Source organism: Mammaliicoccus sciuri, from assembly GCF_025561425.1.
Taxonomy (GTDB): domain Bacteria; phylum Bacillota; class Bacilli; order Staphylococcales; family Staphylococcaceae; genus Mammaliicoccus; species Mammaliicoccus sciuri_A.
In genome coordinates, this window is sequence record NZ_CP094824.1 from 1,614,800 (window position 1) to 1,845,485 (window position 230,686).

A 230,686-nucleotide genomic window follows, 5' to 3' on the forward strand; every position below is an offset into this window, starting at 1 on the left:
CATAATAAAGACATCTTCATCTTTATTAACATAAAATGATTTATCTCCTGTAAATGCTAAGTGACTCACATATGAACCTTGATTTTGGTCGATAATAGTCTGTATCGTTTCATATGTTGCATTTGTATATAAACTTTTTTGGAATCTTTTAGAGAGAATATATGTTATGCACATACCGATTAAACATAATATCGCAAGAGCAATTAAGAACATTGTAAACACAGCATATTTATCAAATTTCGTAACTTCATGTGGATATAAATTCAAATAATTTTTAGTGACAATTCTATTGAAAATAAACATTGTCAGAATTAATACACCACTTAAAACTATTTTCATAGGTGTCACAATCTTTTTGACAACAAGTGCATTTTTGTAGCCGATAAATAATAATACTAAAAGCGTCGTTAACCATAAAAATGCAATGATCGTGCTATTCGTTAATATGGATACAACTAACATTACAATGACGGAAATAATGCTCATGAGTATAGAACGCATCGTACCAGACATAACGCCTTTCGCACAAATCAGTAACATAAGTGTAGAAGCTGTATGTAATGCTAATAAGATTGAATAAAAAGTATAATGATGAGAGTAAATAGCATCATATAAGATTAAAATGTGATTAAAATAAAGGACAAATCCTGTTATACCAGATAATAGCCCTAGCGCTAATGTTGGTACTTTGTTCATAAAGTCACTTTGCACAGACTTGATAAACGATGTTGTATCAACTGCTGGTGTATAGAATTTACTTTCTTCGATGTATTTTTTAGCGATACTACCAAATTCAAATGTAGATAAACCAAGTGCGATTATAAATGGGAAGAAGTAACAAGCAACTCTATAAAGTAATAACGCTAGTAATACTTTTTCTTCAGGTACGCCAAGTGACTTAATTCCTAATAAGATCACTAAATCAAACGCGCCAAATCCCCCAGGTATCATACTAATTAATCCTGATAAGGCAGCAACGACAAATATACCGACTAAGTGCGCAAAGTCTACATGTATATGTAAAGCTTTTAAAATAACAAATAATAAGTAGCTCGCGGCAATCCATTCGAGTGCAGATACTATTGTAAACTTAAATCCAAGCAATCTATCTCGACTTATAGAAGGTTTCAAATACGACACAACTATAAATAATGGAAGAAACAAGCTGCCAATATATATGACAATTTTAGCCCATGAAATATCAGCTAGTAATACATCTGCATTAAAAACACGAAATACAATAAGTGCACATAATAAACTTAAACCACTTAACATGGATAACAATAACAATGAAACACTTTTAACTAAATTTTTCTTATCTTCTACATCATTTCTATAAGAATAAATTCTTAAACCCGCACCTATTAAACCACCAAATCCTAAAATACTGTTAAACGTATTAATAATATAGCTAATGGATAAAACTTTGTGTATCGGTAAACTGATTTTTAAAGACTGCTTTAGCATCATGTCATATAGTGATAAAACAGAAACGGACAGTACACCTAATATAATGATGCCTACAAAATAAAATGTATTCATTTCTCTAAAAAGAACGATAGTCTTTTTAAAGTCGATTTTCCCTAATTCATTATGCAATACAAATACAACGATGCATAATACGATACATATAAATAGAACCTTTAATATTGGCAAAATTTTCTTTCGATTTAATAGTTTCATATTCCAACCTTCTTTTATTCTGTAATACTCCCAAATAATACCATATAAATATATAAATTAAAATGTTTAAAAAAGACTGCCATTAAGCTTCAAAAGTTAAAGGCAGTCTATCTTTATAGTTTATTCTTTTTCGTATACAACTTCTTCATCTTTAAACTCGTATGGACCTGAGTCATCTTGATAATACTTATTATAACGACGTTTAAATAATGTGAAGAGATGTGTCACAGCTACTTTAATAATAGCATAAGCTGGAATACCTAAAATAACACCAAGTACACCTGCTAAATTACCTGCACATAACAATACAAAGATGATCGTTAAAGGATGAATTTGCATAGTTTTCCCCATAATATTTGGAGAAATAAAATGTCCTTCTAAAAATTGAACTGCAGCCCAAACGATTGCAAGTTTCAATAACATAAATGGTGAATCAATGGCTGCTAAAATAATTGCTGGTGAAATAGCAATAATCGGACCTAAATACGGTACAACACTTGTTACAGCAGCAATACTTGCTAATGTTAAAGCATAGTCTAATCCAATGATTGAATAACCGATAAATAGTAATACACCAATACAGAAAGCAACAATCATTTGACCTTGAATATAAGAACCAACTTGAACGTTCATTTTATCAATTAAATCGTGTGTATCTTTTCTGAATTTTGGTGGCATTAATCTAATAAAGTAATTTCTAAACTTTGCACCATCTTTAAGTAAAAAGAATAATACAAATGGGAATGTAATAATGATCACAACAACATGTGTAATTGTAGATACAAATGATTGAAACTTATTACTGAAATCCCCTACTGAATTAGATATTTTCTTTGGAATATCACTAAAGTTTTGTTGGAACCAATTTTGAGCTTGTGTATAGTAATCCGCTACAAATGAATTTTGAGAAAGCTCTTTTAATTTATCACTAAATTCATCGAAATATGTAGGTAAATTTTTAGATAAACTCTCAACTTGATGTTGCACAACAGGTATTAATAACGTCACAATTAGTGTAAATGCTGCGATAATTACACATAATAATATGATGATCCCCCATAATCTAGAGATGTTAAACCTTTCCATAAAATTAATTAAAGGATTAAACAAATAGAATGCAACGAACGCAACAATAATTGGGCCAATTAAAGTTGTCGTAATCGTAACGATAGGTTCAAAAATAAATGAAACATGTTGGAATATAAATATTGTTAACCCTATCAAAATCAATAATCCTAAAATGAAATAAATATCACGTCCACCGAAAAACTGCATAAAACGTGTTGTTTTATTCAAAGAATTATTGGAATGCTTTTCTTTTTGCAAAATAAGCCCTCCTCTTAAAGATTTATAATCTATTATACCCTAATCGTTTCACTTTAAAAACAAAAATTTACAATTATAGTTTACATAATAATATTATAATGGTTTAATTTTTAGGTATAAAAAAAAGATACACCAAAAAGATGTATCTTCTAGAACATAAAAGTCTTATTTAACGACTAATATTTTATCGCCTTGTTCAACAGAACCAGTTGTTAATACTTCTAATGAAGCGTCACCAAGGTTTGTAACAACAATTGGTGTAACAGTACTATCAGCATTTTCTTTAATAAAGTCTAAATCTACTTTCATTAACGGTTGACCTTTAACGATATCTGTATCAGCTTCCGCTAAAATTTCAAATCCTTTACCTTCTAATTTAACTGTTTCTAAACCGAAGTGGATTAATAATTCAACACCGTCATTAGATTCTAAACCGATTGCATGTTTTGTTGGGAATGTCATTTTCAATTTACCATCAAATGGTGCAACTACTTCACCAGTTTCAGGAATAATTGCAACGCCGTCACCCATCATTTTTTCAGAGAATACTTTATCTGGTACTTCAGAGATATTAACAACTTCACCTTTAATAGGTGCATAAATTGTTGCGCCACCTTCAGCTAAAATAGCAGCACTTTCTTGATCGCCTTCTTCAGTAACAGTTGTTTCATCAGGTTTCGTAATTTCTCCTGAAATGATACGTGCCATATCATGTTTAATTTGATCTGATTTAGGACCGAAAATAGCTTGAATATTGTTACCAACTTCAAGTACACCAGAAGCACCTAAATTTTTCAGTTCATCTTTGTTTACTTCAGATTTATTTAATACTTCAACACGTAAACGCGTAATACATGCATCTAAATGTTTGATGTTTTCTTTACCACCCATTGCATCTAATACATCGAATGGAAGTTCAGCTACTGAACTGTTGCGTGTTTCAGATTCTTTATCTTCACGACCAGGTGTTTTTAAGTTGAATTTCTTAATCGCAAATGTGAATAAGAAGTAATAAACTAACGCATAAATAATACCTACTGGAATTACAAGTAATGCATTAGTACGATCCCAGTTTAATAATCCGTATAAGACGTAATCGATAAATCCACCAGAGAAAGTCATACCGATTTGGATATGTAGAAGATGCATCACTAAGAATGATGTACCTGCTAAAATAACATGAATACTGTATAATACTGGCGCTACGAATAAGAATGAGAATTCTAATGGTTCAGTAATACCTGTTAAGAATGATGTTAAACCTGCAGATAACATTAAACCACCGACAACTTTTTTACGCTCTGGGCGAGCTTGACGATAGATTGCAAATGCTGCAGCTGGTAAACCAAACATCATAAATGGATATTTACCAGTTGTGAATGCACCAGCTGTAAATGGTACACCGTCTTTAACTTGTGCCATGAATATTCTTTGGTCACCACGAACTAATTCACCAGCAGAATTTACATAGTTACCAAATTCGAACCAGAATGGTGAGTAGAAAATGTGATGCAATCCAAATGGAATTAAAGCACGTTCAATAATACCAAATATAAATGTCGTTAAAGCTAAGTTCTTATCTAATAAGAATGTAGATAAGTTATTTAAGCCATCTTGAATTGGTGGCCATGCAAATGAAAGAATAATACCTGCAATAATTGCAACTACAGATGTGATAATTGGTACGAATCTTTTACCAGCAAAGAATCCTAAGAATGGTGGTAAGTTGATATTATAATATTTGTTGTAACACCATGCTGCAAGAGCACCCATTATAATACCACCAAACACCCCTGTTTGAAGTGTTGGAATACCAAGAACTAATGCGTTTGCTGGATCTTTAGCAGTTTGTCCTAAAGTTTTAGCGCCTTCAGCGTAGCTATAAATATCATCAATTGAAATACCTTTAACAACACCCATTGTTGTATTCATAATAAGGTAACCTACTAATGCTGCTAATGCTGCAACACCATCTCCTCCAGCTAAACCTAATGCAGTCCCGAGTGCGAATAGCAATGGTAAATTATCAAAGATAATTTGACCTGATGATTCCATTACTGAAGCTATCATAACAATAACATCAGATTTTAACCAAGGTGCAATTTGAACGAATTGATCGTTTTGCATTGCATTACCAAACGCAAGTAAAATACCTGCTGCTGGTAAAATCGCAACTGGTAACATTAATGCTTTACCAATACGTTGCAATTGTCCAAAGAACTTTTTAAACATAATTAATACCCTCCTAATTGTTTAACTTTATAAATTACGGCATGAAAAAAGGCATGAGCAAAGAAACTTACCATTACGGTAAAGTCTATTTGCTCATGCCTGATCGTATCAGTAACACGCAATTTATAAGTTATTATTAAAGTGTTGGATGTGCATCGTTAAATATGCCAATTCAGATTGATATACTGGCTTCTTCAACTGTGTTTGCATCATCTTCACTATCTTTACAGAAATATTATAGCACAATGGATATTGCGCTTTCAATAGTGTTTCGATATTAGTTGCATCTGGAATTCGTTCATCTGCCAATACTCTTTGAATCGCAAAGTGAAGGTGCCGAACAAAACGACTATAATTAATACTATTTTTGTTAATATCAACTTCTAGGCCTTCTTCTATTATAATGATTGCTTTTTGAATAATCGCTTTTATATTGTGTATATCATGAATTGAATGGTTTACTTCAGCAGAGTGGATATGTAATGCAATAAATCCAGCTTCTGATTCAATAAACTGTAAGTTTAATTTTTCATTTAATATTTTAACAGCTTTTTCTGCTATTTGATATTCTCTCGGATAAAGCAATTCAGTCTCTTTTAAAAAAGGATTATGAACATGTATACCTTCTTTAATACGCTTGATCGCAAATAACATATGGTCTGTTAAAGATATTAATGTCTTTTCACTAACACTTCCACCCAATTGCTTATCAATACCATTTACAACTTCAAGTACGATACTAAACACTTCATCATTTGTACCATCTAATAATTGCTTATATTTATTTTTATCATTTTCAGATTCTAATAAATATACCTTTTCGATTAAATCTGTATTAATTTCTTCACCTTGTTTTTTTCCGAAACCAATCCCCTTACCAACTAATATAACTTCTTTATCATAATAATTAGCAACTAACACATTATTGTTTAATGCTTTTTCGATAATGTATTTTCCCATATATTAAACCTCATTCTAAAGACCTATTACATATTATACATTTGATGATAATATAATGATAGATATATTTTATATCAATAAATACGAGGATGTGCAAACATATGAAAAAGACGAAACTATATATAATAAGTGTTCTTGCTGTTTTATTATTATCTACAATTTTATATCCGAAACATCAAGCCCATGCGGTAACTGAAGAGGCTTGGGATAATGCCGTTACTGTTTATGGTGCAGCATTACAAAACAATTCAAGTGCTAAAGATACAACTTCTAACTTATTAGGCACTAAAAACAGTGACAAGACAACTTACGTTACAGCTGATGACTTAAATAAATACTTAAATATGCAATCATCAAATGATGTCTTAAAATCAAGTATCCGTATTACAAAGACTTCTAAAGGTAGTGGTCTTAACTTAACGATCAATCAAGACCAAGGTCAAATTACAAAAGTAACTAAAGACACATATAAAAATGCTTTAATGACAGCTGGTATTCAAGATGCAGATGTTACAATTGCATCTAGTGAAGATGTAACTGGCGAAAGTGCCTTAGCTGGTGTATATAAAGCATTTGAAGAACAAGGTGAAGAAGTAGAATCAAGCAGAACACAAGTCGCTCAAGAAGAATTATCTACAATTAACCAAATTACTGAAGAAAATAAAGGTCAAGAAGGATTTTCTCAATCACAATTAAACAAAACGATTGCAGAATCTAAACAAGCTGTAGCTGAAAAATCAGGTAATGTAACAATCAATGAAATTACAAATATCGTCAATCAGAAGATTGAAGACAATGGCTTAACAAACGTTATTAATGATAATCAAATTAATATGATTGTTAATGTTATTGATAAAGCACAAAAAGACGGTGTCTTTAGCGGTGAAAATGCAAAAGACTTTATTAATAACTCAAAAGATTATGTTAATGATTTAGTTAAATCAGATGAATTTAAAGATGCAAAGAAAAAAGCAGAAGATTTAGGTAACGATATTAAAGACAAACTTCAAGACGAAGGTTTCTGGGATAAAATCGTAAATGCCATTAAAGATATCTTCAATTCAATTGCAAACTTATTTAAATAAATTGAAAACGCCATGGGCTAGTGCCCACGGCGTTTTTCTTATATTATTTATCTTCGTCTTTATCATCATCTTTAATAATGTCAAAAGTATCTTCTTTAGGTTCTTCATACTTTGTATTTACTTCAGGTGATTGTTCTGTTGTTTCTTTTTTGTTTAATGTTGCATAAGGGTTATCGCCCCATGCTTCGATATTATTATAGTTAACTTTTAAGTTTTCAATTTTAAATACTGGATTTAACTTACGCTTTCTTTGTGCACGATAATCTTTAGCAACTTCAAATACAACTGTTGCAAGTCCGAATAGCGCTACGATATTGATGATTGCCATTAATCCCATAAATAAGTCTGCTGTATCCCATACTGTTTGTACTTGTACAACTGATCCTACAAAGACCATGGCTACTACTAAAGCTCTAAAGATAAACATTATGATTTTATTTTTAGTTAAGTATTCAATATTTGATTGACCGTAGTAATAGTTACCAATAATTGAAGAGAATGCAAACATAAATACGGCTATTGTTAAGAATATACCACCGAATTCACCAACATGTGTTGTAAGTGCTTGTTGCGTAACAGCCACACCTTGAGGCGCATCTACTCCAAATTGTAAATCAGTATAAAGTAATAACATGATTGCTGTTGATGAACAGATAATCATAGTATCAAAGAATACACCTAACGCTTGGATTAAACCTTGTTTAACTGGGTGACTTACGGCTGCTGTTGCTGCTGCGTTTGCTGCAGAACCCATACCAGCTTCGTTTGAGAACAAGCCACGTTTAATACCTTGCATAACTGCAAATCCCATTGCCCCACCAAATGCAGGATGTAAACCAAATGCACTTTTTACGATATTTTGAATCATTGGCCAAATTTGATCAGCATTCACAAATAAGATATAACCAACTAAACCGATATATCCAACTGCCATAATTGGCACGATAAATGAAGATACTGTTGCGATACTTCTTACACCACCAAAAATAACTAATGCTGTAATAATAGCCAAGATAATTCCAGTTATCACATTTGAAAATTCATACTGTTCATTTAAAGAAGCTGCAATCGTATTAGATTGAACTGTGTTAAATACAAATGCAAACGTTACTGTTATAAGTATTGCAAACACAACACCAAGCCATTTCTGACCTAAACCACGTTCTATGTAATAAGCTGGTCCACCACGGAACCCACCTTCTTTATCTTTAACTTTATATACTTGTGCTAATGTTGCTTCAAAGAATGCACTTGCTGCACCAATAAATGCAATAACCCACATCCAAAATACTGCACCTGGGCCACCTAATACAATCGCTGTTGCAACACCTGCGATATTACCAGTACCAACACGAGAAGCAGCACTTATAGCAAATGCTTGGAAAGAAGATATACCTTTTCTTCCATCTTCTAATGTTTCAGGTTTTTCGAAAATGACTCTAAACATTTCTGGTAGCCATCTAAGTTGTACTACTCTAGAACTTATTGTAAAGAATACACCAGCTAGTAGTAATAGGAAAATTAAGTTTTGAGTCCAAATTAAATCATTACCCCATTGGACAAAATTATGAAACCAATCTGGGATATAACTATCAAAATCTTTCAAATAAATCCCTCAATTCTAATAATATAGTCATAATAAATTGCTATCATGATTTTACCATGTGCCATTCATTATGACTATATTTTTTTAATCTATAGATTTTTCTTCAAAATATGCATCAATAACTTGACCAAAGTCATTCTCGTCAACAACAAATCGACCATTTGTGTATCGTTCACTAAAGTTAAAGTCTTTAGTATTCACTTTGATTTGATCTTTTTCTGAAATCATCACACATGTTTCATCTTCTGCTAATGTTCTAGCAAATACGATTCTATGCGCTTTAGATTTTAGTTCTTTCAAGATCATTAAACCACGTTGAGATCTTTTAGCAGGTACAAATTGTTCTGCTTTCATTCTTTTAACTGAACCACGATCTGTCACAATAAACACGGATTGATCATTTGGTAATTTATCTGTCATCACAACTTTATCATTATCTTTCAAGTTAATAGATTTAACACCGGCTGCTTTCAAACCAATATCGGATAACTCATCCGTATCATAAGTTAAGCTCATACCTTTTTCGGTAATGACTGTTATAAGTTCATCATTTTCTATTTTCAATACAGAAACAACTTCATCGTCACCTTTAAGTTTAATGGCAACGAGTGGTTTTGTAATTCTGCTCGCTTTAAATTTATCATTTGTAGACTTTTTGATCATGCCGTTTTTCGTCGCGATAATATAATTAGACGATAACTTGAAATCTGTTTCTTTATTTACAGAAATGACAAGTTCATCATCATCAATTGGAATCATTTGTGAAATATGTTTACCAAGATCTTTCCACTTTAAGTCCACAATTTCATGTACAGGTATAAATAAGTAATTACCTTTATTTGTGAATACAATTAAAGTATCTTGCGTATTCATTTTTTCGTGCATTAATAAGTAGTCACCGTCTTTAAGCCCAACTTCTTCAACACCACTTGCGATATAACTTCTATTAGACGTACGTTTAATGTATCCATCATGCGTAACAGAAACAATAGTTTCTTCACTTGGAACTAAAATTTCTTTTTCAATTTTAATTTCTTCAATTTTTTCTTCGATTTCGGTTAAACGTTCATCAGCAAATTCTTTTCGAACTGCTCTAAGTTCATTTTTAATCACTTTAAATAATGATTTTTCATTTTGTAAAATATCTTTTAAGCGTTCGATAGTTTGTTTAAGTTCATCAAATTCATTTTCTAAAGAAACAATATCTGTGTTTGTTAATCTATAAAGTTGTAACATTACGATTGCTTCAGCTTGTTCTTCAGTAAATTCATATTTCGCAATTAAATTTTCCTTCGCATCACGTTTGTTTTTAGAAGCTCTAATTGTTTCAATAACTTCGTCTAAAATAGACAATGCTTTAATTAAACCTTCAACGATGTGCATACGTTTTTGTGCTTGAGATAATTCATATTGAGAACGTCTTGTTACGACTTCTTTTTGATGTTCAATATAACTTTCAAGAATTTGTTTGAGGCCCAATAATTCAGGTCTTCTATTATTAATTGCAACCATATTGAAATGATAAAGCACTTGTAAGTCTGTGTTCTTATAAAGATAATTCAGAACACCTTCACTATTAATATCTTTCTTAAGTTCAATGGCAATTCGTAAACCTTCTCTATCTGTTTCATCACGAACTTCTACAATACCTTCAATTTTCTTATCTGCTCTGAGTTCATCAATTTTCTTAACTAACGTACCTTTGTTAACTTCAAATGGTACTTCAGTTACGACTATTTGTTCTCTTCCGCCTCTAATTTTTTCTATTTCTACTTTACTTCTAACAACGATTTTACCTTTACCTGTTTTATAGGCTTTCTTAATACCATCTAACCCTTGAATAATACCGCCTGTTGGGAAATCCGGTCCTTTTATATGTTCAATTAATTCATCTACAGATGTGCTTGGCTTATCGATAAGCTTTAATGTCGCATCAATGACTTCTCCTAGATTATGCGGTGGAATATCAGTTGCATATCCAGCAGAAATACCTGTGGATCCATTGACTAATAAGTTAGGATACCTAGCTGGCAATACCATCGGCTCCATCGCAGTATCATCAAAGTTTTGTACATGTTCAACTGTTTCTTTATCGATATCTTGTAATAATACTTCAGCTAACTTACTTAATTTAGCCTCAGTATAACGCATTGCTGCTGGAGGGTCATTATCAATACTACCGTTATTACCATGCATTTCTATTAGTACGTGTCTCAATTTCCAATCTTGACTCATACGAACCATTGCATCGTATACAGAAGAATCACCATGTGGATGATAATTACCGATTACGTTACCAACCGTTTTAGCACTTTTTCTAAAGTTTCTATCATACGTATTACCGTCTTTATACATCGCAAACAATATTCTACGTTGTACAGGTTTTAATCCATCTCGTACATCAGGCAGTGCACGATCTTGAATGATATATTTACTATATCTACCGAATCTATCTCCAATTACATCTTCTAAAGGAAGGTTTTGAATTTGTTCAACCATTATTTAACTTCCTCCTCTAATGATTCTACTTCATCATCAAGTACTTGAATGTCATCACTTTCAAGTATACTTTGATCTTCTTGCATACCAAATTGAACGTGTCTTTCAATCCATTCTCTACGTGGTTCAACTTTGTCACCCATCAATGTAGTCACTCTTCGTTGTGAACGTACTTCATCATCAATGCTTACTCGAATTAACGTTCTTGTTTCAGGATCCATTGTTGTTTCCCAAAGTTGATCGGCATTCATTTCACCTAAACCTTTGTATCGTTGTAGTGTGAAACCTTTACCAATTTTCTTCATTAATACTTCTAAATCTTCATCGGTCCATGCATATTCAACTTGTTTTGACTTACCTTTACCTTTTTCTAATTTATATAAAGGTGGTAATGCAATATATACTCTACCTGCTTCTAATAGCGGTCTCATATACTTGAAGAAGAAAGTTAATAGTAATACTTGAATATGTGCACCATCTGTATCGGCATCTGTCATAATAATCACTTTGTTGTAGTTACTATCTTCAATATTAAAGTCTGCACCTACACCAGCACCTATTGTATGAATAATCGTATTGATTTCTTCATTTTTAAAGATATCTTCAAGTTTAGCTTTTTCTGTATTAATAACTTTACCTCTTAACGGTAAAATTGCTTGGAATTTACGATCACGCCCTAATTTAGCTGATCCTCCGGCAGAATCCCCTTCGACTAAATAAAGTTCGTTTTTCTCTGTATTTTTACTTTGTGCTGGCGTTAATTTACCAGATAACAAAGTTTCTTTACGTTTGTTTTTCTTACCATTTCTAGCTTCTTCTCGTGCTTTTCTTGCTGCTTCACGTGCTTGAGATGCTTTAATCGCTTTTTTAAGTAATGCTTTTGATAATTGGCCTTTTTCTTCTAAGTAGAAAGGCAGTTGATCTGACATAACGGAATCAACAGCTGCACGTGCTTCAGTTGTACCTAATTTAGACTTAGTTTGACCTTCGAACTGTAATAAATCTTCTGGAATTCTTACAGAAATAATAGCTGTCAAACCTTCACGAATGTCACTACCATCAAGATTTTTATCTTTTTGTTTAAGTTCACCAATTTTACGTGCATATTCATTGAATACACGTGTAAATGCTGTCTTTAAGGCTGTTTCATGTGTACCTCCGTCTTTAGTACGAACATTATTAACGAAACTTAGAATTGTTTCAGAATATTGGTCATTAAATTGAAAACTAATATCAACTTCGATTCCATTTGATTCGCCACTAAAAATTGCAACGTCATGTAACACGTCTTTGCCTTCGTTTAAATAATTTACAAATTCTTTAATACCATCTTCATAATGATAAAATACTTCCCTTCTTTCTTCTCCCCTTAAATCCGTTACTTTTATCTTAAGTGCTTTCAGTAAAAATGCTGATTCTTGAAGTCTTTCACATAACGTTTCAAAGTTAAAATGAGTTGAAGCTTTAAATATTTTAGGATCTGGTTTGAAATGAACAGTTGTACCCGTTTTACGTGTTTTCCCCTTTTTCTCTAATGTTGTAACAGGTACGCCACCGTTTTTGAATTTTTGTTTATAAATATGACCTTCTCTATAAATCGTTACTTCTAACCATTCACTCAAAGCATTAACAACTGAAGCACCCACACCGTGTAGTCCTCCAGATGTTTTATAGCCGCCTTGACCGAATTTACCGCCGGCATGAAGGACAGTAAATATAACTTCAGGTGTCGGTTTACCAGTCTTATGTAATCCTGTAGGCATCCCCCTGCCGTTATCATGAACAGAAATACTATTATCTTTATGAATGGTCACTTCGATTTCCGTACCGAAGCCATTTAAAATTTCATCAACAGAGTTATCTACTATTTCATATACTAAATGGTGAAGTCCGCGGACATCTGTTGAACCAATGTACATACCAGGTCTTTTTCTTACTGCTTCTAAACCTACGAGTACTTGTATTGAATCTTCACCATATTGAACTTTTGCTTGTTTATTCAATATTTCTCCTCCTACAAACGTACGTTCGTTTCTTTTACTTTACAATAGTTATTTTGTTATAAATCCCTAGAAAATGCAAGCCCTATCCCTAATTGTGGTACAATTTCCCTTTACATTGTTCAGACATTATCATATTTTTAAATAGTAACCGATATACAGTTATGGTAAACTATTAGTACCTGCTATCAAAGGAGTGTTTCAATAATGACATTTGTTGTTATTATACTTAGCTACTTAGTTGGATGTTTCCCAAGTGGCCTTGTGTTAGGTAAGTTATTTTATAAAAAAGATATTCGACAATTTGGAAGTGGCAACCTAGGTGCTACAAATACATTTAGAGTATTAGGAAAAAAAGCTGGATTTATCGTGATGTTTTTAGACATCTTCAAAGGTTTTATTGTAGTTTTCTTCCCAATATGGTTTAATGTAGATATTCCTAGCATATTTGTAGGTATTTGTGCAGTAATCGGACATGTATTTCCAATATTTTTGAAATTCAAAGGTGGAAAAGCCGTTGCAACAAGTGCAGGTGCAGTTCTAGGTGTACATCCGATACTACTAATTATACTAGCTATTATATTCTTTGTAATTCTATATTTAACTAAATATGTATCATTATCTAGTATTGTAGCGGGTATAAGTTGTTTTATAGGTGCAATTATCATTGGTGATATACCTTTCTTAATCGTATCTATTGCAATATTGGTTATACTGCTCGTCAGACACCAATCAAATATCGTAAGAATATTCAAAGGACAAGAACCAAAAATCAAATGGATGTAAAGGAGAATGCACTATGAATTTAGAAATTACTGAAAAAGCTATCGAATGGTTTAAAGACGAATTAGAATTCAATGATGATCAAGCCTTACGATTTTTCGTTCGTTATGGCGGTGAATTTCAGTTAAAACAAGGCTTCTCACCCGCATTTACTGTAGAAGAATTAAGTTCTTCTGAAGTTGGTTTTAAAGACGAGAAAAACGATATTCCATTTTTTATTGATGAAAAAGATTTATGGTACTTTGATGATAATGACTTAGTAATTGATTTAAATGATAATGGAGAAATTAAATATGAAGTCAAAGCTTCAAGATAAACTATAAAAGCAGATGTATTTCGTGTATTAAGCGAAACACATCTGCTTATTTATTATAGTTTACGATCTACACCTTGTTCAGTTTCTTCATGAATTTTCAAATATGCATTATGCCATTCAGGGAAACTCTTATCTAATCTAATGGGTCTGTTTGAACCTTTTTTCAAGCAAACATGTGTTGTTGATCCTGTTGACACAACTTCTCGTTGTTCATTTAATATCTCATAAGAATAAATTGATCTTATAGGTGAATAATGAGAAATCCACGTTTTAATGATGACTTTTTCAGGGTATGTTATAGACTTCTTATAAGAAATGTTCAAATCAACTACAGGAGATATAATTCCTGCATTCTCCATATCTGCATAACTAAATCCCGCTTTATAAATGTAATCTGTTCTCGCCACTTCGAACCAAATAGCATAATTCGCGTGATAAACAACGCCCATTTTATCGGTCTCTGCATATCTAACATCTATTGGTGTTTCACTATAAATCATGATTCAATCCCTCTTTCTAAATTCCTTAACCTAATCATAACATAAATATATTTACGCCTGTGATTATATTCTTTTAAATACATATATTTAATTTTTATATAAAAAGCAGTAGACATTCAATTTAAAAAGAATATCTACTGCTCATCTATGAATTAGCTTTATATTATTGTGCTAATTTGTTTCTTAATACCATTTGAAGAATACCACCGTGTCTGTAGTAATCAATTTCAACTTCTGAGTCGAATCTTGCTAAAGCTTCAAATTCAGTAACTTTACCGTCTTCGCTTGTAGCTGTTACTTTAAGAATATCACGAGGTTTAACACCTTCATGAATATCTACTGAAATAGCTTCTCTACCAGTTAAACCTAAGCTATCTGCTGAATCACCTTTTTTGAATTGTAAAGGTAATACACCCATCATAACAAGGTTAGAACGGTGAATACGTTCGTAACTTTGAGCAATAACCGTTTTAACACCTAAAAGATTTGTACCTTTAGCTGCCCAGTCACGAGAAGAACCCATACCGTAGTCATTACCAGCAAGTACACATAAACCAATACCATTTTCTTGATATTTCATTGAAGCATCAAAGATAGGCATTACTTCTTCTGTTGGCCAATAAGTTGTGAATCCACCTTCAGTTCCAGGTGCTAATTGGTTCTTAATACGAATGTTTGCAAAAGTACCTCTCATCATAACTTCATGGTTACCACGACGAGAACCGTATGAGTTAAAGTCTCTAATTGCTACATCGTGATCTTGCAAGTATTTACCAGCTGGTGTATCTTTACCGATTGCACCTGCAGGAGAAATATGGTCAGTTGTAACTGAGTCACCAAATTTACCCATTACTCTTAACTCACTTAAAGGTTGAATATCTTTTGGTTCTTTAGATAAACCTTGGAAGAATGTAGGGTTTTGGATATATGTTGAATTAGGATCAAAGTCATATAATGGTTGATCTGTTGTTTCAATTTGATTCCAAACTTCATTAGATTCAAATACTGTTTTGTATTCTTCTCTAAATAGTTCAGGTGTAACAACTGATAATACAGTGTCTCTAACTTCTTCAATTGATGGCCAGATGTCTTTTAAGTATACATCTTCACCATTAGATCCTTTACCAATTGGATCATTTTGTAAGTCGATATCAACAGTACCAGCTAATGCATAAGCAACAACTAATTGTGGTGATGCTAAGTAGTTAGCTTTAACTAATGGATGAATACGACCTTCGAAGTTACGGTTACCAGATAATACTGAAGTAACAAGTAAATCTTCCTCAGCAATCGCTTTTTCAATTTCAGGTAATAATGGACCTGAGTTACCGATACAAGTTGTACAACCATAACCAACTAAGTTGAATCCAAGATCATCTAAATATTCTTGTAATCCAGCGTCACGTAAATAGCCTGTAACAACTTTTGAACCAGGTGCTAATGAAGTCTTAACGTAATCTGGTACTTTTAAGCCTTTTTCGATTGCTTTTTTCGCTACTAATCCTGCACCTAACATTACATATGGGTTAGAAGTGTTTGTACATGAAGTAATGGCTGCAATTGCAATGTCACCAGTCTTCATTGAAGTCTTCGTACCATCTTGTAATTCAATATCTACAGATTTATCAAATTCTGATTTATCCAAACCATGACCTTGGTTACCTGCTGGTGCAGTCACTGATTCAACAAATGATTTTTTCATGTCGCTTAATTTGATTAAATCTTGTGGACGTTTAGGACCAGATAAGGATGCTTCAACTGTTGATAAATCTAGATTTACAACATCTGTATATGTTGGTTCTACATTTTCAGCATTGAAGAACATGTTGTTTTCTTTTAAGTATTTCTCTACAACATTAACTTGTTCTTCAGAACGTCCAGTTAAACGTAAGTAACTTAATGATTCATCATCTACTGGGAAGAAACCACAAGTAGCACCATATTCAGGCGCCATGTTAGCAATTGTTGCTCTGTCTGCTAATGGTAATTTTTCTACACCAGGACCAAAGAATTCAACAAATTTACCGACAACACCTTTTTTACGTAACTCTCCAGTTACACGTAAAGCTAAGTCAGTAGCTGTTGTACCTTGTGGTAATTCGTTTGTTAATTTAACACCGATAACTTCAGGAACTGGGAAGTATGAAGGTTGACCAAGCATACCTGCTTCGGCTTCAATACCACCTACACCCCAACCTAATACACCAATACCGTTGATCATTGTTGTATGTGAGTCAGTACCTACTAAAGTATCTGGGTAAGTTACAAGTTCATTTTCTTCTTCTCTAATGTGTACAACACTTGCTAAGTATTCCAAGTTAACTTGGTGAACAATACCAGTAGCTGGTGGTACAGCGCGATAGTTATCAAATGATTTTGTTGCCCAGTTTAAGAATTGGTAACGCTCGATATTACGTTCGAATTCTAATTTCATATTCATTTCTAATGAATTTGGTAATGCATAGCTATCTACTTGTACAGAGTGGTCAATAACTAAATCAACAGGTACTTCAGGGTTGATTTTAGAAACATCTCCACCAACATCATCCATCGCTTTACGTAAAGAAGCTAAGTCTACAACTGCAGGTACACCTGTGAAGTCTTGTAGAATAACACGTGATGGCTTAAATGGTACTTCTGCATTAGCATCGTTAGATTTACCCCATTTTGCTAAATTCATAATATGTTCTTCTTTAATGACACGTCCGTCAAACTGTCTTAAAACTGATTCTAATAATACACGAATAGAATAAGGTAGTTTATCAACATTAGATAAACCTAATTCGTCTAATGTTTTTAAGCTATAAAACGTGTATGTTTTGCCGTTCAATTCAAAAGATTTTTTAGATTGTTCTTTTAAACTTGAGCTCATTATTTGTTCCCCCTTTAAAATTGTGCAAGTTAATGCTTCATATACAATTGTATAATCAATACTTTAGTAAAACAATACATTACGCTTAAAAATGAATATATTTATCATTCAAGTTTATAATAGGATACTATAAGTTTTACTTATGTATTTTCAAATATACATAATTTCTAGTTATTAGTTGATAATGATTATCAACTATAAATAAAAATAGGCTGAGACATTAATTTGTCTCAGCCTATCACTTATTAATCTTCCATTTCTCTTGCTAAACGACGTTGTTCTTTTAATTCTTGTTCATATTCTCGTTTAGATTTTTCTACATATTCTTTCATACGATGCTTATTCGGTGTAATCGATAATCCAAGATATTTTCTTTCTTGGTTTGCATCTTTATAGAACGCGACAATCATCATAATGATAATGAAACTAAACGGGAATGCTGAAATAATTGCTGCTGATTGTAATGCATTTAATCCAGTATCTCCACCAGATAATAATAATACGAATGCAATAAGTGATTGTGCAACACCCCATACAATCTTCACTCTAACTGCTGGTTCTAATGATCCATATGTTGTCTGCATACCTAGAACGAATGTTGCAGAGTCTGCAGAAGTTACAAAGAATGTACAGATTAATGCTAATGCAATAATAGATAGAATCGCACCCATTGGTAATTCATTAAATACACCAAACAATTGAGTTTCTGTAGTCATTTTGAAGACTTCTGGGTTTGACTTACCAACTTCAATACCTGTTACACCAAATACACTGAACCAAATAAAGCTAATGATTGTTGGTACAAGCATAACACCTAAAATAAATTCACGAATTGAACGTCCTCTAGAAACGCGGGCAATGAATATACCTACGAATGGACTCCAACTCATCCACCAACCCCAATAGTAAAGTGTCCATGAATTTAACCATTCACTCTTTTGAGGATTTAACGGTGCTACATCAAAACTATTGAACAAGAATGAATCGAATAGTGCACCAGTTGATGATGTAAACATATTTGCAATTAAAATTGTTGGACCGATAATTAAAGTAACGATAAGTAAAAGTGAAGCTAAAATAATATTTAAGTTACTTAAATATTGGATGCCTTTACTAAGTCCACTCCATGCACTCATTAAGAATAAAATCGTTACAATAACGATGATGATTCCTTGTATAACAATATTATTTGGAATTCCAAATAAATATTCTAATCCACCATTGATCTGTAAAGCACCCATACCTAATGATACGGCAACCCCTACAACAGTTGCGAATACTGATAACACATCAATAATGATACCTATAAGACCATCTACTCTGTTCCCTAAAATTGGTCTTAATGTTTTAGATAGTAAACCAGGTTCACCTTTTCTAAATTGAGAGTAAGCTAACGCTAAAGCAACTACACCGTATATTGCCCACGCATGGAAGCCCCAGTGTAAGAATGTAGAACGCATGGACTCCGTCATCGCTGCTTTAGTTTCTGGATCAGCATTCGGTGGTGAAACAAAGTGAGACATTGGTTCAGCTGCACCGTAGAACACAAGTCCGATACCCATACCAGCACTGAATAACATTGCAAACCAAGAAATTGTATTAAATTCTGGTTTATCATGTGGTCTACCTAATTTTAACTTTCCAATTGGGCTAAATATAATGAATACACAGAAAAATACCATACCAATTGTGATAATCATGTAATACCAACCAAAGTATTTTGAAATCCATGCACTGATATTACCAGTTATTTCACCAAACTGAGTTGGAAAAATAACACCTAGTGCAACAATGATTGCAACAACTATGGCACTAATTGTAAAAACATTTGAAACTTTTTTCCCATTTGGATGTGTTGGAATATTGGCCATTATAATTCTCCTTTCAAAATAACAAACTTTAAATTATGTATTCCCGTTTTAACTTATTTTATTCGTGATATTTTCAAATAAGTGATATATGAAAACAGCAACATTCAACATTTTAACAAATATTACACCTAAAATCAAATTGACTATTTCTTTTTATGCCATATTCATGTATGATAAAATTCGATAAGGAGGTGTTTAATATGTCATTATTAAAAGAATTTAAAGACTTTGCTTTGCAAGGTAACGTTTTAGATTTAGCAATCGCCGTTGTTATTGGTGCTGCCTTTAACAAAATTGTTACATCTTTAGTTGAGAACGTCATAATGCCACTTATTGGATTAATTTTTGGAGAAGTAGACTTCGCTGAAAAATGGTCATTAATGGGTATCAAGTACGGTCTATTCATCCAATCTATCATTGACTTCTTAATCGTCGCATTCGCACTATTTGTATTCATCAAAATTGCAAATACTGTTATGAAAAAAGAAGAAGAAGTTGACGAACAAACTGTATTACTTACAGAAATCCGCGACGCTTTACGCGAAAAGTAAGTTTTACATATTTAAAAAAACCATCGATTATTGTTTTTTCAATAATCGATGTTTTTTTAATATCTTTATTAATCTTCTACTGGACCTTCTTCTACTAATGTTTTAACATCAGCTACAATTTCTGATTTCGGAAATTTTTTATCCCCAGCATCCTGTCCGCTATATGATTTAATGATCTTTCCATTCTGATCTATTAAATAGAAACTTGTACCATGTGTGACTTGAGTACTACCTTTTGGTGGTGGTGCCACGATTGATTTAAAGTTATCTTGTGCGTATTGTTTAATAAATTTGAAATCATAATTCGTTAATAATGTCCATTTATTGTCTGGTACATTATATTGTTTAACGTAATCTTTAAGTTTTTTCGGTGTATCATTTTCTGGATCCACACTAAAACTTAATACCCCATAATTTTTAACGCCATCTTTTTCAAGTTGATCAATGACCGTACTCATGTTGTATGTCATTGGTGGGCATACTGTTTCACAATTCGTAAAGATAAAGTCAGCAATATACACTTTCCCTTTCATATCTTTTTGTGAAAATTTATGACCATCTTGATCAGTTACATTAAATGACTGCATTTTATTGCCAAATCGACTGTCCGGTTCAATCGCATTATTACTACATGCACTTATTATCAACATCATACTTGCAACCAATATTAGAAATATTCCCTTTTTCATCCTAACACTCCCATAACTCTGTTAGTTAAAATATATCAAATTAAAATCACAACTTAAATACATAATTTAATCTATTTATGTCTTTGATGTGTCATTCAATTATTCGAGAATGATGTTGTACTTAAAAATCCATTCTTGTTTACATTTAATATGGTAGGAATTCTTGTCTTTAATTCGGATACGTGAGAAATAATGCCAACTAAACGACCAGACATTTGTATATTAACGAGTGTATCGAGTGCAGTTTCTAAAGTTTCAGCATCCAACGTACCAAATCCTTCATCGATAAACATGGATTCTAAATGAATGGCACCCGCTTCTTGCTGTACAACATTCGACAATCCTATCGCCAATGACAACGACGCTTGGAATGTTTCACCACCTGATAATGACGTAATATGTCTCGTTCTATTTGAAAATCTATCAAACACTTCAATTTCCAAACCACTTAACCCTTGTGATTTTTCCTTTCTACGCACGAGTTGATAGCGATTATTCGTCATTTTAAGGAAATGTCTATTTGCATTATCTAATATGTGATTTAAATAATAAATCAGCACATAATTCTCCAATGATAGCTTCTGGCTATTCTTCCCATTCATCGTTCTCGATAAATCAATCATTCCTTCTTGTTCTTTAAGGTCTTGATTAATCTTATCTATCACATTAAGAATTGCTTTAGATTTTTGGTCATTTTGTTCAACTTTCAATTGAAGTTGATTCAATTGTTTAACTAAATTGTTCAGCGTTTCTTTAGCACTTACTAATTGTTCTTCTGTATTAGCGATATCAGGCATTTCTTGATCTTTTATCTTTTTACTAAGCTCTTTAACGACCGCTTCAACTTCTATATACTTTTTATCATATTGCTGAGCATTTTCTTCTAATCGATCAATATCCTCTACTTGTAACAACAATTCATCTAACTGAGCATATGATGAAATGTCATGTTTGTTCATTTCAGTGTTTAAATAATCTTTTGTAGATTTAATTTGTTCTTCAATCATAGATAAACGTTCTTTAACCGTAGTATGTTGCATTTGTAATGTTTGCTTATCTTTTTGATAGTGCTCTTGTTGTTCGTTTAATTGTTTCATATTATGATCAAACTTAGATAATGTGTTTTCTAACGTATTCACTCGTTCAACAAATGATGATACTTCATTGTATCCCGTCTCTTTTTTAAAGTACGCTAAATCATTTTCATATGTCGATACTTTATGATTTAAATCATTTAATTGTAATGTGTGTTCTGTCATTTGCTTTTCTGCATCGCTTATTTCTTTTTGTAGATGTTGAATATGCTGACGATTTTCTTGATATGTTTTTAAAGTACTCACTATTTGTTCAAGACTTTCATTCAATGATGCAATATCCTTTTGTACATCCTTAACATCACTTAGCTTGTTCAATTGTTCATTCGTTAAATTAATTCTTTCTTTATAAGTCGTAATGTGTTGATTTACTACTTGTAACTGCTGTTCAACTTCTAATTGCTTCGCTTTTTCTTGTTTTAAGCTTTCAAAATCAACATCTCCATTGATTGTTTCTATGATCGAGCCACATATAGGACAATCTTCACCTTTATGAACATGCTTTTGAATTTTTAATATTTCATCTTCAACATTCAATATATCAAATGTCTTTTCGACATCGTTTTGTTGTTCGAGTGATGTTTTTTCATTTTCATATTCTACTAATTGACGATTATATGCTTGTACTTTCTCTTCCAACGCTTGTTTATCTACATATAGTTTTTGTGTTGTTTCTAGACCTTGTAATGTTAACTTCATTGTTTCTTGTTCTTTTAATTGATTTTGCTCATCTTGTTCATCATACGTTATTTGCCCAAGTTTAGTATGAAGTTCATCTGTTTCTTGCTCATTTTGTTCAATTGCCTTTTTTAAAGTTTCTTGTTTTTCTCGTTGTTTTACTATGTCTTGTTCTGCTTCTATATATTTTTCAATATTTACTTTTATATGCTTCGTATTTTGAACAAATGCTCTATATTCTTCAATTTGTTCATGTTCTTTATGTAGATTATTTATTTGTTGTACAATTGCTTCTAATTTTTGCGTATTATCCCTTATTTGTTTTTGAAGTACTTCTTCATTTTTTATTTCGTTTGTATGATTAGTTTCTTTATCTTTAAGTTGATGATATTGATAAGTTAAAGACTGTACACTTTTTAAGTATTTGACTTGTTTCTTCAAATCATTGATTTCTTTTTCTTCACTTTTCAACTGATTTAATTCTGCTTCTTTAACTTTTAAAGTTTCAAAGTTATCTTTTAATGCCTTCTCTCGTTCAAAGACACTTTCAATTTCACTAACTTGTTGCTGTTGTTTAGATTTCAAATCTGTTATTTCTTTTAACTTATCTTGTCCTACCGCTTCATATGACGATAATGCCTCTTGAATCACTTCATAACGATAGCCTTCAACTTGTTTATGTTCTTGTAACGTTTCATCATCAAAATCATGCATATCATTTATATACTGTGTGATTTTTTGATAGTGACTTTCGATTAATGCGATTTCTTTCTTCATTTCTAACTCTAATTGTTCTTGCAACGTCTCAAAACGATTACTATCGAATAGAGTTCTTAATATACTTCTTTTATCTGTACTGTTCGATACGAGAAACTGTTTGAATTCACCTTGAGGAAGAATCAATATTTGTCTAAACTGCTTAACATTCATATGTAATAATGCTTTTAAATAATCATTACTTGTATTAATGCTTTTCGTTTCTAATGACCACTTATCATTAATTTTTTTATATACTTCAACAGTGGCATTGGTTGGGTTTTTATTACCTTCTTTAATGTATTTCACTGTTCTTACGACGCTATATTGCTCATTTTTAATTTCGAATTCAAATTCTACTTTTGTTGGTAACTTAGGATCTGCAAAATGACTTCGTAAATCGACTTCTTCTCGAGACTCTGTCGATGTCTTACCAAACAAAGCGTAAACCAACGCATCAAAGATCATCGTTTTACCTGATCCTGTCTTACCACATATTAAAAATAATTGTGATTTAGATAAATGTGTAAAATCCACTTCTTCATTTATAAATGGTCCAAAATATTGCATCTTTAATAATAAAGGTCTCATTTTATTCTTGTGCCCCCTTATTTAAATCATTTTCTAACAATGCGATAATTTTCTCTCTTTTTATACCTTCTAACGGTTCACCCGTTACATGATCGTAAAACGATTCAATAATTTCTAAATCCGTCAAAGTATGAACATCCACATCTATTTCATCATTTGCAACTTCATAGTCTTGTCTAGATATTTGAAGTGTATTAGGATATATACTTCTTATCTTCATAAGTGGATCTGTCACATGGTCCATATCAGATAATTTAAAGTGAAAATAATCATCTTTATGCTTGATGTCTAACTTTTCATGTATGACATCTTCATAGCTTGCTTGTATCACTTGAAATGCTCTTTTAGGTTCTATTGGTATAAATGACTGTTTAAATGTTTTATGACCAAAATCAAATAATCTATATCCTTTAGCTTGGTTTGCCTCTGAAAATGAATATTGCATTGGCGTTCCAGAATAAAATATGTAATCAGACTGTATCGCAAATGGGTGATGTAAATGACCTAGTAATACAGCATCGAATATATCAAAGGTTTGTGCACTAACTGTTTCTATAGTCCCAATAGATAATGGTCTTTCAGAGTCTGTCGATTCACCACCAGCAACGAATAAATGACCTATTAAAATATTCGTTTCATCTTCATTTATTACTTCTTTCATTTTATTAACAATAAATCCAGTCGCTTCTTGATGTGTATGAATATCTTTCACTTCATATACATGTCTAATATCAGCAGGTGTAAAGTAAGGCATCACGTATATATTGACATCATTGACTTTAATTGGTTCAAGCAACTGATTGTATCCTGTTATAATTTTTAAGCCTGTTTTTTCGAACCATCTTTCTCCGTAGTTTAAACGTTCTTTACCATCATGATTTCCACTTATAGCTATAATTGGTGTGTTAAGTTCTAAATTGATTGTTGAAAGTGCATCTTCAAGTACAACCATTGCCTCCTTATTAGGATAATGTAAGTCATATAAATCACCGCTAATCACGACAATATCTGGTTGATGTTCTTTAATTGCATCGATTAATTTTGAAAGTATAAACTTTTGATCTTCTATTAATGATTGACCATTGATGGTTTTACCAATGTGCCAATCAGCAGTATGTAAAATTTTCATTTAATAGCTCCTTTTATAATATTTATTAGACAGGTTGAAACGCTTCATTTATACTAAATCTAAGGAGTGATTTCATTGAGTAACGCATTTATATTTTTTATTATTTTATGGTGCATCGTATTTATTTCGTTACTTGCAATCGGTGGATTCTTTATGTTTCGTAAATTCTTAAAACGTATGCCTAAAGATAATGGTATGAGTGAACTTGATTGGCAAGACTACTACATTAATAAAGCTTTACCATTATGGAATGATGAAGCACGTAGTTTATTAAACGAACTCGTTTCACCTGTTCCGGAATTATTTAGGGATGTTGCGAAAGAAAAGATAGGTGGACGTGTCTCTAAAATTGCATTAGAAGAACATGCCACAACAATCGAACTTGACCATATCATGAGAGGATATATCGTAGCAACACCAAAAAGAGATCACAAATTCATGAAGAAAAAGCTAACCGAACTTAATATAGATTATACACCATATTTAAAATTGTTCGAATTAGCTGATGATGAGAAGAATAAATTTTCTATCTTTGATCATAGAGAAGAAATTTCAAATGCAAAAACAACGCACACTCAATAATTGAGATGTGCGTTGTTTTTTAATTTACAATTGGCATACGGTCTTTTAATTTTTTATATTTAACATACATAGCAATTCTCCAAGGTACAATCATACTAAATGCGAGTAAGAAAAACATACCAGCTAATTGACCTGGATCGATTGAATCACTTAAGAAAAATTTACCGACTGATCTAATGATTAATAACGATATTAAAATAACCGGAAATAATTTAGAACGTTTCATATAAATTTCTGATCCTTTAACTTCAAAGTTAGAAGTAAAGATAAGAAATAGTGAAAAGAACAAACCAACTAAAATTGCTTCTATAATCTCACTGCCATTTAATCTAAAGTACGGTACAACATACATTAATGCACCTGTAGCCATAAAAAATGGCGGTAATACGATTTTTTTAGCATTAGTTGGATAATTTTGTGCTTTCATTCTAACAACAATAACTGCCAATCCCATTAAAGCTGCTATTACAAATGAAAAAAGGAAATACATATCTAAAACCCCTTATAAGTACGAAATAACAATAATATTTAATTTAAACCTAATGATTGGAAGAATATCGTGATCTCCGTTAATAAATCAAAGAACAGTAATATTCCCATAATTATCATAATTATACCACCAAACTTCATGATAGCAACATTGTACTTTTTAATAATTTGTAATTTAGTTATAAAGAATGTTAGTACGAAAAATGGAATGCTGAATCCTAATACATATAACAACATATAAAGTAATGCTTGTGATGAATTAGTAGCAGCTAACGTACCAATCGCTGCAATAATCGGACCATTACATGGTGTCCATCCTGCAGCAAATGCCATACCTATAAGAAAAGTACCTATATAACCTGTGGGTTTCGTCTTGAAATTTATTTTACGGTCTTTCATTAAAAATTGTGGCTGAAATACCCCTAATATAATGAGACCAAATACAATAATAATAATGGCACCTAATTGCCTGATTAACGTTTGGTAATTAATCAACATACCAGAAATATATCCTATACCCATTCCAAGTATCATATATATAACACTAAAACCAAGTAAAAAGATAATCGTATGTAAGATTGCATTACGACTAAGTCCTTTAGTTTTGATGTCGTCATAACTCATACCTGTTATATAAGAAATAAACGCTGGATAGATGGGTAATACGCAAGGAGATACGAAACTTAATATGCCTGCACCAAAAGCTACAAATACTGTGATTTCCACAATGATCCCCCTCTCATTCATATTCTATTTTATCAAATAACAATTAAGTTAAAACACCTTTATTTGAACAATAAGTGAAAACTTAAACAAAATAAGAAACGAGCCTTAGACTATTGTATACGTCTGAGACTCGTTTAAAAATATCACGGTTATACGTTTTATTTTTACTTATGATTAATATAAGATTATTTAATTTTTTGATCCATATTCTTATTCATCATTGTCATCATTTGATTAATTTTCTTTTGAGATGGTTTTTGACCCATTTGCATCATCATCATACGTAACATTTCTTCGTTAATTGGTGGATTCTTTTTCAAGTAATCCATCATATATTTACGTGCAAGGAAGAATCCAAGTGCAAGCCCACCGATTAATGCCACGACGATTAATAATATTGCTAACCACGTTGCCATTATTTCACCCACTTTCTGTATCCTATAAAAGTTTACTAAATTCATTACATTTTATCAAGATGAAACTTAATGTTTAAAATGAAAAAGCCTCAGCCAAGTTTCTTGGATGAGGCTTTTTTAACATTCTTTAGAAGCTTAATACTTGGTTTAATACATTTTCTTTTGTAAATCCGTATTTTTCAACTACTAAGTCGCCAGGCGCACTTGCACCGAATGTATCAATTGTAATGACTTTACCTTCAATGCCAACATATTTATGCCAACCTAGAGAAGATGCCATTTCGATTGCTACACGTTTAGTGATAGATGCTGGTAATACTGATGCTTTATATTCAGCATCTTGTTGATCAAATGCATGCCAGTTAGGTAATGATACAACTTGTACACCTTTACCTTGTGCTTCGATATCTTTAGCTGCATCAATAGCTAATGAAACTTCAGAACCAGATGCTATTAATAAGTATTCAGGTTCGATTTCAGAACGATATACGACATATCCGCCTTTACGAACGCCTTCTTCTAATACTGACTCTTCAACATCTAAAGCTGTTAAGTTTTGTCTTGTTAACACTAACGCTGTTGGTGTTGTTTCAGATTCTAAAGCTACTTTCCATGCTACTCTTGTTTCGTTACCGTCTGCTGGGCGAATCACATTTAAGTTAGGAATCGCTCTTAGTCCAGCTAATTGTTCAACTGGTTCATGTGTTGGACCATCTTCACCGACAGCAATTGAATCATGTGTGAATACAAATGTTGAAGGTACATCCATGATTGCTGAAAGTCTTACAGCTGGTTTCAAGTAGTCACTGAATACGAAGAATGTTGCACCATATGGTTTAACACCACCGTGAACTGCCATACCGTTAACTGCAGCAGCCATACCGAATTCACGAACACCAAACCAAACGTTGCGTCCTTCAGGAGTTTCGCTACTAAAGTCAGCTTCACCTTTAACATTTGATTTGTTTGAAGATGCTAAGTCAGCTGAACCACCAAAGAATGCAGGTACTGATTTACTTAATGCTTGAATCACTTCACCTGAATCCGCACGTGTTGCACTGCTATTTCCAGCTTCATAAACTGGTAATTCTTTATCATAATCAACTGGTAATTCATTAGAAATAGCTTGTTTAAATGCTTGTCCTAATTCAGGATATTCATTTGTATATGCTCCAACTAATTTTTCCCAAGCTGCTTCGTCTTCATTTGCACGTTTAAGCATTGTTTCACTGAAGATATCATATACTTCTTGAGGTACATTAAAGCGTTTAGAAGGATCTAAACCGTATGCTTTCAATGCTAATTCACGTTCTTCTTCACCTAATGGAGCACCATGCACGCCATTAGTACCCGCTTTATTAGGCGCACCATAACCGATAACCGTTTTAACTTCGATTAATGTTGGGCCTTCTAATGTTTTTGCTTCAGTAATCGCTTTATCAATAGCTTCTAAGTCATTACCGTCTTCAACTAAGATATAGCTCCAACCATAAGATGTGAATCTTTCTTTAACATTTTCAGAGAATGCTTTATTTAATTCACCATCTAATGAAATATCATTAGAATCATATAAAGTGATTAATTTATCAAGGTTTAAGTGACCTGCTAATGAAGCTGCTTCATGAGAAATACCTTCCATTAAGTCACCATCACTTGCTAAAACATATGTGTAATGATCTACTACATCGTATTTATCTTTATTAAATTTACCTGCTAAATGTTTTTCAGCCATTGCCATACCAACACTCATTGCAAAACCTTGTCCTAATGGTCCTGTTGTTACTTCTACACCATCAGTATGTCTAAATTCAGGATGTCCAGGTGTTTTAGAATCCCATTGTCTGAAGTTCTTCACTTCTTCAAGTTCTAAACTACCTGAAACGTGTAATAAACTATATAGTAATGCAGAACCATGACCAGCAGATAATACAAAACGGTCTCTATTAAAATAGTTCTTAGATTGTGGATTGAAATTTAAATGCTTAGTCCATAATGCATATGCCATAGGCGCAGCACCCATTGGTAAACCAGGATGTCCTGAGTTAGCTGCTTCAATAGCATCTATACTTAAAGCACGGATTGAATCTACTGCAAGTTGATCTTTTTCGTTAAACATAAATGTAGTCTCCTTTATTCTTGTAATACCTTTTCATTATACATGAAATTTTTTCAAAAATTAATTATTATTACTTAATTTATACTTACTTTCTTATATTATTATTTTTTTGAATTTCTTTTACCTTATCAGGTGTTACATCATTACCTTCTGGATCTATGATTTTAGTATTCTCGATTGTATTTTTAAAATTACCGCGGAATGCTTGTAAATACTCAGCACGTAATTTTGATTGTTCTTTAGCTTCACTATCTGTTAAACCTTCAGATTTCTTTTTGTTCGCTAATTCGTTAATTCTTTCTATTTTTGCTTTATCTAGCATAATATCCCCACTTTCTTTATACATAAAAGATACCAAAAAACACGAGTAAATCCAAATGGATTTACTCGTGTTTAAATTCAATCTATTGACCCTACTAATGTATTGGAATCAGATATATGGTTATGTTGTTTAATTTGATGATCGGTCATTTCGTACGTTTGTTCTGTATTATAAAGATCATTAGACTGAGCTAAATATAAATATCCAATTAATAGAGTCATTAAGAATACTGCGATATACACTAATACTGTCTTCTTAATTGTAATTGTCATACTCAATTCCTCCTAGAACGTTTGTTTGTATTATCATAATAACAGAACAAATGTTCGTAGTCAATAAAAATACGAACAAATGTTTGTTCAAAGGAAACGTATGTGCTATAATAAATTTAAATAATTAATTGGGAGCGTGCGACTATGAAAGAATTAACTAAACGTCAATCTGAAATATATCAATTCATCAAACATATAGTACAAACGAAAGGCTATCCGCCTAGCGTACGTGAAATTGGTTTAGCAGTCGGCTTAGCGTCAAGCTCTACAGTACATGGTCATTTATCAAGACTAGAAGAAAAGGGCTACATTAAACGTGATCCAACTAAACCACGAGCAATAGAAATCACCGAAACAGTTGGAGAGAACATTAACCAAGAGAACACCATTCACGTTCCAGTTATCGGTAAAGTTACAGCAGGTATACCTATTACAGCTGTAGAGAATGTAGAGGAATACTTCCCATTACCAGCACATTTTACATCAACACATAATAGCAATATCTTTATATTAGATGTTGTCGGTGATAGCATGATTGAAGCTGGTATACTAGACGGCGATAAAGTAATCGTACGTAGTCAATCAATCGCTGAGAATGGTGATATCATAGTTGCAATGACAGAAGATGATGAAGCTACAGTTAAACGTTTTTACAAAGAAGAAACGCGATATAGACTTCAACCAGAGAACAGTACAATGGAACCTATTTATTTAGATAACGTTACAGTATTAGGTAAAGTTGTTGGATTGTTTAGAGAAATGTAACATAACAAAAAGGAGATGCGAACGCATCTCCTTTTTTCATATTCCCTTTATCGAGTTCTTTCTTTACTTGTCATATATTTATGATACATCTTTTTTGTTTAATAATTCTTTAATACGTTCTAAGACATCTAAATCTTTTCGTTTTATTTCTTTATTTTCCATGTAAAACTACCCCTTTATATGTTATTTCACCAATCAAAATTACTAGAAACAACATGTGTTAAACATTTAAGGAAATATGAAATATTGACTTTTCTCGATTTAATTATATCAACGTTGATAAGATAATATCATTTATCTCTTTTCTATTGTTGCGTGATGTAGTTCTCCGTCCAATATGGCTGTAATTCTTCGCCAATATCGACACCTACACCTAATTCTTTATAATCTTTATTTAAAATGTTTTTTCTATGTCCAAGTGAATTCATGAGACCATGATGTGCATATATACTACTGATTTGACCATAAGCCAAGTTTTCCCCAGCGGTAAGATAATTAAAACCATCTCGATCTAATCTATCAAATGGAGACATACCTTGTTTGTTATTATGATCAAAATAATCATTTTTCACCATGTCTTGACTATGCTTTCTTGCAGTTTCACTAACACGCTCATTATAAGATAATGTAGGTAGTCCAAACTGTACGCGTTCAGCATTTACAAGATCAAAGTTTTGTAATTCTAAAGCTTTTTTGTATTCATCAGAAGCTGCATGATACTGATTCGTTCGTTTATCTTCAGTTGATGATGCAATCTGCATGATACCTTTAATTTGATTATTTTCATGTTTATCATAAAACACGGTTGTATAGATGTTATCAAATTTGAAAACATCATAATCTTCATCATTTTGTATGAGTTTCACTTTGTCTTTTTCTATTGCTTTTTCAGGTTCTCCAAGTATAGAACGAACTTTATCTTTGTTCATTTTACTTGTGATACCTTTTTTAGAAGTTATAAGGTCTTGGTTTGTATATAAACCAGTTACTTTGTCATGATCATAACTTACCATCACAAATTCATGATAGTCGTTATGATACACATGCCATTTCTCGTTATATTCATTAGCAGTTATACGCTTAGGTTTACCAAGTTTCTTTTCTACTTCGTTCTTTGTTTGATTGATTTGAATATTATTAATCGCAAATTCTTGGTCATCTGGTGTCTTTAGTTCAACTTTCTTTGCTGATTCTTCGTGTAGTATTCCTTGTTGAACGTTCAATACTTTTTGCCCAATTTGTCTAGACAAATCTGATTCTGGGACTGGCTTGATAAGTGTTAAGCATAATAGCAACATAAATAAAAAGAATACTTTTCTCAAGTCGTCACCTCACTTGTTTTAGCCGCGATCACTGTCACCATTAAATATTGAATTACGAACAATTACATAGTCTACTTTTGTAATAGAATGTAAATCTTTTCCACCTGCATAAGAGATAGAACTTTGTAAATCTTGTTCGATTTCAATTAACGTATCTTTTAGAGAGCCTTTATGTTCAACAAACATCTTTTTACCCTCTACATTTTTACGTTCACCTTTTTGAAATTCAGATGCACTACCGAAATATTCTTTATATAGTTTACCTTCTAATTCAACTGTTTCTCCTGGAGATTCTTCATGTGCAGCAAATAATGAACCAACCATTACCATACTTGCACCGAATCTAATAGATTTAGCAATGTCACCGTTCGTTCTAATACCACCGTCAGCGATCATTGGCTTTCTAGCAGCTTTGCTACAAGCGTTAATTGCAGCTAATTGCCATCCACCAGTACCAAAACCAGTTTTAATTTTTGTAATACAAACTCTACCTGGTCCGATACCAACTTTTGTTGCGTCAGCACCCGCATTTTCAAGTTCACGAACACCCTCAGGCGTACCAACATTACCTGCAATTACAAATGATTCAGGAATATGTTGTTTAATATGTTTAATCATTCTTATAACTTGCTCAGAATGACCGTGTGCAATATCTATTGTTATATATTCAGGAACAAGTCCTTCGTTAGAAAGTTGTTCTATAAAAGTATATTCATTGTCTTTAACACCTACAGAAATTGAGGCGAATAAGTTTTGGCTTTGCATTTTTTTGATAAATGGAATACGTCCTTCTTCATCAAAACGATGCATGATATAAAAATAATCATTACTAGCAAACCATTCAGCTAGTTCTTCATTCATGACTGTTTGCATATTTGCAGGTACTACTGGTAATTTAAATGTCTTTGGACCAAATTTTACAGTAGTATCACATTCAGAACGGCTTTCTACTATACATTTATTTGGTATTAACTGTACATCTTCATAATCAAAAATTTTCATATCAATAACCTCTTTCACAACTATTAATAATAATCCATTAGTTACTATACATGGTTAAGTAGTAAAAGTAAACGAAATAATACTATAAATATTATTTATTTAGAGCTTTATCAAGAGTTTTGATATTTTCTTCCATTAAAGACTGATATGAAATATTTTTTTGTTTGGCTTCATCTTTAGTTAATACTTCTAAATTATGAAATTTTAGCGGTTTACTGTTCGCATCTTTCTTTATAATATCTGTCATTTTTGAACTAACATTTTGCTCATATAAAATATATGGTGATTTCGAGTTGTTAATATCTTTAATGATTTCTAGAATTTCTTTTTGTGTGGGTTCTTCATTATTCATGCCTGTGACACCTTTTTGTTTAAAGAGATATCTGTTAGCTAAATACCCTAGAGAATCATGAGAAATAAATACAGTATCTCTTTTTGTATCTTTCGTTACGTTTTGTAAACTTTCATCAATCTCGTTTATATCTTTAATGAGCTTTTGATAATTTTTTTGATAATATTCTTTATGCTCAGGATCCTGTCGTACGAGTTTATCTTTAATAGATTTAGCCGCTTCTTTATTGACAATTGGATCCAACCAAATATGAGGATCGTTAGCACTTTCTTCATCTTCGTGCTCATGTTCATGCTCTTCTTCACCGTGTTCATGATGATGTTCTAAAATATGACTTTCTTTCAAATTAGCTACTGCTTCTAATTTGTGATCATCACTTTTAATAGTAGAACTAATTTTTTAGCTACTGGATCTAATTCATTTGAAGAATATATAAACAAATCACTTTTAGCAATATTAAGCATTTCTTTTTGTGTTGGCTCATAATTATGTAAATCCGTACCACTTCGGTAAATAGAATTTGCATCTACATATTTTCCACCAATTTGTTTAGCAAAGCTTTCATACGGAAAGTTAGTTGCATATATTTTGATTTTGTCATTTGATGATGTTTGGTTGTTACAACCTGAAAGTATGAGTGCCATCGTTAGTAACGTACCAACTATAATATATATTTTTTTCATATTTTAACTCCTACGTTATTATTTATTTTAATTATAACAATATACGCTTTTACACATTATATCGCAATTATATAATACACATATTTTTGCATTGAAAACTCATTTGTATTGTGCTAAAATTATAAAACGTAACGATTACTGAATAGAAAGGCTGATGAACATGCGTGTCAATATCACGTTAGCATGTACTGAATGTGGCGACAGAAATTATATTACAACTAAAAACAAACGTACAAATCCTGAACGTATTGAAATGAAAAAATACTGTCCAAGATTAGGTCGTCACACTTTACACCGCGAAACTAAATAATTTCTTATTATAAGAAAATATACGACAAAGAAGTCAATTCATACATTTGAAATGGCTTCTATTTTTTATATTGGCACTTTATAACTTTAAAGCATTTATGCGTTAAAAGTTTTTGTTGCTTATTTACTGAAATACTAATAAAATAATATGTATATTTTATTTACAGATAAATTGTACAATTAGAAAGCAAGGTGAATTATATGGAAGAAATGAAACGAGGATTAAAGACTAGGCACATATCAATGATTGCCATTGGTGGCTCGATTGGAACTGGATTATTTATGGCCAGTGGTGCAGTCATCACTCAAGCAGGACCTGGCGGTGCACTTATAGCTTATTCAATCATTGGCGTTATGCTCTACTTTTTAATGACAGCTATAGGTGAACTTGCAACATTTTATCCAGTTTCTGGTTCATTTAGTGCTTACTCAAGTAGATTTATTGATCCATCAGCAGGTTTTACAGTTGGTTGGCTCTATTGGGTAATTTGGGCACTGGTAACAAGCGTGGATATATTAACTGCAGCAAAAATTATTACATACTGGGATATATTCCAAAATATTAACCCGTTTGTATGGAGCATTATTTTCTTAGTTATTCTATTCTTACTCAATGCATTTACTGTTAAAGCATTTGGTGAAGCTGAATATTGGTTAAGTTTTATTAAAGTCGCGACTATTATAATCTTCTTAATAGTTGGTGTACTTGTGATATTTGGAATTTTAGGTGGTAATGAACCATTAGGATTATCAAACTTCACTTATAAGGAAGCACCATTCGTAAATGGTATTTCTGGTTTCTTAGGTGTACTACTTGTTGCTGGATTTAGCTTCGGTGGTACAGAAGTAGTAGCTGTAACAGCTGGTGAATCTGAAAATCCTAAAGAATCCATGCCAAAAGCAATTAGACAAGTATTCTGGAGAATTTTATTATTTTATATTTTAGCAATCGCTGTGATTGCAGCAATTATTCCATATACTGATCCATTGTTATTAAATAAATCAAACACTGTAACACAAAGTCCGTTTACAATCGTATTTGATAGAGTTGGTATAGCATTCGCTGCTTCAATTATTAATGCAGTTATTTTAACAGCACTTATTTCAGCTGGTAACTCAGGTTTATATGCTACAAGTAGATTACTTTACTCACTTGCTCAACATAAGCAAGCACCTAAATTTATCAATAACTTAAATAGAAACAATATGCCATTTGTTTCATTATGTGTCACAATCATATTAATATTTACTTCAATCGTATATGCAACGATTAACACTGATGGTTATTATAAATTGTTGAATATGTTAGGCGCACTTGTTACTTTAGTTTGGTTAATGAGTATAATCAGTCATATTCGATTAAGAATGGCTATTAAGAAACAAGGCCAATCAACGACAGATACACTAGAATATAAAGCACCTTTATATCCATTAGGTCCAATCATCGTAATCGCTGTAATAGCATTCTTATTAATCGGTCAATCATTTGATAGCATTATGACATTGAACTACCCAATGTTAATCGAATCATTCTTACCGATTATATTAGGTTTCGTAGTATACTTTATTCATAAATTCACAACGAAATCAAAAATTATCAAACTAGAAGACATCGATTTAACAAAACACCAATATAAGAAATAATTTTTAAAAGCGCCACTCAAGTTGATTGAGTGGCGTTATTTTTATCTATAATTTTGTTCGTGCTCGCCTGTCTTAGTTACACTTTGACCTAGTTTTGTTACTAACGGCTTCCTTAGTTACACTTCCGCCGACTTTTGTAACGATAAACCCTTCATAAAATATTATTACCATAATCTCTTATTACCTCGTTCAAAGCGTTTATTAAAATATGCTAGCTATAATCTACTTTTTCTTATTGCAATATATATAGTATAATAAATATTAATGATAATTTTAGAATAAAGAAGGTGTAAATATGATAGGTCAAACTAATTTATTTGATGATGTTATGGAACAAGATGAACGTTTTGTCATTGTTGTTCAAAGTATTTATGACACACATGCTCAACTCGTTAAGAAAACACTTAGAGAATATACAAGTTTAACTCGGGAACAGATGCAATCATTATTTGATCATCTTAAAGATTTATATTTAAATGAACCTTTTGAAGAGAATCAAGCATTTTTTGATATTACTGTTTATACGAACCAAGACTATGCAGCGGACCAAATTTATGCGCATATTAAGAGAAAGAAATTCAGCCATGAATGGACGCACACAAGTAAATAAAGGAGTAATCACATGTCCCAAGTAAGTAAAGTTTTTCCTTTAGATAACGAACAACAAGTTGAAGTGAAAGTTAAAGAAAATAGATTTGATTTTGAAATAGATGAAATGCTTGCAATTACACAAGAAGAACATTCAAAATTTCCATTTATACCTGTATCGCCTTGTTTAGGATATTCTAGAGGATTATATCCAGAACATCCTTTACTCGTTGGTTTATTGTTAGGATTTTTATACCATGAGTCTTTAACAGGTGAAACGGATGAACGCATTCAAACAATTGCTAAAGCTATTAATAGTAAAAATCGCAGTAAAATGATTCAAGCTATAAATATGGTTGAATCTAATAAACTTGGTCACTATCCACCAACGAGATTTCTAGGTTTAAGTGAACGTGCTGTCAATTTAGGACAATCAATTTTTAGTTTATTTGATGATGATGTGATGTTCTTAGCTTCTACACGAGATAAGATTATTTCTCATCCACCATTATTAGACCATAGCGATATTGTTGACCCTCAAGAACGTTTATTTTTCTATACGAAAGATAAAGACTTCTTTGATAATGATGAACGTGTCGCAATCATTGATAATCATTTATTAAATGGTAATTCTGTACTAAATCTCATAAAAAAGATTTATGATAAATGTCCTGAAAGAGAAACATTTACTGTATTAACACCTATTGATTTAAGATCTCAAAGTGTGAAAGAAGCATTTTCAAGCTTGGAAAAATCTTTAAATATTAAAATCAATATCATTTCACTCATGTCATTTGACGTAGAAATCACAGCTATAGAGCATGAGACGAAAGATTTAATCCAAAACGAATTACTAGACAATCAGAAGCATGATACGAAAGTTCAATATTACTCTTTAAGAAATGTCATCAATGATCATTTCATTGTAAAAGCTCAAAACATGCTGCGTGATGGTACGATTCACGATAATCCATACTTTATTTCAACAGGTAGATTCACTTTAAATGGTAAAGAACAACAAGTATCTGAAGACCTATTTCAACGTATGGGCGAATTATTAAATGACTTTTTAGATGATTCACCTAAATTCGTCATTGGTATAGGAGAATTCATGTACGTACCACTTCAAATTGCTCGTTATTTACCTGGTAAAGAAATTCGTGTACAAGGTACAACACGCTTTAATTTCGATTCGAGTACATTAAGACATTCTAATAAAAAGATTAGCTTTATGTCGCCATTAGAAAGAACAATTACGCATTATTTATATAATTTAGAGATTGATCAATACGAACAAATCATCGTATTTGTTGAAAGACTGAGACATAAAACTGAAATAGATGATATTGTACAACAATTAAAAATACTTGGGGCAAAATCAATTCTCGTAATTGAAATGACTTCAATTGCATTTAATGAAGATCGTCACGAATAATAAAAAGCAGTTCAAATCTTGAATTTCTTAAGGTTTGAGCTGCTTTATTTTTATGCTTTTAATATTTTCTCTAACGCTGTTACGATACCATCATGGTCATGGTCGTCTGTAACGACATCCGCAATACCTTTAATCGTATCGTTCGCATTTCCCATAGCAACACCAACTGCTGCTCTTTCTAACATATCAGAATCATTTAAACTATCACCAAAAGCTATCACTTCTGAGAAATCCGCTTCAATTTGATCAAACAACCTTTGCAACGATTTCCCTTTAGATACTTCTCTATTCATAAATTCTAAAAAGTACGGTTTACTTATTGTTGATGATACTTGGTCATTAAATTTGCCATTCAACGCTTGATTTGCACTTGCAATGTTTTCCTCGAAATCGACACCCATAATTTTTGGAACGTCACCTGTTATAGCTTCTTTAATATCATTAACTTTATTCATTGGAAGACCTGTTAGTTCACTTTCAATGTTCATATAATCATGTGTTGTATCATGAATTATTTGGTCATTTAAATACGTTAAATAAAAGAAACGATGACTTCTACAATAATCAATAATATCGTGTGCATCCTTTTGACTGATTGTTTGATTAAATACGATACTTTGATCTTCTGCCTTTATAACAAAAGCGCCATTATAACTTACGATATAGCCTCCATAGCTTTTTAAATCTAGTGCTTCTGCATGCTTAACCATACCTGCAGTTGGACGCCCTGAAGCGAGTATTAACGTCATGCCTTCTTTTTGTTTCTCCATTAAGTATTGATATGTTACTTCACTTATTTCATTCTTTGAAGTTAAAAGTGTATCATCCATATCCATTACGATGTATTTATATGTCATGTTTATCTCCTTAAATATAATAATGCTTATATTCTATCATACATAGAATATAAGCATCTCATTTTTAATTATAAGTTTATAATTTTTTGTCTAATACCATATCGATTAATGGTTACCAATTCTGATTCGCAATCTTCGAATTCGTCTTGTAAGGCTCTCACAAGCTTACCACTCAATTCTTTTTTGACGAGCGTTAATACAGTTGGACCAGCACCACTAATAACTGTCGCATACGCACCATGTTCTAAAGCTAATGCTTTAATATGTTCAAAACCAGGGATCAAATGTTGACGATAAGGTTCATGAAAACCATCTTTCATCATCATCTTTCCAGCTAATTCATAATTATGTTGAATTAACGCACTGATCATCGTATTGCTTATCGCACTATATTTAACAGCATCTTTTAAAGATAATGATTCTGGTAATACTTTACGCGCTTTCTCCGTTGATAACTCATACGCTGGTATTGTAGCAATTACATCGACTTTTGGTATATCAATATATGAGACATCCGTATGTTTAGCTTCTGGATCATATACCCCTAAGACTAATCCACCATAAATTGTTGGGGCAACATTATCTGGATGTCCTTCAATTTCAGTTGCAAGTTGTAGTAACTCATATTTAGATAACTTTAAATTTGCAAAATAATTAGCAAGAAATAAACCTGTTACGAGCGCAGATGCTGAACTACCTAATCCTCTCGCAAGTGGAATATCGCTATACATTTTTAAATTTAATGCAGGCATTTCTTTAGAAAATTTCTCTGTAGCAGTTTGTGCAATTTTAGTAATATAATGGTCCTCGTTGTCAGGTAAACCTTGAAGATGAGGTCCAATATGCTCAAAATGCCATTTGCCATCTTCGGAAAGATGTGCTTCTACTTCTAAATATTTATCTAGAGCCATTCCGATTGAGTCGAAACCAACCCCAAGGTTAGCAGTTGAGGCTGGTACTTTAAGCTTTAATTTCTTCATTGTAAAGCACGCTCAATATAATCAATAATTGCTTGTTCGTCATTTTCTAAAGGTGTAATTGGTGAATCAAGTAAATCGATCGCAGTATCAGGATCTTTCAATCCATTACCTGTTAAAATTGCAACAACAGTTTGATTTGGCTCTAATTTACCTTGTTCATGCAATTTCAACAAACCTGCAATTGAAGCGTTACTCGCTGGCTCACTGAAGACGCCCTCTTTACTTGTCATAAGTTTGTACGCTTTAAGAATTTCTTCATCTGTCACACTATCAATTAGTCCGTTTGACTCATCACGCGCTGCTTCAGCTAATTTCCAACTTGCAGGATTTCCAATTCTAATAGCAGTCGCTACTGTCTCTGGGTTTGTGACAACTTTACCTTGTACGATTGGAGACGCACCTTCCGCCTGGAAACCACACATAACAGGTAAACCTGATTGATTTAATTGATGATATTCTTTGAAACCTTTCCAATATGCTGTGATATTTCCAGCATTTCCTACTGGTATCGCAAATAAGTCTGGCGCTTTACCATCTAATTGTTCAACAATTTCAAACGCACCAGTCTTCTGACCTTCAATTCTATAAGGGTTTACAGAGTTTACAATTGCTATTTCGCCTTTTTCTGCTACTTTTTTAACGATATTTAATGCTTCATCAAAATTCCCTTTAATTGATACAATTTCAGCACCGTACATAACTGCTTGTGCTAATTTACCAAGTGCTATTTTACCTTCAGGAATTACAACAATAGCTTTTAAACCTGCTCTTGCAGCATAAGCGGCAGCTGAAGCTGATGTATTACCAGTAGAAGCACATATTACAATCTTTTTACCTTCTTCTTTCGCTTTTGCGACTGCCATTACCATACCTCTATCTTTAAAAGAACCTGTAGGGTTAAGCCCTTCAAATTTAGCAAATAAATTAATGTTCAATTTATCTGATAAATAAGGTAAGTGAATTAATGGTGTATTACCTTCATTTAAAGTCAGTTGAGGTGTTCCTTCGTTTACTGGTAAATATTCTTTATAATTATGAATTAATCCTTGCCATCTGCCCATATTACTTATCTCCTTCAATTGGATAATATTTCAAAATATTAATGCCATTTTCTTTTAATTGATCAACTGGTAATTCATCAATACCTCTGATAACAATACCATACGTATTTTCAGTACGTTGTTCTACTTTTACACTTCTATGAAATTCAATTGTCGCTTTAATGTCATCTCTTAAGACATCTTCTTCTTTGTCACTTTCAACAATGATAAAATGACTATTTTTCAGTGGGAATTTAACCACTTCATCTTCAACGATTTCTTTCGTACGTTCTGTTTTAAGTTCAAAGTGTGGCGGTAACGTATGTAAATCTGATTCAAATTGTAATGAAACGTTTAATAAATCAGATACAACTGCACTACCAGTAGCTAAACTACCTGCTCCTTTACCATAAAACATAGTGTCTCCAACAGCATCACCAATAACATATATAGCATTATATTCATCTTCTACATGTGCCATTTGATGACTATTTGGTAATAATGTCGGTTTAACACTCGAAATAACTCGGCCATTCTCATATTTACCTTGACCAATTAATTTAATTTTATAGCCTAATTTTTCTGCTACTTTAATATCTTCTATTTCAACATCAGAAATACCAACTCTTTCAACATCATTTAACGAAATCACCCTATTAAATGATAAATAGCTCGTAATTACGACTTTACGAGCTGCGTCAATCCCTTCAACATCGTCAGTTGGATCCGCTTCTGCATATCCTAAATCTGTTGCAAGCTGTAATGCTTCTTCATATGATTTTCCTTCACGTGTCATTTGACTAAGAATAAAGTTAGATGTGCCATTAAAGATACCCATAAATTGATTAATATTATTGGCATTTAATCCATTATTAATCGCATTTACAATCGGAATACCACCTGCTACACTCGCTTCATATTTAAGCGCAACTTTATTTTTCTCAGCTAAATCTTCTAAATCTCTTAAATGTACGGCTAATAAATCTTTATTTGCAGTAATAACGTGTATACCTTTAGAAAGAAATGCTTTCAACCATTCTACTGTTGGTTCGATACCACCCATTACTTCAATAACGATATCCAATTCATCGTCTTCTAAAATTTCGTTAATATTTTCAGTTAAATGATAGCTAGAAGTATTAATTGCACGTTTCTTGTTAACAGAACTCACAAGAATATGTTTAATATGTATAGATTTCCCAATCGTGTCTTCTATTTGCTTTTTATTTTCTTCAACAATCTTTACGACACCTGTTCCAACAGTGCCAAGACCTAATACTGCTACATTTAATACTTTCATTTCCTCACTCACCTTAAATATATTGTTCTTGTTAAAAATACAAATGTCTACTTGAAATAGACTTAAGTTTATTATAGTATAAATTCATTAAAGTTTTTTGTAAAGTTTGAATAATTAGAATTAATAGTAATATTATCATTATTTCTCGCTTTGTAAAGAGCTACAATTATATTACCCCCCAGTAAAAGGACTGATAAAATGAAAGTTTCAAAATTTGGCGGAAGTTCCGTCGCTAACAGTGAGCAAATAAAAAAAGTCGTTAACATCATTAACTCTGATGATGAAAGAAAAATTGTAGTCGTATCTGCACCTGGAAAAAGATTTAAAGAAGACATCAAAACAACAGATTTGCTTATACGCTTATATGAAAAAGTCATTAATCAATTAGATTACTCAAACAAACTCAGCCAAATTGTTGGTCGTTATGAAGAAATTGTGACTGAACTAAATATGGATCGTTCTATTTTAGATGAAATTAAAAACCACTTATTAAATTTGATAAACGTGTATCATGATAAACCCGAACGCTTACTAGACGGTTTAAAAAGTTGTGGAGAAGATTTCAATGCGCAACTTATCGCACAATATAATAGTCAGTTAGGTTTCCCTACACGTTACTTATCGCCTAAAGATGCAGGCATCATCGTTACAGATCAACCGGGTAACGCAATGATATTAGAATCGTCATATGAGAAGATTTATAAATTACGTGAATATGATGAGAAATTAATCATTCCTGGATTCTTTGGTTATTCTGAAAATGGTGATATCGTGACTTTCCCAAGGGGTGGATCTGACATTACAGGTGCTATCTTAGCAAGAGGTATTAAAGCAAGCTTGTATGAGAACTTTACAGATGTGTCAGGTATCTTTAGAGCAAACCCAACAGTCGTATCTCAGCCTGAAGTCATTCCAGAAATAACATATAGAGAAATGCGTGAATTATCATATGGCGGATTTGGCGTATTTCATGACGAGGCACTAGAACCACTTTATAAAGATCGCATTCCAGTTGTCATCAAGAATACAAACAGACCAACTGATAAAGGAACATATATTGTAAGTGAACGTAACATTTCTAACTTATCTCATATCGTTTCTGGCGTAAGCTGCGATAAAGGATTTACAATTATCAACGTCAAAAAGTACTTAATGAATAGAGAAGTTGGATTTACACGTAAAGTACTTAGTATCTTAGAAGAAGAAAACATTTCAATCGAACATATTCCATCTGGTATCGATAGCATTAGTATTATAATGAGATCGACTCAAATTAAAGGAAAAGAAGAAAGAGTTTTAAATAAAATTCGTGAAAATATTCCTGTAGACGAGTTAACAATTGATTATGATTTAGCTATTTTAATGATTGTAGGAGAAGGCATGAATAAAGCAGTTGGAACAGCTGCTGGAGCAACTGCAGCACTTAGTAAGAGAAATGTTAACTTAAATATGATTAACCAAGGTTCATCTGAAATTTCTATGATGTTTGGTATTGATGAGCAATATTCTGATATAGCCGTTCAAGCGATTTATGACGAATACTTCGCAAATAAAACAACTCAACTCGCATAATAACTAAAAGAAGCCAACGATTAAATCGTCGGCTTCTTTTATGTATCTGATAAAATAATCTGATTGAGTTTATCTTTTCCTATTACTTTTCTAAGCATAAAGAATTGATAATAACTTAAATGTTGAATTAACTTTTGATATTTATAAATATCATCTTGTCTCAGCTCATGATATAACTTATACATCATTTGAATTTCCGGTCGCAAATACTTCACATCATGTTCTAAACTATGGAAATATATTTTGTAATGTTCCACTTCTATATTGTGATCATGACTAAATTGCCATTTCTCATCTTTCGTTTCATATATATAAACTTTAAGAATTTTACATTCGTTCTTCTTATTATAAATATAATATTTCTTATAATCTCTAAGTTCTTCAACAGTAATTTCTTTTAGTTCATTCAATGGTGTCTCTACTACTATTTGATAATGGCGTTCTAAAAAGTAGTTTGCTAAATCAAGCTCTTCTTCTCTGCTTACTGTTATGCTCATGATTTCCTTAGTGTGTGTATATTCGTTCAAAAATAAATCAATCGCACTTTGTCCACAAACAATATATTGAAATGGATAGTCAGACATTAACTGTTTTAGTTCATCTATAGATAAATATTGTTCGTTTCCTTCCAATATAGCTACCTCCTACGAAAGCGTTTTCACTCCTTTTCATTCTAACAGTTTTGTCATTATTATCCAATAGATAATTGTTGATTATTCTTTACGATTTAGTGAATCTTCTTTTGAAAATCCATTAGGATATCTATTTTTAAGTTTTTCAATATTTAACTGACCAAATTCATCTAGATCTACATCAAGAGCAGAAGCGCAACATGCAATATACCAAAGTACATCTCCTAGTTCTTTCTTTAATGCTTCTTTATCTAGGTCATGACCATGAAATACATATTTCTTAACAACATCTGCAACTTCCCCAGATTCTCCTGTTAAACCTAATGCGCCATTAATTAAGCTTTTATCTGGATCTCTCTTAACATCAGACATTGTTCTTAATGCAAGATTTTGATATTCATTTAAATCCATTGTATTACCCCTTTTTAATATGATCTTTTAATAATTGAATAACAGATTGAGTACCATTATCTTCGAAACCTGATTCACTTAATGCATCATATACTTCTTTAGCTTTTAATAATCCAGGCATATATAAGCCTCTTTTTTCACTTTCTTCTATCGCAATTCTCATATCTTTAATGAAATGTTTAACATAAAATCCTGGTGCATAGTCTCCTTTGACCATTCTTGGTCCTAAATTGGATAATGACCAACTACCCGCAGCACCATGTTCAATAGAACTGAATACTTTATCGATATCTAATCTCGCTTCTTCAGCATATATAATGGATTCTGCTACTCCTAACATACCTGCAGCTATTGCAATTTGATTAGCAAGTTTCGTATGTTGACCATTGCCACTTTTACCTTGATAGACAACATTTTGTCCAATAACATTGAAAATATCTTCAACTTGATTAAATACTTCTTCGTCTCCACCAACCATAATGGTTAAAGTCGCATTTTTTGCACCTACGTCACCACCAGATACGGGTGCATCTAAACTGTTAATATTTTTTGTTTTTGCTTCATTATAAATTATCTCGGCAAGAGCAGGACTTGAAGTCGTCATATCTATAATAGTTGTGCCTTCTTTAGCATGGCTTATAATCCCACTTTCATCTAAATAAATAGATTCGACATCTTTAGGATAACCAACAATAGATATAATCACATCACTAGATTCAGCTAAATCTGCTATCGTGTCACACCACTTCGCACCAATTTTTACTAAATCATCCGTTTTAGATTTTGTTCTATTATAAACATTTACTTCATAGCCTTCATTAATTAAGTGTGTTGCCATAGATTTACCCATAACACCTGTACCTACAAAACCGATTGTTTTTATAGTCATTTGAATTCCTCCTGCATATTCTAATCATATAAACATTATACAGATTTATCAGAAAAATCTAAACAAACTCACATAGTCTTTTAGATTAAATTAATGATTAAAAAAATGGTATTTGTACTTTTTTATATAGTGTTATTAAAACGGAATAAAAAGTTTAAAAAATTATAATAAATTTTGTTTGAGATTAATATTTAGTGGTATTGAATTATTGTTGATACATAAGTGTCAAACAAAAAAAGAAATGGGGTTTATATATGAAGAAATTTTTAATCTTGTTACTATCTTCATTTTTATTCTTAGCAGCATGCGGTAACGATGATAGTGATGGCAGCAAAGATGATTCATCTGCAAATAAAGATTCTTCGAAATCTGATGATGCATCTAAATCAAAAGATAGTAAGTCTGATAAAGATTCAGATAAAAAATCTGATGATAAATCTGACAGTAAATCAGACAGCAGTAAGGACTCTGATAGTAGTTCTGATGATGTTGCTTCAGGCGATTCTGCTAGTTCAAATTCAGATAGTAATAACTCCGATGATAACGGGTCTAGTGACTCTAATTCAAATGGCACTAATGGCTCAGATGATAGTAATGGCTCAGATGGTAATAGTGCTTCAAACTCTGACTCAAGCAATTCAAATGCTAATAGTGATGATAACGCAAATAACAATAACTCAGCTAATTCTAATGGATCAGACAATGGTGCTAATAGCAACGCTGACCAAAACAGCAATGTCGCTTCAAATGCTGATAATTCAGCAGCTAATGACGCTAATAACGCGGCTAGCAATGATGCTAACAATGCTGCAAGTAATAGTCAGTCGAATTCAGCTCTTGGTGCAGAAAAAGCTCAACAAATTTACAATGAAACAGGACAAAATCCTTACTTAAATTCTATTAATGCAGATTGGAGACAAAAATATGAAGGCGGATTAACAAATCCTGAAAAAGCTTCATTAACTGCATTAGAAAAAGGAACATACAATGGTCCTGAACAACCTGAACTATTCTATAATGCATTAGTTCAAATACAACAACAATATGCACAATAATTTAAAAAGGGTGGGTTTGAAATCAAATGATTTCTGTCCCACCTTTTTTTAATTCAACATATATTGTTTAATTTGTTCTATAAAATAATCTTTCATTTCATTAATAATCCACTCATCCGGCATGCCATCTATTGTCGTCTTCCAATTCGTATGAATTTCTAACGAACGATGTGGACATTCTGTATCACTAAACTCCAAATGTAATCGAACCGTATCTCGATTAGGTGTTAAATTATAATCAATCATATCTGAAGCGATTGCTCTTAACGTTTCTTGCTCATTTAATAAAAATTCTTCACCTGTACTCGAGAGAGATTCTAATACTTCATACCCTAAATATTGTTCATTACCTATTGGGTTAGCAGTATGCCAGGCAATTCACTCAGTGTCAATCGCTTGCCATTGTTGATTTCTATCAATGTAATAATGTGCGATCCCTTGTACATATCTTTCTTCAGGTGCGTTTATTAATACTTCACGCCATTCATTAGCATTTAATTCACTTGCATCGTTATGGATCACAACACCTAGTAGAGGTTGCTTTCTTTTTTCCATTTCATAATGGATATAATCATTTTGTGAAGCGATAATAATCCTCCCCTTTTCAATGCTTTTTTTATTTTAACACATTAAAATATTTTATTTAAAATTGTTTATCAATCGTCATACATGGTATTGTAATAAAAGGTACAATACAGGAGGTATCACGATTATGACACAACATTTTCATAGAGGGATTTTATTTTACCACCAAGCTGCTGGCCAAGGTGATATATATAAAGAACTCGGTCAAGTAACAGAAAATTTAACACAGCTTTGTGATGAATTAACAATAAAATTAAGTAAAGAAGAAGGACAAATTCGTTCTTATTGTAAAACATTAGCTGCCAATTCAAACGAACATGCTTATGATGTTATTTTTATACTGGGCGGAGATGGAACATTAAACGAATTAATAAATGGTGTCGTAGAAAACAATCTCCAAATACCAATAGGCGTCTTACCTGGTGGAACATTCAATGATTTCACGAAGACTTTAAATATATCTCAAAAACCAATGCAAGCTTCTCAAGATTTATTAGCGAGTCAAATTAAGTCATTTGATGTATTGGATGTCAATGGTACATATGCCCTTAACTTTGCGGGTATTGGATTGATGGTACAAAATGCTGAAAATGTTGAATCTAATCAAAAAGAATTATTAGGTAAATTCAGTTATATTTTTTCTACAATCAAAACGGTAGCTAACCCAGAAATTTATCAATATGAATTAACAGCTGATAACGAAATATATTCAGGTGAAACTTCAATGATTTTGATTGCGAATGGCCAACATGTAGGTGGTAGTAGAATACCTTTAGAAGATTTATCACCTAATGACGGGAAAATGAATATATTTATTTTCGACAAACAAAATTTCGGTATCATCAATGACTTCTTTAAAGTAAAAGATAGCATGAATTGGAATGAGATTAGTGATAGCATACAACATATATCATGTGAATCAGCAACGTTATCTACTGATCCATCAGCCAAATTAGATATAGACGGTGAAATTCTGTTCGAAACACCTGTTGAAATAAAATTATTACGTGACCAAGTTAAATTACTATATGTAGATTTGAATAATGGATAAATTAAAGAGACTGAGACATCACATAATGTGCCAGTCTCTTTTATTTGGAAAAATCAATGTAAACGTGATGTTCAATGTTGCTTGTTTGGGTAGTCTTGATAAATACAAGGTCCTGAACATTGCTAGTTGCACTCCACTTGCAATATTCAGCCCTTTCTATTTCTAAAAATATGAAAAGAGTCTAGAACATTTCTGTCCCAGACTTTTTTCGAAAAATTATTTATAAATATATCTAGGGTTTAACAAAACTTAATAAAAGCATGTCACAACATACTATGCTTGAATATTACCATGTTCATCAGATGGTCTAAACAATGCGAATATAGCACTGAAGAATGCGATAACATGTGGAATCCCTGTCCAACAGAATGCTAAGTGTAATAGTCCAACAACTGGTTTTTGTGCATAAAATTTATGAACACCAAAGTTTCCTAATAACACAGCTAATGCGATATAAATCCATTTATTTACGAGCATAATATCCCTCCTTCAACTATAAATATCATTATAGTCTCTATATAGATATATTACCCAAATATAAACGAACAAAATCAGAGATAGTATGACAATTTTGTCACTTATCAATAAAAAAAGCTGTCTCAAGTTGTAAACTTGATGACAGCTAAATGCATTAGTTCCCTAAATAGTCATTAAAATCAGCAATAAATTGTTCTTTGTTCTGTGCTGAAGGATATTGTAATCCACCTAAAATAATAGATTGGCTACTTATTGTAATAAAGTCATAATCAATGGAATGTCTCAAAAATATATTTTTTGCTTCTTCTTGATTGTATTTATTCTCTAAATTCTCAAATACGATAATCTTTTTATCAAAAAACATAACTGCCTCCAAAAAACTTAATATATAAATACTACAAAACTATATTAAGCGAATCTAGAGGGAATTGATGTAAATGATTATTAATATTGTATAATTGCATATATTTTATAGATTTACAGAACAAATTTAAATGATTATGATTGATTATGAATTTTTGATAAACTCTTTTTCTAGATGATTCATCATTTTTTGGGCTTTTTTTAATCCTGGAGATTCGCTTTCATCTTCCATTTGTTCGAGTTCCACTATATTGAATTGCACTTCTTTCTTTAAAGTGTCCCACATTTTTTGATATACACGTTCTTCCATTATAGTCAGCCTCCTTGAAAATCTACTTTCTATATAATATTTACCCTATTCATGGTTACACAATCATCATTAAACTTAGATAGGTAAATCAATGTAAAATAGTAGATTCTAATAAATACTTTTGATTATATTTCACAGCAAGCTTGTATATAAATGTAATTAAACTTTGGTATTGAATTTCATTTTTTTGATATTGTGATTTATACTTCAAGTATTGGTTACGTTCTTCTTCAGTAGCAATTTTCTTAAAATACCCCCACATATGATCATAAGTGTTGATAATTGAACCTTTAGTCGGAACTATGTCTTTAGCATCATCAATCATACTTTGTAAATCGTCATATGTTATATTTCCCTTTAAATCTTCTCTTATATTTAAATATGACTTTTGACTATGCATCATAACATTATATTTTTCATGTCTCCATAACTTTTCCATATCTGCTCTCTTACTCATGATATCACCTACTTACATTACACCGAGGTGCAATTTTATCTGCTGTCCATTTCATAAATAGTAATTTTTCATATTCTAAATAAGCTTCGTCATTCATTAATTTCGTTTCACCATAAACAAATATAGGTGGTAACTTTTCAGTAGAAAATACACCATCTTTAATGCCAGTATCAATCATATAACCCATATTTGAAATTTGATGTTCAAAGTCTTTTGACCTTTTCCCGCCTCTTCTTCTATGTTCTTTATCCATGGCTAATAATAATTCATAAGTGTCAGTTAAATAAGGATAGCCATCATTAAAAACATGCTTCACGATAGGATGACTTAAATAACGTGTATTGCCATCAATATATTCGAGCTTAGCTAGACATACATTAATAATTTGATAAAGTTCTAATACTTGTTTAGAAAGTCGACGGTTATCTAGAAATTTTGCGCTTATTTCATGATTCTCATGAACTCTAAAAATTTGCATTGCGTAATTCCTCTCTCATTATTTAACAATCATGATGATTCCGAAACAAATCAACAACATATAAATATATTTAATTAAGGCACGTTGATCAATTTTAGTATTAATGATATGACCCAGCCATAGTGTTAGGATGAGAAGGGGTAAAATGGCTAATAACAAATACCAAAGTGAGATTGACTAAAACCCTGAAACACCGTGACTAAAGACAATAAAACAACCTGTAATAAAAAATGTACTTGCGAAATATTTTTTAAATCTGTTACATGCCATTTTTTCAAAGTTCCATATATAATAATCGGTACACCGTGACTATTATAGGCACTACCTAAAACACCTGAAACAATACCTGCAATATAGTCATAAAACTTTGGAATATTTAATTTAACTTGGTATATATTCTTATAATAATTAATAAGATTAATAGCACCGTACAATAATATTAATACCCCTAAAAATTTAATAATCACATCTTCATTCGCCCATTTAACAATTACAATCCCAATAGGCGTCCCAATAATAGAACCCATTAATAAACGTTTAATAATAGACCAATCAAGATTTCCACGGCTTCTAATAAACACAGGTAAAGCCACTAATAATCCAACTATTGCCACAACAGAAATAGACAATTTAAAATCTAAATTTAATAAAGCAAGTAATGGCATCGTGACCAAAGCCTCACCAAAACCAAACACAATTCTTACCATAGCCCCTATCAGAATTGAAAAAATAACGAGTGTCCAAATTGTAATATCCATAGAATCCCCTTTTATATGATTATAAAATAAAAACACCTTCTAAACATTAGAAAGTGTCAAAATCTCATTAATATTCAACTATTATTATACCTTTTTTAAGTACTAAAAAATATGAAAATGGTCTGAAAAACAAGGGATACATACTACCTAACTTGTATATACAAGTTTAACAAGATATAATATGATCAAATACATACAAAGGGGTATTATGATATGCAGAATGATTTTGATTATATGCAAATGCTTAAAGGTGAACTATACTTAGCGCACGATATACATGAATCTAATGGTTCAAAAAAAGGAAAAATGCTAGCAGATAAAATTAATCATACACCTATTGAAAATAGTGATGAGATTATTAAATTAGAAAAAGAACTTTTTGATAAAACAGGAGAAAATATATACTTACATCCACCACTCTATGTTGATTACGGTAGACATATTAATATCGGTGAGAACTTTTATGCAAATATGGATTGTATATTTTTAGATGTTAATCATATCAATATTGGTGATAATGTTATGTTCGGTCCAAGAGTGAGTTTGTATACAGCAGGTCATCCAATTGATCCAACAATTCGTAATGAACAATTAGAATTTGGTCATGAAATTAATATTGGGAATAATGTATGGATTGGTGGAAATGCAGTCGTATTACCAGGCGTGTCGGTAGGAGAAAACTCTGTAATCGCATCAGGAGCAGTCGTAACAAAAGACGTGCCGCCCAATACAGTCGTAGGTGGAAATCCAGCTAAAGTCATTAAGCAAATCACAAGCTCTGATTATGACAAATGGCATCGAATGAAATTAGAATATTACGAGAAAAAACGACAATCAGTAGAAAAATGATAGACTTTAAAAGATCATCTCTCTGTAGGTGGTCTTTTTTGATTTAATAAAATCCTAATATTCTCCCTACAATACCTATTATAATTAGAGTTGTGGCAATATACCATTTTATTTGAGTATGTTTCATCTCTTCCGTTTTTGCCTTTCCTTTTTCATCAAATAAAGATACGAGATCATCTTTTAAATCTTTTATATCTGTTTTAAGATCTATTCTTATGCTATTCAAATCTGTTTTGAGCTTTGTTCTCATGCTATTCATATCTTCTTTCAGCTCTGTTCTCATGCTATTCATATCTTCTTTGAGCTCTGTTCTTAAATTACTCATATCTTGTTTGAGCTCTGTTCTTAAATTACCCATATCTTGTTTAAACTCTGACCTTAAATTATTTATATCTGTTTTTAATTCTAATCTTGTTGTAGTTAATTCTTGCTTTAATTCCTTGATATTATCTTCAAGTTTATTAAAGCGAGAGTCCATATGGTTTTTATGTTCTTCAAATTCTGGTCTTGTTACAAAATCCATTTTTATCACCTCTTAGTTGTTAATATTATTTTAGCGTGGTGTGAGATAACGAACGATATCTCAGTCTATTTTATTCTCTATATTTTATATTATTATAAAATATATTTATTTTTAAATCAAGTTTTACTACGCCTATTTACCTCTTCTACTTTAGTTACAATTCTTCGACTTTTGTTACTATAGACGCCCTTAGTTACAATTCACCAGACTTTTGTTACTATGTCCGCCCTTATCCACATACCCCCAAAAATCCAGACACAAAAAACCCTCAAAGCTTATCCTTTGAGGGTTAATAGCAATTAGTATTGCTTCATATATTGATCTCTTTCCCATTCTGATACTTGTGTTCTGTAATAATCCCACTCTAATGATTTAGATTGTATGAATTGGCGATAGATATGATTACCTAATGCTTGTTTAACAACTTTATTTTCTTTCATGGCTTTAATAGCTGTATAAAGTGTTGATGGTAAGTCTTGTACGCCTACCGCTTCACGTTCTTCTCTATCCATTTCATAGATGTTTTGATCTACTGATTCTGGTGGTGTTAATTTATTTTTAATACCATCTAATCCAGCTTCTAGGATGGTAGCTAATGCTAAGTAAGGGTTAGCTGCTGGGTCTACTGAACGAATTTCAACACGAGTTGATAATCCGCGAGATACAGGTATTCTTACTAATGGTGAACGGTTTTGACCACTCCATGCGATATAACATGGTGCTTCATAACCAGGCACTAAACGTTTGTATGAATTTACTAATGGGTTACATACTGCTGTAAATCCACGTGCATTTTTCAAGATACCAGCAATAAAGTGATATGCATCATCAGTTAATTGCATTTCTCCATTTGGATCGAAGAACGCATTTTCTTTACCTTTGAATAATGAAACGTTAAAGTGCATTCCGCTTCCGTTTACACCAAATAATGGTTTAGGCATGAATGTCGCATGCAAGTTATGTTTACGCGCAATTGTTTTTACAACTAGTTTGAATATTTGAATGTTATCACATGCTGTTATAGCATCAGCATATTTAAAGTCGATTTCATGTTGACCAGGTGCTACTTCATGGTGACTTGCTTCAATGTCAAAGCCCATATCTTCTAATTCTAGAACGATATCACGACGACAGTTTTCACCTAAATCTGTAGGTGCTAAGTCGAAGTATCCACCATTATCGTTTAATTCTAATGTTGGTTCTCCTTTTTCATCTAATTTGAATAAGAAGAATTCTGGTTCAGGTCCTAAATTGAAATCTGTAAATCCTAACTCTTCCATTTCTTTTAATACACGTTTTAAGTTTGTACGTGAATCACCAGGGAATGGTTTGCCATCCGGATTGTAAATATCACAAATTAATCGTGCTACTTTTCCTTTTCCTGCAGTCCAAGGGAAAATTACCCAAGTGTCTAAGTCAGGACATAAATACATATCCGATTCTTCAATTCGCACGAATCCTTCAATTGAAGAACCGTCAAACATCATTTCATTGTTTAATACTTTTTCTAATTGTGCAATTGGTACTTCAACGTTTTTAATTGTACCTAAAATGTCAGTAAATTGTAATCTTAAATAACGTACGTTTTCTTCGTCAGCAAAACGAAAAATATCTTCTTTTGTAAAAGTTTGTTTAGCCATGTGATTATCCTCCAGTTTTTAATTAAAAAATCTTGATAAATCTCCACGGTTAAGTGGTCCCTCTGTTTTAGAAGTTCCTCTAATTACCCGCTCTCTCATCTTCAGTTCTTCTTCAGAAAGGTCATTTTCTTCTTCTAAAAGAATTTGTTTGATCCCTTTCATATTAAATCCCTTTTCGATAAGATTTTTAATTTCCAGTAATCGTTCAAGGTCATTTAAAGAAAATAACCGTTGATTACCTTCAGTCCTTTTGGGCGAAACGAGCTCATTGCTTTCATAGTATCTGATTTGTCTGGCTGTTAGCTCTGTTAACTTGATTACGACACCAATCGGGAACACGGCCATGTTTCTTCTGATTATGTCTCTTGACAGCACGACCGCCTCCTTTAGTAAGAACTTGTTATAAATTTAGCACATAAATTTTCAGAAAACAAATGAATGTCAGGAAACCTTACATCTTTTATAATTCAACAAGATCTTGCTTGATTAAATGCTGTACAGCACGCGTTATCGCAATTTTAACATGCTCATAAGTTAAGCCACCTTGAATGTAAGCTTCATATGGTGGTCTAATTGGACCATCTGCCGTTAATTCTATTGATGATCCTTGAATAAATGTACCTGCAGCCATGATAACATCATCTTCATAACCTGGCATATAGCTAGGCATCGGACTAAAATGCGCATTAATTGGAGATGCGTGTTGTATCGACTGACAAAATGCAATCATTTGTTCTTTTGTTTCAAAAGTAACAGATTGAATAATATCTGTACGTTTATCTTGGTAATGTGGTGTCGTTGTCATATTTAATTTTTCTAACAAGCGAGAAGTGAATAATGCACCTTTTAAACTTTGACTAACAACATGTGGCGCTAAGAAGAACCCTTGATACATTTCTGGTAAACTTCCTAAAGATGCGCCCGCTTCCTTACCAATTCCTGGTGCAGTTAATTTGTATGCACAACGTTCAATCAGGTCAGCTTTTCCTGAAATATAACCGCCAATTTTAGCTAAACCACCTCCTGGATTTTTAATTAAAGAACCTGCTATTAAATCTGCACCTATTTCAATCGGTTCTTTATCTTCAACAAATTCTCCGTAACAATTATCTACAAAGACAATTTTATCTGGATATGTTTCTTTAATCGCTTTGATTGCTTGTTCAATTTGTGTAATTGTTAATGAAGGTCGTGAATTATAACCTTTAGATCTTTGTATCGCAATGACTTTAGTTTTAGCATTAATATTTTCTAACACTGAATGAATATCTATTTCATTTTGTTTCAATGGTAATTCTCGATAAGTGATACCTTGTTCGATAAAACTACCTATACCATTACCATTTATACCGATTACTTCTAATAACGTATCATAAGGTGTTCCTGTAATATATAATAATTCGTCTCCATATTTCAGTTGGCTGTTAAGCGCTAATGTAATAGCGTGCGTACCTGAAATAATTTGAGGTCTTACTAAACTGTCTTCAGCTTTAAATACTTTACTATAAACATCTTCTAAATGATCTCGACCTACATCATCGTATCCATATCCAGTTGTACCGATTAAGTCTGATTCAGTGATTTTCACTTCATGAAATGCATCAAGTACATGTTCTTGTGCGATTAATGCATTATGTTCGATTTGATCAAAGTATGGTCTTAATTCTTTTTCTACATCAATAATTAATTCTTTTAATTTTTGTTCCATTTGTTTACCTCTTATTTCTGTTTATAACCTTTTATGTGATATATTTCTGTTTCTTCATCAAAATCCATTTTTTCAACTAAAGTATGGGTTTTTTGCCAATATAATTTGTCAGCATCACTTGATGAAATATCCATTTCATAGTAATCCATTGTCTCTTTAATCATATCGACTAATTTTTCTTTAAATATAGCTTTATCATTAGAATCTTTTGCTGAAACAAATATAGATTGTCCTGATATTGCTGAATGAGTGGATGTTGCTAAATCTTTTTTATTAAATACGACTAACATTGGTATATGTCCCATATCTAATTGATTGACTAAAGTCATAACCGTTTCATACTGTTCCATATAGTGTGGATGACTTGCATCTACAACATGAACAAGTAATTGCGCATATTTCGCTTCTTCTAAAGTCGATTTAAATGCTGCAATCAATGTTGTAGGCAACTTTTGAATAAACCCAACTGTATCAGAAAGTATCACGTTAAACCCGTCATTTATTGTAATGGCACGAGATTTAGGATCTAAAGTCGCAAACAACAAATCTTGTTCGAATGTTTCATCATTTGATAACTGATTAAACCACGAAGATTTACCGGCATTTGTATAGCCAATTAATGCAACTTGGTAGGCTTGATTATGTTGACGTCGTTCTCTATATCGTGATCGATGAGAAACGATTGTTTCTAGTTGATGCTTTATTTCATTCATTCTAGTACGAATATGTCTTCTATCTGTTTCTAATTTCGTTTCACCTGGACCTCTCGTACCAATTCCGCCACCTAAACGAGATAAGCTTTTGCCGTGTCCAGATAATCTCGGCAATAAATAATCTAACTGTGCTAATTCAACTTGCAATTGACCTTCTCTACTTGAAGCTCTTTGCGCAAAAATTTCTAAAATCAATTGAGTGCGGTCTATAATTTTTGTATTAAATAACTCATCTAAATGCTTAGATTGTGCAGTTGTCAATTCATCATTTGCAATGACTGCATTCACTTTAATATCATTCAATTCGATATATTCAATGACTTCTTCTATTTTACCTTTACCAAAATAATACTGTTGATCAGGTCGCTCTCTTTTTTGAGTGAAGACTTCCATGACTTCTAGTTGGCTTGTGACAGCAAGAGATTCCAATTCTTGAACTGTTGATTTAAATGTTGCTTCATCATCTTTTTTATCATGAATTGCTAACAGGATTACTTTTTCTATTTCATGTTTTGTCAACTTCATATCATTTTTCATTTTTATCACGCTCACTTTAAATATATTTTAACGGTGGATTTTATAATCAACTTAGCCACCTTTAGACAAAAAAACGCCACGTGAATTTCATGTTATTATTGAGGCTACCAGACCAAATCAATAAAGGAATGAATTCACATGACGCATACTTATTCTAACATGACAAACCATAAAGGAACACACTTAAGTTATGAAGAACGTGTTCAAATAGAAACACTTAAAAATTTAGGTTTTTCAAATCGTGCAATCGCGCGTGAATTAGGACGTGCACCTCAAACAATCAATAACGAAATTCATCGAAGAACAACACGTCAAATTAAACGACAAAAACAACAACATAAAGTCTATGAATATGAGACGCAAATTTATTTTTCTTCACTAGGTCAACAACGTTATCGACAAAACAGACAACAATGTGGTGCTCAGCCCTTATGGAAGAAGAACCCATTATTTATTCCATGGGCAGATCACCTCATGAAAAAGAAACGCTGGTCACCTGAAGCAGTCGTGGCATATGCTCACAAGGAACAATGTTTTGAAAGAGAAAAAATCCCTTCAACAACGACAGTATATGCTTGGATAGATCAACAAATCATGGAAACTAAGAATATTGATCTACTAGAAAAATTAAAAAGACGTCACTCTACTCAGAATAGCTACCATAATCATCCACACAGTCGAGTGCTCGGTCCAAGTATTGAGACACGTCCTAGTGAAATTGAATCACGTCAGTCTTTTGGTCACTGGGAAATAGATACCGTAATAGGAACTAAAGACAAGTCAAAGCCAGTTATCTTAACACTTGTTGAGAGACAAACGCGTTTTGAAATACTAGAAATAATAGAGAGTAAAAGTGCTGATGCAGTGTCTCACGCATTGAAAAACTTATTTGACTCCTTAGGCGAAAAAGCACCAAAAATCTTCAAATCTATCACATCTGACAATGGTTCAGAATTTGCATCGCTGTATGAAGAATTTGGCCATATGATAGAAATATACTTCACACATCCATTCTCATCATATGAACGTGGGACAAGTGAAAACCAACATAAAATGATTCGTCGTTTTATTCCAAAAGCACATGATTTATCCAATGTTCAAAAACGCTTCATAAAAGCCATACAACAATATATGAATGACTATCCTAGAAAGACTTTAAATTACAACACAGCTCATCATAATATGGCAGAAAGTTTAAAGCACCTCAATCTGTATGAATCTTTCCAAAGCTAAAGTCTTAGCTTTGGTTACCTGTTGAGTATTAATTGATTAAAACCAATCAATCCTCAACAGGTTCGAATACGGTTAACCCTTGTGTACACCTCAGTCATTATAGGTGGCTAACTTAAACTTGAAATCCTCGAATATATTTTAACATATAAACATGCATGCAAATTGATATGACTTTGATAAATTTTTGATTATAATAGAATTAAGAAAAGGAGTGATGGCAATGTCAATTTATGACTTCGTTGTTGCAAAAACGAACGGTGAAGAATATTCATTATCTGAGTATAAAGGAAAAGCTATTTTAATTGTTAATACAGCAAGTGAATGTGGATTCACACCTCAATTTGAAGGTTTAGAAGCTTTATACCAAGATTATAAAGATCAAGATTTCGTGGTGTTAGGATTTCCATGTAATCAATTTGGTAATCAAGAACCAGGTGCCGCTTATGAAGCATACCAAAATTGTAAATTAAATTATGGTGTAACTTTCCCAATGCATGAAAAAATAAAAATTAAAGGTTCAGAACAACATCCTCTATATGAGTATTTGACTTCTGCTAAAAAAGGTATTTTAAATGGGTCAATTAAATGGAACTTTACTAAGTTCTTAGTGAATAAAGACGGAGAAGTTGTGAATCGATTTGCACCACAAAAAAGCCCTGAACAATTGAGAAGTTCAATAGAAGCAGTATTATAATTGATTACACATAAATAAGCGGCTAAGACAATAAAATGTCCTAGCCGCTTATTATTTGAAAAACAATTATTGTTCGCTATCTTGATTTTCATCATCTTGTGCATCTACGAAAGTTGAGATAGCATGTTTGTAAATTAGATGTTCTTTCCCTTGAATATCTAATAATACAACTTTGTCGTCAAAGTCGACAATTTTCCCTTTCATTTGAAATCCATTCAACAAGAATACCGTAAGTTCAGTTCCTTCTGATTTGAATTTCTTAAGTAAAACTTCTTGAATATTTTCTTTCTCTGCCATATGACTTTCCCCTTCACTTGGATAATTGGATTACGTTGTCTGCGATTTCTGTTAAAGACTGTTTATCCCGTTGAAACCAAGTCACATTCATTTTGTTTTTAAACCAGGTCATTTGACGTTTGGCATATCTTCTTGAATTTTGCTTGATTTGTTCTGTAGAGGTTTCTATGTCTATTTCTCCTTTTACTACTGGTACCAATTCTTTATATCCAATTGCTTGCATACTTTGAGAATCTTGATATCCTTTCTCAACAAGATTAGACACTTCTCTTAATAATCCTCGCTGCAACATCATGTCAACGCGCATATTAATTCTTTGATATAATATTTCGCGCGACATTTCTATCCCAATTAATATTGTACTATATTTTCCAGAAAATGTCTGGCTTTTCTTTCTTTCACTTAAAGTTTTTTTTGTATTTAAGTAATATTCAATTGCTCGCTCTACTCTTTTGCGATTGTTTGGATGCAATGATGACGCGGTTTCTGGGTCGATTTCATATAAATAGTTGTGCAATTCAATATTTGAGCATTTAGATAATTTATTTAATTTATTTTTTGTAATTCCCATTTTTTCAGAACTGATTTTCTCTTCTTCAAGGTTATAATCATATAAAACTGACTGTACATATAAACCTGTTCCACCGACAAGTATCGGCAATTTACCTCTATCATGAATATCCTTTACAGTTCTTTCAAAGTCTTGTTTAAATCGATAAACTGAATATGGTTCATCCGGTTCATATACATCTATTAAATGATGAACAACGCCTTCCTTTTCTTCTTCTGTCACTTTAGCTGTACCAATATCTAGACCTTTATAAATTTGAAAGGCATCACCATTAATAACTTCACCGTTTAAAGCTTTGGCTAATTTAATACTTAATTCTGTTTTACCTACTGCAGTAGGGCCTACTATTGCAATTAATGGTTTTTCATTCATTTGTTATTTCCTCTTTTTCTAATTGTTTAATTTGTACCATCAACCAATTATATAAATGTTCATACACTGCATAACGGTTCGTCTCAAATAACACTTCATGACGCTTATTTTTATATAATTGTACTGTGACATGTTTAACGCCTGAATGTTTATAAATAGAAGCTAACTGTTTAATACCATTACCAAATCCACCAAAGTGATCTTCTTTACCTGATACTAGTAAAATGGGCATATTTAAATTTTGTTGTCTAATATAACTGATTTTCTTAGTTTGGACAGCAGCCTTTACCGTTTCTAGAAGTACTTTATGTGAAATCGGAAATCCTGAATACATATCTTTTTCATATTGCTCACGATTTTCATCACTTTGACTTAACCATTTATTATCTTTATTTAAATCTTTATGTTGTCGATTCATTGTCTTAAAAGCAATATTATTAATAAACTTTGATTTTGTGCGACTTCCTAAAAATAAATTCACAAACTTTAATGCATATAAGTTTAACTTGCCTTGAATTTTAGGATAAACAACCGTTCCTGACAGTATTAAAGCATCTACATCATTTGGATAATCATGAACATATTGTCTCGCAACTAATGAACCCATAGAATGTCCTAATAATATAAATGGCAATTCAGGATTAAGTTCATTTTTAAACGTATCCCTTACTTCTTTAACATCGTCGACTAAATCTTGTAATGCATTAAAATGACCTCTTGAAGAAGCTTCTATGTTCATACCATGACCTCGGTGGTTATGACGTATAACATGAAAGCCTCTTTTACATAAATATTCTGCTACTGCATCATATCTATCTTTATGTTCAGCCACACCATGCAATATATGTATAATTCCATAAGTTTTTTCATCCGTTTTATCAATTGTAACTTCTAAAGTTTGTTCTGTAGATAATGTAATTCTATGATTAAATCGTCTCAAAAACATGCGCCTCCCTTATAAGACATTATAGCAAAATCTATAGCGCTTAAAAATATATTCACAAATCCATCATATAATATATAAAAAACCTGCCGACAAAAAGTTGTCAGCAGGTTTAAATAGTTGGTTTATAAATTATTTAACTATAGCTGGTTGATCATTTGGATTAACCGCTTCTTTAATAGCTTGTTCTAATTCATCTTTATAAACGCGTTTAGTATCATTATCATAATTTAATACTTGAGCCATTACTTCAACTATCGCATCTTTATGATCTAATACATATTGAATATCAAAGTATAAACGACCTGAACGACGCACTAAGAAGTCAGTTGGTTTATGAACCATTTCTTTTTGAATGCTGTAAATAACTTCAGCATATACTTCGATTGGTAAGTTAACATCTGCAACTTGTGTAGCATGAGCAATAGCAAATACTTCATCTACGCTAGATCCGTATTTTCTAGCTAAATAACGTGCTGCATCTTCTGATAAGTTGTAGTTTTTAGCTTCTTTAACTTTACTTTCAACGAATGATTCATAATTTTTACTACCACCAACGTTACCGCCAGAAATGTAGGTTTCTTTTGTACGACAAGGTTTGAATAATAATTTATATTCTTCTTTAAGACGTTTACTTAATAAATCAACAATATCTTGAGCCATATGACGGTAACCTGTTAATTTACCACCAGCGATTGTAAGTAAGCCTGAATCGCCTTCCCAAATTTCGTCTTTACGAGAAATTTCTGATGGATCTTTACCTTTTTCAAAGATTAATGGTCTAACACCAGCCCAAGTTGATTCGATATCTTTATCTTCAACTTTTACAGTTGGGAACATATAGTGAATAGCATCTAATAAATATTGACGATCTTCTTCTGTAACTTTTGGAGAAGATTTATCATTATCATAAATTGTATCAGTAGTACCAACATATGCTTTTCCATCTCTAGGAATTGCGAAAATCATTCTGCCATCATTTTCTGTATCAAAGTATACAGCTTGACCTAATGGGAATACGCTTTGGTCAATAACAATATGAACACCTTTAGTTAATCTAAGTTGTTTATTGTTTGTTGAATAGTCTTTACCGCGTACTTCATCAACCCATGGACCTGCAGCGTTGATAACTCTTTTACCTTTAATTTCGAAAATTTCATTTTGTAATAAATCAGTTACTTCGATACCTGATACTTTTTTCTTTTTGTTGTATAAGAATTTATTTGATTTAGCATAGTTAATGATATCTGCACCAAATTCACGTGCGCGTTTCATAACTTCAATTGTTAAACGAGCATCATCTGTACGGTACTCAACATAGTAACCACCAGCTTTTAAACCGTCTTGTTTTACAAGTGGCTCTTTCTTAATTGTTTCTTCTCTGTTTAACATTGTACGACGTTCAGCTTTTTTAACACCTGCTAAGAAATCATAAACTTTCAAACCGATTGATGTTGTAAATGGACCCATGCTACCGCCTTTGTGTAAAGGTAATAACATCCATTCTGGTGTTGTTACGTGAGGACCATTTTCATAAACGATCGCTCTTTCTTTACCAGTTTCAGCAACTACGCCAACTTGGAATTGTTTTAAGTAACGTAATCCACCATGAACTAATTTCGTACTTCTAGAACTTGTACCTTGTGCAAAGTCTTGCATTTCAACTAATGCTACTTTCATACCACGTTGCGCTGCATCTAAAGCGATACCTGCACCAGTGATTCCTCCACCGATAACAACTACGTCATATTCAGTTTTTTTAAGTTGATCTTTAACTTGATTACGATTTAATGCTGATAATTGTTGCATAACCATTTCCTCCTATAAAATGTAAAAAAAATGAGAGACTTATCCCTACAAAAATGTACGAACAAAGCCTCTCATGTCTCTACGAAATATTAACTTACCTTAATGATAACACAACTTAATCTAATTTAAAAGCTTGAGTGGCTTTTACTGCAGTTTTCCAACCTTTATAAAGTTTTTCACGCTCTTCTTCTTCAAGTTCAGGTTTGAATTCTGTTTCTAATTTCCAACGTTGTTTTATCTCATCTTTAGATTTCCAGAAACCTACTGCTAATCCAGCTAAGTATGCTGCACCTAATGCAGTTGTTTCATTTACTTCTGGTCTTTCTACTGGCGTATTTACAATATCAGCTTGGAATTGCATTAAGAAATTATTCTTAACAGCACCGCCATCAACTCTTAATGTTTCAACATTAATGCCAGAATCTTTTTCCATTGCTTCTAACACATCTCTAGTTTGGTAACATAATGATTCTAAAGTTGCTCTAATGAAATGTTCTTTTTCAATACCACGTGTTAAGCCGAAGATTGCACCTCTAGCATCTGCATCCCAATAAGGTGTACCTAAACCAACAAACGCTGGTACGACATATACGCCTTCTGTAGATTTAACACGATTAGCATAATCTTCTGAAGCTGGTGCTGATTTAATCATTCTTAAACCATCTCTTAACCATTGAATAGCAGATCCTGATACGAAAATACTACCTTCTAATGCGTAGTTTACTTTTCCATCTAGACCATAAGCTAACGTTGTTAATAAACCACTTTCAGATTTTACAGCTTTTTCACCAGTGTTCATTAACATAAATCCACCAGTACCGTATGTGTTCTTAACTTCTCCACTTTCGAAGCAAGCTTGTCCGAATAATGCAGCTTGTTGGTCACCTGCTACACCAGCGATTGCAATTTTCTCACCGAAGAAGTGATGTTCTTGAGTATAACCATATACTTCACTTGAAGGTTTAACTTCTGGCAACATAGAAGCTGGTACATCAAGATATTCTAATAATTCTTCGTCCCATTTCAAGTCATAAATGTTATACATTAATGTTCTACTTGCATTTGAGTAATCTGTTACATGAACGTCACCTGTGAATTTCCAGATTAACCAAGTATCAATTGTTCCGAATAATAAATCGCCGTTTTCAGCTTTTTCTCTAGCACCTTCAACATTATCAAGAATCCATTTTACTTTTGTACCTGAGAAATATGGATCTAATAATAGACCAGTTTTTTCTTTGAAAATTGGTTCTAAATCTTTAGATTTTAATTCTGTACAAATGTCTTGAGTTTGTCGAGATTGCCAAACAATTGCATGATAAACTGGGCGTCCAGTATTTTTATCCCATACGACAGCAGTTTCCCTTTGGTTTGTGATACCAATACCTTCGATTTGCTTTGAACTAATATTATTTTCATTAAGTACACTTGAAATAACCGCTAATACTGAAGTCCAAATTTCATTAGCATCATGCTCAACCCAACCACCTTTAGGGAAGTATTGCTTAAATTCTCTTTGACTCACAAATTTGATAGTACCTTCTTTATCAAAAAGTATTGCTCTAGAACTTGTTGTACCTTGGTCAATTGATAAAATGTATTTTTCCATATTAAACACTCCTATAAATTTGTATATTACAGAATTTCTGAAACTTCGTCTTTAAGTATTGATTTATTTAAGAAAATACCAGACAATACGACAATCACTGTAAAGATGATTGAGAAAATAACGAAACCGTTTACAACCCCGTTAAATAATATGTTATATAATGCTGCACCTAACATACCACCTGAAATCGGTCCTAAAATCGGCACAATTGCATATTTCCAATTTGAACTTCCTTTACCCGGAATTGGTAATATCATGTGCATGATACGTGGTCCAATATCACGAGCTGGGTTAATCGCATAACCTGTCGCACCACCTAAACTTAAACCAATTGCTACGATTAATAAACCAACGATTAAAGGATTTAAGCCATCAGTAAATTTATTTGTTCCTATAAATAATAATCCCATAACTAAGATCATAGTTCCAATAATCTCACTTAAGAAATTTGCTACATAGTTTGGATAAGATGGACCAGTTGAGAATACACCTAACTTAGCACCTTGATCTTCAGTTTTTTTCCAATGTGGTAAATAAGTAGCCCATACTAAAAATGCACCAATCATAGCACCAATCATTTGAGCCACAATAAATGGAACAACTTTAGACCATGGGAATGATCCGTCAATTGCAAAGCCAAGCGTAACAGCTGGGTTTAAATGTGCCCCGGAAACATTACCAACTGCATAAACACCAAGCATAACAGCTAGCCCCCAACCTAATGAAATAACAATCCAGTCTGCACCTTTACCAAGTGCCCCTTTTAGATTGACGTTAGCACATACACCGCCACCAAATAAAATTAAGATGGCTGTACCAATTAATTCGCCTAAAAATTCACTCATATTAAACACCCTCCTAAATATAATATGCTAATACATAAAAAGCCCCCTACGTTGAACTACACATCATATTCATATAGTAATTTATACAAATTTAACGCATAGTTTCTTTTCGTAGAGGGTCTCATTTACTCATCTCATATATTAACTTAATTAGAAGTATAATACTTTATGAAAACGTTGTCAAATCAATTTACCAAATTGTAATATCGCTAGACGTAACATATTGTGCACCGCTTTCAATTGCTAAATCAATTTCTTCCTTCGTATTAATTAATCCACCTGCAATAATTCGCTTACCTGTTTTATCACTGATTTCCTTGATTACTTTAGTAGCAACACCTGGTAGTACTTCCACTAAATCAGGGTCTGATTGTTTAATTAGTTCAATACTTCTACTTAACGCTGTGCTATCAAGAATAAATACACGCAATATCGTTAACGTATTTAGTTTTTTGGCACGTTTAATAATTTTTGATTTCGTTGATATAATGCCATGTGGTTTATATTGTTGTATAACATATTCAACAGCCGCTTCATCATTTGATAAACCTTTAATTAAATCAATGTGTAGCATCACCTCTTTTTGATGCTTTTTCATTTGCTCTAAAATGCCTTGCAAATGACCGATATGTGTATCTAATAATACGCATCGTTCATAATCCATCTTAAAGAATTTTTCCATATCTTTCATAGAGCGAATAGCTGGTAATATATGCTTATTCATTTTATCCTCCTACATAACGCGTTTAAATAATTTTTCTAGTTCATACGTCGTTAATTCAATAATAATTGGTCTTCCGTGCGGACAAGTAAATGGGTCAGTTGTTTCTCTTAATTCATCTATTAAATGACTCATTTCATGATTTCTTAAATAATGATTAGCTTTAATAGATTTCTTACAACTCATCATAATTGCTGCATCTTCTCTTAATTTTTTAATATCAACTTTTCCATGATTTAACACGTAATCGATCATATCTTTTATGATTTCTTCTGCATCAACATTTGGCAACCAAACTGGGTATTCGCTCACCATATAATCATGATGACCAATTGGTTCTAAAAATACGCCCGCTTCAGCAAGTGATTGTAAATACTTTTCAATAATCATGTGCTCGTCTTTAGAGAAATTAAATGTTAGTGGCAACAATAAACTTTGTGTTTCGTTTGTGACTTCACCGATTTTTTCTTTGAAAAATTCATATTTAATTCGTTCTTGCGCTGCATGTTGATCAATCATAAACATGCCTGTATCATTTTGTGCCACAATATATGTTCCGTGAACTTGACCTACAACTTCCATATATGGTACACGTGGCCCTTCAGATACTTCCTCTTCTTCAATTGGCGCTTGATATGGTTTATCAACATATTCTTCTGTATCTTGAACTTCATATGTTTCTTCATTATTTTCAATATGCTCGGGTTCATCATGTTGAATATCTATATCTCTATTAGCTTCTTGATTGATAGTATCTTCTTGTATAACCGAATGATGTTCTGTCTTATCTTTAAATTGCCAAGAAGGTGAAGGTTCTCTGTTTATAGAGTTGCTTGTTTGTTCAATTTCTTCATCACTTTCACTTTTATGAGAAACTTGCTGCTGTTGAGTTATATTTTGATTTCTTTTAGCTTCAAAATCTATTTTTTGTTGTTCAAAAATTTCTTTTTGTGATTTTTTTGGCTTTTGTTTTTCTAAAGATGTGTCTGGAATTAATGACATACCTCTAAATGCTTCTTTAATTTTTTGATTAATCAATTCATAAAGTAGTTGTTCTTTAGAAATCCTTACTTCTAGTTTAGTCGGATGTACGTTAACATCTACTAAAATCGGATCCATTTCAATATTTAAATAAACGATTGGATATCTACCGATTGGTAATAGTGTATGATAACCTTCTATAATCGCTTTGTTAAGCACAAAATTCTTAATATATCGCCTGTTAATAAATATAGAAATATAATGTCGATTGCTTCTCGTGTGCTCAGGTTTACAAATAAATCCGTTTACGACGTAATCATCTGTTTCGCCATTTATTGGTACAAGATCTTTTGCAATTTTCATACCATAAATTTCAGCCATTACTTCATTTGTTCTACCTGAGCCATTCGTTGAAATAACTGTTTTATCATCTGATACGAGATTAAATGCGATATTCGGATGACTCATTGCCATTCTATTGACTATATCCGTAATTTTGCCAAGTTCAGTATACAAACTTTTAACATATTTTAATCTTGCTGGCGTATTATAGAATAAATCTTCAACAAGAATATCTGTACCTTTTTTAGCTTTAGCAGGTTGTTTTTTCGTAATTTTACCATTTTCAACGCGTACTTCATGTCCAAGCATACCGTCCGTACAAGTCTTCATCGTTACTCTACTCACTGATGAAATACTCGCTAAAGCTTCACCTCTAAAACCAAGTGTACGAATATGAAACAAATCATAATCGTTATTGATTTTACTTGTCGCATGTCTACCAAATGCTTTGGCTATATCTTCTTCTTCAATGCCTGTTCCATTATCTACGACTCTAATAGATTGAATACCTGATTCTTTAATCGTAATATCAATTTGAGTAGCTTGAGCATCAATTGCATTTTCCAACAATTCTTTCACAACAGAAGCTGGTCTTTCTACCACTTCACCTGCAGCTATTTTGTTGGCTAAAGATAATTCGAGCTCTTTAATTTTTCCCAATGCACTCACACTTTCTATTTAAGTTGTTTTTGTAATTCATGCAGTTTTGATAAAGCTTCAATAGGTGTTATGTTCATTAAATCAATTGATTTCAGTTTCTTTTCAATTTCAGATTGCCCTTGTTCTTCGAATAATTGGAATGACGGTTGCTCATACTTATCTGCTTCTTTCTCTACTTTTGTATGAGATTCAAGTTCTTGCAAAATAGTATGTGCTCTTTCAATAATTTCATCAGGTAAATCCGTTAATTTCGCTACATGAATACCGTAACTTTGGTCAACTGCGCCTTCTTTTACTTTATGCAAGAAAATCAATTCTCCTTGATATTCTTGTGCAGCTACGTGAATATTTTTAAGTCCAGATAACGTTTCATCTAAATGTGTTAACTCATGATAGTGTGTAGAGAATAACGTTTTTGCTTTTGTATGATGATGAACATATTCAATCATAGACTGTGCAAGCGCTAGACCATCAAATGTAGATGTTCCTCGTCCAATTTCATCAAATATAATTAAGCTATCTTCAGTTGCTCCAACCATGGCTTTTTCAGCTTCTAACATTTCGACCATAAATGTACTTTTACCTGATACTAAATCATCTGCTGCACCAATTCTCGTAAAGATTTGATCAAATATTGGCAATTGCGCATAATCTGCAGGCACGTATGCACCCATTTGAGCCATAATACTAATAATAGCTATTTGACGCATATACGTACTCTTACCAGACATATTTGGTCCTGTTATTAAATAGATAAAGCCTTCTTTATCTAAATAACAGTCATTTGGAACATAGTCATTATGATCCATGACGCGTTCAACAACCGGGTGTCTCGATGATTTAAGTGATAATGTTTTATCTTCACTAAAAATTGGACGAGTATAATGATATTTTTGCGCAATTTCAGCAAAGCTTTGTAAACAGTCTATTTCTGATAGTAATTTAGCTTGTGCTTGTAACTTTTCAGTATAAGCTTTCACTTCTTGTCTTAATTCAAGGAATAGTTGATATTCTAGTTCGATTGCTTTATCTTCTGCACCTAAAATGATAGATTCTTTTTCTTTCAATTCTTCAGTAATAAATCGTTCAGCATTTGATAATGTTTGCTTACGTTGATATCCTAAAGCATCTGTATCAATATGATTTAAATTTGCTTTTGTAATTTCAATATAGTACCCAAAAACTTTGTTAAAGCTTACTTTTAATGATTTTACACCCGTTCGTTCACGTTCTTTTAATTGTAATTCTGCTATCCATTGCTTACCGTTTGTTGAAGCTTCTTTATATTGATCTAGTGTTTCATTAAAGCCTTTTTTAAATATCCCACCCTCTTTAACAGAAATCGGTGGATCTTCTACTAAACTTTCATCTAATAATCGTTCTAAATCATTTAATGGTTCAAGATCTTTAAATCGGTCTATAGACTTTGAGTCTAATCTTTCAATAATTTCTTTAACATATGGAATTTGCTTTATTGAATAATTCAACTGTACTAAATCTTTAGCATTCACATTGCCGTAGCTAACTCTTCCGACTAATCTTTCAATATCATACACCATATTCAAATAACTTCTAAGTTCATCACGTTCAATAAAACCATTCACTAATTGTTCAACAGCATCTAATCTTTGTTCGATATCTCTTTGGTTGATAAGCGGTCGATCTATCCATTGCTTTAATCTTCTTGCGCCCATAGGTGTCTTCGTATCATCCATCAACCATAATAATGTACCTTTTTTAGATTTAAGTCTGATACTTTCTGTTAATTCAAGATTTCGTTTCGCGTAAAAGTCCATTTTCATATAATCTAAAGCTCTATATACGACAACTTCTTCTAAATGTGGCATATCGCGTTTACCGTTATCATGAATATAATTTAATAAATAATTTAATGATCTTTTTTGAGCGTGAGATGTGCCCGTGACAACTTCATAATCTCGTTCTTCATAGCTATCAATAACTGTGATTGTTTCAGTTATAAGCTGAATTTGTTTATATAAATTATCTGGTAACACTTTATTAACAATAATTTCATTAGGGTGAATCGTTGTAATTTCATTAATTAAAGTTGTTTCATCAACAAATGATGTTACTTTTAATTCCCCTGTTGTGACATCACAGTAACTTAAATGAAACTCTCCATCTTCTTTTATAAATCCTAATATATAATTATTCGATTTTTCGTCCATACCTTTTTGATCCATAACCGTACCTGGCGTTATGACTTGCACAACTTCTCTACGAACCATTCCTTTAGTTTGTGTCGGATCTTCCATTTGTTCACAAATCGCGACTTTATAACCTTTTGAAATAAGTTTTTCAATATATCCAGAAGCTGAATGATATGGTACCCCGCACATTGGTATTGGATCTTTCTTAGCATCTCTTCTTGTTAGTGTTATTTCTAATACTCTCGATGCTTCAATTGCATCATCGTAGAACATTTCATAAAAATCACCTAATCTGAAAAATAATAATGTATCTTGATATTGAGATTTTATCTTTAAATATTGAGCCATCATCGGCGTTGGTTTAGACATCTTTATTCACGTTCCTTTTTTTAACTTTCGATTTATCTATTTTATCAAAATTTCTACTATTAAACGAGTATGTTTATTTATTAAAAAAAGAGCGTAATAAAGCAATTTATGCTTCACGCCCTTTAATTCATGATATAACTTTAGGTATCATTTTTTAATTTCTTTAATATACCTCTTTTTTCAAAAGCTTTTAATAATATATAACTTACAATAGCGCCTATTAGACTACTAAAGAAAAATGATAAAAATAACGGCCAAAATGCTATTTTTCCTAGTCCTAGTAACCAACCAATCGGAATACAAACGAAGCTACCTATTACACCAGTACCTATTACTTCTCCTAAAGATGCAATCGATAATTGTTTGCGATATTTATAAAGTAAACTTGCTAATAATACGCCTATCATACTGCCTGGAAAAGCAAAAATCGTTCCTAAACCTAGTAAGTTTCTAATAAACGAAGATAACAAAGCTTGCGCTAAGCCATACCATGGTCCAAGAAATACGGCTGATATAACATTAATGAAATGTTGCATTGGCAATGCTTTTATTGGACCTATTGGTATCGTGATAAATGTACTAAAGACAACATTTATCGTTGTTAATATTGCGGTTAAAGTCATTAATTTAGTCTTCTTCATTATATTTCCTCCAAATAAAAAATCATTAGTCCACGTACTGGCAGACTAATGATTTTTAGCATATATAATCTTTAGTTGCACAATCTCTACGCCAGTATTACCTGGATCAAATCTACACGTATATTCTCAGCCTTGTTAGGCACCGTGTGTGCAATATATTAAATCTTAATTTGAACAGCTACTTGTGTTTGGTGCATTTCTAACGGCTGCACCTGTTTCACCAGTAAGTTGATTACCACCTGTTGATTCAATAATTTCATTTGTAACTGTGTGGCTAATTGAATGAGATACCATTTGTAAAAGTTCATTTACTTCAACTTGTGCTTCTTTAAATTCACTTACAATTGGCATTTCATCTAATTCTTTTTCAATATTTTTAATTTTTTCTTCAACCATAGCTAAAGCTTTATCTTTACCATAGTTTTGGAAATTAACCGCTTGCTTTTGTAAAGATTTCAAACTCGCCATTTTTTCTCTGACTGTTTGATTCTCATGGATTTGCGCTTCTGCACGTTTAAAGAAATCTACTTCTTCTGTTTCTGACATCATTTTCCCTAGTTTACGTGCTTGTTCTAAAATATCATCTTTTGTATACATTTAATGTACCACCTTTTCTTTAGATACAACATCTATAAATTCACCATTTAATGAATATTGTTTTGCTTCAGTAATTTTTACTTTTACGATTTTGCCAATTACATCTTTTGGTGCTTTAAAATTAACTAATTTATTCTTTTCAGTATAGCCTGCTAATACCGCTTCATCTCTCTTACTTGAACCTTCACATAAAACAAATACTTCTTGTCCTTCATATGGTTTCAATGATTCTGCAGCATATTCACCAACTACTTTATTTAATCTTTGAAGTCTTTCTTTTTTCTCTTTATCAGGTACATTATCTTTCATCTTAGCTGCTGGCGTACCTTCTCTCGGAGAATATACATATGTGTATGCATGTTCGAAACCAACTTCATGATACAACTTTATTGTTTCTAAAAATTGTTCTTCTGTTTCATTAGGATAGCCAACAATGATATCCGTTGTCAATGCTACATCAGGAATTGCTGCTTTTATTTTATGAACTAATTCTAAATAGCTTTCACGTGTATATTTTCTACCCATAATTTTTAACACTTGGTTATTACCAGACTGTACTGGTAAATGTATATGAGGTACAATATTACCACCATTAGCAATCACTTCAATTAAACGATCATCAAAGTCCCAAGGGTGACTTGTCGTAAAACGTACACGTGGTATATCGATTTTAGTGATGTCATTTAACAAGTCACCTAATCCATAATTTAAACCTTCAATATCTTTACCGTATGCATTTACATTTTGACCTAATAAACATATTTCTTGGTAGCCTTGTCTTGCTAAGTCTCTTACTTCAGCAATAATTTCTTCAGGCATACGACTTCTCTCTTTACCACGAGTGAACGGTACAATACAATACGTACAGAATTTGTCACAACCGTACATAATATTTACCCACGCTTTAATTCTACCATTTCTTACTTTAGGTAAATTTTCGATGACGTCGCCTTCTTTAGACCATACTTCAACAACCATCGCTTTAGACATATATGCTTCTTCTAAAATTTCAGGCAATCTATGGATGTTGTGTGTACCGAAAATCATATCAACATTCTGGTATGATTTAAGAATTTTATTAACGACAGATTCTTCTTGTGACATACATCCACATACACCAATTAAACAATCTGGTCGCTCTTGTTTAAGATGCTTTAAATTCCCAATTTCACTGAACACTTTATTTTCAGCATTTTCTCTTATCGCACACGTATTAAGTAATATCACATCAGCATCTTCTACTGAGTTCGTCGGTCCAAAACCTAACGCTTGTAAGATACCAGCCATTACTTCTGTATCATGTTCATTCATTTGGCAACCATATGTTCTAATATAGAATTTACGACCTTTCCCCATACCTCTATGTCGTTCGTCTATTTTAAAATCATCATGATATTCAACTTGTGATTTCCCTCTTTGTTTAGCGTCCTTTAAATTTGGAGGTTGATAAACATGTTCGAAGTACTTGCTATAATCCTTCTCTAAATTAGGTTCTGTCTTCGCTTTGGCCTCCTGTTTTCTTTGCTCTTCATTCAATTTCAAAACCCTTTCTGCCCATATATTTATACCTATATATTATATTAGAGTTCAACATAAAGTGCAAAAATGTTCCGACATTTTTGCTCGTTCATTTCATGTATCAAATATTTAATTTTAAAGATGCTTAATCCAAAATCTTCTCGTATTTTCTTCTTCATCTGATTGATACGGTCCATCTTCTACACCATTATTATTTATAATGACTTTCGCACTTGCATCATTTGATTCATCACAAGTTACAAGAACAGAATGAACACCTTCATTATTTAAATTCTTAACTGCATAATTTAACAACTTTGTCGCATAGCCTTTACCACGTTCACTTTTTCTAACACCGTATCCGACATGTCCACCTTTTTTATATAAATAGTCGTTTAATGCATACCTAATATTTACAGCGCCAACAATTTTGTCATCATCAATAAGTACATACGTTTTTGCTTTTACAAAGTCTTTATCAACAGGGTTAATTGCTTCTTCTAACATGATTAACATCTTGTCAAACCCACCATGTTGACGGACATCTGTCGCCCATGGAACAACGTGTTCTTCGTTTTCATACCATTCATTCATATATTCTGTGAATAACGATTCAATATCTTTATCTATTTCTCTGAATTCCATAAACGCCTCCCCTTTTAGTTTAATTCTTTTATTTGCTCATCATCATTTGTATTTAACATATGATAATAAATACCTTTTTGTTCGATCAACGCATCTTGTGAGCCAGATTCAATCAATTCACCGTGAGATAATACAAAGACTAAGTCTGCTTTTTTAACTGTATTTAAACGGTGCGCAATAATAACACTCGTTCTACCTTGCATTAATGTATCTAACGCTTCTTGAATTTTAATTTCAGTTACAGTATCGATACTACTTGTTGCTTCATCCAATAAAAGTATTTTAGGATCTTGAAGTAAACATCTTGCGATAGAAATAAGTTGTTTTTCGCCTTGAGATAACGAACCAGATTCACCTTTTAATACTGTATCATAACCATTTTCTAAAGCTTCTATAAAGTCATGTGCATTTGCTTTTTTGGCAGCTTCTACAACTTCTTCATATGTAGCATTTGGCGTTCCATACATAATATTGTCTTTAATCGTTCCATCAAATAAATAGGAATCTTGTAACACGACACCTATAGAACTTCTCAAAGATTCACGCGTTATTTTATTAATTGGAATGCCATCAATTAGAATTCTTCCTTTATTCACTTCATAATAATGTAGAATAAGTTGCACGATTGTCGTCTTACCTGCACCAGTTGCGCCGACTAATGCAACAGATTCACCGTTATTAATTTTAAAGGATAAATCTTTTATAGTCGGTACTTTTTGGTTAGGATCATATTTGAACTCAACATGTTCGAATTCAATTTCTCCATTAATATTTTGATAATCTTGCGCCTCTTTATCATCTTTCTCACTTGGCTCATCCATAATATCAAAGACACGTTCAGCACCTGCTATTGCAGATAATACTGTATTAAATTGGTTTGCTAAATCAGATAACGGTCTTGTAAACTGTCTCGCATATTCAGCGAAAATCACGATTACCCCAACTGTAACACCAGCAGTTTGATTAAGTGCTAATATACCACCAATACCAGCTACAATGGCAAAGCTTAAATTATTTAAATAGTTCATCACTTTTGGTATTAAACCACCAAATGTAATTGACCAAAAACTATATTCTCTTACGTCTTTTGCTTTTTCATTAAATGTATCTATAACATACTTTTCTTGAGAAAAAGCTTTAACTACTGTTTGTCCATTTACTATTTCTTCGATATAACCATTCATAATACCAAACTGTTTTTGGCGTAAAGCATATAACACACTTGTACGTGCAGTAATCCATCTTAAACTTATAAACATGATTGGAATAATAATGACCGTCAATAGTGTGAGTAAAGGACTTAAATAAAGCATAATTGAAAGTGTACCAATGAGTGTCACGACACTTGAAGTAAACTGTATAAATGATGAATTTAATACTTGTGATACATTTTCAATATCATTTTGCATTCGACTCATCAGTTCACCATGTTGCTTTTGATCATAATAAGCAACAGGTAAAGTTTGAAAATGTTTAAACAGTTGATTTCTTAATAAATATACCGTGCGCTGGGCAATACTGACCATCATAAACGATCCTATATATGATGTAACTGACAATATGACATATACAATAGCAAGCAATATGATATATTGCGGCAGCCCATTTAATTCTTTCGGTATAATTTTCGCATCAATGATATGTCCGATTAAAAACGGTCCAACTAAACTTAATATGGATGAACATATAATCATTAGAATTACAACAATCAATTGAATTCGTTTTTCGTCTATTAATTTCCATATATTTAATAATGTACCTTTCGTATCTCTAGCTCTTTTTTTCTTTTTAGTTGGCTTTTGAGTACGATTTTCATCTTCAAATACTGATTTATGACCATAAGGATTTCTTAGACTCATGATGAACTCACCGCACTTTCTTGACTACTTGCAATTTCTTTATACAATGGTGATGTTTCTAATAGTGATTCATGTGTCCCAATCGCTTCAATACGTCCATCGACTAGTAACATGATTCGATCAGCTGTTTGAGCAGTTGAAATTTTTTGCGTCACAATTAATTTCGTCGTTTCTTCTTCTTCCAACGCATCCCATAAAGCAGATTCTGTCTTAATATCTAATGCAGATGTTGAATCATCTAAAATTAATAAACCTGGTTTCCTTACAAGTGCTCTAGCAATAGATAGTCTTTGCTTCTGACCACCTGATAACGTCACACCTTGTTGGCCAATCATCGTATCATATTGATTATCAAAACGTTCGATTGATTGGTGTATTTGTGCTTTTTCTGAAGATAATTCTAACATTTCACTTTCAGCTGATGGGTCTCCAAATTGCAGATTCTCATAAATTGTCCCCGAGAATAACAATGCTTTTTGAGGTACATATCCAATTGCATCTCTTAAAGATTCAATTTCCCAGTCATTTACGTTTTTATTGTTAAGCAATATTTCTCCTGTTGTCGCTTTATACATTTTAGGTATCAAACTGAGTAACGTTGATTTACCAGAACCTGTAGATCCCATAATGGCAAAAGTTTCTCTCGGTTTCACTTCAAATGATATATGCTCTAAAACAGGTTTATGACTATTTGGATACGTGAAAGAAACATCTTTAAATTGAATTGGATATGCATAATTTGAACTATGTTCAATTTCATTATTAAACACTTTTTCATCTGATGGTGTAATTAATACTTCTTCAATTCGTTCACTTGATGCTTTCATTCTGCTGAGTGTCATGATTAAGAAAGCAAGCATTCCAAATCCACCTTGCATTCTCATACCGTAATTTAATATCGCAACTAATTTACCGACTTCTAAAGTAGAATGATCGACCATATCTGAACAAAACCATACAACAGCTAATATACTGCCATTTATAATCAATAATAATGAAGGATTGATAAATTCCATGAGGCGTAATGCGTATGTATAATTGTTTCTAATATCTTTGATTTTTTCATTAAATTGATTGATTTCTTGTTTGCTCGTTTGGCTCGCTTTAATTAATCTAACCGCTTCTAAATTCTGTTGGAAAAATCTATTCATTTCATCAAATTTTCTTTGAATTTTTGTAAATAATTTAGATCCTTTTCGAGCAATTACAAATATAATAATAAAAATAATCGGAGAACCTATTACTAAATAAATCGCTAATTTCGGTTCCACTGCAAAGCTTAAAATAATACTCCCAATAATCATTAAAGGCGCTCGTAACATAATTCTAATTGACATATATACTGCTTGGTCACAATTGGTTACATCACTCGTTAACCTCGTAATTAAACTTGAAGTCTTAAACCTTTCTAATGTTGCTAAAGAAAAAGACTGGATTTTCTTAAATTGTTCAGTTCTTAAATCATAAGCAAATGCTTGAGATACATGCCCCGCAACAAAACTATTCCATATCCCTGATAATAGGGCTACTAATCCTGTTACAAGCATAATCACTAAATACAAATATACGTGGTTCAAATCATTCTTTAAAATGCCGTTATCAATAATTTCTGATATAAAAATGGGCTGAATGAGTTCAACCGCTAATTCTACTAACATTAATATTAAACCAAGTATAAACAACCATTTATACGGTCTAATAAATTTAAGTACCGTTTTCAATTTACATATCCCCTTTAATATATTTTCCTATAACATTCTCCTTTTCTTCTAACTCATTATTTTGAAATTATGATTTATACTTATCCGTTAATGTATCCATTGTTATACCTTCAGGCACATGATAGAACTTAATCTGAGAAATTATGCTGTCACATTCAAGTTCAACCATTCGTTCATTTATTTGTTCAATAAGAATAAGACATGCATTCAAATCTCCTTCTATCGTTGTTTCTAAAGGATGTACTTCATATTTAAGACCCGATTGATCGATGATACTGATTGCCTCATCAACTAGTGGAATAACACCTGTTTGTTGATGTTCTGGAATAATTTGAATACTCATTAATGTATTTGTCATTTCGAATCCCCCTTTTCTATGTATAAAAGCTCATAGATAAATCTATGAGCTTAAAGTGGTATTATTATATAATTATTTAAACTGAGAAACAAGTTCATCAAATTGATTTTGTTCTAGTTTAAGTGACTTTTTAACAAGTGGTTGTTCATCAAACTGTTCAATTTGTGATTCATATGATGGTGTATCTTTATCTTGATAAATAATACCTGTAATCATAGATTCAGTATCTAATACAGTTTGCATTGCTTGAGATTTATTCGTATTATCATAACCTTCAATATCTGCAAGCTTTGTTAAATTTTCTTTAAACCAGTCATACGTATTAATTTTATTATACGTTACACATGGTGAAAATACATTTACAAATGAAAATCCTTTATGATTAATCGCTTCTTCAATAATACTTGTTAATTCTTTAATATCACTAGAGAAACTTTGAGCAACAAATGTTGCACCAGATGATATCGCTAATTCTAAAGGTGCAATATTTTGTTCGATGTTACCTTTTGGAGTTGATTTCGTTACAAATCCTTTAGCTGAACTTGGTGATGTTTGTCCTTTTGTTAAACCATAAATTTGGTTATCCATAACGATATAAGTCATATCCATGTTTCTTCTTAATGCATGAACAGTATGACCCATACCAATCGCAAATCCATCACCGTCACCACCTGAAGCGATAACAGTTAAATCTTTATTTGCCATTTTAACGCCTTGAGCTAATGGTAAAGAACGGCCATGTATAGAATGAACGCCATATGAATTTACATAACCACTTAAACGACCTGAACATCCAATCCCTGTTATAATGGCAACTTCTTCTGGCTCTAGCCCAACATTAGCTGCTGCTTTTTGAATCGCAGCTTGTACTGAGAAATCTCCACAACCTGGGCACCAGTTTGGTTTAACATTATTTCTAAAATCTTTAAATGTTGCCAATTAAATCAACTCCTTCATATTACTTACGATTTCTAAAGCTTTATCTTCTATTTCATGTGGTAAGAACGGTGTACCGTCATATTTAGTTTGGTTAATAATTTTATTTTGATGATTAATATTCATCTTAATAATATTAGATAATTGTCCTTGATAGTTATGCTCAGCTACAACAACTTTTTTAGCTTTGTTAAATGCTTCTTGCACAACATCTGAAGGGAACGGATGAAGTTGTCTAATTTGAATATGATTGACTTTCACATTTTGTTGATCCAATCTTGAAATAGCTTCTTCGATTGCACCAGCTGTTGAGATAAAGCCAACATATAATATATCCGCTTCTTCATATTTTTCATTAGATTCTACTGGCTCATCTATCAATAATTGAGCTGTCTTGCGCATACGTTTATCCATTTGTTTTTGTCTGTTTTCAGCACTTTCAGAAGGTTTTCCTTCTTCATCATGTTCAACACCTGTAACGTGATGGATACCGCCTTTTGTACCTGGTAAGATACGTGGTGAAATACCTGAATCTGTTAAAGCATAACGTTTAAAGTACGCTTTATCTTCTTGTTTTTCTAAATCACCTTCAACCAATGCACCTCTGCGAATTTCAACTTTGCTGTAATCTAATGATTCGACAGTTTGTTTACCTAATGATAATTGTAAATCTGATAATAAAATAACTGGACATTGATATTCTTCAGCTAAGTTAAACGCTTCTACAGTTAAGTAGAACGCATCACTTGCACTAGTTGGTGCCAATACGATTTTAGGAATGTCACCGTGTGTACCATAAATCATCTGCATTAAATCTGATTGTTCTTGTTTCGTTGGCAAACCAGTAGAAGGACCCCCACGTTGTGTATTGACAATCACAAGTGGTGTTTCAGTCATACCTGATAAACCTATTGATTCCATCATTAATGATAAACCTGGACCTGCTGAAGATGTGAATGAACGTACACCAGCATAGTTTGAACCTATAGCCATTGTACATGCTGCAATTTCATCTTCTGTTTGAATAACCGTTCCACCTAGAGCTGGTAATCGATCAATAATATATTCCATAATTTCTGATGCTGGTGTGATTGGATATGCCGCCATAAATCTAACGCCTGCTGCAACAGCACCTAAACCAATTGCATCATTTCCTATCATAAATAAATGACCTTCTGAATCAGTTGGGTCTAATGTATGTTCACTTTGTAAATCGTCCATTTGTTCAGACATTAAGCGATATCCTTCATTTAAAGCTTGAATGTTTAAATCTACAACACTCTCGCCTTTTTTACCGAATAAATCTTTTATTAATGATTCAAATACTTTCGTATCTAAATCCATTACGGCACAAGTTGCACCAACTGCGACCATATTTTTCATAAGTGCAGTGCCCAATTCTTTTGCTACACCTGTGAATGGTAAACTAACCAATTGTGCTTTACTATCTTCTGGATTTTGTGGTTTCGCTTTCTCATCTGCAATAATAATACTGCCTTCAAGCATTTCATGATAGTTAACTTCTATCGTCTCTTGATCAAATGCAATTAATATATCTAAATCGTCACTAATAGCTCTTACTGGTTTTGACGATACTCTAATTTTATTATTTGTATGACCGCCTTTAATTCTACTTGAAAAATGGCGATATCCGTATAAATAATATCCTTGACGGTTCATAGCAGTTGCAAAAATTTCACCTGTTGATTCAATTCCTTCGCCTTGCTGTCCGCCCACTTTCCATGAAATTTGTGATTTCATTTTATGGCCTCCCCATGTAATATCTCATATTATATCATAACAAAAAAACCCTTTTAATCCTATGAAATTAAAGGGTTTTAATAAAAATCAGTCTAATGGACGATACTATTCAAATGGATGATCGTCATTAATTAATATACGTTGTATTTTTTTAGCTTTACCTGCACTATCAAGGTCAATAATAACACCTGACAATACTTTTCTACCTTCATCTGGTAAATTATGACGTTGCGGTAAACTTGTTATAAATCTTTCAATAACTTCATCTTTATTAATACCTAATATGCCGTCATAATAACCTGTCATACCTACGTCAGTAATATAAGCAGTCCCTTCATTTAACACGCGCTCATCAGATGTTTGTATATGCGTATGTGTACCAACCATGGCACTTACTCTACCATTCAAATACCATCCCATTGCGTTTTTCTCTGAAGTTGTTTCAGCATGAAAATCGACAAATATATACGGTGTTATTTTTGAAGCTTGTTCTATAAGTTCATCTGCTTTTTTAAATGGGCAGTCTATTGCTGGCATAAATGAACGTCCTTGTAAATTAATGATTGCGATATCTTTATCATTAACTCTAATAATTCTCATGCCAAGACCTGGCGCTTCTTCAGGGAAATTCGCTGGACGAACCATTCTATTTGCTTGTCCAATAAAGTCATATATTTCTCTTTGACCATAAGTATGATTACCCATTGTTAAAAAGTCGGCACCCATTCTCAAAATATCTTTATAAATTTTCTCTGTTAAACCTTTACCATGTGCAGCGTTCTCTGCATTCACAATCGTAAACGTTGGTTTATAACTCGCTTTAATTTTTGGTAAATATGTTTCTAACTGTTCTCTTCCTAGTTTGCCTACAATATCACCTATAAATAAAATTCTCAATATTGACATCCTCTCTATTCACTCTATATTCTAATTCAAAATAAAAAATTTTAAAAGAGATGATTATTAATTTTTTATTAGGGTATACATAATACGAGCGTTATTCAAACACATTTGTTTAGTAACGTTACAAAATCTAATAGGAGTGTTTATTTAAACATGGGAATTGAAATCCAACCAGAAAAATTTGCAGAATTAGTGGTTAGAGCAAATCCATCCGTAGAAGAAAATGCAGAAGATATCGCGAAAGACAGTTTAGAACTATACGTTACAGCATTCAAACTCGCTGAAAAATATGGTAGTTGTGGCGTAAATTCACAAGAAACGTCCAACGTTTTAAAAGAAGCATTAGATTTAGAACTGAACTTAACACGTTAAATTTATTATAAAATACTAATATCAAAAACCATCGCTATAGACTGTAGCGATGGTTTTTGGTTTGTATAATACTTACTTAAATATAAAATTCACGATATTTTCAGTGGTACCTATTTTTTTCATGTCATCTTGTAAATGATGACTCTAGTAACATTGTGTTTACTGCTGAAGAAGTTAATAAGTAATCCCAGTTCTTCATTAAATCTCGCCCCTTTGTAATTGTTTTTATCTTATAATTAAATTTTCATTCATACTAACACTCCCTATATACTTATTACACAATTCCTAATTATTTTACACAGAATTATTTGTTAGAAATAATTATTTTTATTGAATATAAAAATAGAAGACAATCTAATATAAGATTATCTTCTATATTACAATATTAAATTCAATCACTTTTTCTCATCAATCACTTACTAATATATCTTTTTTGAATTGTATAGCTTGTATAACACCTTTTGAAATTTCTTCATGATTCAGCCAACGTTTAGTTCCATCTTCATTTATTCGATGCCCCAATTTTACCGTGAATACATTGAAACCTTTATTCTTAAGCCCATTAATAAACTCAGCATCATCAAATTTATTTGTACCGACGACGTGAACATAAATTGGTTCAGCATGCTTATCCACACATATATATTTCTCAATGAACTTCAGATGATTGAAATAACCATTACTATGTACCCAACTCACCATCATATTAACATCTCGTATATGCTCATCACTCAGCACACAATCATTTTCATAATCATATTGTTTAAAATGTATATTTTTTGAATGAAGTAAGTCCTCTGAATATTTATTTTGATTTCTAGAAAGTAGCCAAATATCATCATCAAAATGTTCTTTAATCCATTTCGTTGCATCCATCAACATACCAGATCCACCAGCAATCACAATTGTCACTTAATTCACCTACTTTAATTTTAAAATTTTTTCTTAAGTATGCTTAATATAACACAAGCTTTCAATAGATTTTCATTTATTTAATCAAATTTATCTCTCACATTTCACTTTACAAATACGAACACTTGTTCGTATAATAAAAGAAAAGATTTTACGGGAGGTGTTTGTGATGAATAAGTATATTAACTTAATGATCCATAAATTTGAAACTTACATTTACATGTTAGATAGCGTTGAACCAACTAATGATACAGCGATATTTTTAAATGGTGAAGTTATTTATAAAGAAATAGACAAAGTTGAACGTTACCTTCAATCATTTGATTATCGATCTGAGAAGTTCATTTTATTTACGGGATATTTAAAGATTTTACGTGTCATTTATCGTGATGTTTATACATCTTCAACACAACGAAATACGATGATCGTTTCTTTGAATAACGCGATTCATTGCTTAAATAAAATGAATAAGGAGCTTGTATATGAAAATTATTAATCCTGACTTACCAGAACCTTATAAATATGAGACAGATTATCGCAAAATTCCTAATCATTATCTACAACGTAATATTCCTAAAGGGAGAGGCATGATTAAATGGGCACCATTTGCAACAATGCCTCAGCAATATGAAATGATTAAACAATTTATAGCAGATCAAACAAAAGTAGAAAAAACTATATTAGAAGAAACTGCATTAAATGTTTTGAATAACGTATTAGCAGAGAAAATATTTTATAATCCACAAGCACTTATTAAATATTGGGAAGATGGTTATTTTAAAGAAATAGCATGTGAAATTCATAAATTTGATAGTGAACATAAAAAATTAGAAGTTATTGCAGAGGATAAGAAAGTACGATTGAGCATGGATTGTATTGTGGAAATAATATAAGATACCTCTACCGAAATGTAGAGATGTCTAATAAGTACTTCTTAAAATAAGTCATATATTAATTTTATATGACGAAAAATAGCAGAAAAATAATAAACGGAATTAAGGCAAATATGTTTACTAAGTTTATAACAAACCAAATCAATCCAGTATTTCTTATTTTTGCATTTTTTGAAAATGCAAAAGCGAGGGATATTGAACCAGCAAATATTGATGTCCATCCAAAACAATATAGTAAATCACCAAAATCCTTTTTCAGTATGTAAATAATAAATGTACCTATAGGTAAGACTAGATAATTAAGGATATTAACTATATAAATTATTTTAATCAATTGATATTCACTCCCTATCCAATATTCAACATATTAGCATTAATTATAAATGTTATTTACAAATTTTGTAAAACTAATTTTTCCGCTTATGCTATGATATGTAAATGGGGGTGGCATCATTTATGATAACGATTGAACGTATTACTAAAAATAATGAGCATGCACTTAAATTACCTAATGAACCATTTGAATTGTTCGGTAAACTTGTCGTTACGAGAACTGCTGATACATGGCAATACCATGAAGTGTTAACGGATTCTGATACGATGATTTTCCCTGATGAAGATTATCAACTTGATTCAATTGATCAGAAAGGTTTTGCAATAGGTGCATTTGATGATAACGAATGTATTGGTTTAGGTATTTTTGAAAAGGATTGGAATAAATATTTGTATTTAAGTGATTTAAAAGTCTCTTCTTCTTACCGCGGTCAAAATGTTGCATCAACATTGTTAAATACAGCGATAGAATTCGCAAAAGATGAAGGAATGAAAGGACTTTATACGATAGCTCAAGACAATAATTTAAATGCTAATCGCTTTTATTTAAAATATGGCTTTGAAATTGGTGGATTAAATACCAAATCATATCAATTCACACAACAAAAAGGTAAATTTGATATTTATTATTATTTGGATTTTAATGCATAACTAAAAAGTGGGACGGAAATCTTTTTAAATAAATTAGATTTCTATCCCACTCTCATTTGCACTATATTACATTTAGTTTATCTTCTTCGCTTTAAAACATGATATCAGAATGAAAGCAATAAATTTAATGTTTTAATAACCCCACTTTCGTTATGATTGATAGCGATGAGGTTTGCCTCTTTTTTCAATTCTGGATATGCGTTATCCATTGCTACTTTATATTTAGCTGATTTGAATAAATCTATATCATTAAGTCCGTCTCCAAAAGCAATTGTTTCAGATGGATCAATGTTTAATATGCTTTGTATTTTATGAATAGTTGTTCCTTTATTCACACCTAACTTCGTAATATCAATCCAGTAATCTTCAGATGCAATAATATAAACTTCGTTGTTAAAGTAATCAATTTGTTGTGCTGTTTGTTTACATTTACCTGAAGCGTCATGAACTGTAATTTTCAAGAAATCACTTTTAATTTCTGTGAAGTCTTTAATGTATGTAACGTTTTGATATGACCCATGTACAGCTTTTCTCTCTTCTTCAGAAACAGTATCTAGAACATATGCTACATCTTCCGTACATGCGATAATTGTTTGTTCTTCATCAATTTTTGTTAAAGCATCTATAATATTTAATCCTAATTCATTTTGTATCGTTGCTGTGTAAAGAAATTCACCGTTATATTTTATACGTGTTGCACTATCTCCAATAATGAATGTATCTTTCGTCAAATCTCCGACAATATTTTCAACTCTTTCACATTGTTTCCCAGTACAGAACACAAATCTAATATTGTGTGAATCTAGATTTTCTTTTAATATGCCAAAGGCTTCTCTATCAAACTCGCTATTCCCATCTAAAAAAGTACCATCCATATCTGTAACAACTAATTTTAAATCCATTTTATTATCCCCTTTACTTTGTAACTATTTAATCACATTGTATCGGTATAATTATAAATTTTCAATAGAAAGCGTTTACTTTTTTATTTGTTTAAGAAATTTTTTCGGCGTTTGTCAATATCTTTCTTTAAACTTTTGTATAAAATAACTCGTTGTTGAAAAGCCACACGCGTATGAAATATCTGTAATCGACTTATCTGTATGTTTATTTAACATATTGACACTTTTTTCTAATCTATAATTTAAGATATATTGAAATGGCGTTTGATGAACATATTTACTAAACAGTCGAACAGTCTCAGATTTACTCATATGGATATTGTTAATCTTAGTATTAATAATCACAATATCATTAAAAAAAGGAAATACTTCCGAAGTTTAAAAATTAAAAACAACCATACTCAAACAAAAATTATTGTCTCAGTATGGTTGTATATCATTTATAAAAATATTTGATAAAAGTCTAAATCTAACCACTTATCAAATTTATATCCTACTTTTTCAATTTTACCACTATATTTAAACCCTAATTTTTTATGTAAATCAATACTGCCATGGTTATCACCATCAATTCCTGCAACAATCGTTTTATAGCCATTTTTCTTTGCTAAATTAATAATTTCTGATAATAACTTTGAAGCAATACCTTGTCTTCTAAAATCAGAATTAACATATATTGAATGTTCAACTGTATATTGATATGCTGGCCAATCTCTGAAAGATCCGTATGTTGCAAAACCAGCAACTTGACCATCCACTTCATACACAATTACAGGTTGGTTATTTTCTACTTTAGTATTAAACCATTTCTGACGTTCTTCTAATGTTGTTTCATCATATGTGTATACAGCTGTCGTATTCTTAATTGCATCATTATAAATATAAAGGATATCTTTTAAATCTTCTTCTTTTGCTAATCTAATCATCTTTCCATCCTCCTTATTTATAATTAGTATACATAATGAATACAATGACACAAATTTATGTGAATGTAACTGACACGATTGTGCAATAATTTAACAATACTAATTTGTTAGCATAATATTATTATTTGAAATATTTTTCTATCCATTTATTTAAACGTAATCTATTTGGATTGATGTGATCCATTTGTTCAAAGTCAACAACATATCCTTTTTCTTCTAGCCAACTTTTTTCAGCAGTTTGACTAGAAAATTGACCTTTTATTTCAGTTTTTTTTTATTTGTCACCGATGTAAATGTATCAACAACTTCGTTTAATGTTAATTCATCAGAAGCAATTTCAATAGATTGATGATTATATTCATCTACGTTTTTGAATATTTGAGCAGTTATTTTAGCGATATCTTCAGAAGGAATCATCGCAAATTTTATATCAGGTGAAATAAATTCTGGAATATATATGTTATCCGCTTCTACTTTGACAATGCGCAGAAAATTATCCATGAAAAATGATGGTTTAATAATTGTATAATTTAACGGGGATTCACTGAGCATGTCTTCAATTTTAGCCAACGCTTCAAAGTGTGGACCTGTACGGTTTCTATTAACGCCTCCTGCAGTACTATATACAACATAAGAAATATTTTGTTTTACTATTGTATCGATAATAGCTTTTCCTTGTTGTAATTCTTGTTCTACATCATTCGGTATAATTGGCCGAACACAATATACACCAAATTGTTCGTTCATCGCTTGTTCTAAATCACTTTGATTACTTAAGTCACCTTCAAATATTTCTAAATTGTCATCTTTAATATTTTCTAATTTATCATGATGTTTATTACGCGTAAATGCTCTAACTTTCCATCCTTCACTTAGTAGTTCTCGGACGACCGCATTACCTTGCTTACCTGTAGATCCTATTACTAATATACATTGAGTCATCTATTTCCTCTCCCTTGTAAGAAACTATAATCCTCTCTATTGCCTTTTAAATACGTATACTCAATCGGTTCATTTCCTTGTGCTTTAATTTCTTTATTTATAAAATCTCTAACGTCCCATACTAAATGAATAAAATCCATTAATCTATTTCTCATTAATCCATTTGGTGCTTCCATATGCAATGCTTTATGAATATCTTTCGGTGTTACATTCAATTCCTCAGCAATTGTTTCCTCTGTTAAATGGGATGCTTTAAAATGCTCAATTAATTCTTCACTCGTAACTTTTCTTTGTTCTTTATTTAAAGACATGATATTCCTTCTTTCAATTCAAATTCTTTGAACTTTAACTTTATATTTCATATAATAAACGGACATGTATCCGATTGTCAATTTATAAGCAAGGAGGCGTCAACATGAGGAGAGATGCCGAAGAAAATAAACATCGTATAGAAACGAAAGCTAAAGCACTTTTTACTGAATTTGGTGTTGAAAATATTAGCATGAAAAGAATTTCTAATGAGCTCAATATAGGTATGGGAACACTTTATAGACATTTTGAAGATAAAAGTGCTCTTTGCTACAAATTAATCTCGAATGATTTTGAAATGTTTATGTCAGATTTAAACACAATTTCAAAAAAAGAGCATTCAAACAAAATAATTTTTATACAGTCAATCGATCGGTTTTTACAGTTCAAAATGGAACATCAAGCATTATTGAAGTGTGTTGAAAACAGTACAAGTAAAAAAGATTTCAAACAAACTGAATTCTATGAACTTTTACATGACTATTATTCAAATCTATTTAATTATGAAGAAAATGAACATTTCATTACATTTAAAGTAGATATCCTATTAAATGCACTTACGACTAAAAATTATGAATTTTTAACAGAAATTAGGGAAATGTCTAATGAAGAACTTCGCAATGCACTTGTCCAATTATTTTATAACAATTATCAAGGAGACGATGAACAATGAGAAATGTACTTATTACAGGTGGAAACAAAGGTTTAGGATTTGAAACAGCGCGTGTATTGAAAGATCAAGGTTATAAAGTATATATCGGTTCTCGCGATGAATCACGAGGTAAAAAAGCAGCTGAGGATATTGTTGTTGATTACGTTCAATTAGATGTAACAGACGATCAATCAGTTACATCCGCTGCAGAAACTATTCTTAATCAAGAAGGACATTTAGATATTCTCATTAATAATGCAGGTATCTCAGGTGGATTTACAAAAGTTAGAGATATTAAACCTGAAGATATGGAAAACGTTTATCAAACAAATGTATTCGGAATCGTACGTGTGACAAATCAATTCATTCCATTATTAGAGAAATCTGAGCAACCTGTCATTGTAAATGTTAGCAGTGGATTAGGATCATTTGGAATGGTTACAAATGAAGAAACAATGGAATCTAAAGTTAACTCACTCGCTTACTGCTCTTCAAAATCTGCTGTCACAATGTTAACAGTACAATATGCAAAAGGACTACCACATATTCAAATAAATGCAGCAGACCCAGGTTCAACCAATACAGACTTAGTTGGAGATGCAAGTAACCAATCGAAACCAGTATCTGAAGGCGCTAAAGCAATCATTGAACTAGCGACAATTGATCAAAACGGTCCTACAGGTACGTTTATAGATGCCAATGGAACAATGCCTTGGTAATATAAACAAATTAAATTTCAATTAATGATTTTTAAAAGGAGTTCTAACAATGACACTTTTAAAAAATATATGGACAAATATCCAAACTTAAAGTCGATCATATATTAAATTCTGCAGATTATCCTTATATTCAACCTGAAGAATTAGGCACATTCTTAGATGAATTAGACTAAACAACTGAAGAAAAAGAAAAGATTAGTTTTAAAAATGCACAAAAATTATTAAAACTTTAAAAATGGAGGCAAGATAATGAATACATTAAAATTGCAAGGCGCAAACTTAAATTACTATAAAGTTGGAGAAGGACCTGTTTTAATACTTGTGCCAGGTGCTAACGGTACTGGAGATATATTCTTACCTTTAGCTGAACAATTGAAAGATCGTTTTACAGTTGTTGCTATAGATAGAAGAGATTACGGACATAGTGAATTAACAGAGCCGCTTCCAGAACGTGCACAAAATCCAGACGATGACTATCGTGTTAAACGTGACGCACAAGACATTGCAGAACTTGCGAAACATTTAAGTGATGAGCCAGTATATATTTTAGGTTCAAGTTCAGGTTCAATCGTTACGATGCACGTATTAAAAGATTATCCAGAAGTCGTTAAACAAATTGCATTCCACGAACCACCAATCAATACTTTCCTTCCAAATAGTCAATATTGGAAAGAAAAAAATGATCAAATCGTAGAACAAATTGCATCTGAAGGATTACAAAAAGGCATGCAAACATTTGGAGAAACATTAAACATCTCAGCAATTGATGCTAAAGACATGTCTAAATCAGTTTCAGAAGACGACGAAGCACAAAAAGCACAATACGAACGTATGATTTTCTGGGCTAATTATGAAATTAGACAATATACACATTCAGATATTACATTAGAAGATTTATCAAAACATAAAGAAATTGTCACATTATTAAACGGTACAGATTCAGTAGGTTCATTCCCACAAGACGTTAACTTCTATATAGAAGAACAAACAGGTATTAAAATCGTCGACATACCAGGTGGACACTTAGGTTATGTTCAAAAACCAGAAGGATTTGCGGACACTTTAACAAAAATGTGGTTATAAAATTTAATATATAAAACAAAACATCGCATGTCACTTATAAATGAGCGGCATGCGATGTTTTTAATAACCAATGTTTAATTTTATAAAACTTTATCTTCAATCAACTTTTCAATAACTCTTTTAGTATTTTGATTATCTTTAAATTCGTTAATTTCTTCATACTTATGATTATATTCTTCATTTAGAATATAATTTCCATCAATTGCTTTGTTTATCACATCAATTAATTCCGCTTCATCGTATGCAATTGGTCCTGGTGCATTTGATTCATTTAGGGGTGGCGTTGCTTTATAATTTTTGATTAAGTAATCTTTTTCTTTCCAATAAAATATTGGATATGCACCTCTATAAATAGCATCATATATAATCGACGAATAATCTGTAATAAAAACAATAGAATTTTTTAATGCTTCTGTTGGATTAGTATCAATAATGTGAGCATACTTTTTAAAGTTTTCTTTAAAGTACTGGGCAAATTTATTATGAGGTACGATCAATAATCTATCGAGTAAACCTGCTTTTTCAAATGCATCGATTACTTCAATAATTGATTGATAGTATGAAGTTTTTTCTATCTCATTATTTACAACATACATTTCTTCCCAATATCTCCATGTTGGCATAAATGCTATTTTATTTGCATTTTTTTAAGATATGCATGATCTAATTTAGGCAATCCTGTTTTCATAAGATCCTGCTTATCATATCCCATTTTATAAAATTCTAAAGCTTCTAAATCAGAACTAATAACACTCTTTACTAAATTATTATTTTGATTTTCTTTATAAAAACTCCTACCTTGTGGATTTTCTACAGGTTTGGCAAACATAATACCATGTTGTAAAAAGTACAATGGTGTCTTTTTTATTTTATTAGAAAGAAGTTTATCAAAAGTTTTGGTTGCTATAACATGATTGCTAAGTTCACTTGAAATAAAATGATCTGCCATAAAAACATAATAGTAATGTTTGAATGAAAAACGTTTTAAAATATCTTGTTTATATTGCTTTCGTAAAATTTCATAACTACTAGATTTCTTATCGATAACAAATTTATTCACTGAGTTTAAATGTTCTAATTTTTTAATTGCTTCAAACATTACAAATCCTGATTCAGAAGCACTTGAAGCATCTTTTTCAAAATACAAATTTACATTTTTCTTTTTAAATTTCAAAACAGAATCAGCAATCATTTTTGATAAGCGAATTTTAAATTGATTGAATTGATTATAAATAGGTAATTTAGGTATTGATGTAATAACCGCTTTATCAACTGCACTTATTCTCGAAATATATGATGTTTTTTTATGATTTTTTGTACATAATACTGTATTCTTTAAATCATCTGGATTATCTACTATAAGCGGATGTATGATGATTTCGTTATATGCAAAGTATAAATTATTATGAACTTCTTTTAATTCCTTTAGTTTATATTTGGAAACTTTAAACTCAAAATCCCCACTATCTTTCCACTGAATTTTGGATAATATGAGTCCATCACGTGTCACAACGTTATTAAAAAGATTATGAAAATGATATTTATAATCTATGTGCCCACTAAATTTAATTCCATGCCTTGTATTACTCGAATTAATATGTGAAACATTAAAAGACGATTTTCCAACAAGATCTTGTTCTATATTTATTAAATCTGGACTATTGTACGAAATAGTAAATAGTCTATTATTTAATTTAACAATAATAGGATTAAAATTTTGCAAAGGAGTTTTTGATTTTATTTTTAAATGTTTTTCTTTAATAAGTTCGCTTATCTTTATGACTTCATTTGATAAATTAGAAAGTTCAAAGGTGTTGTTAGATATCAAATTAAAACCTGAGCGGCCTTCCAAATCTATCATCTGAACATATGACGTTTTTATCGCAAATTCCTTTTTAGCAATCGTATATTCTAATAAACTCACTATGTGATGATATCTAATCTTTAAATAAATATAAGGTTCATTAGAACGAATTCTTTCTAATGAATCGATTTTTGAATACCCCTTTAAAAAAATTGATTCATTTAATTCATATTTATTATTGTTCTCATCTAATACTTCATAAGCATATTTAGTCTTTTGAATTTTGAATTTATCATAATATGATTCAATGCTAATATCTAAACTTTTTTCCGTGTTACCATTTAAATAAGGTGAAATATAAATCATGCCATTCTTAATATGAATATATAAAACATTTTGATCGATTTCTAATATCATTAAAATGTTATCTTCAAAATTAGTCTTTTTAATGGCATGTTCTCTTAAATCTAAATATTTTGTAGTGATATAGAAAAATTCATCGCTATCAAACATTTTAATTTTTAAAAATTCATTAGTATTTTTTTCTATTAAACAAACTTCATTAAAAATCTTTTTTATATGCATTACATACCTTCCTCATTGTTTTGACTTGTAGTAATTTTAAATCCAACTTAATCATTATATTAACATACATACAATTTTAACTTTATTACTTATGAATTAATACCTTCTTCTAAAAAGTTAGCTTTTTCAAAAATGTCACATTTTAGACACAACGAATATAAATTCATTTTTCAAGCTCCCTCTCATGTATTTACAATAAATACATGTTTATTTATTCATTATTAAGTGACTTTATAATATTTATGAAATTTTAATTTGAGCATATATTCAATAAACCACAATTTATCAAATTATTTATCTTGCCCAATACATACCTCCAAATGTATACTACTAAAGTTATTATTTTAAGGAGACAAATTATGAAAAAATTAAATTATCTATTTTGGTTGTGTTTTTTAGCTTTAATAACGATTATACCAGTGCTTTGGGGAGGGCAAGGTTTATTAGTTATTATATTTATGGGATTAATGCTTCTATCATTCTATTTCACAATTGTATATTCATATAATATGATTGTTTCATTTTTTGATTTAAAAACATAAAAAGAGATTATCTCATTAAACAAGATAGAACAAAGTTTTTAATTTTAGTTGCAGCTCATAATGAAGAAAGTGTGATTCGGGAAACGATTAGAAATCTTAAACAAATTAATTATGATAAAAATTTATATGATATATGCATCGTTAGTGATAACTCTACTGATCTTACAACACAAATTGCTTTGAATGAAAATGTACTTGTTGTAGATACTATCAAAAATGAATTTGAACGTGAAGGTGTCGGTAAACCAGCAGGTATTCAATATGCACTTAGAAAATTAGGTTTTGAAAATGTTAAACGTCAATATGACATGATTATGATTTTAGATGCTGATAATTTTGTTAGCAAAAATATTTTAAAAGAAATTAATTCACAATTTATTACTAAAGGTAGACCAACAGCTATTCAAACTTATCTAGATAGTAAAAACTACTCTAAATTTATGAGTTTAGCCTACTCAGTTGTATTTTGGACAAATAATCGATTTATGCAATTAGCAAAATATAAATTAAACTTACCTAATTCAATTGGAGGTACAGGATTTTTTGTGAAAACAGATTGGCTAATTGATAAAGGTGGTTTCAAGTTTGATTCACTTACTGAAGATTTAGAAATGGAAATTGAGATCATCAATGATGGTGGACGTATATTATGGAATGACCATGCGTCCATTTATGATGAAAATCCAGAAAAAACAAAAGTGAGTATGGTACAAAGACATAGATGGATAAAAGGACATTGGTATGTTGCTTTTAAACAAATTTTACCTTTGACTAAGAAATTTATTTTGACTTTAAATATTAAATACTTAGACAAAATATTCTTCTTAATGAGTATGGGTAAAGCATTTCATATACTCTTAATATTTTTAGTGCTCATCATTAATATTATATTATTAACCCATCATCACATGTTGGTATCAACATTAGCAGCTTTGAATATTTTAGGTGCATTGCATTTATTAAATGATTATATGTTCTATATTACAGGAATAAACGCATTACTTATTATTTATAGTTTCGTCATTTTACCTATGTATAGTGTTTATGCAAAACTTAGAAATATTAATCCAATTAAAATTGTTTTATCTTTACAATGGTTTATGATAACTGATTTTATCGTACAATTATTCGGTTTATTTACATGGCCAAATCAACAAACGTGGATTAGAACACCCCACTCTAAAGTTAGTATAGAATCAAGTGAAGAAGCTTACCAAACACCAGGTACTTATGAACACGATAACCAACCTGCAATACAAGTCCCTGAAGTAGGTTTAAATACAAGTAATCATATTGTTGAGCAACATAAATAAACATACAAAATTCACTTTGATGATGTAACCTTGTATGTTTTATTTTTCATTCTTTACTACTTCATATTTTGTTTTAACTGAATATACTACTCTTCTCATAGAAAAAACACCTTCGTATAAAATCATTTTAGTATGAATTCAACGAAAGTGTTTTTTTATTTTCTTTTGACTATATACTATATTTTATCATTTATTGATTTAAAAGTTGTATCCCTAATCAATTTTATAGTTTGAGTATTTTTTTGATTTACGTAGCGCTAAATACGCACCAAAACATGCTAGAATAACACCTACAACTAAATTAACACTTAGTCTAGACTCCCCCATAATAACGCTAGCCATACCACCTATCGCTGGAAACATTGCTACCATATATCCACTTTCAGCTGCACCAATGTTACTTATTAGTTTCAAGTAAAACAACCAGGCAAAGAAAGAAGCAAAAACCGATAAATAAATTAAACCAATCCAAAAGTTCAACTCATTTGGTATTTCATATACACTACCTTTTATTAATGTATAAATTATCATAAAAGCCACTGCACTAAACATACCAATTACATTAGAAATCACTGGATTAATATTTTTTTGACTATTATAAAAAGATAATACATCGCCAATAGATGTTACAACTGTACCTAATACTGCAAATGAAATACCTATAATAAACTTTGGTGTTAAATTATTTATATCTGGATAAATTATTACAACCACACTGATAAGACCTAGTAATCCACCCAAATAAATTCTCTTAGCTATTTTTGTTTTAAATACTATGCTTATAAATATTGGTGTTAATATAGCTTTCATAGAAAACAATAAAGTAACTATTGCTGCTGAACTGTAAAATGTTCCATAATATAAAAGCAAGTAACTTAAAGTGAAATTACACAATCCAAAACCTATAACAGAAAATAAATTAACCTGCATAAAATTTATTTTTTTATATAACAAAAAGAATAAAATTAAAAATAACAAAAAAGCAATAGCTGATCTATATAATAATGAAATTTCTAAAGCGACACTATTCCCTTGTATTTTTACTGCAATAAAGTTCAAACCCCACACAAACATACAAAACAAATACATCAAATAATTCATAATATCTCTTGTCCACGCTTAATATCAAGTTTATCAAAAACGTAAACAAGCGATTCAACTAATAAATCAATTTGTTCATCTGTATGATTAGGCGTTACATTAATTCTGAATCGTTCTGTACCTTTTTCAACAGTTGGAGCATTAATTGCTTGGACATATATACCAAAATCTTCTAAAAGCATTTTAGCAGCATCTTTACACTTTTGAGAATCCCCTTTTATTACAGGAAGAATATGCGTACTACTTTCTTCTAAAACTTCTATACCATTTAATTTTAATTTTTCTCTGAGTTTTCTTGTTTTACTATGTAGTTTATTTCTCTCTCCATCATTTTTCCTCACAATTTTTATACTCTTAAGGCATCCTGCTACAATTGCTGGAGGAAGGGCAGTAGTAAAAATAAAACCTGATGAGTATGACCTAATAACATCAATCAGCCATTTTTCTCCTGCTATATAGCCCCCTATTATTCCAATACCTTTTGCCATTGTTGATTGAATAACATCAATATCTGCTTGAACACGCAATAGATCTGAGTATCCTTTCACTTCACTACCATACATACCAATAGCATGTACTTCATCTAAAAAAGTAAGTGAATTATATTCTTTTGCCAGTTTTACTATTTCTCTAATAGGAGCTACATCTCCATCCATTGAATAAACAGACTCAAAAACTATTAATTTTGGTATGTTTATATCATATTCACTTAGTAATTCGCCTAAATGGTTAATATCATTATGATTAAAAATTTTAACTTCATTTTTAACGCTTCTCAATGCATTGATTATTGAAGCGTGATTTTTAGCATCTGAAAATACAATCATTTCTGGGAATGTTCTTAATAATCCTTGTAAAGCAGCATCATTAGAAGAATATCCAGTTGGAAATATTAAAGAACTTTCTTTTTGGTGCCAGTCACACAATTCTTCTTCAATTAATTTAAAATACTTATGACTTCCACCAATATTTCTGGAGCCGCCTGTACCAGCTCCAAAAGAATCAAGAGCTACTTTCATCGCAGTTATTACTTCTGAATTTTGAGACATTCCTAAATAATCATTACTACAAAAAACTATAACCTCATTACCATTCTCATTTTTAGCTAAGGGATATTTTGAAGATACTCTATTAATTTCTATAAATTCTCTATAATTCCCACTATCTTTCAACTCTGAAATTTTATTATAAAATAGTTCTTTATACATAACCAATTCCCCTTTATCATTAATCCTTAAATAATATATCAATTTATAACATAATATCCATTTATTAACAATTAATAGTATGCTAATATTTTAATCCAATCTAAAATTCAATTCAATAGTTCTTTTCAAAATAAGATAAGAATTCTCATCAAATTTAAACTAGGAGATTATGGAAATAGCAAATCTACTTTGTTCGTATAATTTAATTGCAGTTTTTGATTTTAGTTAGGAATACATAATAGATGGGAATTACATCTCAAACTTTCTTTTGAAAACAGATAAATAAACTTTAGTAGGATGAAAGGTTTGATCAGTTAATAGCGATTTAAAATGTTTAGGTCATAAAATAAGAAAGTTTTTTTATATTGTCATTACTTACATGTGTATTTACTTTTATAATCACGTTGTTAATTACTGAATTAACAATGCCTTTACTATAGAATGACAAGGATACCATTATAAAATATAATTACTTTTAATTTCATCAGTTTTCTGGACATTATTAACAATCGTAAATACTATACGCGTTCTAAAAAAGAAATAAATTAAATTCTTTCATGGATTTTGACATTTTTTTCATAAATAACAAAATATTTCTATATACCTATCATTGATATCAAAATAGATACTTATATAGAAATAGTCCTAATTATAAAAGAAATATCTCAATTTACAATTAATATTATAGCTATAAGGAGGAGTAATATGAACAAAAAAGTTGTTTATTCATATTTTTTCTATTTTAAGGTTCTATACTTTATTCCAAGGTATTACCATTTTAATTTCAAATAATTTGTTTTTGGCTACTCAAGATACTTCAAAAGACATATTTCCATACATAATATTTATACTAATTATTCTTTGTATATCTTATAAATATAGAGGTAAAAATATTTAGATTTTTTAATCATCTTAAATATGACCAAAACTAATTTTTCATTAATACTATTTTTGCATAATGAAACGTAATAAGATTAGTAGTCAACTAAACTTATTACGTTAGTTGATTTTTCTTTTTATACTACTTAATATACATACTAATATAAAAATTTTTGTAAAGTGCTAATACCTGAAGAAATAGTATGAATGAGAGAATACAGGCTCTAGCCATACTCTAGGCAAGCATGAACGAATAAAACTCATAGATTATAAAAATAACACCTCATTTGCTGAATAAATCAGTAAATGAGGTGTTAATTAATTAGAGTTAGGATTTATGTCTAATATTCTTTTTACTTCCTAATATTCTCAGATAGTAAACTATACATAAATTGATCACTAATTTCATATATAACAGGTTTACTTTTAATTTTGATTAATTTTTCTTCATGGCTAGAAATAACATTATTAATCTTTCCTCTTGAATAACCTGAAGCTGTTTGTAGTTCTTTCAAAGTAATTCTTGAATATTTACTGCCAAATACTTTATCTTGCAGCAAAATATATAATATTTTATATTCATACTTATCATAATGTTTGTTGTGTAATGCTAATTGTATTTTATTAATAATGTTTATATTCTCTTCAAAATTGTCAATTATATTTTCTTGTCCTTCTATTAAAATACTCAACATATCATCAATAAAATTAGTTAATTCACCTTTATTGAAATAATTCGAAGTATCAACAAAAGCTTTGTAATATTTAGACTTGTTATTATTTACAGAATATGAAAATGAAAGTGCTGTATATGGGTCTAATAAATCGTTTAATTTTCTAGCTATTATATATCTACCAATACGCCCATTCCCATCATAAAATGGATGTATATATTCAAAAATATAATGACTCGCTAAAATTTTAATGAGTTCAGGTGATTCATTACTTTTTATATAATCTATAAGCTTTGTTAATAATTCTATCACTTTAGATTCACTATATTCATTTCTATGAACCCATTGATTTTTAGAATGATCAAATACACCTATACTACTAGCTCTATACATCTTACCGTCAGGATGTTCATCTTTTTTGATTTCATCAGAAACAATTTCATCATATATTTTTCTGAAATCTTCAACAGAATTTAGTTCAAGTCTTCCAAATTTCATCATTAAATACTGAGTGACTAATCCAGTAAACCTTTTATCTTTTTTACTTGTATTATTTAATGCTTCAGCTATTTCTTTTTTAGTACTTTTAATATTTTATATTTCGTTCGTACTTTGTAATTCGTTAATTAATAACTTATTAATATATGCATGCGTTGCTATTCTAGGGAGATTAGCAGATAATTGTTTGATTTTAGGTGAATTTAAAAGAATTCTTTCATACTGCTTAAACAAACTTTTATTTATTGAATAAAATAATGGATATTGTATATCGAGTAATTGTTTCTCATCTTGCATGGGACTAATGTTTATATCTATTAAATAACTTGAATAATGTTTGATTCTCATATCATATTCTGCTTACATAACATCTGTTCCAAATAATAGAAAAATCGACTTAAGTGATTTATACTTCATGTTTTAACTCCTAAATAATCAATAAACACCAAATATTCTTCCTGCTAATCCGAGTACGACGAGTATGGTTGCTATAAACCATTTATTTTGAGCGTCTTTCATATTACTAATGTTAGCGCTAATTTTTTGATCTACTAAATTGATAATATATTCTTTTAATGATTCAGATTCTCTCATTCTTTGATGACTTTCACTTTTAATATCATTCTTCAATTCATTTTTTACTTCTCTTAAAGAGCTTTCTATTAGATCAAATCTTGTGTTCATATGTTTTTCTAGCATTTGAAATTCTGCTCTAGTTACGTAGTCATTATTCATATATCACACCTCACTTTATATAAATCTACTATGAATGGTATTATCGTTTTCAGTATAAATTACATTAAATATTTTTCCACTTCCATATTATACATATATATTATACTACAATTTTGTATTGTGCAAAAGTCATTTTGATAACAACATAAAAAAACCCTAACCGCATTCGGTTAGGGTTTTTAAAATTTGAGAACTCTTCTACTTAGCGTATTCAGTAGCTCTCATTTCCCGGACAACTGTCACCTTAATATGCCCTGGATATTGTAATTCGCCTTCTATTTGATCTTTAATATCTCTAGCTATTCTATGTGCTTTCAAGTCGTCAATATCTTCAGGAGAAACGATTACTCTAATTTCTCTACCTGCTTGTATTGCGAATGCTTTTTCAACACCTTGATAACCTTCTGATATTTCTTCTAATCTTTCTAAACGTTTCACATAATTTTCTAAAGTTTCTCGTCTAGCTCCAGGTCTTGCAGCACTTAACGCATCTGCTGCTGCTACCAGTATAGAAATAACTGATGTTGGTTCTACATCCCCATGATGTGAGTGTATTGCATTTATGACTGTATCATGTTCATGATATTTCTTTGCAAGTTCAACCCCTATTTCAACATGGCTACCTTCAACTTCGTGATCAATAGCTTTACCAATATCATGTAATAAACCTGCACGTTTTGCTAAAGTAACATCTTCACCTAGTTCAGCTGCTAACATTCCTGAAAGTTGTGCAACTTCTACTGAGTGTTTCAGTACACTTTGGCCATAACTTGTACGATATTTCATACGTCCTAAAATTTTAACCAATTCTGGGTGTAAGTTATGAATACCTAATTCAAATGTCGCTTGTTCACCTGATTCTCTCATTAGGTCATCCACTTCTCTTCTCGCTTTTTCAACCATATCTTCAATTCTACCTGGATGGATACGTCCATCAGATACTAAATTAGTTAAGGCTGTCTTAGCGATTTCTCTTCGAATTGGATCAAATCCAGATAATATAACCGCTTCTGGTGTATCGTCTATAATTAAATCTACACCTGTTAATGTTTCTAAAGTACGAATATTACGACCTTCACGACCGATAATACGTCCTTTCATCTCATCATTTGGTAAATTAACTACCGATACAGTCGATTCTGAAGTATGATCTGCTGCTAATCTTTGTACAGTAATAGACAACAGTTCTTTAGCTTTTTTATCGACATTTGCTTTTAGTTCTCTTTCTTTTTCTTTTACAAGTACAGCAATATCATGTGACAGTTCTTCTTCTACTTGTGAGAATTGCTCTTTACGAGCTTCTTCACGTGTGAGTCCGGAGATGCGTTCTAGTTCTTGTTCATGTTTCATTATTATTTCTTGAACATTACTCTCTTTTGCATCTACCTGTTGTTGTCGCTTTTCAATTTTAGCTTCTTTGTTTTCTAGAATTTCATCTTTTTTGTCTAAAAGATCAGATTTGCGCTCTAAATTTTCTTCTTTTTGAAGTAATCTTGCTTCTTGCTTTTGTAGGTCACTTCTTCTCTCTCTAATTTCACTATCAAGATGATCTCTAATTTGTTGATTTTCTTCTTTTGCTTCAATCAACTTTTCTTTCTTAAGACTCTCAGCTTCTTTATTCGCTTCACTTATAATATAGTGAGCAGACTGACGAGCTTGATCTTGCTTTTTCGTTAAGCTATTATGTGCGAAAAAGTATCCTACAACAACACCTAGAATAACTCCTAGCAAAATGAGTAAGAGGGTTAATAAGTCCACATAAACACCTCCTTCTATCTAGGTTCTACGTCTTATATATACAAAAATATGATTAAATGAAACTATGGAATCATACAACTCAATTGTACGTTTAAATTTGTACAAGTGTCAAGGACATGGACTTTAATTTTTAATTCTATTTTTATAAAAAAACATTCTATAGATTACACAATGAAACGTAATCAATAGAATGTTTAATTTAATGACAAAATACTATTTAGTCTAATAAAGTTTCTTGTTCAGGCTCATTAGGTTTTTCTTCTTTTTTAGCTTCTTCTTTCTTCTTACCGTTAAAGCCTAATTGATTTCTTAAGATTCCATCAATTTCTTCAATAATAGCTGGGTTTTCTTTTAAGTAAGTCTTAACGTTTTCTTTACCTTGACCCATACGTTCTCCGTTATATGAATACCAAGCACCTGATTTATCTACAATATCAAATTCAACTGCTAAGTCGATTAATTCACCTTCACGTGAAATACCTTCACCGTACATAATATCAACTTCTGCTACTCTGAATGGAGGCGCAACTTTGTTTTTAACAACTTTAATTTTAGTACGGTTACCCACTACTTCTTGACCTTGTTTCAATTGTTCAGCACGACGTACTTCTAAACGAACAGAACTATAGAATTTCAACGCACGTCCACCTGGTGTAACTTCAGGATTACCGAACATAACGCCAACTTTTTCACGAATTTGGTTGATAAAGATAGCTGTTGTATTTGATTTAGAAATAGCACCTGATAATTTACGTAAAGCTTGACTCATTAATCTTGCTTGTAAACCAACGTGTGTATCTCCCATTTCACCTTCAATTTCAGCTTTAGGTGTTAATGCAGCTACAGAGTCGACAATAACAATATCAACTGCACCACTACGAACAAATGCTTCTGCAATCTCTAAACCTTGTTCACCGTGATCAGGTTGTGATAAATATAGGTTATCAATATCTACGCCTAAGTTTTTAGCATAAACAGGATCTAGTGCGTGCTCAGCATCAATAAAAGCAGCTACGCCACCTTGTCTTTGTGCTTCAGCGATAGCGTGTAAAGCTACTGTTGTTTTACCAGAACTTTCTGGTCCATATATTTCAATGATACGTCCTTTAGGGTAACCACCCACACCTAATGCTTTATCAAGTGTGATTGAGCCACTAGAAACTGCTGATACTTCTCTACTTGTATTATCCCCTAGCTTCATTACTGCCCCTTTACCAAAGGATTTTTCCATATTCTTAATTACTGTATCGAGTGCTTTTTGACGTTCGTTCACGCGATAACCTCCTATATATATAATGAATTTACTTGTTTAATTAGCTATTATTACTATAAATGCTTTTGTTCTAAATTGCAAGCATAAAGCGAATATTTGTTCGTGTTTTTGTACGCATTTTTTAAAATTAAGCGAACATAAGTACCGATTTTATAAATTATTGCAAGTTACCTTAATTGGTTCAAAAACTTTATAAGTGCTATATTGCTTATTCTATCACGTCTTCCAGCATATGATTGACTTAATGACGAAATAAATTTTTCCGTTTTTTGCATATGTGAAATATATACTGTTGATTCTTTATGATCTTGTTTTAACACGATAACACTTTCCACATTAAATGTTGATTTTAACGTATTAGCAATTTGTTCAATTGAATCATCTTGACTAATATTCAACATTTTATCAGTCCATGAATTTTGTAAGAGATATGATTTTAAATATTGTTTGCTATCTTTAGAAATCTTAAGTCGCGCATTTAATACCCCATCTGTAATGCCATCATAGATAACAAGTGGTTGGTCTAATTCATTAAATACAGCATCTTCAACTGTTAAATCATCAATACCGTAATAAAATTCGCCTATTCTATTTAATATTTCTGTTTTAACAGGCTGGATTAAATCTATCGCTTGTTGTTTAGTATTCGCATTAGCTGTAATACGAAGTGATACTTCATGTTGACCAGCAAGTGGTGCAATTGTAGGATTGGATTGATTATCTATTAAGTCAATCAACTCTGTTTCCAAACTAGATTCACCAATACCCATGAATTTCAACGACTCTGAAAAGATCACACGTTCTTCATTTAAGAAGAAAGGTACAAGATATTGATTGACCATTGGTTGAAGTTCTTTCGGCGGACCAGGTAATAATACGACTTTTTTGTCATCCAGTTCTAAATACATGCCTGGTGCCATACCAAAGTCATTTTTAAGTACTTCACTACCTTCAATAACAAGTGCTTGTTGTCTATTGTTAGGTGTCATCGTACGGTTTTCATTTTTAAAATATTGTTCAATCTGATCCATAGCTTGTTTATTTGTTTCTAGCGATTTACCTAATACTTTACCAACAGTTTGTTTTGTTAAATCATCTTTCGTAGGTCCTAAACCACCTGTTAAAATCACAACGTCATGATGCGCTAATTCTTCTTTAAAAGTACGTTCTAATCTTCCAGGATTATCGCCTACAGCAACGTGTCTCATAACACTTGCACCGAGTTCATTAAGTACTTTTGATATAAACTGTGCATTTGTGTTAGCAATTTGTCCTAATAAAATTTCAGTACCTACGCTTAAAATACTAACTTTCATACTTTTGCCTCCTACAGAAAAACCTACAAACGAAATGTTGTAGGTTAAAAGTTGTTATTATTTTGATCCTTTAAATATATCTCTACCATGATAAAAATACTCTATACCAGATAGAATTGTAAAGAAAGTAGCAATATACATGAGCCATTGCCCAAGATTAATTTGCCATAAAGTAGAGAATGGTTCTTGTAATAGGATAAATACGATTGCAACCATAGTGACAGCCGTTTTAATTTTACCTAATTGACCAGCTGCACTTACAAAGCCTTGTTCAATTTGAAGTAATCTTAGACCTGTTACAGCAAATTCTCTAGCAATGATGATAATAGCAATAACTGATGATACTTTATCAAGTTCTACTAATGCAATTAATGCACTCGCTACTAATAATTTATCAGCTAGAGGGTCTAAAAATTTCCCCATGTTTGTAACAAGTTCCCATTTTCTCGCTAAATAGCCATCAAACCAATCTGTAACAGAAGCTAAAATAAATATAATACCAGCTATAAATTGTTCTATTCTCATTTCTTGTCCAAATAAGAAATGCATGTCACCCATATTAAAATCTACAAGTAAAAATAAAACAAATACAGGTATTAAAATAACACGTAATACTGTTAATTGATTAGGAATATTCATATTCGTTCTCCTTCTTTTCTTACAACTGCATAATAATACTATTATAAATCAATACTATATATAATTAAATGATAATTATTAATAATATCCATCCAATTAAACATATACCAAAGAACGTAACCATTTGTGTTATGAGTTTAGCTACCATATTATTCTCTGATATTTCAGTTTGGCTTCTTTTTTCTTGCGTAAGCTGTCTAAAAGCTTCTTTAGCAGAAGGTGCTGTTTTTGGCAATTCACTTTGATGTTTATCAATTAATTCAGGTGCACTCATATTGATTGCCGAAGCATATTTCGTTATAAAACCTCTTGTATAATCGGGATTTGGTAGATTTTCAAATTCATTCTTTTCAATCATCATTAAAAATGGTCGTTGTATCTTTGTTTTTTCTTCAAGTTCAACTAAAGTCATCCCTAATTGTTCTCTTTTACTTCCTAACGTTTCTCCAATATATTTCAAATATATTCACCTCAAACAATTTATTCAAAAAATCCAAATCCATCTCCAAATGCCATATTGTCATTTGTAAATAAATCATTTTTATTTAATTGCTCATATGTAATTTCTTGGTCTTCTGTTTCTCTTAGTTCAATAATATAATCAAAATCTTCAAGGCTATATTCAGAGCGCTGTACAAATAAATCAGGATGTTCTACTACTTTAATTGTTGGTAAACTCATAACTTCTCTAACGAGTTGTTTATGCTTTTCGTCGGTTTGTTTAGACGTTACAGCCCCATCAATAATATAAACATTTTCATCACTATATTCACCTTTTAATAAAGAGCTTCTTACAGTTTGCTTAATAAGTGTTGAACTAATAAACAACCATTTTTTATGGGCACACACACTTGCGGCAACAACCGATTCAGTTTTACCTACTCTTGGCATACCTCTCACACCAATCAGTTTATGACGGTTCTCTTTAAACAGTTCTGCCATAAAATCAACTAGCAAACCTAAATCTTTTCTTTCGAATCTAAATGTCTTTTTGTCATCAACATCTCGTTTAATATATCTACCATGTCTTACCGCTAATCGATCTCTTAAGCCAGGTGTACGTAATTTTTTAATTGTGATATCATCAATTTCTTTAACAATATTTTCAAAACGTTTAACTTTATTCATATCATCTGTCTTAATGAGTAGCCCTCTTCGGCCTTGATCGACACCGTTTATCGTAATAATATTAATACCTAAAATACCAAGCAAACTAGAAATATCCCCTAATAAACCTGCTCTATTTACTTGTATATCGTATTCTAAGTACCATTCTTTTTTAATGACTTCTTCCATAATATCCACCCCAATATTAAATATACCATCCTCCGTTTACACGAAGTACTTGACCGGTCACACTTTGAGATAACGGATTTAATAAATATCCCACCGTTGCCGCAACTTCTTTAGTTTGAACAAACCGACCTTGTGGTATTTCATCTTTTAATTGTGTTTGTGTAATTTCATCAAGTTCATCTGTCATTTTACCATGAACGACACCTGGACATATAGCATTTACTGTAATAGATGTTAAAGCAAGTTCTTTTGCTAAAGATTTAACAAAACCAAGTTGAGCTGCTTTCATTGTTGAATAGATTGTTTCGTAACTTGCACCAGTCTCTCCCCAAATAGATGATATAACAATTATTCTGCCATTTTCACTTTTTCTAATATCATCAACAAATAATTGAACAATTTTTATGAGCGCATATACATTCAAGTTATATTGAACATCAATATCATCATCTGTAAAATCTTGAATCGCACCAAATGACGATTGCCCAGCTGCATATATTAATTGATCAATATGTCCGATTGATGTTAAAGATTGTAAATTATCTTTGTTTGTTAAATCGAATTGTAGAAAAGTAACGGGTTTACCGGCATACCTTTGTTTAAGTTCATTAATATTAGATCGATTATAATGCAGTATCACTTCATGACCCAGTGATAAACATTCATAAACAATCGATAAGCCAATGTCACCACTACCACCAACAATAAATGTTCTAGCCATTTTGTTTCACCAAACGACTTTCTACAACATGATCGAAGTCTATTAACGAAGCCAATGTTTCTTGTACACTTTCTACTGTTATAGATTCTAAAATGTTTACAAGTTCAAATAGTTCTACACCTTCAAAATAGAATTTAGTATATTGATTTGCAATATACTCTGGAGAATTTAAGCTTGATACAATTTCCCCTAAAGTTTGTTTTCTTACTCTTTCTAACTCTTCTGACACAAATCCATTTTCAATATATTTCTTAAGTTCCGCTTTAACCGCTTCTTTAAATTCATGATGATAATCAGTTGTCACAGCTAGAATTAAATAACTATATGTCATTTCGTTAGCAAATTGATAACCAAACGTATCGTCAATTACTTCTTTTTCTAAATTTGATTGATAAAATTCAGTTTGTTCACCAAACATTAAATCTAAAGCAATCATCATTTCCATATCATTTTTGACGCGAACTTTATCAGAAATTGTATTAGGCTTGAATTTATATGCCAACATTGATTTTTCTTGTACAATATCCATTTTCGTTTCGACATAAGGTGTATGAACAGATGTCGGTTCGTCTATGGCTTTTCTCGTAATAGGTGGCATTTCATGCATATTTCTTTTGGATTCATGTTCACGCACTAATTGTATAGTCTCATCAGGATTAACATCTCCAACAATGATTAACACCATATTTGCTGGATGGTAAAACGTTTCATATGATAAATATAAATCTTCTGCCGTAATGTCATAAATACTTTCAACAGAACCTGCTATATCCACTTGAACAGGATGATTATGATAGAGTGCACCTAAAGTTTGGAACATTAATTTATAATTCGGCTGTTCTTGGTACATTTTAATTTCTTCAGCGATAATACCTTTTTCTTTTTCTACTGTCTTCTCAGTAAAATATGGACTTTCAATCATCTTTAATAAACGAATAATATTATCGTGCACATTACCTGTCGCACTAAATAAATAGCTTGTTCTATCAAATGTTGTAAATGCATTAACTTGTGCATCATTTTCAGCGAAACTTGTAAAGACATCTCCATCTTCTTTTTCGAACAATTTATGTTCTAAGAAGTGTGCAACCCCGTCCGGAACAGTTACAAAATCATCTTTGCCATGTGGTTTAAATGTGTGATCAAGTGAACCGAAATGTGTTGTATATGTCACAAAAGTCTTTGAAAAACCTGCTTTTGGAATAACTACTACTTTTAAACCATTCTCTAAAGTCTCTTCAAATACAGTTTCATCAATCTGTTTATAATATTGATTACGCATTGTTATCACCTTCAGTCAGTATATATATTGTATCTAATTGTCCAAGTTGTGCGATCTTTTTAATGTCTTCAATAGTGATAGATTCAATTTCTTTAATCCACTCATCATAGTTATAAACGGATTGATATCTCGCATGAGTATGTAATAAGTCAATCATTTGTCGTTGCTTATCAAACATTTCTCGTGCATGTGAGATTAAGACTTTCTTCGCTAACGTCAATCTCTCTGTTTCAATTTCACCTTGTTGAATATCTTTAAATATATTTAAAATTGTTTCTTTAGCGACATGTACTTTATCTTTAGAGATACCACCAACTATATATAAGAATCCATTTCTTGCATCAATTTGAGAATGTATTGAATATGCTAAACTTTGTTTTTCACGTACTTCACTAAATAAAATTGAAGAAGCATCTCCACCAAGTAACATATTTAACACTAAGAATGCATAATATTCTTTAGAATGGAATGTTATTGGGAACCTATATCCCATATTTAATTTTGCTTGATCAATCTTTGTATAATCTACTATTTCTTTTACTTCTTTAATATCTTTTAATAATGTCGTTTCGATTTCTAATTGACTATTATGATCGAAATTAAAATATTCATGACATAATGATTTAACTTCATCTAATTCAATATTTCCAATAATATATGTAGATATCGCATTCTCATGTAACAAATCATGATACGTATTTACTAAAGATTCAGGCGTTACATTATCAATGTCTTCTAGTCGACCTGAAGCTAAATATTTATATGGCTCATCTTCAAACATATGGTTCATAAATTGAATAAATGCGCGTTGTGATTTGTTGTCTTCAATTGCAGTTAATTTTTTATGTAATAAGGATTTTTCTTGCTTCGTATATTTTTCATTAAATTTCCCGTTTTCAATAAGTGGGTTAAAAATCACTTCGTGCAATAACTTAACGGCTTGCTCAAACAGTGGAATTTCACTATTTAAATACTTTTCATTTACGATTTCAATACCAATTGTCATAATATGATTATTAGCTTGTTTATTGACATAGCTAAATAAATGCGCACCATATAAGTCCGCAAGCAAATTATTCATTTCTTTATCAGTTTGGTATTGTTTTGTAACACGTGTAATTAATTTACTTAAAATTGACCTAGATGTAATCGTCTCACTGTTTAATGGTGCTACAAATTTAAAAACGATAGTCGTTGTTTTAAATTTTTCAGTTGGTATCACATAAACGTCATTTGAAGATAATTGTATATGTTCTGTTGTTATCATAATAGATACCTCTCTTATATGTATGTATATAGAGAAACAAAGCAACAATTGTTACTTTGTTTCTCTCAATATATTTATTATATCCTATTTCTTGTAATTCGAAACTTTACAAGACTGCTTTTAAAATAATTTAGTGAATAAAGAACAGGTGTACCATGTTCATTATAATGAATTTGTGTTAATAACATCATTGCATCATCTGGCTCAGAATTCAATATTTCACTAATATACGGCTCATAACTAATAGATTCAATAGATGTATTAGCATGTGTTATTTTAAATTCTACTTTACTTTCAATTGCGGATAAAATAGATGAGTTGGATCGGTAGTCACTGCACGCGAATAAATCAGTAGCAATTTTATCTAAACAATACACGACCGGTTCACCGTTAGCTGTACGTACTCTTTCAATAACTGAAATATATGCATCTTTTTCTAAGTTTAATACTTCTATATCTTTTAAAGTTGCAACTTCTTCATCTAAACTAATAAATTCAGTGCCAGCAACTTCACCATTCTTTTCAATCATTTTTGTAATACTAACTAATTCGTCTAATGGATAATAATATGGTTGTGTAGGTTTCACCACTGTTACGTCGCCTGTTTTTTGAGATAAAATTTGTTCCGTGACAAGTTCATGTATGGCTTTTTCGATTTCATCATAATTTATATTTAACAGCTTTTTAATTTCAAACTCATTCGGAATAGCATCTCCCGGTTTAAGTTCAGCTGTTTGAATTTTTTCTAATATCCAATTTTTAACGAAATTTGTACTTGCATTTGTAGACATAATATCCCCCTATTCGTCTTGATAAACATCAACCAATACTTGTCTAGGTTTACTACCTGATTGAGGACCAATAACACCATTATTTTCCAAATCATCCATTAACCTAGATGCCCTATTATAACCTATTCTAAATCTTCTTTGTAATAAACTCGCACTTGCTTTTTGTTCTTCTACAACAAATAAATATGCTTCTTTATATAAAGCATCTTCACTTTCCATTTCATTTGCTTCTGTTGGTTCGTCAGGTTCCATCTCTTTAACATAGTTCGCTGTTTGTTCTCCAACAACATGTTGGACAACTGATTCAACTTCACCATCAGAAAGAAATGCACCTTGTATTCTAGTTGGTTTTGAAGAATCTCTAGATAAGAATAGCATATCACCTCTACCTAGTAATTTTTCAGCACCACCACTATCTAAAATTGTTCTAGAATCTGTTGCAGAACTTACTGCAAATGCAATTCTAGAAGGTATATTAGCTTTAATACTACCCGTGATGACATCAACAGATGGTCTTTGTGTTGCAATAATTAAGTGAATACCTGCTGCACGAGCAAGTTGTGCGATTCTCATAATGGATGATTCAACATCTTTACCAGCAACCATCATTAAGTCAGCAAGTTCATCAACAATGACGACTATATAAGGTAATTGTGCTTGTTTTTCTTCCATTTCTTGATTCGTACGTTCAATGAATTGATTATATCCTTCAATATTTCTTGCACCAACGTGTTGGAACAAGTCGTATCTTTTTTCCATTTCGGACACAATTTTTTGTAATGCTTGATTTGCCTTTTGAGGATTTGTAACAACAGGTGTTAATAAATGTGGCATACCGTTATACACATTTAATTCGACCATCTTAGGGTCAATAAGCATTAATTTTACTTCATGTGGTTTAGCATTCATTAATATACTTGTGATAATACCATTAATACAAACTGATTTACCACTCCCTGTAGCACCTGCTACGAGTAAGTGAGGTAATTTGTTTAATTCTGCTGTAATCGGTTCACCTGAAATATCTCTTCCTAAAGCAACTTCAAGTTTATTTGATGTTGGTTTTGCCTCATTCAGTACTTCTTTCAGCGTTACCATTGAAATATGTTCATTAGGTACTTCAATCCCAACTGCCGACTTACCTGGAATAGGCGCTTCAATTCTAATATCTTTTGCTGCTAAATTCAGTGCAATATCATTACTTAAATTGACGATTTTATTTACTTTCACACCTTGTGCTGGCTGTACTTCGTATTGCGTAACAGCTGGTCCAATTCTTATTTGAGTTACTTTCGCATCGACATTAAAGTTTCTTAACGTAGCTTCGAGTAGTTTCCCTTTTTCTTGAACGGTCTTTTTAGACACAGATTGTGATTTAGGTGGATCATTTAAAATCGTAATCGGTGGTAATTTATAATTTAAATTCTCTGTCTCATCTATTGTTGATTCATTCATTTCAGGTTCATGATTATCATGCTCTTTTTGAACCGTTTGTTTAGGTTGTTGTGCCCTTTTAGCAGCTAACTTTTCTTGTGATTCAAAGATTGGAATTTCTTCATTAGTTTGTTGTTGGTCATTTTTAGAAATTTCTTGAACTGGTTCGACTTCTTCTAAATGTGAAACGTCTTTAGGCTGCTCTTTTTGACGCTTTTCTTTTTCTAGTTGTTTAGCTTTCGCTTTTTCTTCTCTTTTTTGTTTAAGGTTTGTCATTTTTGATTTAGTTTTACTTTGCGCCATATCAAATGCTGATTTCGTAATATCACGATGTCTTTTCTTCATGATTAAAATGACACTAGAAAGTAAAACGAGTATCGTTAATAAACTATATCCAAAGACAGAAATAAGCTTGCTTATGACATTAAATGCATAATAACCAATATAACCACCACCGTTAAAGTAAAATGCATTTCGTTCTAAACTTGAATATGTTTCACTCAATGTTGCCTTAAACGTTTTAAACGATGGATCTTTGAAATATAATACTAACTGCATAATAAATAGCAATGCTACTTGAAAGACGAGCAATCCGTTTACTCTTCTTGTGAATTTTAATTTACCATTCACTGTTATTAATAGTGAAATAATCGCTATCAGTATATAGGTGAAATATTTTGAGAATCCAAATAAGAAATGAAAGAAGCTATCAATCATTAAACCTATAAATCCTAATTGAAAAATACCTAACACGAGTAAAAACAACACAATCATCTGTATGACGTATTTTAATGTATTATCTTTTTGCTTTTTCTTGCCACGTGTTGTTTTTCTTTTACGTGTTGCTGGCTTCTTCTTTTGTACCATTTTTGAAATAGCCTCCTTATCTATAATGCAAAAAGAGGCTGGGACATAAATAGATGTCTCAGCCTCATATAGTATGTAGGCAGTTAATGAACAAATAACATGTACGACACATTATTTGTTCATCTTTGCCGAGATGGAAAAACCCATTATATTGATATAGAATTTAGTCTCATCTCTTGACTGTTAAAAATCATCCATAAAACAATTCATTAGATTTCTGAAATAATTGGAATAATCATCGGGCGACGTTTCGTTTGTTCATATAGATACTTACCGAGTTTATCACGCATATTTTGTTTCATTTCAGACCATTCAATTTTCTTTTGAAGTAAACCTTCTTCAACAATTTCACGGACTTTTTCTGAAGCATCGTTTAATAATTCTTCGCTTTCTCTAACATAAACGAATCCACGTGATTGAATTTCAGGTCCACCAACGATTTTTCTATTTTTAGGATCTAAAGTTACAACAGCAATAAATATACCATCTTCAGCTAATAAGTGTCTGTCTCTCAAAACAATATTACCGACGTCTCCAACACCGATACCGTCAATTAATACGTTACCAGCTGTAACTTTTTCATTAGCAATCATTTTTTCGCCATCAAAATTAACAACGTCACCTTTTTCAAGTAAGAAAATTTTCTCAGGATCTACGCCTGTTTCAGCTGCTAATTTCGCATGTGCGATTTGCATTTTAAATTCACCTTGTACTGGAATAAAGTATTCAGGTTTCATTAAATTAAGCATCATTTTAAGTTCTTCCATACAACCATGACTAGATGCATGTGTTTTTTTGTTATTAGGCATAATGTGTGCGCCAGCTTTAACTAATTCATTTAAAGTTTGACCAATAATCACTTCCATATTAGCAGAAGCTGTTGTAGAAATATAAACATTGTCGCCTTCTAAAATATTTAAAATAGGATGTCTTTGTTGAGCCATTTGACCTAATGCTTCAATCGGTTCACCTTGCATACCTGTAGCAATAATAATTAATTCATTTTTAGGATATTTACTAATGTCATGCACAGGTACTAAAAGATTTTCTGGAATATTGAAGTAACCTAATTTACGTGCAACATTGAAAGAACTTTCTAAAGAACGTCCTAAGAATGAAACTTTACGGTTTAATTTACTAGCCGCATTCAGTACTTGTTGAATACGAATAAAGTTAGATGCATAACAAGACACGATAATGCGTCCGCTTGCTTTTGCAAATTCATCAACCATATGACTCTCGATTACATTTTCAGGAACGTTATAGCCAGGCTTTTCCGCTTCTGTTGAATCACTAATCAACGCAAATACGCCATTTTGACCAATTTCAGTCATCTTAGCGATATCTGGTGCATAAGCACCTTGTAAACTTTGGTCGAATTTAAATTCTCCAGTATAAACGATTGCACCATATGATGTATGGATACATACACCTAAACTATCTGGGATAGAATGTGTTGTATTAAAGAATGTCACGTTAACGTTTTTAAATCTCATGACAGAATCTTTATTTACTGTATAATAACGTACTTTTTTATTGATTTTTCTTGCTTTCATATGATCTTTAACTAATGCGATCGTCAATCTTGATCCGTATACTGGTGCATCAAGCTTTTCAAGTATATAACTTACAGCACCGATAGAATCTTCATGTCCGTGTGATAAAAAGATACCTTTAAGTTTATCTTTATTCTCAATAACATATTGTATGTCTGGTATAACAACGTCTACACCTAACATTTCGTCTTCTGGAAACATTAAACCAGCGTCTAACATGAACATTTCTTCGTCCACTTCAACGATATACATGTTTTTTGCAATTTCTCCTACACCACCGAGTGGTGTGATACGAATTTTATCATTTTTCTTTTTTATTAAACTCAAAATTGTTCCTCCTAAATGTAGTCCCGTCCATAATATATTTATTTAATCATACCATTTATATAATCGATTATACAAGCACATACAACAGTCTTATACATATTTTAAATTAAGGAAGACAATAATTTTTATATCAGGTCATAACTTTACGATTTCTCTGTCAAAATAAACTCAGAATAAGGTGCATCTAGTAATCTTTTCGTAGCTGATTTAATATCTGCTAATTGTATTTGATTAATTTCTTGCTCGAACTGCTCATTCGTAATTAATTCATTATGAAACATGATTGAACGTGCATTTCTCGTCATTTTATTTTGGTTAGATTCAGATGCCATTAAAAAGCTTGTGATAATATGACTTTTAGCATCGTCTAATTCATTCTGTGTAATACCGTCATTTAATAATGACTCAAGCACTTCAGTAATAAGTTCACTAGATGCATCGACATTTTCTTTATCAGTTGCTACATAAATTGTCAGTAAACCATCATTGTGAAAACTTTGAAAATCTGAGTAAACATTATAACATAATCCATGTTCTTCTCTTAGAACTTGGAACAATTTAGAGCTCATTGTTTCGCCTAAAATCGTGTTCAATATATTCGTTGCATAATAATGTTCATCATTATAACTTGGTGCATCATAACTTCTCATAAAATGCGTTTGTTCTAGCTCGTTTTTATAACAAGTTTCTTTCTTCTCAATAAAAGTCATGCTTTGTTCTTGTTGATTAACTGGTATTTCAATGCCATCAGATAATTGCTTAAGCAATGTTTCTTTCATAGACTCGCTATAGGCACCTGCAACTGATACAATTAATCGATTACTTTGATAATATTTTTTATGGAAATCTATTAATGTATCTCTATCAATTTGATTGACACTATCAGGCGTACCAAGGATCATTCGTCCTAATGGTTGGTCTTTATAAATTTCATGTTCTAATTTATCCATTAACCATTCTTCTGGTGTATCTTCAATCATTTTAATTTCTTCTAAAATGACTTTTTTCTCACGAACAATTTCTTCTTCAAGAAATAGCGGGTTTTTAACCATATCTATAAGTAAATCAATTGCTTTATGTTCAAATCTTTTTAATGTTTTACAGAAATAACAAGTATACATTTTTGTCGTATATGCATTGTTATAGCCGCCAATTTTATCAAATTCATTTGATAATTGCTGTCTTGTATAATGTTCACTACCTTTAAACAACATGTGTTCCATAAAATGCGCAATACCTTCAGGATAGTCACCTTCGTCACCCGTTCCAGTATTGACATAAACACCTACACTAATTGTTTCACTGTTCGGAACTTCTTCAAAAATAACAGTCGTTCCATTATTCAGTCGTTGTAAATCAGCCATATTTATTCACCTCAAAATAAATAGGGACACGTCAATGTCCCTCTATTAGTAGACATACATACTTTCATAACCTCTCTTGGCTAGGGTACAGTCTCATCCTGTATTCTTCGACTTGTACAATTCCCTCAGGCGTATCGGTTATAAATGTATTTTATATGAAGCAATCATCAATTTAAAACCTTTCTTGTTATAAGTATTGAGAAGTATTATGTACATGTATGATCGCAGTATTTGCACCTTTTGCCAGAACTGCTAATAACGACACCAGTATTTGCACCTTTTACCAAAACTGCTAATAACGACACCCATTTTCATACCACTACTAACATATGTCGTGTAACTTTTTATTCTACTTACTCATAAAAAAATGCCAACAAAATCTATGACTTTGTTGACACTTTAAATTTCAGATTTTAATGATTGTCAATGTCCCTATCTGAATCATTTTATTTATTATTTTTGTTCTTTATCTTCGTTTAACAACACTTTGCGTGATGCGTTTACGCGTCCTTGACGGTCAATTTCAGTTACTTTTACTAAGAATTGGTCGCCGATTTTAGCTACATCTTCAACTTTGTTAACTCTTTCGTTAGAGAATTGAGAAATATGAACAAGTGCATCTTTACCTGGGAAGATTTCAACAAATGCACCGAATTTTTCGATACGTTTAACTGTAGCCATATAAATTGCACCGACTTCAGCTTCTCTTGTAATATCTTCAATAATTTGTCTAGCACGGTCGATCATTTCTTTATCTTTAGATCCGATAAATACTGTACCGTCTTGTTCGATATCTAATTTAACACCTGTTTCATCAATGATTTCATTGATTTTCTTACCGCCAGGTCCGATAACATCTCTAATTTTATCTGGTTTAATATGCATAATTTCAATTTTAGGTGCATATTGGCTAAGTTCTTCTCTAGGTTCTCTTAATGTTTCAAGCATATGATTTAAGATATATAATCTACCAATTCTTGCTTGCTCAAGTGCTTCTTTTAAGATTTGTTCACTTAAACCATCGATTTTGATGTCCATTTGAATAGCAGTGATACCTTTTTCTGTACCTGCAACTTTAAAGTCCATATCACCTAGTGCATCTTCCATACCTTGAATATCAGATAAAATTGTGTAGTTATCATCTTTAGTAATCAAGCCCATTGCAATACCTGCAACTGGTGCTTTAATTGGCACACCTGCATCCATTAATGCTAAAGTTGAACCACAAATTGAAGCTTGTGATGATGAACCATTTGATTCAAGTACTTCAGAAACAACTCTTATTGTATAAGGGAATTCTTTTTCATCTGGAATAACTTGTAACAATGCACGTTCACCTAATGCACCGTGACCAATTTCACGACGTCCTGGTGCTCTTACTGGTCCTGTTTCACCAACTGAGAAGTTAGGGAAATTATAGTGATGCATGTAACGTTTTTGTTCTTCTGTACCTAGACCATCAATGATTTGGTGTTCACCTAATGCACCTAAAGTCGCAACTGAAAATGCTTGAGTTTGTCCACGTGTAAATAAACCTGAACCATGAGCTCTTGGTAATAATCCAACTTCAGAAGATAATGGTCTGATTTCTTCAGGATTACGTCCATCTGGTCTCACTTTATCTTCAGTAATTAAGCGACGTACTTCTTCTTTTACAAGTGCATCTAATACTTTACTTACATCTTTAAGAACTTCTTCGTTCTCTGGATCTTCTTCGTTAGTAAAGTCATTTAGAACTTCTTCTTTAACTGCAGAAATATTAATATCTCTTTGTTGTTTTTCTTCAGTTCTGATTGCTGAAATAATATCTAAAGCTTCTGCTTTAGCACGAACTGTTTCTTCAAATGAAGCTTCAATTTCAACAGGTATAAATTCAGCTTTTTCAGGTTGAATATCTTCAATAATAGCTTCTTGGAATTCAACTAATCTTTGAATTTCTTTATGACCAAATAAAATAGCATTTAACATTGTTTCTTCAGTTACTTCTTTAGCACCTGCTTCAACCATGTTAATCGCATCTTTATGACCCGCTACTTGTAAATCCAATAAAGAAACTTCTCTTTGTTCAACATCTGGATTGATAACAAATTCACCATCTACTAAACCTACGTTTACACCTGCAATTGGTCTTTCAAACGGAATATCTGAAACTGATAATGCCATTGAAGAACCGATCATAGCTGCCATTTCTGGAGAACAGTTTGGATCAACACTCATTACGATAGAAATAACTTGAACATCATGTCTGTACCCTTTAGGGAATAATGGACGAATTGGTCTATCAATTAATCTACTTGTTAAAGTAGCATCTTCACCAGGTCTACCTTCACGTTTATTAAAGCCACCAGGAATTTTTCCTGCAGCATACATTTTTTCTTCATAGTTAACCATTAATGGGAAAAAGTCTACATTTCTAGGTTCTTTTGATGCAGTTGCTGTTGATAATACAACTGTATCCCCATATCTTACTAATACTGCACCATTAGCTTGTTTTGCTAATTGGCCTGTTTCAATTATTAATGGACTTCCTGCCCATTCTGTCTTAAAGACTTTCTTCTCTTGAGACATTTATGAATCTCCTCTCATACACTTAATCTCTTATATCATACCATTATACACATATTTTTTATATTTATTTATAAAAAAAATCGAAAGAAATCTGATTGATTTCCTTCGATTGAAATTACGATTAGCGACGTAATCCTAATGATTTAATTAAATCACGGTAACGTTGAACATCATTTTCACGTAAATATGTTAATAAATGTTTACGACGACCAACCATTTTTAATAATCCACGACGTGAATGATGGTCTTTCTTGTGAGTACGTAAATGTTCGTTTAAAGCAGTGATTTCTGCTGTTAAAACTGCGATTTGTACTTCTGGAGAACCAGTATCAGTTTCATGTACGCGGTATTGTTCAATTAGTTCGTTTTTTCTTTCTTGTGAAATTGCCATTGTCAATTTCCCTCCTATAATTGTATTCACCGTAAACCTGAGCTGATCGTCGGAGTGTCGATAAGCCAAGGATTAGGCACTCAAATCATTATACATAACTCTTTATGTTCTTTCAAGTGATAATAACGCTTTTGTTTCTTCTTTATCTTGCTTAATTTGATTAACAAGTGCATCTATGCCATCAAATTTTTGTTCTGGTCTAATAAAATGGTGCCAATATACTTCTACACGCTCACCATATATACTTTCTTCAAAATCAAAGATGTTAACTTCAATACTTATTTGAGAAACAGATGGATCATGGAATGTTGGTTTCACACCAACGTTACACACACCTTTATATGATTTATCTCTTGATTTAATTAATAATGTTACGGCGTAAACACCTTTTCTGGGTAATACATAGTCATCGCTTGGTTCAACATTAGCTGTAGGAAAACCAATCGTACGCCCTCTTTTTTCGCCTTGAACAACCATACCTTTAATAACATATGGGCGTCCTAAAGCTAAATTACAAGCTTCTATTTCACCTAATTCAAGTGATGTTCTAATATTCGTTGTTGAAATTTTTTCATCCTCATGTAATGTTTGCTTAGATACAACAAATACATCAAATGGATAATCATTCTCTTGTAATGATGCCATATTTCCTTTTCCATATTTACCAAAACTGAAATCATAGCCAGCAATAACAGCTTTTACATGATTTTGTATAAAATATTGGTCAATAAAATCATCTGCAGACACATCTGCAAATGTCGAAGAAAAGTTAACGACGAAACAGTAATCTACGCCTAACTTTTCAATTGCTTCAATTTTATCAGCAATAGGTGTTAAATACGTTGTTCTTTTCTTTTCAGGATTTAAGACAACTGAAGGATGAGGATCAAATGTCATAACAGCTTTTTTTAAATGTTTATCTTTAGCTACTTTAATCATTTTTTTAAGAACTTGTTGATGACCTAAATGTATGCCATCAAAAAAACCGATAGCTAAAGCAATATTTTCATTTACAAATTGTTTAGATTTAATTGGGTGTGTAATTTCTATAACTTCCATCAATATACTCCTTTAAAGAAAAACTTTTTTCGGTTTATAAAGTGTTTCATTTTTATCGTAAGTATCCATAATAGCAATTGCTTTGTCTTCATACCAAACAACAAATTCGCCATCATGTTTACTTTCATCTATTAAAGATTTTTCTATTTTTTGTCCGTTTTGAATACGCGTTACGATATTTTTATCATGTACGGTAATTTTCGTTAAACCATTCAATCCATATTCTAATGGAAGAATCACATCTTGTAACTTATCTTGCTCAACAATTTCTCTTAAGTCATCTAATTTAATAGCCTGATTTAAAGTAAAACCGCCACTTTTCAATCTAATTAAATGAGACATATGAGCAGGATAATTAAGTAACGCACCAATTTGAGTAGCTAACGTTCTAATATATGTACCTTTGCCACATTCAACTTCAATTTCAAATTTACAAGTATCATTCTCATAAATAATATCAGAAATTAAATCAATACTGTTAATATGTACTCTTCTTACAGGACGTTCAACTTCTATATTTTGTCTAGCATATTCATATAATTTCTTACCATTAACTTTAACAGCAGAATACATAGGTGGAATTTGTTCAATGTCACCTTCTAATTGTTTTAAAGTCGCAATAATGTCATCCTTGTCCCATAAATTTTGATCAACACGCTTCTGATCTACAATCTCACCAGTTTGGTCTTCAGTCGTTGTACTCATACCAATCGTTACTTCCGCTCTGTATGATTTGCCACTTTCCATCACATAATCACTCACACGCGTCGCTTTCCCAACACAAATCGGTAGTACACCACTTACCTCAGGATCCAAAGTTCCAGTATGGCCAACTTTTTTTGTTTTTAAAATTTTACGAAGTTTAAATACGACGTCATGACTTGTCATACCAACTTCCTTATGAATTGCTAGAATGCCATCCAAATTTACGACCTCCATAATGTTTCTATTCTTTTTAATTTTACATGAAAATATTCATAAAAAGAAGAAATAACTCAATTTCATAAAAAATGCGCGAGTGCTTGGGGACAGAATTCTGAGAAATGTCCCTAACGAAGGTGCTTACGGACAGAATTCTGAGAAATGTCCCTAACGCGGGCTCTTACGGACACAATTCCGAGTAATGCCCCTAACATAGGCGCTTGGGGACAGAATTCCGAGTAATGTCCCTAACGAAGGCGCTTAGAGACAGAATTCCGAGTAATGTCCCTAACATAGGCGTCGCTCTAATTACCACAATTCGGAATAATGGTCGTTACAGCCTCTCTAATCAAAAAAAGACTAAGACATCTTATAGTGTCTTAGTCTAAATTTGGATTAATCATTACGATTTAAATCTTGAATCATGCGTTCAATTTTATTACCGTAATCGATTGATTCATCATATTCAAAATGTAATTCTGGTAAAATACGTAATTTCATACGATTACCTAATTCTGATTTAATAAAGCCTTTTGCTTTTTCTAAACCTTTAAATGTATCTTCTTTTTCTTTATCAGTACCTAATACAGTTAAATAAACTGTAGCATGTGATAAGTCTCCTGGAAGTGCTACATCTGTAATTGTTAAAAATCCAACTCTCGGATCTTTAAGTTTATTGTTGATGATATCCATTAATTCTTTTTTCATTTGTTCGCCTACTCGTTCAGAACGAATACTCATATCTTTCACCTCTTAACATTCTCATCTCTCTATATACATTAGTACATTATAGCACATGCTTGAATGCTTAAAAAGATAATCATTCCATTAATTATTTGTTTAAATTGCATTAGAAAAATAAATGAAAGATTATCGTAAAATAAGTTAAAAAGAATTCCACAACCATCCATCAATACTTCACTATATACCATCTCATGCATGCTTAAAGATGATAATAAATGAAACAATAAATAATATTTGCAACAGTGCTCTTAAATATATATTCATTGGTACTTTTCCACCTATAGTAATATTTTTAGCGTGTGCTTTTATATAACTAGGGAACAATACAAAGCATAAAATAATACTAATCACACTGAATACAAAATTAACTTTAGGAATAAACACACTTATCGCAATGACAAATTCTAACCATCCCGTTACATACACAATCATTTTCGGATCTGGAATATTACTCGGAACCATTTTAATAAGTGAATTTCGAATAGAAGGCATAAATCTACCAATAAATGTATACATAAACGCAAAAAATATTGAAAATTGGGCGACATTCATCCACATACTTTCAGTTTGAAATATACGATGTACAATAAATCCGATAAAGCAGCCGACAAAATAAACAATCATTGTTTGCATAAGAACCACTCCAATACGTCATATTTGTAGTTCATGATTAACTTTACTGCATCCAATCTATTTACTTACCTATTCCCTTATTACAGTGTAAATATACATCAAAAAATAATGATTCGTACTTTAATGAATGTCATCAACTGTCACATAACAAGTCATCATCCATAACACAAATTTCACTTTTCTCAATAAACAGTTATGCTATATATATATCAAGTATATTTATATACTTGAAGAGAATCCGTATTCTCGACTCAACAATAAAAGTGCTTATCTTCCAAAAATGGGAAGTATATCTCCAGCTAAGGTATACTTCCCATTTACATGTCAGTAAATCCAGTTATTTGATTATGATTATACTTAATAACCTTATTTGCTTCCGCAGTTTCTAGTTCCATATTTAAATCTTTGACTATTTCAACTGATAAAATATAAAATTGCTCTGTAATACTTAATAATGAATTTGTTATATCTACAACTTCACCATGTGGATATGATGCCAACAATTTATTCCATTCAGACTTAGAAATGTATTTTTTTAATAATTTATGATTTTTTCCCGTTGAGATTTGCCAATTAAATTTGTTACCGACTTTCCAGTCATACATAGTCAAAAGTAAATCACGCATCATATTTAAATGATCGATAGCATAAAAAATTTCTTCTCTTTTAATGCCTTTAACAACATATGTTGATAACCACCAAAATTCATTACAAACAAAATCAAATCGCTTCTGGTTAGGTTTCTTAATATGATATTTTTTATCACTTAGTTCAATTTGTTCACTAAAATAGTTATCCTTATCAAATAATACCTTCAGTAAATAATCTTCATGTCTATATGCTTCTATACATTCAATTGGTATAAATCTGAAATCTACTCGCATGTGATTTTCAAACAACACCATATAAAATAATTGATCCTTTATACCACTATCAGAACGCTCTCTATTACACTGAGAAATAATAGGCTCTCCAAAATTTTTAATAAATGATAAATGTTGAATAAACGACTCATAATTCTTTACGATAAATGCAATATCAAAATCTTGATATTCATCCGGTTCAATAAATTTATTAACCCTAGATCCATTCATGCAAACTGCTCTAATATCATCTTCAATCGAAGCATTATTAAAAATTTCTTCCAATACCTCACGTTCTGTTTTCATGATTTCACCTACTATTCAGTATACTCACTACCTAATTTTATAGATTTATATATTGCCATTCCAGTTTTTAATTTTTTAAATCCGAGCTTTCTATATAACTCTTCATTACCGGTCGTAGATATTAAATGAATACATGATATTTCTTTTAAATCTTCTAATAAAATTTCAATCATTTTTCTTGAAATACCTTTTTGTTGATATGTTTTCTTTACAACTACATCATATATAGCAGCATTAAACACTCCATCTGTTAATGCCCTCGCTAATGCAATAACTTCATCGTAATTTTTAACTATTACAACATGTGAACTATTGAGAAATATTTTTTCTATTTTTTCGTTATCATGACCTAACCAACAAACTGATTCATATACTTCTTTTATACTATCAATATTTTCGCTTTTAAATTCACGTTCAAAAGTGTACATAAACATCACCTACTACTCATTATGATAAATTAATTGTATAACACCTGATTTAAATTTTCTTGAATGTACTAGTTTAAGTTGTTGTCTATCTTCTATATCTATAAATAGTGGTTTTCCTTTTCCTAAAACTATAGGATGTATGGATAGTCTATATTCATCTACTAATCTATAATTTACAAATGTCGTGATTAAGCTAGATCCACCATATAACCATATATCTTTACCTGGCTTACTTTTTATTTCATTTACATGTTCTACGATATTATCTTTAATAACATTGACATGTTTATCTTCAAACTTAAATTTCTTTGAAAAGACATATTTTTCTTTGGCATGTATGTTTTTCCACATTAATTTGTCTTCTTCTGAATCTTCTAAACTCGGTTGAAAATCTCCCCATGCTTCGTAACTTTTTCTTCCATAAAAAATTGTATCGACTTGATTTAAGAAATCATCAAAATTCATTTCAGGCTCCATAATACACCAGTCAATCTCGCCATTTTCACCTTCTATAAGACCATCTAATGTAACAGCTAAATCTAAAATGACTTTCCTACTATTATCATCACTACTCATATATTGAACCCCCAATCATCTCTTTCTATTATCATACATGAAATGATAATAGAAGATAAATCTTAATCTTTCTTGTAAATTTAATACTAAGTGTCTAATTGATTAAAAGTATTACTTTAACTAATATTAAATGAAAAAACTAACAAAAAAGGTACTGCACCCCTAAAATTAGAGTAAAAAAACTAACTTTAGGGGTGCAGTACCATTATTGTTAGTTTTTAAATATTGAGTATGAACGTTAATGATATATGTATATATTTACTTTTGAATAATTTCTTTGCTAAATCTACCTTTCAAAACAATAATTAATAAATTAATTATTGTATAAACTAAAATTATGATGAGATATTTTGAATAATTGAATATATGTTCTATATCAGTAACTGCAGTTAAAACATTTATAGAAACTCTAAATGGAGATATAGTAGATACTTTGTTTAAAATAATATTTGACTCATCAAAAGGAATAACTAAACCTGAAAAAAATAAACATATAAAAAACACTAATATTCCAATAGCTTGAGCTGTACGTGGTGATATATTTAACGTTGCAGTGATATATCCAATAGCAAAAAAATTGAATAAAATAATTACAAATGCAAGTATATGTAATATATTGAATTTTAACGTTAAAGGATACAAGAAATAATTTAGTGCAATAATAAGTATCGTAATTATAATAGTCAGTAAAACTGAAGAAAATATATTTGGTGGATTTTATAATCAACTTAGCCACCTTTAGACAAAAAAACGCCACGTGAATTTCATGTTATTATTGAGGCTACCAGACCAAATCAATAAAGGAATGAATTCACATGACGCATACTTATTCTAACATGACAAACCATAAAGGAACACACTTAAGTTATGAAGAACGTGTTCAAATAGAAACACTTAAAAATTTAGGTTTTTCAAATCGTGCAATCGCGCGTGAATTAGGACGTGCACCTCAAACAATCAATAACGAAATTCATCGAGGAACAACACGTCAAATTAAACGACAAAAACAGCAACATAAAGTCTATGAATATGAGACGCAAATTTATTTTTCTTCACTAGGTCAACAACGTTATCGACAAAACAGACAACAATGTGGTGCTCAGCCCTTATGGAAGAAGAACCCATTATTTATTCCATGGGCAGATCACCTCATGAAAAAGAAACGCTGGTCACCTGAAGCAGTCGTGGCATATGCTCACAAGGAACAATGTTTTGAAAGAGAAAAAATCCCTTCAACAACGACAGTATATGCTTGGATAGATCAACAAATCATGGAAACTAAGAATATTGATCTACTAGAAAAATTAAAAAGACGTCATTCTACTCAGAATAGCTACCATAATCATCCACACAGTCGAGTGCTCGGTCCAAGTATTGAGACACGTTCTAGTGAAATTGAATCACGTCAGTCTTTTGGTCACTGGGAAATAGATACCGTAATAGGAACTAAAGACAAGTCAAAGCCAGTTATCTTAACACTTGTTGAGAGACAAACGCGTTTTGAAATACTAGAAATAATAGAGAGTAAAAGTGCTGATGCAGTGTCTCACGCATTGAAAAACTTATTTGACTCCTTAGGCGAAAAAGCACCAAAAATCTTCAAATCTATCACATCTGACAATGGTTCAGAATTTGCATCGCTGTATGAAGAATTTGGCCATATGATAGAAATATACTTCACACATCCATTCTCATCATATGAACGTGGGACAAGTGAAAACCAACATAAAATGATTCGTCGTTTTATTCCAAAAGCACATGATTTATCCAATGTTCAAAAACGCTTCATAAAAGCCATACAACAATATATGAATGACTATCCTAGAAAGACTTTAAATTACAACACAGCTCATCATAATATGGCAGAAAGTTTAAAGCACCTCAATCTGTATGAATCTTTCCAAAGCTAAAGTCTTAGCTTTGGTTACCTGTTGAGTATTAATTGATTAAAACCAATCAATCCTCAACAGGTTCGAATACGGTTAACCCTTGTGTACACCTCAGTCATTATAGGTGGCTAACTTAAACTTGAAATCCTCGATTTGTATTTTTGAAGTATTTATTACATACTCTTCTAACTGTATGTTTTGGTATAGGATCGCACCATGCTTGAGCTTCATTAAAATCAAATGGTTTTCTCTTTATGATAAAAAGTTCTTTTAGATTGAAATATATTAACTCTTCAAACCCTAGCTGTTTTTTACAGTAACAGCATGTATAGTTATGTTGTTTTTTCTTATAAGTAATAGTAAATAATTTTCTACAATTTGGGCATCTTAAACCAGATGCAACTTTATCTTCTAGAAAATTGATATCCTTTTGATAAAAGGTTGAATGAATAGATTCATATTGCTTAAAAATATTTAAGATTTCTTGATTAGCTTCTTGATGATTTGTATCAATGAGATGTGGAACTATAGAAAGTTCTTGAGGGAGTAGTATTGCTTGATTTTGCGGTCTTTTGCCATGAAGATTGAAATGACTGTTTGTAAAAATAATAAAAGTTTCAATTTCTCTTGGAATGTTGTGAGTATTAACGATTGATTGTATATTATTTTCTATTTTATTTGTTTGTATATGTGGTGAGGGGTATCTTATGCTATTCGTACATTTAATATAATCTTCTTCAAAATACCAATCGCCAGTATAGTGTTTAACTTCGAAAATATAGATTTTTGTTGATGAAACTACTAAAAAATCAATTTGTATATGATTTGAGGTTCCTATTTCTAAATTATATAAATAATGAACATCAACGATAGTGTCTAATATTGCTTTAAAATACATTTCTCCTTCCATACCAGATTGGTTAATATACAATTCTTTTCTTTGTTCAATATTCAGATTCGTTCTGCCTTCGATTGCTTTTAGATAAGAAATATATTCGTTTTTATTCATGTAATCACCTGCTGTTAATAATAATATGTAATCAAATTATAGGTATTCCACTCATTTTCAGCAAGTTGCATAAATTAAAAAAACGCCCAACTCATCAATATGAGTTAGGCAATTTTTAAAAATTTTATCTCAAAACTTCTTGATAAGGTGTGTATTCTTTATCAAAAGCTTTTGCAACTTCTTTATAAGTTAATTTACCGTGTATTGTGTTTAAGCCTTTAGCAAGTGCTTCGTTATCTTGACATGCTTTAACGTAGCCTTTGTTTGCTAATTGAATTGCATAAGGAGTTGTTGCATTATTTAATGCAATTGTAGATGTTCTTGGAACTGCTCCTGGCATATTAGCAACTGCATAGTGTACGACACCATGTTTAACATATGTTGGATCATCGTGTGTCGTAATTCTATCTGATGTTTCGAATGAACCACCTTGGTCAATCGCGATGTCTACTAATACTGAACCTGGTTTCATTTTCTTAACCATTTCTTCAGTTACAAGTTTCGGTGCTTTAGCGCCTGGGATAAGTACTGATCCAATTACTAAATCACTTTCAACTACTGCTTCTTCAATATTTAATGGTGAAGACATCATCGTTTGCACGCTTGCACCAAATAAATCATCTAATTGTTGTAAACGTGTAGGATTTAAGTCAATAATCGTAACGTCTGCTCCAAGACCAACTGCCATTTTAGCAGCATTTGTTCCTGCTTGACCTCCACCGATTATTGTTACTTTCCCTCTTTTAACACCTGGTACACCAGATAATAATATTCCAATGCCTCCGTGTGTTTTTTGTAGGAATTGCGCACCAATTTGAGTTGACATTCTTCCTGCTACTTCACTCATTGGCGCTAGTAATGGTAATGATCGATCGCTTAACTGAACAGTTTCATAAGCAATTGCAGTTACTTCATTTTCTAGTAATGCATTTGTTAAAGATTCTTCAGCAGCTAAATGTAAGTATGTAAATAGAATTAAGTCTTTCTTGAAGAATTGATATTCTTCTTGTAATGGTTCTTTAACTTTCATAACCATTTCTACATTCCATGCTTCTTCTTGACTTACAATTTCTGCTCCAGCTTGTTGATAATCTTCGTTAGTAAATTGTGAACCTAATCCTGCCTCAGTTTCTACTTTAACAACATGATTTTGTGCAACTAAACTTGCCACGCCACTAGGTGTTAATGCCACCCTATTTTCGTTATTTTTAATCTCTCTTGGTACTCCAATAATCATTTTTCATTCCTCCTTGTTTTTATCATAACGCCACTAATTTGAAAGCGCAATCATTATTATTCAATTTTTATATTATCCTTATTTTCTAAATTTTTAAAATTTTCTTACTACGCCCAATTTTAACATACATTATATAAAAATCGTGTAAATTCCCTATTATTTAAAAGTTTATAATGTTATTTTTCAGAAAATTATGATATAATTAAACAAAAGAACTAGGAGGCGGTTTCTATGTTAAGTTACAAAAATATTTTAATTGCAGTAGATGGATCAACTGAATCAGAATGGGCTTATAATAAAGCAGTAGCCGTTGCTAAACGTAATGACGCTAAATTAACAATTGTTAACGTTGTAGATTCTAGATCATATGCAAGTATTGAAGCCTATGATACTCAAATAGTAAATAAAGCAACAAGTTTTGCTGAAAGTTTATTATCTGGATATAAAGAATTCGCTGAGAATAATGGTGTTCATAATGTAGCGACTAAACTTGAATTCGGATCTCCAAAAACAGTTATTCCTAAAAAATTAGCAGTAGAATTTGACGTAGATTTAATCATGTGTGGTACTTCTGGATTAAATGCAGTAGAACGATTTATCGTTGGTTCAGTATCAGAATCAATTGTAAGAAACTCACCATGTGACGTTCTAGTAGTAAGAACAGAAACAATGCCTGAAGATTTCGAACCAGTTGTAGCAACAAAAGAATTATTCGAAGAACACCATGAAGGTAAATAAATATAAGAAAAGCGTTCAGTCTTAGTGGCTGAACGCTTTTTTCATTTTTAAATGTTTTTTATAAATTTTTTAAACATGTGAGTTTATTCCTTCTTTAACTCACATGTGTACTGAACCCAAAAATCTAAACCTTAATTAGTATATTATTTCAAAGGTTTGTCTCCTGTAATTTTTGGGAGATAAGCCTTTTAATTTTGATTTGATTCTTTCGTTATTATAAAAATCGATATATCGATGAATAGCTTGTTCAAGGTCCTGAAAATCTTTAAATTCTTGGCCATAATACATTTCTTGTTTAAGTAACCCAAAAAAGTTTTCCATAACTGAATTATCTAGACAATTACCTTTTCTAGACATACTTTGAAATATTTTATGGTCTTTTAATAATCTAGTGTATTGTGAATGTTGATAATGCAAGCCTTGATCTGAATGAATCGTTAAACGATGATCTAGGTTTGGACGACGCTTTATCATTTCTTTTAATGGATTGATGACTATATCTAATGTAGGACGACTTGAGATTTTAAAGCTGATAATCTCTGAACTATATAAGTCCATAAAAGGTGATAAATATAATTTCTGACCATTCATTAATTTGAACTCTGTAATATCTGTTACGACTTTTTGAAATGGGAGACTTGTTTTAAATCTACGATTTAATATATTTTGAGCTACTTTACCAACTTTACCTTTAAAGGAACGATACTTACGACCTCTATGTGTGAACTTTGTACAAGTTAGATTATGTTCTTTCATAATTCTTAGTACTTTTTTATGATTTACGATAAGACCTCTATTTCTTAGTGCTTGTGTAACACGACGATAACCATAGGTATGGTTTGATTCTTCACATATTTCTTTTATTACTTGAATCAATGTTTCATCTTTATCAGCTTTACTAAATTTATTTATCCAATAATAGTATACAGATTTAGCTATTTGAGCGACTTTAAATAAGATACTTAATCGTATATTATATGTTTCATTTAGTTCCTTAATGACCTTTACTATTTCTGATTTTTGCTTCCGTAAATGTCGGTCAAGGCTTGTAACTTTTTTTGATAAGCTATACCTGCCTTTAACGTCTCATTTTCATTTCTAAGTCTTTCAAGTTCTTCACGTTCATTTTCATTTAAAGGTAAATTTTTATTATCTGATTTAGATCGTTTTTTAGTCATAGTGTGAGATTGTCCCTTTTGTTTATTATCTATATCAAGACGACACTTTTCATCAAATTGATGTTGCCAATTGGCAATGATAATAGGATTAATAATTCTAAAGTGATTCGCAGTATCTTGATAAGACAACATATTTTCTTGTCTAAATTTTAAAACAGATAATTTAAATTCGCTAGTATAAACAGTATTTCTACTTTTTATTTCTAAACCTTCTTCTCCAAACTCTTTATATTGATTGACCCAAATCCGAAGGATAGACCAACTTGAAATACCATATTTTAAAGCAATTGTTCTATAACTTTGATGTCCTTCTAAATATTCTTTTACAAGTTTTAGTTTGAATTTAAATTCATATTTTTTCCTCATTAGAATGCACCCCAATATTTTGATTTGTTTAGTTCAAATATTTGGGTTCACATCAATGTTTTACAATCTCGTGAGTTTATTAGCTCTTTAACTCACATCTTTAAATGATTTTTATTAATTTATCCCATTCTCTTATACTAAACAAACATGTTTATATACTAAATCAATTAATATAAATCTTAAAACTATCCTACATACTCTCTCACTTTAGATATAGTTTTTATATATTTAGTATAGTCATGATATCTATAGTACACATAATTAGTTTTTACAGATCTTCTGTGCTTACCTCTTGGTTTTGAGTATACTTTTTCTATCCAATATGCTTGCTTAGCTTTGGTTGATACATAATAAGATGCTACTCCAGTCATCACTCCAATAGCAACACCTGCAAAAGAAGCCAAAATTGAAGCTACTAAGGATACTTTGTTTGCTCTTATACTTGTGGAATTTTTAATTTGATAATTAAATTTATACCCAGATCCAGTTTGTAAGGTTTTTATACCTTCCGATTTATGTATACTAGTTGATTGTGTCGTTATATTTTCTTGATTTAACTGAGGTGAAGCAATTTTCTGCGATTCTTTTGTTATAATTTCACTTTCACCAGTCTTTTTATTAAGTACTTTAACATTGTTTTCATCAATTTTTATTACCTCAAACTCAACTTCATTATCTTCATTTTTAGTAATTATTTTATTATTAAGTTGTACTGCTTTTTCTCCATTGTTAAACTCAACTGTATTTCCACTAATCTTTTTGACATCTAACTCATTTCTTACTGCTATATTTTCATTTGCTTCTACTTCAAACGGAGTTATAGCAGTAGTTAACAAAGCAGCAGTTATAGAGCTAATAATCAATTTATCATATTTCATAAATTATACCTCCATTATTTATCTTTTTTCTTATCGAAAAAATCTTTTTTAATTAAAAAATCAAAAATTACAATAATTATTACTACTCCAAAGGGCATAATTATGTATCGAATACTTTTATTTATATCATCGATAGATTCCCCATAAATATTTAAAATAAAATACATTATAAAACAATAAATAATCGCTACTAGTATACCTGTTTTATTTCTCTGTCTTTTTTTTCGCATGATACGCTCCTTTCTTTGTATTTTAGTAAAATTTGGAAATGCATAAATTAATTATAATACTACTTCCAATTTTTGTATATAATAATTTGTCAGAATTTTGAATAAATTGATATTTTTGTCTAAGTATAATACGTAGAATACCTTTCTAATAGCTTAACTTCCTCCTCTTAACAACATTCCAAATAAAAAAACATTCAACCTATGGCTGAACGCTTTTATATTAGTTTTGATTATTATTTTGTTTTTTTTAAGTTTTGATTATTTTCTTGTTTCTGTTTTTTAGATTGTTCTTTAACGACTCTACGTGTAACGATTCTAACTAATTTCATTAATGCTCTTTCTGGTCTCATTTATATATCCTCCTTAGAACATGCATTACTTACATATAACCGTAGAGTCACTTTTTAAACATAAAAAAACGAGACTGGCTTCTTATTCACACATAAGATACGCCTGCCTCGCTTTTAAATATACTTTATTATCCTAAGTTACCAAATTTCACAACGTCACGTGCGATCATAACTTCTTCGTCAGTTGGAATTACAATAACTTTTACTGGTGAATGTGGGTAGTTGATGAACGCTTCTTCTCCACGTAAACCTGTGTTTAAGCGTTGATCCCAATAAACACCCATGAATTCTAATCCTTCTAATACTTTAGCACGAACTGTGTCAGAGTTTTCCCCTACACCAGCTGTAAATACAATTGCATCTAAGCCGTGCATTCTTGTAGCATATGATCCCATGTATTTATGGATTCTAGATGCGAATACATCTAATGCTAATTTAGCACGTTCGTTACCTTCGTTAGCGTCTTGCTCGATATCTCTTAAGTCACTTGATGAACCTGAAATACCAAGTAAACCTGATTCTTTATTAAGGATATTTAATACTTCTTCAGCATTTTTACCAGTTTTCTCCATGATGTATGGAATTAAAGCTGGGTCAAGGTTTCCTGAACGTGTACCCATTGTAACACCTGCTAATGGTGTGAAGCCCATTGAAGTATCAACTGATTTACCACCATCAATTGCAGCAATAGAAGCACCATTACCGATATGACAAGAGATAATTCTTAATTGATCTAATGGACGATCTAATAATTCTGCTGCTCTTTCAGATACATATTTATGACTTGTACCATGGAAACCATATTTACGAATACCGAAATCTTTATAGAAGTTGTAAGGTAAGCTGTATAAATATGATTCTTCTGGCATTGTTTGGTGGAATGATGTATCGAAAACTGCGACGTGTGGGATACTTGGTAATAATTTTCTAAATGCTTTAATACCCATGATGTTTGCAGGATTGTGTAAAGGTGCTAAATCAGTTAATGATTCGATTTTAGCTAATACATCATCAGTAACAAGTGCTGATTCTGGGAATAATTCTCCGCCGTGAACAACACGATGACCAGTACCTTGAATATCATTAATGTCTTCGATAATATTGTGCTCTTTTAAAGCTTCAATCATGATATTTACTGCAACTTCATGATTTTCAATATCTAATGTTTTTGTAATTTTTTCTCCGTTAACCGTAATTGAGAAAATTGAATTTTTCAATCCGATACGCTCGATTAATCCTTTTGTGATAACTTTTTCTTCAGGCATCTCAAATAATTGGAATTTTAAAGATGAGCTACCAGCATTAATTGCTATAATTTTTGTCATTTAGACTTCCTCCTGATAATACTATTCTATACTATTTAAACACTAATACAGTTATGAATCAAGCATTAATACAGTTTATAAAGAATAATTTTCTTTCATCCATTCATCTACTTCTGATAAAAACGTTTGCAATTGAGATTGTGCCTTGAAATCTGGTATATTTGCTAGCAATACTTCAACACTCTTAGTATTTCCAGGGTCTTTCTTCTGTAAAATCAATAGTGATTTACGTGATTGTTCTGTCTTGAACAATGAATTAGGAAAGTTTAAAAATGCTTGCATTTCTGTTTCTGTTGCAATATATTTTTGAAGCTGTTTCACTTCTTCACCTTCAAAGATATTTGTTGATACGATTAAGAATACATAACCACCTGGTCTTGTTGCTGTAACAGCTTGTTCTAATAATAAATAATGACTATAACTATGTCCTTCATCAAAGCCTAATTTCATCTCTTTACTGCGTTCATCAACTGGATAATATCCGACAGGTAAATCGCCGACAATGACATCCGCTTCTTCTAAAGGTAGTGGCATAATAGCATCTTGTGGGTATACATCAAATGGTATTTCTAAGAAGTTAGCTAAATGTATACTTACACGTTGTAATACAGGATCTACTTCAATCAAGTGGTGCATCAATGTCTTATCTTGATTTTGTTCATTGATTGTTGCACTCAAATGTCCTGTACCACTTGCAATATCCACAATATTTAATTCTTTTTTGTTTTTATTAAATAAGTTTACAAGGTAGCTTAAAATAAACCCAATTGAATCTGGCGTCATTTGATGATTGGGTTGAATCACTTCTTCTTTTAATAAACTTAAATAAGCAAATTGGAACGCTTTTCTTCTTTCTTGTAATGTTGATTGTTCTAAAAGATCTCTTTGGTTTGTATAAATGTCTTCCATCGCCAAACCAAGATTCTCTATATAGCTTTGTCCATTCTCGTCGTGGAGGTCTTTACTTTTTACATCAAGTTTTTCAAATAATACTTCCATCATATTCTTTTCTTCAGTCATAATTGCCCTCTTTCGTATAAAAAGCTGTCCACTAAATGGACAGCAGTTTATGGTTGTTAATTAGTCTAAATTTTTAAATGCTTCTAAAGCTTTGTCATAGTCAGGATGGTTTGTACCTTCACTCACTATTTCTGCATAAACAACTTTATTATCTTTGTCCAAAACAAATACTGAACGTGCTAATAAACGAAGTTCTTTCATGATAACACCATAGTTTTCACCAAATGATAAATCACGGTGGTCACTTAATGTAATCACATTATCTAAACCTTCAGCTGCACACCATCTTTTTTGAGCAAATGGTAAGTCGTTAGAAATTGTTAAGACAACGCCATCTTGTTCATTTGCAGCTTCTTCATTAAATTTACGTGTTTGTTGACTACACACGCCTGTATCTAAAGAAGGTACGGCACTAATAAGTTTCTTTTTACCTTCATAGTCTTTTAATGTCTTTTCAGATAGGTCGTTTGCTAATACAGTAAAATCAGGTGCTACTGAACCTACTTTAACTTCCTCACCTAATATTGTAATTGGTTCATTCTTGAATGTAACTTGCGCCATAAAAAAAGCCTCCTTATTCTTGATAAATATATTTTATCATGATTAAAGAGACTTTAAAATTCTTTTGATTATAACTTAATTATCCAATCACATTTTGGAAGTCTTTTCTCATTTGAACATATTTGTTTTTGAGAACGACTGTTTCCCCAAAATAGTCATGAATACCTTTATGTTTTTTCGTAAATGCTACTACAATATATGGAATGCCTAATAATGCACCAGAGATAATTCGCCCGATCCATTCTCTAAATAGAACATCCTTCAATTTGAGCGGTTGTGCATCTTCTCGATAGACACTTAAACCTAAGATCATCTTGCCTAGTGTTGCTTTAAAATAATACGTCATCAACACGAAATATAAATAAAATATTAAGGCACTTGCCATATTTTCAACACTGAAGTATGGCACCCACAGATATGAAGTATTAATACTCGTAAGTGCAAATATCGGACTTAGTACAATACCTTTAAATCCTGCTAAAGCTAAAATATCGATGATATAAGCTAAAAATCGGACCCAGAATCCAGCAAATACGATAGATTTAATATCAGACATATATTTATTGACAGTACGCTCAATTTCACTTTGTTCACGTGTAGTAGCGACTTGTTCATAACTTGTTTCTGTCATTACAATCCCTCCTTATTCACCGTATAAATACATAGGTTGTGGTGATTTATTCGCTTTAATTAAGGCTTCATATTTAGTTATATCATCTAAACCTATCATTGAAGATAATTTACTTTTAACAGCCATTGGGAAGTTTAAGAATCCGCCAGTTGTATCATATGTTACAACTTGTGCATGTTTGGATTTAATGTCACTTCTTAATGCTTTAATAGCATCATCTTCATAACCAATTTCATCAATTAAACCGTTTGATTTAGCTTGTTGTGCAGAATAAATTCTACCATCAGCTAATTTCTTAACTTCTGATTCTGACATATGTCTACCATCTTTAATGACATTTACAAATTGTTTGTAACTATCATCAATGATGGATTGCATGATATCACGTTCTTCTTTCGACATTTCTTTCATTGGGTTCAAGATTTGTTTATGTTTACCTGAAGTTACAGATTCATCTTTCACACCTAAATCATTCGCAAGTTCTGAATAATTAATGCTTGAGATAATAACCCCAAGTGAACCTGTTAATGTTTGTGATCCTGCATAAATTTTGTCAGCTGGTGTTGAGATATAATAGCCACCTGATGCTGCCATATTTTTCATTTGAACATAAACTTTTTTATCTTTAGCTTTAATTTCTTCTAATTTTTTATGTATTTCATCACTTTCATATGTTCCACCACCTGGTGAATTGACAACTAGAAGTACACCTTTAACTTGATCGTCTTTTTTAATTTTATCAAGTTGTTTTAAGAAGGATTGATGATTATATCCTCCACCACTAAATAATGACTCTTGAACACCTGTATCTTGAATGGTACCATCTACTGATAATTTAACAATTTTGCTACTACTATCACTACCAGATACGACAGACTCACTTATGCCATCTGAATCTGTTACTGCTTTTTTCCACGAATCGTCTAAAAATATGCCAACTGTGCTGACAACTATACCACCTACAACTAAAATAGCTGCGATGATTATCGCTATAATTCGTTTAGACATAGTATCATCCTTTCTATTTTAAATATTTACATTTATAATAATAACAGACTTTAATAATAACTGTAACTTTTGGGAGGAACAAATTATGACTTCGTATAAACGTATTTATTTATTTAGTTCAAAAGACCGTGACGTATTAGAAACACGTGAAAAAATCCAGAAAGAAATGGAACCACACGGATTTGAATTTGTTTCAAATTACGATGACGCAGATATTATTGCTTCAGTCGGGGGAGATGGGAGTTTCTTACAAGCTTGTAGAAAAACGAACTTTAATAAAGATAAAGTTTATATTGGTATCAAAACACGACTAGATCAGAATTACTTATATGTTGATTTTAGTATAGATGACATTCCACATTTAATTGAATCTATTGATTCTCATGAAGTAAGTGTCAGAAAATATCCTGTCCTAGAAGTAAACTTGAATAACCAAATGTCTTATATGTGTTTAAATGATTTTTACATTAAATCAAGCGTCATCAAGCCGATGAAGTTGGAAATATACATTGATGACGAATATTTCGAAGCATTCAACGGAGATGGTTTATTAATTTCAACACCAACAGGATCAACTGGATATAACAAATCATTAGACGGCGCAATTATTGACCCTAAAATTAGAAGCATGCAATTAACTGAAATCGCATCACTAAATAACAATAATTTCAGAACAGTGAGTAGTTCGGTAGTATTGGGCGATACAAGAACCCTTAAAATCATTCTTGATAAAGAAGGTAACTATTATCCAATTATGGGACTAGATAATGAAGCATTAAGTATTCAAGAAACAGACTTTATTTCACTTAGAATTCAAGATAAATATATTCGAACATTGAAATTACCTCAGAATTCATTCTGGAGTAAAGTACAAAGAAAATTCTTATAAAATTAAGTAACAACCCATAAATCAAAACCACCCGTTAGGTACTGCACCCCTAAAGTTAGAGTAAAAAAACTAACTTTAGGGGGTGTTTTAATATGACAAAATATAGTGATGAATTTAAGTTGAAAGTTGTAAGAGATTATCTAGATGGCCATTATGGTTATCGAAAATTAGCTAAAAAATATAATATACCTGATAAAATTATTATACGAACATGGGTAAAAGCCTTTCAATCATTCGGTGTAGATGGCATTAAAAAGAAACAGAAAAAGACAGTTTATTCTGTTACATTCAAAATAAATGTATTAAACTATATGAAAAGAACAGGCGATTCCTTCCAAGATACAGCGATTAAATTTGGCCTAAATACCCCATCTATTATTGTGCGATGGAAAAAGATATATGACAAAGAAGGTGTGGAAGGACTCGAAAAGCCGAAAGGACGACCTCCCATGAAAAAGAAGAAACAGAAGAAATCTAATCAAAACCTATCACGAGAAAAAGAGTTAGAGCTAGAAAATGAAAATCTTCGATTAGAGAATGCTTATTTAAAAAAGTTGAACGCTTTTCGAGAGAATCCGAGTGCCTTTCTAGAAAAGCACAAGCAGCAGTGGCATTCGAACTCAAAGAAGAAGGATTCAAATTAAAAGATATCTTAGTAAAGGTTGGTATACCAGAAGCAACCTATCATTACCATGCCAAACAATTACAAAAGGAAGATTTAGATAAAGGTTGGAAGAAAAAGATCATTGAACTTTTTCAAAAACACAACGGTAAATACGGCTATCGTCGTATATATTTAGCTTTGAGAAATCAAGGTTATCTCATTAACCATAAGAAAGTACAACGAATTATGCGAGAACTAGGATTAAAATGTCAAAAATTCACACGTAAATCACGCTATCAATCATACAAAGGTACAGTTGGTAAAGTGGCTGAAAATCGCTTGAATCGTAGATTCCATACATCTATTCGACTTCAAAAATTAGTGACAGATATCACTGAATTTAAATGTGCTGAAGAACAAAAATTATATCTCAGCCCTATTATGGATTTATACAATGGGGAAATCATTTCTTATGGTATATCCAGAAGACCAACATTAGACTTAGTACTTCAATCATTGGATAAAGCAGTTACAATCATTAAGCATGAAGCACCATATCGTACGACGATACATTCTGATCAAGGTTGGCATTATCAGCATAATGCATGGATTAGAAGATTATCGGAACAAAGGATTTATCAAAGTATGTCACGTAAAGCGACGTGTGCGGATAATGCTTCTATGGAGAATTTCTTTGGCATCATGAAGCAGGAAATGTATCATGGAGAAGAACTTGTTAACTATGAAACATTAAAAAGAAGAATTGAGGATTACATCTATTGGTATAACAATGAACGTTTGAAATTAAAATTGGCTGGACGAAGTCCAGTACAATACCGAACTCAATCCAGCCAATTAATAGCATAATGGAAACTCTAACTTTGGGGGGTCACTACCTTAACGGGTGGTTTGTTCTGCGGCTATAAGCCTCTATTACTGACCAGCCCTAAAAGGGCACTGAGAAGATCAGCCAAATGTACTACTTTCCCAGCAACCCTTAAAAGGGTTGTTTTATTTTTTCTTCTTTCGAGTTTCTTCCCCAGTAAAAGGATCTATGTACTCTATCATTGTTAACTATTCTGCTACTATATCCTCTTGTAATTGATTTCTTATATAATTTTCTATCACTTTTTTATTTCTACCAACTGTATCTACATAAAATCCTTTACACCAAAATTTTCTGTTACCATATCTATACTTTAAATGGGCATGTCTATCAAATATCATTAAGCTGCTCTTACCTTTTAAATAACCTACAAATTGAGAAACACTTAACTTTGGTGGAATGCTAACTAACATATGAATATGATCTTTACATGCTTCAGCTTCTATTATTTCTACACCTTTTCTTTCACACAATTGTCTTAAAATAATACCAATATCTCTTTTAATTTTCCCATAAATAATTTGTCTACGATATTTTGGTGCAAACACAATGTGGTACTTACAATTCCATTTTGTATGTGCTAAACTGTTTGTGTCTGATGACATTTAATGCATCTCCTCGTGTTGTTAATTTTGGTTGGCTGACCAAATATTATTCTAGCATGTAGAGATGCATTTTTTAATACAACGGTGAAACCATACTGTACCATACGCATAGCGTATGGTTTTAATTTCACAAATTAAAACACCTTAGCGCATAAACGCTAAGGTGTTTTTTACATAAAGTGACTACTAATATAGTCATATAGATTTTTGAGAATTAACGTTATCGTTACAATAATAAATAATACTTTAACGTAAGATACGCCTTTTTTGATAGCAAATGTAACTCCTAAATATGAACCGATTACCATAGATACTGCCATACTTAATCCATAGATATAATTGACATGTCCTAAAACCATAAATAGCAGTAATGCACCTATGTTAGAAGCAAAGTTTAAAAATTTAGCATTTCCGGCTGCGTGTAAATAATCAAGACCAATCATTAATAAAGCAAATAGGAAGAATGATCCTGTTCCGCCTCCAAGAAATCCATCATAATAACCAATTACCGTTACTCCAATAATAAACAAGATTGCTTTTTTAAGTGACAATTTCTTATATCGATTAATGTCTCCCCAATCTTTCTTTACAATTGAGTATATAGTTACTAGTGCCAGTATAATAATTGCCAATGGCTTTAAATATTCTGGTGGTAAATATGTGGCAGTAATCGCACCAAATATCGAACCTACAAAGGATAATGGAAATAATTTACCTACAATATCGAAATCTACTTTCTTCGCTCTTATAAATTTCATCGCACTCGTAAATGAACCGAATGAACTCGCTAATTTATTTGTACCTAGAGCTGTAGCTGGATCCATTCCCACTGCTAGTAATGCAGGTAAAGAAATTAATCCTCCTCCACCTACAACTGAATCGATAAATGATGCAATTAAACCAAATAAAATAATGATTAATAATATATTTAAATCAAACTCCATATGGATATCTCCTCTACTTTAATGATAACGACATCCCAACGTTCGTATTAAAGTAGTTCATCCATCCATTCGTCTTTTTGTTGATTCAAATCATCATGCTTAGAAATTGTAAGTGTTTCTACATTTTTAACCGCTTCATCAATTAGTGGACCAAAATCAAATTTAGATTCAAAATATTCCACTTTTTCTAGTTTAGGATTTGTCTTCGGATTTTTTGGTGTGAAAATCGTACAACAATCCTCAAATGGTTGAATTGATAAATCAAATGTATTAATTGCTTTCGCCTTTTTAACAATATCTTCTTTATCAAATGTAAGTAACGGACGTAAAATAGGCATTGATGTTACACTGTTAATGGCATACATACTACCTAATGTTTGACTTGCTACTTGTCCTAAGTTCTCACCATTTACAATTGCATGTGCACCGATTTCATGTGCTACTTTCTCAGTAACTCTTAACATCATTCTTCTTGTACTTGTCATTGTAAAGCTTTCTTCAACGACTTTATGAATTTGCTTTTGAAGTTCTGTAAAAGGTACAATATGCAATTTGATATCGCCTGTTAAGTGTGCAAGTTGTTTTGTTAAATCGATTACTTTTTGTTTAGCTTGTTCACTTGTATATGGCGGACTATGAAAATGAATAGCTTCAATTGTCACGCCTCGTTTCATCACTTCCATACCTGCTACTGGTGAATCTATTCCACCTGAAAGCATAAGTAATGTTTTACCACCAGTTCCTACAGGTAATCCACCAGCGCCTTCAAGTACACGATTGTACATATAAATAGCGTCTTTACGAACTTCTACTTTAATTTTATGATCTGGATGTTTAACATTTACTATAATGTGATCAGTATTTTGAAGTACATACCCACCTAACTCTTGTTGCAATTGAAAAGTATCAAGTTCAAACGTTTTATCTGCACGTTTGACGTCAATTTTAAATGTGTCTCCCTCTTTAAAATCATGCGCAAACTTTAAAGCGACTTCTTTCATTAAATCTAAATCTTTTTCAATTCGAACTACTGGACTTACAGAGTGTACGCCAAACACAGTTTGAATTCTGCTTATCATTTCTTCAATGTCAGAACCTTCGTGTACATAGATATACATACGGTCACGATTTGCACGTACTTTATAACCTTGAAGTGGCATTAATCGACTTTTGATATTTGCTTTTAATTTATTCACAAACATATTTCTATTACCTGTTTTTAAAGTCAGCTCTCCGTATCTCACTAATATGTGATCATAATTCATATTTTATTAACTCCTTTACCTCTTTATATACTTTATCAAAGGCATCTTTAAAACGTTCTATTTGTTCATTCGTTAAATCTGGTGCAATACTTATTCTTATACTTCCTTCAATAACAAGGTTACTTAATCCCATTGCTTTTAACGTTTCATTATGAGAACTTTTCTTTGAAGAACATGCACTCGTTGTAGACAAATAAATTTCAAATTTAGAAAATGCATTGACTAATACTTCACCTTTAACACCTGGAAAAGAAATATTTAATATATATGGTGCTGCATCGATTGGTGAATTAACCAAGACACCTTTATATTGTTCTACAAAAGCTCTAATTTCTTTACCTCTTTGACTTAATACTTGAGCATTATCTTCCATACGATCGTTCATTATTCTCATCGCTTTTGCTAATGCAATATTGACAGGTGCATTAACTGTACCGCTTCTTAAGCCTTGCTCTTGTCCGCCACCAAATATAATCTGTTTAATCGATTTAATTTGTTTAATCGCCAAAATACCTGAACCTTTTAATCCGTGGAATTTATGTGCGCTTAAACTATAACTATCTGCTAAATTAATATCTAAAGGTATTTTCCCAAAACCTTGTACGCCATCTAGATGAAAATGTACTTTAGGATATTCTTCTAAAATTCGACTAATTTCTTCAATCGGTTGAATTTGCCCCATTACATTATTGACATGCATGCATGTAACAAGTACAACATCATCGTTAAGCAATTCTTGTAAAGATGATATATCTAATTTCCCATCATTCGTCGTTTTAATATATTTTAAATTAAAACCTTCGTCCTCTAATCCTCTCATCGTTTCAAGAACTGACGGATGTTCCATTTTAGTTGTAAGGATTGTATTACCAAATCTCTTTTTCGCTTTGGCCATCCCTTGAAGTGCGATATTATTCGATTCGGTAGCACCACTTGTAAATATAATATTGAATGGATCTTTTAAATTTAAATATTGTTTAATATTTTCTCTTGCTTTATCAAGTAAATGAGCAATCTTTATGCCGGCTGAATGAGGACTATTTGGATTAAAAAAGTATTGTTGATTCATTTGTGTATATGTTTGGATAACGTCCTCATTAGGCTTTGTCGTTGCAGCATTATCAAGATATATCATACTGTCACCTCTTTTTTTCATTATATAATGATACCACAAGTCATTTCGTATAGATATACTAATTGACTTAGAAAAAACATCTATGAACTCAGAAAATCAAAACCACTCGTTTAACGGGTGGTTTGTTCTGCGGCTATAAGCCTCTATTACTGACCAGCCCTAAAAGGGCACTGAGAAGATCAGCCAAATGTACTACTTTCCCAGCAACCCTTAAAAGGGTTGTTTTATTTTTTCTTCTTTCGAGTTTCTTCCCCAGTAAAAGGATCTATGTACTCTATCATTGTTAACTGTTCTGCTACTATATCCTCTTGTAATTGATTTCTTATATAATTTTCTATCACTTTTTTATTTCTACCAACTGTATCTACATAAAATCCTTTACACCAAAATTTTCTGTTACCATATCTATACTTTAAATGGGCATGTCTATCAAATATCATTAAGCTGCTCTTACCTTTTAAATAACCTACAAATTGAGAAACACTTAACTTTGGTGGAATGCTAACTAACATATGAATATGATCTTTACATGCTTCAGCTTCTATTATTTCTACACCTTTTCTTTCACACAATTGTCTTAAAATAATACCAATATCTCTTTTAATTTTCCCATAAATAATTTGTCTACGATATTTTGGTGCAAACACAATGTGGTACTTACAATTCCATTTTGTATGTGCTAAACTGTTTGTGTCTGATGACATTTAATGCATCTCCTCGTGTTGTTAATTTTGGTTGGCTGACCAAATATTATTCTAGCATGTAAAGATGCATTTTTTAATACAACGGTGAAACCATACTGTACCATACGCATAGCGTATGGTTTTAATTTCACAAATAAATAAAGGCAAAGACATTTACCATGTCTTTGCCTTTAAAACGTTCTTATCGTTTATTTACATCTTCTTCTATTTTTTCACTGATACCCGGCTCTACTTTTTCAAGCGCTGCTTCAGCTATTTCAATAGCACGTTTATATCTATTGTTAGCAAACAGTCTTTCTGCTTCATTAAGACTCTTATTCAGTTCATTATTTTCTTTTCTGTATCTATTACCATATTGAATTAATGTTTCAGCATGAACAGCATTAATAAGTACATCTGTTGTTTCATCTTCAAATTTATTCATTTGAAGTACAATGTTACTTACTTTATCTTTCACATATTGTACATTAATAGGTCTTTGACTAAAGATTTTATTTACTTCACGGATTTCGTGATCAATTTCATTTTTCATAATGATAAATCTTTCAGGTACACTTGGTAAATTAGATGCTAATAAATTTCTATATATTTCTTCTTTCTTAGATTGAACACGTAATGTATTTTGTTGAGCTGTAGCTTCGTCTTCTCTAAGAGAAACTAAATGATTTTGTATTTTTTGTTGGTTATCATTAATTACTTTAACATGTTCTTCTATATATAGTAGATTATCTTCAACTTCACTATAGCGTACATTTGTTTTAGCCATTTCACCTAAAATTTCATCGTATACACTGATTAAGTTTTGAATTTCATTCTCATACTGTCTTACTTTATGTACATCTTCTTCAGAAATATAATAGTTCTCTTTAACATATTCAATTTCAGTTTGAAGTGTGTAGTTCATATCTTTAGCATGGAATAATTCATCTGTAATAATTTCTTTAGATTGTTCGACAGTATTTTTAGATTTTACTTCATGTTCGATTAAATCATACATATCATCTAAAGCATCATTAATTTCATTAATAATACTTTCAGCTTTCGTTAATTCTAATCTTCCAATCAATGGTTCAACTAAATTTAATTTGCCACGTAAAGTTTGAAGCGTCCCTTCTACTTTAACGTGTTCAAGGTTATAACCTTCAACTTTCAAATCTCTACATCCGAATTTCAAGTCTTGGAATTGACCTGGTAATTCTTTTTGTACATCTTTGATCAATAATGGAATTTCCTCCATATCTTCTTGCATACGTTTCATATCCGTATTCAGTTGATCGATATGACCACTTGCTTTAATGTAGTGTCCATCTTCAACAAGTTCTTCATATTGTTCAATTCTAGGTAGAAAAGCTTCGATGTTTTTTTCGATTAGTTCAGCAGCATCCCCAAACTGGTGTCTATTCGCTAATACTTCTCTCTTCGTTTCTCTATAAATCTGTTTAGATTCATCGTATAGTTTGTCGCTTGTTTCCACTGTTGTCATTAATTCTGTAACACTCTGAGTTAAGCGCATATATTTCTTTTCTATACCATCCATTATTTTGTTAGCATCAGCAATACTTTCTTCTGATTGTGAGAACTTAAATTTATCAAGTTCTGCATCAGCATCATGAATTTTTGCATCTACAACTTTTAAATCTTCTTGTAAAACAGTTTGCCATTCTCTTTTAAATTGGTCATACTTGTCTTTAGCTTCACCATGGATATTTAATTTTTTAAGCTTCGCTAATTCATCTTGAAAAGGTAATTGCTTAATTTTTTGCTTACGCTGCTCAGTCTCAGTAATCAAATTTCGCTTTGATGTACGCAACCATAACATTATACCAATACCAATTAATATAATGATTATAACTGCAAGTGTTATATAAATTGCCATTATGTATTCTCCTCCTAAATCGTTCTCTTTATTATAACGTAAAATATATTTCCAACAAACCTTTTTCTATGCAAAACATATTCAAAATCATAAAATAGTAATATAATTCAAATAAATATTGAAATGAGGAATAAAAATGTCAGAACAACAACTAGATTATTCATTACTCAACCGCCAATTAGATGGTTTATTATCAGGAGAACAAGATTTAATTGCTAATTTAAGTAATGCATCTGCGTTCATCAACCAATTCTTACCAAACATTAATTGGGTTGGGTTTTATCTTATTAAAAATAATGCCTTAAAACTTGGTCCATTTCAAGGATTACCAGCTTGTGTAGACATTGAAATTGGTAAAGGGGTTTGTGGAACAGCTGTTGCCGAAAAGCAATCACAACTTGTTGAAGATGTTAATCAATTCCCTGGGCATATTGCATGTGATGCGAATAGCCAATCAGAAATCGTTATACCTATATACTATAACAAAGAAATCATCGGTGTGTTAGATATAGATGCACCTGTTAAATCAAGATTTGATCGAACTGATCTTGAAGGGTTAGAATTATTTGTCAAAACGCTAGAAAAGCATATCCATCTTTAAAATATAAATTGACATGAACAAAACAAAAATGTATAATAGCTTTTGTGTGAATTAACGAAAGTAGCAGTTAAATATTATAAGGCTCTATGTTATTCCCAAAGAAGGCGTGTTGTGTAACCGCGGCTGCAAGGTGAAGGCACACAAATATAACATATCCCTATGAGCATTTAACATTCTTTCTTGTTTCTTCATAACAATCAAACAAGAAAAAGGAGGAACTTCAAAATGGCAAGATTTAGAGGTTCAAACTGGAAAAAATCACGTCGTTTAGGTATTTCATTAAGCGGCACAGGTAAAGAATTAGAAAAACGTCCTTACGTACCAGGACAACACGGTCCAACTCAACGTAAAAAATTATCTGAGTATGGTCTTCAATTGCAAGAGAAACAAAAATTACGTTACATGTACGGAATCAACGAACGTCAATTCCGCACTATTTTCGATAAAGCTGGTAACATGAAAGGTATCCACGGTGATAACTTCATGGCACTATTAGCTTCACGTTTAGACGCAGTAGTTTACCAATTAGGTTTAGCTCGTACTCGTCGTCAAGCACGTCAATTAGTTAACCATGGTCACGTAACTGTAGATGGCGCTCGTGTTGATATCCCATCTTACACTTTAAAACCTGGTCAAACTATCGGTGTTCGTGAAAAATCACAAAAATTAAACATCGTATTAGAATCAGTTGAATTAAGTCATCACGTTCCTGATTACTTATCATTCGATGCTGACAAATTAGAAGGTACTTTCGTACGCGTTCCAGAACGTAGCGAATTATCTGCTGAAATCAATGAACAATTAATCGTTGAGTACTACTCTCGTTAATCTTTGTTCAACAAAACCACTTTCATTTCGAAAGTGGTTTTTTTATTTTGTGAAATTAAAACCATACGCTATGCGTATGGTACAGTATGGTTTCACCGTTGTATTAAAAAATGCATCTCTACATGCTAGAATAATATTTGGTCAGCCAACCAAAATTAACAACACGAGGAGATGCATTAAATGTCATCAGACACAAACAGTTTAGCACATACAAAATGGAATTGTAAGTACCACATTGTGTTTGCACCAAAATATCGTAGACAAATTATTTATGGGAAAATTAAAAGAGATATTGGTATTATTTTAAGACAATTGTGTGAAAGAAAAGGTGTAGAAATAATAGAAGCTGAAGCATGTAAAGATCATATTCATATGTTAGTTAGCATTCCACCAAAGTTAAGTGTTTCTCAATTTGTAGGTTATTTAAAAGGTAAGAGCAGCTTAATGATATTTGATAGACATGCCCATTTAAAGTATAGATATGGTAACAGAAAATTTTGGTGTAAAGGATTTTATGTAGATACAGTTGGTAGAAATAAAAAAGTGATAGAAAATTATATAAGAAATCAATTACAAGAGGATATAGTAGCAGAATAGTTAACAATGATAGAGTACATAGATCCTTTTACTGGGGAAGAAACTCGAAAGAAGAAAAAATAAAACAACCCTTTTAAGGGTTGCTGGGAAAGTAGTACATTTGGCTGATCTTCTCAGTGCCCTTTTAGGGCTGGTCAGTAATAGAGGCTTATAGCCGCAGAACAAACCACCCGTTAAGGTAGTGACCCCCCAAAGTTAGAGTTTCCATTATGCTATTAATTGGCTGGATTGAGTTCGGTATTGTACTGGACTTCGTCCAGCCAATTTTAATTTCAAACGTTCATTGTTATACCAATAGATGTAATCCTCAATTCTTCTTTTTAATGTTTCATAGTTAACAAGTTCTTCTCCATGATACATTTCCTGCTTCATGATGCCAAAGAAATTCTCCATAGAAGCATTATCCGCACACGTCGCTTTACGTGACATACTTTGATAAATCCTTTGTTCCGATAATCTTCTAATCCATGCATTATGCTGATAATGCCAACCTTGATCAGAATGTATCGTCGTACGATATGGTGCTTCATGCTTAATGATTGTAACTGCTTTATCCAATGATTGAAGTACTAAGTCTAATGTTGGTCTTCTGGATATACCATAAGAAATGATTTCCCCATTGTATAAATCCATAATAGGGCTGAGATATAATTTTTGTTCTTCAGCACATTTAAATTCAGTGATATCTGTCACTAATTTTTGAAGTCGAATAGATGTATGGAATCTACGATTCAAGCGATTTTCAGCCACTTTACCAACTGTACCTTTGTATGATTGATAGCGTGATTTACGTGTGAATTTTTGACATTTTAATCCTAGTTCTCGCATAATTCGTTGTACTTTCTTATGGTTAATGAGATAACCTTGATTTCTCAAAGCTAAATATATACGACGATAGCCGTATTTACCGTTGTGTTTTTGAAAAAGTTCAATGATCTTTTTCTTCCAACCTTTATCTAAATCTTCCTTTTGTAATTGTTTGGCATGGTAATGATAGGTTGCTTCTGGTATACCAACCTTTACTAAGATATCTTTTAATTTGAATCCTTCTTCTTTGAGTTCGAATGCCACTGCTGCTTGTGCTTTTCTAGAAAGGCACTCGGATTCTCTCGAAAAGCGTTCAACTTTTTTAAATAAGCATTCTCTAATCGAAGATTTTCATTTTCTAGCTCTAACTCTTTTTCTCGTGATAGGTTTTGATTAGATTTCTTCTGTTTCTTCTTTTTCATGGGAGGTCGTCCTTTCGGCTTTTCGAGTCCTTCCACACCTTCTTTGTCATATATCTTTTTCCATCGCACAATAATAGATGGGGTATTTAGGCCAAATTTAATCGCTGTATCTTGGAAGGAATCGCCTGTTCTTTTCATATAGTTTAATACATTTATTTTGAATGTAACAGAATAAACTGTCTTTTTCTGTTTCTTTTTAATGCCATCTACACCGAATGATTGAAAGGCTTTTACCCATGTTCGTATAATAATTTTATCAGGTATATTATATTTTTTAGCTAATTTTCGATAACCATAATGGCCATCTAGATAATCTCTTACAACTTTCAACTTAAATTCATCACTATATTTTGTCATATTAAAACACCCCCTAAAGTTAGTTTTTTTACTCTAACTTTAGGGGTGCAGTACCTAAACGGGTGGTTTTGATTTATAATTTATGACTTCATCCATTCATCTAATAAATGTGCATAATCCGATATTAAACCATCAACACCCAAATCTAACATTTTTTGAGCCGTATGTTTATCATTAATTGTATATGGTAATACCTTAAGTTGCGATGCATGTGCTGACTTTACAAATTTTCTCGTGACAATTTTATAATTCGGATTAATATAGTTTGCATACTCCCCTATTTTGTTAATTTCCCTTTTACTTATAAATCGGTCTTTCTTCTTAATCAATACACCTAATTCTATTTCAGGCCATAAAGTATTTATTTTTTGAATTGAATTTCTATTAAATGACTGAATCATAATTTGATTATACGAAATATCATGTTGTTTGATCATAGAGATGATATCCTCTTCAATATTTGGATAGTTTTCGGGTTGCTTGATTTCTATAAGTAGCTTTAAATGTGTGTCTTTTATTAATTTAAGTACATCTTGAAATAACGGAATTTGCTCACCAATATATGCTTGCCCTTTCCATTTACCAACATCATACTTTTTCAATGTTTCGTATGTTAATTTTCTGATGACCCCTTTTTCTTGTGAAGTACGTTTCGTCGTTGGATCATGAATAACAACGAGTTCACCATCAATCGTTCTATGTATATCTATTTCAAGAACATCTATATTGAATTCTATTGCATGTTTAAAAGAAATCATTGTATTTTCTGGTGCTAACGATGGAACACCTCTATGTGCAACTTTTAATTTGCAATTTTGATTATTCACATTCATTGTCTACTCCTTTAAAATCAGTCATACTATAGATTATACCCAAATATTTTTAATTATAGAAAGGAACATGAATATGACAACACATATTTTTAATTTAAAAGGAACGTGGACTAAAGGCAGAAATGCTTCTGGCCATATTACAACTGATAATTTATCTACTCGCGTATCAATCCCTGAAGTAATGGATGGACCAGAAATCGGTACAAATCCAGACGAGATGCTACTAGGTGCAGCTTCAACTTGCTATATGATTACATTGGCAGCAATGATTGAACGCTCTGAAATTGATATCGAAAGAATCGAAGTGGATTCTAAAGGTCATGTTGATTTCGAAGATGGTGTGATCACTTATAAAAAAATAGAACATTTCCCTATTATTTATTTATCTGAAGAACCAGATGAAAATTTACAAAAAAGATTAAACAGACTTGTTCAAAAAGCAGAAGAATCTTGTATGATAACACGTGCTTTAGCTGGTAATGTTCAAGTTGTAGCAACAGGTGAAATAAGATTTTAGTAATGAAAGCGTTTTAATCAGAATTTTCAATAAATTCACTATTATTTTACTATTTTCTTTGCTACAATATAGAACATAAATTCAGTAAGGAGTGTATATATATGTATCAGCATGATTCTTTATTACTCGCACCAGGTCCTACAACTGTTCCTAGGGAGATTTTAGAAAGTATGAATCAACCTATGACAGGACATAGAACAAAGGAATTTAGTCAAATTATTCATCAAGCATCGAGAGATTTACAAACAATTTTTGGGGCTAAACACCCTGTTGCTATTCTAACTTCATCAGGAACAAGTGCTCTTGAAGCAGCTATGGTTAATGTAGCAAATCCTGAAGATGATATTGTCATTATTGTTTCAGGCGCTTTTGGGGATAGGTTTAGAAAAATCGCATCCTCTTATCCATTTAAGGCACATATTTTTGAAGTTGAATGGGGAAAAGGTGTCGATTTAAAAGAATTTGAAACATATTTAAACTCACTTAATGTTGATGTTAAAGCCGTATTCACACAATTTTGTGAAACGTCTACTTCTGTTAAACACCCTATTAATGCTTTAGGAAAATTAGTTAAACAATTTAATCCTGACATCTATTTTGTAGTAGATGGCGTTAGTATTATTGGCGCAGTTGAAGTAGATATGGAACAAGACAACATCGATGTTCTCGTTTCAGGTAGTCAAAAAGCAATCATGTTACCACCTGGCGCAGCATTTGTAGCATATAATGATAGAGCTATCGAAAGGTTTAAAGAAGTGACAACTTCAAGATTTTACTTAGATTTAAATAAATACATAACTTCTTTAAACGATGATTCAACACCTTTCACACCAGCTGTATCACTTATTAGAGGTGTACAAACTTATTGTGATTTAATTCAAGAAGAAAAATTTGAAAATACAATCAAAAGACACGAAGTATGTAAAACAGCCGTTCGAGAAAGTTTAAAAGCTTTAGATATGGAACTATTAGTTGAAGATGAATTTGCTTCACCTACTGTAACAGCTTTTGTACCAAATAAAGATGAAGTTAAGACGATTAAAGATGAATTACTTGATAGATTCAACATAACAATTGCAGGTGGTCAACAGCATCTTAAAGGAACAATATTAAGAGTTGGTCACATGGGTAAAGTCTCTCCAAATGACATGTTGCAATTTATTAGCGCATTAGAAATTATACTTTCAGAAATACGTGAACAATCAGTACTTGGTAAAGGTGTTTCAAAATTCCAGGAGGTAGTTAATCAATATGTTTAAAGTAATTGTAGTCGATCCAATATCAGAAGAAGGTTTAAAAAGTTTAACAGATCATGAAAAATTCGAAATAGACATCAAAACTGGCTTGAGTGAATCGGAAATCGTTAACATTATCGGTGACTATGATGCTTTAATCGTAAGAAGCCAAACTCAAATCACACCCCCTATTCTAGATGCAGCGAAAAATCTTCGCGTTGTAGCTAGAGCTGGTGTTGGTGTTGATAATATTGATATCGATCACGCAACTAAACAAGGTATTCTTGTTATTAATGCGCCTGATGGTAACACTATTTCTGCAACTGAACATTCTATGGCAATGATTCTTTCTATGGCTCGAAATATTCCAGAAGCACATCGCTCATTACAAGAAGGTAATTGGGATAGAAAAAAATATCGTGGTACTGAATTATACAAGAAGACACTTGGCGTAATTGGTGCAGGTAGAATCGGTTTAGGTGTTGCCAAACGTGCTCAAAGTTTCGGCATGAATATTCTTGCATTTGATCCTTATTTATCTAGCGATGACGCGAAACGTTTAGAAATTACGAGAGCAACTGTAGACGAAATTGCTGAACAAGCAGACTTCATTACAGTGCATACCCCTCTTACACCAAAGACTAAAGGACTAGTTAATGAAGACTTCTTCAATAAAGCGAAACCTAACTTACAAATCATCAACGTAGCTAGAGGTGGTATTATCGATGAAGATGCCTTAATTAAAGCACTTGATGAAGGTAAAATCGAAAAAGCTGCACTAGACGTATTTACCGAAGAACCAGCAAATAACACACCACTTACGCAACATGAAAAAATTATCGTAACACCACATCTTGGTGCTTCAACTATCGAAGCTCAAGAAAAAGTTGCAGTATCTGTTGCAAATGAAATCATTGATATCTTTGAAAATAATAACGTCTTACATGCTGTAAACGCACCACAAATGTCTGGTGAAGTTGAAGCAGAACTGAGACCATTTGTAGAATTAAGTAGAACAACTGGTGAAGTGGGTATCCAACTATTTGAAAAAGGTCCAAGAGAATTAAAAATTAAATATCATGGTGAAATTGCATTAGATGATACAAGTTTAATTACTAGACAACTTGTTATGGGTGTCTTACAACAAGACTTAGGTGATCATGTTAATTTAATCAATGCACTCGTATTGTTAAATGAACAAGGTGTAACGTATCAAATCGAAAAAAATAGTAAAAAATATGGTTTCAGCAACTATATTGAATTAGAATTAGTGAACAAAGACCATTCTATTAAAATCGGTTCAACTGTATTAAATGGTTATGGACCTCGTATCGTAAGAATTAACGACTATCCTGTAGATTTCAAACCAGAAAAACACATGTTACTTATCCATCATAATGACAGACCTGGTATCGTAGGTAAAATGGGACAAATCTTAGGAGAACATGGCATCAATATTGCTTCAATGCACTTAGGTAGACATTCTATCGGTGGAGAAGCATTAATGATATTATCTATAGATGATGAAGCTTCAGATGAAACAATAGATGACTTATTTGCTATTGATGGTTTCCAAAGCATTAAAAAAGTCGAACTAAATAAACAACTATAAACAATAAACCACGCGTTAGATCAATACTGACACGTGGTTTTTTTATGCATATTTAACTAACAAATGCTTTAAGTACGAGTCTTGCTCGATTGTTGTTCATTTCATGAATATCATAGTACGTTAAGATATGTAACCTTAAATCATTGATAAATTTTTCTTCAGATGATTTACCAATACTATTCACTTTGCCTATAATCCATAAAATAAATGACGTTAATACAGTTTGAGAAACATCTTTCATATATTGCTGATCATGAGATATATCAGATTGCTTAATATCATTAATCAAACTATAGACCTCTTTACTCACTATAAATTCTTTAGGACTCGTATCAATCACAATCTTTAGTTCCTCGACAGTTTGTGCTTTATAAAGTGTCCCCTTTTCTTTAATTTGCAGTAATTCATTTCTAGTAGTGTCATAGCTTAAATTAAGGAACTGAGCGATCTCTTTTATTAAATCATCACTATACGAATTAGGATCTTGCTTATTGAGTTTAGAAATTTTCTTATGAGAGAACCCAGTTTGCCTTATAAAGTGGTTTCTATCAGCATCATGATTTTTTAATAAAATATCAATATACATTACTCCAACCCCCATCTGCTTTTCAAAATTTTTCCACACTTCTATTATACAATATTTATAAGTAAATATTGTAATGAAATCTTATAAAAATTTTATTCATCAAAAAATCCCACAAATCTTTGATGATTTGTGGGATTTTCAATTTATAATAATACGTTTCTAATATCTAATACGTTATCTACAATATAATCAGCATGATAATCTTCTAACTCTGCTCTTGCTGACTGACCTTTTAATCCAGTGAGTGTGCCTATAAATGTTGCACCTGTTTTTTGTGCACTCAATAAATCAGCTAATGAATCACCTACTATATATATATCTTGCTCACTAAACACTTGTTCTTGTTCTTTTATATAAGATAAAAATTTCTCTGTGTCATTACCACCATTCGCTACTAAATAGCTAAATGGATTTGGTTTACCGAGTGGTTTAAATTCTGGATAGGTTGTTTCTGCTTTAAGCACTTCTGATGCTGTTCCAATATGGAATTCATCAAATTGTTTTAACCAACCGATTGTCTCAAATGGAACGATTGTTTCTGTTCTTGGTCTACCTGTAGCAATACCAATTTGATATCCTGCTTCTTTTAAATCTTCTAGCAATTGTGTCACTTCATCCACATCAGCTAACACTACTTCTTCTTTTATATAACCATTTTTAAAAGTTGTACGAGGTGTCTTATGTTCAACTTCTTGATATAACTCAGTACCTAAGTACCATTCTTGATAAACTTCTTGTGCAACATCCCAGAACTTACTTTTCAGTTCAAAAATTGAAGCATCTTCTACTTTTAGTTCTTCTTGTGCAAAAGCAATAAGATCATAATAAATATTTTCTTTACCGGAAGTCGCTTTAGATAAAAATCGACGAGGTATTTCTATATTTATTTCTTTACCTACTATTTGTTGAGCATAATTTTTCAAAGTATTGTCGTCAAAGTTAACGTTACTCAAGTCAAGATTTGTAGCTTTTGCTTGCTTTAACAATTCAATTAAATGTGTACTAATCACAATAAAAAGCATATCCCAGTTAGAATTTAAACCTAAAGACTTAAGTTGATTCAGAATTTGATCATCAATAAATATGTCTTTTCTAATTTGTTTAATATCTTGTTCATCTAATGTTTCTATGTCTACTGTTCCTTTTAAGTTTAAATAAGCTTCACTATGTAAAATTTCATAAACTGTTAAAGCAGAAACATCAAAACATCTTTCTTCACTTAAAAAAACACCGTCTACATCAAATAATACTTGTTTCATATTATGCCTCCATTTTTTGAACATTCTGATTATAATTTTAGCATAGATTATGACTGAATACAGTAGTATTACAACATAAGATAAATGAAAACGTTTTACTTTAAGATACAAAAAATCTTACAAGCAAATGGTCGCTTGTAAGATTTTTTAATGTTATTTTTGTCTAGATTTACGAGCGATATACGTCACTTCTTTTTGTAAAGTATTCGTTCTTTCTTCTAATAAAGTCATAATTTTAGCTATTTTTTCACTTTTCTTCATATCACTTGGGAAGTCATTTGGATCGATCGGCTCTCCAAATTTAATAAACGACTTTTGTCTAAACCCAAAAATTGATTTAACTTGTTTAGGCCCTTCAAAAGCAGCTGGTACAATTGGTTTGTTACTTAATACAGCAATCGTTGCAGCCCCTCTTTTTAATGGTGCTTCTCCTGTTTCTACTCTATGACCAGATGGGAAAATACCAACACTTTTACCTTGATTTAATAATTTAACAGGTATTTTTAAAGTACTTGGACCTGGTTTTTCTCTATCAACTGGAAATGCATTCAATGAATGAAAGAATTTATCTGACCAGTCTTTCGAAAACAATTCTTTTTTAGCCATATAATTAATTTCTGTAGGATATAAACTTAAAGCTAACATGATAACTTCTACATATCCTGTATGTGTACACGTAACGATATAAGGTTCATCAGGAACTTTTTCTTTGTTGATTGCTACAATTTGTTTCCCGAATTTTTGAAAAATAGTATGTAAAACAGTACTCGCAAATTTATACATTTAATGACCACTCTCTTCTTAATGATATACATATTCTATCATTGTCGTACTTACGTAACAAGTTTTCATACAAAATATTGTAACAATTTAAAACGACCATATCATTAGCTTTTTAAATGAATTTCTATAATAATTATTTTATGGACAGTGTTTAAGGAGGCAATAAAATGGATCAAAATCAAAATGAGGAGCAACAGAATATTAATAAGACAACTTCAAATGGTTACTATTACAAACAAAAAAATAAAATCCCTTGGTATCAAAGTTGTCTTATCCCATTTATTTCTGGTATTTTAGGCGCGGTATTAATACTCGCATTATATATCGGCGGGACTAAAATAGTAGATGTGTTTAACAATTATAATGATGAAGCGAATATTACAAAAGCACCTGCTAATGAAAAAGGTGGCAATATTAAAGATAATAAATCAAGCAACAAATCCGTTTCTAAAACGATTGAAGATGTTTCACCTTCAATTGTAGGCGTTATTAACAAACAAAAAGCAAACGGGCTTGAATCATTTTTCGGTGGTAACAACTCTGAGGATTCAGATGGGTCTGGTGATTCAGAAGAAACGGGAACAGGTACAGGCGTGATTTATCAATCTAATGGTAATACTACTTACATCGTAACGAACAACCATGTTATAGAAGGTGCAAATGAAATAGAAGTTCGCCTTCATAATGATAAATCAGTAAAAGCCAAACTTGTCGGTACAGATGTTATGACTGACTTAGCAGTATTAAAAATAGAAGGTAATTATAATATTGAACCAATTAAATTCGCAGATTCATCTAAAGTTAAAGCTGGTGAAACAGTATTTGCTTTAGGTAACCCATTAGGTGTTGAATTTGCAAACAGTGTGACACAAGGTATTATTTCTTCAGAAGAACGTACGATGAATGTACAAACTTCACAAGGTGTAACAGAGGCAACAGTAATTCAAACAGATGCTGCCATAAACCCAGGTAACTCAGGTGGCGCATTAATCGACTTAAACGGTAACCTTATAGGTATTAACTCAATGAAAATTTCAAGATCAGATGTAGAAGGTATCGGCTTTGCAATTCCAAGTAATGAAGTAAACAATATCATTAAAGATATTATGTACGACGGTAAAGTTACACGACCTTATATCGGTATCAGTATGATTTCAATAGATGATATACCAAACCAATATAAGAAAGAATTAAATCTCACAACAGATAAAGGTGTTTACATTTCTGAAGTAGATAAAAAAGCAGACAACGGACTTAAAAAAGATGATGTCATTACTAAAGTAGACGATAAAGATGTATCAGACGTTTCTGATATTAAAAATTATATCTACAATGAGAAAAAACCAGGTGACAAAATCACAATCAAATACATTAGAGACGGTAAAACACATACAACAAAAATCACATTAAAAGAACAAAACTAAATTAAAAACCGCATGGGACAATGATAGAGTCCCATGCGGTTTTTCACGTATGTCTTAGTTACACTTTCGACAGTAACTTTACTTAATATATTTAAACATATCACTATAATGTTTACTATTGTATTTTTACTTTCTAGAACATTTCTGTCCCAAACTCCTAAAATTATTTTAATGATTCTGGAAAATCTTGATAGCCTTCTCTAATATTTACAACATTTTCAAATCCTTTGTTTTCTAAGATACCCACGGCGATTGAACTTCTAACACCTGACTGACAATGTACGTATATTTTATCCTCTTTATTAAATGGAATATTTTCATTTAATAATTTACCATGCGGAATATTGACTGCTTGATCTAAGTGCCCATTTTTCCACTCTTCTTCATTACGTACGTCAAGTATATATTCTTCTTTACCAGTCATATCAATGCTATGGATGGATTGGGTTAAAATTTCTGATTTTGGTAAACGATAACCCGCTACATTATCAAAGCCAATTAATTGTAAAGTATGTGTTGCTTGCTCAACGATAGATTTATCACCAATTAAATCTATACTATTTTCATAGTCTAAATACCAACCGATTTGATTAATGAAGTTTTGATTGTAAGGAATATTGATTGTACCTTCAGTATGACCACCATGAAAAGCTTCTTTACTACGAAGATCAAAGGCTATTCTTGCATTATCTAAACTAGGAAAAACGTCGTATGGTTGATACATGTTCATACCAAACTGATTAATTTTTTTCATCTGTGCAAAGTGATGGGGTGGCGCTGGTTGATTTGATGTTAATGTTTCAACAAATTTAGATTCATCTGTTACATTAAATGCCCAGTTATTAATTTTTTCGTAACCTAGCGTAGACATTGGTATAGCACCTAATGCTTTACCACAAGGACTTCCAGCACCGTGTCCAGGCCATATTTGAATATAATCTGGTAAATCTTTAACACCTTCTATAGATTGGAACATCTGTTTTGCACCAATCTCTGTAGTACCTTCTATTTGTACTGATTTTTCTAGTAAATCAGGTCTACCGATATCACCAACAAAAATAAAGTCACCACTAAATAAACCCATTGGAACACTTGAGCCGCCACCTTCATCCGTGAGTAAGAAACTAATACTCTCCGGGGTATGACCAGGTGTATGCAAGACTTCTAATTTAATATTACCTACTTGAATAATATCTTGATTTTTAACAAAATTTGTATGTTCCGGCATATTTTTATAACTTAATTGATCATCACCTTCTCCAGATACATATATTGGCGTTTAAACGTTCTGCCACGTCCCGAATTCCAGAAGCAAAATCAGCGTGAATATGTGTTTCTGCAGCTTGTGTAATTGTAAAACCTTCGCTATCTGCAACTTCCATATATTTTGTTATATCACGAACAGGATCAATTACTATTGCCTCTCCTGTACGTTGACAGCCAACTAAATAAGATGCTTGAGATAAATGATTATCGTAAAATTGTTTGAAAAACATGATAAAACTCCTTTTTTTTAATAGATTTAATTAGATGAATAAATTATGATTCGCATTTTCTGTATCACCAATATAAGTACCTACTCCACCGTACTCAACCTCGTCCCTGAGCTCTTCTTTCTGAATGCCCATAACATCCATGCTCATCGTGCAAGCGATTAATTTGATATCTTGTTCGATAGCTTGATTGATAAGAGATGGTAATGAATCAACATTTTTCTTTTTCATTACATAGCGCATCATGATATTACCTAAACCAAACATATTCATTTTAGAAAGTGGCATGCGTACAGATGATTTAGGCAACATCAAATCAAACATTTTTGCAATGCCTTTCTTTTTAACGTTAACTGTTTGTTCTTTTTTCAACGCGTTAAGTCCCCAAAAAGTAAAGAAGATAGTTACATCTCTTCCTGCAGCTCTAGCGCCATTTGCAATAATCATTGCTGCCACTGCTTTATCTAACTCTCCACTAAATAGTACAATTGTCGTACCTTTAGCAGTATGATTCACTTGTAAGTCTTTTGGTTTTTCTTTTTGAATGATTGCATTAATTCCATTATTACTTTCATCCAATTCAACTAATGTATGCCCTGTTTGTTTCACCCAGCTTTTAATGTCGCTAAGGAAACCAGGATCAGTCACTGTAACTTCAATTTGCTCGCCTACCTCAATATTTTTCATTTCTTTACTAATGTTTACAATTGGACCTGGGCATTGAAGACCACTATAGTTAAATTGTTTACGCTCTGCTTTAATTTCTACATTTGTATTTTCTTCTTGTGTATCGTGATTATTATTTTGTTCTTCATAAGCATTATAGCCACCGTCTAAATTTACAACATCATAACCTTGTTTAGCTAAATATTCACTTGCTTTGCTGCTTCTATTACCACTTTTACAGTGAATATAATAGGTTTTGTTTTTATCTTTATTGAATGATTCAATCTTATCTACAGGATATAATGTAGCATCATTTATGTGTGCTAGCTCATATTCTTCTTCTGTTCTTACGTCAATCAGTTGACCTTGTGCACCTAATTTTTCTAATTCTTGTTTACTGAATTTGTTGATATGCTTTTCGTTATATTGTTTCATAATATCCTCCTTATAAATACCTATAGGGGTATATTAACCGATTGTTTACAGTATGCCAAATACCCTATTGGGTATTTGACATTTTTGGTACTATCTATTATTATGACTTTATTCAATTAAAAGTGGAGGGAATAACTATGCATTATGATAAAAAAATGATTAATCGTATTAATAGAATACAAGGTCAACTCAATGGAGTTATTAAAATGATGGAAGAAGAAAAAGATTGTAAAGATGTCATTACTCAAATCAGTGCATCCAAAAGTTCAATCCAACGTTTGATGGGGATTATCATTAGTGAAAATTTAATAGAATGTGTAAAGGCAGCAGAAGATAATGGTGAAAATTCTGAAGAATTGATTAATGAAGCCGTTAACTTATTGGTAAAAAGTAAATAATGGATATTTCAACTGTTATTATGATGTTACTTATAGGGGGATTCGGGGGCTTTATTTCGGGACTAGTAGGTATCGGTGGTGCTATCATTATTTATCCAGCTATTTTATTATTACCGCCACTATTTGGTGTTCCTGCATACAGCGCATACATCGCTTCAGGTCTTACTTCCAGTCAAGTCTTTTTCAGTACTTTAAGTGGGTCATTAAAAGCGCGAAAAAAAACAGAATTCTCCCCGCCATTAGTTATTTATATGAGTGGAGGTATGATTACAGGGAGCATGTTAGGCGCACTCATAGCAAATTTATTTAATGCTACATTTGTAAATGCGATATATATTATCATTGCTTTAATCGCATTATTTTTAATGTTTATTAACGTAAAACCAAATTTAAATCAATCTTCCTTTAACAAACCATTATTAGTTATGGTTGGTCTTTTCGTTGGTATCATTTCGGGTATAGTTGGAGCAGGCGGCGCTTTTATTATTATTCCTATATTGTTAGTTTTATTCAAATTACCAATGAATATGGTAGTTGCTAATAGTATAGTAATTGCTTTTATATCTTCAATTGGCGCCTTTATCATTAAACTTATACAAAGTTACATTCCTTTAGAAGACGCATTATTTTTAATAATAGGGAGTATTATTTTCGCTCCGTTAGGCTTAAAATTAGGTAAAAAAGTCCCTAGTTTTGTACAAAAATGGATCATCAGTGTTTTAATTATTATTGCAATTATTCAAATTATTTTATAGATAAGAAAGAGAGGTACAACTAATATTTGCACTTCCCTTTCTTATATATAAGGTTAAAACATTCTCATATATTAAGTAAAGTGACACTTTCGACGACTTTTGTTACTATGGCGTACCTTTTTTACACTTCGATAGACTTTTGTAATCATTTCTACTATTATATATACTCCATATAATTCAAAAAAGCATGCTACTCATATCGAGTTGCATGCTTTTTCTATATACATATTTCAAACTAGAATCCTCTACCTGCGCCTCCGCCAGAGAAGCCGCCTCCTCCGCCGAAGCCACCTCCGGAGAATCCGCCACCAGAACTACCTGATGACCCTCCAAAGATAAATGGTCCAGTCATACCACGTCTTGTACCTCTTCTATTTCCACCTCTTGGAGGTCTACCGCCTCCATTTTTGAAGTAAATAATGAAGAATACAATAATAAATATGATAAAGATGATAAATGGTATTTTTCCTAACCCACTACTTTGTGGCTCGTCTTCAGTGAACTTCTTACCATCGTATCCGTAACTTTTAGCTACTTCATCCCACACTGCATCATATAAATTTGTTAAACCTTGACTGTAATAAGCGTTTGCTTTTTTACTATCTTTAGTTTGAGAAGCTTTCTTTTGATAAGGCATGAATTTAGAATCGATCAATTCCCCAACTTTAGAGTCATTGAGGACACCTTCAAGTCCATCTCCAACTGCTATATCAATACCTCTATTATTGTTCTCATTACCGTTATCCATATTTAATAGGATAACAATACCACGATTATGCTTTTGGTCGCCAACTTTATAGTGTCGCCCCGCTTCTAACGCATAATCTTGGCGAGGTGTTTGACCTATTGATTTCATCGTCATTAACAAGATATCTGCATCTGTTCCATCTTGTAATTTTTGACCTTTTTGATTAATTTTGTCTTTATCTTGATCAGTCATTAATTTAGCATGATCTTGTACAAATACAGGCTGTTCTAACTTAGGAAATTTATCATCAGCTGCATGTACGACATAACTTAGTGAAAAAAAGCTAACAATAAGCAAGACACAAAATCGTTTAAAAATTGATTTCATTAAGATTCGTCTCCGCCAAAGTCAACTTTTGGTGCATCTTTAGCTTCACCTTTAGCTTGGAAATATTCTTTCTTATCAAAATTAAATAATCCTGCTACGATACTAGATGGGAATCTACGAGTAGCTTGATTATATTCATTAATAGATTCGTTATAATCTTTTCTAGCTACTGCAATTCTATTCTCAGTACCAGCTAATTCGTCTCTTAATCCTGTAAATTGCTTATCTGCTTTTAAATCTGGATAATTTTCACTGATAGCAAGTAAACGACTTAACGCACTATTAACTTCTCCATTTACTTCTGCTTTTTCTTCTGGCGTATTCGCACCTGCTAATTTACTACGTGCATCTGATACATCTTTGAACACTTTTTCTTCGTGTTTGATGTGAACCCAAATATTTGAACTAAACAAATCAAAATATTGGGGTGCATTCTAATGAGGAAAAAATATGAATTTAAATTCAAACTAAAACTTGTAAAAGAATATTTAGAAGGACATCAAAGTTATAGAACAATTGCTTTAAAATATGGTATTTCAAGTTGGTCTGTCCTTCGGATTTGGGTCAATCAATATAAAGAGTTTGGAGAAGAAGGTTTAGAAATAAAAAGTAGAAATACTGTTTATACTAGCGAATTTAAATTATCTGTTTTAAAATTTAGACAAGAAAATATGTTGTCTTATCAAGATACTGCGAATCACTTTAGAATTATTAATCCTATTATCATTGCCAATTGGCAACATCAATTTGATGAAAAGTGTCGTCTTGATATAGATAATAAACAAAAGGGACAATCTCACACTATGACTAAAAAACGATCTAAATCAGATAATAAAAATTTACCTTTAAATGAAAATGAACGTGAAGAACTTGAAAGACTTAGAAATGAAAATGAGACGTTAAAGGCAGGTATAGCTTATCAAAAAAAGTTACAAGCCTTGACCGACATTTACGGAAGCAAAAATCAGAAATAGTAAAGGTCATTAAGGAACTAAATGAAACATATAATATACGATTAAGTATCTTATTTAAAGTCGCTCAAATAGCTAAATCTGTATACTATTATTGGATAAATAAATTTAGTAAAGCTGATAAAGATGAAACATTGATTCAAGTAATAAAAGAAATATGTGAAGAATCAAACTATACCTATGGTTATCGTCGTATTACACAAGCACTAAGAAATAGAGGTCTTATCGTAAATCATAAAAAAGTACTAAGAATTATGAAAGAACATAATCTAACTTGTACAAAGTTCACACATAGAGGTCGTAAGTATCGTTCCTTTAAAGGTAAAGTTGGTAAAGTAGCTCAAAATATATTAAATCGTAGATTTAAAACAAGTCTCCCATTTCAAAAAGTCGTAACAGATATTACAGAGTTCAAATTAATGAATGGTCAGAAATTATATTTATCACCTTTTATGGACTTATATAGTTCAGAGATTATCAGCTTTAAAATCTCAAGTCGTCCTACATTAGATATAGTCATCAATCCATTAAAAGAAATGATAAAGCGTCGTCCAAACCTAGATCATCGTTTAACGATTCATTCAGATCAAGGCTGGCATTATCAACATTCACAATACACTAGATTATTAAAAGACCATAAAATATTTCAGAGTATGTCTAGAAAAGGTAATTGTCTAGATAATTCAGTTATGGAAAACTTTTTTGGGTTACTTAAACAAGAAATGTATTATGGCCAAGAATTTAAAGATTTTCAGGACCTTGAACAAGCTATTCATCGATATATCGATTTTTATAATAACGAAAGAATCAAATCAAAATTAAAAGGCTTATCTCCCAAAAATTACAGGAGACAAACCTTTGAAATAATATACTAATTAAGGTTTAGATTTTTGGGTTCAGTACAGTTTCGTATAACCTTTAACTGTATCAACTAAGTTAGGAATTAAGTCAACACGTCTTTGAAGCTGATTATCAATATTAGATAATGACTTATCCGCTTCTTCTTCAAGTCCAACTAATCTATTGTATGGACCGATCATAAATAAGCCAATAATAACAATTACTGCTACAACAACAATAATTGGTCCTAAATATTTTTTCATTAAATGTCTCCCTTTCTTTTTATAAATAAATGGTCTTCTTTATTATACAATAAATACCATTTGTATGCGAAAACATACTAAGATTAGTAGCGAAGTAATCTACGACGGTAGATGAACTTCGCTACTTTTTTCATATTCTTTTTCATACCGTTGGTACTTATTTTAAGAATATGAAATAGTAGAAGAGAGAAGTACTCCGATCGGTCTCTAGGGTCATAGAACCCGTAGCAAAAACTGGAGAACTTCACTCTCCTTATGAATTCGATTTTAGTATGTTGGGTCCCTTGAGATCGTGTACAGGAAAATGAACTAAGTAAGGCTAAGTGAAGTTAAAGCTTCTTAAATTTAATAACTTAGGAGTGATTTTTATCGAATATTTTGGTATAGATGTTGGAAAAGGAAAGAGTTTTATTGCACATTATTCAAACAATGAATTTGTTAAAGAATTTGAAATTACCCACGATAATAATGGTTTTGAGTCACTAAACAAATATATAAAGGATTTCGCAGGAGTATATTTTTTATTTGAAGCTACTGGTATATATTCAAAAGTGTTAGAGAAATTCTGTACAGTTAACAACATTTCATTTTGTGTAATTAACCCTCTTGAGGCAAAATTACTAACTAATTCTTTAAGAAATTGGAAAACAGATAAATCTGATGCACATAAACTTGCCGTTTTAGCTAAAAATATAAATAAAAAACCTTCTAGAAATTTAATGGAAGAAAAATACGTAAAACTGAGAGCACTGACAAGATACTATGAAGAAATTAACAATCAACAAAATTACTTAAAAAACCAATTGATTCAGTTACTAGATATGACTTTTCCAGAATTACAAAACCTATTTAAGGATAGATATTCAAAATTGGCTTTACAAGTAGCTAGTAAGTTCCCACATCCTGACTTTGTTGATTCTAATGAAATTGAAGAACTAAAAAATACAATTAATAGTTGTACAGAAAAAATCTATCAGAGAAAAAGAAAGCACAATATGCAAAAAAACTCGTAGAGTTCTCTATGGTCAGTTATCCTTCTGTTTCTAAAGATTCATTTTTAACAGATAAATTAATTTATGTGATTGAAGATTTATTAAATCTAATGAAACGGCATGCTTCTATAAAACAAAGGTTATTAGTGTTAGCTGAGGAATTCGAAGAATTTAAAATAATTAAATCTATTCCTGGCATTGGTGATTTAACAGCCATAATGATTATTGGCGAATTAGGTGACATCAAATCCTTTGATTCTCATAAACAATTGAATGCATATGTAGGCATTGATATAAAAAGATATCAGTCTGGTAAAACGCATTTTAAAGATAAAATTAACAAACGTGGAAACAAACATGCTAGATCATTATTTTACTTAATCATTAAAAATTTCCTGTTGGGTCAAAGGTTATTTAAAAATCATATTATCGACTATTATTACAAATTAAAAAAGCAGCCTAATGGCAAAGGCCACAAGACTGCTTCAATAGCTTGCGTTAACAAGCTACTTAAAACCATTCATTATCTAGTTATAAATAATAAAGAATATGATTATCACTTGTTTCCACACTGATAATCTATTCAAATAAATCATAACATATTGAAAAAATTATTAAATAATAAAGGCTTATTTAGTGATGCCAATTTTAAATACATTTTACTACGTAGTAGTTGACAAATCGTAGGAAAAAGACTGAGACAAACATCGTTGCCTCAGCCCATGTAACTCATAAATATTAAACGTATTTAACCATTGTGTATTTCTTCTTACCTCTTCTAACAATTGTAAATTCGTCATCTATTTTATCTTCGCTTGAAATCTCATGGTTAACATCTTGAATACGTTCACCGTTTAAGTAAATTGCACCATTTGTGATATCTTCACGTGCTTGTCGTTTTGAAGGAGAAACACCTGCTTCAATAATAAAGTCAACAAGTTGTACAGTTTCAGAACTTACTTCAGCTGTTGGCACATCTTTAAAACCTTCTACGATTTCTGATTTTGTTAATGATTTAATATCGCCTTTAAATAGTGCATCTGTAATTCTTTTAGCTTCTTCTACAGCTTCTTCACCATGTATAAAGCCAACCATTTCTTCAGCTAATACTTTTTGAGCTTCTCTTAAATGAGGTGCTTCTTCAACTGTTCTTTCAAGTCTTTCAATTTCTTCTCTATCAAGGAAAGTAAAGTATTTTAAGTATTTTACAACATCGGCATCTTGAGAGTTAATCCAGAATTGGTATAACTCGTAAGCTGATGTTTTACTTCTATCTAACCATACAGTACCTGATTCAGATTTACCGAATTTTTTACCATCTGCTTTTGTAACAAGTGGAATTGTGAAACCGTAAGCTTCAGTGTCACCGTACATTCTTCTCATTAAATCTAATCCTGTCGTGATGTTACCCCATTGGTCTGAACCACCGATTTGCATTTTACAATCGTAATTACGGTTTAAGTATCCGAAATCAATGGCTTGTAAAATCATGTACGTAAACTCAGTGTATGAAATACCTGTTTCTAATCTTGTCTTAACAGAATCTTTAGCTAACATGTAGTTTACACCCACGTGTTTAGCGTAATCTCTTAAGAATGAAATTAAATCTATTTCTTTTAACCAATCTTTATTGTTAACAAGAATAGCAGAACCTTCACCTTCAAAATCAAATATTTTATGCATTTGATTCATAATGCCTCTTGTATTAATTTCCATCTGTTCATTTGATTGTAATTGTCTTTCTTCTGAACGACCTGATGGATCTCCAATCATACCTGTTCCTTCACCAACTAAGACGATTGGTGTGTGACCATGGTTTTGGAAACGACGTAGTGTTAAATATGGTAATAAATGTCCAATGTGCAAACTATCAGCTGTAGGATCTGCACCACAATATATTTTAACTGACTCTCTATTTAATAAGTCTTCAATTTCTTGTTCATCAGTTTGTTGATAAATTAAACCTCTCCATTTTAAATCTTCTAAAAGTTCATTTGTCATTGTATTTTCCTCCTCTAAAATAGAATATAAAAAAGCACCCTCACAAAAAATGTAAGGGTGCTTGAATACACGGTACCACCATACTTATGACGTAAATACATACATCATCACTCTCTAATGTTACGTACATTAAAAACGTTGAACTTGTTGTTATAAAGGTGTATTCATCATTATCACTTTATCAGTTCGCAGCACCACTGACTCTCTTAAAAAGAAAATAATCACTACTTCTCCTTTAGTTCATTACCTTATGCAATTAATTACAAAGTATAATGCTAACTTTTTTAAAAGTCAACACTAAACATATATGTTATAATATTGATGATTAGATTGGAGGTAAAAATTTGAGTTCAAATCAGTCTAAAAACAAACTTAAAGAACAATTTAATCGTTCAAGTAAGAAATATAAAGATACTTTTAAAGAAACAAAATGGTCCCCAAAACTCATATTCCATACTGCATACAATGTAATAAGCAATTTATTTTTCATTATTGTATTTATTAGTTGTTTATTATTAGCTTTAGGATTGGGTATTGGCGGCGGATACTTCGCAGGACTTGTCAAAGATGAAAAAGTAATGTCTAAAAAAGAAATGAAGCAACAACTTTATTCAATGACAGAAAGTACTTCTGTTTATTTTGGTTCTGGAGAGTCACTTGGTCGATTAAAAAGTGATGTCCAAAGGGATGTTATTAAAGGGAAAGACATAAGTAAAAATGTTAAAAATGCACTTATATCAACAGAAGATGAAGACTTCTATAACCATAACGGAATTGTACCTAAAGCTTTTATAAGAGCATCAGTACAAGAAGTACTTGGTAGTGCTAATTCTTCTGGCGGGAGTACATTAACACAACAACTTGTTAAGAACCAACTTTTAACAAATGAAACATCATTTGAACGTAAAGCAAAAGAAATGCTACTTTCAATGAATGTTGAAAAGAACTTATCAAAAGAAGAAATTATTGATAGTTACTTAAACGTCGTTTCATTTGGTAGAAATTCAAATGGTTCTAATATTGCGGGTATTGAAGCCGCTGCTCAAGGTGTATTTGGTAAATCAGCTAAGAATTTAAATATTGCACAATCTGCATATCTTGCTGGATTACCTCAGAATCCTTACACATACACACCTTTCTTACCGAATGGTGATTTAAAAGATGATGAATCCTTGAAATACGGCATCAATCGTCAACACTATGTTCTGAAAAGAATGTATCAAGAAGAAAAAATCACGAAAAAAGAATACGATGAAGCTTTAAAATTCGACATCAAGAAATCATTTGTTGATAAAGTTGAAGAACCTAATCAGAAATATCCATTCTTAACGGAAGAAGTTGAAAAACGTACTGTTGATATTCTTAAATACCATTTAGCAAAAGAAGATAATATTTCTAAGAAAGAACTTGATCAAACGCCTGTTCTTATGACGAAATATACTGAAAAAGCTAATCAAGCTATGCGAACTGAAGGTTACCGTGTAGATACAACGATTGAAAAAGATATGTACGATAAACTTCAAGAAGTTAAAGATAATTCTGGTAGCTACTCTTGGGATAGAGAAGCAAGTTATACAAACAGTGAAGGTAAAAAAGATTCTAAAGAGTTCCAACATGAAGTCGGTGCATTATTAAAAGAAAATCAATCTGGTAAAATACTAGCGTTCGTTGGTGGTAGAGATTACGAAAAATCACAAATCAATCACGCAACAAGTGCTAAACGTTCACCAGGTTCAACAATGAAACCATTACTCACATATGCACCAGCATTTGAAAATGGATTAATCACACCAAACACTGCCCTACTGGATAAAAAATTCGATTTCCAAGGTTATTCACCTGATAACTACGATAGAAGAGAATTTGGACCAGTAACAGTAGATTATGCTTTAAGAAACTCTTTAAACTTAAGTACTTTAAGATTGTATAGCAATGTTCAAGACTACAAACCATGGGAAAACTTAAATAAAATGGGTATGACCGTACCTAAAGATATACAAGATAGTTTAGCCTTAACACTTGGTACAGCAGACTTCACGTTAGAACAAGATGTGAATGGTTACAGTACTTTAGCTAATAAAGGTGAATATAATGAAAGTTATATGATTGAATCTATTAAATCACGAGATGGTGAAGTGATTTATCAACACAAAAAAGATCCGAAACGTATCTTTAGTGAATCAACAACTTATTTAACAACAAGTATTTTAGAAGGTGTACTCGATGACGGTTCAGGTTACCAAATTAAGAATTCATTTGACGGTAACTGGGCTGGTAAAACAGGTACATCACAAGATGCTAAAGATAGCTTGTTTGTAGGATATACACCAAAAGTTACACTTGGTATTTGGATGGGTTATGACCAACCAATAACATTTGATGAAGACAGTCATTATCAATTATTTATGTGGAGAGATATGGTTAATGCATTATCCTCTACAGATAGAGAAAAATTAGGATACGATAGTGAATTCTCTAGACCTAGCACAGTTAAAGAAGACAAAATTTGCCAATACACAAATTCTACCGGAAGCTGTAGCAGCGGCGAATCTAAATCTTCTACATTATTATCTGATAAAGTCGATACTTCGAATAAAGATATTAATTCCGACTACGTATTAAAACGACTAGGACAAGCAATTGATACTAACACATCATCAAAAGTTAAACCAAAAGAACGCGTATCTAAAAATTCTAAAGAAGCTTGGTCATATAAATCAAGCAGCAATAAAGATAGTAATTCAAACAGCAATAGTAAGCCATCCAGTGGTACAAGCACCGAACCACCAAGTGGCAATAATTAGATAAATCGTTTATAACACCTCATTTTCAGTGAAAATGAGGTGTTATTTTTTGTTGAGTATGCTTTTATGAAGGACTCGCCTTAGTTACATTTTCGTTAGGTTTTGTTAATATGGGCACCCTTAGTTACAATTCCACCGACTTTTGTTACTAACGGCCTCCTTAGTTACAATTACGCCGACTTTTGTAATTAAAACTCGCTCTACATATGCCAAATATAATTTAAACAACAAAAAAACTGTTGAGACAGACATTATTGTCTCAACAGTTTTCTAATAAGTTATATTTTAACTAGAATAATCCTACAGCAGAACCGTCTTCGTTAACATCCATATTTAATGCTGCTGGTTTCTTTGGTAAACCTGGCATTGTCATGATGTCCCCTGTTAATGCTACAATAAATCCTGCACCAGTTCTTGGTGATAATTCTCTAATTGTTATATCGAAGTCTACTGGTGCACCAAGTTCTTTTGGATCATCTGTAAATGAATATTGTGTTTTCGCCATACAAACTGGGTATTTATCCCAACCGTTTTCTTTAATTGTCTTCAATTGTTTTAAGGCTTTGTCACTGAATTTAACAGATCTTCCGCCGTATACTTTCTGAACAATTGTTTCTATTTTTTCTTCTATAGATAAGTCCAAGTCATAAAGATGTTTAAATGATTGAGGTGTTTCTATTACTTTTAATACTTCTTTAGCAAGTTCGACGCCACCTGCTCCACCTTTTTCCCAAACTTCTGTTAAAGCTACTTTTACGTTATTTTCTTTACACCAATCTAAGACAACTTGTACTTCGTCATCTGTATCGTGAATAAACGCATTAATTGCTACAACAGGCTCAACGCCATACTGTTTAATGTTATTGACGTGTCTTTCTAAGTTTACGATACCTTGTTGAACAGCTTGAACATTTTCTTCTTTTAGATCAGTCTTTGCTACACCACCATGCATTTTTAACGCACGAATAGTTGCGACTATAACAACTGCACTTGGATCAAATCCAGCTTTACGTGTTTTGATATTTAAAAACTTCTCTGCACCTAAATCTGAACCAAATCCACTTTCTGTTACGACAATATCCGCTAACTTTCTAGCAGTATTCGTTGCAATAATTGAATTACATCCATGCGCAATATTCGCAAAAGGTCCACCATGTACTAATGCAGGCGTGCCTTCTATCGTTTGTACGATGTTAGGTTTTAGCGCATCTTTTAAAATAAGCGTTAAAGCACCTTCTACTTTTAAATTACGAACCGTTACGGGTTGTTTATCTACATTATAGCCAATTGTAATATTAGCTAGATTTTCTTTTAAATCTTTAATGCCGTTTGATAAACAGAATATAGCCATTATTTCAGATGCAACTGTGATATCAAAGCCATCTTCTCTTGGTACACCTCTTGTTGGACCGCCTAAACCAACTACGACTTGACGTAACTCTCTATCATTCATATCAAGTACACGTTTCCATTCAACGCGTCTAGAATCAATATTAAGTTCGTTACCTTGATAAATGTGATTATCGATAAATGCTGACAACGCATTGTTTGCAGTCGTTATCGCGTGTAAGTCACCATTAAAATGTAAATTGATTTCTTCCATTGGTAAAACTTGTGCATAACCACCACCTGTTGCGCCACCTTTCATACCAAATACTGGTCCGAGTGAAGGTTCTCTTAATGCGACCATTACATTTTGATTAAGTTGATTAAAGGCATCTGCTAATCCAACCGTTACTGTTGATTTACCTTCACCAGCTGGCGTTGGACTTAAAGCTGTTACAAGCACAACTTTACCTTTTTCCTCTAGTTCATTTAGCTTTGTAATATCAACTTTTCCTTTGTAGTGACCATATGGCTCCAAAGCTTCATGAGAAATCCCCACCTTCTCAGCTATTTCACTAATTGGTCTTAAAGTACTTTGTTTTGCAATTTCTAAATCTGATAAATGACTCAACATCGTTCACTCCTTAAATTTATATTACAAATTAAATATTAAATGACATATCCTAACACTCTTAGGATATACAATTCCCTCATAAAAGTCGATATGAAAGCTACTTTTATTCAAATTTCCCGTAAAAAAGATCACGCCAATTATATGACGTGAACTTTATTTAATTTAATCTTCAAGCGTAGATAAGTCACCTGCTGGTAAATCTAGTTCCCAAGCTTTAAGTACACGTCTCATAATTTTACCTGAACGTGTCTTCGGTAATTTATCTTTAAATTCAATTTCACGAGGTGCTGCATGTCCAGCTAATCCTTCTTTAACAAACTTTCTAATTTCTTCTTTAAGTTCGTCTGATTCATCATAGCCATCTCTTAAAGCAATAAATGCTTTAATAATTTCACCTCTTACTGGGTCAGGTTTACCGATAACACCCGCTTCAGCAACAGCTGGATGTTCAACAAGTTTAGATTCAACTTCAAATGGACCTACACGTTCACCTGCAGTCATGATTACATCATCAACTCTACCTTGGAACCAGTAATAACCATCTTCATCTTTATATGCAGAATCTCCTGAAACATACCATTCATCATTGATAAAGTAAGAATCATATTTAGGTTGGTTATTCCAAATTGTTCTCATCATTGATGGCCAACCTTTTTTAAGTGCTAAGTTACCCATTCTATTCGGTGGTAATTCATTACCTTGATCATCTACAATTGCTGCTTCAATACCTGGTAAAGGTTTACCCATTGAACCAGCACGTATATCCATAGAAGGATAGTTTACTATCATATGTCCACCAGTTTCAGTCATCCACCATGTATCATGTACTCTATGATTAAATACATTATGTGCCCACTTAATAACTTCAGGGTTTAACGGTTCACCTACTGAAAGCACATGTCTTAATGATGAAAGATCATATTTACTAACAACATCATCACCAGCACCCATTAACATACGTAGTGCAGTTGGCGCTGTATACCAAATTGTTACGGCATATGTTTGAATAAAGTCATACCAACCTTCAGGCGAGAATCTTCCCCCGACAATACAGTTTGTAACACCATTTAGCCATGGACTGAAGATACCGTATGAAGTACCTGTTACCCAACCTGGGTCAGCTGTACACCAATAAACGTCATCTTCTTTAAAGTCTAATACATATTTACCAGAGATATAATGTACAATCATAGCCTCTTGAACATGTAATACACCTTTAGGTTGTCCTGTAGAACCTGATGTATAATGTAAGATCAAACCATCTTCTCTATCTAACCATTCAATATCAAATTCTTCACTTGCTTGTTCAAATGATTGATTGAAATCAATGTATTCATCACTTACTTCGTCATCTACAACGACAATATATTCAAGGTTTGGTAATTCATCTTTCGGAATTCTACCAACTAAATCGTTCGTTGTAATGATAACTTTAGCTTCACTATTTTCTAATCTGTCTTTAACTGCTTTTTCCATAAAGGCTTCGAATAATGGACCTACAATAGCCCCAATCTTCAAAGCACCTAATAAAGTGAAATATAATTCAGGTGTTCTAGGCATAAAGATAAATACTCTATCACCTTTTTGTACATTCGCTTCATTTTTCAAGACATTTGCAGCTTTATTACTCGCGATTTGTAATTCTTTAAATGTATAACTATCTTGTCTATTGCTATCTTTATAATGAAGTGCAATTTTGTCCCCTTTACCATTATCTACATGACGATCTATACATTCGTAAGCCATATTTATTTTTCCAGTTTCACTCCAACTGAAATTCTTTTCTATATCTTTCCAATTATGATTTTTTACCGTTTCATCATAATCAGCAAGGTTATAAGAATCATTTAATGCTTCGTATACTTCGACTTTCATTTAAATCTCCCCTTTTATGAATGTAATCGTTTTCAATAAAGCCTAATTACATTATAATATAAATAGATGATACTTTTCAAAAAAATTTGATTATTCAAAATACATATTACAAATATAGAATATCATACTTAATGAAAGGAGGTACAACATTGGAATTCAAGAAGACTTTTATATCTGAAACAGTCCCCTATGATAAAGACACAGATATTATCGTTGAAGGACCTGTACATCCAGATGAATTGCGAAACATGACTTTTGATGAAGGACTCAATAGTTTTAGAGTATCTAAAGAACAATTTGAAGCGATCATTGAAATAGCTGAATTACCTGAAGGAAGAATAATTATTGCACGTATTGATCAACATATTATTGGTTATACGACATACTTATACCCTGACCCATTAGAAAGATGGTCTGATGGTAATTTACCGTATATTCTAGAATTAGGTGCCATTGAATTGTCTTTAGATTATCGTAAATATGGTCTAGGTAAAAAAATGCTTCAACTTGCTATGAAAGCGCCTGAAATGGAAGATTTCATCGTCATTACAACTGAATATTATTGGCATTGGGACTTAAAAAATAGTGGTTTAGATGTTTATCAATATCAAAAAATCATGCATAAAATGATGGCTGAAGGTGGATTAGAAGTGTTTGCAACAGATGATCCTGAAATTATTAGTCATCCAGCAAATAGCTTAATGGCAAGGATTGGACAAAATATTAAACAAGAACAAATGGAAGAATTTGATAAGCTCAGATTTATGAATAGATTTTTCTTTTAGAGGGGGTTTAAATTTATGTTAGTAGAAAAAATTATGACATCACCTTGTACAACAATACAAAGTGATAAATCTATTGAAGATGCTTTAGTATTAATGACACAAAAAGAAATTAGACATTTACCGATTGTTGATGAATCAGATCATTTACTCGGTATTATTTCTGATAGAGATATCAAAATGGCACTACCTAGCATATTATCTGATGACGAGCCTAACAAAAGTTTGTCATTATCTGTTTCAAAAATAATGAGACGTAATGTGATACGTTGTCATCCACTTGATTTTGTAGAAGATATTGCATTAGATTTTTATGAAATGTCTATCGGGTCAATTCCAGTTATTCGAGATAATAAAGTAATTGGTATCGTTACCCAAAAAGACATGCTCAATACATTTTTAGAACTTACTGGCGTGACTATGCCCGGTTCTATTATTGAAGTACATATTGATGATAAAGTTGGCGCACTTCATGATATTACAAGAATATTTAAAGAACAAAATATTGATATCTTAAACGTTCTAGCATATGCAGATCAACAAGATATTAATAAGAGATACCTGATGTTACGAGTGAAATCAATGAATCCAGAGAAGATATACAAATTATTAGAAGAACAAGATTACCATGTCATCTATCCATTTGGTATAAAAAATGACTAATGTTAAATATGTATATTCTGAAGATTTATTGAAATATCGTTTTTCAGATAGTCACCCTTTCAATCAAATGAGACTTAAATTAACAACTGATTTACTCTTTGATTTAGGTGTATTAACAGAAGCACATATTATTCCACCTCGGGTAGCGACTGATGAAGAACTTCAACTCGTACATGAACCAAATTACATAGAAGCTATTAAAAAAGCTGGCAATGGTGAATTACCATTAGAAGAATATGATAAATACGGATTAAATTCTGAAGACACGCCACAATTTGTAAATATGCATGAAAATAGTGCACGTGTTGTTGGTGGAACTTTAAGTGCAGTAGATGCCGTTATGACTGGAAAAGCAACAAGCGCATGCCATCTTGGTGGTGGCTTACATCATGGCTTTAAAGGTAAAGCGAGCGGATTTTGTATATATAATGACAGTGCCGTTGCCATTCAATACATGCAATCAAAGTATAATCAACGCGTCTTATATATCGATACAGATGCTCATCATGGCGATGGCGTACAATGGTCATTTTATACTAATGAAGATGTCATGAACTATTCTATACATGAAACGGGTCGATACTTATTTCCAGGCACAGGCGCGTTAACAGAACGCGGTGATGGTAAAGGATTTGGAACGACTGTCAATGTACCATTAGATGCTTATACAGAAGACGATTCATACATAGACGTCTTTAAAGATACGGTAGAAACAGTTTGTAAAGCATATAAACCAGATGTCATACTGAGTGTAAATGGTGTGGATATACATTATTTAGATCCTCTCACACATTTAAGTTGCACACTTGATACATTGTATAAAATACCTTTTATCGTTAAAGGCTTAGCAGATAAATATTGTGATGGCAAAATCATTATGATTGGTGGCGGTGGCTATAATATATGGCGCGTCGTACCTAGAGCATGGTCACATGTATGGTTTGCACTAAATGACCTAGAAACACCTGATGGGTCAATACCAGATTCATGGTTACAAAAATACCAACCACACGCACCATTACCACTACCTTCAACTTGGGTAGATGAAAAAGAAGACTATACTGAAATACCAAGAAGAACAGAAATAACAGAAAAAAATAATAATACTAAATTAAGAATATTAGACTGGTTTAATTAAATATTAAAAAAGACGACTGAAACATATCCATTGTTTCAGTCGTCTCTTTATATTATTTAGTTGTACCTCTATATTCAACTCTGTAAGGTAAAATCACGTTAGGTTCATCAATTTGTTCGTCATTCATATATTTAGTTAATAATCTCATACCAACTGCACCAATATCATATAATGGTTGTGTCACACTTGATAATTGAGGTCTAACCATATGAACTAATCTTGTATTATTGAAACTTACAACTTGTAAATCATTTGGTACATTAACACCTGCATCTTGAGCTGCGTGTACAATACCAATTGCTTGTTCATCACTAATACATAAAATAACATCCGGCTTATCTTGAGAAACAGCCTCATAAGCACGGCTGCCATCTTTATATGTTTCATTACCAACAAATTTAGCATTGTCCTCGATTTCAAGACCAGCATCTTGAAGTGCAAGTTCTAATCCTTTAAAAGCATCATCTTGTGCTTTTTCTGAATATCCCCCACCTACAAATGCAAATTTCTTAGCACCTTTCTTGATCAATGATTCAGTAATTTCTTTACTAGCTTCTGTATAGTTAATGTTAACTGAAGCAAGTTTAGAATCTTTGTCATTCGTTCCTGAAACGACAATTGGTACTGATGATTTGTCAATAAGATCAACTGTTTCATCTGTTAAAGTACCACCTAAGAAAATGATACCGTCAACTTGTTTACTTAATAAATTATTAAATATCTCTTGTTCTTTTTCACTATCATTATCAGAATTTGAAATGATTGTATGATATTTATACATAGTGGCAATATCTTCTAATCCACGAGCTAATTCAGAATAATAAACATTTGAAATGTCAGGAATAATTACCCCAACAGTTGTTGTTTTCTTACTTGCTAAACCTCTAGCTACAGCATTAGGTCTATAATTTAATCTTTTAATGACTTCATTTACTTTATCACGTGTTGAAGGCTTAACATTTTGGTTACCATTCACGACACGTGAAACTGTAGCCATTGATACTTTTGCTTCTCTTGCAACATCATATATTGTTACAGTCATAATATCCTCCTATCTTGAAAACGTTTTCTACTTTATTCTAGCACGTTTTCATAATGTTTTCAAAATATATGAAAGCGAACTCACAATTACCAATTATAAAAGATTATAGAGGTGTTGTCGATACAATTGCTCTAACATTTTTGGATTTTGTGTAAATTGTAAATAGTTTTTCAGAAAACAAACGAACATAAGTTAAGTTACAACTTAAAAAACTGGCGAAAAGTTATCATAACTTTTCGCCAGTTAATGTATATGAATATTATTTTTCGTATAATTTAGCAGCTTCAATGATTTCTTTGTAGAATGCATCAAATTCGTTTAAGTCCATTTGTTGACCAGCATCACTTAATGCTACTGATGGATCAGGATGTACTTCTGCCATAACACCGTCAGCTCCAACTGCTAATGCAGCTTTAGCACATGGTAACATAATATCTTTACGTCCAGTACTATGCGTAACGTCTACCATAACTGGAAGATGTGTACCTTGTTTTAAAATTGGAACTGCTGAAATATCTAATGTATTTCTTGTAGCTTTTTCATATGTTCTAATACCACGTTCACATAAGATAATGTTATTGTTACCTTGTGAGTGAATGTATTCTGCAGCGTAGATGAATTCTTCGATAGTTGCAGAAAGACCACGTTTTAATAAGATTGGTTTGTTTGTTTTACCTGCTTCTTTTAATAACTCAAAGTTTTGCATGTTTCTTGCACCAATTTGGAATACATCTAAGTATTCATCAGCCATTTCAAAGTGTGTAGGATTTACAATTTCACTTACGATATTTAAACCGTATTTATCTTTAGTATTTTTAAGAATTTTTAATCCTTCTTCACCTAAACCTTGAAAGTCGTAAGGAGAAGTACGAGGTTTAAATGCGCCACCTCTAATGAATTTTTCGCCTCTATCAGCTAAATCTTTCGCAACTGTATCAACTTGTTCTTGTGATTCTACAGAACATGGACCGAATACGAATGATTTTTTATTATTACCAATAATTGCACCATTGTCGAATTGTACAATAGTATCTTCTGGTTTTAATTTACGAGAAACATATAAATGTTTTTCATTTTCAGATTTTTGTAAGTCAGTAGAAGCTTTAAAGATCTCTTTAAATAATTGCTTAATAGTATTGTCGTTATATGGTCCTTGGTTATTATCAATTAAATGATTTAACATTTCTTTTTCACGTTGTGGATCATATACTTGAGTACCTTGTTTACGTTTTTCTTCACCAATTTTTTTAGCTAAAGTACCACGCTCTTGTAATAAAGCTAAAATTTCATCATTAATACCTTCAATTCTTTTTCTTAAATTCTCTAATTCATTTGACATCCTTTTCACCTCATGTAAACAATTTAACTCACATACTTTAAAGCGATAAAATATATAAGTAATTAGATGTTAGTATAACAATTAAAATGCTCTGATTCAACCCCAACATCTCAAAAATATTAAAATTTATTACTAATCAGACTAATAAAGTATATTTTAATTTATAATGGTGTTCATTACAATATAAAAAACTACCGAAAAGTTATGTTATGACTTTTCGGTAGTACAAATAATATGCGTTATTCATCACTTATTTATTATTTTTTATCGAAAGTTTTTTTCTCTACAACTGTTTTTGGACCTTTTAAGTCTTCATTTTCTACTTCAGATTTAATCGCACCTTTTTGTGCTTTTAATTCTTCATCGCCCACATCGTCAGCTGTTACAACGCCTTTGTTAGCTTTCTTTTCAGCTTGTTTAGATTTTACTTCTTCTGCTTTTTTCTTAGTTTCTGTTTTCTTTTCTGAAGCTTTTGTTTTAACTTCTTCTTTTTTGTCAGAGGCATTAGCTTTTACTTCTTCTGCTTTTTGACTCGCTTCTTCTTTTTTATCAGCAGCTTTAGCTTTCACTTCTTCTGCTTTTTCACTAGCTTGTGATTTTTTATCTTCAACTTTAGTTTTGACTTCTTCTTTCTTTTCTTCAGCTTGTGTTTTGATTTCTTCAGCTTTAGATTGAGCTTGAACTTTTAAGTCGTCAGTTTTAGTTTTAACGTCATCGATAATTTTGTTTGATTTCTCACTTAAATCATCTTGTAATTCTTTCCCTGATTTAGGTGCTAGTAATAAACCAACAATTCCGCCTACTACTGTACCTAATACTACACCAAATACAAAATCTCTTCCGTTTGTATTTTTTTCATATTCAGCTTCATATGTTTCTAAACCATGTGTATATAAATCTCTATTGTATTTGTTTTCCATTTTATTTTCCCCCTAATTTTATTAAAGAAATCAGGCTGTGACATGTTGATATGCCTCAGCCTGAAAAGATTGTTATTTGCTTCCATGCACGTTATTTTTTCAAGCCTGCACCAATTTTATCTTCATCTAGGTTGTCACCTGATGTTGTTGTTTCATTGTAGTCTTTCGGCACTTGCGCTTCAAAATCTTTAGAAGCATTTACATTATTTTTGTACGATACGTTACTTCTACGATCTCTTCTTAATTGCCATTTATCTGCAACTTCCATTGCAACATTTGACCATTGAATAACTTGAGAAATCTTATCTTCATTTTGTGAGATATTGTGAGTAATAGAATTTGTAACTCTATCTACTGAATTATTAAGTGTTTGTACAGAATCTCCAACACCTTTAACTGCATCTACTACTGAGTTTAAGCGTAATGATTTATCTTGAATATCTTCAGTTAAACGATTTGCTTTATGAAGTAAATCAGTAGATTCACGTGTGATACCTTGTATTTGGCCTTGAATGCCATCTAAAGTTTCATTAATTCCTTTAACTGTTTTTAATAATTGCATTAAAAATAGTGCTAAGACAATACAAATAATTAAAAATGCAACCGCAGCAATTATACCTGCTATTGGTAAAATCCAATCCATACTGAACGCCTCCTAATAATTATAAAACTAATCTTTATTCGATTTACTAATATTTAATACCCTCACTATTAAAGTATAAACATATTATATTTAATGTGATAGTGAAGAAACATAGGCTTTTTGAACTTTTTGAATATCTCCAGCACCCATAAATAGTATAACACCATTATCATGCTTATGTAGCTGAGAAACTGATTCTTCGCTAATTAAATCCGCATTAGGAATTAATGCTTTTAAATCGTGTATTGTCAGCTCACCTTGTTGTTCTCGAATAGAACCAAAGATGTCACATAAGTATACTTTATCAGCAAGGTTTAAACTTTCAGCAAATTCGTTTAAGAAAGTTTCTGTTCTTGAAAATGTATGAGGTTGAAATACTGCAACCACTTCGTTTTCAGGATATTTTTTTCTAGCTGATTCAATTGTAGCATTAATTTCTCTCGGATGGTGTGCATAGTCATCGATTAAGATTTGATTGTCGTAAAAACTTTCACTAAATCTTCTTTTTACACCACCAAATGTTAATAATGCTTCTTTAATATTTTCAATATCTAGTTTTTCTAAATGACAAATTGCAATAACTGCTAATGCATTTAGAACGTGGTGATCACCATACATAGGTGTTGTAAATGTACCTATAAGTTCATTTTTAGATTTGAAGTAAACATCAAATGTTGTACCTTTAGAAGACGTTTGAACATTGTCAGCATAGACATCATTGTCGTGCTCAAAACCGTAAAAGTAAATTGGAACATCTGCTTTAATTTTTCTTAGCTCAGCATCATGTCCCCAAGCAACGATAGCTTTTTTAACATTGCTAGCCATCTCTTGGAATGCATTTGTTACGTCTTGTAAATCTTTAAAATAGTCCGGATGATCAAAATCAATATTTGTCATAATCGCATAATCTGGATAATAACTTAAAAAGTGTCTTCTATATTCACAAGCTTCAAAAGCAAAGTATGAGCTATCAGGTAATCCCATACCTGTTCCATCACCTATTAAGAATGATGTCTTTTGATCACCATTCATCACATGTGATAATAATCCAGTTGTCGATGTTTTACCGTGTGCACCTGTTACAGCCACTGATGTATATTGAGACATAAATTCACCTAGGAAAATATGATATCTTTTCACTTCAAGTCCCATTTCGTATGCTTTAGCTATTTCAGGGTGTGTATCTGGAAAGGCATTACCTGCTATAACAGTCATGCCTTCTTTAATATTTTCAACATCAAAAGGTAGTATTTTGATGCCTTTATTGTTTAATGCTATTTCAGTAAATACTGTATTCTCTATATCAGAACCTTGTACTTTATGTCCCATGTCGTGCATGATTTGTGCAAGTGAACTCATACCTGCACCTTTTATGCCGACAAAATGAAATAATGTCATTTCATGTCACTCCTTCTATTTCTTAAATGTTAGTTTCTCTTTCTTCTATCATATCTTTAGTAATGAGTACATCTCTTGGTTTAGAGCCGTTAGGTCCAGATATATAACCTCTCTCTTCAAGGTTATCAATCATTCTCGCTGCTCTATTATATCCAATTTGGAAATGCCTTTGTATAAGTGAAGTTGAAATATGACCTTCGTTTAACATAAATTCACAAACTTCATCAAACAGTGCATCAGCAGGTTGTTCATTTACCTTTTTCAACAATGTTTCTTCTTTGAATAGATAATTTGGTTTCATTTGACTACTTACATTTTCTACTGTTTCGTCAATTTCATCATCTGATACAAATGCACCTTGAACTCTTATCGGTTTATTCATACCGTTACCAAGATATAACATATCACCATTACCAAGTAATTTCTCTGCTCCACCAACATCAAGAATTGTTCTAGAGTCAATAGAAGACGATACCATGAATGATATTCTTGTTGGTACGTTTGCTTTAATTAAACCTGTAATCACATTGACGGATGGTCGTTGTGTAGCAAGAATCATATGTATACCACATGCTCTAGCTTTTTGTGCAATTCTAGCAATAGATTGTTCAACTTCTTGAGGTGACATCATCATTAAATCAGCTAACTCATCTATAACTATAATGATTTTTGCCATTCTTTGCTCGTAATTTGCTTTTTTATTAAATGCCGTAATATTTCTAACATGTAATTCTGCAAAACGCTTATATCTACGTTCCATCTCTTCAACAGCCCATTTTAAACTAGCTGTTGCCGCTTTTACATCGGTAATAACTGGCGCAACTAAATGCGGTAAATTATTATACGGTGCAAGCTCTACCATTTTAGGATCAATCAGTAATAGTTTTAGCTCATCTGGATGATTTTTATAAAGTAAACTTGTTAAAATAGCATTAATACATACTGACTTACCAGAACCTGTTGCACCGGCAATGAGCGCATGTGGTGTCTTTGCAATATCCATTAATAGCGGCTCGTTATTTATTTTGAAGCCCATTGCTACAGTTAGTTTGCTTTCTGCTTGTTGGAAAGGTTTAGATGTGATCATTTGGCCTAAAGGAATCTTTTTAGGACTTTGATTAGGCACTTCGATACCTACTAAACTTGTACCTGGAATAGGTGCTTCAATACGGATATCTTTAGCTGCTAATGCCATTTTAATGTCATCTTGTAAAGCAGTAATTCTAGATACTTTAACACCTTTTTCAACAGATAATTCAAACCTCGTTACAGTAGGTCCTTGTATCATATTTACTACATGTGCAGGCACATTAAAATGATAAAAAGCTTCATCAAGTTCTTTTTTCTTTTCCTCTAACCATTCACTATTATCTTCTTCCTCGACAACATCATCTAATATAGATACTGGTGGAAGTACATAAGATGGTCCTTTACGTTTAACAGCTTGGTTAGACGCATTTTGTTCGTTTTGAGTTTCACTTTCTTTTTGTTGTATGTTTGATGTTTGTGTCTTGTTGATATTTGATGAACTTTTAAATGCTTGATGTTTACGCTTATCTGAAGGTGTCATCATCACGTTAAATGGTGAAGATTTTCTTACAGACTTAGGCTTCAAGATAGGTTCGTGAGAAGGCGTCTCTTTAGGTTCTTCAGGTTGTTGAACCGGGTCCTCTATTTCTATAGGAGCGTTATTTGTTTCTTCTTCAGCAATAACATTATCCGCTTCTTCTGTTTCAGTATCACTTTCCACATCTAAATCATCAGATTCGAATAAGCTTTCATCTTTATCTTCTTCAGTTTCGTCAAATGTTAATACATCTTCAGCATTATCGATTGTATCTATTTCTTCAGCTTCAGAATCAGAATCTTCTTCTTCAAAATAAATATCATCTTCGACAAATTGTTCTGATTGTGTAATGGATGCATCATCGTCTTCTTCAAGAGAATCATGCGTATCGATTATTTCTGAAGGTTCGATAACTGCTTCATTAGAATCATCATTATCTTCTTCAAAATGCTGTATTGCTTCAGCTTCAGTACTATCTTCAGCATTATGAGTTTCTTCAACTTCATTACTTGATTCCACTTCTTCAACGATTTCATCAACATTGTCTTGTTGAATGTCATCTTCTGTATCATCAAAATCCAAGTCTATCTCTTTAAATTCATATGTAGTTAAATCATTGACATCTGGTTGTAACGCATTAGAATTAGCCGTCTCTTCTTGTAAATCGCTTGTTTCATCTTGATGTATGTCATTTTGTAATTCATCGTGTATCGCTTCTTGTTCATCTTCCACGTCTTGATAATCTTTTGAATCATTTTTAATATATGACGCTTGTTGTTTTAAATAATAGTCTTGATTTTTAATTTGTGACTTTTTCTGTTCTGAATCAAGACTGTTAAGTTCTTGTTCTCTTTTTTCTCTTAAAGCTTTTTCAAATTGTTTTTTCTTTTGAAGTTTCTTCTCGCGTTCTTTTCTAATTTCAGAAACAATTTGTGAAGCATAAATATTTTCAATGTTAATCGTATTGTCCGTCTTTGAATAAGTAGGGACATCTCGTACGATTTCACTACTTTGTTTACGTTTATTTTCTTTTTCAGCATCATTTTCAGTAGATTTAGCTGAATGATCTTTCAAACCACTATTAGGAACTTCTTTTTGCTTTCTCATACCGAATATTGCTGAAGGCACTTCAGAAGCTTTAAATTTTGGCTGATGTAAAGCATTCAATCTTTCTTCAAATTGATAGTCATCATTATGACGTTTACTGTTGTCGTAGCGTTGAGAAGATTGTTTACTTTTCGTACCGTAATGATGTGTGACATCCTGGTCATAACTTCTTGACCTCTTAGCAGGTTCATATGAATCCACATTACGATTTCTTCTACGTCTTCTTCTATTCGTAGGAAAAGAAGCTGAGCTTTCATCATAAAATCTACTATCATGATATTTCTCTTCTCGTTGACTTGATTCATTATCATGTTGATGATGCTCTTGACTTGATTGCTCTTCATATTCCATTTGTATTGGAAATCTAAATTTGCCTTTAGGTCTTCTATAAATTTCTTCATTAGTTGAATCTTCATCTGGATGATGATCAAAAGACACTTGATCGCTTTTTTGCTTTTCATTTTTTTGTTCATTTTTCGATTGCCAGAATATATCATCAAACCAACTCATAGGTTCACTACCTTTCGTCTTCAAAGAATGGTGTTCCTACAGTATAACTATCATCTAATACCATTATACCTTTTTCTTTTGGAGCACCTTCTAAATCAAGTTCTTTCATTGAACAAATCATACCGCTAGAAGGAACACCACGTAATTCTGCATCTTTAATAATCATTCCACTAGGCATTACCGCTCCTACTTTAGCAACAACAACTTTTTGACCTTGATCAATATTTGGAGCGCCACATACAATTTGTAATGTTTCATTACCAACATCAACTTTACATACTGATAGTTTATCTGCATCAGGATGTTTTGATTTTTCAGATACGTATCCTACTACAAACTTAGGAGATAAATCAACGTCTAATTTATAATTAATATTATTTTTCTCTAGTAAGTCTTGAATACTATTAATGTGTTTCTCTTCAACTTTAATATTGCCATTGCCTTCTATTTGAACATATTTAGAAGCATTGAATATATTCAATCCAACAATTTTATCTTCGCTTTTGATAATTGTTAAATCATTTTGAAAATCATATTCTAATCCTTCAGTTATAGGTTCTAAAGTAACCATTAATACGTCGCCAACACCATTTTTATTATAAAATAAATTCATTTCTCCTACTCCTTACAATCTTTTTTGATTATTTTTCATTTTTTTAAATATTTCTCTATTTTTTTCTAAACGCTCAATAACTTCTTGGTTTCTCTTACGAGAGTGATTTTTACCTAAAATAAATATTGGTTCTAAAGGTTTATCAGGTGTATAAGAGAATGATAATGATGTTATTGGCACTAAGCCATTTTGGAAGAATTGCATCGTTATTTGCGCTACAATATCATATCCAATTTCATTTTTAATATCACAAATCACCAATACATCTTGATGAGGTGTAGCTAATAACATTTCACCTTCAATATTTTGATAAACATCTTTTAAGAATGTTTGATTGAGAATACGTGAAGCATCATATCCATCATTCGTGTTAATGAAGTAGAATGTGTTGCCTTGAACTTCATCAGACTTGTAAGTTGTTTTTCTCTTTTTAATATTGAATAACGCTTGCTCTTTAATTTGTTCTTTCGTTAAATTAAGTTCACTGAGCATAGACTCATCTATTAGCCTATAAGTATTTCCTAAATCAAGCGCATAATATATATTTGTTTCAGCTGTATGTTCATCAATGACAAAAGGTATACCTTCTTTAGTTTCTTTATGAAAACTAGTAGACCTTATGACAGGCAAAATCTCAATTTTATTAATTTCTTTATTAGTTTCATCTTGCATTGCATTTATTGTTTCAGTGACGTAATAAACAATTTCGTCTATTGTTTTATTACCGTTATTTTTATATTTAGCAATAATCGGAGCTAATTTAACTGAAAGCCCTTTTTGATTATCCGTTCGTTCAATTCTTAAACTTTCATTTTCCCTATCAAACTTAAAATTTGCATCTAAAGTTTTCAATCGGTCTTTTAATAAATCTCTCATTTGAAAGACATTCATACTTAACACTCCTATTTTTATACCTCCATATAGTTTACAACAAATCGCAGTTATGTAACAGTGATAAACATATTTAAATGAAGTTAAATAAAATAAAAAAGCAGGTAATTCGAAAATAAAAGAAACTTTTTTCGACCTGCTTTTTTATATAAATTTAATTATTTAATCCATCAATAAATGCACTAATTTGTGGAATTGTTTTTCTTTCTTTACCAACGTATCTATCAAGTTCTTGACCGTTGTTATAAGCGATAAAACTTGGAATGCCCATAACATCAACTTCTTGGCATAAATCAATAAATTCATCACGATCTACTGATACAAATTGATATTGATTGTATTTCTCTTCAAGACCTGGTAAATCTGGATCTATAAAATGACAATCCGGACACCAAGATGCTGTGAACATAAATATTGTTGGTTCGTTAATCAATGATTTGTATTCTTCGATTGACGTTAATTGTTTCATTTCTTTGCACTTCCTATCATTAATGTTTGTTGACCATCTTTAATTATATGATACTTCTTCAATAAATGATAAACAAATAAACTGATTACAGCTGGTAATAAGAAATGGAAGAATGCAATTTGTAAGTATACTTCTGCCGTACTACCCATTGTTTTAATCGTCATAATTTGCCCTACAAGTCCACTTGAACCCATTCCAGCACCAGCAGCATTATTTTCCATTGGCCAAAAGACTGTCATGATTGGTGCTACGACAATACTTGCTACGATTGGCGGTATTAATATAAAAGGCTGCTTTAAATAATTTGGAATTTGAAGTTTACTTGTACCAATACCATGAGCAATAACACCTGAAATACCGTTATCTTTATAGCTTGTTACTGCAAAGCCGACCATATGACAACAACCACCTATCGTAGCTGCTGCTGCCGCTGTTCCACTTAAGCCAAGCATTAATGCTAAAGCTGCACTTGAAATTGGACTACTTAGTGTAATTCCAACTATAAGGCTGACGAATATACCCATTAATAAAGGTTGTTGATCCGTACTTAATTGTATCCAGTTTCCTAATACTTTCATAAATGCATCGATAAATGGCGCTATAAACTTTGCAATAGCTGCACCTATAAATAATGTTAAAATCGGTGATAAAATAATATCTATTTTAGTTTTGCCTGAATATAATCTTCCGAGTTCACTCGCAAATACTGAAGATAAATAACTACCTACAGCGCCACCTTGTTCATATCCATACATTCCTGTTACAGCAGTTGTAAATATAATGAGTGGTGATGCGCCTAAACCATAACTCACTGCTACCCCTACCCCAGCTCCAGTTAAAGTTTGAGCTAACTTACCTATTTCTATCATCATTGAAGTATCAAAATATGTATTTAATGATTGGCCTAAAGTTTCAATAATAAGTCCAACAATTAATGTACTAAACAAACCTAAAGCCATATAACTTAATCCATCTATAATTGTTCGATTAAAAAAAGATTTTACGCGTTCCATTTGTTCACTCCCTTTAAAAGGATTATACAATAAAAAATACACATGTCATTATTTAAATTAAAATAATAACATGTGTATGTTGAAACTTTATACTTCTATAACATTTAGAAATTTCTTCAATGCGTCTGTCTTCGGTTGAGTAAACATTTCTTCTGGTTTACCTTCTTCACCAATTAAACCATCGTGAATGAATATCATTCTATCAGAAACTTCTCTTGCAAATCTCATTTCATGTGTAACAATGACCATCGTCATACCTTCATTGGCTAAATCTTTAATAACTTTTAATACATCATTCACTAACTCTGGGTCTAATGCTGATGTCGGTTCATCAAACAACATGACTTTAGGGTTCATTGCCAATGCTCTCGCAATCGCCACACGCTGTTGTTGACCACCAGATAAAGCATGAGGTCTTTGGTCTTTAACACTTTCTAATCCTACTTTTTCTAAAAGTTGAAGTGCTTCGTCATATGCTTTTTGTTTATTTACTTTTTTAACAGTAACTAAACCTTCCATAACATTTTCAATTGCTGTTTTATGTGGAAACAAGTTGTAATTTTGAAACACCATACCAGATTGTTTACGGACTTTAATTTGTGACTTCTTATTATCTGCTGTGTATGTTTCGCCATTAACAACTACAGTCCCTTCAGTCGGAATTTCTAATGCATTCATCATTCTCAATAAAGTTGTCTTACCAGAACCTGATCTTCCAATTAAAGTAATCACTTCACCTTTATCTACTGAAAGATTAATCCCTTTGATGACTTCTTTATCATTAAATGATTTTTTAATATTTTGAAGTTCAATCATGAACGATACCCTCTTTCAATATAAGATTCATAGTAAGATTGAATGATTGATATGATAAAACATACAATCCAATATAATATCGCTACTAGTAAATAAATTGTTAAGAATTCATAAGTTGTAGAAGCGACTTCTTGCGCTTTTCTAAACATTTCTGCTACTAAAATAAAGCCAAGTAAAGACGTATCTTTAATCAAGCTTAAGAATGTATTACCTAATGCAGGTACTGAAACTCTAATTGCTTGAGGTAATATAATTCTTTGTACAGTTTGTTTATAATTCATACCAATCGAGTATGCCGCTTCAGTTTGACCTTTCGGAATAGACATAATTCCACCTCTTAAAATCTCAGATGCGTATGCACCTACATTAAGAGAAAGACCAATGATCGCAGCTATGACAGGTGACAAAGTCAATTGATTGTCTGCATTTCCTGTTGCCAATCTACCAATCTCAGGGATTCCGTAAAAGATAATGAATAATTGAACAATCATCGGTGTACCACGAATGATTGAAACATAAAAACGTGCAATCCCTTTTAGAACTTTACTACTTGATATACGCATTAATGCTGTAACTAATGCCAAGATTAAACCAAGCACAAAAGTAACTAAAGTAATAGGAATAGAATATTTAACTAGACCCTCTAACATCGGTAGAAATGCTTGTTTGGCAGCATTTAATGCATGAAGTTGCTCATCATTTAGGCTCTGAAACATTAGCGCCAAACCATTTCTTACTTATTTTTTCTAATTCGCCATTATCTTTTAAAGTTTTTAGACCTTTATTAAAATCTTTAATCACTTTGTCATCTTCTTTTTTACTAAATGTAAATGCAGATTGACTTTGTTCAGCATCACCTTCAATTGCTTTTATTTTAGCGTTAGGTTTTTGCTTTTTATAATCTAAATATGAAATATTATCATTGAAAGTACCTTCAACACGATTTGATTGTAATAAATCCATCGCTTGGTTGAAGCCATCTACTTTTGTAATATCTGCACCTTTTGATTTTGCAAGTTTACCATAGTTAGATGTTAAAGTTTGAGCTAATTTTTTACCTTTAACGTCGTCGAATGATTTAATGTCTTTATTATTCTCATTTACTACTAATACACCATTTGAATAAGTGTATGGATCTGAGAATTTATATTTTGCTTTTCTTTCGTCATTGATACCAACTTGGTTAGCAATCATGTCAAAACGTCCTGAATCTAACCCAGCAAACATTGAATCCCATTGTGTTTCTTTAAATTCAACTTTGTAACCCATTTCTTTAGCAACTGCTTTTGTTACTTCTACATCATATCCAGTTAACTTATCATTTTTATCATGGAAGCTAAATGGTGAATACGTACCTTCTGTACCTACTACAATTGTTTTATCATCTTTCTTACTACTTTCTTTCTTGTCGTTGCTGTTTCCACATGCAGCTAACACAACAATTAATGCAATAATTAAAAATATACCCTTTTTCATATATACACCCCTCTATTCTTAGTATCCAAATCGGAATAAACATATTTTAGACCGAATTAAAACTACTGTCAATTACTAAAATCTGGACTATTTAAATTTCAAATATTCAATCTTTTCTGAACTTAAATTTAACACGATTTCATTGAGCAATAATTTTGCACTTTCATAATCTCTTGGGTCATATATAGCTTTACTTGTATGGATATATCTAGCACAAACACCGATTACCGCAGTTGGGATACCTGTTAGAGCTTTATGGATTTCTCCACCATCTGTACCACCTGGTGATTGGAAGTATTGATGATTAATTTCTTTTTCTTCAACCATTTCAATTAAATAATCTCTCATTCTTTCAGATAAAATCATCGTACGATCTAAAATTCTAATTAATACACCTTTTCCTAAAGCACCTGATAAGCCAACGTGTCCTTTCATATCATTTGCAGGTGAACAATCTACAACTAATGCTAAATCTGGTTTGATTAAATTCACACTTGCTGAAGCACCTCTTAAACCAACTTCTTCTTGAACATTTGCGCCTACATATAAATCAACATCAAGCTCTTCATCTTTAACTGCTTCTAATAATTCTAATCCAACTAAACAACCATATCTATTATCCCATGCTTTAGCGAGTATTCTATTCTCTGTTAGTTGTTCAAAATTCGTACTTGGAACAATTGTATCACCAATTTTAATGCCCATTTCTTTTAATTGATCAATACTTTCTGCACCAACATCTAAAAGCATATCTTCAATAGAAACACCTGACTCTTTACCAGTTCTAAAATGTTTAGGGATACTGCCAACTACGCCGTTATAGTATTTACCGTCACGCGTTTTTAACTGTAGTGTTTGTGATAGCCATACGTCTGATGACACACCGCCAAGTGGTGTGAACTTTAACATACCCTCTTTTGTCATTTCAGTAACCATAAAGCCAATTTCATCCATATGAGCTGCTACTAATACTTTAGGTGCATTTTCTTTTTTAGATTTTTTCACACCATAAATACTGCCCATATTATCACCAATAATTTCATCAACAAATGGTGCCATTTTTTCTTTTAAATATTCACGTACTTCATTTTCAAATCCAGGTACAGCATGTAATTCTGTTAATTCTTTCATTCTATTAAGTGTTTCTTGTCTAATTTTTGTCATTGTAAATCTCCTTATTGAAATATTTATCTATCATTCATTCTTTGTGTTAAACTTAAATTAAATAGAAGGAGGCATGGTCATGCAGAATAATAAGTTCCGCTTTTTCATTATATTATTGTCCGTTTTTACTGGTTTAAGTATTGTTGCTTCTATCGTATATGCCAAGCAATATAAACCATACAGTTGTGAAGAAATACTTAAACAAGTCAAAGCACAATTTAATAAGGTTGAAGCCTCTTATATATTACATATCCCAAAGACCTACCAAAAATTCGGCATTGAAACTAAAGTTGTGCATGGTGGTATTACCGTTAATAATGATGGTAAACAAGTACACTATGAATTTATAGCCGATGCCTTTAATGGCCAAGTCATTGATATATTTGAAATTTAATAAGCTTAAAAGATGAGTCTGAGTGATTAATTTAAACCTCAGACTCTTTTTTATGACTGAAACATTATTCAATTTCACCATGATCAAGTGCGTCGAATGATTTTTTAATAGATTCTAAACCGCTTCTTAATTTTTCTTCACTACAAGCTAAATTCATTCTGAAATGATAACTTTCTCCAAGCTCGTACGAATGGCCAATGCCTGTTGCAAGTTTACCTACAGATTGCAATGCTTTTTGAACATCACTTTCTACGTAACCACTTTTAGAAAAGTCTATCCAAGCTAAATATGTCGATTCAGGTTTAATGAATGATAACTGATCAGACATTTCATTTTTAATAAATTCATCTAAGATGTTCATATTCTTCTCGATATGCTCATTTAATTGATCTACCCATTCACCTGCTTCATTATAAGCTACTTTAACTGCTTCTACAGCCAATGTATTTGCAGCAGACAATCCATAATATGTTGCCAATTTACGATTGAATTGTAATGTGAAATAGCGATGTTTTGTAATCATATAACTACTTGCTAAACTCGCTAAGTTAAATGTTTTACCTAATCCAGTAACAACAAGAATCGGAGAATCTAACGTCATTTCATTCGTCATAGAATAGAATCCATTTTCACTTCTCACAAAATCCATATGAATTTCATCAGAAACAATAAAGACATCATGTCTTTCACACACATCCTTCATAAATGCACATTCTTCTTTTGTCCAAACTTTACCTGTTGGATTATGAGGATTACACAGGACTAACACTTTAACATCATCACGTGCTGCCATTTCTTCAAATTGTTCTTTATCCAACTCATAACCGTTATCTGTCGCTACTAATGGCGATTCAACTGCCACTCTTTTATTACCTTCAATTAAATTTAAAAAGGCATTATATGAAGGCGTATGAATTAACACACCTTCACCTTCTTTAGTAAATTCACGTATCACTTCAGTTACCGTAAATAAAATACTTGGCACATAATATATATCATTCTTTTGGATGTTCACAGAAAATCTTGTTTTGTACCAATTTTTAATCGCATTTAAATATGCTTCTTGCTTCCATACTAAATAACCGAAATGCGCTTGATCCAATTTATTTTTCAAATGGTTAATAATAAAATCAGGTGTCTTAATATCCATATCAGCAATCCAAAATGGTTCTAAGTTCTCATAATCATAAACTTTACGTTGTCCATCATATGCTACTGTTGCTGTTCCCCTTCTATCAATCACTTCATCAAAATTATATTTCAATTAAATCATCCCTTCTCATTTCTTCTTTAATTCCCTTCGTTTGTTCATCTAGTTTAAGCGCAAAATAATTGGCATCATGATAGAACACGAACCAATAATCTTCTTTAATATATCTCTGTAAAAGTCTTTCCTTAGCATTAATAGAATCCATTGGATAATCATCATAGGCTGTAACCCATAAAGGGTTCAAATGAGCTAATGTAGGCAAGATATCGGCCATATGCACAGCTTTCATGCCATTACTTTCAATTTCAATGACACTATGACCAGCGCTATGACCACCAGTATGTATCATTTTAATGCCTGGAAAGATTTCCATCGAATCTACAAATGTTACAACTTGATGTTCAATACCTTTATAATTTTGTTCCCAATATGTAGCACTACTTCTTATATTTGGGGCTCTCAATTCATTCCATTCAATTTGTGATGTATAAATTGTTGCATTTTTAAATACTGATTGACCATCTGCAGTTGTGAGTCCACAAGCATGATCAAAATGCATATGAGACATCAATACAATATCAATATCATCAATGGTTAAATTAAATTGCTTTAATGAGTTACTAATATCACTTTCATAAGTTGTACCATAGTTTCTTTTTTGTTTGTCTGTTAATTTACCATTACCTATCCCAGCATCAATTATAATATTGTGTTCATCTGTTTGAACGAATATTGGATGTGTTACGAGAGGTATTTGATTTAGTTCATTAGGCGGATATTTTTTAGTCCACAATGCTTTTGGAACAACACCGAACATTGCACCACCATCCATTTGAGTAATACCACCTTGTAATGGACATAATTTAAATTCACCTATATTTAACAAGAAATTCCCCTCCAATCATTTATTATTGTATCACTATTTAGAGTAATGAACATCTTTCATGATTGCTACAACACATTAGTTAATAATGGCATAAAAAAAGAAGTTAGAATCATAACGATTCCAACTTCATTATTTAAAGCTTGCTTCCATACGATAGATTCTAAAACCTCTACTAGAGAATTTATCTTCATATTCAGTACGGATACTATCTTCAGGCTCTTCTTCATGTAAATTCAAATTAATATAATCAAATGACATACCATATTGAGACATACTTTCTAAACTATACTCAAATAATCCTTGATTATCTGTTTTGAAATGTATTTGCCCATCTTTTTTCAAAATGTGCTGATAAATTTCTAAAAAGCTAGAAAAAGTTAATCTTCTTTTAGCATGTCTTGTCTTTGGCCATGGATCTGAAAAGTTCAAATAAATTCTAGAAACTTCATTTTCAACAAAATACTCTGTTAATAATTTAGCATCTTGATTAATCAATTTAATATTGTTTAATTCCATTTCTTTAACTTTTTCAAGAACACGGACCATAACATTTTTATCTTTTTCAATTGCTACGTAATTGATATTAGAATTTTGTTTAGCCGTCTCAGTAATAAATCTACCCATACCAGTTCCGACTTCAATATGAATGGGTTGATCTTTATCAAACCATTCCGCCATCTTATATTGATGATTAAGATCTACATCTACTATATTGGGATGATCCTTTAAGAAATCGTCAGCCCAAGGTTTATTTCTCATTCTCATTCAAAGTTACTCCTTATATAAATACATTTCTTGTCATCACTTCATTTAAGAAGTGTAACCAATCATTCATATCTTTATAACGTTTTTTCTCTTCATACCATTCTACCATTGCGATAGCTTGAATCAATGTATACCACTTCATACGTTTCTTTAAATCGTGCGTATCGTTAATGCCATACATACTTAGCCAATCTGACCAATCTTTCTCATCAACATAAGTATATAAAATCATTCCGATATCAATAGCTGGATCTGCAATCATTGCACCTTCCCAATCTACTAAGAAAAGTTCATCTTGATCAGATAAAAGCCAATTATTGTGATTCACATCTCCATGTATGACTGTATAGAACCTACTGTCTAGAGTTGGCATGTTATCTTCTAAATATAACAATGCCTTTCTCACAGTGCGGTTAGACAATACATGTCGTGACAATGAGCTGTTAATTTTATTAAATAAAATCTCTGGATGCATAGGTTTCATTTTCATACGTTTAAGCATATTTAATAATTGTTTAGAAGAATGTATTTTTTTAAGAAGTTTGGCAACACGGTTAGAATTCATTTCATCTTGGACTAACTCTCTACCATTTTTCCAATGTTGTGCAGTTACAACTTCTCCTGTTTCAATTCTTTTTGTCCAAACTAATTTCGGCACGATACCTTCAGCAGATAATGCTGTTAAGAAAGGACTTGAATTACGTTTTAGGAAGAGCTTGCGGCCATCTTGTTCTGCCATATATGCTTCACCAGATGCACCACCTGCTGAGTCTAATGTCCATCCTAATTGATAAAAATGTTCCAACCTATCCACCTCACTTTCAATAAAAGAAAAAGAAAAAGACTCAAGAATATTCTTTTTCAAGAGTCATATTTTAATCTTAAAAATTTTTGTTTAATTTTTGTAATTTTAGTGCGCTTGATTTAAATTTTATTATCTTTCGGTTAAGATTTCAACCTCATAAATGAAAACTTTCGAGTATTTTGAACCTATTCATATACAATAAGTCTTATAAATTCAGTATCCACTTGAATTACTTAAGATATTAAAATTACACTAAAAAATTTTTATGATTTTGACTCTATATAATTATTAAATGCATTTTGTAATTGCTTCGTAATTTGTCCGACTTTTCCGTCACCTATTTTTTGATCATTTACTTTCACAACTGGCATTACTTCAATAGATGTACTTGAAATAATCACTTCATCTGCATCATTTAAGAAATCTAATGTAAATGATTCTTCAATAAATGGAATATTTAGATCTTCGGCTAATTCTTTTATAACACGTCTCGTAATCCCGTTAAGGATTAAATTATTTGCAGGATGTGTATAAATTTTGCCATCTTTAATCGCATAAACGTTACTTGAACTACCTTCTGTAACTGTTTCGCCTCTATGCATGATTGCTTCAGCTGCATCGTTTTGTGTAGCTTTCTCTTTTGCTAACACGTTACCTAATAAGTTTAAGCTCTTAATATCACATCTCAACCATCTGATATCTTCAACTGTAATAGCTTTGACACCATTTTCTAATTCGTCGTATGGTCTGTCATAGCTTTTAGAGAATGCTGAGAATACAGGCTTTGTACTCGCATCAGGAAACGGATGGTTTCGAGGTGCAACACCACGTGTCACTTGAATATATACGCCACCATTTACAACATTATTCTTTGCTGCTAATTCTTTTGTTACTTCTGTTAAACCTCCAACAGAATACGCGTCTAAATTAAGTCCGATTTCTTTCGCACTTCTAAATAATCTTTCATAGTGCTCTTTAGATGTGAATACTTTACCATCATATATACGTATGTATTCGTATATGCCATCACCAAAGTTATAACCTCTATCAGAATAGCTAACCTTACTTTCAGATTCATCAACAAACTCATCATTTATATAAATATAACTCATTCATCATCACCCTTTACACAGACATTGTATATAGCTTCTAAATAAATTGCAGTTGCATTAAATAATTGTTTTTTTGTGATATATTCATTTTTTTTGTGCATTAAATCTTCAGAATCTTTAAACATGGCACCGAATGCCACACCTTTATCTAAGTTTCTAGCATATGTCCCACCACCAATTGTATACGGCTCGGATTGATCACCTGTTTGATTGCGATATGCTGATAATAGTTTTTCAATGAATGGATCATTTTTATCTACATAATGTGGAACTTGGTGTTTATCCATTTCAATGTCGAAGCCTTTTTCTTTCACTTCTTCAGAAAAACGAGACATTGATTGGTCGAAATTAAAGCCTTCTGGATATCTTAAATTAATACCAAATTGACCACCATCTACATCTGTATAACTCATAATACCTGTATTAGTCGTCACTTCACCCATTTCTTCAGTAGCAAATTTCATACCCATTTTTTCACCTTTTGGAGAATCAACTAAATATTCATTTGCAAATTTTACGTATGAGCTCGCGTATTTATCTAAATTTAATTCATTTAAGAATTGAATAAGGTATAAACCAGCATTCACACCTAATGTAGGATCCATACCATGAGCTGATTTACCGTGAACAACGATGTTTAAGAATCCTTCATCAATTGTTGTTTCGCCTTCAATCTCATGTTCATTTAAAAATGATTCAAATTTCTGTACAACATTTGTCATTTGTTCTTTGATAAGTAATTTAGCTTGTGCAGTATCAGGTACCATATTGAATCTTTCACCTGAGAAGAATGCTTTCAGTTCTACTTCAGGCTCATCATTATCTTCCACATATCCAGATTGAACGATGTTAAATGTTACAATCCCTTTTTCTCCATGGATTAGAGGGAATTCTGCATCTGGTGCAAAACCAACTGAAGGCATTTCTTCAGTTTCAAAATAACGATCTGTACATTTCCAATCAGATTCTTCGTCAGTACCTACAATAATATGTATTCTTTTTTTCCATTCGACTTTCATGTCTTCAAGTATCTTAACGGCATAGTATGCTGCTATTGTTGGTCCTTTGTCATCAAGTGTACCTCTCGCAATAATTGCATCTTCTGTTTCTACAGGTTCAAACGGATTAGAATCCCATCCAGCACCTGCTGGCACAACATCAACATGGCAAAGTATACCTAATAAATCGTCACCTTTACCCGCTTCAATTCTACCTGCAATATTGTCTATATCAACATGAGAAAATCCATCTCTTTCACCTAACTTGTACATATAATTTAACGCTTCTTTCGGACCTGGTCCAACTGGCGCATCGTATGTACTTGCTGCATCATCTCTTACACTTTCGATGCTTAGTAGCCCCTTTAAATCATTTATAATATCTTCTTCATATTCTTTAACTTTATTTCTCCACATCGAAAATCATCTCTTTCTTAACTTGAATAGTTATCTATATAATACATGATATTTTTGTAAATATAAAATAGAATTACCGATAAATTTTTAATTTTTTATGCGAAAAGTTATTTCCTTTTACGTACGACTAAAATCTTATATATAATTATTTTTTTGAATCTTATTATTTCCCGACATGACAAAAGTTGTTAACAAAAAAACTAGGACAAATAAGTTGCCCTAGTTTTAGCCAATATTGACCATAAGAAGAAAATTATTTCTTCAAGTCTTCTTCTGTAACAACTCTTAAATTGTTGTTGGCTGTTCCGCCTTCATCATCAAATTTAGCTTCTCTTTGTTCAGTTGGCTCTTGATTTTCTTTTTTTAGACGAGATTTAGCATTTGATGCATAACCTTTTGGATCTTCTTTTGCTTTTTGGAATTCATTTTTTGCTTTTTCTTTAGCTGACTCTTTATAAGAAGTTGGATCTTCTTTATATTTTGAGTACTCGTCTTGTGCTTTACCTTTTAGTTCATTTGCTTTTTGTTTAGCATTTTCTTTGTAATTCTCTGGATCTTCTTTATATTTCCCGTATTCATTTTTTAATTTATCTCGATTTTCTTTTTTAGATAAGACAACTGCTGCTGCAGTTCCCCCTAATACTACTAACGTTCTAAATAATCCTGCTTTTTTAGCCATTTGTATCCACCTCTATTTAGTTAATAGTTATTATATTACCCAAAGGAAATCTTTCTAAACATTTTAAACAGATAAATTTAAAAGTTTAAAATCTTCTTCTAACAAATGTCTATACTCACCAAGTTCTAAACGTTTATCAAGTTCTAAATCAGCAATTTGAACGCGTTTTAAATAAGTCACTTCACAACCAATCGCATGAAACATTCGCTTAACTTGGTGAAATTTGCCTTCGTAAATCGTAACGTAAGCTATCGACTCTTCTCCATTTTCTATAATTTTTAATTCACTTGGAGAAGACGTAAAGTCACCTAAATCAATGCCTGCTTTAAAAATATCTATTGCATCATCTGAAATATGTCCAGATACTTCAGCATAATACTTTTTAGCGACTTTTTGTTTTGGACTCATAAGTTGATGGGAGAATTTACCATCATTTGTTAAAAGTAATAAACCTTCTGTATCTTTATCTAAACGCCCAACCGGGAATAAGTCTAAATGCATATATTCTGGGACAATATCAATGACTGTTTCATGTTCATCATCTTCAGTTGCTGAAACGAATCCTGCTGGCTTATTCATCATTAAATAGACAACTGGTTCATATTCTATCGGAATATCATCGAATGTTATAACATCTTCTTCTGGATTAATATGCATTTCTGGTTTCTTAACGATTTCATCATTAACGGAAACAAGATTTTTCTTTAGAAACTTTTTAACTTCTTTTCTTGTTCCGATACCTGAATTTGCTAAAAATTTATCTAATCTCATCATTTACACCACTTAATTTTGCGTCTAATTTTTGCAGTTAAATCACCTAAAAATTCATCTGCTAAACGTGAACGCATTGTTAAATAACCATATACAATTACACCTACACATCCGCCTACAATAAGTGTGATAAGCGCACCTAATTTAGATGTTGGATCAATAATTAATGACACAATAAAGTAACTTAACTCGACGAATAACACCATGATTATAGTATAGAAAGTAATTCTTAACGTATGGTAAATTGTGATATTAAATTTAAAGTCTGCATATTTATATAGAACTACACAATTTAAGATAACAGCTACTAATAATGCGATTGCCGTACCAATAACAGCACCTAACGTATGGAATAACATAATTAGTGGTAAGTTTATAACTGCTTTAATAACCAATGAAGTGATAACGATCCATACTGTTAAGGCTTGTTTATCAATACCTTGTAACATTGAAGCTGTTACAGATAATAATGCGATTAAAATACTAACTGGCGCATACCAGAATAATATTTCTGTACCCATTGGATTATAACTATAGAACACGTTATATAAAGGCTGTGCTAATACCATAATGCCAAGAGATGCTGGAACTGTTAAATATAATAATACGCCTAATGATTTTCTAATTTGATGATGCATTGCATCAATTCTACCTGAATTGTAAGTATTCGTTATAAATGGCACTAAACTTATTGCAAATCCTGCTGCAAGAGATGTTGGAATCATAACAATTTTATTAGTTGTCATACTCAGCATTGTGAAATAAATATCTTGTAATTCACTGCCTACCCCCGCCATCGCTAACCCAGTATTATGTGTAAACTGGTCGATTAAGTTTATAATCGGGAAACATAAACTTACTATTACAAATGGAATACTGTATTTAATAATTTCTTTATATATTTTGATATACGACACATCAATATCGCTAGTATCTTGTTCAACTTCTGCTTTTATTAAATGTCTTCTCTTCATCCAAAAATAAAGTAAAGTCAGTAATGCGATAATTGCACCGATACCAGCAGCAAATGTTGCAACTTGGTTGGCCATTAACACAGTACCATCCATGACATTTAATACGATATAACTTCCGCCAAGTATAAATGCGATACGTGCTACTTGTTCAGTTACTTCAGATACAGCTGTAGGACCCATTGAATTAAATCCTTGGAAGATCCCTCTCCATGTTGCGAGTAATGGAATAAATAATACTACAAAACTTATTGTTCTAATAACAGTTGTAATATCTTCTATACCCCAACCACCTTCTATACCACCTTTATTTGCTAAAGTTAATTGAGCAATAGTTGGTGATAAGAAATAAAGTAATAAAAATCCGATAAATCCTGATACCGTCATAACTAAAAAGCTTGACCGGTACAATTTTCTACTTACTTTATAAGCACCTAATGCGTTATATTTAGATACATATTTCGCAGCTGCTAAAGGAACGCCCGCAGTTGCTATTGTTATCATGATTGTGTATGGTTGATAAGCATATGTAAATGGGGCAAGATTTTTTTCATCGCCTATAATAGCGTAAAAAGGTATTAAATAAAGAATACCAATTACTTTTGTTATTAAAATACTTGCAGTAAGTAGGAAGGTTCCCCTTACTAGCGCTTTACTTTCTGACATAATTTCATCCCTATCTAATTTACTTTTAAATTTAATAATAACAGGTTTATTTCCATTCTACTACTTTTTTAAAGACACATTATTCGTTAAAATATTATTACATCGACTTATGGAGGTAACTTATGTATCATACAATAATTATCGGTGCTGGACCTAGTGGTTTAATGGCCGCATATAGTGCAAGTTCAAATGGTAAAAACGTCTTGCTACTTGAAAAGAAAAAAGGCTTAGGACGAAAGCTCCGCATATCTGGTGGCGTTAGATGTAACGTTACCACCGCTTACCTTATGAAGAAATTATAAAAAACATCCCTGGTAATGAAAAATTCTTATATAGTCCATTTTCAACATTCGATAATGAATCTATTATACAATTTTTTGAATCTAGATCTGTACATTTAAAAGAAGAAGATCACGGACGAATGTTTCCTGTTTCAAATCGCGCTCAAGATGTTGTTGATGCACTAGTTGATTCCATTAAACAAAATGGTGTAGAAATACGCCAAGAAACTACAGTATCATCTATTGAAAGTGAAAATCAACAAATAACAGGCGTCACACTACAAGATGGTACATTTATCCCTTCAAAGACTGTCATCATCGCATCAGGCGGTTGCAGTGTACCACATACTGGTTCGACAGGAGACGGGTATAAATTTGCTGAGCATTTAGGTCATTCCATAACAGAACTATTCCCAACAGAAGTACCAATTAAATCTAGTGAACCATTCATCAAAAACAAAACACTACAAGGATTAAGTTTACAAAATGTTGGACTATCTGTACTCAAGAAAAATGGTAAACCTAGAATTACACACCAAATGGATATGTTGTTTACACATTTTGGCGTTTCAGGACCAGCGGCATTAAGATGTAGTCAATTTGTTTATAAAGAACAAAAAGTTCAAAAGAAAACCGACATACAAATGGCCATAGATGCCTTTCCAGAAATTAAAGCACATGACTTAGAACAACAAATTGTAAAAAAATTAAAAGACGAACCGAATAAAGCGATTAAAAATGCACTAAAAGGACTAGTCCAAGAAAGATATTTACATTTTATCTTACAACAGTCAAGTATTGATTTAGACGTGACATACCATCACTTGTCCCAGCAAGCCATTCGAACATTCATAGAAAACCTTAAATCATTTACATTCACAGTAAATGGTACACTTCCACTTGATAAAGCTTTCGTAACAGGTGGCGGTGTTAATATTAAAGAAATTGAACCCAATACAATGGCATCTAAAATATGTGCAGGACTTTACTTCTCAGGAGAAGTATTAGATATCCATGGTTATACAGGTGGCTATAATATTACGAGCGCTCTTGTCACTGGGTATGTAGCAGGCTATAACGCCGCACAATTTAATGATTAAAATTCTTTAGCATGCATATAGTTTGGTGTTTGTTATGTGGTGTAAGTAGTTACAAAACTACTTGGAATTGTTACTAACTCTAAACAATATTATACTCACACATATTTTAAGGCTGAGACATTTAAAAATGTCTCAGCCTTATCTATTTCTTCATTAAACTCTTTTGTTTTCTAAACCATCGTCGCCCCACTCATTCATGCCGCCTTCTACGTTCACTGCATCAATGTCGTGGTCATTTAAATAATCAACTACTCGAGCACTTCTAACGCCACCTGCACATACAATATAATATGTTTGGTCTTTATTGAAATGATTTAATTCATCTGGAATTTCTCCCATTGGAATATGTTTAGCGCCAGGGATTACACCTAATGCTACTTCATGATCTTCTCTCACATCAACTATATTAATTGGACTATTAGATGTAATTTTTTCTGCTAATTCTGTTACTGTAATTTCTTTCATCACTAGAACACTCCTAATCGATTAATTTGCTACGATATTAACTAACTTTTGTGGAACTGCAATCACTTTACGAACTGTTTTACCTTCAATCGCTTCTTTGATTTTTTCATTATCCATCGCTATTGCTTCCATTTCATCTTTCGATAAATCTTTAGAAATTTTAATCTTGTCTTTTAGTTTACCGTTAACTTGGATAACAATTTCTATTTCGTTATCTACTAGTAATGACTCATCAAATGTTGGCCATTCTTCATAAGATAAAGTATCGTTATGACCAAGTTTTTGCCATAATTCTTCAGAAATATGTGGTGCAATTGGTGATAACATTTTAACAAAACCTTCAGCATATGCTTTATTGATTTGATCTTGTTTATAACAATCATTAATAAATACCATCATTTGACTGATTGCAGTATTGAAGTTTAGTGTATCGAAGTCTTCAGTTACTTTCTTAACTGTTTGGTTATACACTTTGTCTAGGTCTGGTGTTTCATTTTCAACGACCTTATCCGTAATGTTCCCTTCTTCTGTAACAAATAAACGCCATACTCTATCTAAGAAACGACGTGAACCGTCTAGTCCATTTTCGCTCCATGCAATTGCTGCATCTAAAGGACCCATGAACATTTCATATAGACGTAATGTGTCTGCACCATGAGAACGTACAATATCATCAGGGTTAACAACATTACCTTTCGATTTACTCATTTTTTCATTACCTTCACCAAGAATCATACCTTGGTTAAATAATTTTTGGAAAGGCTCTTTAGTTGGTACTACACCGATATCGTATAACACTTTATGCCAGAATCTTGAATATAATAGATGAAGCACTGCATGTTCTACACCACCGATATATAAATCTACTGGTAACCAGTGTTTAAGTTTTTCTGGATCAGCTAATTGTTCATTGTTATGCGGATCGACATATCTTAAATAATACCAACAGCTTCCTGCCCATTGTGGCATCGTATTCGTTTCACGACGACCCTTCATGCCAGTTTTAGGATCTACAACATTAATGAATTCGTCGATATTAGCTAAAGGTGATTCCCCTGTACCTGATGGTTTAACTTGATCTGTTTCAGGTAGGATTAATGGAAGTTCTTCTTCAGGAACTGTTGTCATTGTACCATCTTCCCAATGAATAACTGGGATTGGTTCACCCCAATAACGTTGTCTACTAAATAACCAATCTCTTAATTTATAACTTACTTTTTTATGACCGATACCTTTTTCTTCAAGTAATTCAATCGCTTTAGGTACCGCTTCTTCTTTTGTTAAGCCATTTAATACATCTGAATCAATCATTTTTCCATCTTCATCATATACTGTGATGATATCTAAATTGAATTTCTCTGCAAACTCAGCATCCCTTTCATCATGTGCTGGAACTGCCATAACTGCACCTGTTCCATAACTAATTAACACATAATCGGCAACCCAAATCGGCATTTTTTTACCAGTGAATGGGTTTGTTGTAAATGCACCAGTGAATACACCACTTTTATCTTTTGCTAAATCTGTTCTTTCTAAATCAGATTTACGAGAAGCTGCTAATTTATATGCTTCAACTGCTTCTTTTTCATCTTCAGTTGTAATTAAATCTACTAATGGATGTTCTGGAGAAAGTACAGCAAAAGTTGCACCATAAATTGTATCAGGACGAGTTGTAAATACTTCAAATGATAAATCTGTATTATCAATATTGAATTTTAATTCAGCACCTTCAGATCTACCAATCCAGTTTCTTTGCATATCTTTAATAGATTCAGGCCAATCTAATTCATCTAAATCTTCTAATAAACGATCTGCATATTCAGTAATTTTTAATACCCATTGTCTCATTGGTTTACGAACAACTGGATGTCCTCCACGTTCTGAAACACCATCAACAATTTCTTCATTAGATAATACTGTACCTAATGCTGGGCACCAGTTTACTGCTACTTCATCAACATATGCCAATCCTTTATTATATAATTGAATGAAAATCCATTGCGTCCATTTATAGTAATCTGGGTCAGTTGTATTCACTTCTCTATCCCAGTCATATGAGAAACCTAGCTCTTGAATTTGTCTTTTAAAAGTCGCAATATTTTTAGCTGTAAATTCTTTAGGGTCATTCCCTGTATCGATAGCATATTGCTCAGCTGGTAAACCAAATGCATCCCAACCCATTGGGTGAAGTACATTGTAACCTTGCATTCTTTTATATCTTGAGACGATATCTGTAGCTGTATAACCCTCAGGATGTCCTACGTGTAAACCAGCGCCAGATGGATATGGAAACATATCTAAAGCGTAGAATTTCTTTTGTCCAAGATTATCGTTAGCTTTAAATGTTTTGTTAGCTGCCCAAAAATCTTGCCATTTCTTTTCAATTTGTTGATGATTATAATTCATTTGTTCGTTCCTCCTATAAAATAAAAAAAAGCCATCCCAACCATCATAACAGTTGGGACGACTTGAATAAATATGCCGCGGTACCACCCAGAATTCACAATTAAGTGCTCTTCATTTATATGGTTTAAGATTGCTTTTAATAAATAATAAATCGTTCGTAAGTTCACTTAATGGATATCATCAGTTCACAGCACCACTGACTCTCTTAAGATTCGCATTAAAGCAACTTTACTTATATACATCCTAATATTATTCAATTTCAATATATTTTGCAAGTCTTATTTATTAATATCATGTATCTTGCTTTGAAATACCTCTATCATAAATGTATAAGAAGTAATAACCTGTTAAAATAAGTAATATCATACTGTAAAACATCATTTTCATATCAAACATATCAACTATTACGCCACCTACAACCGGCCCGAATGCTTTCCCTATTGTTGAAGATGCGTTTACAATACCTTGATATGCACCCATTCTGTCTTTAGGTGCTAATTTATTTGCGATTGCAGGTACTGCTGGCCATACAAACATTTCTCCAAATGTTAAAATAACCATCCCTACAACAAACATTGTAAATTGCTCAGCAAAGCTTGTAATCACATAACTTAATATAAAAATCGTCAGACCTATAAACATTTGTAATTTCAATTTCTCTTTAAATCTATTGATAAATGGCGCAATTAAAGGTTGCCCTGCTAATATCAATACACCATTTATTGTCCAAAGGAAACTATATTGTTTCAAGGAAATACCAACTGACTGAGTATAAGTTGCAATTGTCGTTTGCCACTGAACATAACCGATCCAACATAAACTAAACATAACACATAGAAGCATAAGTGCAGTGAATTTACTTTTATCTTTAACTTGCATAGCACTCGTGATGCCTTCATCATTTTTCAAATGAATATCTAAATCTATGTTGTAATATTTTAACGCTATTATGATAAACACGACATATAGTAGTAAGTTCGCCATAAAAATATAATTAAAGCTAAAGTCCGCTACAAATCCACCTGCTGCAGCCCCAATAGAAACACCTAAGTTTTGTGCAAGATAAATTGCATTAAATGTTGTACGTCCTCCGTTTGGCCAACTCGCAGCAGCCATTGCATAAATAGCTGGTACAATCACGCCTCCACCGAAACCAAGTATCACAAGCCAAAATGGATACCATGGCCAATCATTTAAAAAGTTTAATCCGATTAAACTTAAAATATTTAATATAGAGGCAAAAATAATAGAACGAAACCCACCAATTTTGTCGAACAAACTTCCGCCTAATAAATTCCCGATTACACTCCCGAATGCATTAATCATTAAAACGATACCAGCTGTACTTAAACTCTTACCTAACTCTTCATTCATATATATTGTATTAAGTGGCCATAAGAAACTTGATCCTGTAATATTGATCGCCATTCCTATGATGAGCATTTTAACAATTTTCGGCATTCTCAAGGATTTCGACCCCCTCTCAAATTTTGTCAATTTTAATAGTCTAAACCTTTTTCTGCAAAAGTTCAATATTATATGTTAAAATGCTTTAGATAAGTTTGTAGAACAGGATGTGAAATATAATGACAGAACAATTCCGTTATGCATTTGATAACAAGAGATATCATACATGGAATTATCATTTAAGAAATAAATTTGGTGAGAAGATTTTTAAAATAGCATTAGATGGTGGATTTGATTGTCCAAACCGTGACGGCACAGTAGCACATGGCGGTTGTACATTTTGTTCAGCAGCCGGGAGCGGTGACTTTGCAGGTAATCGTGCAGAACCAATCCATGTACAATTTAAAGAAATTAAAGACAAAATGCATGAAAAATGGTCTGAAGGAAAATATATCGCTTATTTTCAAGCTTTTACAAATACGCATGCGCCAGTTGAGGTATTAAGAGAAAAATACGAAGCTGCTTTATCAGAAGAAAATGTAGTCGGACTATCAATTGCGACAAGACCAGACTGCCTACCAGATGATGTTGTAGAATACTTAGGAGAATTAAATGAAAGAACTTATTTATGGGTAGAACTTGGTTTACAAACTGTACACCAAGAAACATCTGATTTAATTAACCGTGCTCATGATATGAAATGCTATTACGAAGGTATCGCTAAATTAAGAAAACACAATATCAATATATGTACACATATCATTAACGGTTTACCTGGTGAAGATTACGATATGATGATGGAAACAGCGAAAGAAGTCGCACAAATGGATGTTCAAGGCATTAAAATTCATTTATTACACCTACTTAAAGGTACACCAATGGTTAAACAATACGAAAAAGGTATGCTTGAATTCATGACTCAAGACAATTATACGCAACTCGTATGTGACCAATTAGAAATTTTACCGGAAGAAATGATCATTCATCGTATTACAGGTGATGGCCCTATCGATTTAATGGTTGGCCCTATGTGGAGTGTAAATAAGTGGGAAGTCCTCAACGCTATAGACAATGAACTTAAAGAACGTGGCACAATGCAAGGATCTAAATTCAAGAAAGCAGAACAAGTTCAAAAATGATTGTTCAAGGAATCTTACCATTCGCAAGAGATTTAATAACAACACATATAACGGACAAAAGTATCGTAGTTGATGCAACATGTGGAAACGGAAACGATACACTTTTCCTTGCTAATCAAGTTCCAAACGGAGAAGTATATGCGTTCGATATACAAGAAGAAGCCATTAAAAATACTAAAATCAAAACAGAAACATTTAGTAATATCCATTATTATCAAACAGGTCATGAAAATGCAGCACCTATAATAAAAGAACGTCATCAACAAATAGATGCCTCAATATTTAATTTAGGATATTTACCAAAAGGCGATAAACATATTACGACGAATGCACCGACAACAATTAAAGCAATTGAAAGTCTATTCGAAATGACAAGTAAAAATGGCATCATCGTATTAGTCGTATATCCAGGACACCCAGAAGGACAGATAGAATCTAACGAAGTCATCAATTATGTAAGTTCAATAGATCAACAAACAGCACACGTACTCCACTATCAATTTATAAACCAAAAAAACAATCCACCATATATACTAGCAATAGAAAAAAGATAAGAATGAGTAAGATGAGTAAACGCAAACCTTGGATTAGGTTTGCGTTTTTTCATGTGTGAGATTGGAGGTTCTTGGATATATTCGGTAGTTAAGCTGTGACTTGGTTCATCTCTTGGCTTTATTCAGCACTTAAGCCATGACTCGTGTGTTTATTACCTCTTTAACTCACATGTTTTCCCACCCTTAAACTGCTCACTCATTTTTTAACCTTCTTCTTACTTAATCCCTGCAGTCCAAACCTACATACCTCCCCAAAATTCTTCAAAAACGACAAAACGCAAACCTGCTCATCAGGTTTGCGTTATTATATGTTACATGTATTAACGATTGACTCAAATTGTTTTTCAAAATGTTCTTTTCTATTCTTGATTTCTTCACAAGCGAAATCGATTATTGCATCTTTCTTGTCTTCGAAATCTTTATTCACTTCAACGATTACTGTTCTTTCGTCATTCTCTGGGCGTACTTTCTTAATCCACCCTTTTTTCACAAGGTTATTGTATAATCTTGTTCGTTTGTATGGCTTAATATCTATATAACCATCCAACTCTTTCAAACTCATTGATCCATTATTCCATAACATGATTAATGTAAGAAACTCTTCTTTTTCTATATCAAACTTTTCTTCGATTTTATAAAAAATAATATTTATATTTTTTTGAATATCATCTAATAGAATTAAGTCACTTACGTTATTTACTTTCTCTGTCATAAACTCGCCTCCAACGTTCTCTATATGTGTTATATACCCGATATAGTAACGTTTAAGCTTATTTGTATGATATTTTACAAATTATTCTGTTTCATCATCTATTAATAATCCTACATAGTGAATGCGATTATTCATAAATGAAATGATATATTTCATAACATTTTCGCGTTCTGGTTCATTATGTACTTCATGATTAAGACCATGCCAAGCTTTGAAATATAATTCGTTTGTATTGATTGTTTTACCAATTTGTCGAATTGATTCTGTATCGACTATTTTATCTTCTGTACCTAGCATAAGTAATGTAGGAATTGGAGATATGTGGTGAATATTTTCCATTGTTGCTTTCATTGTTTCTAAAATGGTCTTGTACCAGTGATAACTCACTTTATTTAGCATTAAAGCATCTTTATTCGTATCATCTATTACTTCTTTATTTCTTGTTAAGCTTTCTACTTTAATACCTGTATCAAATTTAGCATCTTTCGCAACTGTACCGAAACTTGAAGCTAAGAAATTACGTCTTGTTGAAATATTTTGTTGAAAAGCAACTAACGGTGAAATCAATAGTACGCCTTCTACTTTTAAATCTACTTTTTCTAATAAATTAAGAAGAATAAGTCCACCTAGACCAACACCTAATGTAAATACTGGTAAGTGATATTCTTCTGCAATAGATATCCATTCAAGTACCTGCTCATGGTATTCTTCAAATTTATCAACATGTCCTCTATATACACGGGAAGTTTGTCCTTGCCCTTTTAAGTCACCCATAATAACGTGGTAACCTTCTCTTCGTAGCTTAGTGATTACGTATGCGTATCTTCCTGTATGTTCTAGCATATTATGTACAATTACTATAATTCCTTTAGCTTCTTTCTCAGTTTCCCATTTCCACATAATATATTACTCCTTTTACCTATATAGCTACTTTTTTGTTAAACTTAGTATAACAAAATTTTTCAAAAGAATGGAGAATCTTGAATGATTAAATCTTTTAAAGGTCAAAAACCACAAATCGATCAAAGCTGTTATATTGCTGAAAATGCAACTTTAACTGGTGATATTACGATAGGCCCAAAAAGCTCAGTATGGTTTAACTCAGTTATTAGAGGAGATGTTGCCCCTACAATTATTGGTGAGGGTGTTAATATCCAAGATTTATGTTGTTTACACCAAAACCCTAACCAACCACTTATAATAGAAGATTTTGTAACTGTTGGTCATAAAGTGACATTACATTCTAGTATTATTCGTAAACATGCGTTAATCGGAATGGATTCAACGATTCTTGATGGTGCAGAAATTGGAGAATATGCATTTATCGGTGCTGGGTCACTCGTTCCACCAGGTAAGAAAATCCCACCACATACGTTAGCGTTTGGTCGTCCTGCAAAAATCATTAGAGAACTAACAGAAGATGACTATAACGAATTAAAAAGAATCAATGCATCATATATTGAAAAAGCTAAGATTTATAAAGCAGATCAATAAATCAAAACCACCCGTTTAGGTACTGCACCCCTAAAGTTAGAGTAAAAAAACTAACTTTAGGGGGTGTTTTAATATGACAAAATATAGTGATGAATTTAAGTTGAAAGTTGTAAGAGATTATCTAGATGGCCATTATGGTTATCGAAAATTAGCTAAAAAATATAATATACCTGATAAAATTATTATACGAACATGGGTAAAAGCCTTTCAATCATTCGGTGTAGATGGCATTAAAAAGAAACAGAAAAAGACAGTTTATTCTGTTACATTCAAAATAAATGTATTAAACTATATGAAAAGAACAGGCGATTCCTTCCAAGATACAGCGATTAAATTTGGCCTAAATACCCCATCTATTATTGTGCGATGGAAAAAGATATATGACAAAGAAGGTGTGGAAGGACTCGAAAAGCCGAAAGGACGACCTCCCATGAAAAAGAAGAAACAGAAGAAATCTAATCAAAACCTATCACGAGAAAAAGAGTTAGAGCTAGAAAATGAAAATCTTCGATTAGAGAATGCTTATTTAAAAAAGTTGAACGCTTTTCGAGAGAATCCGAGTGCCTTTCTAGAAAAGCACAAGCAGCAGTGGCATTCGAACTCAAAGAAGAAGGATTCAAATTAAAAGATATCTTAGTAAAGGTTGGTATACCAGAAGCAACCTATCATTACCATGCCAAACAATTACAAAAGGAAGATTTAGATAAAGGTTGGAAGAAAAAGATCATTGAACTTTTTCAAAAACACAACGGTAAATACGGCTATCGTCGTATATATTTAGCTTTGAGAAATCAAGGTTATCTCATTAACCATAAGAAAGTACAACGAATTATGCGAGAACTAGGATTAAAATGTCAAAAATACACACGTAAATCACGCTATCAATCATACAAAGGTACAGTTGGTAAAGTGGCTAAAAATCGCTTGAATCGTAGATTCCATACATCTATTCGACTTCAAAAATTAGTGACAGATATCACTGAATTTAAATGTGCTGAAGAACAAAAATTATATCTCAGCCCTATTATGGATTTATACAATGGGGAAATCATTTCTTATGGTATATCCAGAAGACCAACATTAGACTTAGTACTTCAATCATTGGATAAAGCAGTTACAATCATTAAGCATGAAGCACCATATCGTACGACGATACATTCTGATCAAGGTTGGCATTATCAGCATAATGCATGGATTAGAAGATTATCGGAACAAAGGATTTATCAAAGTATGTCACGTAAAGCGACGTGTGCGGATAATGCTTCTATGGAGAATTTCTTTGGCATCATGAAGCAGGAAATGTATCATGGAGAAGAACTTGTTAACTATGAAACATTAAAAAGAAGAATTGAGGATTACATCTATTGGTATAACAATGAACGTTTGAAATTAAAATTGGCTGGACGAAGTCCAGTACAATACCGAACTCAATCCAGCCAATTAATAGCATAATGGAAACTCTAACTTTGGGGGGTCACTACCTTAACGGGTGGTTTGTTCTGCGGCTATAAGCCTCTATTACTGACCAGCCCTAAAAGGGCACTGAGAAGATCAGCCAAATGTACTACTTTCCCAGCAACCCTTAAAAGGGTTGTTTTATTTTTTCTTCTTTCGAGTTTCTTCCCCAGTAAAAGGATCTATGTACTCTATCATTGTTAACTGTTCTGCTACTATATCCTCTTGTAATTGATTTCTTATATAATTTTCTATCACTTTTTATTTCTACCAACTGTATCTACATAAAATCCTTTACACCAAAATTTTCTGTTACCATATCTATACTTTAAATGGGCATGTCTATCAAATATCATTAAGCTGCTCTTACCTTTTAAATAACCTACAAATTGAGAAACACTTAACTTTGGTGGAATGCTAACTAACATATGAATATGATCTTTACATGCTTCAGCTTCTATTATTTCTACACCTTTTCTTTCACACAATTGTCTTAAAATAATACCAATATCTCTTTTAATTTTCCCATAAATAATTTGTCTACGATATTTTGGTGCAAACACAATGTGGTACTTACAATTCCATTTTGTATGTGCTAAACTGTTTGTGTCTGATGACATTTAATGCATCTCCTCGTGTTGTTAATTTTGGTTGGCTGACCAAATATTATTCTAGCATGTAGAGATGCATTTTTTAATACAACGGTGAAACCATACTGTACCATACGCATAGCGTATGGTTTTAATTTCACAAATAATAAAAAGGATTGAGACACGATGTCCCAATCCTTTTTCATTACGCTATTTTAAATTTGCTATGCATAAACGGTAATTTTACGACGATATAAGCGATAATTATTTCATAAAACATTGAGAAGAACTTCTCAAAGAAGAAGAAAACATTCTGAACTAATATTGTGCCTATACCTGCCCCACTAAATTGGTAGTTAACGAGCAAGAAATTATCCATAATATTTAAAGCAATAATTGTTATAAAAACTGTCCATGACTTTTTAGTCATCATCGCCACTAAAATTGCTATAATACCAATCACAATCGGTTCAAAAATAAACAATTGTACGAAACTATCTAAAGGTTTCCCAAACATATAAAATGCCATATCCCTAAACATCCCGATTTCTCCTTTACAGTCATTTCTAATACATTCATTATATCACGACAAACGAGCTATAATTATTAAGATACTTTAAAGATTCATCGCTTTCCTTAACATAAAATTAACATTAATAGCCATTAAATCTTTACATTGAATTAGCAATCAATTCATATTGTCGTGTTACTTTAAAGATGTAACATAAGACGCCTTTAAAGGAGCATGATAAAATGCATTTCTTTAAAAAAATAATTATTTCTTTGTTTATATTCACATTTCTACCACATGCAATTAGCATAGCAGCAGAACCCATTTCACCAAACTATGAGCAAGTCACTTCATCATCAACCACTACCCCATAATAAACAACAAATCGAAATTTAATAACTAGAAAATTAGAAAGAAACTGATTAAGACGATCAGTTTCTTTTTAAATATTGCTATACTAATTATGGCGTGTGGTGACGGAAATAAAGCACCAAACAAATATGGAGAAAGTTCTAAATACGATTAAGATTTAATTGTTCGAATCCATTATACAAATCATTTAAACGATATTAATATAAGTGTATATAATTTCTAATTTCGGACAAAATATTGTCAATATTATGGAACGCCTTACGGGGGCGTTCTTTTTCGTGTCAGAATTCATAATTAGTATAATTTTAGATTATATTAAAAATGTAAACGCTTAACTAAATTTGTATTTCCATGATAAAATAAATTAAATGAACATATATATTTAAGGAGGACTTGCTATGCCTGTCGTAAAAGATTTTTTTATTGCATTATCTAACAACAAATTCATGAATGAATCAGCTAAGAAAATGGGTCCTGCACTAGGTGCAAACAAGGTCGTAGCGGGCGTTGATATTGATTCAACAATCGATACAGTTGAAAGATTAAATATGAAGGGAATTTCATGTACGTTAGATAATTTAGGGGAATTCGTAACATCACGTCAAGAAGCTTTAGAAGCTCAACAAAATATTGTTGAAATTATGCGAAGAAACTACAATGCTAATATTGATGCGCATGTATCTATTAAACTTACACAATTAGGACTTAATATAGATAGAGAGTTTGCTTATCAAAATACGAGAGAAATTTTGTTAAAAGCTCATGAATACGGAAATACATTTGTAAACATCGATGCTGAAAAATATGAAGATTTAGTAGGAACTACTGAGATAGTAGATAAACTTAAAGGTGAATTCAAAAATGTAGGTACAGTTATTCAAGCATACTTATTTGATGCTATGAATATTATGGATAAATACGATGATGTACGTTTACGATTAGTAAAAGGTGCATATAAAGAAGCACCACATATTGCTTTTCAAACTAAAGAAGAAATTGACAAAAATTATATTGCATTAATTGAAAAAAGATTATTAACTGCTAAAGCATTCACTTCAATTGCAACACACGATCATAATATAATTAATCATGTAAAACAATTTGTTAAAGATCATAACATCTCAAGAGATTCATTTGAATTCCAAATGTTATATGGTTTTAGAACTGACTATGCATATCAAATCGCTAATGAAGGTTATAACTTCTGTATGTACGTACCATTTGGGGAAGATTGGTTCGGTTACTTTATGAGAAGATTAGCAGAAAGACCTCAAAATATTAATTTAATGTTATTAGATATCTTTAGTGAAAAGAATAAAGGAAAAATCGCTATCGGAGCTAGTGTATTAGCTGGCTTAACCCTATTAGGTATTGGCGGCATTGCTAAAGGTAAGAAAAAATAACACATAAGAAGCCAGGACGCTTGTCCTGGCTTCATTGGTTTTATATTTGTGTTTCGATATTTTTAAGTAAGTTTGCCATTTCAATTGCAGCTAAGGCAGCATCTCCACCTTTATTACCTGCTTTTGTTCCTGCTCTTTCAATCGCTTGTTCAATTGTTTCTGTCGTTACGATTCCAAATATTACAGGTACTTCCGTTTCATCGTTTACTTTAGAAATACCTTTCGCAACTTCATTACATACATAATCATAATGAGTAGTCGCCCCTCTAATGACACAGCCTAATGTTACGACTGCATCGTATTTGCCTGACTTCGCTAACTTTTTAGCAACTAAAGGAATTTCATACGCCCCAGGTACATATGCGACATGAACATTTTCTTCATCAACGTTATGTCTGATTAAAGTATCTTGAGCTCCATCTAATAAACGACCTGTTATAAAATCGTTAAATCTACTCACGACGATTGCTACTTTTAATTGTGATCCATCCATTTTACCTTCAAATTTCATTTTAAAAACTCCATTCTATTTTATATTAAATGACCCATTTCATGCTTTTTAGTATTGATATATGATGCATTTGTTTCGTTCGGTTCAATGACAACTGGAACTCTATTAGAAACATGTATACCTAAATCTTGTAATTGATTAAATTTATCTGGATTATTACTGATGAGTTGTATTTCTTCTATATTAAAGTATTTCAAAATCTGACTCGCTTCAGTATAATCTCTTAAATCCGCTTCAAAGCCTAAAGCTTCATTAGCAGTAATCGTGTCATATCCTTGTTCAATAAGTTCATATGCTTTAAGTTTATTGATCAGACCTATTCCTCTACCTTCTTGAGGTAAGTATAAAATCATACCACCATGTTCTTGAATGTATTTCATTGAATATTCAAGCTGTTCTCCACAATCGCATCTAGCACTATGGAAAATATCACCTGTCACACATTCAGAATGTATACGTACATTCATACCATTTTTGATTTCTCCTGAACTAATGACAATATATTCTTTATCGTCTAATTGAGATGTAAAGCCGTACATATCGAATTCACCGTATGAAGTTGGTAATTTAACTTTAGATTCAAGATGTATAATTTGATCATGGTGTTTTCTATACTTTACAAGTTCATCAATCGTTATCATTAACAAACCATGTTTACGTTTAAATTGATATAAATCATCTCGACGAGCCATCGTGCCATCATCATTCATAATTTCACAAATAGCACCAGCTGGTTTCGCTCCAGAAAGTTTCGCTAAATCAACACAAGCTTCTGTATGACCTATTCTTTCAAGAACACCATTGTCTTTAGCTATTAATGGAAATACGTGACCTGGTTGAACAAATGCTCTTGGTGACGTTTCATTTATTAATGCTTTAATCGTATCTGCTCTTTCAAAAGCACTAATCCCTGTCGTACTTGATGCATGATCAATACTTACAGTAAATGCAGTCTTATATTTATCACCCGTTTCAGTCATCAATTTCACTACTAATCGGTGCACAGATTAAACCTCTCGCATGTGTAGCCATAAAATTAATCGTTTCAGCTGTTAAATACTCAGATATAGCGACGAGGTCACCTTCATTTTCTCTATCTTCATCATCTACTACAATAATCGGTTTACCACTTTTAAGTTCTTGTATGGCATCTTCTACGTTATCAAACATGTTATAGCCTCCTAAAATCCTAGATTAAGTAATTTCTCTTCGGATAAATTTGAATGATTTTGTCCCGTTGCTTTCTGCACATATTTAAATAACAAATCCGTTTCAATATGTACGCTGTCACCTTGTTTTTTATTAACAAAGATTGTACAATCTCTCGTTTCAGGAATTAAATGAATTTCAAATTTTTGAGGATATAATTTAAAAATTGTCAAACTAACACCATCAACTGTGATAGATCCTTTATCAATCATTTGATTTAATAAATGCGCTTCTGTAGATATTTCAATAATCCATTCATCTTGTCTCTTTGAAATATGTTTAATAATGCCCTGACCATCTACATGTCCACTTACAAAATGACCGCCAAATCTTCCGTTCGCTAACATCGCTCTTTCAAGATTGACTTTGTCATTCATTTTCAAATGTTCTAAATAAGTTACTGAGATAGTTCCAGTAATCACTTCCACTTTAAAAGTAGAACTTGCTTTCTCAGTAACGGTCAAACAAACACCATTAACAGCAACGGAATCACCTAGTGATAAATCATCCATTATTTCAGTGGCTTCAATTGTTAATGTTTTAACGCCTTGGTTTGTGCTTGTATTCTTGATTACACCAACTGTTTCAATGAGTCCTGTGAACATCTTGTCACTTCTTTCTTAATGTTATTTTAAGATCTCCACCAATGATTTCTGTTGATATAATTTCAAATAATTTACTATTGGATAAAGGAACCACATCATGCGTTTGATAATATTGATATTTTCCTTGACCACCAATCATCTTCGGGGCTTGATAAATAATTAATTGGTCTACTAAGTCTTGTTCAATAAACTGACTTACAAGTTTAGGACCTGCTTCAACCATCACTTGAGCATATCCATCTTCATATAAATCTTTCATTATCGGTTTTAAATTTGATAAATCACTCTTCTTAACTTTAATATGTTGATTCTCATAAGTGTGAAATGATTGCGAACTCGTTACAACAACGACAGGATTATCTTCATCTTTGAATATTTCATAATCACCTTCAAAGCTTGATTGCTCTGTTAATACAATTCTAGTTGGATTACTTAACTCAGGATTACGAGAAGTTAATAATGGATTATCTTCACGAACTGTCATCCCACCTGTCATAATGGCATCATGTTGTGAGCGCAATTTTAATACATCTTGTTTAACTTCTTTAGAAGTAATCCATTTACTTTCTTTGTAATCTGTCGCAACTTTACCATCTAGGCTTGTAGAAATTTTCAAAGTAATAAAAGGTAATTTCGTTTGTTGTTGAAGAAAAAAAGCCTCATATAAGTCTTCTGCTCTTTTTGAAGGCTCATGTTTTACATCTATTCCAGCTTCGTACAACATTTCATGACCACTATTTTTAAGAGAATCATCTTTAACTGCATATACAACTGATTGAATACCATTGTCGATAATCGCTTTGGCGCAAGGTGGTGTTAAACCATAGTGTGAACAAGGTTCTAAAGAAACATATATTGTTGCACCTTGAGCATCTTCACCTGCCATTTTTAAAGCTTGTATTTCAGCATGTGCTTCACCCTTTTTTAAATGTGCTCCAAAACCTATAATTTTATGATCTTTAACAATAACAGCACCAACAGAAGGATTCGTACCCGTCTGCCCTTGTAAACGTTCAGCTAAATCAATTGCAAAATCTAAATATTGATTCATTTCTTTACCTCCTAAAAATAAAACCCACCGAAAATCACTTTTCGGTGGTTGGGAGTAAAAATGTATCACGAAATAAGCCTTTTATGAAAAAAGACTTTAACATTTTAAGTATAACGAAATAAGCGTATAGCATACGCTGTCGTCTATTCTTTCTCCCATCCAGACTATACTGTCGGCTTCAGAATGTTACTGAATCAGCCATAAATGAAAAATCACTTATGGGTCGCGGGCTATTATACCGCCGGTTGGGAATTCCACCCTGCCCCGAAAGAATATATTATTAAATTATATATCAGTAATCACTGATGACATCATTCTATACCATATCACTAAGAATTACAATTGAAGAAGTTAAATTTATTTTGTTGTTGTTTGTGTGATGATTTCAAAAAAGCTGATAACGGCGGTCTTGTGAACACTTCTGGTCAAACTTGTTTATAACGATGGTCTTGTGAACACTTTTCGGCCAAACCTGTTCATAACGGGGTTGTTGTGAACACTTTCGACCAAACTTGTTTACAACGGGGCTGTTAGTTACAAAAGTCGGCTGAATTGTAACTATAGACCCCCTTATTTACAAAACTCCTCTGAATTGTTACTATGGACAGCCTTAATTACAAAACTACTCAGAAGTGTTAATACTGGTATTCTTATTTGCACTTTGTATCAAAACTGCTAATAACGCCCCATCACCCATACATAAAAATAAGCTTGAGACATCAAACATTGTCTCAAGCTTACATTTCAATTTCCATTATTCTACTTCTTTTTTGATTTCGCCTTTTTAACTTTTTTTCTTTCTTCTAATTCAATATATAAGTCATTGACTGCTCTTACGGATTGATCGACTAATAATGAAACGCCATTTACATCAAAATTTACTCCACTTGTTAATTGTCCAATTACTTTTAAATTTGGCATTGTACCGAATTTTGGACTAATGACTTCATTTGAATATGGCATGACAAGAATACCTCCAAATGGATGAGCAGCTATAATTTGTTTGTTCTCTAAACCTTTAATAAAATGCTCTTCTTCTGTCAGTTCTGATAAATGTTTTTAGGACCAGTCGCATTAATGACATAATGATAACTTGATTCTTCTTGTTCACCTTCATACTTAATTCTAAATTTACCGTAATATTTTCGTACATTTTCTAATCCTTCTTTAACGACAATGTCTTCATTTTCAATCCATTCAATCAATTGTTTCGCTGAAGATTGAGGCATTGGATTCGCATTACGTTTAAAGTGATGCCCATACTTTTCTAAAAATGTCGACTTATCATCAATTGTCATGGCATTCCAAACAGGAATCATATGATGTTTTACTTCTTCAACAAATGATTGAAAATGCCCTACTTCGTCTTCATGTCTTAAATCATATTTCATATTCGCTACATTATCTTTTTTAAATCGATAAAGCATTTTTTTCAAGTTAATATTTTGATATTCACATTCTTTCGCAAAGAGGTTTTCTATTTCTTTTAATGGTGCGATACCTTTATGCGTCTTTTTTAATTTTTCTATTGCATCTTTCGTAATATACTTCAAATTAATTTCATGTTTAATACCTCTAACTGTCGGAAATTGAGCATGTCTTGATGCTACAGTTATTGGCAGTTGTTTATGATTTTCCATAACAAATCTAATGACATCTATTGAACTAAGTCCTGTTCCAATTATCGCAATATCGTCATTTTCTTTTACATCACGCAACGCTTTAATAGTTGGATATGGCGATTCAATATAACCTTTTAATCCAGATAAATTATACGGATCTTTATAAGGTAAAGTACCAATTGTCAAAAATACATAGTCATATTTTTGACATACCGCTTCATCATCTTCTATATAACAGACATCTATTTTATATTGACCTCTTTCATCTTTAATTTCTTCGACATAGCAACTATCTACTTTATGCTTATGTACGAATATATTATCGTGTTTATTTAACAAGTCATTTAAAATAGATTTCATATAATGACCGAATACTAATCGTGGTAAATATTTCGCTTTTCCATAGTCAAAATCATCATTTTTCTTATACCATTTCTTAAAATCTTTCGTATCATCTGGACTTAAGGACATTTGATTAGCTGGTAAGTTAATGAGCAAGCGATCACTATCATTTTGAAATGGCTTGCCCATACCCATATCTTCGACACTATCAAATATATCGACCGTTATTTTTTTGAATTTTTTATGCTTTGCTAATTGGTTTAACGTACTAACACCAGCAGTTCCCATCCCTATTATAGCTACTTTCAAATTGTACCCCTCCAAATCTCTCAATGCATAATATGCAAAAATCATTCAATTTTATAAATCTATTATACATGTTGAGAACATAACATGTCTTTATATATAACATTAGTCTCATTCACACTTTTTGTATTTATTCCTTTTTTTAAATAACAATAAACATAAATTACACGTTTTAGGCGATTTTCATAATTATGCAACTAATGTGTTATAATAATAAACGTCATTATTATAAATTTCAAAAAAAGGAGAAGTGTTATGTTATCAATCCAAGACTTAACTAAAGTTTATCGTGGCGGTAAAAAAGCCGTTAATAGCATCAATATGGAAATTCAATCTGGTGAATTCATAGCTTTTATCGGTACGAGTGGTAGCGGGAAGACAACTGCTTTAAGAATGATTAACCGTATGATTGAGCCAACTAGCGGGACAATTACGCTTGACGGGAAAGATTTAAGCAAGATGAATCCAGTTAATTTAAGAAGAAATATAGGTTATGTCATTCAACAAATTGGTTTAATGCCACATATGACAATACGTGAAAATATCGTATTAGTACCTAAATTACTTAAATGGACTAAAGAAGAAAAAGAGAAAAAAGCTAAAGAACTTATTAAATTAGTAGACTTACCAGAATCATATTTAGATTTATATCCATCTCAGTTATCTGGTGGACAACAACAACGTATTGGTGTTGTAAGAGCACTTGCTGCAGACCAAGATATCATTTTAATGGATGAACCATTTGGTGCGTTAGACCCTATTACGAGAGATACATTGCAAGACCTTGTAAAAACTCTACAACAAAAACTTGGTAAAACCATTATATTTGTAACGCATGATATGGATGAAGCAATTAAATTGGCAGATAGAATTTGTATTATGTCTCAAGGTGAAATCATACAATTTGATTCACCAAACAATATTTTGAAAAATCCAGCTAATGATTTCGTACGCGAGTTTATCGGTCAAAATAGACTTATTCAAGACAGACCTAACATACGTATTGTTGATGATGCAATGAAAGATTCAATTGCCATCACTTCTGAGAAGACTATTGACGAAGCTGTTTCAATTATGAGAGAGAGACGCGTAGATACACTATTTATTACAAATGTAAAAGGTAAACTTGTTGGATATATTGATATTGAAGATTTAAATGAAGGATATCGTAAAAAATCAGACATTATCGATATTATGCATCGAGATATTTATACAGTTAAGACAGGTACGATGCTTCAAGACTCTGTTCGTACAATTTTAAAACGAAATGTGAGATTAATTCCTGTGGTTGATGAACAATATTACATAAAAGGTGTTATAACAAGAGCAAGCTTAGTAGATATTGTTTACGATTCTATATGGGGACAACCTGAAGAAGCAGAAGCAACTGAAAAAAGTGATATAAAATAAGGAGTGAAAAATAGTGATTGAATTCTTACAAGTTAACGGAAACGAACTACTTCAGAAAACACTGGAACACTTCTATATTTCATTATTAGCTTTACTTTTAGCAATGATCGTAGCGATACCACTTGGCATTTTATTAACACGAACTAAAAAATTAGCCAAAGTCGTATTATCCATTGCAAGTGTTCTACAAACCGTTCCGTCATTAGCAGTATTAGCACTTATGATTCCTTTCTTAGGTGTTGGTAAATTACCTGCCATTTTAGCATTATTTATTTATATCTTATTACCGATTTTAAACAACACATATATCGGCATCAATAATGTTGATAAAAATGTTAAAGCAGCTGGACTAAGTATGGGTATGACAAAATTCCAAGAAATGTTCATGATTGAATTACCACTTGCTATATCAGTCATTATGAGTGGTGTACGTTTATCAAGTGTATATGCAATCAGTTGGGCAACATTAGCAAGTTTCATTGGTGCTGGTGGTTTAGGTGACTTTATCTTTAATGGATTGAACTTATACCAACCTGATTTAATTATTGGCGGTGCGATAAGTGTTACATTAATCGCGCTTATTATGGACTTTGTACTTTCTAAAGTTGAACTATGGATTACACCTAAAGGGTTAAAAGTTTCAAGATAAGGAGGAAATATAAACATGAATAGATATTTTAAACTGTTATTGCCTATCATGGCTTTATCTGTCATTTTATCTGGATGTTCATTACCTTTTCTTGGCGCTTCAGGTGATGAAAACTCAATAAAAATAGGTATGCAAAATACAAGTGAATCACAAATTATGGGACATATAGATAAATTGATGATTGAACATGAAGCTAAAAAAGATAACGTAAATGAAAACAACATACAGCTTATCAATAATTTAGGATCATCAACTGTTACATTTAATGCTCAAAATAGTGGAGATGTTAACATTTCAAGTGCAAGATATACGGGAACTGATTTAACAGGTGCATTAGGTAAAGACCCTATCACCGATCCTAAAAAAGCTTTAAAAGTAGTGAGAGATGCATTCGATAAAGATTATGACCAAAAATGGTATGGATCATATGGTTTTGAAAATACTTATGCCATGATGGTTACGAAAGAAACAGCGAAGAAATACAATCTTAAAAAAGTTTCAGATATGAAAAAAGTAGCAAACAAATTAGAGGCTGGCGTTGACTCATCTTGGATGAAACGTCCTGGAGATGGATACAAAGCATTTAAAGAAAAATATGGTTTCGATTTTAAACGTACTCGACCAATGCAAATTGGCCTTGTATATGATGCGTTAAAAACAGGTAAAATGGACGTTGTATTAGGTTATACAACAGACGGAAGAATTGCGAGCTATGATTTAGTTGTGCTTGAAGATGACTTGAACTTCTTCCCTCCATACGATGCAAGTCCATTGGTTACAAAATCTTTAATTAAAGAAAAACCTTATGTTGATCGTGCAATGAATAAATTAAGAGGAAAAATCTCAACAGAACAAATGCAAAAATTAAACTACGAAGCAGATAACAACCTTAAAGAACCTGCTGTCGTAGCTGAAGAATTCCTTAAAAAGCACAATTATTTTGACGATGAAAAGGATGGTGAGTAATAGTGGTTGATAATCATGTATGGTCACAATTAGTCGATTATTATGCAACAAATGGTGGATATATATTTCAACTTTTTCTAACTCATTTACTTATTTCTATTTATGGTGTGTTATTTGCGGTTATAATAGGTATACCAGTAGGAATTTTCATTGCTAGATATTCTAAATTATCTGGCTTTGTCATTTCACTAGCTAATATTATTCAAACGGTTCCAGCACTTGCCCTACTTGCTATACTAATGCTTGTGATGGGTCTTGGTTCAAACACTGTTGTTATGACAGTATTCTTATACGCTTTATTACCAATTATCAAAAATACGTATACTGGTATTAATAACGTAAATTCAAGTATTAAAGATGCTGGTAAAGGTATGGGTATGACATCACGTCAAATCTTAACGATGGTTGAGCTTCCCCTTTCTTTATCTGTAATGATTGGTGGTATAAGAATCGCGTTCGTTATTGCAATTGGTGTTACTGCAATCGGATCATTTATTGGATCGTCTACACTTGGTGATATCATTATTAGAGGTACAAACGCTACAGATGGTACATCATTAATCTTAGCCGGTGCAATCCCTACCGCTTTATTAGCAGTATTAAGTGATTTATTTTTAGGATATATTGAAAAGAAATTAGACCCAACAAAGAGAAAGCAAAAAGGTCCACAACCTCAAACACTTTCGGAGTGATATTAAATGAAATTTATATTTAAAGTAATTGTAGCAACTATTGTTATTTTAATACTTTCACCTAAGAAAAAACTTAAATAATTTACATTAATAACTTATGTAATTATATAATTTTTTGCTATTATGAATTGCATAGTGTTAGTATAGTTAAAACAAAGGAGGAAGTAATATGAAATATAGAATACTTGGAAGTTTATTTTTATCATCAACACTTGTTTTAGCAGCATGCGGGAATGGCTCAGATAGTTCAGATTCTGATACAAAATCAGAAAAGAAAGATGACACTAAAAGCTCTAGCCAAGTCGTAAAAGACTTACAAAGTAGTGCGAAAGATGTTAAAAGTTATCACACTGATAACAAAATCGAAGTTTCTGCTGAAGGCGAAGATAGTCAAACTGTAGAAGTTGGCATGGATGTTGATGAAAAAGAAACAGCTAAATTAGATATGGACCAAGCTGGTCAGAAAATGTTGATTTATGTACAAGGTGATAAAATGCTCGCTAAAGTAGATGACCAATGGGTAGACTTATCTTCTCAAGTAGAAAATATGAATATCGATAGTTCTCTAGAACAATTAAATTATGAAAAATACGCAAAAACTTTAAGTGCTTTTAAAGATGCGAAAGCTAAAAAAGTTGACGATGGATATGAACTTACATATGACATCAAAACAAAGAAGATTTCACTAAGTTAGCTAACGCCTCAGGTAACAAAAATCAACTAGAACAATTTGAATCTCAAGTTGATAAAGTTAAAGGTAATGCCGTATTAAAAGTAAATAAAGATAATCATATTGATTCATACAAATTAAATGCTAAATTAACTAAAGATGACGAAACTGCTGATATGAAGACAAACGTCACTTACAATAAGTTAAACGAAATTGATGAAATTAAGATTCCAGATGAAGCAAAAGACGCTAAGAAAATAGAAGACTTACAAGGCGGATCATCTAGCTCATCAAGCAGTAGTTCATCAAGCAGTAGTTCATCAAACAGTTCAGATAAAGCATCATAAATAGTAAAGACTCGAGGTTAATCCCTCGAGTCTTTTTTGATTTGGATGGGTGCGTTGTGAACACTTTTGGCTAAACTTGTTCATAACGGGGTTGTTAGTTACAAAACTTGGCCGAAGTGTTACTATGGGCCGCCTTAGTTACAAAACTCGGCCGAAATGTTACTATGGACTGCCTTAGTTACAAAACTCGGCCGAAGTGTTACTATGGACTGCCTTAGTTACAAAACTCGGCCGAAGTGTTACTATGGACTGCCTTAGTTACAAAACTCCTGAGATTTGTAAACAAGGAACTCGTTATTTGCACTTCTTATCAAATCTGCTAATAACAACACCAGTATTTGCACTTCTTACCAAAACTGCTTATAACGGCAGTCCATTACGTCAATTTCAATACTCCACTCACACAAAAAAGACTCGAAACATTTGTCTCGAGTCTTCTTATTTACTATTTTCTTCTTGTTTATCTAATTTTTCATCTAATGCTTTGATTGAAAGTGACTTATCTGTATCTTCGTATTTATATACGATATAGTACTTTCCTTCTGTTTTGAGTTCGTTATAGAAATCTGCTATTATACGTGCATTACTTTGTGCCCATTTGATATCTGTTGCGTATTGATGTACGCCAGGTTTCTCTGGGTTCCATCTCATACTATATAAGGTGTTTTGTTCTGGGTTTGATAAATAATGATCATGTATAAATTTCGCGCCACCTGATATGGCTTTTTGAGGTGTATCCCAGCCTCTTTTTTTAGCGTAATTTGCGCCTGTTCCGATAGGATCACTGTCTAAAGCGCCGACACCATAAAAGTTATAATACTTTTTACCATCAGATTCTTCTTTAGATTTCGTTACTTTCCCTTTCTCAGTTAACATGACGCCATTTGCTAATTCACTTTTGTTATTACCTGTTTCTAATATCGCGTGAGATATTAAATACACTTCATTAACATGCTCTTTCTTAGCAGCATTTAAAAATTCTGTTGTATAATCTTCAAGTACTTCTTGATTTCTTAACATATAATGAATTCGTTTTTCTTCAATTCCTTGATACTCTGATAAGTTCAAGAATTGATATACTTGTTTTTTATCATTTAAGATTTTTTCTACATCCATTACTTCATATATTTCGCTTCGTGTTGCATTTTTCCAATTGCCTGACTCTGTTGCTACTTGCATTTTCGTATCATTTTTATATTGTTTATTTACCGCTTTACTTAAAGTTAATGGTACTTCTACACTATCTTCTTGTTTATCTACTTCATAAAATTTCAAATGATCTGAAATCAAATAATAAAACAGGCCAACAATAATTAACAAGACTATTGATAATATGACTAAATTTTTAATGGTTTCTAGCCTGGCATTTTTCATCGTTTCACCTCTGTGTCTGTAAACCACCATCAATCATAATTTATTACCTAATTTTTACAATTGCATTAAAGTTTACTCTTTATATTCTATAGGATAAGGGCTTATTATTCAAAAATAAGAATGTTACGTTTTAATTACTATTATATTTCAACAAAAAAACAAACATACTTTCAAAGCATGTTTGCTTATTTATAAGTTGAATAATTCATAAATATAAATGACATTGCTGCTGATCTATTCTTATAGTTATAGTGGCTTAAATTGATTGTACCTTCTTCTTCGCCATTTCTATAATTCATAAATCTGTTTACGTTGTTAATCATTACAAAATCTGCGTTATCTCTTATCGTATTCAAGTCATTATTTCTTGCAAAAAAGTGTTCTAAATTTAGATGTTCGTAATCCATATGATGAGCCTCCTAATCTTTGCCCCAATAAAACATATGTCCATATATATAACCAAATATACACGTTTGAAGCGAAAATGTAAATCATTTCATTCTATGTTTTTATAAGATATTTTCGAGAAAAAGTCTTTATTTTTCCAAAATAATCTCATAAATTATGTTTTATTTTAAAATTTGTCCGTTTTTTTAATATATAACTGATTTTTAAAGTGCTTATTTATTATTTACAATGCGTTTATCCGGAAATAACCGTGTGCATGCTCACTAAAGAGGACAACATGAAACAACACAAATTTGAACATTATTACAAGCAATACAAAAATATGATTCATTATTTACTGCATCGATATCATATCCAATATGGTTACGAAGATTATTATCAACTGTTATTAATTAAACTATGGACTGAAATTGAGCGATACGATTTTTCAAAGACCGCTTCACTAGATAAATATTTATATACGAAATTAAAGTTTTACCTCATTGACTGTATAAGAAAGCAAAGTAAAGATTCAAACCGTGTATCACCCACTTCTAATCATGAAATGTTAGATCAAAGCTTCATTGAATCTCATCAATTTGAAACGTTTAGTATGTTAGAGATTTTATCTCAAGATGAACTTATGTGGCTAAAGCTAACATTACAAGGATTCTCAACCCAAGAAATTGCGGTATATTTAAATAAAAGTGAATCGTCCATTAAGTATTATCGCAAAAATGCACGTCGTAAATTGAAATCTCATTTTTTATTTTAATTACAAATGAATTTTCAAAAATTACAATATTTTTCCCAAAATTTAAGTAACATGTTATATAGGGAGGTGTATCAAATGACTTTGATCAACCCTAATATGACATTACTGAAATACGCTGATGATTCAGCTCATAGATTCCAAATCGAATATTTAGATCAATCAACCATTTATACCAACCACTCTATCTCCTATCTTATTAACGATGCATTGAAAATTGAAGGTGCTAGTTTAAAATCAAGAGAACGTTACGCCAAATATGTCTTAAATATTTCTAAGCTGCTTCCCATTCTTATCTATGCCACTGAAGATTTCGTATTATTTCCAACAAGTGCTAAATCTAACTACAATTATATGCTGATTAACAGTAAACACATTGTTCATATAGACGCATACAAACATTACACTAAATTGTTATTAATTAATCAGCATACGAAAGTCATCTATCATGAATATCCTATCATCAGTAGGAAACTCGGTGAATCATTAAGACTCATTCAGTTTCAAAAGCATCATCTTAACAGACAGGATCTACCCTCAAATATATAAAAGCCGTTACGCTTTAAAAGTGTAACGACTTTTTTTGTTATTCTATATTAACTTACTACTTACGCCTGATAGCAATGCTTGGTATGCACTATTAAAGAATGTCAGCAATACTTCATCTCTTCTAATGATACTTTCTAAATCTTCTTCATAGATTAAAAAGCTTCCATCTTTACCATTATATTCAGCATATGATGGTTCTACTTGTTTCAAGTTGATTTTATCTTGCTTAAAAGGATTAATCTTAATAATATAATAAGGAGACTCTCTATATTTATCTCCAAAGTAATAACAAAGTGATACGGTATATTCATCATTACCTTCTACATAAAAAATAGATGTTACATCAAATTTATCCCAAAACAAACCTGTTTTGACATCTTTAATATTTCTTGAATGTAAAAATTGATAATGATCATATTGAGCTTGCTGCATTAATCTTAGTGCATGATATGCAGTCTTTGGATTGAAGATTCGTTCTTTATCATCTTCATCTAACGTTTTTTCATATGGAATATTATATGGCTTCGTATTGATAGTGATATCAATGCCGTTATCATGCAATGTATCAAATATAAAGTGATAATATTCTTGAATTGTACGTCCAGATTTGACGATCATAGATTCTTCTTTGTCATCTATTTTAACGATTAATAACTGATCGATTAAATCTAAGTTAATTTCAAATGTATGATTGTCCTTTTTTAATACGCCTGTAGATAGCCCAACTTGATTGACAGTTAACATGACGTGCTTATATAACGGTTCAGGTGTATTCACAGCTAAACAACATTTCCCCATAATTTGAACAATATATCTTATTGTTGCACGTGTATCACGCCATTCATCAAAATATAACAAGCTCATCTACAACACCCCCTAGTCAGTAATCTATGAAAATTCTTTAAATCTTCTTGCGATTAATAAACGCCTTGTAAAGAATGCATTTACCCATTTGATACCTTTATAACCTATAAAAAATAACACAATACCAATGACAAGGTATAAGGCTTGTAATGTTAATGCTTCACCAATTGGTTTTGTGAAATATAATGTAAATGTCCCTAATATCAACAAAGCAGCAGTTATTAAAATGCCCGCCATTAAGACATTTCCAAATAATAAACCACCTAACGTAATCACTTTATACAAACTACTTGGTGGTGTTGCTTTATCTATAATTTCTTTTTCTACAAATTCATTCACAAATTTACTTGGTTTACCATATTCATCGATTAAATTTTTATCTGCATGATGGTTTAAATTCTCATCCGCTATATGTTTTTCTTTTTTATTGATAAACCAAAGCTTTTTATAAACAATGGATTTATATTGTTCGTTATTCATTACACACCTCTAAAATTCATTAATATTTTAATTATAACATTAATCAAACTATACGTTGATTATTTTTCAAAATTGCTATTTTGAAGGAGTGAAAATGATGTTTAAGTTTAATATCAACTTTATTTCACATGAAAATAAATGGATATACCATAATGAAGACGCATCAATCATATATGTCACAAATGGTTATATTAATATTTTTTATCATACATCGAATTATTTGATGACATTGAATAAAGGATTTTTGTGCATTGTACCTTTTGATGAATATAGTTTTATTTATGCAGTTAATGGACAAATATGTATACTTAATATTAATAAATTAATGGTATATACATTAGCTTCAAATATTTATGAATACTTCTTACTCAAAAATTTCTATCCCATTATTCAATCTTTCAAATTCGATAAAGTATGTGATCATTTAAATACACTTATCAATCTTGCACCTTATCATAAAGAACAATTTACGACGACCGTTTCTACGAATATCATTACGTTATTAGATGATATTAAACCGCCACCCTATTCTGAAAATCCTACTAACGCTACCTATGTAAGTCATTCCCACCATAATTATTATAGAAGCCGCCATTTGTTTGAAGCTACAGTGGCACTTATCTTCAATACACATCAAACTATTTCAGATAT

General features: G+C 31.7%; 219 protein-coding genes, 13 pseudogenes, 2 riboswitches and 1 other annotated feature (2 of these 235 cut by a window edge). Of the genes and pseudogenes, 64 read left to right on the plus strand and 168 right to left on the minus strand.

Features of this window, described 5'->3' with window-relative positions; genetic code table 11:
- The 4 genes from mprF to glcT all read right to left on the minus strand — a co-directional run.
- Window positions 1–1,683 carry the 5' portion of a bifunctional lysylphosphatidylglycerol flippase/synthetase MprF gene (mprF, locus tag MUA60_RS08360; RefSeq protein ID WP_262647871.1) on the minus strand. Its footprint begins 843 nt before the window's first position, so 1,683 of the gene's 2,526 nt are visible here — the first part of the coding sequence; the start codon lies at window positions 1,681–1,683; the stop codon falls past the left edge of the window.
- 120 nt (window positions 1,684–1,803) lie between these two features.
- Entirely contained in the window at window positions 1,804–2,958 is a 1,155-nt protein-coding gene (locus MUA60_RS08365; protein ID WP_262650604.1) for an AI-2E family transporter, read from the minus strand.
- 216 nt (window positions 2,959–3,174) lie between these two features.
- Window positions 3,175–5,241, minus strand: coding sequence for a glucose-specific PTS transporter subunit IIBC (gene ptsG, locus MUA60_RS08370; protein ID WP_262647872.1), 2,067 nt, complete (start codon window positions 5,239–5,241; stop codon window positions 3,175–3,177).
- Window positions 5,242–5,364: 123 nt separating this feature from the next.
- Window positions 5,365–6,201: a glucose PTS transporter transcription antiterminator GlcT gene (glcT, locus tag MUA60_RS08375; protein ID WP_262647873.1), complete on the minus strand. Its 837-nt coding sequence runs from the start codon at window positions 6,199–6,201 to the stop codon at window positions 5,365–5,367.
- Between the two features lie 101 nt (window positions 6,202–6,302).
- On the opposite strand from glcT, the gene MUA60_RS08380 reads away from it, so the two are divergent.
- Window positions 6,303–7,286, plus strand: coding sequence for a DUF1002 domain-containing protein (locus MUA60_RS08380; protein ID WP_262647874.1), 984 nt, complete (start codon window positions 6,303–6,305; stop codon window positions 7,284–7,286).
- A 43-nt stretch (window positions 7,287–7,329) separates the two neighbouring features.
- Here the strand turns inward: MUA60_RS08380 and MUA60_RS08385 are convergent, their stop codons facing one another.
- The 3 genes from MUA60_RS08385 to parE all read right to left on the minus strand — a co-directional run bounded on the left by MUA60_RS08385 (window position 7,330) and on the right by parE (window position 13,394).
- Window positions 7,330–8,892: a glutamine transporter AlsT gene (locus MUA60_RS08385; protein ID WP_262647875.1), complete on the minus strand. Its 1,563-nt coding sequence runs from the start codon at window positions 8,890–8,892 to the stop codon at window positions 7,330–7,332.
- Window positions 8,893–8,976: 84 nt separating this feature from the next.
- On the minus strand, window positions 8,977–11,391 hold the full coding sequence (gene parC / locus MUA60_RS08390) for a DNA topoisomerase IV subunit A (protein ID WP_262647876.1): 2,415 nt from the start codon (window positions 11,389–11,391) through the stop codon (window positions 8,977–8,979).
- Window positions 11,391–13,394, minus strand: coding sequence for a DNA topoisomerase IV subunit B (gene parE, locus MUA60_RS08395; protein ID WP_262647877.1), 2,004 nt, complete (start codon window positions 13,392–13,394; stop codon window positions 11,391–11,393). Before parE ends, parC begins: the two co-directional genes overlap by 1 nt.
- A gap of 201 nt (window positions 13,395–13,595) precedes the next feature.
- Here parE and plsY point away from each other — a divergent pair, with 201 nt between their 5' ends.
- Window positions 13,596–14,177, plus strand: a complete 582-nt coding sequence (plsY, locus tag MUA60_RS08400) for a glycerol-3-phosphate 1-O-acyltransferase PlsY (protein ID WP_262650605.1) — start codon at window positions 13,596–13,598, stop codon at window positions 14,175–14,177.
- 13 nt (window positions 14,178–14,190) lie between these two features.
- Window positions 14,191–14,490, plus strand: a complete 300-nt coding sequence (locus tag MUA60_RS08405) for a HesB/YadR/YfhF family protein (RefSeq protein WP_025905926.1) — start codon at window positions 14,191–14,193, stop codon at window positions 14,488–14,490.
- Window positions 14,491–14,543: 53 nt separating this feature from the next.
- On the opposite strand, the gene menI is transcribed toward MUA60_RS08405, so the two are convergent.
- The 3 genes from menI to MUA60_RS08420 all read right to left on the minus strand — a co-directional run bounded on the left by menI (window position 14,544) and on the right by MUA60_RS08420 (window position 19,733).
- Window positions 14,544–14,990, minus strand: coding sequence for a 1,4-dihydroxy-2-naphthoyl-CoA hydrolase MenI (gene menI / locus MUA60_RS08410; RefSeq protein ID WP_262641093.1), 447 nt, complete (start codon window positions 14,988–14,990; stop codon window positions 14,544–14,546).
- A gap of 163 nt (window positions 14,991–15,153) precedes the next feature.
- Window positions 15,154–17,862 carry an aconitate hydratase AcnA gene (gene acnA, locus MUA60_RS08415; protein ID WP_262647878.1) on the minus strand — a complete coding sequence of 903 codons (2,709 nt, stop codon included), beginning with the start codon at window positions 17,860–17,862 and terminating at the stop codon, window positions 15,154–15,156.
- Window positions 17,863–18,107: 245 nt separating this feature from the next.
- Window positions 18,108–19,733: a glycine betaine uptake BCCT transporter gene (locus tag MUA60_RS08420; protein ID WP_262647879.1), complete on the minus strand. Its 1,626-nt coding sequence runs from the start codon at window positions 19,731–19,733 to the stop codon at window positions 18,108–18,110.
- Window positions 19,734–19,933: 200 nt separating this feature from the next.
- Here MUA60_RS08420 and mscL point away from each other — a divergent pair, with 200 nt between their 5' ends.
- On the plus strand, window positions 19,934–20,284 hold the full coding sequence (gene mscL / locus MUA60_RS08425) for a large conductance mechanosensitive channel protein MscL (RefSeq protein WP_262647880.1): 351 nt from the start codon (window positions 19,934–19,936) through the stop codon (window positions 20,282–20,284).
- A gap of 68 nt (window positions 20,285–20,352) precedes the next feature.
- Here the strand turns inward: mscL and MUA60_RS08430 are convergent, their stop codons facing one another.
- From MUA60_RS08430 to sbcD, 3 genes are all read right to left on the minus strand, one after another.
- Window positions 20,353–20,973, minus strand: a complete 621-nt coding sequence (locus tag MUA60_RS08430; RefSeq protein ID WP_262647881.1) for an SCO family protein — start codon at window positions 20,971–20,973, stop codon at window positions 20,353–20,355.
- A gap of 95 nt (window positions 20,974–21,068) precedes the next feature.
- Window positions 21,069–24,092 (minus strand): exonuclease subunit SbcC, encoded by a 3,024-nt coding sequence (sbcC, locus tag MUA60_RS08435; RefSeq protein ID WP_262647882.1) that lies wholly within the window; start codon window positions 24,090–24,092, stop codon window positions 21,069–21,071.
- A 1-nt stretch (window position 24,093) separates the two neighbouring features.
- Window positions 24,094–25,221, minus strand: coding sequence for an exonuclease subunit SbcD (sbcD, locus tag MUA60_RS08440; RefSeq protein ID WP_262647883.1), 1,128 nt, complete (start codon window positions 25,219–25,221; stop codon window positions 24,094–24,096).
- Between the two features lie 75 nt (window positions 25,222–25,296).
- Here sbcD and MUA60_RS08445 point away from each other — a divergent pair, with 75 nt between their 5' ends.
- Complete coding sequence (locus MUA60_RS08445; protein ID WP_025905909.1) at window positions 25,297–25,803, plus strand: DUF2621 family protein; 507 nt, start codon at window positions 25,297–25,299, stop codon at window positions 25,801–25,803.
- A gap of 19 nt (window positions 25,804–25,822) precedes the next feature.
- On the opposite strand, the gene MUA60_RS08450 is transcribed toward MUA60_RS08445, so the two are convergent.
- The 6 genes from MUA60_RS08450 to sosA all read right to left on the minus strand — a co-directional run bounded on the left by MUA60_RS08450 (window position 25,823) and on the right by sosA (window position 30,144).
- Window positions 25,823–26,293 carry a CcdC family protein gene (locus MUA60_RS08450; RefSeq protein ID WP_025905907.1) on the minus strand — a complete coding sequence of 157 codons (471 nt, stop codon included), beginning with the start codon at window positions 26,291–26,293 and terminating at the stop codon, window positions 25,823–25,825.
- A 38-nt stretch (window positions 26,294–26,331) separates the two neighbouring features.
- Complete coding sequence (locus tag MUA60_RS08455) at window positions 26,332–27,018, minus strand: cytochrome c biogenesis CcdA family protein (protein WP_078104443.1); 687 nt, start codon at window positions 27,016–27,018, stop codon at window positions 26,332–26,334.
- A gap of 185 nt (window positions 27,019–27,203) precedes the next feature.
- A complete protein-coding gene (locus tag MUA60_RS08460; protein WP_025905903.1) occupies window positions 27,204–27,434 on the minus strand; it encodes a YneF family protein in 231 nt (76 codons plus the stop codon).
- Between the two features lie 127 nt (window positions 27,435–27,561).
- Window positions 27,562–29,550: a transketolase gene (tkt, locus tag MUA60_RS08465; protein WP_262647884.1), complete on the minus strand. Its 1,989-nt coding sequence runs from the start codon at window positions 29,548–29,550 to the stop codon at window positions 27,562–27,564.
- A gap of 85 nt (window positions 29,551–29,635) precedes the next feature.
- Window positions 29,636–29,872: a DUF896 domain-containing protein gene (locus MUA60_RS08470; protein WP_262647885.1), complete on the minus strand. Its 237-nt coding sequence runs from the start codon at window positions 29,870–29,872 to the stop codon at window positions 29,636–29,638.
- A gap of 77 nt (window positions 29,873–29,949) precedes the next feature.
- On the minus strand, window positions 29,950–30,144 hold the full coding sequence (gene sosA, locus MUA60_RS08475; protein WP_262647886.1) for a DNA damage-induced cell division inhibitor SosA: 195 nt from the start codon (window positions 30,142–30,144) through the stop codon (window positions 29,950–29,952).
- A 144-nt stretch (window positions 30,145–30,288) separates the two neighbouring features.
- Here sosA and lexA point away from each other — a divergent pair, with 144 nt between their 5' ends.
- Complete coding sequence (gene lexA / locus MUA60_RS08480; protein ID WP_025905896.1) at window positions 30,289–30,909, plus strand: transcriptional repressor LexA; 621 nt, start codon at window positions 30,289–30,291, stop codon at window positions 30,907–30,909.
- A gap of 305 nt (window positions 30,910–31,214) precedes the next feature.
- Here the strand turns inward: lexA and MUA60_RS08485 are convergent, their stop codons facing one another.
- The 3 genes and pseudogenes from MUA60_RS08485 to MUA60_RS08495 all read right to left on the minus strand — a co-directional run bounded on the left by MUA60_RS08485 (window position 31,215) and on the right by MUA60_RS08495 (window position 34,268).
- Complete coding sequence (locus MUA60_RS08485; protein WP_262647887.1) at window positions 31,215–32,231, minus strand: CAP domain-containing protein; 1,017 nt, start codon at window positions 32,229–32,231, stop codon at window positions 31,215–31,217.
- A gap of 18 nt (window positions 32,232–32,249) precedes the next feature.
- Window positions 32,250–33,233, minus strand: a complete 984-nt coding sequence (gene guaC, locus MUA60_RS08490) for a GMP reductase (RefSeq protein ID WP_025905892.1) — start codon at window positions 33,231–33,233, stop codon at window positions 32,250–32,252.
- 91 nt (window positions 33,234–33,324) lie between these two features.
- Window positions 33,325–34,268, minus strand: a pseudogene (locus tag MUA60_RS08495) (metal ABC transporter solute-binding protein, Zn/Mn family).
- A 160-nt stretch (window positions 34,269–34,428) separates the two neighbouring features.
- Here MUA60_RS08495 and rpmG point away from each other — a divergent pair.
- From rpmG to MUA60_RS08515, 4 genes are all read left to right on the plus strand, one after another.
- Entirely contained in the window at window positions 34,429–34,578 is a 150-nt protein-coding gene (gene rpmG, locus MUA60_RS08500) for a 50S ribosomal protein L33 (RefSeq protein WP_049318964.1), read from the plus strand.
- A 200-nt stretch (window positions 34,579–34,778) separates the two neighbouring features.
- A complete protein-coding gene (locus MUA60_RS08505) occupies window positions 34,779–36,221 on the plus strand; it encodes an amino acid permease (protein WP_262647888.1) in 1,443 nt (480 codons plus the stop codon).
- A 295-nt stretch (window positions 36,222–36,516) separates the two neighbouring features.
- A complete protein-coding gene (locus MUA60_RS08510; RefSeq protein WP_262647889.1) occupies window positions 36,517–36,831 on the plus strand; it encodes a hypothetical protein in 315 nt (104 codons plus the stop codon).
- 12 nt (window positions 36,832–36,843) lie between these two features.
- Window positions 36,844–38,244, plus strand: coding sequence for a phosphoribosyltransferase domain-containing protein (locus MUA60_RS08515; RefSeq protein WP_262647890.1), 1,401 nt, complete (start codon window positions 36,844–36,846; stop codon window positions 38,242–38,244).
- 50 nt (window positions 38,245–38,294) lie between these two features.
- Here MUA60_RS08515 and MUA60_RS08520 read toward each other — a convergent pair whose 3' ends face one another.
- The 4 genes from MUA60_RS08520 to MUA60_RS08535 all read right to left on the minus strand — a co-directional run bounded on the left by MUA60_RS08520 (window position 38,295) and on the right by MUA60_RS08535 (window position 42,421).
- Entirely contained in the window at window positions 38,295–39,101 is an 807-nt protein-coding gene (locus tag MUA60_RS08520; protein ID WP_262647891.1) for a Cof-type HAD-IIB family hydrolase, read from the minus strand.
- Between the two features lie 68 nt (window positions 39,102–39,169).
- Window positions 39,170–40,081, minus strand: coding sequence for a homoserine kinase (thrB, locus tag MUA60_RS08525; protein WP_262647892.1), 912 nt, complete (start codon window positions 40,079–40,081; stop codon window positions 39,170–39,172).
- Window positions 40,078–41,142 carry a threonine synthase gene (thrC, locus tag MUA60_RS08530; RefSeq protein ID WP_262647893.1) on the minus strand — a complete coding sequence of 355 codons (1,065 nt, stop codon included), beginning with the start codon at window positions 41,140–41,142 and terminating at the stop codon, window positions 40,078–40,080. Before thrC ends, thrB begins: the two co-directional genes overlap by 4 nt.
- Window position 41,143: 1 nt before the next feature.
- Window positions 41,144–42,421, minus strand: coding sequence for a homoserine dehydrogenase (locus MUA60_RS08535; protein WP_262647894.1), 1,278 nt, complete (start codon window positions 42,419–42,421; stop codon window positions 41,144–41,146).
- A 198-nt stretch (window positions 42,422–42,619) separates the two neighbouring features.
- On the opposite strand from MUA60_RS08535, the gene MUA60_RS08540 reads away from it, so the two are divergent.
- Window positions 42,620–43,993, plus strand: coding sequence for an aspartate kinase (locus MUA60_RS08540; RefSeq protein ID WP_262647895.1), 1,374 nt, complete (start codon window positions 42,620–42,622; stop codon window positions 43,991–43,993).
- A gap of 38 nt (window positions 43,994–44,031) precedes the next feature.
- On the opposite strand, the gene MUA60_RS08545 is transcribed toward MUA60_RS08540, so the two are convergent.
- The 3 genes from MUA60_RS08545 to MUA60_RS08555 form a co-directional block, all read right to left on the minus strand.
- Window positions 44,032–44,625: a hypothetical protein gene (locus MUA60_RS08545; RefSeq protein ID WP_262647896.1), complete on the minus strand. Its 594-nt coding sequence runs from the start codon at window positions 44,623–44,625 to the stop codon at window positions 44,032–44,034.
- A gap of 81 nt (window positions 44,626–44,706) precedes the next feature.
- Entirely contained in the window at window positions 44,707–45,036 is a 330-nt protein-coding gene (locus tag MUA60_RS08550; RefSeq protein ID WP_262647897.1) for a nucleoside triphosphate pyrophosphohydrolase family protein, read from the minus strand.
- Window positions 45,037–45,040: 4 nt separating this feature from the next.
- Window positions 45,041–45,925 carry an NAD(P)-dependent oxidoreductase gene (locus tag MUA60_RS08555; protein ID WP_262647898.1) on the minus strand — a complete coding sequence of 295 codons (885 nt, stop codon included), beginning with the start codon at window positions 45,923–45,925 and terminating at the stop codon, window positions 45,041–45,043.
- A 254-nt stretch (window positions 45,926–46,179) separates the two neighbouring features.
- Here MUA60_RS08555 and MUA60_RS08560 point away from each other — a divergent pair, with 254 nt between their 5' ends.
- Window positions 46,180–46,980 (plus strand): hypothetical protein, encoded by an 801-nt coding sequence (locus MUA60_RS08560; protein ID WP_262647899.1) that lies wholly within the window; start codon window positions 46,180–46,182, stop codon window positions 46,978–46,980.
- A 48-nt stretch (window positions 46,981–47,028) separates the two neighbouring features.
- Here MUA60_RS08560 and MUA60_RS08565 read toward each other — a convergent pair whose 3' ends face one another.
- A complete protein-coding gene (locus tag MUA60_RS08565; protein WP_262647900.1) occupies window positions 47,029–47,226 on the minus strand; it encodes a hypothetical protein in 198 nt (65 codons plus the stop codon).
- A 132-nt stretch (window positions 47,227–47,358) separates the two neighbouring features.
- Complete coding sequence (locus MUA60_RS08570) at window positions 47,359–47,535, minus strand: hypothetical protein (protein ID WP_262647901.1); 177 nt, start codon at window positions 47,533–47,535, stop codon at window positions 47,359–47,361.
- A gap of 157 nt (window positions 47,536–47,692) precedes the next feature.
- Between MUA60_RS08570 and MUA60_RS08575 the strand changes: the two genes are divergently transcribed.
- Window positions 47,693–48,616, plus strand: coding sequence for a diacylglycerol/lipid kinase family protein (locus MUA60_RS08575; RefSeq protein WP_262647902.1), 924 nt, complete (start codon window positions 47,693–47,695; stop codon window positions 48,614–48,616).
- A 273-nt stretch (window positions 48,617–48,889) separates the two neighbouring features.
- On the opposite strand, the gene MUA60_RS08580 is transcribed toward MUA60_RS08575, so the two are convergent.
- The 6 genes from MUA60_RS08580 to MUA60_RS08605 all read right to left on the minus strand — a co-directional run bounded on the left by MUA60_RS08580 (window position 48,890) and on the right by MUA60_RS08605 (window position 51,459).
- On the minus strand, window positions 48,890–49,093 hold the full coding sequence (locus MUA60_RS08580) for a TM2 domain-containing protein (protein WP_025905865.1): 204 nt from the start codon (window positions 49,091–49,093) through the stop codon (window positions 48,890–48,892).
- 154 nt (window positions 49,094–49,247) lie between these two features.
- Window positions 49,248–49,457, minus strand: coding sequence for a hypothetical protein (locus MUA60_RS08585; RefSeq protein WP_037587900.1), 210 nt, complete (start codon window positions 49,455–49,457; stop codon window positions 49,248–49,250).
- Between the two features lie 144 nt (window positions 49,458–49,601).
- On the minus strand, window positions 49,602–49,766 hold the full coding sequence (locus MUA60_RS08590) for a hypothetical protein (RefSeq protein WP_262647903.1): 165 nt from the start codon (window positions 49,764–49,766) through the stop codon (window positions 49,602–49,604).
- Window positions 49,767–49,854: 88 nt separating this feature from the next.
- Window positions 49,855–50,223, minus strand: a complete 369-nt coding sequence (locus MUA60_RS08595; RefSeq protein ID WP_262647904.1) for a YbgA family protein — start codon at window positions 50,221–50,223, stop codon at window positions 49,855–49,857.
- 4 nt (window positions 50,224–50,227) lie between these two features.
- Complete coding sequence (locus MUA60_RS08600) at window positions 50,228–50,701, minus strand: pyrimidine dimer DNA glycosylase/endonuclease V (RefSeq protein ID WP_262647905.1); 474 nt, start codon at window positions 50,699–50,701, stop codon at window positions 50,228–50,230.
- A 149-nt stretch (window positions 50,702–50,850) separates the two neighbouring features.
- Window positions 50,851–51,459, minus strand: coding sequence for a sulfite exporter TauE/SafE family protein (locus tag MUA60_RS08605; protein ID WP_262647906.1), 609 nt, complete (start codon window positions 51,457–51,459; stop codon window positions 50,851–50,853).
- 213 nt (window positions 51,460–51,672) lie between these two features.
- On the opposite strand from MUA60_RS08605, the gene MUA60_RS08610 reads away from it, so the two are divergent.
- Window positions 51,673–52,308, plus strand: coding sequence for a sugar O-acetyltransferase (locus tag MUA60_RS08610; protein ID WP_262647907.1), 636 nt, complete (start codon window positions 51,673–51,675; stop codon window positions 52,306–52,308).
- Window positions 52,309–52,351: 43 nt separating this feature from the next.
- Here the strand turns inward: MUA60_RS08610 and MUA60_RS08615 are convergent, their stop codons facing one another.
- The 5 genes and pseudogenes from MUA60_RS08615 to hflX all read right to left on the minus strand — a co-directional run bounded on the left by MUA60_RS08615 (window position 52,352) and on the right by hflX (window position 57,429).
- Entirely contained in the window at window positions 52,352–52,831 is a 480-nt protein-coding gene (locus tag MUA60_RS08615; protein WP_262647908.1) for a hypothetical protein, read from the minus strand.
- Between the two features lie 299 nt (window positions 52,832–53,130).
- Entirely contained in the window at window positions 53,131–54,471 is a 1,341-nt protein-coding gene (gene glnA, locus MUA60_RS08620) for a type I glutamate--ammonia ligase (protein ID WP_262647909.1), read from the minus strand.
- A 137-nt stretch (window positions 54,472–54,608) separates the two neighbouring features.
- Window positions 54,609–54,846: pseudogene (locus MUA60_RS08625) on the minus strand (MerR family transcriptional regulator); the annotation flags it as partial.
- Between the two features lie 85 nt (window positions 54,847–54,931).
- Entirely contained in the window at window positions 54,932–56,179 is a 1,248-nt protein-coding gene (locus MUA60_RS08630) for a methionine gamma-lyase family protein (protein ID WP_262647910.1), read from the minus strand.
- Window positions 56,180–56,190: 11 nt separating this feature from the next.
- The gene (gene hflX / locus MUA60_RS08635; protein WP_262647911.1) at window positions 56,191–57,429 is read right to left on the minus strand and encodes a GTPase HflX; all 1,239 of its coding nucleotides are present in this window, start codon (window positions 57,427–57,429) and stop codon (window positions 56,191–56,193) included.
- A gap of 138 nt (window positions 57,430–57,567) precedes the next feature.
- On the opposite strand from hflX, the gene MUA60_RS08640 reads away from it, so the two are divergent.
- Window positions 57,568–58,662 (plus strand): IS30 family transposase, encoded by a 1,095-nt coding sequence (locus MUA60_RS08640; RefSeq protein ID WP_262647912.1) that lies wholly within the window; start codon window positions 57,568–57,570, stop codon window positions 58,660–58,662.
- A 220-nt stretch (window positions 58,663–58,882) separates the two neighbouring features.
- On the plus strand, window positions 58,883–59,356 hold the full coding sequence (locus tag MUA60_RS08645) for a glutathione peroxidase (RefSeq protein ID WP_262647913.1): 474 nt from the start codon (window positions 58,883–58,885) through the stop codon (window positions 59,354–59,356).
- Window positions 59,357–59,422: 66 nt separating this feature from the next.
- Here MUA60_RS08645 and hfq read toward each other — a convergent pair whose 3' ends face one another.
- The 19 genes from hfq to MUA60_RS08740 all read right to left on the minus strand — a co-directional run bounded on the left by hfq (window position 59,423) and on the right by MUA60_RS08740 (window position 81,979).
- The gene (gene hfq / locus MUA60_RS08650) at window positions 59,423–59,653 is read right to left on the minus strand and encodes an RNA chaperone Hfq (protein WP_025905616.1); all 231 of its coding nucleotides are present in this window, start codon (window positions 59,651–59,653) and stop codon (window positions 59,423–59,425) included.
- A gap of 13 nt (window positions 59,654–59,666) precedes the next feature.
- On the minus strand, window positions 59,667–60,596 hold the full coding sequence (gene miaA, locus MUA60_RS08655; protein ID WP_262647914.1) for a tRNA (adenosine(37)-N6)-dimethylallyltransferase MiaA: 930 nt from the start codon (window positions 60,594–60,596) through the stop codon (window positions 59,667–59,669).
- A complete protein-coding gene (locus MUA60_RS08660) occupies window positions 60,589–61,536 on the minus strand; it encodes an alpha/beta hydrolase (RefSeq protein WP_262647915.1) in 948 nt (315 codons plus the stop codon). The genes miaA and MUA60_RS08660 overlap by 8 nt, the downstream gene beginning before the upstream one ends.
- Before the next feature lie 135 nt (window positions 61,537–61,671).
- The gene (locus tag MUA60_RS08665; protein ID WP_262647917.1) at window positions 61,672–63,348 is read right to left on the minus strand and encodes a glycerol-3-phosphate dehydrogenase/oxidase; all 1,677 of its coding nucleotides are present in this window, start codon (window positions 63,346–63,348) and stop codon (window positions 61,672–61,674) included.
- Window positions 63,349–63,463: 115 nt separating this feature from the next.
- Window positions 63,464–64,957 carry a glycerol kinase GlpK gene (gene glpK, locus MUA60_RS08670; RefSeq protein ID WP_262647918.1) on the minus strand — a complete coding sequence of 498 codons (1,494 nt, stop codon included), beginning with the start codon at window positions 64,955–64,957 and terminating at the stop codon, window positions 63,464–63,466.
- Window positions 64,958–64,983: 26 nt separating this feature from the next.
- Entirely contained in the window at window positions 64,984–65,802 is an 819-nt protein-coding gene (locus tag MUA60_RS08675; RefSeq protein ID WP_262641143.1) for an MIP/aquaporin family protein, read from the minus strand.
- 190 nt (window positions 65,803–65,992) lie between these two features.
- Window positions 65,993–66,526: a glycerol-3-phosphate responsive antiterminator gene (locus tag MUA60_RS08680; protein ID WP_025905610.1), complete on the minus strand. Its 534-nt coding sequence runs from the start codon at window positions 66,524–66,526 to the stop codon at window positions 65,993–65,995.
- 9 nt (window positions 66,527–66,535) lie between these two features.
- Window positions 66,536–68,506: a DNA mismatch repair endonuclease MutL gene (gene mutL, locus MUA60_RS08685; RefSeq protein WP_262647919.1), complete on the minus strand. Its 1,971-nt coding sequence runs from the start codon at window positions 68,504–68,506 to the stop codon at window positions 66,536–66,538.
- Window positions 68,507–68,520: 14 nt separating this feature from the next.
- Window positions 68,521–71,046 (minus strand): DNA mismatch repair protein MutS, encoded by a 2,526-nt coding sequence (gene mutS, locus MUA60_RS08690; RefSeq protein ID WP_262647920.1) that lies wholly within the window; start codon window positions 71,044–71,046, stop codon window positions 68,521–68,523.
- A 140-nt stretch (window positions 71,047–71,186) separates the two neighbouring features.
- The gene (thiW, locus tag MUA60_RS08695) at window positions 71,187–71,687 is read right to left on the minus strand and encodes an energy coupling factor transporter S component ThiW (protein WP_262647921.1); all 501 of its coding nucleotides are present in this window, start codon (window positions 71,685–71,687) and stop codon (window positions 71,187–71,189) included.
- Window positions 71,688–71,752: 65 nt separating this feature from the next.
- A riboswitch (TPP riboswitch) is annotated at window positions 71,753–71,844 on the minus strand.
- A gap of 8 nt (window positions 71,845–71,852) precedes the next feature.
- Complete coding sequence (locus MUA60_RS08700) at window positions 71,853–72,284, minus strand: YlbF/YmcA family competence regulator (RefSeq protein ID WP_025905606.1); 432 nt, start codon at window positions 72,282–72,284, stop codon at window positions 71,853–71,855.
- Window positions 72,285–73,820 (minus strand): tRNA (N6-isopentenyl adenosine(37)-C2)-methylthiotransferase MiaB, encoded by a 1,536-nt coding sequence (gene miaB, locus MUA60_RS08705; RefSeq protein WP_262647922.1) that lies wholly within the window; start codon window positions 73,818–73,820, stop codon window positions 72,285–72,287.
- 117 nt (window positions 73,821–73,937) lie between these two features.
- Entirely contained in the window at window positions 73,938–74,447 is a 510-nt protein-coding gene (locus MUA60_RS08710) for a GNAT family N-acetyltransferase (protein WP_262647923.1), read from the minus strand.
- A 14-nt stretch (window positions 74,448–74,461) separates the two neighbouring features.
- Window positions 74,462–76,306: an ABC transporter ATP-binding protein gene (locus tag MUA60_RS08715; RefSeq protein WP_262647924.1), complete on the minus strand. Its 1,845-nt coding sequence runs from the start codon at window positions 76,304–76,306 to the stop codon at window positions 74,462–74,464.
- Complete coding sequence (locus MUA60_RS08720; RefSeq protein ID WP_262647925.1) at window positions 76,303–78,027, minus strand: ABC transporter ATP-binding protein; 1,725 nt, start codon at window positions 78,025–78,027, stop codon at window positions 76,303–76,305. Before MUA60_RS08720 ends, MUA60_RS08715 begins: the two co-directional genes overlap by 4 nt.
- A gap of 67 nt (window positions 78,028–78,094) precedes the next feature.
- A complete protein-coding gene (locus MUA60_RS08725; protein WP_025905601.1) occupies window positions 78,095–78,385 on the minus strand; it encodes a thiamine-binding protein in 291 nt (96 codons plus the stop codon).
- A 72-nt stretch (window positions 78,386–78,457) separates the two neighbouring features.
- Window positions 78,458–79,324: a 2-oxoacid:ferredoxin oxidoreductase subunit beta gene (locus MUA60_RS08730; RefSeq protein WP_025905600.1), complete on the minus strand. Its 867-nt coding sequence runs from the start codon at window positions 79,322–79,324 to the stop codon at window positions 78,458–78,460.
- Window positions 79,325–81,082 (minus strand): 2-oxoacid:acceptor oxidoreductase subunit alpha, encoded by a 1,758-nt coding sequence (locus MUA60_RS08735; protein ID WP_262647926.1) that lies wholly within the window; start codon window positions 81,080–81,082, stop codon window positions 79,325–79,327. It lies immediately after the preceding gene.
- A gap of 105 nt (window positions 81,083–81,187) precedes the next feature.
- The gene (locus tag MUA60_RS08740) at window positions 81,188–81,979 is read right to left on the minus strand and encodes a TIGR00282 family metallophosphoesterase (protein ID WP_037587854.1); all 792 of its coding nucleotides are present in this window, start codon (window positions 81,977–81,979) and stop codon (window positions 81,188–81,190) included.
- A 159-nt stretch (window positions 81,980–82,138) separates the two neighbouring features.
- Between MUA60_RS08740 and MUA60_RS08745 the strand changes: the two genes are divergently transcribed.
- Window positions 82,139–82,357, plus strand: coding sequence for a hypothetical protein (locus tag MUA60_RS08745; protein WP_025905597.1), 219 nt, complete (start codon window positions 82,139–82,141; stop codon window positions 82,355–82,357).
- Window positions 82,358–82,765: 408 nt separating this feature from the next.
- Here MUA60_RS08745 and MUA60_RS08750 read toward each other — a convergent pair whose 3' ends face one another.
- Window positions 82,766–83,269: a Rossmann-fold NAD(P)-binding domain-containing protein gene (locus MUA60_RS08750; protein WP_262647927.1), complete on the minus strand. Its 504-nt coding sequence runs from the start codon at window positions 83,267–83,269 to the stop codon at window positions 82,766–82,768.
- 169 nt (window positions 83,270–83,438) lie between these two features.
- Here MUA60_RS08750 and MUA60_RS08755 point away from each other — a divergent pair, with 169 nt between their 5' ends.
- The 3 genes from MUA60_RS08755 (at window position 83,439) to MUA60_RS08765 (ending at window position 85,146) form a co-directional block, all read left to right on the plus strand.
- The gene (locus MUA60_RS08755) at window positions 83,439–83,765 is read left to right on the plus strand and encodes a hypothetical protein (RefSeq protein ID WP_262647928.1); all 327 of its coding nucleotides are present in this window, start codon (window positions 83,439–83,441) and stop codon (window positions 83,763–83,765) included.
- Window positions 83,752–84,162, plus strand: a complete 411-nt coding sequence (locus MUA60_RS08760) for a YolD-like family protein (protein WP_262647929.1) — start codon at window positions 83,752–83,754, stop codon at window positions 84,160–84,162. The genes MUA60_RS08755 and MUA60_RS08760 overlap by 14 nt, the downstream gene beginning before the upstream one ends.
- A 456-nt stretch (window positions 84,163–84,618) precedes the next feature.
- Complete coding sequence (locus tag MUA60_RS08765; protein WP_262647930.1) at window positions 84,619–85,146, plus strand: GNAT family N-acetyltransferase; 528 nt, start codon at window positions 84,619–84,621, stop codon at window positions 85,144–85,146.
- Window positions 85,147–85,250: 104 nt separating this feature from the next.
- Here the strand turns inward: MUA60_RS08765 and MUA60_RS08770 are convergent, their stop codons facing one another.
- From MUA60_RS08770 to MUA60_RS08790, 5 genes and pseudogenes are all read right to left on the minus strand, one after another.
- Window positions 85,251–86,048 (minus strand): HAD family hydrolase, encoded by a 798-nt coding sequence (locus MUA60_RS08770; RefSeq protein ID WP_262647931.1) that lies wholly within the window; start codon window positions 86,046–86,048, stop codon window positions 85,251–85,253.
- 114 nt (window positions 86,049–86,162) lie between these two features.
- Window positions 86,163–86,360: a helix-turn-helix transcriptional regulator gene (locus tag MUA60_RS08775; protein ID WP_262647932.1), complete on the minus strand. Its 198-nt coding sequence runs from the start codon at window positions 86,358–86,360 to the stop codon at window positions 86,163–86,165.
- A gap of 128 nt (window positions 86,361–86,488) precedes the next feature.
- Entirely contained in the window at window positions 86,489–86,974 is a 486-nt protein-coding gene (locus MUA60_RS08780) for a GNAT family N-acetyltransferase (RefSeq protein ID WP_262647933.1), read from the minus strand.
- Window positions 86,975–87,095: 121 nt separating this feature from the next.
- A pseudogene (locus MUA60_RS08785) lies at window positions 87,096–87,916 on the minus strand (NmrA/HSCARG family protein).
- Window positions 87,913–88,227: a DUF2316 family protein gene (locus MUA60_RS08790; RefSeq protein ID WP_262647934.1), complete on the minus strand. Its 315-nt coding sequence runs from the start codon at window positions 88,225–88,227 to the stop codon at window positions 87,913–87,915. The pseudogene MUA60_RS08785 and the gene MUA60_RS08790 overlap by 4 nt, the downstream one beginning before the upstream one ends.
- A gap of 104 nt (window positions 88,228–88,331) precedes the next feature.
- Between MUA60_RS08790 and MUA60_RS08795 the strand changes: the two genes are divergently transcribed.
- From MUA60_RS08795 to MUA60_RS08810, 4 genes and pseudogenes are all read left to right on the plus strand, one after another.
- Complete coding sequence (locus MUA60_RS08795) at window positions 88,332–88,898, plus strand: TetR/AcrR family transcriptional regulator (RefSeq protein WP_262647935.1); 567 nt, start codon at window positions 88,332–88,334, stop codon at window positions 88,896–88,898.
- Complete coding sequence (locus tag MUA60_RS08800; protein ID WP_262647936.1) at window positions 88,895–89,596, plus strand: SDR family NAD(P)-dependent oxidoreductase; 702 nt, start codon at window positions 88,895–88,897, stop codon at window positions 89,594–89,596. The genes MUA60_RS08795 and MUA60_RS08800 overlap by 4 nt, the downstream gene beginning before the upstream one ends.
- A gap of 92 nt (window positions 89,597–89,688) precedes the next feature.
- A pseudogene (locus tag MUA60_RS08805) lies at window positions 89,689–89,769 on the plus strand (hypothetical protein); the annotation flags it as partial.
- A 76-nt stretch (window positions 89,770–89,845) separates the two neighbouring features.
- Window positions 89,846–90,679, plus strand: coding sequence for an alpha/beta fold hydrolase (locus MUA60_RS08810; protein WP_262647937.1), 834 nt, complete (start codon window positions 89,846–89,848; stop codon window positions 90,677–90,679).
- A gap of 80 nt (window positions 90,680–90,759) precedes the next feature.
- On the opposite strand, the gene MUA60_RS08815 is transcribed toward MUA60_RS08810, so the two are convergent.
- Together MUA60_RS08815 and MUA60_RS08820 are read right to left on the minus strand one after the other, a co-directional pair.
- Window positions 90,760–91,302, minus strand: coding sequence for a CDP-glycerol glycerophosphotransferase family protein (locus MUA60_RS08815; RefSeq protein ID WP_262647938.1), 543 nt, complete (start codon window positions 91,300–91,302; stop codon window positions 90,760–90,762).
- Window positions 91,303–91,307: 5 nt separating this feature from the next.
- A complete protein-coding gene (locus MUA60_RS08820; RefSeq protein ID WP_262647940.1) occupies window positions 91,308–93,068 on the minus strand; it encodes a hypothetical protein in 1,761 nt (586 codons plus the stop codon).
- 359 nt (window positions 93,069–93,427) lie between these two features.
- Between MUA60_RS08820 and MUA60_RS08825 the strand changes: the two genes are divergently transcribed.
- Complete coding sequence (locus MUA60_RS08825; RefSeq protein WP_262647941.1) at window positions 93,428–93,610, plus strand: hypothetical protein; 183 nt, start codon at window positions 93,428–93,430, stop codon at window positions 93,608–93,610.
- Between the two features lie 71 nt (window positions 93,611–93,681).
- Window positions 93,682–94,923: a glycosyltransferase family 2 protein gene (locus tag MUA60_RS08830; protein ID WP_262647943.1), complete on the plus strand. Its 1,242-nt coding sequence runs from the start codon at window positions 93,682–93,684 to the stop codon at window positions 94,921–94,923.
- A 213-nt stretch (window positions 94,924–95,136) separates the two neighbouring features.
- On the opposite strand, the gene MUA60_RS08835 is transcribed toward MUA60_RS08830, so the two are convergent.
- The 28 genes from MUA60_RS08835 to MUA60_RS15555 all read right to left on the minus strand — a co-directional run bounded on the left by MUA60_RS08835 (window position 95,137) and on the right by MUA60_RS15555 (window position 125,103).
- Complete coding sequence (locus tag MUA60_RS08835) at window positions 95,137–96,024, minus strand: DMT family transporter (protein ID WP_239774558.1); 888 nt, start codon at window positions 96,022–96,024, stop codon at window positions 95,137–95,139.
- Window positions 96,021–97,232: a 5-aminolevulinate synthase gene (gene hemA / locus MUA60_RS08840; protein ID WP_262647946.1), complete on the minus strand. Its 1,212-nt coding sequence runs from the start codon at window positions 97,230–97,232 to the stop codon at window positions 96,021–96,023. Before hemA ends, MUA60_RS08835 begins: the two co-directional genes overlap by 4 nt.
- 1,232 nt (window positions 97,233–98,464) lie before the next feature.
- Window positions 98,465–99,283, minus strand: a complete 819-nt coding sequence (locus MUA60_RS08845) for a Fic family protein (protein WP_262647947.1) — start codon at window positions 99,281–99,283, stop codon at window positions 98,465–98,467.
- A gap of 96 nt (window positions 99,284–99,379) precedes the next feature.
- Entirely contained in the window at window positions 99,380–99,631 is a 252-nt protein-coding gene (locus MUA60_RS08850) for a hypothetical protein (RefSeq protein WP_262647949.1), read from the minus strand.
- An 87-nt stretch (window positions 99,632–99,718) separates the two neighbouring features.
- On the minus strand, window positions 99,719–100,018 hold the full coding sequence (locus MUA60_RS08855) for a hypothetical protein (RefSeq protein ID WP_262647950.1): 300 nt from the start codon (window positions 100,016–100,018) through the stop codon (window positions 99,719–99,721).
- A gap of 198 nt (window positions 100,019–100,216) precedes the next feature.
- Window positions 100,217–101,776: a ribonuclease Y gene (rny, locus tag MUA60_RS08860; protein ID WP_262647951.1), complete on the minus strand. Its 1,560-nt coding sequence runs from the start codon at window positions 101,774–101,776 to the stop codon at window positions 100,217–100,219.
- A 217-nt stretch (window positions 101,777–101,993) separates the two neighbouring features.
- Entirely contained in the window at window positions 101,994–103,007 is a 1,014-nt protein-coding gene (gene recA, locus MUA60_RS08865) for a recombinase RecA (RefSeq protein WP_262650606.1), read from the minus strand.
- A 209-nt stretch (window positions 103,008–103,216) separates the two neighbouring features.
- Window positions 103,217–104,365 (minus strand): CinA family nicotinamide mononucleotide deamidase-related protein, encoded by a 1,149-nt coding sequence (locus tag MUA60_RS08870; RefSeq protein ID WP_262647952.1) that lies wholly within the window; start codon window positions 104,363–104,365, stop codon window positions 103,217–103,219.
- A gap of 57 nt (window positions 104,366–104,422) precedes the next feature.
- On the minus strand, window positions 104,423–105,004 hold the full coding sequence (gene pgsA / locus MUA60_RS08875; protein ID WP_262647953.1) for a CDP-diacylglycerol--glycerol-3-phosphate 3-phosphatidyltransferase: 582 nt from the start codon (window positions 105,002–105,004) through the stop codon (window positions 104,423–104,425).
- A gap of 64 nt (window positions 105,005–105,068) precedes the next feature.
- Window positions 105,069–105,464 carry a helix-turn-helix domain-containing protein gene (locus tag MUA60_RS08880; RefSeq protein WP_262647954.1) on the minus strand — a complete coding sequence of 132 codons (396 nt, stop codon included), beginning with the start codon at window positions 105,462–105,464 and terminating at the stop codon, window positions 105,069–105,071.
- 20 nt (window positions 105,465–105,484) lie between these two features.
- On the minus strand, window positions 105,485–106,300 hold the full coding sequence (locus MUA60_RS08885) for a YmfK family protein (RefSeq protein WP_025905363.1): 816 nt from the start codon (window positions 106,298–106,300) through the stop codon (window positions 105,485–105,487).
- Window positions 106,301–106,316: 16 nt separating this feature from the next.
- Window positions 106,317–107,021, minus strand: a complete 705-nt coding sequence (gene ymfI, locus MUA60_RS08890) for an elongation factor P 5-aminopentanone reductase (RefSeq protein WP_262647955.1) — start codon at window positions 107,019–107,021, stop codon at window positions 106,317–106,319.
- On the minus strand, window positions 107,014–108,303 hold the full coding sequence (gene yfmH, locus MUA60_RS08895; RefSeq protein WP_262647956.1) for an EF-P 5-aminopentanol modification-associated protein YfmH: 1,290 nt from the start codon (window positions 108,301–108,303) through the stop codon (window positions 107,014–107,016). Before yfmH ends, ymfI begins: the two co-directional genes overlap by 8 nt.
- On the minus strand, window positions 108,296–109,570 hold the full coding sequence (gene yfmF / locus MUA60_RS08900) for an EF-P 5-aminopentanol modification-associated protein YfmF (protein WP_262647957.1): 1,275 nt from the start codon (window positions 109,568–109,570) through the stop codon (window positions 108,296–108,298). The genes yfmH and yfmF overlap by 8 nt, the downstream gene beginning before the upstream one ends.
- 77 nt (window positions 109,571–109,647) lie before the next feature.
- Window positions 109,648–110,361, minus strand: coding sequence for a GntR family transcriptional regulator (locus tag MUA60_RS08905; RefSeq protein WP_037587813.1), 714 nt, complete (start codon window positions 110,359–110,361; stop codon window positions 109,648–109,650).
- A gap of 9 nt (window positions 110,362–110,370) precedes the next feature.
- Window positions 110,371–112,662 (minus strand): DNA translocase FtsK, encoded by a 2,292-nt coding sequence (locus MUA60_RS08910; protein ID WP_262647958.1) that lies wholly within the window; start codon window positions 112,660–112,662, stop codon window positions 110,371–110,373.
- 209 nt (window positions 112,663–112,871) lie between these two features.
- Window positions 112,872–114,545: a ribonuclease J2 gene (gene rnjB, locus MUA60_RS08915; RefSeq protein WP_262647959.1), complete on the minus strand. Its 1,674-nt coding sequence runs from the start codon at window positions 114,543–114,545 to the stop codon at window positions 112,872–112,874.
- A gap of 143 nt (window positions 114,546–114,688) precedes the next feature.
- A complete protein-coding gene (locus MUA60_RS08920) occupies window positions 114,689–115,909 on the minus strand; it encodes a M16 family metallopeptidase (RefSeq protein ID WP_262647960.1) in 1,221 nt (406 codons plus the stop codon).
- 453 nt (window positions 115,910–116,362) lie between these two features.
- Window positions 116,363–118,477, minus strand: a complete 2,115-nt coding sequence (gene pnp, locus MUA60_RS08925) for a polyribonucleotide nucleotidyltransferase (RefSeq protein ID WP_262647961.1) — start codon at window positions 118,475–118,477, stop codon at window positions 116,363–116,365.
- A gap of 121 nt (window positions 118,478–118,598) precedes the next feature.
- Window positions 118,599–118,868, minus strand: a complete 270-nt coding sequence (rpsO, locus tag MUA60_RS08930; RefSeq protein ID WP_025905354.1) for a 30S ribosomal protein S15 — start codon at window positions 118,866–118,868, stop codon at window positions 118,599–118,601.
- Between the two features lie 102 nt (window positions 118,869–118,970).
- Complete coding sequence (locus MUA60_RS08935; RefSeq protein WP_262647962.1) at window positions 118,971–119,927, minus strand: bifunctional riboflavin kinase/FAD synthetase; 957 nt, start codon at window positions 119,925–119,927, stop codon at window positions 118,971–118,973.
- A gap of 12 nt (window positions 119,928–119,939) precedes the next feature.
- Window positions 119,940–120,815, minus strand: a complete 876-nt coding sequence (truB, locus tag MUA60_RS08940) for a tRNA pseudouridine(55) synthase TruB (RefSeq protein ID WP_262650607.1) — start codon at window positions 120,813–120,815, stop codon at window positions 119,940–119,942.
- Window positions 120,816–121,244: 429 nt separating this feature from the next.
- Window positions 121,245–121,589: a 30S ribosome-binding factor RbfA gene (gene rbfA, locus MUA60_RS08945; RefSeq protein WP_262647963.1), complete on the minus strand. Its 345-nt coding sequence runs from the start codon at window positions 121,587–121,589 to the stop codon at window positions 121,245–121,247.
- 192 nt (window positions 121,590–121,781) lie between these two features.
- Window positions 121,782–122,225: a hypothetical protein gene (locus MUA60_RS08950; RefSeq protein WP_262647964.1), complete on the minus strand. Its 444-nt coding sequence runs from the start codon at window positions 122,223–122,225 to the stop codon at window positions 121,782–121,784.
- 317 nt (window positions 122,226–122,542) lie between these two features.
- Entirely contained in the window at window positions 122,543–123,394 is an 852-nt protein-coding gene (locus MUA60_RS08955; RefSeq protein ID WP_262647965.1) for an aminoglycoside 6-adenylyltransferase, read from the minus strand.
- An 11-nt stretch (window positions 123,395–123,405) separates the two neighbouring features.
- A complete protein-coding gene (locus MUA60_RS08960) occupies window positions 123,406–123,822 on the minus strand; it encodes a GNAT family N-acetyltransferase (RefSeq protein WP_262647966.1) in 417 nt (138 codons plus the stop codon).
- 12 nt (window positions 123,823–123,834) lie between these two features.
- Complete coding sequence (locus MUA60_RS08965; protein WP_262647967.1) at window positions 123,835–124,398, minus strand: dihydrofolate reductase family protein; 564 nt, start codon at window positions 124,396–124,398, stop codon at window positions 123,835–123,837.
- Between the two features lie 258 nt (window positions 124,399–124,656).
- Complete coding sequence (locus MUA60_RS15555) at window positions 124,657–125,103, minus strand: ABC transporter permease (protein WP_394812746.1); 447 nt, start codon at window positions 125,101–125,103, stop codon at window positions 124,657–124,659.
- A gap of 110 nt (window positions 125,104–125,213) precedes the next feature.
- On the opposite strand from MUA60_RS15555, the gene MUA60_RS08970 reads away from it, so the two are divergent.
- Window positions 125,214–126,308 (plus strand): IS30 family transposase, encoded by a 1,095-nt coding sequence (locus MUA60_RS08970; RefSeq protein WP_262647968.1) that lies wholly within the window; start codon window positions 125,214–125,216, stop codon window positions 126,306–126,308.
- A 112-nt stretch (window positions 126,309–126,420) separates the two neighbouring features.
- Here MUA60_RS08970 and MUA60_RS08975 read toward each other — a convergent pair whose 3' ends face one another.
- Both MUA60_RS08975 and ald read right to left on the minus strand, forming a co-directional pair.
- Window positions 126,421–127,296: a nuclease-related domain-containing protein gene (locus MUA60_RS08975; RefSeq protein WP_262647969.1), complete on the minus strand. Its 876-nt coding sequence runs from the start codon at window positions 127,294–127,296 to the stop codon at window positions 126,421–126,423.
- A gap of 124 nt (window positions 127,297–127,420) precedes the next feature.
- Window positions 127,421–128,533, minus strand: a complete 1,113-nt coding sequence (gene ald / locus MUA60_RS08980; RefSeq protein WP_070373272.1) for an alanine dehydrogenase — start codon at window positions 128,531–128,533, stop codon at window positions 127,421–127,423.
- 231 nt (window positions 128,534–128,764) lie between these two features.
- Here ald and MUA60_RS08985 point away from each other — a divergent pair, with 231 nt between their 5' ends.
- Window positions 128,765–129,271: a universal stress protein gene (locus MUA60_RS08985; RefSeq protein ID WP_262647970.1), complete on the plus strand. Its 507-nt coding sequence runs from the start codon at window positions 128,765–128,767 to the stop codon at window positions 129,269–129,271.
- A 135-nt stretch (window positions 129,272–129,406) separates the two neighbouring features.
- On the opposite strand, the gene MUA60_RS08990 is transcribed toward MUA60_RS08985, so the two are convergent.
- The 9 genes from MUA60_RS08990 to sppA form a co-directional block, all read right to left on the minus strand.
- Entirely contained in the window at window positions 129,407–130,282 is an 876-nt protein-coding gene (locus tag MUA60_RS08990) for an IS3 family transposase (RefSeq protein ID WP_316964815.1), read from the minus strand.
- On the minus strand, window positions 130,279–130,815 hold the full coding sequence (locus MUA60_RS08995; RefSeq protein WP_262647971.1) for a helix-turn-helix domain-containing protein: 537 nt from the start codon (window positions 130,813–130,815) through the stop codon (window positions 130,279–130,281). Before MUA60_RS08995 ends, MUA60_RS08990 begins: the two co-directional genes overlap by 4 nt.
- A gap of 185 nt (window positions 130,816–131,000) precedes the next feature.
- Entirely contained in the window at window positions 131,001–131,693 is a 693-nt protein-coding gene (locus MUA60_RS09000) for a hypothetical protein (RefSeq protein WP_243559869.1), read from the minus strand.
- A 14-nt stretch (window positions 131,694–131,707) separates the two neighbouring features.
- Window positions 131,708–131,923 (minus strand): hypothetical protein, encoded by a 216-nt coding sequence (locus tag MUA60_RS09005; RefSeq protein ID WP_243559867.1) that lies wholly within the window; start codon window positions 131,921–131,923, stop codon window positions 131,708–131,710.
- A gap of 478 nt (window positions 131,924–132,401) precedes the next feature.
- A complete protein-coding gene (locus MUA60_RS09010; RefSeq protein WP_243560413.1) occupies window positions 132,402–133,598 on the minus strand; it encodes an acetate kinase in 1,197 nt (398 codons plus the stop codon).
- Window positions 133,599–133,673: 75 nt separating this feature from the next.
- Complete coding sequence (locus MUA60_RS09015) at window positions 133,674–134,618, minus strand: class I SAM-dependent methyltransferase (RefSeq protein ID WP_262647972.1); 945 nt, start codon at window positions 134,616–134,618, stop codon at window positions 133,674–133,676.
- Between the two features lie 60 nt (window positions 134,619–134,678).
- Window positions 134,679–135,179, minus strand: a complete 501-nt coding sequence (gene tpx / locus MUA60_RS09020; protein WP_025905504.1) for a thiol peroxidase — start codon at window positions 135,177–135,179, stop codon at window positions 134,679–134,681.
- A gap of 79 nt (window positions 135,180–135,258) precedes the next feature.
- Window positions 135,259–135,810: an RDD family protein gene (locus MUA60_RS09025; RefSeq protein ID WP_025905505.1), complete on the minus strand. Its 552-nt coding sequence runs from the start codon at window positions 135,808–135,810 to the stop codon at window positions 135,259–135,261.
- A 12-nt stretch (window positions 135,811–135,822) separates the two neighbouring features.
- Complete coding sequence (sppA, locus tag MUA60_RS09030; protein ID WP_262647973.1) at window positions 135,823–136,818, minus strand: signal peptide peptidase SppA; 996 nt, start codon at window positions 136,816–136,818, stop codon at window positions 135,823–135,825.
- A gap of 85 nt (window positions 136,819–136,903) precedes the next feature.
- On the opposite strand from sppA, the gene MUA60_RS09035 reads away from it, so the two are divergent.
- The 3 genes from MUA60_RS09035 (at window position 136,904) to MUA60_RS09045 (ending at window position 139,178) form a co-directional block, all read left to right on the plus strand.
- Window positions 136,904–137,707: an NAD kinase gene (locus MUA60_RS09035; RefSeq protein WP_262647974.1), complete on the plus strand. Its 804-nt coding sequence runs from the start codon at window positions 136,904–136,906 to the stop codon at window positions 137,705–137,707.
- Between the two features lie 92 nt (window positions 137,708–137,799).
- Window positions 137,800–138,351: a helix-turn-helix domain-containing protein gene (locus MUA60_RS09040; RefSeq protein WP_025907016.1), complete on the plus strand. Its 552-nt coding sequence runs from the start codon at window positions 137,800–137,802 to the stop codon at window positions 138,349–138,351.
- The gene (locus MUA60_RS09045) at window positions 138,315–139,178 is read left to right on the plus strand and encodes an IS3 family transposase (protein WP_103361549.1); all 864 of its coding nucleotides are present in this window, start codon (window positions 138,315–138,317) and stop codon (window positions 139,176–139,178) included. Before MUA60_RS09040 ends, MUA60_RS09045 begins: the two co-directional genes overlap by 37 nt.
- A 210-nt stretch (window positions 139,179–139,388) precedes the next feature.
- Here MUA60_RS09045 and tnpA (MUA60_RS09050) read toward each other — a convergent pair.
- From tnpA (MUA60_RS09050) to ezrA, 6 genes and pseudogenes are all read right to left on the minus strand, one after another.
- Window positions 139,389–139,802 (minus strand): annotated as a pseudogene (gene tnpA / locus MUA60_RS09050) (IS200/IS605 family transposase); the annotation flags it as partial.
- 170 nt (window positions 139,803–139,972) lie between these two features.
- Complete coding sequence (locus MUA60_RS09055) at window positions 139,973–140,746, minus strand: sulfite exporter TauE/SafE family protein (protein ID WP_262647975.1); 774 nt, start codon at window positions 140,744–140,746, stop codon at window positions 139,973–139,975.
- Window positions 140,747–140,793: 47 nt separating this feature from the next.
- The gene (thiI, locus tag MUA60_RS09060) at window positions 140,794–142,011 is read right to left on the minus strand and encodes a tRNA uracil 4-sulfurtransferase ThiI (RefSeq protein ID WP_262647976.1); all 1,218 of its coding nucleotides are present in this window, start codon (window positions 142,009–142,011) and stop codon (window positions 140,794–140,796) included.
- On the minus strand, window positions 142,001–143,146 hold the full coding sequence (locus tag MUA60_RS09065; protein ID WP_262647977.1) for a cysteine desulfurase family protein: 1,146 nt from the start codon (window positions 143,144–143,146) through the stop codon (window positions 142,001–142,003). The genes thiI and MUA60_RS09065 overlap by 11 nt, the downstream gene beginning before the upstream one ends.
- 224 nt (window positions 143,147–143,370) lie before the next feature.
- The gene (gene tnpA, locus MUA60_RS09070) at window positions 143,371–143,850 is read right to left on the minus strand and encodes an IS200/IS605 family transposase (protein WP_103362102.1); all 480 of its coding nucleotides are present in this window, start codon (window positions 143,848–143,850) and stop codon (window positions 143,371–143,373) included.
- A 181-nt stretch (window positions 143,851–144,031) separates the two neighbouring features.
- Window positions 144,032–145,726, minus strand: coding sequence for a septation ring formation regulator EzrA (ezrA, locus tag MUA60_RS09075; protein WP_262647978.1), 1,695 nt, complete (start codon window positions 145,724–145,726; stop codon window positions 144,032–144,034).
- A gap of 136 nt (window positions 145,727–145,862) precedes the next feature.
- Between ezrA and MUA60_RS09080 the strand changes: the two genes are divergently transcribed.
- The 3 genes and pseudogenes from MUA60_RS09080 to tnpA (MUA60_RS09090) form a co-directional block, all read left to right on the plus strand.
- Window positions 145,863–146,327 (plus strand): GAF domain-containing protein, encoded by a 465-nt coding sequence (locus MUA60_RS09080; protein ID WP_262647979.1) that lies wholly within the window; start codon window positions 145,863–145,865, stop codon window positions 146,325–146,327.
- A 225-nt stretch (window positions 146,328–146,552) separates the two neighbouring features.
- The gene (gene rpsD / locus MUA60_RS09085; protein WP_262647980.1) at window positions 146,553–147,155 is read left to right on the plus strand and encodes a 30S ribosomal protein S4; all 603 of its coding nucleotides are present in this window, start codon (window positions 146,553–146,555) and stop codon (window positions 147,153–147,155) included.
- A gap of 180 nt (window positions 147,156–147,335) precedes the next feature.
- Window positions 147,336–147,749: pseudogene (gene tnpA / locus MUA60_RS09090) on the plus strand (IS200/IS605 family transposase); the annotation flags it as partial.
- Between the two features lie 210 nt (window positions 147,750–147,959).
- On the opposite strand, the gene MUA60_RS09095 reads toward tnpA (MUA60_RS09090), so the two are convergent.
- From MUA60_RS09095 to MUA60_RS09105, 3 genes are all read right to left on the minus strand, one after another.
- Window positions 147,960–148,823, minus strand: coding sequence for an IS3 family transposase (locus tag MUA60_RS09095; RefSeq protein WP_103361549.1), 864 nt, complete (start codon window positions 148,821–148,823; stop codon window positions 147,960–147,962).
- The gene (locus MUA60_RS09100) at window positions 148,787–149,338 is read right to left on the minus strand and encodes a helix-turn-helix domain-containing protein (RefSeq protein WP_025907016.1); all 552 of its coding nucleotides are present in this window, start codon (window positions 149,336–149,338) and stop codon (window positions 148,787–148,789) included. Before MUA60_RS09100 ends, MUA60_RS09095 begins: the two co-directional genes overlap by 37 nt.
- Before the next feature lie 80 nt (window positions 149,339–149,418).
- Window positions 149,419–150,171, minus strand: a complete 753-nt coding sequence (locus MUA60_RS09105; RefSeq protein ID WP_262647981.1) for a glycerophosphodiester phosphodiesterase — start codon at window positions 150,169–150,171, stop codon at window positions 149,419–149,421.
- A 73-nt stretch (window positions 150,172–150,244) separates the two neighbouring features.
- Between MUA60_RS09105 and MUA60_RS09110 the strand changes: the two genes are divergently transcribed.
- The 3 genes from MUA60_RS09110 (at window position 150,245) to serA (ending at window position 153,535) form a co-directional block, all read left to right on the plus strand.
- Window positions 150,245–150,688, plus strand: a complete 444-nt coding sequence (locus MUA60_RS09110) for an SACOL1771 family peroxiredoxin (protein WP_037588539.1) — start codon at window positions 150,245–150,247, stop codon at window positions 150,686–150,688.
- A 101-nt stretch (window positions 150,689–150,789) separates the two neighbouring features.
- Window positions 150,790–151,947 (plus strand): pyridoxal-phosphate-dependent aminotransferase family protein, encoded by a 1,158-nt coding sequence (locus MUA60_RS09115; RefSeq protein WP_262647982.1) that lies wholly within the window; start codon window positions 150,790–150,792, stop codon window positions 151,945–151,947.
- A complete protein-coding gene (gene serA / locus MUA60_RS09120) occupies window positions 151,940–153,535 on the plus strand; it encodes a phosphoglycerate dehydrogenase (RefSeq protein ID WP_025905517.1) in 1,596 nt (531 codons plus the stop codon). Before MUA60_RS09115 ends, serA begins: the two co-directional genes overlap by 8 nt.
- Window positions 153,536–153,587: 52 nt before the next feature.
- Here the strand turns inward: serA and MUA60_RS09125 are convergent, their stop codons facing one another.
- The 3 genes from MUA60_RS09125 to MUA60_RS09135 form a co-directional block, all read right to left on the minus strand.
- Complete coding sequence (locus MUA60_RS09125; protein WP_262647984.1) at window positions 153,588–154,121, minus strand: hypothetical protein; 534 nt, start codon at window positions 154,119–154,121, stop codon at window positions 153,588–153,590.
- 143 nt (window positions 154,122–154,264) lie between these two features.
- The gene (locus MUA60_RS09130; protein WP_262647985.1) at window positions 154,265–155,380 is read right to left on the minus strand and encodes an HAD family hydrolase; all 1,116 of its coding nucleotides are present in this window, start codon (window positions 155,378–155,380) and stop codon (window positions 154,265–154,267) included.
- A 153-nt stretch (window positions 155,381–155,533) separates the two neighbouring features.
- Complete coding sequence (locus MUA60_RS09135; RefSeq protein ID WP_262647986.1) at window positions 155,534–156,163, minus strand: lysophospholipid acyltransferase family protein; 630 nt, start codon at window positions 156,161–156,163, stop codon at window positions 155,534–155,536.
- A 167-nt stretch (window positions 156,164–156,330) separates the two neighbouring features.
- Here MUA60_RS09135 and MUA60_RS09140 point away from each other — a divergent pair, with 167 nt between their 5' ends.
- A complete protein-coding gene (locus tag MUA60_RS09140; protein ID WP_262647987.1) occupies window positions 156,331–157,587 on the plus strand; it encodes a S1C family serine protease in 1,257 nt (418 codons plus the stop codon).
- A 163-nt stretch (window positions 157,588–157,750) separates the two neighbouring features.
- Here MUA60_RS09140 and cstB read toward each other — a convergent pair.
- Both cstB and cstA read right to left on the minus strand, forming a co-directional pair.
- Window positions 157,751–159,083: pseudogene (gene cstB / locus MUA60_RS09145) on the minus strand (persulfide dioxygenase-sulfurtransferase CstB).
- 30 nt (window positions 159,084–159,113) lie between these two features.
- Entirely contained in the window at window positions 159,114–160,181 is a 1,068-nt protein-coding gene (gene cstA / locus MUA60_RS09150; protein ID WP_262647988.1) for a persulfide response sulfurtransferase CstA, read from the minus strand.
- Window positions 160,182–160,318: 137 nt separating this feature from the next.
- On the opposite strand from cstA, the gene cstR reads away from it, so the two are divergent.
- Complete coding sequence (gene cstR / locus MUA60_RS09155) at window positions 160,319–160,579, plus strand: persulfide-sensing transcriptional repressor CstR (protein WP_019468539.1); 261 nt, start codon at window positions 160,319–160,321, stop codon at window positions 160,577–160,579.
- Window positions 160,579–161,334, plus strand: a complete 756-nt coding sequence (locus tag MUA60_RS09160) for a sulfite exporter TauE/SafE family protein (protein ID WP_262647989.1) — start codon at window positions 160,579–160,581, stop codon at window positions 161,332–161,334. The genes cstR and MUA60_RS09160 overlap by 1 nt, the downstream gene beginning before the upstream one ends.
- 235 nt (window positions 161,335–161,569) lie before the next feature.
- Here the strand turns inward: MUA60_RS09160 and MUA60_RS09165 are convergent, their stop codons facing one another.
- Together MUA60_RS09165 and MUA60_RS09170 are read right to left on the minus strand one after the other, a co-directional pair.
- Window positions 161,570–162,409 carry a TPM domain-containing protein gene (locus tag MUA60_RS09165; RefSeq protein ID WP_262647991.1) on the minus strand — a complete coding sequence of 280 codons (840 nt, stop codon included), beginning with the start codon at window positions 162,407–162,409 and terminating at the stop codon, window positions 161,570–161,572.
- Window positions 162,409–162,798 (minus strand): annotated as a pseudogene (locus MUA60_RS09170) (LemA family protein); the annotation flags it as partial. The pseudogene MUA60_RS09170 and the gene MUA60_RS09165, both read right to left, overlap by 1 nt.
- A 48-nt stretch (window positions 162,799–162,846) precedes the next feature.
- On the opposite strand from MUA60_RS09170, the gene MUA60_RS09175 reads away from it, so the two are divergent.
- Window positions 162,847–163,383: a transposase gene (locus MUA60_RS09175; RefSeq protein ID WP_262647992.1), complete on the plus strand. Its 537-nt coding sequence runs from the start codon at window positions 162,847–162,849 to the stop codon at window positions 163,381–163,383.
- A gap of 8 nt (window positions 163,384–163,391) precedes the next feature.
- Window positions 163,392–164,255: an IS3 family transposase gene (locus MUA60_RS09180; RefSeq protein ID WP_262650538.1), complete on the plus strand. Its 864-nt coding sequence runs from the start codon at window positions 163,392–163,394 to the stop codon at window positions 164,253–164,255.
- Window positions 164,256–164,276: 21 nt separating this feature from the next.
- Here the strand turns inward: MUA60_RS09180 and MUA60_RS09185 are convergent, their stop codons facing one another.
- Window positions 164,277–164,483 (minus strand): LemA family protein, encoded by a 207-nt coding sequence (locus tag MUA60_RS09185; RefSeq protein WP_262647993.1) that lies wholly within the window; start codon window positions 164,481–164,483, stop codon window positions 164,277–164,279.
- A 368-nt stretch (window positions 164,484–164,851) separates the two neighbouring features.
- Between MUA60_RS09185 and MUA60_RS09190 the strand changes: the two are divergent.
- Window positions 164,852–166,050: pseudogene (locus tag MUA60_RS09190) on the plus strand (IS110 family RNA-guided transposase).
- A gap of 163 nt (window positions 166,051–166,213) precedes the next feature.
- On the opposite strand, the gene tyrS reads toward MUA60_RS09190, so the two are convergent.
- A complete protein-coding gene (tyrS, locus tag MUA60_RS09195; protein ID WP_262647994.1) occupies window positions 166,214–167,476 on the minus strand; it encodes a tyrosine--tRNA ligase in 1,263 nt (420 codons plus the stop codon).
- A gap of 50 nt (window positions 167,477–167,526) precedes the next feature.
- Window positions 167,527–167,720: a binding site (T-box leader), on the minus strand.
- Window positions 167,721–167,820: 100 nt separating this feature from the next.
- Between tyrS and MUA60_RS09200 the strand changes: the two genes are divergently transcribed.
- Window positions 167,821–170,280 (plus strand): transglycosylase domain-containing protein, encoded by a 2,460-nt coding sequence (locus MUA60_RS09200; protein ID WP_262647995.1) that lies wholly within the window; start codon window positions 167,821–167,823, stop codon window positions 170,278–170,280.
- 289 nt (window positions 170,281–170,569) lie between these two features.
- Here MUA60_RS09200 and MUA60_RS09205 read toward each other — a convergent pair whose 3' ends face one another.
- Window positions 170,570–172,237, minus strand: a complete 1,668-nt coding sequence (locus tag MUA60_RS09205) for a formate--tetrahydrofolate ligase (RefSeq protein WP_262647996.1) — start codon at window positions 172,235–172,237, stop codon at window positions 170,570–170,572.
- A 165-nt stretch (window positions 172,238–172,402) separates the two neighbouring features.
- Window positions 172,403–174,115: an acetate--CoA ligase gene (gene acsA, locus MUA60_RS09210; RefSeq protein ID WP_262647997.1), complete on the minus strand. Its 1,713-nt coding sequence runs from the start codon at window positions 174,113–174,115 to the stop codon at window positions 172,403–172,405.
- Window positions 174,116–174,264: 149 nt separating this feature from the next.
- Here acsA and MUA60_RS09215 point away from each other — a divergent pair, with 149 nt between their 5' ends.
- Genes MUA60_RS09215 through MUA60_RS09225 form a run of 3 tightly spaced genes read left to right on the plus strand, consistent with a single transcriptional unit; the run spans window position 174,265 to window position 176,698 of the window.
- The gene (locus MUA60_RS09215; RefSeq protein ID WP_262647998.1) at window positions 174,265–174,900 is read left to right on the plus strand and encodes a GNAT family N-acetyltransferase; all 636 of its coding nucleotides are present in this window, start codon (window positions 174,265–174,267) and stop codon (window positions 174,898–174,900) included.
- A gap of 15 nt (window positions 174,901–174,915) precedes the next feature.
- Window positions 174,916–175,560, plus strand: coding sequence for a CBS and ACT domain-containing protein (locus MUA60_RS09220; RefSeq protein WP_262647999.1), 645 nt, complete (start codon window positions 174,916–174,918; stop codon window positions 175,558–175,560).
- Window positions 175,553–176,698, plus strand: coding sequence for an acetoin utilization protein AcuC (locus MUA60_RS09225; RefSeq protein ID WP_262648000.1), 1,146 nt, complete (start codon window positions 175,553–175,555; stop codon window positions 176,696–176,698). Before MUA60_RS09220 ends, MUA60_RS09225 begins: the two co-directional genes overlap by 8 nt.
- Before the next feature lie 52 nt (window positions 176,699–176,750).
- Here the strand turns inward: MUA60_RS09225 and ccpA are convergent, their stop codons facing one another.
- The 14 genes from ccpA to MUA60_RS09295 all read right to left on the minus strand — a co-directional run bounded on the left by ccpA (window position 176,751) and on the right by MUA60_RS09295 (window position 191,666).
- Window positions 176,751–177,740 (minus strand): catabolite control protein A, encoded by a 990-nt coding sequence (gene ccpA, locus MUA60_RS09230; protein ID WP_262648001.1) that lies wholly within the window; start codon window positions 177,738–177,740, stop codon window positions 176,751–176,753.
- A 259-nt stretch (window positions 177,741–177,999) separates the two neighbouring features.
- On the minus strand, window positions 178,000–179,079 hold the full coding sequence (locus MUA60_RS09235; RefSeq protein ID WP_262648002.1) for a bifunctional 3-deoxy-7-phosphoheptulonate synthase/chorismate mutase: 1,080 nt from the start codon (window positions 179,077–179,079) through the stop codon (window positions 178,000–178,002).
- 257 nt (window positions 179,080–179,336) lie between these two features.
- Window positions 179,337–179,999: a YtxH domain-containing protein gene (locus tag MUA60_RS09240; RefSeq protein WP_262648003.1), complete on the minus strand. Its 663-nt coding sequence runs from the start codon at window positions 179,997–179,999 to the stop codon at window positions 179,337–179,339.
- Window positions 180,000–180,090: 91 nt separating this feature from the next.
- The gene (locus MUA60_RS09245; RefSeq protein WP_262648004.1) at window positions 180,091–180,642 is read right to left on the minus strand and encodes a DUF948 domain-containing protein; all 552 of its coding nucleotides are present in this window, start codon (window positions 180,640–180,642) and stop codon (window positions 180,091–180,093) included.
- A gap of 90 nt (window positions 180,643–180,732) precedes the next feature.
- Window positions 180,733–182,040 (minus strand): UDP-N-acetylmuramate--L-alanine ligase, encoded by a 1,308-nt coding sequence (gene murC, locus MUA60_RS09250; protein ID WP_262648005.1) that lies wholly within the window; start codon window positions 182,038–182,040, stop codon window positions 180,733–180,735.
- A 22-nt stretch (window positions 182,041–182,062) separates the two neighbouring features.
- Window positions 182,063–185,248, minus strand: a complete 3,186-nt coding sequence (locus MUA60_RS09255; RefSeq protein ID WP_262648006.1) for a DNA translocase FtsK — start codon at window positions 185,246–185,248, stop codon at window positions 182,063–182,065.
- Window positions 185,232–185,837, minus strand: a complete 606-nt coding sequence (ytpR, locus tag MUA60_RS09260; RefSeq protein ID WP_262648007.1) for a YtpR family tRNA-binding protein — start codon at window positions 185,835–185,837, stop codon at window positions 185,232–185,234. Before ytpR ends, MUA60_RS09255 begins: the two co-directional genes overlap by 17 nt.
- 12 nt (window positions 185,838–185,849) lie before the next feature.
- Window positions 185,850–186,728 carry a DUF1444 domain-containing protein gene (locus MUA60_RS09265; protein WP_262648008.1) on the minus strand — a complete coding sequence of 293 codons (879 nt, stop codon included), beginning with the start codon at window positions 186,726–186,728 and terminating at the stop codon, window positions 185,850–185,852.
- Between the two features lie 154 nt (window positions 186,729–186,882).
- Window positions 186,883–187,197, minus strand: coding sequence for a thioredoxin family protein (locus MUA60_RS09270; protein WP_262648009.1), 315 nt, complete (start codon window positions 187,195–187,197; stop codon window positions 186,883–186,885).
- The gene (locus MUA60_RS09275) at window positions 187,194–188,210 is read right to left on the minus strand and encodes a PTS sugar transporter subunit IIC (protein WP_262648010.1); all 1,017 of its coding nucleotides are present in this window, start codon (window positions 188,208–188,210) and stop codon (window positions 187,194–187,196) included. The genes MUA60_RS09270 and MUA60_RS09275 overlap by 4 nt, the downstream gene beginning before the upstream one ends.
- A gap of 87 nt (window positions 188,211–188,297) precedes the next feature.
- On the minus strand, window positions 188,298–189,026 hold the full coding sequence (locus tag MUA60_RS09280) for an amino acid ABC transporter ATP-binding protein (RefSeq protein ID WP_025905278.1): 729 nt from the start codon (window positions 189,024–189,026) through the stop codon (window positions 188,298–188,300).
- Window positions 189,023–189,742, minus strand: coding sequence for an amino acid ABC transporter permease (locus MUA60_RS09285; RefSeq protein WP_107577620.1), 720 nt, complete (start codon window positions 189,740–189,742; stop codon window positions 189,023–189,025). The genes MUA60_RS09280 and MUA60_RS09285 overlap by 4 nt, the downstream gene beginning before the upstream one ends.
- Window positions 189,723–190,502: an amino acid ABC transporter substrate-binding protein gene (locus MUA60_RS09290; protein ID WP_262648011.1), complete on the minus strand. Its 780-nt coding sequence runs from the start codon at window positions 190,500–190,502 to the stop codon at window positions 189,723–189,725. The genes MUA60_RS09285 and MUA60_RS09290 overlap by 20 nt, the downstream gene beginning before the upstream one ends.
- 87 nt (window positions 190,503–190,589) lie before the next feature.
- Complete coding sequence (locus MUA60_RS09295; protein WP_262648012.1) at window positions 190,590–191,666, minus strand: M42 family metallopeptidase; 1,077 nt, start codon at window positions 191,664–191,666, stop codon at window positions 190,590–190,592.
- Between the two features lie 79 nt (window positions 191,667–191,745).
- Between MUA60_RS09295 and MUA60_RS09300 the strand changes: the two genes are divergently transcribed.
- The gene (locus tag MUA60_RS09300; RefSeq protein ID WP_262648013.1) at window positions 191,746–192,060 is read left to right on the plus strand and encodes a hypothetical protein; all 315 of its coding nucleotides are present in this window, start codon (window positions 191,746–191,748) and stop codon (window positions 192,058–192,060) included.
- Between the two features lie 64 nt (window positions 192,061–192,124).
- Here MUA60_RS09300 and MUA60_RS09305 read toward each other — a convergent pair whose 3' ends face one another.
- The 9 genes from MUA60_RS09305 to MUA60_RS09345 all read right to left on the minus strand — a co-directional run bounded on the left by MUA60_RS09305 (window position 192,125) and on the right by MUA60_RS09345 (window position 201,340).
- Window positions 192,125–193,324, minus strand: coding sequence for a MalY/PatB family protein (locus MUA60_RS09305; RefSeq protein ID WP_262648014.1), 1,200 nt, complete (start codon window positions 193,322–193,324; stop codon window positions 192,125–192,127).
- Entirely contained in the window at window positions 193,314–194,156 is an 843-nt protein-coding gene (locus MUA60_RS09310; protein WP_262648015.1) for a YtnP family quorum-quenching lactonase, read from the minus strand. Before MUA60_RS09310 ends, MUA60_RS09305 begins: the two co-directional genes overlap by 11 nt.
- Window positions 194,157–194,285: 129 nt before the next feature.
- A complete protein-coding gene (trmB, locus tag MUA60_RS09315) occupies window positions 194,286–194,921 on the minus strand; it encodes a tRNA (guanosine(46)-N7)-methyltransferase TrmB (RefSeq protein ID WP_262648016.1) in 636 nt (211 codons plus the stop codon).
- A gap of 13 nt (window positions 194,922–194,934) precedes the next feature.
- Entirely contained in the window at window positions 194,935–195,726 is a 792-nt protein-coding gene (locus MUA60_RS09320; protein ID WP_262648017.1) for a phosphotransferase family protein, read from the minus strand.
- A gap of 263 nt (window positions 195,727–195,989) precedes the next feature.
- Window positions 195,990–196,838, minus strand: a complete 849-nt coding sequence (gene dat / locus MUA60_RS09325; RefSeq protein WP_262648018.1) for a D-amino-acid transaminase — start codon at window positions 196,836–196,838, stop codon at window positions 195,990–195,992.
- Window positions 196,835–198,253 carry a dipeptidase PepV gene (gene pepV, locus MUA60_RS09330; RefSeq protein WP_262648019.1) on the minus strand — a complete coding sequence of 473 codons (1,419 nt, stop codon included), beginning with the start codon at window positions 198,251–198,253 and terminating at the stop codon, window positions 196,835–196,837. Before pepV ends, dat begins: the two co-directional genes overlap by 4 nt.
- 253 nt (window positions 198,254–198,506) lie before the next feature.
- Window positions 198,507–198,932 (minus strand): YtxH domain-containing protein, encoded by a 426-nt coding sequence (locus MUA60_RS09335; RefSeq protein ID WP_262648020.1) that lies wholly within the window; start codon window positions 198,930–198,932, stop codon window positions 198,507–198,509.
- A 63-nt stretch (window positions 198,933–198,995) separates the two neighbouring features.
- Complete coding sequence (locus tag MUA60_RS09340; RefSeq protein ID WP_262650609.1) at window positions 198,996–199,703, minus strand: pseudouridine synthase; 708 nt, start codon at window positions 199,701–199,703, stop codon at window positions 198,996–198,998.
- Window positions 199,703–201,340, minus strand: coding sequence for a putative polysaccharide biosynthesis protein (locus tag MUA60_RS09345; RefSeq protein WP_262648021.1), 1,638 nt, complete (start codon window positions 201,338–201,340; stop codon window positions 199,703–199,705). Before MUA60_RS09345 ends, MUA60_RS09340 begins: the two co-directional genes overlap by 1 nt.
- A gap of 122 nt (window positions 201,341–201,462) precedes the next feature.
- Between MUA60_RS09345 and MUA60_RS09350 the strand changes: the two are divergent.
- A pseudogene (locus MUA60_RS09350) lies at window positions 201,463–202,721 on the plus strand (NAD(P)/FAD-dependent oxidoreductase).
- A 153-nt stretch (window positions 202,722–202,874) separates the two neighbouring features.
- On the opposite strand, the gene MUA60_RS09355 reads toward MUA60_RS09350, so the two are convergent.
- The 3 genes from MUA60_RS09355 to MUA60_RS09365 all read right to left on the minus strand — a co-directional run bounded on the left by MUA60_RS09355 (window position 202,875) and on the right by MUA60_RS09365 (window position 207,059).
- Window positions 202,875–203,186 (minus strand): rhodanese-like domain-containing protein, encoded by a 312-nt coding sequence (locus MUA60_RS09355; protein ID WP_262648022.1) that lies wholly within the window; start codon window positions 203,184–203,186, stop codon window positions 202,875–202,877.
- A gap of 21 nt (window positions 203,187–203,207) precedes the next feature.
- The gene (gene leuS / locus MUA60_RS09360; protein ID WP_262648023.1) at window positions 203,208–205,592 is read right to left on the minus strand and encodes a leucine--tRNA ligase; all 2,385 of its coding nucleotides are present in this window, start codon (window positions 205,590–205,592) and stop codon (window positions 203,208–203,210) included.
- Between the two features lie 291 nt (window positions 205,593–205,883).
- Window positions 205,884–207,059 (minus strand): MDR family MFS transporter, encoded by a 1,176-nt coding sequence (locus tag MUA60_RS09365; RefSeq protein WP_262648024.1) that lies wholly within the window; start codon window positions 207,057–207,059, stop codon window positions 205,884–205,886.
- Between the two features lie 119 nt (window positions 207,060–207,178).
- Between MUA60_RS09365 and MUA60_RS09370 the strand changes: the two genes are divergently transcribed.
- Both MUA60_RS09370 and MUA60_RS09375 read left to right on the plus strand, forming a co-directional pair.
- Window positions 207,179–208,138 carry a tRNA modification radical SAM protein MnmL/YtqA gene (locus MUA60_RS09370; protein ID WP_262648025.1) on the plus strand — a complete coding sequence of 320 codons (960 nt, stop codon included), beginning with the start codon at window positions 207,179–207,181 and terminating at the stop codon, window positions 208,136–208,138.
- The gene (locus MUA60_RS09375; protein ID WP_262648026.1) at window positions 208,135–208,692 is read left to right on the plus strand and encodes a tRNA 5-(aminomethyl)-2-thiouridylate-methyltransferase MnmM; all 558 of its coding nucleotides are present in this window, start codon (window positions 208,135–208,137) and stop codon (window positions 208,690–208,692) included. The genes MUA60_RS09370 and MUA60_RS09375 overlap by 4 nt, the downstream gene beginning before the upstream one ends.
- Before the next feature lie 304 nt (window positions 208,693–208,996).
- On the opposite strand, the gene MUA60_RS09380 is transcribed toward MUA60_RS09375, so the two are convergent.
- Together MUA60_RS09380 and MUA60_RS09385 are read right to left on the minus strand one after the other, a co-directional pair.
- Window positions 208,997–209,404 (minus strand): transcriptional regulator, SarA/Rot family, encoded by a 408-nt coding sequence (locus tag MUA60_RS09380; protein ID WP_025905249.1) that lies wholly within the window; start codon window positions 209,402–209,404, stop codon window positions 208,997–208,999.
- Between the two features lie 81 nt (window positions 209,405–209,485).
- On the minus strand, window positions 209,486–210,304 hold the full coding sequence (locus MUA60_RS09385; protein WP_262648027.1) for an alpha/beta fold hydrolase: 819 nt from the start codon (window positions 210,302–210,304) through the stop codon (window positions 209,486–209,488).
- A gap of 84 nt (window positions 210,305–210,388) precedes the next feature.
- Between MUA60_RS09385 and MUA60_RS09390 the strand changes: the two genes are divergently transcribed.
- From MUA60_RS09390 to MUA60_RS09400, 3 genes are all read left to right on the plus strand, one after another.
- The gene (locus tag MUA60_RS09390) at window positions 210,389–210,898 is read left to right on the plus strand and encodes a gamma carbonic anhydrase (protein ID WP_262648028.1); all 510 of its coding nucleotides are present in this window, start codon (window positions 210,389–210,391) and stop codon (window positions 210,896–210,898) included.
- A 73-nt stretch (window positions 210,899–210,971) separates the two neighbouring features.
- Window positions 210,972–211,523: a helix-turn-helix domain-containing protein gene (locus MUA60_RS09395; protein ID WP_025907016.1), complete on the plus strand. Its 552-nt coding sequence runs from the start codon at window positions 210,972–210,974 to the stop codon at window positions 211,521–211,523.
- Complete coding sequence (locus MUA60_RS09400; RefSeq protein ID WP_262648029.1) at window positions 211,487–212,350, plus strand: IS3 family transposase; 864 nt, start codon at window positions 211,487–211,489, stop codon at window positions 212,348–212,350. The genes MUA60_RS09395 and MUA60_RS09400 overlap by 37 nt, the downstream gene beginning before the upstream one ends.
- 144 nt (window positions 212,351–212,494) lie before the next feature.
- On the opposite strand, the pseudogene tnpA (MUA60_RS09405) reads toward MUA60_RS09400, so the two are convergent.
- A pseudogene (tnpA, locus tag MUA60_RS09405) lies at window positions 212,495–212,973 on the minus strand (IS200/IS605 family transposase).
- 175 nt (window positions 212,974–213,148) lie between these two features.
- Window positions 213,149–213,472 (minus strand): hypothetical protein, encoded by a 324-nt coding sequence (locus MUA60_RS09410; RefSeq protein WP_262648030.1) that lies wholly within the window; start codon window positions 213,470–213,472, stop codon window positions 213,149–213,151.
- Window positions 213,473–214,224: 752 nt separating this feature from the next.
- On the opposite strand from MUA60_RS09410, the gene MUA60_RS09415 reads away from it, so the two are divergent.
- Window positions 214,225–215,229 (plus strand): proline dehydrogenase family protein, encoded by a 1,005-nt coding sequence (locus tag MUA60_RS09415; protein ID WP_262648031.1) that lies wholly within the window; start codon window positions 214,225–214,227, stop codon window positions 215,227–215,229.
- Window positions 215,230–215,269: 40 nt separating this feature from the next.
- Here the strand turns inward: MUA60_RS09415 and ribH are convergent, their stop codons facing one another.
- The 6 genes and pseudogenes from ribH to MUA60_RS09445 all read right to left on the minus strand — a co-directional run bounded on the left by ribH (window position 215,270) and on the right by MUA60_RS09445 (window position 220,878).
- Window positions 215,270–215,740, minus strand: a complete 471-nt coding sequence (ribH, locus tag MUA60_RS09420) for a 6,7-dimethyl-8-ribityllumazine synthase (protein WP_262648032.1) — start codon at window positions 215,738–215,740, stop codon at window positions 215,270–215,272.
- A 20-nt stretch (window positions 215,741–215,760) separates the two neighbouring features.
- Window positions 215,761–216,910, minus strand: a pseudogene (ribA, locus tag MUA60_RS09425) (GTP cyclohydrolase II).
- 11 nt (window positions 216,911–216,921) lie between these two features.
- A complete protein-coding gene (locus MUA60_RS09430; protein ID WP_262648033.1) occupies window positions 216,922–217,554 on the minus strand; it encodes a riboflavin synthase in 633 nt (210 codons plus the stop codon).
- Window positions 217,555–217,558: 4 nt separating this feature from the next.
- Window positions 217,559–218,605 carry a bifunctional diaminohydroxyphosphoribosylaminopyrimidine deaminase/5-amino-6-(5-phosphoribosylamino)uracil reductase RibD gene (ribD, locus tag MUA60_RS09435; RefSeq protein ID WP_262648034.1) on the minus strand — a complete coding sequence of 349 codons (1,047 nt, stop codon included), beginning with the start codon at window positions 218,603–218,605 and terminating at the stop codon, window positions 217,559–217,561.
- Window positions 218,606–218,748: 143 nt separating this feature from the next.
- Window positions 218,749–218,881: riboswitch (FMN riboswitch) on the minus strand.
- A 483-nt stretch (window positions 218,882–219,364) separates the two neighbouring features.
- Window positions 219,365–219,568, minus strand: coding sequence for a hypothetical protein (locus MUA60_RS09440; RefSeq protein WP_262648036.1), 204 nt, complete (start codon window positions 219,566–219,568; stop codon window positions 219,365–219,367).
- 77 nt (window positions 219,569–219,645) lie between these two features.
- Window positions 219,646–220,878 (minus strand): FAD/NAD(P)-binding protein, encoded by a 1,233-nt coding sequence (locus MUA60_RS09445; protein WP_262648037.1) that lies wholly within the window; start codon window positions 220,876–220,878, stop codon window positions 219,646–219,648.
- A 252-nt stretch (window positions 220,879–221,130) separates the two neighbouring features.
- Here MUA60_RS09445 and MUA60_RS09450 point away from each other — a divergent pair, with 252 nt between their 5' ends.
- The 6 genes and pseudogenes from MUA60_RS09450 to MUA60_RS15455 form a co-directional block, all read left to right on the plus strand.
- Entirely contained in the window at window positions 221,131–222,285 is a 1,155-nt protein-coding gene (locus tag MUA60_RS09450) for a betaine/proline/choline family ABC transporter ATP-binding protein (protein ID WP_262648038.1), read from the plus strand.
- Window positions 222,286–222,298: 13 nt separating this feature from the next.
- Entirely contained in the window at window positions 222,299–222,934 is a 636-nt protein-coding gene (locus MUA60_RS09455) for an ABC transporter permease (protein ID WP_262648039.1), read from the plus strand.
- A 15-nt stretch (window positions 222,935–222,949) separates the two neighbouring features.
- Window positions 222,950–223,900: an osmoprotectant ABC transporter substrate-binding protein gene (locus tag MUA60_RS09460; RefSeq protein WP_262648040.1), complete on the plus strand. Its 951-nt coding sequence runs from the start codon at window positions 222,950–222,952 to the stop codon at window positions 223,898–223,900.
- 2 nt (window positions 223,901–223,902) lie between these two features.
- Window positions 223,903–224,592: an ABC transporter permease gene (locus tag MUA60_RS09465; protein ID WP_262648041.1), complete on the plus strand. Its 690-nt coding sequence runs from the start codon at window positions 223,903–223,905 to the stop codon at window positions 224,590–224,592.
- 169 nt (window positions 224,593–224,761) lie between these two features.
- On the plus strand, window positions 224,762–225,286 hold the full coding sequence (locus tag MUA60_RS09470) for a hypothetical protein (RefSeq protein ID WP_262648042.1): 525 nt from the start codon (window positions 224,762–224,764) through the stop codon (window positions 225,284–225,286).
- Window positions 225,287–225,342: 56 nt separating this feature from the next.
- Window positions 225,343–225,609: pseudogene (locus MUA60_RS15455) on the plus strand (DUF6612 family protein); the annotation flags it as partial.
- 438 nt (window positions 225,610–226,047) lie between these two features.
- Here the strand turns inward: MUA60_RS15455 and MUA60_RS09480 are convergent.
- Entirely contained in the window at window positions 226,048–226,983 is a 936-nt protein-coding gene (locus MUA60_RS09480) for a peptidoglycan release complex glucosaminidase SagB (protein ID WP_262648044.1), read from the minus strand.
- Between the two features lie 185 nt (window positions 226,984–227,168).
- Window positions 227,169–227,390: a hypothetical protein gene (locus MUA60_RS09485; protein WP_025905232.1), complete on the minus strand. Its 222-nt coding sequence runs from the start codon at window positions 227,388–227,390 to the stop codon at window positions 227,169–227,171.
- Window positions 227,391–227,668: 278 nt separating this feature from the next.
- Here MUA60_RS09485 and MUA60_RS09490 point away from each other — a divergent pair, with 278 nt between their 5' ends.
- Window positions 227,669–228,145, plus strand: coding sequence for a sigma-70 family RNA polymerase sigma factor (locus MUA60_RS09490; protein WP_262648045.1), 477 nt, complete (start codon window positions 227,669–227,671; stop codon window positions 228,143–228,145).
- Between the two features lie 75 nt (window positions 228,146–228,220).
- Complete coding sequence (locus MUA60_RS09495) at window positions 228,221–228,691, plus strand: competence protein ComK (RefSeq protein WP_262648046.1); 471 nt, start codon at window positions 228,221–228,223, stop codon at window positions 228,689–228,691.
- Window positions 228,692–228,733: 42 nt separating this feature from the next.
- On the opposite strand, the gene MUA60_RS09500 is transcribed toward MUA60_RS09495, so the two are convergent.
- Together MUA60_RS09500 and MUA60_RS09505 are read right to left on the minus strand one after the other, a co-directional pair.
- Complete coding sequence (locus MUA60_RS09500; RefSeq protein ID WP_262648047.1) at window positions 228,734–229,555, minus strand: DUF5996 family protein; 822 nt, start codon at window positions 229,553–229,555, stop codon at window positions 228,734–228,736.
- A 24-nt stretch (window positions 229,556–229,579) separates the two neighbouring features.
- The gene (locus tag MUA60_RS09505; protein WP_262648049.1) at window positions 229,580–230,035 is read right to left on the minus strand and encodes a hypothetical protein; all 456 of its coding nucleotides are present in this window, start codon (window positions 230,033–230,035) and stop codon (window positions 229,580–229,582) included.
- Between the two features lie 97 nt (window positions 230,036–230,132).
- Here MUA60_RS09505 and MUA60_RS09510 point away from each other — a divergent pair, with 97 nt between their 5' ends.
- A protein-coding gene (locus MUA60_RS09510) for a helix-turn-helix domain-containing protein (RefSeq protein ID WP_262648050.1) crosses the window boundary here: on the plus strand, window positions 230,133–230,686 show its 5' portion. The gene runs 118 nt beyond the window's last position; the window shows 554 of its 672 coding nt (coding positions 1–554); its start codon is at window positions 230,133–230,135; its stop codon lies beyond the right edge, outside the window.

Bases quoted from the DNA above. Each gene is read 5' to 3' on its own strand.
- MUA60_RS08365 (WP_262650604.1), bottom strand. From the start codon at position 2,958: ATGCAGTTTTTCGGTGGACGTGATATTTATTTCATTTTAGGATTATTG.
- ptsG (WP_262647872.1), bottom strand. From the start codon at position 5,241: ATGTTTAAAAAGTTCTTTGGACAATTGCAACGTATTGGTAAAGCATTA.
- glcT (WP_262647873.1), bottom strand. From the start codon at position 6,201: ATGGGAAAATACATTATCGAAAAAGCATTAAACAATAATGTGTTAGTT.
- MUA60_RS08380 (WP_262647874.1), top strand. From the start codon at position 6,303: ATGAAAAAGACGAAACTATATATAATAAGTGTTCTTGCTGTTTTATTA.
- parC (WP_262647876.1), bottom strand. From the start codon at position 11,391: ATGGTTGAACAAATTCAAAACCTTCCTTTAGAAGATGTAATTGGAGAT.
- MUA60_RS08405 (WP_025905926.1), top strand. From the start codon at position 14,191: ATGAATTTAGAAATTACTGAAAAAGCTATCGAATGGTTTAAAGACGAA.
- menI (WP_262641093.1), bottom strand. From the start codon at position 14,990: ATGATTTATAGTGAAACACCAATAGATGTTAGATATGCAGAGACCGAT.
- acnA (WP_262647878.1), bottom strand. From the start codon at position 17,862: ATGAGCTCAAGTTTAAAAGAACAATCTAAAAAATCTTTTGAATTGAAC.
- MUA60_RS08420 (WP_262647879.1), bottom strand. From the start codon at position 19,733: ATGGCCAATATTCCAACACATCCAAATGGGAAAAAAGTTTCAAATGTT.
- mscL (WP_262647880.1), top strand. From the start codon at position 19,934: ATGTCATTATTAAAAGAATTTAAAGACTTTGCTTTGCAAGGTAACGTT.
- MUA60_RS08430 (WP_262647881.1), bottom strand. From the start codon at position 20,973: ATGAAAAAGGGAATATTTCTAATATTGGTTGCAAGTATGATGTTGATA.
- sbcC (WP_262647882.1), bottom strand. From the start codon at position 24,092: ATGAGACCTTTATTATTAAAGATGCAATATTTTGGACCATTTATAAAT.
- sbcD (WP_262647883.1), bottom strand. From the start codon at position 25,221: ATGAAAATTTTACATACTGCTGATTGGCACATTGGTAAAACCATCAAT.
- MUA60_RS08450 (WP_025905907.1), bottom strand. From the start codon at position 26,293: ATGTATTTCCTTTTTTCATTTGTAATAGCAGCTTTAATGGGATTGGCA.
- MUA60_RS08460 (WP_025905903.1), bottom strand. From the start codon at position 27,434: ATGGCAACGTGGTTAGCAATATTATTAATCGTCGTGGCATTAATCGGT.
- tkt (WP_262647884.1), bottom strand. From the start codon at position 29,550: ATGTTTAACGAAAAAGATCAACTTGCAGTAGATTCAATCCGTGCTTTA.
- MUA60_RS08470 (WP_262647885.1), bottom strand. From the start codon at position 29,872: ATGCTAGATAAAGCAAAAATAGAAAGAATTAACGAATTAGCGAACAAA.
- sosA (WP_262647886.1), bottom strand. From the start codon at position 30,144: ATGACAATTACAATTAAGAAGACAGTATTAGTGTATATCGCAGTATTC.
- lexA (WP_025905896.1), top strand. From the start codon at position 30,289: ATGAAAGAATTAACTAAACGTCAATCTGAAATATATCAATTCATCAAA.
- guaC (WP_025905892.1), bottom strand. From the start codon at position 33,233: ATGAAAATTTTTGATTATGAAGATGTACAGTTAATACCAAATAAATGT.
- rpmG (WP_049318964.1), top strand. From the start codon at position 34,429: ATGCGTGTCAATATCACGTTAGCATGTACTGAATGTGGCGACAGAAAT.
- MUA60_RS08505 (WP_262647888.1), top strand. From the start codon at position 34,779: ATGGAAGAAATGAAACGAGGATTAAAGACTAGGCACATATCAATGATT.
- MUA60_RS08510 (WP_262647889.1), top strand. From the start codon at position 36,517: ATGATAGGTCAAACTAATTTATTTGATGATGTTATGGAACAAGATGAA.
- MUA60_RS08515 (WP_262647890.1), top strand. From the start codon at position 36,844: ATGTCCCAAGTAAGTAAAGTTTTTCCTTTAGATAACGAACAACAAGTT.
- MUA60_RS08520 (WP_262647891.1), bottom strand. From the start codon at position 39,101: ATGACATATAAATACATCGTAATGGATATGGATGATACACTTTTAACT.
- thrB (WP_262647892.1), bottom strand. From the start codon at position 40,081: ATGAAGAAATTAAAGCTTAAAGTACCAGCCTCAACTGCTAACCTTGGG.
- thrC (WP_262647893.1), bottom strand. From the start codon at position 41,142: ATGGGCAGATGGCAAGGATTAATTCATAATTATAAAGAATATTTACCA.
- MUA60_RS08535 (WP_262647894.1), bottom strand. From the start codon at position 42,421: ATGAAAGTATTAAATGTAGCAGTATTAGGTCTTGGCACTGTTGGAACA.
- MUA60_RS08540 (WP_262647895.1), top strand. From the start codon at position 42,620: ATGAAAGTTTCAAAATTTGGCGGAAGTTCCGTCGCTAACAGTGAGCAA.
- MUA60_RS08550 (WP_262647897.1), bottom strand. From the start codon at position 45,036: ATGGATTTAAATGAATATCAAAATCTTGCATTAAGAACAATGTCTGAT.
- MUA60_RS08555 (WP_262647898.1), bottom strand. From the start codon at position 45,925: ATGACTATAAAAACAATCGGTTTTGTAGGTACAGGTGTTATGGGTAAA.
- MUA60_RS08560 (WP_262647899.1), top strand. From the start codon at position 46,180: ATGAAGAAATTTTTAATCTTGTTACTATCTTCATTTTTATTCTTAGCA.
- MUA60_RS08565 (WP_262647900.1), bottom strand. From the start codon at position 47,226: ATGATTGATTATAATTTAACACCTAATCGAGATACGGTTCGATTACAT.
- MUA60_RS08570 (WP_262647901.1), bottom strand. From the start codon at position 47,535: ATGGAAAAAAGAAAGCAACCTCTACTAGGTGTTGTGATCCATAACGAT.
- MUA60_RS08575 (WP_262647902.1), top strand. From the start codon at position 47,693: ATGACACAACATTTTCATAGAGGGATTTTATTTTACCACCAAGCTGCT.
- MUA60_RS08580 (WP_025905865.1), bottom strand. From the start codon at position 49,093: ATGCTCGTAAATAAATGGATTTATATCGCATTAGCTGTGTTATTAGGA.
- MUA60_RS08585 (WP_037587900.1), bottom strand. From the start codon at position 49,457: ATGTTTTTTGATAAAAAGATTATCGTATTTGAGAATTTAGAGAATAAA.
- MUA60_RS08590 (WP_262647903.1), bottom strand. From the start codon at position 49,766: ATGGAAGAACGTGTATATCAAAAAATGTGGGACACTTTAAAGAAAGAA.
- MUA60_RS08595 (WP_262647904.1), bottom strand. From the start codon at position 50,223: ATGAGTAAGAGAGCAGATATGGAAAAGTTATGGAGACATGAAAAATAT.
- MUA60_RS08600 (WP_262647905.1), bottom strand. From the start codon at position 50,701: ATGCAAATTTTTAGAGTTCATGAGAATCATGAAATAAGCGCAAAATTT.
- MUA60_RS08605 (WP_262647906.1), bottom strand. From the start codon at position 51,459: ATGGATATTACAATTTGGACACTCGTTATTTTTTCAATTCTGATAGGG.
- MUA60_RS08610 (WP_262647907.1), top strand. From the start codon at position 51,673: ATGCAGAATGATTTTGATTATATGCAAATGCTTAAAGGTGAACTATAC.
- MUA60_RS08615 (WP_262647908.1), bottom strand. From the start codon at position 52,831: ATGGATTTTGTAACAAGACCAGAATTTGAAGAACATAAAAACCATATG.
- glnA (WP_262647909.1), bottom strand. From the start codon at position 54,471: ATGGCTAAACAAACTTTTACAAAAGAAGATATTTTTCGTTTTGCTGAC.
- MUA60_RS08630 (WP_262647910.1), bottom strand. From the start codon at position 56,179: ATGGAACAAAAATTAAAAGAATTAATTATTGATGTAGAAAAAGAATTA.
- hflX (WP_262647911.1), bottom strand. From the start codon at position 57,429: ATGAAAAATGATATGAAGTTGACAAAACATGAAATAGAAAAAGTAATC.
- MUA60_RS08640 (WP_262647912.1), top strand. From the start codon at position 57,568: ATGACGCATACTTATTCTAACATGACAAACCATAAAGGAACACACTTA.
- MUA60_RS08645 (WP_262647913.1), top strand. From the start codon at position 58,883: ATGTCAATTTATGACTTCGTTGTTGCAAAAACGAACGGTGAAGAATAT.
- hfq (WP_025905616.1), bottom strand. From the start codon at position 59,653: ATGGCAGAGAAAGAAAATATTCAAGAAGTTTTACTTAAGAAATTCAAA.
- miaA (WP_262647914.1), bottom strand. From the start codon at position 60,596: ATGAATGAAAAACCATTAATTGCAATAGTAGGCCCTACTGCAGTAGGT.
- MUA60_RS08665 (WP_262647917.1), bottom strand. From the start codon at position 63,348: ATGCAACAATTATCAGCATTAAATCGTAATCAAGTTAAAGATCAACTT.
- glpK (WP_262647918.1), bottom strand. From the start codon at position 64,957: ATGGAAAAATACATTTTATCAATTGACCAAGGTACAACAAGTTCTAGA.
- MUA60_RS08675 (WP_262641143.1), bottom strand. From the start codon at position 65,802: ATGAGTGAATTTTTAGGCGAATTAATTGGTACAGCCATCTTAATTTTA.
- MUA60_RS08680 (WP_025905610.1), bottom strand. From the start codon at position 66,526: ATGAATAAGCATATATTACCAGCTATTCGCTCTATGAAAGATATGGAA.
- mutS (WP_262647920.1), bottom strand. From the start codon at position 71,046: ATGTCTAAACCAACGCCGATGATGGCTCAATATTTAAAGATAAAATCT.
- thiW (WP_262647921.1), bottom strand. From the start codon at position 71,687: ATGAAGAAGACTAAATTAATGACTTTAACCGCAATATTAACAACGATA.
- MUA60_RS08700 (WP_025905606.1), bottom strand. From the start codon at position 72,284: ATGTATACAAAAGATGATATTTTAGAACAAGCACGTAAACTAGGGAAA.
- MUA60_RS08710 (WP_262647923.1), bottom strand. From the start codon at position 74,447: ATGGAATTCAGAGAAATAGATAAAGATATTGAATCGTTATTCACAGAA.
- MUA60_RS08715 (WP_262647924.1), bottom strand. From the start codon at position 76,306: ATGAGTCTAAGAAATCCTTATGGTCATAAATCAGTATTTGAAGATGAA.
- MUA60_RS08725 (WP_025905601.1), bottom strand. From the start codon at position 78,385: ATGACAAATACATTAATGAGTATTCAAATTATTCCAGAACATCAACAA.
- MUA60_RS08735 (WP_262647926.1), bottom strand. From the start codon at position 81,082: ATGAAATCACAAATTTCATGGAAAGTGGGCGGACAGCAAGGCGAAGGA.
- MUA60_RS08745 (WP_025905597.1), top strand. From the start codon at position 82,139: ATGGGAATTGAAATCCAACCAGAAAAATTTGCAGAATTAGTGGTTAGA.
- MUA60_RS08755 (WP_262647928.1), top strand. From the start codon at position 83,439: ATGAATAAGTATATTAACTTAATGATCCATAAATTTGAAACTTACATT.
- MUA60_RS08760 (WP_262647929.1), top strand. From the start codon at position 83,752: ATGAAAATTATTAATCCTGACTTACCAGAACCTTATAAATATGAGACA.
- MUA60_RS08765 (WP_262647930.1), top strand. From the start codon at position 84,619: ATGATAACGATTGAACGTATTACTAAAAATAATGAGCATGCACTTAAA.
- MUA60_RS08770 (WP_262647931.1), bottom strand. From the start codon at position 86,048: ATGGATTTAAAATTAGTTGTTACAGATATGGATGGTACTTTTTTAGAT.
- MUA60_RS08775 (WP_262647932.1), bottom strand. From the start codon at position 86,360: ATGAGTAAATCTGAGACTGTTCGACTGTTTAGTAAATATGTTCATCAA.
- MUA60_RS08780 (WP_262647933.1), bottom strand. From the start codon at position 86,974: ATGATTAGATTAGCAAAAGAAGAAGATTTAAAAGATATCCTTTATATT.
- MUA60_RS08790 (WP_262647934.1), bottom strand. From the start codon at position 88,227: ATGTCTTTAAATAAAGAACAAAGAAAAGTTACGAGTGAAGAATTAATT.
- MUA60_RS08795 (WP_262647935.1), top strand. From the start codon at position 88,332: ATGAGGAGAGATGCCGAAGAAAATAAACATCGTATAGAAACGAAAGCT.
- MUA60_RS08800 (WP_262647936.1), top strand. From the start codon at position 88,895: ATGAGAAATGTACTTATTACAGGTGGAAACAAAGGTTTAGGATTTGAA.
- MUA60_RS08810 (WP_262647937.1), top strand. From the start codon at position 89,846: ATGAATACATTAAAATTGCAAGGCGCAAACTTAAATTACTATAAAGTT.
- MUA60_RS08815 (WP_262647938.1), bottom strand. From the start codon at position 91,302: ATGCCAACATGGAGATATTGGGAAGAAATGTATGTTGTAAATAATGAG.
- MUA60_RS08820 (WP_262647940.1), bottom strand. From the start codon at position 93,068: ATGCATATAAAAAAGATTTTTAATGAAGTTTGTTTAATAGAAAAAAAT.
- MUA60_RS08825 (WP_262647941.1), top strand. From the start codon at position 93,428: ATGAAAAAATTAAATTATCTATTTTGGTTGTGTTTTTTAGCTTTAATA.
- MUA60_RS08835 (WP_239774558.1), bottom strand. From the start codon at position 96,024: ATGAATTATTTGATGTATTTGTTTTGTATGTTTGTGTGGGGTTTGAAC.
- hemA (WP_262647946.1), bottom strand. From the start codon at position 97,232: ATGTATAAAGAACTATTTTATAATAAAATTTCAGAGTTGAAAGATAGT.
- MUA60_RS08845 (WP_262647947.1), bottom strand. From the start codon at position 99,283: ATGAAATTTGGAAGACTTGAACTAAATTCTGTTGAAGATTTCAGAAAA.
- MUA60_RS08850 (WP_262647949.1), bottom strand. From the start codon at position 99,631: ATGAGAATCAAACATTATTCAAGTTATTTAATAGATATAAACATTAGT.
- MUA60_RS08855 (WP_262647950.1), bottom strand. From the start codon at position 100,018: ATGAATAATGACTACGTAACTAGAGCAGAATTTCAAATGCTAGAAAAA.
- recA (WP_262650606.1), bottom strand. From the start codon at position 103,007: ATGGAAAAATCCTTTGGTAAAGGGGCAGTAATGAAGCTAGGGGATAAT.
- MUA60_RS08870 (WP_262647952.1), bottom strand. From the start codon at position 104,365: ATGAAAGTTAGTATTTTAAGCGTAGGTACTGAAATTTTATTAGGACAA.
- pgsA (WP_262647953.1), bottom strand. From the start codon at position 105,004: ATGAATATTCCTAATCAATTAACAGTATTACGTGTTATTTTAATACCT.
- MUA60_RS08885 (WP_025905363.1), bottom strand. From the start codon at position 106,300: ATGGAAGAAGTCATTAAAAAAGAATGGTACTTAGAATACGATATACAA.
- ymfI (WP_262647955.1), bottom strand. From the start codon at position 107,021: ATGGCTAGAACATTTATTGTTGGTGGTAGTGGTGACATTGGCTTATCG.
- yfmH (WP_262647956.1), bottom strand. From the start codon at position 108,303: ATGCGTAATCAATATTATAAACAGATTGATGAAACTGTATTTGAAGAG.
- yfmF (WP_262647957.1), bottom strand. From the start codon at position 109,570: ATGATAACAACAGAACATATACAATTATCTTCAAATGACGTTTATGTG.
- MUA60_RS08905 (WP_037587813.1), bottom strand. From the start codon at position 110,361: ATGTCTACAAATGCAAGTACAAATTTCGTTAAAAATTGGATATTAGAA.
- MUA60_RS08910 (WP_262647958.1), bottom strand. From the start codon at position 112,662: ATGGTACAAAAGAAGAAGCCAGCAACACGTAAAAGAAAAACAACACGT.
- MUA60_RS08920 (WP_262647960.1), bottom strand. From the start codon at position 115,909: ATGGCTGATTTACAACGACTGAATAATGGAACGACTGTTATTTTTGAA.
- pnp (WP_262647961.1), bottom strand. From the start codon at position 118,477: ATGTCTCAAGAGAAGAAAGTCTTTAAGACAGAATGGGCAGGAAGTCCA.
- rpsO (WP_025905354.1), bottom strand. From the start codon at position 118,868: ATGGCAATTTCACAAGAAAGAAAAAACGAACTAATTGAACAATACCGC.
- MUA60_RS08935 (WP_262647962.1), bottom strand. From the start codon at position 119,927: ATGGAAGTTATAGAAATTACACACCCAATTAAATCTAAACAATTTGTA.
- truB (WP_262650607.1), bottom strand. From the start codon at position 120,815: ATGACAAGTCATGACGTCGTATTTAAACTTCGTAAAATTTTAAAAACA.
- rbfA (WP_262647963.1), bottom strand. From the start codon at position 121,589: ATGAGTATTCGTTCTGAACGAGTAGGCGAACAAATGAAAAAAGAATTA.
- MUA60_RS08950 (WP_262647964.1), bottom strand. From the start codon at position 122,225: ATGCAAACAATGATTGTTTATTTTGTCGGCTGCTTTATCGGATTTATT.
- MUA60_RS08955 (WP_262647965.1), bottom strand. From the start codon at position 123,394: ATGAAAACAGAACGTGAGGTATTGGAAGAAATTTTTAATAATGCTTCG.
- MUA60_RS08960 (WP_262647966.1), bottom strand. From the start codon at position 123,822: ATGTACACTTTTGAACGTGAATTTAAAAGCGAAAATATTGATAGTATA.
- MUA60_RS08965 (WP_262647967.1), bottom strand. From the start codon at position 124,398: ATGAGTAGTGATGATAATAGTAGGAAAGTCATTTTAGATTTAGCTGTT.
- MUA60_RS08970 (WP_262647968.1), top strand. From the start codon at position 125,214: ATGACGCATACTTATTCTAACATGACAAACCATAAAGGAACACACTTA.
- MUA60_RS08975 (WP_262647969.1), bottom strand. From the start codon at position 127,296: ATGAATAAAAACGAATATATTTCTTATCTAAAAGCAATCGAAGGCAGA.
- ald (WP_070373272.1), bottom strand. From the start codon at position 128,533: ATGATTATTGGAGTACCAAGAGAGATTAAAAATAACGAAAATAGGGTG.
- MUA60_RS08985 (WP_262647970.1), top strand. From the start codon at position 128,765: ATGTTAAGTTACAAAAATATTTTAATTGCAGTAGATGGATCAACTGAA.
- MUA60_RS08995 (WP_262647971.1), bottom strand. From the start codon at position 130,815: ATGAGGAAAAAATATGAATTTAAATTCAAACTAAAACTTGTAAAAGAA.
- MUA60_RS09000 (WP_243559869.1), bottom strand. From the start codon at position 131,693: ATGAAATATGATAAATTGATTATTAGCTCTATAACTGCTGCTTTGTTA.
- MUA60_RS09005 (WP_243559867.1), bottom strand. From the start codon at position 131,923: ATGCGAAAAAAAAGACAGAGAAATAAAACAGGTATACTAGTAGCGATT.
- MUA60_RS09010 (WP_243560413.1), bottom strand. From the start codon at position 133,598: ATGACAAAAATTATAGCAATTAATGCTGGTAGCTCATCTTTAAAATTC.
- MUA60_RS09015 (WP_262647972.1), bottom strand. From the start codon at position 134,618: ATGACTGAAGAAAAGAATATGATGGAAGTATTATTTGAAAAACTTGAT.
- tpx (WP_025905504.1), bottom strand. From the start codon at position 135,179: ATGGCGCAAGTTACATTCAAGAATGAACCAATTACAATATTAGGTGAG.
- MUA60_RS09025 (WP_025905505.1), bottom strand. From the start codon at position 135,810: ATGACAGAAACAAGTTATGAACAAGTCGCTACTACACGTGAACAAAGT.
- sppA (WP_262647973.1), bottom strand. From the start codon at position 136,818: ATGTCTAAACGAATTATAGCGATAATCATCGCAGCTATTTTAGTTGTA.
- MUA60_RS09035 (WP_262647974.1), top strand. From the start codon at position 136,904: ATGACTTCGTATAAACGTATTTATTTATTTAGTTCAAAAGACCGTGAC.
- MUA60_RS09040 (WP_025907016.1), top strand. From the start codon at position 137,800: ATGACAAAATATAGTGATGAATTTAAGTTGAAAGTTGTAAGAGATTAT.
- MUA60_RS09055 (WP_262647975.1), bottom strand. From the start codon at position 140,746: ATGGAGTTTGATTTAAATATATTATTAATCATTATTTTATTTGGTTTA.
- thiI (WP_262647976.1), bottom strand. From the start codon at position 142,011: ATGAATTATGATCACATATTAGTGAGATACGGAGAGCTGACTTTAAAA.
- MUA60_RS09065 (WP_262647977.1), bottom strand. From the start codon at position 143,146: ATGATATATCTTGATAATGCTGCAACGACAAAGCCTAATGAGGACGTT.
- tnpA (WP_103362102.1), bottom strand. From the start codon at position 143,850: ATGTCATCAGACACAAACAGTTTAGCACATACAAAATGGAATTGTAAG.
- ezrA (WP_262647978.1), bottom strand. From the start codon at position 145,726: ATGGCAATTTATATAACACTTGCAGTTATAATCATTATATTAATTGGT.
- MUA60_RS09080 (WP_262647979.1), top strand. From the start codon at position 145,863: ATGTCAGAACAACAACTAGATTATTCATTACTCAACCGCCAATTAGAT.
- rpsD (WP_262647980.1), top strand. From the start codon at position 146,553: ATGGCAAGATTTAGAGGTTCAAACTGGAAAAAATCACGTCGTTTAGGT.
- MUA60_RS09100 (WP_025907016.1), bottom strand. From the start codon at position 149,338: ATGACAAAATATAGTGATGAATTTAAGTTGAAAGTTGTAAGAGATTAT.
- MUA60_RS09105 (WP_262647981.1), bottom strand. From the start codon at position 150,171: ATGAATGTGAATAATCAAAATTGCAAATTAAAAGTTGCACATAGAGGT.
- MUA60_RS09110 (WP_037588539.1), top strand. From the start codon at position 150,245: ATGACAACACATATTTTTAATTTAAAAGGAACGTGGACTAAAGGCAGA.
- MUA60_RS09115 (WP_262647982.1), top strand. From the start codon at position 150,790: ATGTATCAGCATGATTCTTTATTACTCGCACCAGGTCCTACAACTGTT.
- serA (WP_025905517.1), top strand. From the start codon at position 151,940: ATGTTTAAAGTAATTGTAGTCGATCCAATATCAGAAGAAGGTTTAAAA.
- MUA60_RS09125 (WP_262647984.1), bottom strand. From the start codon at position 154,121: ATGTATATTGATATTTTATTAAAAAATCATGATGCTGATAGAAACCAC.
- MUA60_RS09130 (WP_262647985.1), bottom strand. From the start codon at position 155,380: ATGAAACAAGTATTATTTGATGTAGACGGTGTTTTTTTAAGTGAAGAA.
- MUA60_RS09135 (WP_262647986.1), bottom strand. From the start codon at position 156,163: ATGTATAAATTTGCGAGTACTGTTTTACATACTATTTTTCAAAAATTC.
- MUA60_RS09140 (WP_262647987.1), top strand. From the start codon at position 156,331: ATGGATCAAAATCAAAATGAGGAGCAACAGAATATTAATAAGACAACT.
- cstA (WP_262647988.1), bottom strand. From the start codon at position 160,181: ATGAAACAATATAACGAAAAGCATATCAACAAATTCAGTAAACAAGAA.
- cstR (WP_019468539.1), top strand. From the start codon at position 160,319: ATGCATTATGATAAAAAAATGATTAATCGTATTAATAGAATACAAGGT.
- MUA60_RS09160 (WP_262647989.1), top strand. From the start codon at position 160,579: ATGGATATTTCAACTGTTATTATGATGTTACTTATAGGGGGATTCGGG.
- MUA60_RS09165 (WP_262647991.1), bottom strand. From the start codon at position 162,409: ATGAAATCAATTTTTAAACGATTTTGTGTCTTGCTTATTGTTAGCTTT.
- MUA60_RS09175 (WP_262647992.1), top strand. From the start codon at position 162,847: ATGAGGAAAAAATATGAATTTAAATTCAAACTAAAACTTGTAAAAGAA.
- MUA60_RS09185 (WP_262647993.1), bottom strand. From the start codon at position 164,483: ATGAAAAAATATTTAGGACCAATTATTGTTGTTGTAGCAGTAATTGTT.
- tyrS (WP_262647994.1), bottom strand. From the start codon at position 167,476: ATGACAAATGAACTTTTAGAAGATTTAAAATGGAGAGGTTTAATTTAT.
- acsA (WP_262647997.1), bottom strand. From the start codon at position 174,115: ATGAAAGTCGAAGTATACGAAGCATTAAATGATTCTTATAACCTTGCT.
- MUA60_RS09220 (WP_262647999.1), top strand. From the start codon at position 174,916: ATGTTAGTAGAAAAAATTATGACATCACCTTGTACAACAATACAAAGT.
- MUA60_RS09225 (WP_262648000.1), top strand. From the start codon at position 175,553: ATGACTAATGTTAAATATGTATATTCTGAAGATTTATTGAAATATCGT.
- ccpA (WP_262648001.1), bottom strand. From the start codon at position 177,740: ATGACTGTAACAATATATGATGTTGCAAGAGAAGCAAAAGTATCAATG.
- MUA60_RS09235 (WP_262648002.1), bottom strand. From the start codon at position 179,079: ATGTCAAATGAATTAGAGAATTTAAGAAAAAGAATTGAAGGTATTAAT.
- MUA60_RS09240 (WP_262648003.1), bottom strand. From the start codon at position 179,999: ATGGAAAACAAATACAATAGAGATTTATATACACATGGTTTAGAAACA.
- MUA60_RS09245 (WP_262648004.1), bottom strand. From the start codon at position 180,642: ATGGATTGGATTTTACCAATAGCAGGTATAATTGCTGCGGTTGCATTT.
- murC (WP_262648005.1), bottom strand. From the start codon at position 182,040: ATGACATTATTTCATTTTGTCGGCATAAAAGGTGCAGGTATGAGTTCA.
- ytpR (WP_262648007.1), bottom strand. From the start codon at position 185,837: ATGAATTTATTTTATAATAAAAATGGTGTTGGCGACGTATTAATGGTT.
- MUA60_RS09265 (WP_262648008.1), bottom strand. From the start codon at position 186,728: ATGAATGTCTTTCAAATGAGAGATTTATTAAAAGACCGATTGAAAACT.
- MUA60_RS09270 (WP_262648009.1), bottom strand. From the start codon at position 187,197: ATGAAACAATTAACGTCAATCGAAGAATACAAATCATTGATTAACGAA.
- MUA60_RS09275 (WP_262648010.1), bottom strand. From the start codon at position 188,210: ATGGAACGCGTAAAATCTTTTTTTAATCGAACAATTATAGATGGATTA.
- MUA60_RS09280 (WP_025905278.1), bottom strand. From the start codon at position 189,026: ATGATTGAACTTCAAAATATTAAAAAATCATTTAATGATAAAGAAGTC.
- MUA60_RS09285 (WP_107577620.1), bottom strand. From the start codon at position 189,742: ATGTTTCAGAGCCTAAATGATGAGCAACTTCATGCATTAAATGCTGCC.
- MUA60_RS09290 (WP_262648011.1), bottom strand. From the start codon at position 190,502: ATGAAAAAGGGTATATTTTTAATTATTGCATTAATTGTTGTGTTAGCT.
- MUA60_RS09295 (WP_262648012.1), bottom strand. From the start codon at position 191,666: ATGACAAAAATTAGACAAGAAACACTTAATAGAATGAAAGAATTAACA.
- MUA60_RS09300 (WP_262648013.1), top strand. From the start codon at position 191,746: ATGCAGAATAATAAGTTCCGCTTTTTCATTATATTATTGTCCGTTTTT.
- trmB (WP_262648016.1), bottom strand. From the start codon at position 194,921: ATGAGAATGAGAAATAAACCTTGGGCTGACGATTTCTTAAAGGATCAT.
- dat (WP_262648018.1), bottom strand. From the start codon at position 196,838: ATGAGTTATATTTATATAAATGATGAGTTTGTTGATGAATCTGAAAGT.
- pepV (WP_262648019.1), bottom strand. From the start codon at position 198,253: ATGTGGAGAAATAAAGTTAAAGAATATGAAGAAGATATTATAAATGAT.
- MUA60_RS09335 (WP_262648020.1), bottom strand. From the start codon at position 198,932: ATGGCTAAAAAAGCAGGATTATTTAGAACGTTAGTAGTATTAGGGGGA.
- MUA60_RS09340 (WP_262650609.1), bottom strand. From the start codon at position 199,703: ATGAGATTAGATAAATTTTTAGCAAATTCAGGTATCGGAACAAGAAAA.
- MUA60_RS09345 (WP_262648021.1), bottom strand. From the start codon at position 201,340: ATGTCAGAAAGTAAAGCGCTAGTAAGGGGAACCTTCCTACTTACTGCA.
- MUA60_RS09355 (WP_262648022.1), bottom strand. From the start codon at position 203,186: ATGAAAGAAATTACAGTAACAGAATTAGCAGAAAAAATTACATCTAAT.
- leuS (WP_262648023.1), bottom strand. From the start codon at position 205,592: ATGAATTATAATCATCAACAAATTGAAAAGAAATGGCAAGATTTTTGG.
- MUA60_RS09370 (WP_262648025.1), top strand. From the start codon at position 207,179: ATGACAGAACAATTCCGTTATGCATTTGATAACAAGAGATATCATACA.
- MUA60_RS09375 (WP_262648026.1), top strand. From the start codon at position 208,135: ATGATTGTTCAAGGAATCTTACCATTCGCAAGAGATTTAATAACAACA.
- MUA60_RS09380 (WP_025905249.1), bottom strand. From the start codon at position 209,404: ATGACAGAGAAAGTAAATAACGTAAGTGACTTAATTCTATTAGATGAT.
- MUA60_RS09385 (WP_262648027.1), bottom strand. From the start codon at position 210,304: ATGTGGAAATGGGAAACTGAGAAAGAAGCTAAAGGAATTATAGTAATT.
- MUA60_RS09390 (WP_262648028.1), top strand. From the start codon at position 210,389: ATGATTAAATCTTTTAAAGGTCAAAAACCACAAATCGATCAAAGCTGT.
- MUA60_RS09395 (WP_025907016.1), top strand. From the start codon at position 210,972: ATGACAAAATATAGTGATGAATTTAAGTTGAAAGTTGTAAGAGATTAT.
- MUA60_RS09410 (WP_262648030.1), bottom strand. From the start codon at position 213,472: ATGGCATTTTATATGTTTGGGAAACCTTTAGATAGTTTCGTACAATTG.
- MUA60_RS09415 (WP_262648031.1), top strand. From the start codon at position 214,225: ATGCCTGTCGTAAAAGATTTTTTTATTGCATTATCTAACAACAAATTC.
- ribH (WP_262648032.1), bottom strand. From the start codon at position 215,740: ATGAAATTTGAAGGTAAAATGGATGGATCACAATTAAAAGTAGCAATC.
- MUA60_RS09430 (WP_262648033.1), bottom strand. From the start codon at position 217,554: ATGTTCACAGGACTCATTGAAACAGTTGGTGTAATCAAGAATACAAGC.
- ribD (WP_262648034.1), bottom strand. From the start codon at position 218,605: ATGAATCAATATTTAGATTTTGCAATTGATTTAGCTGAACGTTTACAA.
- MUA60_RS09440 (WP_262648036.1), bottom strand. From the start codon at position 219,568: ATGCCATATTCAAATGAAGTCATTAGTCCAAAATTCGGTACAATGCCA.
- MUA60_RS09450 (WP_262648038.1), top strand. From the start codon at position 221,131: ATGTTATCAATCCAAGACTTAACTAAAGTTTATCGTGGCGGTAAAAAA.
- MUA60_RS09460 (WP_262648040.1), top strand. From the start codon at position 222,950: ATGAATAGATATTTTAAACTGTTATTGCCTATCATGGCTTTATCTGTC.
- MUA60_RS09470 (WP_262648042.1), top strand. From the start codon at position 224,762: ATGAAATATAGAATACTTGGAAGTTTATTTTTATCATCAACACTTGTT.
- MUA60_RS09480 (WP_262648044.1), bottom strand. From the start codon at position 226,983: ATGAAAAATGCCAGGCTAGAAACCATTAAAAATTTAGTCATATTATCA.
- MUA60_RS09485 (WP_025905232.1), bottom strand. From the start codon at position 227,390: ATGGATTACGAACATCTAAATTTAGAACACTTTTTTGCAAGAAATAAT.
- MUA60_RS09490 (WP_262648045.1), top strand. From the start codon at position 227,669: ATGAAACAACACAAATTTGAACATTATTACAAGCAATACAAAAATATG.
- MUA60_RS09495 (WP_262648046.1), top strand. From the start codon at position 228,221: ATGACTTTGATCAACCCTAATATGACATTACTGAAATACGCTGATGAT.
- MUA60_RS09500 (WP_262648047.1), bottom strand. From the start codon at position 229,555: ATGAGCTTGTTATATTTTGATGAATGGCGTGATACACGTGCAACAATA.
- MUA60_RS09505 (WP_262648049.1), bottom strand. From the start codon at position 230,035: ATGAATAACGAACAATATAAATCCATTGTTTATAAAAAGCTTTGGTTT.